The organism is Prevotella sp. 885 (assembly GCF_002265625.1).
Classification (GTDB): Bacteria; Bacteroidota; Bacteroidia; order Bacteroidales; family Bacteroidaceae; genus Prevotella.
In genome coordinates this window covers 1-197,119 of sequence record NZ_NOVE01000003.1, presented here as the reverse complement: position 1 = coordinate 197,119, position 197,119 = coordinate 1, and the positions used below count along the sequence as shown (strand labels likewise).

Here is a 197,119-nt window from a genome sequence, read left to right as displayed (position 1 = left end):
CTTCCGAAATAGCCAAATTTATTGTTTCTGAACTATTTGAAATATCTTCTAGCGTATTGTCACTTTTCAATACATATTGCAGATTAGGATATATTATAGAGGTATCGGCTAATTTCAACAAATTCAATTCAGAAATAGCTTTTATACCAGACAAATCCATTTCTTTCAAAGAAGGTAAATCGTACAAGAAAATGATACCAGTAATTCCAATTTCTGATTTTGGAAGCTTGATTTCTTTCAAATTGCTACATGACAAACAATTAAGTCCATTGCCCCAACGTACATCGAAATCTTTAATCTTTTGATTTGCAATAAGAGTATTCGTCAAATCAAGTGATTCGATATTGCTATTACGCTCTAAGGACATATTTACCAAATTAGTAGCTTGTGACAAATCTATTTGTGGTAAAGTACTTATATTACATAAACCCAATGCTACAATATTTTTTCTTGGTGCGATATATGAAATAGAGCAATTATCAGACAAATTGTTCACTGTTACAGCAAATGGGTCATAGTAAGGATTATTTATAAAGTATTCAACACCCGCATAACTCTTTACTTTATCAGCATCAGCAAAAGAATTATCAAAGCCGATATATATATACTCGCCTTTGCTCACTAAATCCATTGGCTTACTAATGTCAATATGCGTATCATCAGCAAACAAAGAAGCGAATTTTGTTTTCAAATAAGCACGGAAGTATTCATCAGGAATCTCTCTCAAAGTATTATATTTCTCCAAAGAACCCTTATCATTTACCATTTGCATGTCAACAGTCTTGTTCTCTGCCTCATTCTTGGTATAGAAAGGCATCAAGTCCTCTACATTATACTTGCAGGAAGCAGGGAGATAAAGCTTTGTAAACTCATGAAGGATGGTAGCTTTCACCTCGTCATTCTCAACCTTGGCTGTTACCAAGCCGTCGAAGTCATAGATGTCATTGCCTTGCAAGTCAAGACCTGTAATCTGTGAAGGAAGTGAAGCGATATGGAAAACTGGACCATAGCCATTGCTGCTAAGGTTCAACTCTTTCAAATTAGGAAAAACAGAAAGTTCCTTCAAGGCAGCGGTATCAACCTTTGTGCCTGAAAGGTCGAGTGAAGTAGTGCTGGTTGCTTTGTCGTCAAGGAGCATTTTGCCATTTTCATCAAACTGGTATCCCTTACCCTTGAGGATAGTCATCAACTCAGAGTTGCTTACAGCCACATTGCTGTAAGAAGGTGCATCGTCGTCACTGCCGCAAGAAGCGAAGCCGAGGCTGAGAGCCAGAGCAGCGAGACCGATGAAATTCTTAAAAATTTTCATTGTTTTTTGAACTTTTAAAATGTTTATAATTAAAATAAAATATTATCTTGAATCAGGCTGCAAAGCTACATATTTCTAAAAAGGTATGCAATACCTAAAAATTATGAAATACGTCATCCTTATATGCTACGCAAAAGATACATCATTGAAACGATTACAGTGAGTTAGTTTATAAAGGAGTGTACCCATTTTGTGGTACGCTCCTCTTTATACAATATTTGCATTTCTGATGCTCAATACTATGAGCTGAGCGCACAACAAAATCTTTGGTGCGAAATTCTTGAGTTTTGAGCGTTTGGAGCTATATTGTTAATACACAGTGTGTTATGTGGTTTTTCAAGGAAATGTTATGAAATCAGACTCGCAAACGAGCTGTTTTTTTCTGCTATAGAGCCACTTTTACACTACAATAGCGCCACTTTTATCATGCAATAGCGCCACTTTTACACTCTAATAGTGGCACTATTGTAGTGTAAAAGTAGCGCTATTGTTATGCTCGGCTGCTGTTTGCACAGCAAAACACCGTAAAAACAGCAAACCTGAACTCCAGAATCAATTTTTATTTTGTAACAGGTTTTTACTCTTTGTACGATATTTGCATGGTGGACAAGAAGACTTTTCTAATGACCAATCTGGGTTAAATTAGGTAAAGTTCAATATTATAAAAAAAAGAAAAGAAGGAAACAGTGTCTCTGTAAGCCGGGTTCTGTTTCTCGCGCCTCATTACTAAGACGTAAGCCTTCTGCCATTTATCTACTGTGCAAGTCGCCCTGCACCTCCAGCATTCTACCCTCCATCGTCACTACGGTCGGACGGGACGCCCTCAAACGATGGTATACATGAACTTGCAGCCCCCAGATGGTACAGCCCGATGGTCGCCCACCGGCTGGTGGTCTCTTACACCACCTTCTCACCCTTACCACACACAAGGCGTGGCGGTTGTTTTCTTCTACCGACACCTGCCGTCGCCGACAGCTTCTACTTTCGGAAGTGGGGTTCCCTGTGCTGCCCGGACTTTCCTCTCCTACACCAATGCGTAGCAGCGGCAGAACCGAGACACTGTCTCCTTCTGAAATGCAAAGGTACGTAAAAAAATGAAGATTTGTCACATAAGAGCCTAAGAAATGACACAAAAGGGCAGAATAAATAAAAGTAAAAAACAAATCATGGATTTCTAACAGCCGTTAATATGATATTTCGGATTGTTAAAATGGGATAAAGATACATGTCAATTTGTCAGATTAACGAATTTTGCATCTAATTTTGCACATGTCAAAAACAAGAAATCGACAATAACAATAAAAAACTAAAAGATACACATTATGAAAAAGTATTCAAAGTATGCAGTCGTAGCAATGAGCGCACTCTCACTTGCCTTCTCAACAGGCACGATGCTTAAGGTGAACGCCACACCTGCCACGACATCAGCTGTTCCAGCACAACCCGTAGACCTGACATACGCCGCAGAGAAGTCGCTCCCCTCTGTGGTGCATATCCTGAGCACCAAAAACTCGAAGGTGCAGACTGTGGAGGTGGAGAGCGACCCGTTCTCTGACTTCTTCGGCGACCCGTTCGGTTTCTTCGGCAACCCTCAGGGCAACGGCGGCAAACAGAAGCGCAGCGTTCGCACACCGAAACAGCAAGGCTCAGGCTCAGGCGTGATTATCTCTGCGGACGGATACATCGTCACCAACAATCACGTTGTGGCAGACGCTGACGAGCTGACCGTAACGCTGAACGACAACAAGGAATATTCGGCACGTATCATCGGTACGGACAAGACCACCGACTTGGCGCTTATCAAGATTGAGGGCAAGAACTTACCTGCCATCACCATCGCCAACAGCGAGAACATAAAGGTGGGAGAATGGGTGCTGGCAGTTGGCAACCCCTTCAACCTCACAAATACCGTAACGGCAGGCATCGTCAGCGCCAAGGGTCGTTCGCTCTACAGAAACGGAGTGGAGTCGTTCATACAGACTGACGCAGCCATCAACCCGGGCAACTCAGGTGGAGCGCTCGTCAACACTCGCGGCGAGCTGATCGGCATCAACGCCATGCTCTACTCGCAGACAGGTTCGTTCAGCGGCTATGGTTTTGCCATTCCTACTTCCATCATGAACAAGGTGGTGGACGACCTCAAGACTTACGGAACCGTACAGCGCGCCGTTGTCGGCATCCAAGGCTCTGACGTCAAGAACTACGTGGACGGACAGAAGGAGCAGGGCAAGGACATCGACCTCGGCACCATGGAAGGCATCTACGTGGCTAAGGTAACAGAAGAGAGCGCTGCTGAAGAGGCTGGACTGAAGGAAGGCGATGTCATCATTGCAATAGACGGCAAGGAGATGAACAAGATGGCTGACATGCAGGAGTATCTTGCAAAGAAGCGTCCGGGCGACAAGGTGACAGTTACCTATCTGCGCGACAAGAAGAAGAACACGAAGAGCATTACTCTGAAGAACGAGCAGGGCAACACCCAGGTGGTAAAGAAGGCTGACCTCGACGTATTGGGCGGCAACTTCCGTTCAATCACCGACGCACAGAAGCAGCAGCTCAACATTGGCTACGGCCTTGAGGTACTGAAGGTCAACTCTGGCAAGCTGAAGAACGCCGGCATCACAAAGGGATTTATCATCCAGCGCGTCAACGACAATGCCGTAAAGACCATCGAAGACCTGCAGAACATCGTGAAGGATGCCTCAACAAGCAAGGATCCGGTGCTCTACATACAGGGCGTTTATCCTACTGGCAAGAAGGCTTACTTCGCCGTGCCACTGGAAGACTAAGGCACTGACTAACAAGTAATATCTGCATATAAAGAAGGGAGTTCGTAACATTGTTATGGGCTCCCTTTTTTGTTGAAACGGACATGAAGAAAGAAAGCAAAAAATCAAATAGAATGAAAAAAATTTGCGACAACCAATAGAATTAGTTAAATTTGCACACTATAAATATCTAAAAGCGACACTTAATGAGACAATTGAAAATCACAAAAGCAATAACAAACCGAGAAAACGCCTCACTCGACAAGTATCTTCAGGAGATCGGACACGAAGAACTGATCTCTGCGGAAGAGGAAGTGGAGCTTGCAAGACGAATCAAGACGGGCGACCGCAAGGCTCTTGAAAAGCTCACAAAGGCCAATCTGCGCTTTGTCGTCTCCGTCGCGAAGCAATACCAAAACCAAGGATTGTCGCTGCCCGACCTTATCAATGAAGGCAACATCGGCCTTCTTAAGGCAGCGGAGAAATTCGACGAGACAAGAGGATTCAAGTTTATCTCGTACGCGGTATGGTGGATAAGACAGAGCATTCTGCAAGCCATTGCCGAACAGGGCCGCGTGGTGCGTCTGCCGCTTAACCAGGTGGGCAGCGTGAACAGGATAAATAAGGTGCTGAGCAAGTTTGAGCAGGAAAACGAACGCAGACCGAGTGTGGACGAAATAGCCGACAAGACGGATCTTCCTCACGAGAAGATTGAGGACGTTCTGAAGGTTAACACACGTCAGGTGTCTGTGGACGCACCTATGGCTGACGGCGACGGCACAAGCATGATTGACTTTATGCAGAGCGACTCCGATTCGTCAACGGACGAGGAGCTGCTTAAGGAATCGCTGCGCGCCGAAATAGCCTCTGCCCTATCGGTTCTGAACGATCGCGAAAGAAATGTCATAGAGGCTTTCTATGGAATCAACCAGCCCGAATGCACGATGGAAGAAATCGGCAAGAAGTATGGTCTGACAAGAGAAAGAGTGCGCCAGATAAGGGAGAAGGCCATAAGACGCCTGAAGCAGAATACGCAGAACAAGATGCTGAAAGCCTATCTTGGCAAATAAGCACACAATAATAATATAAGAAACAAAACAAACACGTAAGCATGAAATTAAGAAAGTACATTATAGCCATTGCGTCTATAGTATTATTCCCGACAATAGCTTCTGCCCTGAACAAGCAGCAAGCAATCTATATTTGCGGTTTCGCCACTACGTTCAACGACTCGACAGTATACATGACTGACATGCAGACGATTGAGAACGCATGGGTGGACACAAAGACGGGATTTCTCTATAGCCGCGACAACTATTCGTACCAGCTGAAGGACTACCTGAAGAAAGTGGGCGTAAGTCATCCTACATGCGTCACCATTTTCGGCAAGACCAGAAAGGAAGCTGAGAAGAAGTATATGGCGCTCAAGAAACGCTATACTACGAAGGGCAAGTACGACGTGAAATACATCACCTCAAACGACTTCAAGTATAACGTGATTGTTCCGAACGAGGACGAGCAGGTTAAGGCAAAGACCAAGAAGCAGAAGGACAGCAAATAAACGAAGTCGGAAAGAAGATGACAACAGAATACGTCTTTTGTGTAGCAGAACACGTCTTCAGGATTGGTTTTGCTGACAGCCGACAAGACAACATCCACTTATTACCGTCATTCATTCCCTTCATTAAGGAGGGAGAGAATGGCGGTTATGTTTTTTATGTCAAGGTGAGTGAAGCGCTCTGTCTCAACTTGCCGCCGCTGACCGATGTCCACAACTACCCCACTCACAACGGAAGCTTAACCGTTGAGACGAACAAGAAGGACGCTTACAGAATAACATCGTACGACGATTCGGGTAATTGCTGCGCCATAATGCAGACAATGAATGGCTTCAAGAACGTGGAGTGTGTCCTGCAAGGCACAAGGGAGACGAGGGCGTTCGGGCTGAATAACAGCATTATGATGGCCTTCACTTTCAGAACGAGCGCAGCAGAAACCCTGCTTATCCATGCCTCGGCAGTTATACATCAGGATTATGGTTACGCGTTCATTGCACGTAGCGGAACCGGCAAGAGCACGCACACCCGACTATGGACGGAGCACATCGCAGATACGGAACTCCTGAATGATGACAACCCAGTCGTAAGAATCATCGACAACCAGGTATTTATCTACGGAAGTCCGTGGAGCGGAAAGACACCATGCTACCGTAACATTAAGGTAAAGCTCGGAGCCATAACGCAAATCATCAGGGACGAGCGTAATTACGCAGAAGCCGTCTCGCCGGTAAGAATGTTCTGCTTCCTACAGACAGCATGCTCCACATTAAGGATGGACAACAAGATTTACCATAACACCAACAATATCATCGCACGTCTTATTGAACTCATCCAAAACCACAGCTATGCGCTACATTGCAGACCCGACAAAGAAGCTGCCGTGGTGTGCCATAAGACAATCTGCCGAAACGATCACTAAAAGCCAATACTTACATCATGCACGACAACATCACCATATTTCGTCTTGAAGGCAACAGCATGCGACCTTACCTTGTGGGAGGACGCGACAAAGCCATTGTGGAGTCGCCGGCAGGGAATGTCAGGAAGGGTGACGTGGTGGTGGCAAGGCTATGTTCGGGCGAAACCATAATGCACCGCGTAGTAAAGATAGAAGGTACGAACGTCACGCTTCTTGGTGACGGCAACATCAAGCCGGAACATTGCCATACGGCTGACATAATAGGAAAAGCCATTGGTTTCCATCGCAATGGACGCAACAAGGCTGAGAGTTGTTCGGATAAGCGATGGAGGGTTTATTCGTTCGTATGGACACGCCTGCTCTTCATGCGACGATACTTGTTGGGAGCAATACGACTAATACAAACCATAATAATAAGAAACAAACACATGAAAACAAAAGAAGGACTGGTACTGCGAAACATCTGCGGCGAACACGTGCTGTGCGCAGAAAACACCATAGATGAGGATTTCAACAAAATAATAAACATGAGCGAAAGCGCCGCTGAGCTTTGGGAAAGGGTGCAGGGAGCCGACGATTTCACGCTCGAAACGCTGACTAAGACGCTCTGCGAATTATACGAAATAGACGAGCAAACAGCCAATAAGGACGCTTCTGAACTGATGAGACAATGGTATGAAGCCGGTCTGATAATATAAAAGAAAAGCGCGACGGTAAGCCTATAAAGCCTGCCGTCGCGCTTTTTATATGGATTTTATAATCCCTTATCAGATTATTCAATAATAAAAATCCCCTTATCAGATTATTCGATAACAACAAGAGGAGAATCCTCGAGGACGCTCTCGCCCTGCTTTACGCAGATAGCTGTTACCTTACCGTCCTTCTCAGCCTCAAGGTTGTTGGCCATCTTCATCGCCTCAAGAACGATGACGGTGTCGCCTACCTTAACCTCGTCGCCTACTGCCACCTTAATCTCTGTTACCACACCGGGCAGCGGAGCCTTGAGGGCATTGGCTGTGTTGACATTGGCAGCGCTGGTTGTCTCGCCCTCAGTCTGCTCAGCAGCGGGCTGACCAAGAACCACCTTCTTCTTTTCAGGCTCTGCCTCTTTCTCCATTTCCACCTTGAAAGCCTCGCCGTTAACGTTCAGGCTGGCAATGTTGCCCTCGACGCCTTCAATCTGGACAGTATACTCCTGTCCGTCAATAGTATATTTGAATTCTTTCATCTCCTTTTTACGGTTTTGCTGTTAAACTCAAGAACTTTGCGTTCCACATTGTGTGACGCGGCTTAATGGTTATGAAACCAGGTTCCTTGTCATGCACGTTGTTGCCTTGAAACTCGTACAGAGCCATAGCAATGGCTGCATATATATTCTTGTCCATTTTACTTTTTAGATTTTACGAGTCGAAAGTTAAATTACATCGGCATACATCCGTGCTTCTTTGCCGGAAGCGACTGGCGCTTTGTGGCAAGCTGAGCAAGTGCACGACAGATGCGGAAGCGTGTGTTGCGCGGCTCGATAACGTCGTCGATATATCCGTAAGAGGCTGCCTCGTACGGGTTGGCAAACTTCTCTGTGTATTCCTCTTCCTTCTCTGCAAGGAATGCCTTAACATCCTCGCCGGCTTCCTTCTTTGCCTTGGCTTCCTTGCCGCAAAGGATGGCAACGGCTCCGCTGGCGCCCATAACGGCAATCTCTGAAGAAGGCCATGCGAAGTTGAGGTCGGCACGAAGCTGCTTGCAACCCATAACGATGTGGCTACCGCCATAGCTCTTGCGCAGAGTAACGGTGATCTTGGGTACTGTAGCCTCGCCGTAAGCATAAAGGAGCTGTGCTCCGTGCTGGATAACGGCGTTGTATTCCTGACCTGTACCAGGGAGGAATCCGGGAACGTCCACCAACGAAACGATAGGAATGTTGAAAGCATCGCAGAAACGAACGAAGCGTGCTGCCTTGCGGCTGGCGTTAACGTCCAATACACCTGCGTAAGCTGCCGGCTGGTTGGCAACGATACCTACGCTGCGACCGTTGAAGCGTGCGAAACCGATGATGATGTTCTTGGCAAACTTAGGCTGAACCTCGAAGAACTCGCCGTTGTCCGTGATGGCTCCGATAACCTTATACATATCGTAAGCCTTGTTGGGATCGTCAGGAATAATCTCGTTAAGCGAATCCTCCATACGGTTGATCGGGTCGTTGCACTCCACGCTGGGAGCCTCTTCCGTGTTGTTGCTGGGGATGAATGAGAGCAAGCTCTTTATCATCTCGATGGCCTCTTCCTCTGTCTTTGCTGCGAAGTGTGTGACGCCGCTCTTTGTTGCATGAACGGAAGCGCCGCCAAGGTGCTCAGCGTCGATGTCCTCGCCGGTTACGGTCTTCACAACCTTCGGACCTGTAAGGAACATGTAAGAGGTCTGCTCCTTCATGATGATGAAGTCGGTAAGAGCCGGTGAATAAACGGCACCACCTGCACACGGACCCATAATGGCTGAAATCTGCGGGATAACACCCGAAGCAAGAATGTTGCGCTCAAAGATTTCGCCGTAGCCTGCAAGCGCACAGATGCCTTCCTGAATACGTGCACCACCCGAGTCGTTCATGCAGATAACCGGCGCACCCATTGTCATGGCCATGTCCATAACCTTGCAGATCTTCTGTGCCATTGTCTCTGACAACGAACCGCCGTTCACGGTGAAGTCCTGTGCATAAACATACACCAGTCTTCCGTCAACAGTTGCGCTACCTGCTACGACGCCGTCGCCGTAATAGTGCTTCTTCTCCATTCCGAAGTTGGTGCAACGATGCTTCTTAAACATGTCGTACTCCTCGAACGAACCCTCATCGACGAGCATCTCTATACGCTCACGTGCTGTATACTTGCCACGTGCGTGCTGCTTCTCGATGGCCTTCTCGCCACCGCCAAGACGGGCCTGCTCACGCTTTGCGACCAATTCCTTGATTTTCTCTACTTGTTTGCTCATTTTTATGATTGTCTAATAATATTCTGAATGATAAAGATAAGCCGTGACTGACTTCTCGTTTTCCGTCATCATTGCTCTTGTCCTTATTAAGGTGCAAATGTACGAAAAAAAACGAAAAACACGACAATGGTTTAGCAAAAATATCACTTCATCGAAGAATCGACGAATGACAAGGGCAGCAAATCCTTTGCTGACATAACGCTATAGACACCTTTCTTTCCATAAAGGAGGATGCGGATGGGTTGCTTGTAGCGGTCTTCCACGCCGAGAATAACCTGACGGCAAGCGCCACAAGGACTAACGGGGTCGTCCAGCAGTCCGTTATCGTTTCGGGCAGCAATGGCTAACGTATGGACGCTCTGGTCGGGATGGTTGGCTTGGGCAGCAAAGAGGGCTGTTCGCTCCGCACACAGTCCGGACGGGAATGCGGCGTTCTCCTGATTGGCACCGATGACGATGCTACCGTCAGCAAGGCGTACTGCCGCTCCAACATAGAAGTGGCTGTATTCTGCGTAAGCGTTGTACGTGGCTTGTACGGCTCTCTCCACAAGTTCGCGGTCGTCAGCCGACAGTTCGTCCAGCTGATAATGCTTTATCGTTATGTTAAGTTTTATCTCGTTCATATTCAGGTGTATAATTTAAAAAGGTTTATTCTTCGTCGTCTCCGCCCACATACTCGTAAGCTCCCACGTCGGGCTTCTCGTCTCTGCTGCGTCCGTCTCGGTCTGTCTTTGTGGCAGATTCAGGATTGGCCTTGTCTATGGCAGCCGACTCCTTGCGCAGATGGAAGTCGTAATCCTGCTGATCGCCGTCTATCTTCACGAAATGCTTCTGACCGTAGCTGACGGTGTCCTTCACGTCCTCAAACACTACGTTCGTGAAATGCTTCTTCTGCTCTTCGTCTTCTGCTTCCGGCGTTCGCATCACGCAGTCATAGAACATATAGTTGAAGGCGTTCTCGTTGTCCTCGCCTCCATGCACACCGGTCATCTCGTCGTCCGAATATCCGGTCACCAGGCTGTTGCGACATTCCAAAGCCAGCAACGGATTGTCCGTAGCCGAGAAATACAGGGCTGTGCCACGTGAAGCGTCGAAGGGATAGAACTGTGCCAAGGTGGAATTCTGCACGCTCACCTCTCCTCCGTCCACAGCCAAGCAATGCCCGAGCGCATTCGTAAGCTGACAGTTCACGATGCTTGCCTTCGCATTCACAAGGCGCACGCAGTCGCCCTGACAGTTATGTACGGTTGAGTTTGCCAGCGTCAGCTTGTTGCGGCTAACGTCCGAGGAGTCTGCCACAATGCCGTTAAAGGCTCCGTGCAGGTCGGTGTACGTCATCTCGTTGTCGTATGAGGTTTCCTCGAAGCGGATGCCTTGCCATTGTCCGCTCACACGGTCGTAAGGCAGATAGTCGAACATGCGGTCCAGTCTGTCGCCTCTTAGCACCACGTTAGCCTCCTCCGTGCCCTTGCTGAGCAAGCGTCCCTTTACGGTCATTCCTGCGTTGCCATGAAAATAGAGGGTGGTTCCGGCTGCCAATGTCAGCGTAGCGCCCTCCTCCACCGTCAGCCCGCCGTAGACCACCATCGGCTTCCCTGAAGATGCCAACGTCGAGTCCTTGCTAATGGTTACGTCCTTCAGCAGCGTAGCGTCCCACGAGAAGGCGTTGAGCACCACTTTCTGCTGTCGTCCGCTCTCAAGCGTAAACACCAGATTGTCGTTCAATTCTTTCGGTTTGTCCGTAAAGGTAACGTTTGACGTAAGCTCCACAAACACGCGAATGCTGTCCTTGTCTCTCACCTCTATGTCGTTGGCCTTGTAGCCTTGCTCCGGACTAAGATAAACGCCGTCAACATTCACACGGTAGCCCGACTGGTTGCCGCCCTCCAAGCGTACGTTCGTGCAGCGTAGGCCCTTTCCCGACCTGTTATGCACCCAAAACGACCTTGTTGAAGACGGCACGGTGGAGAATATGGTGTCAAATCTGACCGTATCTACAGAAAAAGACAAGAGATTGCTTGGAGAATCAGTAAAGCTGTCCCCATCGTCACAAGCGCAAAACCCAAGAAGGCTAAGCGCAAATAATATGTTCAAATACAGTATTTTCATTTATATAATAACGTGAAGTACGCTTACATATTGCATCTTTGAACAGAAAAGAAACTTAAAGACACAAAAAAAGCGCTGACCGTAAAGTCAACGCTCTTTTGTACACCCTTAGGGATTCGAACCCTAGACCCACTGATTAAGAGTCAGTTGCTCTACCAACTGAGCTAAGGGTGCAAGTGTTAATGCTTGTCAGCAACCTCATTTCTGAATTGCGAGTGCAAAGGTAGTGTAATTCCGGGAAACCACCAAACGTTTCCACGTTTTTTTTCAAAATTATTTAAGAAATCCGTTCATAATTGATTTATGTTAAGCAAAAGCCCTGATTTCTTTCAAAGCCCTACCCTCTTAAAACAAAAAACCCCGACAAACCGAGTTTGCCAGGATCATTATAACATAAAGAATAAGTTTCTTAGTTTTTCGAGTTGAGATACGCCATTACTTTGTTAAAGTACTTCTGCGTTCTCTTCACGCTGTAACGATAACCGCCGTTCCACGCTCGGATGGCCCTTTCGATATCGTTCTGGGGATTGAAGTATGACTGGATAAGGACGAACATTTCCTTCGACTTTGCCAAGTCAAACCTGTCACGAAGCGAAAAACGCTTCTTGCTCTTGCGTTTCTTCAGAATGTTGTTACATTCCATCACCAAGACTGGGGTTATCTGCATAGCGCCGCAAGAGTTGCCGCTTACAGCCTTCACATTACCACGGCTTTCCACGTGGATAATGGCGTTCATTACGGGCTCCCAATCAAACCCGTCTGCTGTTGTGCTTACAGTTTCCGAGTCAACTGCGTTTTCAGCACTAAATACGGGAGAAGCTCCCGCTACAAAAATAAATAATACTACTAATCTAAAGATCTTAAACATTATTACGTGGTTTGTGGAGCCTGAACCATTGCTCTTAAACGTCCTGCGCCTCGGGTTCGGATCAGAAACCGAAAGACGGATACGTATAGCCTGAAAATCATCAGACCGAACAAAGAGCCCGAGGCATCTGTTGGGGGTATTCCTGTCAACACACGCCAAACTCCGTTAGCTAATCCTGAACGGCATTCTAATACAAAAAGAAAGTGCCGCCATTTAATATCGAGTGCAAAATTACACAAAAACCATGAATTGTGCAAGTTTTATCCCCATTAACTAACGCTCACAAACGTTTATTAACCCTCTATAACACTTTGTATTTCAATAACATAATGCAAAACTCAGGGGACTATGGCGTCCCGCCGCAGCCACGCACCCTCCACAAACAAGCCAACAACTCCCCTCGTACAAAAACAAAAAAAAGTGTGCCGGTCTTTTCTAACCAGCACACTTCCTATATGTAGATTCTTAGAATTTTTACTTCTTGAAGAAATCCTTTACAGCCTCATTGGCAACCATACGCTCGTCAAACATGTAAGCGCCGGTCTTCGGGCTTTTTACCATCTTGATAACCTTTGTATATGCGCGACCATCCGTAGAACCTTCATGGAGGGTAGCGACCGCTTTCTTTGCCATAGTCTATTTATTATTACTTAATCTCCTTGTGAAGAGTCATCTTCTTGAGGATGGGGTTATACTTCATTAATTCCATGCGATCAGGAGTATTCTTACGGTTCTTGGTCGTTACGTAACGACTTGTACCTGGCAGACCGCTGTTCTTCATTTCGGTGCACTCGAGGATAACCTGTACTCTGTTGCCCTTTGCTTTCTTTGATGCCATTTACTTATTCTCCTATTACTTTAATGTCACTCCAGTCACAATAGCCTTTAGACACCGCCTGCTTGATGGCAGCATCCAAGCCCACTTTGTTAATAAGACGCAGACCCGCTGCGCTGATCTTGAGGCTGATCCAGCAGTTCTCCTCAACATAGAAGAACTTCTTGCTGAACAAGTTCACATCGAAAGAACGCTTTGTGCGATGCTTTGAATGCGATACGTTGTTACCTATCTGGGCTTTCTTTCCCGTAATCTGACAAATTTTCGACATTTCTATCTGCTTTTTTGTATTCGTTTTTGATACCTATTCCAAACAGGGTGCAAAATTAGCTACTTTTTCTGAGACTACAAAACTTTCCACCAAATAATCGCAAGTATTTAATGTTTTTTTGTTTTTCGCTCATTTTCAATGACCTTTTTTTCGGAGAATCGGCATCAGTCAGCCTTTTCTTACTCTGTTACAGGAATTACAGGTGCCTTACCCTCTTCCTTCTCCTTCGGCATCTCTTCTTTCAGGAAGCCGATAAACATCTGGAGGGCTTTCGTGGTGGCGATGGCGAGGTTTATGTCGCGGCCATAATCTTCGGTCAGCTTGCAGGTTACGGTCTTCTCTGCGTTGCCACAGGCCAGCCAGATTGTGCCGACAGGAATCTCTGCCGTACCGCCTCCAGGACCTGCTGTTCCGGTGCTGGCGATGGCGAAGTCCACGCCGAGAGTCTTGATGGCTCCCTGCACCATCTCCTTTGCCACTTCCTCACAAACGGCGGTATTTTCTTCAATGACGTCGTGCGATACGCCCAGGAGGTTCTCCTTCACGTCGTTGGTGTAGGCGATGATGCCACCCTTAAAGTAGGCTGAAGCGCCCGGCACGGCTATTATCGACTCTGCGATGCGACCTCCCGTGCAGCTCTCCACGGTTCCCAATGTCATACCCGCTCCATAAAGGAACTGCTGAATCTCGCGACTTAATATTTTCTTTTCAAACTCCATTTTTCTATTCTTTGTTATCGTTATTAATCTTTGCTTGAAAGCCCCACTTACTTGAACGTCACCTTGCTGAACGCCGGCTTGTCTATCGAGCAGAAGTCCTTGTCCAGGAACTTATAGTAGCCCGTCACGCCGATCATTGCCGCATTGTCCGTGGTGTAGCTGAACTTCGGAATATATACGGTCCATCCGTAACGCTTGGCATGGTCATGGAAGGCGTTGCGAAGGCCGTTGTTGGCAGACACGCCTCCTGCCACAGCCACGTGCTTGATGCCGGTCTGCTTTACGGCGAGCTTCAGCTTCTTCATCAGAATGTTCACGATGGTATGCTCCAGGCTGGCTGCGAGGTCTTCCTTATGATGCTCTATGAAGTCTGGGTCGTCCTTAATCCATTTGCGCAGACTGTAGAGGAATGATGTCTTCAGTCCGCTGAAGCTATAGTCCAAGCCCGGAATGTGCGGCTCTGAGAACTTGTAAGCCAGCGGATTGCCCTGACGTGCCAGCTTGTCGATGATCGGACCGCCCGGATAGCCCAGTCCCATCACCTTCGAACACTTGTCGATGGCTTCGCCGGCTGCGTCGTCGATGGTCTGACCGAGCACCTCCATGTCGTTGTAGGCGTTCACCTTCACAATCTGCGAGTTGCCGCCCGACACGAGCAGACACAGGAACGGGAAGGGAGGCGTGGTGTCCTCGGGCTTCTCCTTGATGAAGTGTGCCATAACGTGTCCCTGCAGGTGGTTTACGTCTATCATCGGGATGCCCAAGCTGCGGGCAAATCCCTTCGTAAAGCTTACGCCTACGAGAAGCGAACCCATAAGGCCCGGTCCGCGTGTGAAAGCCACGGCAGACAGCTGCTCCTTGGTTATTCCCGCACGCTTGAGGGCGGTACTCACTACGGGCACGATGTTCTGCTGGTGGGCACGCGAAGCAAGCTCAGGCACCACGCCGCCATACTCATGATGTACGGCTTGCGAGGCAGTGACATTGCTCAATAATATGTTGTCGTTGAGTACTGCTGCACTTGTGTCGTCGCAGCTACTCTCAATGCCTAATATATACATTTTCTTAGTTATTATTTTTTATTTGTATTTATTATTTATTAGTTATTACTTCTTTAATTATTTTTTATTTGTTGGAATAGTCATCCAATGGCGCAAGCCAAATAATAACTAATAAATAATAAATACTAAATACTAATATGTTAAGACTTCCACGCCGTGTTCGGTCATCAGCAGGGTGTGTTCCCACTGGGCGCTCGGCTTCTCGTCGCCCGTGATTACCTCCCAGCCATACTCGTCGTCAGCGTCGATAAACACCTTCCATGTGCCCATATTCACCATCGGCTCTATGGTGAACACCATGCCAGGTACGAGCAGCATGCCCGTGCCGCGGTGTCCGTAATGCGTCACCTCAGGCTCCTCGTGGAACTCCAGTCCAACGCCGTGTCCGCAGAGGTCGCGCACGATGCCGTAATGATATTTGTCGGCGTGCTTCTGGATGGCGTGTCCGATGTCGCCCACGAAGCTGTAGGGCTTGGCTGCCTCCATGCCGATCTCCAGACATTCCTTTGCCACGCGCACCAGCTGCTCCTTCTCGGGAGTGGTCTTGCCGATGATGAACATGCGCGAAGCGTCGGCGTAATATCCGTCAAGGATGGTGGTGAAGTCCACGTTGATGATGTCGCCCTCCTGAAGGATGTCCTCCTCCTTGGGGATGCCGTGGCACACCACCTCGTTGATGCTCGTGCAGACGCTCTTCGGAAATCCCTCGTAGTTAAGGCATGCGGGGATGGCTCCGTGCGACGTGCAGTAGTCGTAGCATATCTGGTCTATCTCAAGCGTGCTCATTCCGGCACGTATGTTCTTTGCCACTTCGTCAAGCACTCCCGTATTGATGACACCACTTCTTCGGATGCCCTCTATCTGTTCCGGGGTCTTGATGAGCGAACGTGAGGGAACTGTCTTTCCCTTGTTTTCCCAATACATCACTTTCTTGTCAAGTTCGGTAGGCTCCTGTCCTGGGAGACAATGCCACACTCTCTTCTTCTTGAATACCATAGATGTCTTTATATATATAAAAAATGTTTTATGTCTTCTATATTGAAGTTACAGAATCTAAAGCCGTATGCCCGTTCCTTATCCGAACAGGTCCAGCCTGTTGCTTCTTGCCGTCTCTAAGGACGACAGTTTCTTCTGATGGGCGGCGTATTCGTCACGCAGCCTTGCGTACTTCTCGTCCAGCTCCTTGGCGAAGCGTGCCTTCTCCTCGGGGTTCATGAGGCGCTGCGCTATGATGGGGTTCTGCGCCGCATCTTTCACCCAGACCACGATGCCGCTGTAAATGGGAGCAATCTTCAGCGCCACGTGCATCTCGGACGTTGTTGCTCCGCCCACCATTATGGGCAAGTCCAGTCCGGCACGCTCCATCTCCGTCGCCACGTTCACCATCTCTTCCAGGCTCGGCGTGATCAGTCCGCTCAGACCAATCATGTCTGCCTTCTCCGTCACGGCTTTCTTCACAATCTGCTCGGCAGGAACCATCACGCCAAGGTCAATGACGTCGTAGTTGTTGCACGCCATCACCACCGCAACGATGTTCTTGCCGATGTCGTGTACGTCGCCCTTGACGGTTGCCATCAGCACCTTGCCGGCTGTGGTCGTTCCCTCCTTCTTGTCGGCTTCGATGTAGGGCTGCAGTATTGCCACCGCCTTCTTCATCGTTCGGGCAGTCTTCACCACCTGCGGGAGGAACATCTTGCCGCAACCGAACAGCTCGCCCACCGTGTTCATGCCGTCCATGAGCGGACCTTCTATGATGTCCACGGCCTTCGGGAAGGCGGTCAGGGCCTCCTGAATGTCTTCCTCCATATATTCCGCCACACCCTTCACCAGCGCTGTGGACAGGCGCTTTGCCACGTCCTCCTTGCGCCATTCGGGCTGTGCCTTGCTTACCGCTGCTGCGCCTCCAGCCGCTGCGCCGTTCTTCAGCGCTTCCTGCTGCTGCTTTATCTGGTCAGCCAGCTCTATGAGGCGTTCTGATGCGTCCGTCCTGCGGTTGAGCACCACGTCCTCCAGTATCTCTAATTGGTCGGCAGGGATGTCGCCGTAAGCCACCTTCGTGGCAGGATTGACAATGCCGAAGTCCATTCCCTTCTGGATGGCATGATAGAGAAACACGGCGTGCATCGCCTCACGTATATAGTTGTTGCCGCGGAACGAGAACGAGAGGTTGCTTACGCCTCCGCTTATGTGCGCTCCGGGCAGATTCTGCTTTATCCATTCCGTGGCTCTTATGAAATCCACGGCATAATTGTCATGCTCTTCCATGCCGGTGGCGATGGCGAGCACGTTAGGGTCGAAGATGATGTCCAGCGGATTCATGCCCACCTTCTCCGTCAGGAGCTTGTAGGCGCGTCCGGCTATCTCGATGCGTCGCTCGTACGTCGTGGCCTGTCCCTTCTCGTCGAAGCACATCACCACCACAGCTGCGCCGTATCTCATCACGTCGCGGGCATGCGCGAGAAACACTTCCTCGCCTTCCTTCAGCGAAATGGAGTTGACGATGCACTTTCCCTGCACACATTGCAGTCCGGCTGTTATCACGTCCCACTTCGACGAGTCTATCATCACCGGCACCTTGGCGATGTCCGGCTCCGAGGCTATGATATTGAGGAAGGTGCGCATCTCCTCACGGGCGTCCAGCAGTCCGTCGTCCATGTTTACGTCTATGACCAGCGCTCCGTCAGCCACCTGCTTTCGGGCGATGGTCACAGCCTCCTCATAATTCTTCTCCTTTATAAGACGCAGGAACTTGCGCGAGCCTGCCACATTACATCGCTCGCCCACGTTCACGAAGCGCACGTCGGGCGTGACGTCCAGCAGCTCCAGTCCGCTCAGCCACATCGTCCGTGGCTTCTCCTGCGGCTGGTGCGGCGTCTTGCCTTCGGCTATCTCGGCGTACTTGGCTATGAACTTCTCCGTCGTGCCGCAACATCCGCCTATGATGTTCACCAGCCCCTCGTCGATGTATTCCCCTATCTGCGGAGCCATCGTCTCGGGCGTTTCGTCATAGCCGCCGAGACTGTTGGGCAGTCCGGCGTTGGGATAGGCACTTATATAATAAGGTGCATGATGTGCCAGCTCCTTTATGAACGGCTTCATCTGGTCAGCACCGAACGAGCAGTTCAGACCTATCGAGAAAATCGGATAACTGCTCACGCTGGCGAGCACGGCGTCAAGCGTCTGTCCGCTCAACGTACGTCCGGCAAGGTCGCTCACCGTGATGCTGAGCATTATTGGCAGTTCGCGTCCCGTGCGGCGCTCCACCTCCATCGTGGCGTCTATCGCAGCCTTCGCGTTCAGCGTGTCAAACACGGTCTCAATGAGCACAGCGTCCGCCCCACCCTCTTCCAGAGCCTCAATCTGCTCCAGGTAGTCCTCATAGAGAGTGGCGTAGTCCAGCTCACGTGCAGCAGGATTGCTCACGTCCGGGCTCATCGAACATGTCTTGTTCGTCGGTCCCACCGATCCTGCCACGAAGCGCGGCTTCTCCTCCGTAGAGTATCGGTCTGCCGCCTTTCTTGCGATGCGTGCTCCTTCCAGCGCCATCTCGCGTGCCGACGTCTCCAGCCCGTAGTCAGCCTGGCTCACACGCTGCGAGCTGAACGTGTTGGTGGTGATGATGTCAGCGCCCGCCATCAGATACTTTGCGTGAATATCCTCTATCACGTCCGGTCGGGTAAGGTTCAGCATGTCGTTGTTGCCCTTCATCATTCCCTCCGCGTTGCGATAGCGGTAGCCCCTGAAGTCGTCTTCCTCCAGTCCGTACTGCTGTATCATGGTGCCCATCGCACCGTCCAATATAATTATCCTGTCCTTGATGACCTCTCGTAAAGTCTTCTTCATTCGTTTTCCTTAAGTCAATAACTCTTAATAGTGCTTCATCGCCCTATCCATCTCTCTGCGGTCTTCCTTTTCCTTGAGCGTCTGGCGCTTGTCATATTCCTTCTTGCCCCTGCACAGAGCGATGTCCACCTTCGCCCTTCCGTGTTCGTCTATGAAGACCAGCGTCGGCACGATGGTATATCCGGGCTGCTTGGTGGCATTCTCCAGCTTGTATATCTCGCGCTTCGTCAGCAGCAGCTTGCGGTCACGGCGTGCCTCATGGTTGCTGAACGAGCCGTAGAAGTAAGGCGAAATGTTCATGCCCTTCACCCAAACCTCATGGTTGTTTATATAACAGAAAGTATCCACAAGGCTTGCCTTTCCAAGCCTTATCGACTTAATCTCAGTACCCGTGAGCACTATTCCTGCAGTATAGGTCTCCACGAAGAAGTATTCGAAGGAGGCCTTCTTGTTCTTTATGCTTACAGGACTTTTCTTTCTTTTCAGTTCCTGTTCCTTGTTCATCTCTCTTGTTTACTCTTCAATAATGACAAAATCGTCAATGTGGTTGTCCACGTACTGAGCCACGGCAGCCGTCCAAGCCTCCTCGTTCTCCACAAACTCGTCGTCATAGTCGTCGAAGTCAGAGTATTGCTCGAACATCGCCATAAACTCCTCGTCGTCACACTCCCTGCATATCTTTGCGCCATGCTCCTTATAGAGCTTGCGCACGGCAAAGAGCATCTTGGCAAGGTCGCGCAATCCCCAGTCGCGCAGCACCTTGGCGAAGGGATTGTCAAAGATAAAGCCGCCATAGCCGTTATAGATCAGCTGCACGAAGCCGCCGTCCATAACCTCCTCGTGCAGGATGTCGTAGGCAAGCAGCGTTATCTGCGACACACTCAGCTGCTGCATGTTCTCAGCGTTCAGCTCACCACCGATGGCCTCCTTCGTGGCGTTCACAAACACCGCGAGGAAGGCATCCATATCTTGCATCGCCGCCTCACGAAGGGCAGCGTCTTTCACTTTTACCTGTACCATAATCTGCAAAGTTAATGTAATTCGAAGACAATACAAAATAAAAGGAAAACAAAACATACCACAATTATCATTTTTTTATCGAACTTGCGCCAGTTCAGCTTTCTATTTGATTCTAACCATCACCCCCTTCTTCCTCTTCACGTTCTTCTAGATGCGCTCAAACAGCCGTTCGAACTCCTCGCCCGACCTGATCACCACGCCCGGTATGTGCTGCCTACCCACAATGATGCTGCCGTAACGCAGCGTAAAGGCACCGTTGCCAGCCCTTATCGTGGCGCCCTGCGGCAGCGTGGGCATCCTGCGTCTCAACGCCTTGTCCGTACTCAGCGTCACGGGATAACATCCGGCTGGCAGATAGTTATGGGGATGCTCCACGGAGGCGCATATCGTGCGCCCGTTGATTATTACCATACCGTCCACGCCATAAGGCGAATAACGATAACGCTTGATTTCTATTACCATAGTCTTTTTATTAATTACGAGTTAAGAATTACGAGTTACGAATTTTTATTTTGACAAGATGACAAGATGACAATTCCTAATTCTTCCGATACCTATGGTTCTGGCATTCGGTCACCAGCCCCTGCTTGCGCCAGTTCTTCAGCATCTGATGCACGGCGTTGCGCGACGTATTGCATCCCTTCACGGCTATGCTGTGCTGCAGCGCCTGTTCGAAGCTGAACGTCGTGTCCAGACGCTCGAAGATAGAGTCGTTCTTGCCACGCTTCGTGCGCTCCGAAGCAGCGTGTCCGCAATAGTCCTTCGACGAGAACGCAGCCTCCATGCGCTCACGGAAGAAATGGAGGGCATTCTCAATCTGATAGTCAGCCAGGACGTCAAAGGCGGCGAGGAAAGACGGTTGCTGCTGCTTCACGATCATCTCCTTCCACAGCCCCGGCTGCTGCTTCAGCCGCGTCTCGGCACCAGCCACACCGTGACGGTCAATCAGCTGTCCAGCCACACGGCAGAGCATCAGGCACGTCATCATCCTCATAGTCGTAGGGCAGATGCGGAATCGCTGGCGAGCCTTCACCTTGTCGTCATCCTTCATCGTCTCCAGACGCACACGCTCCAGCCATTGCCTGCCTCTCGCCTCCAGCTTCGGCAGCACCACCTCGCCAGCCATCAAAGGCAGCAGATGGGCTATCTGACGGATGCGCTCACGCTGCTTGTCGGTCAGCACATGCAGATTCTCCGTCAGCGGCTGAAACGTGTTGTCGGGCGTACGGGCCAAGGCAATTCTGCTCTGAAAGCCGTCCGTATAGTTGGTCACCACACGATAGAGAGCGTCAGGCAGCGCACAGGCAGCTTAGGCTCCTCAGGCTGCTCCTTCTTGTTCTTCGCAGCACGCTTCTTGGCACGCCACTCGTCCTCCTGCTGCTGATACATCCTGTCCATCGCCTTCACCTCAGCCGTCCAAGCCTCCACCACAGGGTCGATGCCGCCCTTGCCAGAGGCAAAGTCGCCAGCGATGTAGGAGATAAGGTTCAGCGAGTTCATCTTGCCATGCACGTCCACCTTCACCCCCGTCGCCAGCATACCTATCACGGGGCAGATGGCGGTCAGCACGGGCAGCGCCAGAGCCGGACCCACAGCGTCAATGGAGTCCTTCACGCCCTGCGGCATTCGTGGCAGCGCCTCGTAATAGAAGAGGTCGTCCTTAGCCAGCGCCTCGTCTATGCCGTCCGCCTCGCCCTGCTCCGCACCGCCGTCCGTCATGCGCTCCTGACGGATGGCGATGAGCACGTCCTTCAGCCGCTTCGGCATCTGCGTGCGCTTCTCGCTCAGCGCATTGTCAATACAGGCCAGCTTCTCCGCCTCCGCGAAGCCGTCATAGCAAGGAATAATCCTATCGAGCAACCCACGGTCGAAGCCGCAGATATGACGAAGATTCACGGCCAGCTCAAACGTAAGCGTATTGCGGTTGCTCTTCACAGGCTCCTGCGAGTCATTATACATCGCCCACCACTTGCGCACAATCTCAGCATAAGGAATGCCCAGATAACAGTCCGAAGCCTCCGTCGGCGCAGCCTCAGAAGAATCAGCCGAATCCGTAATCCCCTTATTCCGAGCAGCATCAGAAGAATCAGAAAAATCCGTAATCTCCTTCTTCAGAGTTGCCTCCTGATTGTCAAACAGCTCCTTATCCACAAACAGCAGCCTGTCCGTCGGCGGCGTAAAGAACACACGCGTAATGTCCTTCGCCCCCTTGTCATACTCTACGCCCAGCAGCTCCGAAGCCCATCTTAGGTTTTCCTCCTGCGTCATCCCCTCTCGGCGACGAAAGACCACGTGATAACCCTTGTTGGCCGACCGCTCCAGCATCAGCAGCCCCAGCTCCTCCTTCCTGCCCATCACCAGCTCCGGCACGCTCCTCATCCTCTCCTCATAGTCAGGCGAAGAGGGGTCGAAGTCGATGTCCATCCCCACCGACCGGCTCACACGCTCCGCCCCCTTCAGCCCTCCGTCGGCATTAGGCAGACACGAATAGTTCATCTGCACCATCATGCGCTTCTCCGCCCCACGGTTACGCTCCGAGTCGCGCAGAAGCCTATACTCCATTTCGTCCTTCACAGGGCGCATAAGCTTAGCCCCGTCCTTATAATATATAATGTGTACGCTCATAATAAACTCCTAATTCAAAACTTCGTTATGTCAGTCACTAAGATGTCCTGATAATGCGCCCCGTTGTGCTCTCGTGTCGTAAACCTCAGCGTCACCGCCACCAAGGTGCCCGCATCAAAACGGCATAGCGCCACATTGCCAAGCATAGCCGCCACATACTGGTTCTCATACTTGCCGCCAAGCTCCTGAAGCATGATGTTGCACTTCATCACCTGACCACCCTCCGCCTTCTGGCTCTGTACAGCGAAAGCCTCGCCCTGCTGCACCACTCTCATGATCTTTGTCTCCATTTTCCGTAGTTATTATTTATTAGTTATTATTTGGTAGTTATTATTTATTATTTGTCAGTTTTCTATTGGTTGCAAAGCAATCTCAGAAAATACTCCTGACCCTTGCCAGTAACCTTAGTTGTTACTCTCTCCTCCGAGCCGTGGTTGGTCTTTATCACCGTCACCGACTGGGCAAAGATACCCCTCTCCACCCACATCTGAATCGGTTCCGTCGACCGCTTGAAGATATAGCCGTGCTCCCTCATCCATCTGTACAGCCGCGTGCGTCCCGTAACAAAGCCGTTGCGCGTCAGCAGCTTCGCCAGCTCGCTAATCAGGATGCAGCCGTCGCCCGTCGTCAGCGCGTCCGCAAACTCCACCTTAGGCCGCTGCTCCTCCATCAGCTCCTCCTTCCGACGGAGCAACACATCCTTCTGCTCCAGCGTACGGTTCAGAATCCTCACCGCCTTAGCCAGAATCGTCTTCTCGTCATCCTGCTCCTCCAAGGGAACATATCCCCCCGTCCGACGGATCTGCGGCAGCACCTCAGAAGTCACCCATTTGCGGAAAGCCCTTGCCGAAGGCTTGCGACTGTCGAGGATAACATCATACAGCCCGTCCTCGCTAACGAAGTTAGCCATCTGCGTTCCCCCTCTTGTCGGAAGGGGTTCAGTTGAAATGACCCCCTTTTCAAGTCGCATCACAACACCGTTCTGCTTCAGCCCGAGCACCTTGCACACATCCGCCAGACAGAACCAAGGCTCCCCCCTCTCATCACTCACCGTCCTTATCCTTCCGAACTCCGGACTCTCAAAAATCTTGATTTCGTTTCTCATAATCTTTATGATTTAATAATGTCAATAAAAAAAAACTCGCAACCCACACAGGCTTGCCGTTAAGCCTACCGTCCGGATTACGAGTGCAAAGATAAGGGCAAAAAAAGAGCATGCAATTGGTTTAGAAACAGCGTCCTCCGACTTTCTCTAAACTTCTCCGATATTCTCTATTTGTCTCTGAATATCTTTTCTGAAAATATATTGAACAAAAAAAAACGGCAGACACTTGACAACATTGTCAAACGTCTACCGCCCTTAACAATTAAAACGATTCTATCAGTTTTCCTTTCTATAGTATTTGCAAAAAGTCTTATATTCGTAGCCACCCTTCTCTTTGGGCATCCCCAAACGTACAAGCTCTTCGTAAGCCACCTTCTGACTTTGTGGCAACAGCACCCTGTCCTTGCCGGCAAGCAAATTCAGGTAACTGCATATTTCCTGAATGCCGTTTCGTTTCACCAGCCTCACAATCTCGGCTTCTGTCTTGTAACCCTCCTCGTCATTGAGCGAAGGATGAATAAGGAAAGTCAATTCGTGCTCGTTGCCGCACTCTTGCATTGGCAGTATGGCTTGTGCGCCATTCTCTATCTCTCCGGCATTCGCAACCTGCATTCCCATATCCTTGTCAAAGTGGGCTTCAATCTTGTCCACGTGTGCTATCTGCTGCCCTACAGACGCATTGAAGTTGAGTGTCTGCGTCACTTGCGGTCTTGCTTGCACAGCGGCCTTCAAAAGTTCTGATATTTCTTCTGATGTCATAATTCTTGGGATTTTGTCTATTTATATTTTTCCACAACGTCAGCATGAGCCACCACCTGCCTTACATGATTATTGAAGTTCAGGCTGGACAAACCGCTGCCCTTTACCTCCATGTCAATAACAGATCTTGTGCGTTTATGAATCTCGTACAACTCGTCCACCTCTTTCTGGTATCTATGCCCGTTGTTGTCATTGAATCTGCTCAGCACCAAAAGCAGTTGCATCGTAGCGTCAGGGCCAATATCCTGGGCTATGTCTACAAAGCTACGTACAGCTTCGCTTACTGCTTCTTCGCCCTCGCCCGCAGCCTGTTCCAGCTCATACCCCAACAGGTCATTGCGCTTGTTCTCTGCAAAGCGTCCTTCCTCCTTGCGTGCAGCACCAGCCAGCATCGGCATAAATAGCGGATGGTCGTTCCAACGCACCAGAATGGCCATCACCACATCGTCATACACAGACATAGCATGAGCCTTGGCAAAAGCCTTGATAACGGCACACGCCACGATGCTTATTATCATTGCGTCGTTCTCGCCGTCAGCCTCCTCCTCAAGGTCGTCAATCTCGTCCTCAAGACCCTCCGTCGCTTCATTCATCGACAGCAGAGTGCAGGCAAACTGCCTTGCCGAGAGAAACACCTCCACAGCCGACAGCTGCGTCATGCCCTTTTTGTGCAACTCCTTGAGAATGTCGTGGAAGAGAATAAAGACAATGTCGCTATTGTCAGCCAGCAGCTTACGCCTCATCTGGCGGGTCTGCTCCTTGTCCAAGTGAACGATCATGCTGCATTCTCCTCCGCTTCAACGTCTTCCGAGACATGCTTCATGCCATTGAGCATTTCCATTATCTTGGTTTCCGCCTTGTCAATGTCTTCCCGCTCAGCCCTTTCCCCGTCAGGGCGCTTGCCCTTGAAGAGCATCTCAAGCAAGCGGTCGTCAAACTGACTGTGCACAATCTTGTCCGTGTTGTCCCCGTCCGATTCCACAAAGCAGCGGAACGTCGTTCCCCCCTTGGTCACGATTTCCACAGGTTCGCCAGTTGCACGTGCCAGCGTCAGGAGGTTCCTCATATACACCGTTGTCTTGTCCACATACAGGGCAGTCTTCTTGTCCTCAGGCATAACGGTATACTTGCCCTTGTATTTCGCCTTCTTGGCTTCCGTAGCCATAGCCAGAATAGAAGGTATCAAGCGGTCGTCAAAAAACTCCTTACCCTCCGTCTTCAATTCTTCCACCTTACGCATTATCTCGTCATCAGCCATTTCGTAGGACGAAGGAAAGCGCAGCGCATTCGCATTCCTCTGCTGCTCCTCCCACGCCTTGAAAAGATCCTCGGGATAATATTCGGGCAGAATCTTCAATGAATAGCAATGTTGGTAATAAAGCACCTTATTAATTTTCTCAGCCAGAATGTCGGCCACGCGCTTCGGGGCGCTGAACGCCTCGCGCCGGTTCTGTATGGCAACGGTGCGCACACCCTCACGATTGTCAATGATGACGAAGAGCAAAGGTTCGTTCTTCACCACCTTATGCTCGAAGTTCTTCTCCATAGGCACGTCTATGGAGTTGGCAATCTGCATGACAATGATGTCAGGATAGTTCCTCAGGTGGTAGACACGATGCTCGAACACCCTCTTGTACGGCATTCCCTCAGCCATCTGCTCCTCCGTAGGCGTGCCCTCCCCGAAGACAACGTTGCGGTCTCCGTCGAAGAGCGCCGCCAGATGCCTCTGCCTGTCCTCCCATTCATGCGGGCCGAACCCATGGATATATTGAAAATAATATGTAGCGAATTTTGCCATTGTCTGATAATATTTTAAGATTTGCTTCCTGTATTATATAGTTACAACACAAGCGTAGCCACAAAGTTACGCTTTTTACCTCAATCCGCCCAACATTACACACAGAAAAACATCCACCTCCCCCTATTTCCACCACCCATCCCCCACTCCGGCAATCACCCTCGCCAGCTCGTTCATCACGAGGCACACCTCGCGGTTGACGGCAAGGTCGGGGCAGTATTCGTAGTTCCAGGGCGAAATCTGCACGAGTCGGTTCTCGGCACAGGCATAGAAGCTCTTGCCACTGGGCTTGTAGCGGTCGCCGAAGCCATTGTCACACACCTCAATAACGGGCAGCTGCTCCATAAGCAACAGGCGCCCTATCTCACGCTCCTTAGGACTCACAAACGCCGACACGATGACGGCACCTTCACGCGCGGCACGCAGCACAGCGTCACGCTGGCGCTCAAAGAAAGGAGCGTCAGAACGATGGCAGACAAGAGGCAGCTTGCGCTCCGCAGACAGCAGGGCGCTGCAGCCGACATAAGAAAGGAGAGGCTTGGGAGAAGAAGCCGAGGAAGAGGCTGAGGCTGAGGGAGAAGCTGAGGGAGAGGCCGAGGAAGAGGCTGAGGGAGAGGCTGTGGGAGAGGCCGAGGGAGAGGCTGAGGGAGAAGCCGAGGGAGAGGCTGAGACAATAGCCGGCAGCATGGGGATACGCGGCAGGAGAGAACGGAGGATATGTTCGAGGCGGTCGGGGTTATGGGCATAGAAGCGGTCGGCGCGGAGGCCCCGACGGATGGTGTCCAGCGTCCAGCCGCGTGCCGTGCACGAGCGATGGACGAGGAAGCGGTCGCGCAGCGTTCCCTTGATAAGGGCGCGGCGCGCCTGCTCACGGATGTAGCGCAGCTTCGTCTGCACCTGCTCCGGCGTGACGGCCTCCATGTCGTTATAGCCACGGACAAAGAGCGAAGGGCCACGGAAGGAGCACGTGTGGTCCCGGTCTCGGTCAGGAGGAAGCGCGTGCGCGCCTTTGGCAAGGCGCTCCGCACGGTCCTTTCGCCAGTCTATGCCCAGGGTGTCCCAATATCCGTGGGTGCAGCCTCCCATAAAGCTGCCGACGAGATGCCCCAGATGCTTTCTGTTGCCGGGCAGCAGTCGCAGCAGTCCGTGGAAGTGGTCGGGCATGGCTTCGGCGGCTATTATCTCCACCTGCGGATGAAAACGGGGGACGGTCTGCCAGACCGCCATCACCTTACGGCCCAGCTCCGTGTATTCGCAGGCGGGAGCGTCAGGAGCGTCGTCGGGAGCGTCCGGACGTCCCGTTATGAAGCTGAGGATGGGAGCATAATTGCGGGTGTTGAGAGTGATAAAGAAATAACCCTCGTAGTAGTTTGTGGTGGCGTTACGCTTCAGGGCGGCAGGCAGAGCAGCGTCCTTCTGAGCTATCTTCGCCAGTTGTTCGGGAGTAAGAGGCATGTTGCGTAGTTTTTTATGGGCAAAGATACTAAAAATCTTGTCATCTTGTCAAATTGTCATCTTGTCATTTTCATTTCCGAAAGTCGGTCATTGGGCTCTATAGAATAATATATATTTTATATATTATACTATAGGAGTCTGACAAGCCTTTTCTTTTCTTCATTTTGACAAAATGACCAAATGACAATCTGAGTTTTTGAGTTTTGAATTGCGCTTGCGCAGCGCCACTTTTCACGTCACGGGGGACAACTTTGCACGCCGCGGAGGACAACTATTGCATCTGACGGGCAAAAGCCGTAACTTTGCGGCATAACCAGAATGTCTAACCAATAAACACACACAGAAACACATGATTCAGTACGCAATTTACCAAAGCAAGGCGAACAACTACACCAAGGGCAAGTTCTACGCCCGCACCATCCACACCGACATCGTCGACCTCGAAGGCATCGCCGAACACATGTGCCGACACAACTGCTCTTACTCGAAGGGCCAGATCATCGGTCTGCTGGACGACATGGTGGGATGCATCCGAGAGATCTGCCTCGACGGCAACGCCGTGAAGCTCCCCGACTTCGCCATCTTCAAGCCCGGCATCCGCACCAAGGGAGCCAAGACCGCAAAGGAATTCACCGCCACCGAGAACGTCCTGCGAACCTACATCAAGATTATCCCAACGGGAGCGATGCACCTGAAGAACGGCTACAACTACGCTGGCGACGTGAAGTTCAAGCGAGTGAAGCTGTACGACAAGGACAAGGCACACAACACGAACACAGAGAACAACGTATAAACCCATAAAAAACACACAGACTATGGCAATAGAATACAAAATCTACAAGAGCAACATCAACAACGGCACCAAGGGCAAGTTCTACGGACGCGTCACTTACAACGAGATGTACGACCTCCCGAAGCTGGCAGCCCACATGGCATCACACAACACCTCGTTCTCACGCGGACAGATCCTCGCCATCCTCACGGACATCGTCAAGTGCATACGCGAGCTGCTGATAGACAGCAAGAAGGTGAGGCTGGACAACCTCGGCATCTTCCATGTCTCCATCCGCTCGAAGGGAGCGAAGACCTTTGAGGAATTCGTCGCTGCGGATAACATCCTCGGACTGCACTTCCGCTGCCTCGGCGTAGGCGAGTCGTCACGCGACAACTTCCAGCGTCAGGCACGCATAAGAGAGAAAAGCCAGCACAAGTGGGGAGTGGAGAAGACGACCGGCGGACAAGAGACACCTAAGCCTTAAACCAATCTGACAACCATGAAAAACACTTTACCATGAAAAAGGAAACAAGAGAGAACCTTCAGGTGGGTTCGGCGCTCGGAATGCTGGCGCTCGGAATGGCGCTTACGGTGGCTGGCTTCATCGTATCGCCGCTGGGCGAGATTCACGAAAGCGTGCTGGGACTGTTCGCCGAATGCCTGATTTACGCAGGAAGCATCTTCGGAGTGGCTATCTACGCCCACAACAAGTACGCCGAGATAAAGACGTACGTGGAGGAAAGAGTGGGCGCGGAGCGCAATTAGGAGTTTTGAGTTTTGAATTTTGAATTTTGAATTGGTCGCCTTCGGCGATTAGGAGTTTTTCAATTTTGAATTTTATAATTCGCAACTGGAAAATTCAAAATCGAAGGCGAAGCCGAGAATAATTCAAAATTCAAAACTCAAAATTCAAAATTTTTTTGTACCTTCGCCGACTAAAAAACATAACAGCATACTTTTATGGAATACATGTCACAGGAGGGCTACGACAAGATAGTGGCCGAGCTTCGCCAGTTGGAATTAGAGGAACTGCCGCAGGTGCGCGACGCCATTGCGGAGGCACGCGACAAGGGCGACCTGAGCGAGAACTTCGAATATCATGCCGCCAAGCGCGAGCAGGGACGCATCATGGGGCGCATACGCTTCATGCACAAGGTGCTGGAGAACGCCCGCGTCATCGACAAGAGCCGGCTCAACACGGACAGCGTGGGGCTGCTCAGCAAGGTGGAGATAACGAACACGGCCAACAACCGCCGCATGCAGTATACCATCGTCAGCCCGCATGAGGCAAACCTCGCCGAAGGCAAGCTCTCCATCAAGTCGCCCATCGCCCACGCCATGCTAAACAAGAAGGCTGGCGACACGGTGGAGGTGACGGTCCCGGCAGGAAAGCTAAGCCTGAGAATAGAGAGCGTCTCGCTGTAAGATCACGCAGACTCACAACACGATGCAGCTTGCGGGGGAGTCTCCCACAGATTACGCAGATTTACACGGGTATTAGGTACAGAGGAAACTCCCACAGATTACACAGATTTACACGGATGTAGCACAAGAAAAATCTGTGACAATCCGTGATATCTGCGGGAGAACATTCTCTCAAGAAAAATCTGTGACAATCCGTGATATCTGTGGGAAACATTCTCAAGCAGCGTGCGAAGGAGCCTCCCACAGATTACACAGATTTACACGGATATTAGGTGCGGAGAAGAAGGACACGAATCACACGGACGTAGCACAAGAAAAATCCGTGGAATCTGTGGGAAACATTCTCTCAAGCAAAATCCGTGAGAATCTGTGAAATCTGTGAGACAACATTCTCAAGCTGCGTGCGGAGGAGTCTCCCACAGATTACGCAGATTTACACGGATGTGGATGCGGAGCAGATAGCACGAATCACACGGATATGGGTGCGTATTGGAGACAACATCAATATGATTAAGAACAAAAAAAACAAATACGATATGAAGAATGCAGCTATAATTGTGAGCGGGGGAATGGACAGCATCACCCTGCTCTATGAACACAAGGACGAGATAGCCGTGGGCATTTCCTTCGACTATGGCAGCAACCACAACGCACGCGAGATACCCTTCGCCAAGATGCATTGCGAACGGCTGGGCATCAAGCACATCACCATCAATCTGGACTTCATGCACCAGTACTTCAAGTCGAGCCTCCTCACCGGAGCCGACACCATACCCGAAGGACACTACGAGGACGAGAACATGAAGTCAACCGTCGTGCCCTTCCGTAACGGCATAATGCTCGCCATCGCCGTGGGCATCGCCGAGAGCAACGGCCTGACCGAGGTGTTCATAGCCAATCACGGAGGCGACCACGCCATCTATCCCGACTGCCGTCAGGACTTCATCACAGCCATCGACGCGGCGGCTAAGGCGGGCACATACGTCGGCGTCAGGATTGTGGCGCCCTACACCTCCATCACCAAGGCAGACATCGCACGCATCGGAAAGCGCCTCGGCATCGACTATGCCGAGACATGGAGCTGCTACAAGGGCGGCGAGAAGCATTGCGGAAAGTGCGGCACCTGCGTGGAGCGAAAAGAGGCACTCGCCGAAGCAGGCATAGAAGACACCACTATTTACGAAACAAAATAGCAGAAAAATGTTGAAATAAGATTTATTTTTAGTAAATTTGCGGTCGAAACAGAGAAATCGTTACAGACACGAAGAATAAGAAAGAATCTTATTTCAACATTATATAAATATTTGAAAAAATGAAAATCGAAGATTTCAACTTTGCCGGCAAAAAGGCAATCGTACGTGTAGACTTCAACGTACCATTGGACGAGAACGGAAACGTTACTGACGACACCCGTATCCGCGGTGCCCTCCCCACACTCAAGAAGGTGCTCGCTGACGGTGGCGCCCTCATCATGATGAGCCACATGGGCAAGCCCAAGGGCAAGGTGAACGAGAAGCTCTCTCTGAGCCAGATCGTCCCCAACGTATCAAAGGCCCTCGGTGTAGAGGTGAAGTTCGCCAAGGATTGCGGCAACGCTTCTGAGGAGGCTGCTGCCCTCAAGCCGGGCGAGGCACTTCTTCTAGAGAACCTCCGCTTCTATCCTGAGGAGGAAGGCAAGCCGGTAGGCGTAGAGAAGGGCACACCCGAGTATGATGCTGCAAAGAAGGAAATGAAGGGCCGCCAGCAGGAGTTTGCCAAGAAGCTCGCTTCTTACGCTGACTGCTACGTAATGGACGCATTCGGAACAGCTCACCGCAAGCACGCTTCTACAGCCGTTATCGACGAGTACTTCGACAAGGACCACAAGATGCTGGGCTACCTCATGGAGAAGGAGGTAAAAGCCGTTGACGCAGTTCTCGGCAACATCAAGCGCCCGTTCACAGCCATCATGGGCGGCTCGAAGGTTTCTACAAAGATCGGCATCATCGAGAACCTCCTCACAAAGGTGGACAACCTCATCCTCTGCGGCGGCATGACATACACATTCGCCAAGGCTCAGGGCGGCAAGATCGGCCTCTCTATCTGCGAGGACGACAAGCTGGACGTAGCTCTCGACGTTATCAAGAAGGCCAAGGAGAACGGCGTGAACCTCGTTCTCGGTACTGACTCGGTTTGCGGCGACGCTTTCAAGAACGACTGCAACACTCAGATCTGCCCGTCTAACGACATTCCCGAGGGTTGGGAAGGCATGGACGCTGGTCCTCAGACACGCGAGCTCTTCGCCAACGCCATCAAGGGCGCAAAGACCATCCTCTGGAACGGTCCTGCAGGCGTATTCGAGTTCGACAACTTCGCAGGTGGCTCAAAGGCTATCGCTGAGGCCATCGCTGAGGCTACAAAGAACGGCGCATTCTCACTCATCGGTGGTGGCGACTCTGTAGCTTGCATCAACAAGTTCGGCTTGGCTGACCAGGTTTCGTACATCTCAACTGGTGGTGGCGCTCTCCTCGAGGCTATCGAGGGCAAGGTGCTCCCGGGCGTTGCAGCTATCGAGGCTTAATCTTCGCTGACACGGCGTGCTGACTTTCAGCACAACCAAATAACAAAAGCAAATCCTTATATATATAATGTATAGGGGTTTGCTTTTTTTGCGTTATAGTACAGCCGAGCAATTTAATGTATTCAATCCCTACACACCCAACATCCGTGTCATCCGAGAAATCCGTGTTCGTTTTCTCTCAAGCATTAGGGTGCGCTATTTACAGAACACGGATCTCACGGATTTAACGGATGCTGCTTGAGGTAGATATTCCAAGGGATTTCACGGATTATATTGTGAATACGGATTCGTCCCTACGCACCCAACATCCGTGTCATCCGAGAAATCCGTGTTCGTTTTCTCTCAAGCTGCCCATGCATATTAGGGTGCGCTAATTATAGAACACGGATCTCACGGATTTAACGGATGCTGCTTGAGGTGGATATTCCAAGGAATCTCACGGATGTGCTATCAGAATGTTATTCCACTAATTCGTCAATTCGCTTTAATTCGTTGTTTCAGTCGTCTAAGGCTATAAAAAAAGTTAAATAATACGTTAACCATTAGGGAGGGTATTTTGTTTCAATAAAAAAGTTGTACCTTTGCACCCGCAATTTTGCAAAGTATTTTATTAATTTATCACAAACAATGAATCGATACGAAACCGTTTTCATTTTGACTCCCGTTTTGTCTGATGAACAGATGAAGGAAGCGGTCGCTAAGTTCAAGAAGCTCCTCACCGACAACGGTGCTGAGATTGTGAACGAAGAGACATGGGGACTCAAGAAGATGGCTTATGCTATCCAGAAGAAGTCCACAGGATTCTATTGCCTGTTGGAGTTCCAGGCTGAGCCCACAATTGTAAAGACACTCGAGACCGGCTATCGCCGTGACGAGAAGGTCATCCGTCACATGACAGTTAAGCTCGACAAGTATGCTGCACAGTATGCTGAGAAGAGACGTAACAAATTCGCTAAAAAAGAGGAGGCTTAAAACATGGCAGCAGTAGAATCAGAAATTCGCTATTTGACTCCACCTTCAGTGGACACACGCAAGAAGAAGTATTGCCGTTTCAAGAAGAGCGGTATCAAGTATATCGACTACAAGGATCCTGAGTTCCTCAAGAAGTTCTTGAACGAGCAGGGCAAGATCCTTCCCCGTCGTATCACAGGAACATCTTTGAAGTATCAGCGTCGCGTGGCACAGGCTGTTAAGCGTGCTCGCCAGATTGCTTTGCTTCCTTACGTAACTGACTTGATGAAATAATTATTAAGGAGGAATAAGCAATGGAAATCATACTTAAAGAAGATATCATAGGACTGGGTTACAAGAACGACATCGTTAATGTAAAGAGTGGTTACGGACGTAACTACCTCATCCCCCAGGGTAAGGGTGTAATCGCATCTGAATCAGCAAAGAAGGTTCTCGCTGAGAACCTCAAGCAGCAGGCTCACAAGCTCGCAGCCATCAAGGCTGAGGCTGAGAAGAAGGCTGAGGCTCTTAACGGCGTAGAGCTGGTTATCGAGTCTAAGGTAAGCGCTACTGGCGTTACTTACGGTTCGGTTAACGCTAACGTTGTGGCTGACGAGCTCCAGAAGAAGGGCTTCGAGATTGACCGCAAGATCATCACTATGCACGACATCAAGACTGTAGGTGAGTTTGAGGCTACCATCCACTTCCACAAGGAGGTTGAGGTGAAGCTCCCCATCAAGGTTGTTGCTGAGAACGCTAAGGTAGAGGCTCCCGCTGAGGAGGCTACCAAGGCTGAGGAGACAGAGGCAACTGCAGAGTAATCAGCAGATATTCTCACAATATAAAGAAAAGTCGGACGGCGAAAGCTATCCGACTTTTTTTTGTTTATGGGAGTAATTACGCCTACAACAACGCAATGAGCAGCTCAGAATTGCCTTAATGCAGAGAGGAGCGTATTGTTGGCTGACTTTGAGCCTATGGTTATTCTCAGGTAGCCTTTCTGGAAGAGACCGTCGGCGGGACGGCAGACCATGACGCCACGGCTGAAGAGACCTTCGTAGACGGCGGGAGCGTTGCGGAAGCGGACGAGGAGGAAGTTGGAGAAGGACGGAAGCACTTGTTCGCAGAAGGGCAGCTGTTCCAAGGCATGCGCCATGCGGGTGCGCTCAGCCACGACATTGCCAACCAAGCGGTCCATCTCGAAAGCGTCGGAGAAGACGCCGCACATCTTCGACTCGATGACGGGCGACAGGGCGTAAGACCCGCCTACGGCAAGCATGAGGCGCACGATGTCCGAGGAGGCGTAGAGCATTCCCACGTTCAGCGCATTAACGCCCCACACAGAATCCATCTGCTCTATGACCACAAGATTGGGGAAGCGCTGCAGAACCGTACACCAGGAAGGACTCTTCGAGAAGCGCAGATACGTCTCGTCCACCACCACAAGACCGTCAAACACCTCCAGCAAGGAAGCAATGGCGTTGACATCTAAGAGATTGCCCGTAGGGTCATTGGGCGAGCAAAGCCAGACGAGCTTCGTGTGATTGTCGCAAGCGCCAAGCACCTCGTCAACGGACAGGGCGAAGCCTTCACCCAATTCTGCCTCACGATATTCCACGTCATTAAGCTGTGCCATCCTACGATAGACGCCACGCGTGGGACCTGCAGCCACCACATTGTCCTCTCCGGGAACGCAGAAGCAACGAAAGCACAAGTCCACCACGCCCGCAAAGCCGTTGCAGGCAAAGATATTGCTGACGTCCTTCCGCTTCAAGGCAGAGAGCGCCCTACGCAGCGAAAGCGCCTGACAGTCAACGGCATGATTGAACGGAAGGTCGTAAGGATTGGCGTTCGTGTCGAGGCGCAAGGCATCCGCCTTCGGCAAAAGCGTCTCGTCAACCGGCGGGACGTGCAGAAGGGCGCGAAGATTGGGGCGTACAAGTTGTTCAATGTTCAGCATCTTAAAAAATATTTATCGGACATGCAAGTTAGGTTATTCACACAAAATTAAGTTATTTATAGGAAATATGCAAGATTTGCAGTAATTTTGTAGCCACATTCAAAAAAAACGATAAGCCAAAAGATGAAACTCCTACAATTAACATTCATCATACTCCTCATCCTCTCATGCTCGGAGAAGAAGCAAGCCGAATACACGCCGTGGGGCGAACTGATAACCGACTCCATCACGCCACAGGCAGCAGGGGCGTACACCATTCAGGACATCATCGGAAACGGCGAGATGATCATGCTGACCATGAGCGGTCCGGAATCTTACTACGACTATCACGGACGCGGAATGGGAACGCAGTACAGACTGTGCGAACGTCTGGCAGAGAAGCTCGGAGTGTCGCTGAGAGTGGACGTATGCAAGACGAAGGAGGAAATGTTAAGCCGTCTGAAGAACGGCGACGGAGACATCATCGCCTACCAGATAGAGAAGAAGCAGGAAGGCACCGTGCCGTGCGGATACGGGACAGACTCGACGGCTTGGGCGGTAAGCAGCGCCAACAAGGAACTGGCAGACACGATAAACGGATGGTACTCCCCCAGCCTTCTGGCGGAGGTGAAGCGAGAGGAAAGGACGCAGCTGTCCGTGGCAAGCGTCCACAGACACGTCTATGCCCCGATGCTCAACTCCAGTCGCGGAGAAATATCACAATACGACCATCTCTTCCAGCGCTACGCCCCCATAGCAAGATGGGACTGGAGGCTGATGGCAGCACAATGCTATCAGGAGTCGTGCTTCGACCCCAAGGCTTACTCATGGGCTGGCGCAAGAGGACTGATGCAGATTATGCCCGCAACGGCAGCTCACCTCGGACTGGCAGAGGACAAGATGTACGACCCGGAAGAAAACATCTATGCCGCAGCACGTTACATAGCCGAGCTGAGCAAGCACTTCCAGGACGTACGCAACCCCATGGAACGTCAGCTCTTCGTCCTCGCAAGCTATAACGGCGGCTACTTCCACATTCGCGACGCCATGCGACTGGCAGAGAAATACGGCAAGGACAAGCACCGCTGGGACGACGTGGCACCATTCATCCTCAACCTCCAGACACCACAATACTATAACGACCCCGTGGTGAAATACGGATATATGAGAGGCACGGAAACCGTGGGCTACGTGGCACGCATCCGAGACAGATGGAGGCAGTATAGAGGCGTGGCAAGAGCCGGCAGCAGCTCGGTGTTCAGCTTCCCTGCGCCCGGAACAGACGCGCCACACAAAGCCACAAAGAAGCATAGGTTCAAGCTATAAGGGTTAATATGCGTTAAATTTTGTTTAACACATAGAGAAAGTCATATATAAATAAAAGAGGTGTAGAGAAAAATGTTTAACTTTGCAACTCGATTATTAATTCACATAAAGTCTAACTTTATTAATTTCATTTTTATTAATTCATTTTTATGTCAGATTTAAAGAACGTACAGCCATTGGCAGACTTCAATTGGGACGAGTTTGAAAACGGCAGTAGCTCAAACGTAAGCAAGCAGGAGCTCGAGCAGGCTTACGACGAAACACTCAACAAGGTATCAGAGCACCAGGTGGTAGAGGGTACCGTAATTTCTGTAGACAAGAAGGAAGTAATCGTTAACATCGGTTACAAGAGCGACGGTATCATCCCCGCTTCTGAGTTCCGTTACAACCCTGAGCTCAAGGTAGGCGACAAGGTAGAAGTTTACGTTGAGAACCAGGAGGACAAGAAGGGTCAGCTCGTACTCTCTCACAAGAAGGCACGTCTCAGCAAGAGCTGGGAGCGCGTTAACGCAGCCCTCGAGAACGAGGAGATCATCCAGGGTTACATCAAGTGCCGCACTAAGGGTGGCATGATTGTTGACGTATTCGGCATTGAGGCATTCCTCCCGGGAAGCCAGATCGACGTTCATCCTATACGCGACTACGACGTATTCGTCGGCAAGACAATGGAGTTCAAGGTTGTGAAGATCAACCAGGAGTTCCGCAACGTAGTAGTTTCACACAAGGCTCTTATCGAGGCTGAGCTCGAGGCTCAGAAGAAGGAGATCATCAGCAAGCTCGAGAAGGGTCAGATTCTTGAGGGTACCGTTAAGAACATCACATCATACGGCGTATTCGTTGACCTCGGTGGTGTTGACGGACTCATCCACATCACAGACCTCTCTTGGGGTCGCGTAAGCGATCCGCACGAGGTTGTAGCACTCGACCAGAAGATCAACGTCGTAATTCTCGACTTTGATGACGAGAAGAAGCGCATCGCTCTCGGTCTGAAGCAGCTCACTCCGCATCCTTGGGACGCTCTCGACGAGAACCTCAAGGTAGGCGACCACGTTAAGGGTAAGGTAGTCGTTATCGCTGATTACGGTGCATTCGTAGAGATCGCTCCGGGCGTTGAGGGTCTGATCCACGTTTCAGAGATGAGCTGGAGCCAGCACCTCCGTTCAGCACAGGAGTTCCTCCACGTAGGCGACGAGGTAGAGGCAGTTATCCTCACACTCGACCGTGCAGAGCGCAAGATGTCTCTCGGCATCAAGCAGCTTAAGGAAGATCCGTGGGAGGCTATCGAGGTTAAGTACCCTGTAGGCAGCAAGCACACAGCAAAGGTTCGCAACTTCACCAACTTCGGCATCTTCGTAGAGCTCGAGGAAGGCGTAGACGGCCTCATCCACATCTCTGACCTCTCTTGGACAAAGAAGGTAAAGCATCCTTCAGAGTTCACACAGGTAGGCGCAAGCATCGACGTTGTTGTCCTCGAAATCGACAAGGAGAACCGTCGTCTCAGCCTCGGTCACAAGCAGCTCGAGGAGAATCCTTGGGACAAGTACGAGGAGCTCTACACTCCGGGTTCTGTTCACACAGGTAAGATCACCGAGATGATGGACAAGGGCGCTGTCATCACTCTCAACGAGGGTGGCGAGGGCTTCGCAACACCGAAGCACCTTGTTAAGGAAGACGGCACACAGGCTCAGCTCGGCGAGGAGCTCGAGTTCAAGGTAATCGAGTTCGTTAAGGAGACAAAGCGCATCATCCTCTCACACAGCCGCACATTCGAGGCTGGCAAGGACGATGTTAAGCCGGTTCGCAAGCACACAGCCAAGAAGGAGTCAGCTCCTGCAATCAACAACGTAGCAGCAAGCACCACACTCGGTGACATCGACGCTCTCGCTGAATTGAAGGCTAAGATGGAGAAGGGCGAGTAATCACAACCCCTGATCACAGATAAATAAAATAAAAGGCAATCTTGGAACAAACATCCGGGATTGCCTTTTTTGTTTTATGTTAACATGAGTTAATCGTAAGAATTATTACATCCAAAACCGTTAGTTTCGGATAATTATTATTACCTTTGTAGCATAATTATTGAATAACAATAAAAACACATAAGCGTTTCGTTCCTGAAACGTTATTTTTTCACTATATATTTTTTTAATCTTCATGTATAGCATAGACGAATTATCAGCTAAAAATATTGCTGAGTTGCAAGACATTGCTCGCGAAGCAGGCATTGATTTCAATGACGAAACCGGTGCCCAAGACCTGATATATGCAATTCTTGACAAGCAGGCAGATATAGAAGGAAGCAAGAATCCTCTTGGTCCTAAACGTCGTCGAACAAGAATAGTTAAGAAAGACACAGACCGCGTATATACAGTCAACGGAAAGGAAGGCGAAAACTTTGACTTAAAGAAAAACAGGACTAACGAAGAGGACGCCCCCCAGACCACATTGTTCAAGGAAAACACAGACACGACCGACAACACAAACGAACTTTCGCTTGAAGAACAGTTGATGGCAATTCCGAAGCATAGAGGAAGAAAGTCGAAAAGAGAACTTGAACTGCTTTCTGCAATAGAGGAGTCGAGAAGGCTGAAAGAAAACGCGCCTGAAGCAACAGAAGACACAACAATTGCAAACGAAATGGACAGCACAAGCACAGACGAGGCTGAAGAACAGACAACAGCACCCGCAGAAACACCAGCAGACTTCATTCCTGAAGCCAACATGCACGCAGCAAACACAGAGAATGACGAACAGCACGAGCAGCTCCTTGCGCAGCTTCAGGCAAAGATAAACGCACACAACGAAAACGCGGAAGACCAGCGTGACGCCATCGCAAACGGAATTTGGGAAGGCGACCCGGGCGACGGCACAGACTTCATCACCGTAGTGGACCTGCCGATAGAAGACCAGGGAGCCGTACCGACGTACGACATGTTTGACAACGTGACATCTTCGATGCCAGCAGACCAGCCCGTAATGATGCAGACGCAGACCACAGCTCCTGCTGTTCCGCAGTTCGACTTCACAGACATCATTTCTGCCAACGGCGTGCTGGAAGTAATGCCAGACGGTTATGGCTTCCTCCGTTCGAGCGACTATAACTATCTCTCTTCTCCGGACGACGTTTACGTATCGACACAGCAAATCAAGAACTACGGTCTGAAGACCGGTGACGTGGTGCAATGCCGCGTACGTCCGCCGCATGACGGAGAGAAATACTTCCCGCTGACAAGCATTGAGATGATTAACGGACGCGAGCCGAACGAAGTGCGCGACCGTATTGCCTTCGAGCACCTCACCCCACTCTTCCCTGACGAGAAATTCTCGCTGTGCGGCGACAGAGCCACGACAAATCTCTCAACACGCATCGTTGACCTCTTCTCGCCGATCGGCAAGGGTCAGAGAGCACTCATCGTGGCACAGCCCAAGACCGGTAAGACCATCCTCATGAAGGACATCGCCAACGCCATCGCTGCCAACCACCCTGAGGCTTACCTCATGATGCTCCTCATTGACGAGCGCCCTGAGGAGGTGACGGACATGGCAAGAACCGTAAATGCGGAGGTAATCGCCTCCACGTTTGACGAGCCGGCAGAACGCCATGTCAAGATAGCAGGAATAGTACTGGAGAAGGCGAAGCGAATGGTGGAATGCGGACACGATGTCGTTATCTTCCTCGACTCAATCACACGTCTGGCACGTGCCTACAACACCGTGTCGCCGGCATCAGGCAAGGTGCTCACGGGTGGTGTGGACGCCAATGCCCTCCAGAAGCCCAAGCGCTTCTTCGGTGCAGCACGAAACATCGAAGGAGGCGGTTCGCTCACCATCATCGCAACAGCCCTTATCGACACAGGCTCGAAGATGGACGAGGTGATCTTCGAGGAATTCAAGGGAACCGGCAACATGGAACTCCAGCTCGACCGCTCGCTCTCTAACAAGCGCATCTTCCCGGCTGTCAACCTCGTGGCTTCAAGCACACGACGCGACGACCTGCTCCAGGACAAGACCACACTTGACCGTATGTGGATTCTTCGTAAGTTTATTTCAGACATGAACCCGATAGAAGCCATGAACTCCATCCATGACCGCATGAGCAAGACTCGCGATAATGACGAGTTCCTTCTGTCTATGAACGATTAAAATGGGACAATTCATTGAGGTAAAAGGCGCACGTGTCAACAACCTGAAGAATGTGAGCCTTAACATACCAAGAGATAAATTCATCGTAATAACCGGAGTCTCTGGCTCCGGTAAATCCTCGCTGGCTTTCGACACCTTGTATGCCGAAGGCCAGCGTCGTTATGTAGAATCGCTGTCTTCTTACGCCAGACAGTACTTGGGACGCATGAGCAAGCCGGAATGCGACACAATAAAGGGTCTGCCCCCTGCTATCGCCATCGAACAGAAAGTAATCTCACGCAACCCGAGAAGTACGGTAGGCACAAGCACCGAAATCTACGAGTACCTAAAACTCCTGTTCGCAAGAATAGGCCACACTTATTCGCCCATAAGCGGAGAAGAGGTGAAAGTGCACACCAATGAGGACATCATAGAGTGTGTAAGCAACTTCTCTGAGGGCACCAAGTTTGCCATCCTCGCCCCGCTGCAGCTGCCTGAGGGAAGAGCCCTCGAAAAGCAACTGAGCATAGAGAACCAACAGGGCTACTCCCGCATCTGGTATAAGAATGACTTCGTAAGGATTGACGATTTCCTCACGGACAAGGAAGCCGTGGAAAACGCCAAGCCGGACGAAATATACATTCTTATAGACCGTATGGCGGCAGGAGGTTCGAAGGCAAATATCTCACGACTCGCCGACTCCACCGAGACGGCTTTCTATGAAGGCAACGGCACGTGCCGCCTGATATTCTTCCCTTCCAAGATCACCTACGACTTCTCCACAGCCTACGAAGCAGACGGAATAAGCTTCGAGCAACCCAACGAGAACATGTTCGCATTCAACTCGCCGGCTGGTGCCTGCCCTGAATGTGAGGGCTTCGGAAAGATAATGGGAATAGACGAGAAGCTGGTCATCCCCAACACTTCGCTGAGCGTCTATGACGGCTGCGTGCAATGCTGGCACGGAGAGAAGATGGGAGTGTGGAAGGAAGTGTTCTGCCGACAGGCCGCCAATGACAAGTTTCCCATTTTCGAGCCTTACTATAATCTCACCCGCCAACAGAAGGACATGCTGTGGCACGGTCTGCCTTCCGAAAAGGGAAAGGAGAAAAGAGACCGCGTCTGCATCGACTCGTTCTTCAATATGGTGAAGGAGAACCAGTATAAGATTCAGTATCGCGTGATGCTGAGCAGATACAGAGGCAAGACAATTTGCCCGGTTTGCCACGGCACACGTCTGAAGAAAGAGGCCACATGGGTGAAGATAGGCGGAATGAGCATCGTTGACCTTGTGGAAATGCCTGTCACTAACCTTAAGGTGTGGTTTGACAATCTGCAGATCAGCGAGAACGAAGCCAAGATAGCCAAACGTCTCTTGGCAGAAATACGTAGCAGACTGCAGTTCCTGCTGGACGTGGGACTCGGATACCTAACGCTCAACCGAGCCTCGAACACTCTGAGTGGCGGCGAGAGCCAGCGCATCAACCTTACCACCTCACTCGGCAGTTCGCTTGTCGGATCGCTCTACATTCTGGACGAGCCAAGCATCGGTCTGCACAGCAGAGACACGGACCGTCTGATTCACGTATTGCGCGAGTTGCAGCAGCTTCACAATACGGTGATTGTGGTGGAACACGACGAAGAGATTATGCGAGCAGCCGACCACCTCATTGACGTTGGTCCGGAAGCAGGAAGCGAGGGTGGCGAGATAGTCTTCGAAGGAAGTCTGGACGACGTGGAAAAGATGAAGGGCAAGGAAACCCTAAGCCATACCGTCAGATTCCTAAACGGAACGGAACGCATAGCCACGCCTTCGTCACGCCGCCAATGGAACCTTGCCATTGAGGTGAAGGGAGCGAGAATGAACAACCTTCGAGGAATAGACGTGAAGATTCCGCTGAACGTGCTGACTGTCGTTACTGGCGTGAGCGGTTCGGGCAAGTCGTCACTAATCAAGGGCATTCTGTATCCGGCTCTGAAGAGACACCTTAACGAGGTGGCAGACCCACCGGGAGAATATTCTGCCTTAGGAGGCGACTGGCAGCAGGTGAAGCACGTGGAGTTCGTAGACCAGAACCCCATCGGCAAGAGCACACGCTCTAACCCTGCCACATACATAAAGGCTTACGACGCCATCAGACAACTCTTCGCTGACCAGCCTCTTGCCAAGCAGGAAGGATTTACGGCGCAGTATTTCTCATTCAACACGGAAGGAGGACGATGCGAGGAATGTAAGGGAGCCGGAGTGATTACCGTGGAAATGCAGTTCATGGCAGACTTGGTGCTCGAATGCGACTGCTGTCATGGCAAGCGATTCAAGAAGGACATTCTGGACGTATGCTTCCACGGCAAGAACATCAACGACGTGCTGAACATGACCGTAACGGAAGCCATAGCATTCTTCACGGAACACGGGCAGGACCTGATTGCCTCACGTCTGAAACCACTTGAGGCTGTAGGTCTGGGATATGTGAAGCTGGGACAAAGCTCGTCCACCCTATCAGGAGGAGAAAACCAACGTGTGAAGCTCGCCTACTTCATCGGTCAGGAGAAGCAAGCCCCAACGCTCTTCATCTTCGACGAGCCGACAACCGGACTTCACTTCCACGACATCCACAAGTTGATGGAATCGTTCAACTCGCTGATAGAGAAGGGTCACACCATCGTGGTGATTGAACACAACATGGACGTGATAAAATGCGGCGATTACGTCATCGACCTCGGACCGGATGGTGGCGACAAGGGTGGCAACATCGTTTGCTGCGGAACACCTGAGGAAATTGCAGGATGCGAAAAGAGCATAACCGGCAAGTATCTGAAGGAAAAGCTTGAAGAAACAATATAATAATAACGAAATAGAGGGTGTGTAAAAAACTGCTTGTTTTTACACACCCTCTTAAGTTTTAGACAAGATGAAACACACCCGTTGGCAATTTTCGTCTCAACGGCTCTACGTCCACCTTAACCCCCACCTCTATGCCTGCGCTTTTCATCGTATCAACAACGCACGCATGGGCTATTTCGGGCTTGTTGTTTTCGTGGCTAAGATGGCAAAGCCACACATGGCGCAAGTTCTCCGTGTAGTTTTCCGTCAGGAGTTGAGCGCATTGTGTGTTGCTAAGATGACCTGTTCCGCATCTTATACGTTCCTGAAGATGAACGGGATAAGGACCGTTGGCAAGCATGTGCGAATCGTAATTTGCCTCGACAACAAGATAATTGGTGCGTCTTATCAAAGCCTTCATCTCCTCAGTAACATGACCGACGTCAGTAAGAATGGTGAAGACAACGCCCTGACAACTAATCTCGTAGCCCACATTGTCCGTGCTGTCATGCGGAACGGCGAACGGCGTTACGTGGAACTCGCCCACATTGAAAGGAACGTTCTTCTCTATAATCTTACGATTGTGCTTCATCAACTTACACTTCACACTATAATTCTTGTCGATTCCTCCATGCACGGCAGCCGTGGTCCATACAGGAATGTCGAGCTTCTTGCTTAAAGAACCGACAGACTTGATGTGGTCAGCATGGTCGTGAGTGATAAGAATGTTCTTGAAACCGCTGAAGAAGTCGAGTCCATAATCATGAAAACTCTTCCTTAGCGACCTTATACCGACACCAATGTCAATAAGCAATCCGTCGGTTTCTGTAAAGAGGTAATAGCAGTTGCCGCTGCTACCACTCCCAAAAGATATAAAATCTAACATTTATATAATACTTGTAATTTTCGGAAATAGGAATGCAAAAGTATTAAAAACGCTGCAAAAGACCAAATTATAAATAGCAAATCCACTCACGTCAAGGAATAATAGCATGCTTTCCTTCTCATAGTAGCATATTTTTCGTAATTTTGTATTGGCTAACAAAAATATGATTCACACAATCCGAAGAACAAGATGAACATTATAAAATCAAGGAAGACAACAGCGTACATTTTCGCCTTTATGGGGCTGTTCGTTTCATTATTGCTCTCGTGCAGCGATAAGGATGCTAACACCGCAGAAGAGCGTGCTTTGACTTTTGCACAAAACTACTTCAATCTGAGGTACAAGCAGTCATTAACGCTGTGTACGGAAAATGCCAAGAAGTGGATTGTCTTCAGAGCCACTAACATTACGCAAGAAGACGTGGACGTAATAAACGCTCAGACGGACACCGCAGAATGCGAAATAGATGACGTGGAGCTTAACGACGACGAAACAACTGCGGACGTGAAGATGACCATCAAGAACGTCCTGGTGTGCGACTCCATAGGAAAGCGCGGCAGCATCAAGGAAAAGATAAAGAAGACGCTTAGGATGAAGAAGGTGTCAGGAAACTGGTATGTGGACACGGAATGTCCTATATAAAAACAAAACGGAAACATAATAGAAACTTTTAAGAAAGCACATGATATCAATAGATAATCTGACAGTAGAATTTGGTGTTAAACCTCTCTTTAAAGATGTCAACTTCGTTGTCAACGACCGCGACAGGGTAGCTCTTGTAGGAAAAAACGGCGCAGGCAAGTCAACTATGTTGAAGATAATCTGTGGGCTGCAGCACCCCACAAGCGGAAACGTGGCAATTCCCTCGGACACAACGATTGGCTACCTTCCGCAGGTGATGATTCTTCAGGACAACACCACCGTGAAGGAAGAGGCACGCAAGGCGTTTGCCGACAACACGAAGATGAAGGAAAAGATTGACAGGCTGAACAAGGAGCTTGCCGAACGTACCGACTACGAAAGCGAGGAATACGCCAAGCTCGTGGAGAAATTCACTACAGAACACGACAGATACCAGATGCTTGGAGGCGACAATTATGAGGCTGAAATAGAACGTACACTTACCGGTCTCGGTTTTCTGCGCACCGACTTTGACCGTCCTACAAGCGAATTCAGCGGAGGATGGCGTATGCGTATAGAGCTGGCGAAGATTCTGCTCCGCCATCCCGACATCCTGCTTCTCGACGAGCCCACCAACCACCTTGACATTGAGAGTATAGGATGGTTGGAGAGATTTCTGCAGCAGAACGCCAAGGCTGTGGTGCTCGTCAGCCACGACCGCGCATTCATTAACAACGTCACCAACCGCACCATCGAAATAACCTGCGGAAGAGTGAACGACTATAAGGTGAAGTACGACGAATACATTAAGCTGCGCGACGAAAGACGCGAACAGCAGATCAGAGCTTACGAGAATCAGCAGAAAGAAATAGCTGACATCAAGGACTTCATAGAGCGTTTCAGATATAAGCCGACAAAGGCTGTGCAGGTGCAAAGCCGAATAAAGCAACTGGAGAAGATTGTGCCCATCGAGATAGACGAGGTGGACACGTCTGCCATGCGCCTCAAATTCCCGCCTTGCCTCCGTTCTGGCGACTACCCCATTATCTGCGAGGACGTGCGCAAGGACTACGGCGAGCACACAGTATTCTCTGACGTGACGCTGACCATCAAGCGTGGCGAGAAGGTGGCTTTCGTGGGCAAGAACGGCGAGGGAAAGTCTACTCTCGTGAAGTGTATCATGAACGAGATTCCGTTTACGGGCAACTTGAAGGTTGGTCACAACGTGCAGATAGGCTACTTTGCACAGAACCAAGCGCAACTTCTTGACGGCGAACTGACGGTTTTCGAGACCATAGACAACGTGGCGAAGGGCGACATCCGACTGAAAATAAAGAACATACTCGGTTCGTTTATGTTCGGAGGAGAAGCCATTGACAAGAAGGTGAAGGTGCTTAGCGGAGGCGAACGCAGCCGACTGGCTATGATAAAGCTGCTGCTTGAGCCTGTGAATCTCCTTATTCTCGATGAGCCAACCAACCACCTCGACATACCTTCAAAGGAAGTGCTGAAGGAGGCAATAAACGCTTTCGACGGAACAGCAATCATCGTAAGCCACGACCGTGAGTTCCTTGACGGACTTGTGACGAAGGTTTACGAGTTCGGAGGCGGAAAGGTAAGAGAACATCTGGGTGGCATTTATGACTATCTGAGACAGCACAACATAGAAAGTCTGGACCAGCTGGGCAATAACAACACCTCCCCCACTTCCACATCCGCAGCCAACGACGTGGCAGCCAACGCCAAGACGGAAGACAAACCTGCCAAGCAAAGCTACGCCGAACACAAGGAATGGCAGAAGAAAATCCGTAAGGCGGAGAAGAGCGTGAAGGAGTCGGAGGAGAGAATTGAGGCAATGGAAAACCGCCTGAAAGAGCTGGACGCACAGCTCTGCACTCCGGAAGGTGCCTCAGACATGAAGCTTGTGACGGAATACACCGAAATAAAGAAGCGCATGGACGAGGAAGAACTCATCTGGACACAGCTGTCGGAAGACCTGGAAAACCTCCAGAGCCAGGATGCCTAACGTAAAAATAACGGACAACAGGAAAGGCATAATACAATAAAGGACGACACGGAGCGTTATAATAAATATGAGAATTAAAACAATAATATTCCAGATAATCTGCTTGCTTGTCACAGTTACGGCAAGCGCACAGACATTCACGCTCCAAGGACGCGTTACTGACGAGAATAACGACCCAATAGAATTTGCCTCTGTTTCGTGTCTGAAACAGGGCAAGATGACTATGACCTCATTGAAGGGAGAATACAGTATGCAGCTGCATTCGGCTGACTCTGTGGTTATTAAGTTCTCAATGATTGGCTACAAAGCCAAGACACGCATCCTCCGTCGTCCCCGTGGCAAGCAGACGCTGCAAATAGTGCTCCACTCAGATGAGAACCAGTTGGGCGAAGTGACCATAACCGGAAAGAAGATTGAGACGGGTCAGATGGAAGACATCAGCAAGGACCACCTGAAGTCGCTTCCGTCTGCCAGCGGCAATGCCGTGGAGGAACTCATACAGAGTCAGGCAGGCGTGTCGACTCATAGCGAACTTTCGTCGCAGTATAACGTGCGAGGAGGATCGTTTGACGAGAACAGCGTCTACATAGACAACGTGGAAATCTATCGTCCGTTCCTCGTAAGAAGCGGTCAGCAGGAAGGCATTTCGGTCATCAATCCTGACATGGTGGAGAAAATCAGCTTCTCTACGGGAGGTTATGAAGCAAGATACGGCGACAAGATGTCTTCAGCATTGAACATCAAATATCGTAAACCCAAGAAGTTTGAGGCTACTGCTTCGGCAAGTATGCTCGGAGCAAGCGCATTCGTGGGAGTTTCAAACAAAAAGGTTTCGTGGAGCAACGGCTTCAGATATAAGACCACAAAGCATCTTTTAGGTTCGATGGACACGAAGGGAGAATACAGCCCTACGTTTATCGACTATCAGACCTACCTTACATACACACCCAATAAGCGTTGGGAGATAAAGTTGCTCGGAAACATTTCGGACAACCACTACAACTTCACGCCGGAAGACCGTGAGACGAAATTCGGTACGATGGAGAATGTAAAGGCGTTCCAAGTTTATTTCGACGGACAGGAAAAGGACGTGTTCCGCACCTTCTTCGGTGCTGTAGGCATTACCCGCAACTTTGGTGAGAAGACTTCACTCTCGCTCATTGCTTCCGCATTCAACACAAGAGAGCAGGAAAAGTATGACATTCAGGGTCAGTACTGGCTCACACAGACTGAGACGAGCGAGAATCTTGGTGTAGGCACTTACTTTCAGCATGCCCGCAATTATCTTAAGGCTCATGTGGAAAGCGCAAAGCTGCTGTTCAAGACCAAGTATAAAAAGCATGACATTGAGGGAGCGTTCACCTTCAAGAAAGAGAAGATAACGGAGAATTCCGTGGAATACGAGATGCGCGACTCCAGCAACTACAGCGTGCCGCATACAGGCAAGGACCTTTATATGATCTACAGCATGAGGGCTAAGAACGTGCTCGACGCCAACCGTATAGAGGCTTATATTCAGGACGCTTTCCGCTTTACAAGTAACAACGAGAAGACGCTCTACACTCTTAACTACGGCGTAAGACTGAGCCATTGGAGCTACACGAAGGAGACCATTGTCAGCCCACGCGTTTCGCTTGGCATCATTCCTGCCTTCAACGAGAACATCACAATGAGATTCGCAACGGGCCTTTATTATCAGGCTCCTTTCTTCAAAGAGCTTAGAGACACCACCACGCAAAACGGCATCACTTACGCCTCGCTCAACAGCAAGGCAAAGAGCCAGAGATCCATACACTTCATCGCAGGTTTCGACTATCGTTTCCGCATGAACAACCGCTCATTCAAGTTCACAGCAGAGGCTTACTATAAAGCCCTTGGCAACCTTGTGCCTTACAGCGTCAACAACGTGAAGGTGGTGTATTACGGCAGCAACGAGAGTAGCGGTCATGCTGCCGGCATCGACCTGAAGCTTTACGGCGAGTTCGTGCCGGGCACAGACTCTTGGTTGTCGCTATCGCTTATGAACACAAGTATGAAGCTCAACGGCAAGTCGATTCCTCTACCGACAGACCAGAGATACGCCATCAACATGTTCTTCACAGACTATTTCCCTGGAACAGACAGATGGAAGATGTCGCTTAAACTTGCTCTTGCTGACGGTCTGCCATTCTCGGCACCGCATCAGGAACTGGAATCGAACGTATTCCGTGCTCCTGCTTACAAGAGAGCGGACATCGGACTGAGCTATCGTCTTCTGAACAATGAGGGTAAGCAGAGAAAGCACATTCAGTTGAGAAACGTATGGCTCGGAGCCGAATGCCTAAACCTGTTCGGCATAAACAACGTCAATTCATACTACTGGATTACGGACGTAACCGGCGGACAATATGCCGTACCGAACTACCTGACAGGCAGGCAGATTAACTTTAGAGTTACAGTTGATTTCTAATCATAGATTTCTAACACGGATTTCCAAAACTGCACAGAATGACACCTCTGAAACATTACCTCGCCATAGCCACAATATGCTTGAATGCAAACAACGTCATGGCGCAGAACAACGAAATAAAGTCAGAACAGATAGCCTCCCTGCAGGTTGTGGCTGGTACAGACTGGCTGGAAATGCCGGTCGTCACGCTTGGTGGCGACAAGCCCATAAACATATCGTTCGATGATCTTACGCATGAAGGCCGTCGTTATGTTTATAGGCTTGACCATTGCGAAGCGGACTGGACTACGTCTACCGAACTGTTTGACAGCGACTATTGTGACGGCTTTGCTGATGGCAACACTATTGACAACAACGAGGAGTCGATAAACACCAACACTCTCTATACGCATTATTCATTCCAGATTCCTAACGAGAAATGCCGGATAAAGAAAAGCGGCAACTATCGAGTTACTGTGTACGACGAGAATGAGGGCGACACGGTTTTCAGCGCTTGCTTCATGGTGGTGGAGCCGCTGATGGGCATTCAGATGTCGGTAACGTCAAACACGGACATCGACATAAACAAGAGTCATCAGCAAGTGGCGTTATCGCTCAACTATGGCAATATCTCAATCTCAAATCCAGAACGCGAGATTCGCGTGGCTGTATTGCAGAACGGCAGATGGGAAACAGTACGACGCGATATGCGCCAGCAATACACCACCCCTTACGGAATGAAATGGGAGCATAACAGGGATTTGATTTTCGACGGAGGCAACGAATACCATAAGTTCGAGGTTCTCGCCACCGATCATCCTACGTTAGGCATCGAGAATATCTGGTGGGAGAACAATGACTATCATGCCATGGTATGGACAGACCTCCCAAGACCAAGCTACGTTTACGACGAGGACGCCAATGGCGCTTTCTATATTCGCAACAGCGACAATATTGAGAACGACCGCATCTCTGAATATGTGAATGTGATGTTCAGACTGAAAGCTCCAAGACAGAACGGAACAGTCTACGTTAACGGCGTGTGGACCAACGGAGAGTTTACGCCGAAATACGAAATGACATACAATGAAATAGCTCAACAATACGAGGCTATAATAAAACTAAAACAGGGATATTACTCGTATCAATATCTGACAAAACGAGATGATGGCAGCATTGTTCCTGTTTCGTCTGAAGGCAATTTCTTTCAGACCGAAAACGAATACCAAGCTTTTGTTTATTGGCGACCAATAGGAGAAAGAACGGATCGCCTTGTAGGTTATTCTTCCGTTAGAACCAAATAAGAGGTTCTAACGGAAGCTTTCTTTATAAAATCATTTCTTGATTCGCTTAATAATCTTTCCGTCATACGTCACCACCAGTTCCACAATATAACTGATAGATGTCTCAGGAATAACAAGCACGGCATAGAAATGCATGCCTTCTTCATTGGCTTGATTGAACGTAATATCGCTCAACACTAACTGACGCAGGATGTCCGAAGGGATGTTCTTCTGGAAGTCCTGTTTGCGGAAGTCGCTTGAGAACAGGCGTCGTGCCCCGTTAAAAACTCCCAGATTGACAATATTGTCATAATAGACATTGCCCACCTCCACTCCATCGTCATTGAACGTGGACTTCACCACCTTGTATGTGGTAGGATTCACCTGAACATAACAATGATATTTCTCCGCGCCATGATAGAGAACGGTGTCTCGTTTGACAATCCTGTTCTGATTGACAGCCAAGAAAGTCTTGGGAGCAAACAAGTCTAAGTATGACTCATCGTCGGTTTTTACGAGCTTTACTCGTTCACCATTTTGGTTCACAAAGACAAAAAGATGAGGAGTCTGCTTCACAATATGGTATTTAACCGTATTGCCACCCACCACCACGAAAGAGTCTTTCTCCACTCTGAAATAGGCAGGCATACTCGTAGAATCAGGGAAAAAGACAGAATCGCCCTTTATTCGGAAAGCGACGTCGTCTCCGTCATCATCAAGCCATATTCCTTGAAGATTCTTTTTTGCCTCAAGATTCTCCTGTACGACTTCTTCCTTCCTGTCATTGCCACGCTGTCCGCATGCCACAAAAAACAGGACAAGACCAATCAACAGGAAAAATACTGATTGTTTTCTTATCATTCTGGACTTTATTTTTCACATACAAAGGTAATAAAAAATCCCAATAAAACACAAACCAATAAATATAAATAAAAGACAAAAAGCATAAATACATTAAACCTGTAGATAACGAAGTCAATTTTTATACCAATATTTTTTGCGACTAAAAATAAAATGCTTATCTTTGTGGATTATGAGAGAAATAGAGAGACACATAGTACGATTACTGCTGGATAATGACTGCGTTATTGTCCCAGGCTTTGGTGGCTTCTTGGCGCATCGCATACCTGCTTCATACAATAAAGCAGAGGGAATCTTTCTGCCTCCATCAAGAACAATAGGCTTTAATCCAATGCTGACAATGAACGACTCATTGCTGGCACAGGCATACGCAAGCTGTTACGATATCAGCTACCCTGAAGCCCTGAAGCATATAGATAATGATGTTGCCGTTCTTAAGCAGACCATTGAAGAAGAAGGTGAGCTGAATATCTGCGGATTGGGACGTATTGTGCTCAATCAAAGCGGAAACTATGACTTCCATCCTGATCAGTCAGGATTCGTTTCACCAGACCTGTACGGACTGGACACATTCGAGATTACTCCTATGGCAGCAGAAGAAAGCATGGAAGAGCCTCAACAGGAACTTCCCAATACAGCTATTACTATGCAGCCTGTCATTACCGAACAACCGAAGCCTCAGCCTGTGGTACAGCAAGTTACTGAAGTGTCTGCCGAGACAAATACCACTTCAGAAACGCAACAGGAAGAGACTAAAGATAAAGAGATTGCCATTCGCATTCCTATGCGCACGCTCAAACATATTGCAGCTGCTTGCATAGCAATTATAATCCTCCTTTCTGTTCCGTCTAAACTTGGCGACTCCAGCAAGAACTATACAAGCCATGGGGCTATTGACACAAGTTTCCTGTATGAAATGATGCCTAAGGAGATTACCAACGGTAAGCCAGAGAAGCTTAACACTATAGCTTCAAAAAAAGAAGCGGTCAAGGAAGTTGCAGAACCAACCGTAAAAGCAGAGGTAGAGATTACTAAAGACGAGAGCTATTTCACCATAGTGCTCGCAAGTCGCGTGGCTCGTAAGAATGCCGAAGAATATGCCAAGCTGCTCCAAAGCAAAGGCATTGACGCAGCTGTAACTTCTCAGGGAGGCACAAAGGTAACGTACAAGAAATTCAAGAATAAGGAAGAAGCCCAGAAAGCAATGCGAGTTCTTTCAGACAGGAAGGAATTTAATGGCTGCTGGATAACAGAAATCAAATAAAAAAGGATTCCATTACAAGAAAAGAATGAAAAGAGTAAGATGCCCCAAATGTGACAATTACATCACATTTGACGAAAAGAAATACAAAGAAGGACAGTCTTTAGTCTTTATGTGCCCACAATGCGGCAAGCAGTTTGGTATTCGCATCGGTACCAGCAAGCTACGCAACACACAAAAGGAAGACAATCCTGACGAGAACGCTGATGACAGCCGCTACGGATACATCACAGTCATAGAGAATGTCTTCCATTACAAGCAGGTAATTCCCTTGAAGATGGGTGTCAATGTAATAGGACGTTATATGAAGAACAGCGGTGTGAATTGCGCCATAGAGACCAACGATCCAAGCATTGACATTAACCATTGCTCAATAACAGTAAGCAGGGGAAAGAACGGCAAGTTGAAATATGTTCTTAAAGACGGCCCCAGCTATACCGGCACATTCGTCGATAACGTCATACTCGGCGATAGAGAACAAAGAGTCATCGAGGACGGTACGCTGTTCACTATCGGAGCAACAAGCGTGATACTGCATACGCAGGACGAAAACGAGGAAAACAAATAATTAGAATTACAAACAAGCAAGCATAAAAATGCCGCTATTCCAACAATGTTGATTTGGAATAGCGGCATTTTAATTTTATACAAGCCTTACTTAAGCAAGCCATACCCTATCATTACTCGTCCTTAAACGAGAGTTTCTCAAGGCGACTCTTAAGCAACGGAGCCTGCGATTTTCTTATACTGAGTTGTATTTCACACGTATTATCATAAGTCTGACTGACGATTCGCGGCGACATATCCTTAATAATCTTCATCACGTCATTCATCATAACGTAAGGAAAATCGTACGTCACCACTTCCTCGTCATACAGCTTTATGACCTCTGCGTTTGCGATTGCTTCAGCCGCTGCCGTGCGATAGGCAACGATAAGCCCACTCGTTCCAAGGTTAACACCACCATAATAACGCACGACGATAATCAATATGTCGGTCAGCTCATTCTTGTTTATCTGACCGAGGATTGGTTTTCCGGCTGTACTGCTGGGTTCGCCGTCGTCATTGGCACGAAACTCTGTACGTTGAGCGCCAAGCATATAAGCCCAACACACATGTCGGGCATCATAATACTTCTTTCGATATTCTGAAACAATCTCCTTTATCTCTTCTTCTGTAGTTACATGAAAGGCAAAAGCGAGAAACTTACTACGTTTCTCGCTATAGAAGCCTTCCGAGATATTATCCTTTATTGTGAAATACTCGTCAGTAATGTTCATTTTAAAATTATTATCAAGACAATTTGTGGATTACCAATCCTGATCTGAGCTTCGGCTCGAACCACGTAGCCTTAGGAGGCATAATCTTACCGCTGTCAGCAATGTCGATAATCTGCTTCATCGAAACAGGATACAATGCCAATGCTACACGCATCTCACCGCTGTCAACGCGACGCTTGAGTTCCTCGAGACCTCTGAGACCACCGACGAAGTCGATGCGCTTGTCAGAGCGGAGGTCTGTGATGTTCAGAACCTTGTCAAGGATAAGACGGCTTGAGATGTCAACGTCAAGAACACCGATAGGATCAGAATCGTCAAATGTGCCAGGCTTAGCATTCAATGCATACCAATGCTTGTCAAGGTAGAGCGAGAACTCGTGCAGACGCTGCGGCTTATAGATAGCCTCACCCTTATCTGTTACCTCGAAGTTCTCACGCAATGCATCGAGGAACTGCTCAGAAGTAAGACCGTTAAGGTCCTTCACAACGCGGTTATAGTCGAGCACGGTAAGCTGTGAAGCCTGGAAGCAAACAGCCATGAAGTAGTTATACTCCTCGTCACCCTTATGGTTAGGATTGTTCTTAGCCTTCTCTGCACCTACCAAAGCAGCAGCAGCACTACGGTGATGGCCGTCAGCGATGTAGAGAGCTGGCATCTTAGCGAACTCCTCTGTGATGGTCTTTATGTCAGCATCGTCGGTAATAACCCAGAACTTATGGCCGAATCCGTCAATCGGAGAAACAAAGTCGTACTCAGGCTTACCAGCGGCATAGCGCATAATCAGCTCGTTGAGCACAGCATTGTCAGGATATGCGAAGAACACCGGCTCGATGTTAGCGTCATTAACGCGAACATGCTTCATGCGGTCTTCCTCCTTGTCGCGGCGTGTCAGCTCATGCTTCTTGATGGTGCCGTTCATATAGTCATTAACGAAAGCACCAACCACAAGACCATACTGTGTCTTGCCGTTCATGGTCTGAGCGTAGATATAGTAAGACTCCTTCTCGTCCTGACGAAGCCATCCCTTATCCTGGAACTTCTGGAAGTTCTTAGCAGCCTGCTCGTACACTCTGGGGTCGTACTCGCTTGTGCCCGGTTCAAAGTCGATTTCCGGCTTTATAATGTGGTAAAGGCTCTTTTCGTTATCGCCAGCCTCAGCTCTTGCCTCTTCGCTGTCGAGAACATCATAAGGACGTGAGGTGATTTCCTCAACCATATCTTTCGGAGGGCGTACACCTTTGAAAGGTTTAATTGTTGCCATACTCGTATGTTGTTTTTAAGAAATTGTGTAAGAATAGATTATTTGTTCACCTGGAATTTTGTGCATCCGTCTGCGAAGAAAGCATTAATCTGCTTAGCTGCAGCGATACCAGCATTGATGTTAGCCTCAGCAGTCTGAGCACCCATCTTCTTCGGTGTTGCGAAGTAGCGACCCTCGAACTTGCAGAATTCCTCGTGTGCGTCAGGCATGATGTCTGAAACATACTTCAGGTCTGTACGCTCCTCAAGCAACTTGAGAAGTTCCGGCTCATTGATAACTTCCTTGCGGGCTGTGTTAACGAGGATACCACCCTTCTTCATCTTGCCAACGAGAGCAGCATTGATGCTCTGCTTGGTTTCAGGAGTAGCAGGAATATGGAGCGAAACGACGTCGCAATTCTCGAACAGAGCATCCTGTGAGTCAACAGCCTTAACGCCAGCAGCCTCAATAGCCTCCTTCGGGCAGAATGCGTCGTAAGCATAAACGTCCATACCGAAGCCCTTAGCGATGCGAGCTACGTTACGACCTACATTACCGAATGCGAGGATACCAAGCTTCTTGCCCAAAAGCTCCGAACCAGACTTGCCGTTATAGAAGTTGCGTACAGCGTATACCAACAGACCGAATACCAATTCTGCCACAGCGTTAGAGTTCTGTCCGGGAGTGTTCTCCACTACGACGTTCTTCTCTTTTGCGTAAGCGATGTCTATATTGTCAAAGCCAGCACCTGCACGAACGACAATCTTAAGAGCCTTAGCTGCGTCAAGCACCTCAGCCGTAACCTTGTCTGAGCGTACGATCATAGCCTCTACGTCAGCTACGGCGTCAAGAAGCTGCTGCTTCTCTGTATATTTCTCCAACAGAACCAGCTGATGACCAGCACCTTCAACTTCTGCCTTAATGCCATTAACGGCTGCTGCTGCGAACGGTTTCTCTGTTGCTACTAATACTTTCATAATTTCTTTTGATTTAAGGAGTTAAACATTTTGGCGACGTTCATCATGGTCAATCAGATTATTATCAAGTCTTAAAACTATATTTCGACTTTTTTCAGTCGCCATTAAGGTTATTTAATTGCAGGAAGGAAATACACATTATATTATATACTATGTATTTCCTTCCTTTAGAGTGTTATTTTATTAATGCTGCTGCTCGAATTCCTTCATGCATGCTACCAATGCCTCAACACCCTCGATGGTCTGAGCATTGTATGTACTTGCGCGGAAACCGCCAACTGAACGGTGGCCCTTGATACCGACCATACCCTTAGAAGTAGCGAAGTCGAAGAACGGCTTCTCCAGCTCCTTGTACTCGTCGTTCATCACGAAGCAGATGTTCATGAGCGAGCGTGAATCCTCAGCTACTGTGCCACGGAACAACTTGTTGCGGTCGATTTCGTCGTAAACGATGCGAGCGCGCTCGATAGCTCTGCGGTCCATCTCCTGAACACCACCGTTAGCCTTGATCCAACGGAGAGTCTCAAGAGCGCAGTAGATAGGCACTACAGGAGGAGTATTGAACATTGAGCCTTTCTCTACGTGTGTACGATAGTCAAGCATTGTAGGAATCTGACGCTCAGCCTTGCCAAGAGCATCATCCTTAACGATTACGAGAGTAACACCTGCCATAGCGAGGTTCTTCTGAGCACCGGCGTAGATGCAGTCATACTTAGCAACGTCGATAGGACGGCTGAAGATATCAGAAGACATATCACCGATAAGTCTTACGGGAACCTCAGGCTCCTTGCGAATCTCTGTACCATAGATAGTATTGTTGGTTGTTATATGCAGATAGTCAAGATCTGTCGGGCATGTCCAATCCTTCGGATAGAATGAATAGTTGGCGTCAGCAGATGAAGCCACCTCAACAACCTCGCCGAAGAGCTTAGCTTCCTTCATAGCCTTCTTAGCCCAAACACCACTGTTCAGGTAACCAGCCTTCTTGATAAGGAAGTTATAAGGAATCATGCAGAACTCGAGTGAAGCACCGCCACCCAGGAAGAGAACTGAATATCCCTCAGGAACCTCAAGGAGCTCCTTAATCAAGGCTACTGCCTCATCAACAACAGGCTGGAAATCCTTTGCTCTGTGGCTGATTTCAGCCAAAGAGAGTCCCGAACCGTTGAAATCCAAAATCTGACGAGCTGTGTTCTCTATCACTTCGCGCGGAAGGATAGACGGACCTGCATTAAAATTGTACTTCTTCATAAGAATGTCTATTAAGTTAATAATTTGTTCTTTGTTTGTTATTAGTTGTTGTTTCGCAAGCGAAATTACTACTTATTTTTGAAAAGTCCAAATAAAAAGCAAAAATTAATACATCTAATTTGATTTCGACTTTATAAAGCTTACTCTATCTTACATTTTGTCAGCATTAAAAGCCAATATTCTCCCTCTAATATCCCCCTTAAACAAGAAAATGCAAGTCGCAGCCACGTCAAGCGTCCGACCTGTCTGCAACCTACATTTATTATATATTATATAGAGGCTACGTTACGCCTCCTTTTATTTATCAGTTTCCTTGTTGGGGAGATGGAACTCGTACGACTTGTCGAACACCTGTCTTACCTTATTAATCTCAAGGAAGGTAGTTCCGCCAGAGTTGCCGAGTCCGAAGCGACCGCTCAGATAGGCAATCTTGTCGTCAAGAGTGATATATCCCTTCTGTCTCAGCATGCGGAGAGCAGCCGTGAACATATAATTTGGCGATATTTTGTCCTTCTGGTGGATGGCGATGACACCGAAGCTCAGGTTCAGCCAACGCTGCGTCTTCTCATTATAGCAGATTGCAAGAATCGGGTTCGGTCCACGGAAGGCAGCAAGATGACGTACCGTCTCGCCCGTCAAACTGTCGGTGATGATACCGGCAACACCGAGCTTGCGTGTAGCGTCGATGGCAGCGTGAGCCAAGAACTCCCTTTGCGAGCAGTTCTCGTTCATCGGCACCTCGTACTCTCCCATAGCGTTGCGGTCCTTCTCAGCCTGTTCAGCAATGGCAGCCATAGTCTTCACAGCCTCAAGCGGATACTTTCCGCTTGCCGTCTCGCCCGAGAGCATAAGAGCGTCCGTGTATGAATAGATGGCGTTCGCGATGTCAGTAACCTCGGCACGTGTAGGTCTCGGATTCTTTATCATCGTGTGGAGCATCTGAGTGGCTACGATGACAGGCTTCTTCTTCATCACACACTTTCTGATAATCTGACGCTGTATGCCGGGAATTCTTTCGATTGGCACCTCAATGCCGAGGTCGCCACGCGCAATCATCACGCCGTAAGAAGCATCAATGATTTCGTCGATGTTGTCCACACCCTCCTGATTCTCTATCTTTGATATAATCTTGATGTCGCTGTTATGTTCGTCCAGAATCTTCTGAATGGCAAGGACATCGTCTGCAGATCGCACAAAAGAGTGAGCAATAAAGTCGATATCTTCCTCTATTGCCAACAGAATGTTCTGATAGTCCTTCTCGGTCAAAGCAGGCAAAGCGATGTGTTCTCCCGGAACGTTCACACTTTTGTGTGCTCCAAGCACGCCGTCGTTCTGCACCTGAGCCACAATGGTCGGACCTTCTATGTCCATGACCTTCATGTCCAGCTCGCCGTCGTCGAAGAGAATGTCGTCACCTACCTTCACGTCCTTTGCTATGTCAGGATAGCTAAGGTTCACGATGTCATGACTGGAGTCCATGTCCGGGCGTCCGAAAATCTTCACCACGTCTCCGGTCTTATACTCTATAGGCTGATCCACACCCGTCGTGCGGACCTCTGGACCTTTCGTGTCTATCATCAATGCGATGTGCGGCGACACCGTTCTCACATTTTTTATTATAGTACGTATCCCGTCCGGAGTGGCATGGGCAGTATTCATGCGGACCACATTCATTCCAGCGAAAAACAACTGGCGAATGAAGTCGACGTCACACCTGCGGTCACTGATTGAAGCAACAATCTTTGTCTGTTTCATCTTACATTATCTTTATATGTGTTTTCTACTACAAAATTACGCATATTTATTGATATACACAACAGTAGCCCACCATTTTCGTACATCACTTTCTCCCTACCATAGGTCAGCCACACGGTCATGTGGGACGAATTCCAGTTCGGTGGGTATTTTCACCCACTTCCTGTCCACAACAATCTTCAGTCGGCTGCCTTCTGTTTGTTTCAGAGTGTACGTACCCGCCTTGGCATTATAGGTAAGAACAGCGGTCAGATCTTCCGAACCATAGTCGTTCACGATGTCCAGCTTCACGCTGTTCTTGCCCGAATGTTTAAAGGAGGTTATAAGCCACTTGCGGGAGTCACGCACAGCACCGAAATATCCCGGCACCACACCGAAGACGTCCTGTCCAGGCACACTCACTCCTTCACCGTCCAGACACAAGTCCAGATAGACCTGATATTCCTCGTTATATACATACGTATTAAACGCTGATTCGGCCTTGTCTGACTGCGCCATGATTCCTAAAGCCATGACAGCAAACACCAGCAATAACAATAATCTTTTCATAAATATACGTGATTTAAATCAATATTTTTCCAAACTGCGCAATTATTATATATAAATGCGTTTTTGCTTTATTTCTCTGCAAATGTAACAATTTACATCAAGAATAGTTAGAAAAAAACAAAAAAGGTATTGAAATAATTTGTCTTTCTCATTTAAAATACTATATTTGCAGTGAATATTTAACTTTTTTATGAAAAAAGAGAGATTATTTCCAGACTACATTTTTGAATCAAGTTGGGAAGTATGCAATAAAGTAGGCGGCATCTACGCCGTTTTGTCGACAAGAGCCAAGACTCTTAAGGAGAAACTTGGTGACCGTCTTATCTTCATTGGTCCTGACTGTTGGGGTGAAAAAACATGTCCTTACTTCGAGGAGGACAAGTCTTTGTTTTCGGAATGGCAAGTACAAGCTGCAAAAGAAGGCATTAACGTCAAGACAGGACGCTGGGCCATACCAGGCAGTCCCGTCGCAATATTGGTGGACTTCAATGCCTTTTATCCGCAAAAAGACACCATATACACTCAGCTTTGGAACAAGTTCCATGTGGACAGCCTTCACGCCTATGGCGATTACGACGAGGCTTCCATGTTCGCTTATGCCGCCGCACGTGTCGTTGAGAGTTTCTACAACAACGTCATAGCCAAGCAGAAGCCGGCTGCCAAGGTCGTATACCACGGCAACGAATGGATGACCGGACTGGGTGTGCTCTACATACACGACCGCCTGCCGCAGGTGGCAACCATCTTCACCACTCACGCAACAAGCATCGGTCGTAGCATCGCCGGCAACAACAAGCCGCTCTACGACTATCTCGAGGCATACAACGGTGACCAGATGGCTGACGAGCTCAACATGCAGAGCAAGCAGTCCATCGAGAAGCAGACAGCCGCTTACGTCGACTGTTTCACCACCGTTAGCGACATCACAGCCCGCGAGTGTGCCGAACTGTTGGACAAGCCTGTTGACGTGGTGCTTCCCAATGGCTTCGAGGACGACTTTGTGCCGCAGGGCAAGGAGTTCGACCGTAAGCGCACGGCAGCACGCCGTCGTCTGCTCGACATAACACGCGCCCTTACCGGCGACACCGTATCTGACGACGCTGTGATTATCTCCACAAGCGGACGCTATGAGTGGCGCAACAAGGGCATCGATGTCTTCATCGAGGCTGTCAACCGTCTCCGCCTCTCTGCAGACCAGCTCAATAAGGAAGTGGTGGCATTCATCGAAGTGCCGGCATGGGTGAACTGCCCGCGCGAAGACCTTGCAGAGCGACTCACAAAGATGGCAGAAGGCGAGACCTTCGACACTCCGCTCGACACTCCCGTCATCACACATTGGCTCAACGAGCAGCAGAACGACCGTGCCCTTGGCATGATGAACTGGCTCGGTATGCACAACGCTAAGGGAGAGAAGGTGAAGCTCATATTCATTCCTTGCTATCTTACCGGCGATGACGGCATCGTAAACCTTTCATACTTCGATGTCATCCTCGGCAACGATCTTTGTGTCTATCCATCATATTACGAGCCGTGGGGTTACACACCGCTTGAGGCAGTAGCCTTCAAGGTGCCGTGCATCACCACCGACCTTGCAGGATTCGGACTCTGGGCGCACAACGAGGCAGGCGGACACATCACTCTCGACAAGGGTGTGGAGGTCATCCATCGTACCGACTACAACTACAACGAGGTGGCTGACGACATCCGCGATACTGTCATCAAGTACGCCAATGCCACAAAGCAGAAGCAGGGCAGAATACGCAACAACGCCCGCGCTCTCTCACAGAAGGCATTGTGGAGCCAGTTTATCGAGTACTATTACGAGGCTTACGACTTCGCCCTTAACAAGGCAGAGCAGAGAGCCGCAAAGACAAAGTAAAAAAGAAACAAAAGTTAAATTAAAACCATATCACAAATTTTATGAAAATCAAAGCAGACTATGCTAACGCTCCTCAGTGGAAGGAGGTTACAATCAAGTCAACACTTCCCGAAGAGCTGAAGTGTCTTGACGAGCTCGCACACAACATGTGGTGGGCATGGAACTACGAGGCACGTGAGTTGTGGAAGAGCCTTGACAAGGATCTCTACGAAGAGGTTGGTCACAACCCCGTAATGCTTCTCGACCGTCTCAGCTATGAGCGCAAAGAGGCCATCGTTAAGGACAAGACCATCATGGAGCGCGTCAAGTCAGTATACAAGCTGTTCCGCGACTATATGGACGTTGAGCCGGACGCAACTCGTCCCTCTGTTGCCTACTTCTGCATGGAGTATGGTATCAACCAGGTGGTTAAGATCTATTCTGGCGGTCTCGGTATGCTCGCCGGTGACTACATGAAGGAGGCTTCTGACTCTAACGTCAACATGTGTGGCGTTGGCTTCCTCTATCGTTACGGCTATTTCAAGCAGACTCTCTCTATGGACGGTCAGCAGATTGCTCAGTACGACGCACAGAACTTCAGCTCTCTGCCCGTTGAGCGCGTGCTCGACGAGAACGGCCAGCCGCTCGTAGTTGACATTCCTTACATGAACTATCAGGTTCACGCTTATGTATGGGTGATGAACGTCGGCCGCATCAAGCTCTACCTCCTCGATACTGACAACGAGATGAACTCAGAGTTCGACAAGCCTATCACACACGCCCTCTACGGTGGCGACAACGAGAACCGTCTCAAGCAGGAGATTCTTCTCGGTATCGGTGGTATGCTCACTCTCAAGAAGCTCGGCATCAAGAAGGACGTTTATCATTGCAACGAGGGCCACGCAGCTCTCTGCAACCTCCAGCGTCTCATCGACTACATCAAGGAGGGTCTGTCATTCAACGAGGCTCTCGAGCTCGTTCGTGCTTCTTCACTCTATACCGTACACACTCCCGTACCCGCAGGTCACGACTACTTCGACGAGTCGCTCTTCGGCAAGTACATGGGTGGCTATCCCAACATGCTCGGCATCACATGGGACGAGTTCATCGGTATGGGTCGCACCAACCCTGACGACCACTCAGAGCGTTTCTGTATGTCTACATTCGCTTGCAACACCTGCCAGGAGGTTAACGGCGTAAGTAAGCTCCACGGTTGGGTAAGCCAGCGCATGTTCGCCCCCATCTGGAAGGGCTACTATCCTGAGGAGAGCCACGTAGGTTATGTTACCAACGGTGTTCACTTCCCCACATGGACAGCAACAGAATGGCGCAAGCTCTACGCTAAGTACTTCGACAAGAACTACATCTACGACCAGAGCAACGAGAGCCTCTGGCACAACATCTATAATGTACCCGACGCTGAGATCTGGGAGACACGTATGGCTCTCAAGAAGAAGCTCGTCGACTACATCCGCGAGAAGTTCGCTGCCACATGGCTCAAGAACCAGGGTGATCCTTCACGTGTGGTTACTCTCCTCGAGAGCATCACACCTAACGCCCTCTACATCGGCTTCTGCCGTCGCTTCGCTACATACAAGCGTGCTCACCTCCTCTTCACCGACCTGGAGCGTCTCTCTAAGATCGTGAACAACCCGGAGCGTCCGGTTAAGTTCATCTTCTCTGGTAAGGCTCACCCGGCTGACGGTGCAGGTCAGGGTCTCATCAAGCGCATCTTCGAGATCAGCCAGCGTCCTGAGTTCCTCGGCAAGATCATCTTCCTCGAGGACTACGACATGCAGCTCGCACGCCGCCTCGTTTCTGGTGTAGACATCTGGATGAACACTCCGACTCGTCCTCTCGAGGCTTCTGGTACATCAGGCGAGAAGGCTGAGATGAACGGTGTTGTCAATCTCTCCGTACTTGACGGATGGTGGGTTGAGGGCTACCGCGAGGGTGCCGGCTGGGCTCTCAAGCAGGAGCGCACATACCAGAACCAGGGCTATCAGGATCAGCTCGACGCAGCTACCATCTACTCGCTCCTCGAGAACGAGATTCTGCCGCTCTACTACAACCGCAACGCTCAGGGCTTCAGCGAGGGCTGGATCAAGACCATCAAGAACTCTATCGCCACTATCGCTCCTCATTACACAATGAAGCGTCAGCTCGACGATTACTATGACAAGTTCTACATCAAGGAAGCTGCCAACTTCAAGAAGCTCTCTGCTAACAACAACAAGCTCGCTAAGGAGCTGGCTGCTTGGAAGGAGACTGTCGCTCAGCGTTGGGACTCTATCCGCGTGGTAAGCAAGGACGACTCAGTTCTCTATGGTGCAGAGACCGGCAAGAAGTACACACTCCGCTACGTCATCGACGAGCAGGGTCTGAACGATGCAGTAGGTTTGGAGCTTATTTCTATCAAGACTGACAAGAACGGCGAGGAGCACATCTTCTCTAAGCGTGAGTTCACTATGGTTGGTCGCGAGGGCAACAACTACACATTCGAGGCTACATTCGAGCCTAACGTTGCCGGCGCATTCAAGAGCTGCGTACGTATGTATCCGAAGAACGAGAACCTCGTTTACCGCGAGGACTTCTGCTACGTTAAGTGGCTCGACTAATGTCTGACGTTCCTAACATAACATATAAATAGAAAGAAAATCCTAAAGACTCATGCTGTCGGCATGGGGCTTTGGGATTTTTTTGTTTAAACCATAACCTTAAAAAAGAAAAGCAATATGAAGTTTATCGGAATCATTCCCGCCAGATATGCGTCATCACGCTTCCCGGGAAAACCTCTTGCCGTACTTGGCGGCAAGTACGTCATACAGCGTGTGTATGAGACGGTCAGCAGCGTGCTCGACGAGGCTTACGTTGCCACTGACGACCAGCGCATCTTCGATGCTGTAATAGCTTTCGGCGGAAAAGCCGTTATGACAAGAACAGACCATAAGAGTGGTACGGACCGCATAGAGGAAGCAGCAGAGAAACTTGCGACGGATGCCGACGTAATCGTAAACATACAGGGTGACGAGCCTTTCATCCAACCGTCGCAGATTGAGACCATCTGCCATTGCTTCGACGATGCCTCCACACAGATAGCCACCATCGGCAAGCCTTTCGACACAATTGAGGCTGCGGAGAACCCCAACTCACCGAAGATAGTGCTCGACAACAACGGCTACGCCATGTATTTCTCGCGCTCTGTCATCCCCTTCGTAAGAGGCGTCGAAAAGGAAGAGTGGCTGCAGCACTATCCCTTCCTAAAGCATCTCGGCATCTATGCCTATCGCCGCGAAGTGCTTAAGGAGATAACCCTCCTACCCCAGTCGTCGCTCGAGAAAGCCGAAAACTTAGAGCAGCTCCGCTGGTTGCAGAACGGCTACAGAATAAAGGTTGGATACACCGACGTCGAGACTGTCGGAATTGACACTCCCGAAGACCTGCAAAGAGCCGAAGAATATCTGAAAGAGAATTAGGAGTTTTGAATTTTGAGTTTTGAATTGTGCGCTACGCGCATTAGGAATTATCCATTTTTGAATTAAATTCCTAACTGAATAATTCAAAATCGCCGTAGGCGACAATTCAAAACTCAAAATTCAAAATTCAAAACTCTCATCTCTCCGGTTCTGCTGCCATTGCGCTCTCCTCTTCCGGCATTTTATAGCGTTTGACGACGCTATGGTCTTCCAAGTAAATGCGGTTAAGGGTGAAAGCCAAGGCTTCCAGGGTCTTTTCTCTTACAGAAGGTTTCAGCTGGCATTCCCAAACCGTTATGCAATGCCAACCCATTTCTGCAAGCTTGCGCTGTTCCTCCAAGTCACGGTTACGATTGCGCTCTATCTTTGCTTTCCAGAAATCCACATTTGTCTTTGGAAGCACATAATACTTACAGCCTTCATGCCCATGCCAGAAACAACCGTTGACAAAGACTACCGAGCGATACTTGCGCAGCACAATATCGGGATGACCAGGAAGACGAGGATGGTTAAGCCGATAGCGAAAGCCCCGGCTGAAAAGATACTTTCTCACCATTATTTCAGGCTTCGTACCCTTCCCTCGTATTGACGCCATACAACGATGACGTTGTTCCTTAGTCAGTTTGTCCATATCTGGTTCATAACAGATTTATTTTTGAGGTAACCTCTCCCATTTTGGCTTTCAATTCTTATCATCGTCAAACGGTAAAGAAGAATTGAATTTATCAAAATCAGTCATGCAATACGGCATCACCTCCAGCTTCAAGAATAATGTCTATACGCTTTGCCCAATCTTCCATTGTCATTGGTATGTGGCGATTTGCCATACGTTCTGCCAAATCAAGCACAGAGTTGACAAGTTTTCCCATATCTTCAAGTTCCACTTGCTTTAGATAGTTCTTGGCGACACTCACATCTGGCTTGACAATCTTTCCATCAGGCGCATTCTCCCAAGTGGTCAGTCCCATATGCTCTTTCTCTGCATTGGCTCTTTCAACAATAAGTTCTGCCGCAGTATGCCCATGCACAGCATAATGCATCTTATTTTGAACTTTCTTATAGAACAGACGTGTGGTAGGCGCATCCTTATTGTAGTCAACAGCTGTAGCATATATATCCGTGAGCTTTTGGTAAAATCTTCGTTCACTCAACCTAATCTCACGTATTTCCGCCAACAAATGCTCAAAATAGTCCTCACCAATGAACGAGCCATTCTCCATGCGTTTTTTATCTATGATATAGCCCCGAAGAGAGAACTGTCTGATGACATAGGTACACCACTGGCGGAATTGAGTGGCACGTATAGAGTTGACACGATAGCCAACAGAAATGATTGCGTCAAGGTTGTAGAACTTTGTCATGTAGTTCTTACCATCTGCGGCAGTTGCCGAGTATTTCTCGGTAACTGAATCTTCCGCAAGTTCTCCGCTCTTGAATATGTTTTTCAGATGCAATCCAATATTGTCTGTCGAGCAGTCAAATAGCCCAGCCATCGCCTTTTGGGTAGCCCACACCGTTTCATCTTTATATAGCACATGAATGCCTTGCTCCTTACCTTCTGCCACGAAAGTCAGGAACTCCGCCGTACTGTTTCGTATTTCAAATTTCTTTGCCATAATTTATCATTTCGGATTGTCGTCCTTGCTGTTACTTACAGATGCTGCCTTATTGTCAATATTCTGAATATTCTTCCTCATATTGCTAAAAAAATAAACTTTACCTTTCCAAAGATACGAAGAATGTTTGAAATTAAACTGCATACATGCTGGAATTATGGCAAAGGGAATAAGATTTAACGTTAAGTTGGGTACTTAACGAAGTATTGTATATAATCTTTGTTATTGGTATGATTTATATAAGCACGAACTTCACTGTATGCGTTCAGATTTTAATATGAACGCATTTAATGAAGCAACTTTGTTTGGTGGCGATAGCATTATGATTACTGACGATAGAAAATACAAAATAAAAGATTTTGCTATTAAACCCCAATCGGTCATCAGAAAAAGCTTATTGTAGTTTTCTAAAGACCGATTGGGATAAATGTGCACCTTCGGGAGAATTTGTTCATACTTACATCATTTTAAGCATCCCTATCACTTCTTCATCCGCCGGCAACCACTTCACCATGCCGAACTCTTCCTTTGTAAGCCATCGTGCCGCCTCATGTTCCAACAGCGTAAGGCTTCCGTCCACCACTCGGCAAAGATAGCAATGCATAGTAAGATGAAACTTCGGGTAATCATACTCTACGGTCGTGAGAAACTCGCCAACCGAAATGTCTGTCGCCAATTCTTCACGAATCTCCCTACGAAGCGCCTCTTCTTGACTCTCTTCCGCTTCCATCTTACCGCCAGGGAACTCCCACCAGTCTTTCCACTCGCCATAACCTCTCTGAGTGGCAAAAAACTTGCAGCCATCGCATATGACAGCAGCAACAACTTCAATACGCTTTCTTATTTCCATTTTCTTACACTGCATTTAAGAAACGTGGCAGAATGGGCTGATGCATCTGCCAGTTGATTTTCATAGGTTTGTCACCCTTTGAACTAATATAGTCTACCAAGCCGAAACAAATGAATGGGCAAGTATTGCCGAAACCATCCTTTTTATTTTCTCGGACAAAGAGCAGGAATTTCTTGCCATTCTCCTTTTGTCTGACAAATCGCTTGCCCTTACCCGTATGCGAGTCTGTATTCTGCGACTCCCAATGAAACTCGTATTCACTTACAACATAATCATTATACATCGTCTCAGCAGAGAAATCCTTGTCTGATTTATTCAGCGTCACAAAAAAGAGTTCGGTATTTAGTTCTTCTATATTGAACACACCAGCAACCGATCCCTGCATTTTCTTTTCAGCTGTCTGCCTACCAAAGATTGCAAAAACCTCTTCACGCGTATAACATCCATATTGCTCCAGAGCAACGGGCATACCCTCACCTACAGAATAAGTCTTTTTGTCAAGATTAGAAAGAATATATTCTGCCAACTCAAGTATTTCAGACACAAAAACAGGATAATGCTCCAAACTCTTTAATGCTTCTTCAATGCTACTCACGCCTATCTTGCTAATCTTATCTCCGAAAAGACTGTAATAGAGCATCACAGCATATGTCTCTTCCTGTTTGCCGCAATATCTGATATTGCCTTTTGCCTTCATCACCTTACATATAAAGTTAAGATATGATAAGCTGTTTACATGCACCAAGTTGCCTATTCCTTTGGTAAAACGCTTGGTGTTTTCGTCCTCTGCATACATACACAGTCCAGCCTCTTTCTTAAAGCTTGACCAGCAATTAGCGCCTTTATATATAAGACGTATATCCTGTCCGTTGTTCGCTATAAACTCGCTGAGCGTGGGCGTATACGTGTATGAGCGGAGTTCCTTGACGAGGCGCGACTTGTTGTAAATGGCAGACTTGATATTCTGCAACACATACTCCTGCGCCTTTTCTTCCATGTGTATAGTGCAACCATGCGGTAGAAGAGTGAATCCGTTCTTCACCTGCTCCACCACACTCTTGTCTGTTCTGGTCAGAAGACTTCTAAATCGGCTGGCGAAATCGTATTTCTGGTTTAGTTGGGCAACGAAATCAAAAACCGTCAACTGTTGCTTACCTGGATAAAGACGAAGACCACGACCAAGTTGCTGCAGGAATATGGTCAACGATTCCGTAGGACGCAAAAAGATAACTGTGTCTACTGCAGGAATGTCCACTCCCTCATTGAAGATATCCACAACAAAAAGATAATTGATTTCGCCCTTTGCCAACTGCCTGTTCAAAGTCAGGCGTTCCTCATCATTATCGGACGTCAGATATGCAGCCTTAAATCCTGCCTTGCAAAACTGCTCCGCCATATATTGCGCATGCTTCTTTGTGGCACAGAATCCTAAAGCCCTACACTTATGTTCGTCAGGCAGGTAATATTGCAAACGATTGATTATAAGCCCTACACGTTCAATATTACAGAGCTTTTCCGTTAATCTGGTGGCAACATAGCGGTCGCCTTGCATGAGTTCTTCGTCAGTAAGGTCAGTATCGTCGCTAATGCAAAGATACTGGAACGGCGTAAGCAAGCCTTCGTCAAGAGCTTTGGGCAGACGTATTTCTGCACTAATCTGATTATCAAAGTCAGGAAGCAGGCTAACACCGTCCATGCGCTCTGGTGTGGCTGTAAGACCGACGAGCAGTTTCGGAGCAAACTTATTAAGAACCTTTCGGTAACTGTCTGCCACAAGATGATGAGCCTCATCTATTACTATATAGTCGTAATAGTTGTCTGGCAAATTGCTGAAAATACTTTCAAACTTCGAATTGAAGGTCTGAACAGAAATAAACAGATGGTCGATTCCGTTCACCGGACAAGAATCACCCACCCATACATCTCCGAAGTTGGCATCCTGTAGCACGCTGCGATATGTACGGCGCGACTGCTTCAGAATCTCTTGTCTATGTGCCACGAACAACAGGCGATGCTTGCCATGCGTATGCTCCGTGAATACCTTATAGTCGAATGCCGAAATAACAGTCTTACCCGTACCAGTGGCAGCCACGATAAGATTGCGATTAATACCACCTTCACGTATCACAGACAACTTATCGAGGATTTGCTTCTGATGCGGCAATATTGTGTATTTGCTAAGCACGTCCGCAGCAATCTTCGGCTTTCTTATCTTTTCCAGTTCTTTATAGAGTTTGTCAACGCCTCCTATTCTGAAATCCTCAAAGTTGTGACTGTTCCAGTAAATATTGAACGTGGCAAGCGCCGCATCGATTATATGCGGATTCTCCACGTTTGTCACACGTATGTTCCATTCCAGTCCATCCGTCTGTGCCGACTTAGAGAGATTGCTCGAACCGATATAAGCAGTGCTGAAACCAGAGTTTCGTTCAAAGATATACGACTTGGCATGCAGACGTTCTATTTCCGTATTATACGAAATACGGATTTCAGTATTAGGAAGACTCGCCAGGCGTTCCACTGCCTTAGCGTCCGTCACACCGCAATAAGTAGTGGTGATAATGCGTAACTTATGCTGAGGATTGCTGCAGAATCGCTTCAGATGATCATATATCAGGTTGACACCAGAAAGTTTAAGGAAAGACACAATCATGCAGATGCTGTCAGCACTCTCAATGTCGCGCTCTATCTCACTACTTAACGACACGCGGCTTTGTCCTCCCGTGAACAAATTGCTCGTACGAAAGCCTGTCAACGGGCGCACTAAAGTACGGTTTGTAGCCTTTAGCCTTACCTCTTCCTGTTTGGACAACACAGCAGAAAGCATCTGCTTTTCATCCGCCAACTTCTCCTTATTGTCCTCTCCAAGAAAGTCAATCAATCTATTGACGAAAGAGGCACGTTCCTCTGCCGTAAGATTCTCGTCCGACAGACGGTTGCGAATTATGCGGTTAAGATGTTCTGCCATCATGTTAGGCGACTCTGCGCCATCTATATCTTCCTTCTTACACACCAATCCCTCCCCAGACGCTTCAAGCATGTCCTGCTTAAGCCCGTCCGTTATCAGATTCTCGTATGTTCCTTCTGTTAGTTTCATCGCTATACAAATCTCGTCAGCAAGTATTCATTATTATTCTATCTTCTTTGGCAATTTACTTGAAGTCTTTTCTATTTTCTTCTCGTTGCTTGCCACTCTGCGTTCCACTTTCTTTACTTTATGACCCTAACCGCTTGCTTATATTGTTGTACATATTTTTCCATATTAAAAAGGCTATTTGTTCCCTTGTTCCTCACTAAACGCCTTAATCTCGTCAGCAAGTACTTTCTGTAATTTCTCTTTCGGCACTATCAGCTGATAATCCGCCACTCCGATAGGCTTGCCCATATCTTCAAGCGCAAGTTCCACCTCTACACGGTCTTTTTCAGCACAGAGAATGATGCCGATGGAACGATTCTCGTCCGCACCACGCTCAAGGCGGTCGAGCAGAGAAAGATAATAATTCATCTTTCCTGCATACTCAGGTTTGAAAGCACCTATCTTTAGGTCAACGGCAACAAGACAACGCAGCCCACGATGGAAAAACAGCATATCCACCTTACTTTCCTTGCCGTTATATTCCAACACATGCTGGTTGCCTATGAACGTGAAACCATTGCCGAGTTCCATAAGGAAACGGGTGATGGCTTTTACAAGGCGGTCTTCAAGTTCAAGCTCCAAGATAGGACTGGTCACTCCCAAGAAACCAAGATTATAGCTGCTGCTGAACACTTCGTTGGCATACTGTGCTTGTTCGGCAGGAAGAGTGCGGTCGAAATTGTTGTCTACTCTTGTCAATGCCTGTGTCTCATACATATTGAGTTTGATGGCATTGAGCAACAAGTCGCGATTCCAACCTTTTTCCACCGTCTTTGTGGCATAATAGAGAGTTGCATCATCATCTAATCCTTTGCTCAAAAGCAATAGATTGTGCGACCATGGCAAAAGTGCTACGGAGCGTAGCAGTTTCTCACCATGTTCAGCATAACGCTCATAGAATTTCTTCATATTCCAAAGTTGGCGTGGTGAAACACCCATTTTAGGGTATCGTTCTTTTAGGTCTGCCGACAATCTTTTAACAACGCTGTCACCATACCCACTTTCAATTTTGCGTTCATGAAGCATTTGACCAATTTCCCAATATGCGGTAGAGACGTAGCCATTGACATGTCGGGCTATTTCTGTCCGCGCGTGCTCAATTACTGCGACAGCGTGTCGCAGTATCTCGGCATAATCGCTGCTCTCTATTGAGCGTTTGTTGTCTTTATTGTCTGTTGTCATTTTATCAGTCTATGTTATCTTCTCTGAGATGGTCAATTTGAATGCAAAGATAATTATAATACATCACAATTACGCATAAACGCAGTGAGATTTACGTTTGTTTTGCAACTTGACAAAGACAATATTTGCATTTCTAATGCTCAATACTATGAGCTGAGCGCACAACAAAATCTTTGGTGCGAAATTCTTGAGTTTTGAGCGTGCAGCGATAATGCGTTGATGTGTAGATGGTTATACGGTTGTGGAAAGAAATGTGCAATGAATAGCGGAGCCAAACAAGCATCATTGGTTGCAATAGCGCCACTTTTACACTCCAATAGTGCCACTTTTATCATGCAATAGCGCCACTTTTATCATGCAATAGCGCCACTTTTACACTCTAATAGTGGCACTATTGTACTGTAAAAGTGGCGCTATCGTTAGGCGCAGGTGCTGTTTTCACGGCTGAACAGCGTAAAAACAGCAAACCGGAACTCTAGAATCGATTTTTATTTTGTAACAGCTTTTTACCGTTTAGACGATATTTGCATGGTGGAATACAGGAAGACATGGTTCTTTAGACAGGAAGACATGAAGACATGTTTTTCTATCTCTTGTTCTCTACCTATAATATTCTCCTTCATATCTATCTCATATTAGTGGAACCTGTCGCAAAGTTATAAAAAATCCGAGATTACGACAACTTTCAAGCAAGAAACCTGTCGTAATCTCGCTTTTTTATTGAGATTACGACAGGTTTGGTTTCGTAAAACCGTACCAAATGTTCTGGTAATACAACGAGCAGAATACAAATTACCCAAATATCGGTATTGCATAAAAAGAGAAACGGTGATAACTTTGTCGATTGAAAAACAACGGGTTATAATGTTCAACAAACAAGTTGTCACGGAATGAGAAAAGCAATAGCATTAATACTATTATTGATAATATCGGCAGTAGCAACAGCCAACACATCGTCAACAGCAATAGCCATTGACGGACGTTTCAAGGTATCGGGACGTGTGATTGACGAAAGCACCTTACAGCCATTGCCGTATGCCATTGTCAAGGTATCAAATCTTGACTTATGGGCTACCACCGATGTCAACGGCACATTCGTCATTGAGAACATTCCCCAAGGACCGACCTCCATTGAGGTAAGGACTTTGGGATACGTAACCCGAACCGTGCAATTCAACATCAATCGCAACACAGACCTCAAGAACATACGCCTTAAGGAGGAGAACCTAAGCATTCCGGGCGTGGAGGTCACGGCACGCAAGAAATCGACAATCGGCACCACGACTTACTCTATTGACCGTAACACGCTCGACCACTCGCAAGCCCTATCGCTCAACGACATCATGGCCTTGCTGCCCGGCGGACAGACCGTCAACTCCACTCTGACGGACGACTCGCGCATGGCGCTGCGCTCCGCTTCTGGCGAGAGAGGCAACGCCGCATTCGGAACAGCCATCGAGGTAGACGGAATGCGTCTGAACAACAATGCCAGCATGAGCGAGACGCAATCAGCATCCACACGCAACATCTCGACATCCAACATCGAAAGCATTGAGGTGATAGCCGGAATACCGGGCGTGGAGTATGGCGACATAAGCAACGGCGTGGTGAAGGTGAACACCCGTCGCGGACATACACCATGGATAATGGAGGCGTCGATGAATCCGTACACACGTCAGGTGGCGCTTAGCAAGGGTATGGCATTGGCGCATAATGCCGGTACGCTCAACTTCTCGTTGGAACACGCACGCTCATTCACCGACATAGCATCGCCTCACACAGCGTATAGCCGAAACATCATGTCGGCTACCTACAATAAGGTATTCCGCTTGAAAGGTTCAAGCCTCAATCTGACAACCAGTCTGACCGGCAACATCGGAGGATATAATTCGGAAGCCGACCCGGACGCTTTTCGCGATACCTATCAGCGCCAACGCGACAATCAGCTACGTGCCAACCTGCAGATTGACTGGCTCTGCAACAGCAAGCGCTCCGGAGTGTTCAACGTAGCTTTGCAGGCTGCCTTCTCCACAGCCGACCGACGCTCGGAAAGCTATACCAACACGTCGTCTTCGTCCACTCAAGCCTATCTGCACACCATGACCAACGGCTATGCCATAGCCAAAGACTACGCTGACGGCATGGGCGCTGGTGACATCATACTGGGCCCGACGGGCTACTGGTATGTGCGGTCATTCAACGACCAGAAGCCTGTGACCATGCAGCTTAAACTAAAGGGCGAATGGACACGACGCATTCTCGGAGCCGTGAACAAGCTGACTGTCGGTACCGAACTAAACTCCACACGCAACAACGGTCAGGGCACATACTATGACGACATGCGTCTGGCTCCCACATGGCGACCATACGACTACAGTCTCTTGCCAACGATGCACAGTCTGGCGATGTACATAGAGGAACGCCTTACGATAGGCAGACTGATGCTCGTAGGCGGACTGCGTGACGACATCACTATGATCAGCGGTTCTGACTACGGCACAGCAGCAAGCCTCTCGCCACGACTAAACGCACGCTATAATATAATAAAAGGTAAGAACGCGTCGCTCACGCTGCATGCCGGCTATGGAAAAAGCGTTAAGCTGCCATCGTTTCAGGTGCTCTATCCTGCCGACACATACACAGACCGCCTCGTATTCACGCCTGGATCAACTGCCGACGGCAAGGCTTACTATGCCTACTACACCGACGTGAAACGCGCCTTATATAACAGAAATCTGAAATGGCAGCATGCCAATCAGGTGGAAGCAGGACTGGACGCAACCGTCGGCAAGGCGCGACTGAGCGTTTCGGCATTCTGGAGCCGTACGTACAATCCGTATCAGACTCTGAACGTATACACACCCTTTGCCTACAACCAGACGTCGCAGTCGGCTCTTGAGGGATGCGGAATTGCCGCCGCCGACCGTATATACGACGTAAACCCGAATACGGGCGTGGTAAGCGTGACATCTGCCACTGACGGACATACGGTGACGCTGCCCTACTCCACCCGCCGCACTTACACCGCCAACAGACAGTATGTGAACGGTTCGCCCGTTACGCGCTACGGACTGGAATGGGTGGCAGAGATGCCCATCATCAGCAACCGTCACACCTTAGGTTTGTCGCTGCGCATAGACGGCAAGTATTATCACTATCGCGGCATCGACAATACGCTCATTGCGGGCAGTCCCAATGGCATTGGCGACCAAGCCGAAAGCTCCGACGTACAACCGCTCATAGGCTATTACGTAGGCAGCAACGTCACATCAGCCTCAACGGCAAGCACGCCTACGGTGAGCAACGGCATGCTGGACAAGGGATGCAGCCTCAACACAACTCTGACGGCACGTATACCACGACTGCGACTCATCATGACCATGCGTCTGGAGGCGACATTGCTAAACTACCGACGCAATCTCTCGGACAACCGCACAACCATAGCGCTCAACGAGGCTGGCGACGTGACTGGAACAAAATATACGGGACAGACCGACCATTATGTAGCTGTATACCCTGAATACTACTCTACATGGGACAATCCATCGGAACGCATTCCCTTCGCAGAGGCTCTTCTGGCTGCCAAGGACAACAATCCTACACTATATCGCCAACTGAGCAATCTGATAGTAAGAAGCAACACTGCATATTACTTCAATCCGCAGGATGTGTCGGCATATTGCTCAGCCAACTTCTCCGTAACGAAGGAGATAGGCAAATGGGTGAGCCTGTCGTTCTACGCCAACAACTTCTTCAACAACTTGGCGTCCGTTCGCAATGCACAAACCGGGCTGAAGACATCACTGTTTGACAGCGGATACGTCCCGAAGTTCTATTATGGAGCATCTGTCAGAGTGAAGTTGTAAGACTGTAGACGAGTAGACAACATACGAGTAAAGACAAGGAAATATGAACAATATAATGAAACACTATTTTGCCCTGCTGCTTACTGTACTGACCATATTGGCATCGTGCAGCTACGACGAGCATATAGACACTTACAACATCGAGGTGAGGCTGAGCGAAAGCGTAGCTGATGTTTCGGTAAAGATGACCAACAACATCGGCAGCACATTCGAAGCTTCCACAGACGGCGACGGTATTGCCCGCTTCACTCTGCCCGCTGGCATATACAGCGTCAGCGCATCGAAGGTGAGCGACGACGAATACTTCCGTCATGTATGCAACGGAGCTTTGTCCGACGTGGCTATAGGCAGCAACAGCACTACAGTAATGATGCCAGTCAGCGTCACTACTATGCAGACAGCCAACCCTATACTTATAAAGGAGCTGTATAATGGAGGTTGTCAGAAAGACGACGGGTCTGGCAAATTCGCCATAGACAAGTGCATCATCATCTACAACAACTCATCTGAGACGGTGGCGCTCGACAACGTAGGTTTCGGCATCGTCGAGCCATACAATGCCGAAGCCAACACCCACTCCTTCCTCAACGGAGGCAAGCTGGACTATGCCGACGCCGACTGGATTCCGGCGCTCAACGGCATCTGGTATTTCCAACCGGGCTGCACGATAGCTCCTTACTCAGAACTCGTGGTGAACGTGCATGGAGCCATTGACAATACGCAGACCTACAGCAACTCTGTCAACTATGCCAACGCAGCCTACTACTGCATGTACGACGTGGAGGCAACAAGCAGCGACGGAGGCAAGTATAACAACACCATGTATTATCCTTCTCCTGCCGACGTTATCTCCACAAGCCACTATCTGAAGGCTGTGAAATACGGTAAGGGCAATGCATGGGCGATGAGCCAGACTTCGCCAGCCGTGATAATGTTTCGTACCGAGGGTGTGACACCTAAGGAATTCGGCGAGAACAATGCCAATATGATATACCCAACGGGCAAAGAGGGCAACATAGTGTATGCCTGTCTGAAGATGCCGCGTAGCTGGGTGATTGACGCAGTAGAGGTGTATAACGCCACAGCTCTTGCCAACTGCAAGAAGCGCCTAACATCCGATCTGGACAATGGCTATGCCACTCTTACCGGAGGCTACGGGCATGCCTTGATAAGAAAGGTGGAGAAGACCGTGGACGGGAATGCCGTATATCAGGACACTAACAATTCAACGAATGACTTCTATGAAGCTGAAAATTGTTCTCTTCGCTAATCTGCTGTGTCTGCCGGCAATGGCACAACGCGACTTCCGGCTGACCGAGCAGCGTAACGTATGGCTGACATCAGACAACGCCGCAGCTCTCACATCCTTCGACGACAGCACCATAGCTCACGCCACGCTCTCTTATCGTCACGACGAAGGCAAGCTGCACACCATGTCAGAAGGAAAGCGTCAAGACGCTTATGATGCCGACGTGCAGTCATACTGCAGACTCTCGGCTGACATTGTGGCTTACGGCAGAGCTACGTACAGCCGACACAACATCTCACATGCAGCCGGCAGCATGCTTATGCCTACAATGAATCTGAAGCCGTTTGACCTCGTTGAGACGAACGACGACAATGCCGGCAACAAGAGCATGGAGACATTCTGCATAAACGGAGCCATCGGCTGGAGAGTATGGCGACGGCTGGCTGTAGGCGCACGCCTCAACTATACAGCCGGCACATACGCCAAGCAGCGCGACCTTCGTCACAGCAATACGCTGACGGATATGGACGTAAGGACGGATGCCTTCCTTGCGTTGCCTCACAACAGTGGCATTGGTGTAGGATTGGTCTATAACCGTCGCATAGAGGCTATGCAGTTTAAGACCTACGGCACTACGGACCAGATCTACTACACACTCATCGACTATGCCAACCGTCACGGCGAACGCGAGACTTTCGGCACAGAAGGATTCACGGACAGCAAAAACCGTCTGCCTCTGTTGTCAGAACACATAGGCGTGACGGCTCAAGCCAAGTATGACCGCCTGTTCGCAGACATCACGTACAGCCACCGCACCGGCTACTACGGACGTAAGTCGCAATACAGCGCTTCGCATGAGCAGCACCACGGCGACGGCCTCGCAATGCATCTGCGCTACGACATGACACAAAACGTGGAGCGTCTCGTATGGATGGACCTGCGCCTGACCACCGAAAGCCTCACATCCGAACGCGAGAACTACAGGCAGACAACAGCCACAAACGGCACGGCTGCCACATACTACGAATACTTCGAACCTACCAAGATGGCAGACAAGGTGCAGACTTACGGCATGGCTACTGTGAACGCCTACTGGAAGCCGTCGGGACAAATATTCTTATGGCACATCATGGGAGGCACCCACTACTGGACACGCCGACAGACCGCCTACGTCTATCCTGACACATACACCACATCGCGCCACATCATCGCTCCGTTTGTAAGCGCCCGACGCAGTCTGCTCACACGAGGAGGCAAGCTATGGTCAGCAGAAGCAGGAGTGATAACCACAATGGGCAGCTTCAGCCAAGTGGCAGCACATGCAGCCGTCAAATACGAAATGCCAGTCAAAGGCACATCCTTACGTCCTGCCATATCGCTGAGATATGACTTCCGCCAAGCCACCGATGACGACATGAAAGGAATGGTACGCAACACGCTGACCGTAACCGCGGCAGCAACATTTTAGGAAACAACTTAAAAAAAATCAGAATATGAAGAAAATCTTTACATTTATCTTCGCTTGCACAGCAGCGATGACAGCAATGGCTCAGAGCGACGGCTCAACAGTATCATGGGGTCTTAACGGCACCGGCACGGAGGCAGACCCTTACATCATCAGCACAGCAGCCGACTTCGCTGCAATGGCAAACAACTGCAACGCAGACCACAAGGGAACCGGCGAGTACTTTAAGATGACTAACGACATCGACTTCGGCGGCTCGGAAGCGAGCCCGACGCAACTGCCTGCCATCGGCAAGGACGGCAACGCCCAGATCACTAAGATAGCCTATGGCTTTGACGGAACGTTTGACGGCGACGGACACACCATCAGTGGCATTTATCACACCGAGAACGGCAATAATGCCGAAGGTAAGTATAACGCCCTGTTCGGATGCATCGACAAGAACGGCGTGGTGAAGAACATCGTCTTCAGCGAGAACAACCACATCACAAGCTACAACTACGTCGGCTCCATCGCTTCGCTAAATATGGGCACCATAGAGAACTGCTCCAACTATGCAGACATCACAGCCACAAACTTCGCTGCCGGCGGTATCTGCGGATTCATGGTCAACGGCAACGGAACCGTGAAAGACTGCCATAACTACGGCAACGTGACGGCTATGACTTACGCTTCTGGCATCTGCGGCGGATCGCAGTCGGGCAAAAGCATCACTACGTACAGCTATCTTATAGAGGGCTGCACCAACAGCGGCAATCTTTCAACCAGCAACGGCCTTGGTTCGGCAGGCATTGCCGGCTCTTACTCTGGCGCCATACGAAACTGCACCAACAGCGGCAACGTGGACGACACTCATGGAACAGCCAAGAGCAAGCAGTACTCAGCCGGCATCGTAAGCTGCGCCAGCAACGCTGTGGACATTGAGGGTTGCACAAACAGCGGTTCGATTAACGGCGTGAAGAACGTGGGCGGCATCGTCGGCAACGTGATGAAGGGCGACGAGGCAGCAACGGCTATCAGCAACTGCGTCAATAACGGAGCAGTAAGCGGACAGGACCTTTACGTGGCTGGCATCGTAGGCAATTCGGCACGTGCCGAAGGACTGGTATCGGTAGTGAAGTGCACTAACAATGGCGAGGTAACATCTACTGGCACCTCTGAGTTTATCGGCAATCTGCGCGGCAACACCACCATTGCTCTTGGCGATGGCAACGTGATAGGAGCCGGACTCAAGGTTCTGCCTCTCGACCCGACTGACCCGACTGGCATCAGCGACGTGAATGTCAACAAGACCGCCAACGGTGTATTCCTGAGAAACGGCAAGATCGTAATTGTCAAGAACAACAAGGAATATACAGTCGGAGGCGTTCAGATGGTTAAGAAATAAAAAAACAGACACCCGACTATAAAAACAACTTAAATACTGAATATGAGACAAAGACGTATCTTCTCTCTTCTTATGTGCCTTGGCAGCTGCATAGCTGTCTCGGCACAGACCTTGCCTCTCGACAGCTGCATTCGCAAAGGCAAACTCGCCAACGGGCTTACCTATTACATACGCCACAACGCCCAGACTCCAGGACAGGCCGACTTCTACATCGCTCAGCGTGTTGGCTCAATACTTGAAAACCCAGAGCAGCGCGGTCTGGCTCACTTTCTGGAGCACATGGCATTCAACGGCACACGCAATTTTCCTGACGGCAATGGCGGCGAACGCTCCGTACGTAACTGGTGTGAGCGCAACGGCATAAAGTTCGGTGCCGACCTCAATGCCTACACCTCCATAGACCAGACCGTCTATAACATATCCAATGCTCCCGTGAGCAAGGCGGGCGTTACAGACACCTGCCTCATCATTCTGCACGACTGGGCTGGCTCGCTGCTGCTCAAGGACAACGAAATCGACCAGGAGCGTGGCGTGATACGTGAAGAATGGCGCACACGACGCTCACGTATGGCAACGCAGCGTATGATGGAGAATGCCATGCCTGTGATATACGCAGGATCGAAGTATGCCGACTGTCTGCCGATAGGACATATAGAAGTGGTGGATACGTTCCATTACGATGTTCTGCGCGACTATTACCACAAGTGGTATCGTCCCGACCTACAGGGCATTATCGTTGTGGGCGACATCAATGTGGACGAGATTGAAGCCAAGATAAAGAGCCTCTTTAATGACGACTCGGTGCCAGCAGGTGCCCCACAGCGCACTTACTATACGGTGCCTGACAACAAGGAAATGATAGTATACACCCAAGCCGACAAGGAACAGCCCACGCTCAACTTCTCGCTATACATGAAGCACGATGCCGAACCACGAGAAACGAGAGCCACACGCGAGGCTTTCCTCGGCAGCTACAAGTCGAAGCTCGCCATGTTCATACTGCGTCAGCGACTGGCTCAGCTTTCACACGAGGCACAGCCAAGAGTGATGTCAGCAAGTTGCCGCACAGGCAACTTCTACGTCACCACCGAGAAGGATGCCTTCGCTCTCAACATCGGTCTGATGCCCAACAATCCGCAAGCTGGCATTGATGCAGCCATAGAGATTGTGGAGAAGGCAAGACGTTACGGATTTACGGAGGCAGAACTGGAGCATGCCAAGGTGCAGCACACCGTAAACATCGAACACCGCCTTGACAACAAGGACAAGACACGAAACGCCGAATATGCCAAGAACATCGTGTCTAACTTCTGTAGCGACGAGCCTTGCATGAACATCGAATACGAGGCAGCTCTGGAGGCTGAGTTCTCTGCCAGCGTCACTCTCGACGACATCAACGAGACAATGAAGGAAATGGCTGACAATCAGAATCAGGTGTGCATCGTCTTCGGTCCGACAGAGTATGACGGCAAGCCATACACCATGCCTTCGGAAAATCAGTTCCGTACATGGATAGAGAACGCGCAGAAGCAGGAATACGCCAACGACAACTCGTCACGTCAGGTTGACCCTGTCTTCATGAAGAAGCTGCCCAAGAAGGGCAAGATTCTCTCCAAGCATACAGCCGCCAACGGCTACACCGAATATCTCCTGTCCAACGGCATAAAGGTGAGCGCACGACAGTCAGACATCGAGCCCAACCGCCTTACTATAAACATGTTTCGCATGGGCGGTCGCTCGCTCTATCCTGACACAGACGCTCCGACGCTGCAATTCCTCGGAAGCGTAGTGAAAGAGAGCGGAGCTGCCGACTTCGACTTTCTCACTCTCGAGAAGAAGCGTCGGGGCAAGGCGCTGCGCGTGGTGCCATACATCGACGACGAGGAAGAAGGTGTGAAGGGAGTTTGCGTGGCGTCCGACCTTAAGACGTGGTTGCAGATAATGTATCTCTACCTCACCAATCCGCGCAAGGACAAGGCCATATTCCAGAATATGATATCCAAACAGCAGTCGATGTTGCGTAACCGCAACGCAAGCCCTAACGTCACCTACAACGACTCGTTGCGCGTAGCCGTATACGGAGAACGCAAGCGCACCCAACCGCTCACGGCTGACCGAATGAACGAGGTAAGCTTCGACCGCATCTACCAGATTTACAACGAGCGCTTCAGCAATCTTGCCGGCATGAACCTCATCATTACGGGCGACATACGCGAGGACGACTTCGAAGAACTGATCTGCCAGTACGTGGCAAGTCTGCCTGGCAAGAAGAACACCAACAACGACTGCAAACCCGGAGAATACACTCTCGACATTCAGGAGGGAAAGGTTACGAAGGTGTTCCACAAAGAGATGGCAACTCCTTCGGCACAGACCAACATCGTCTATTCTGCACCAATAGCCTACACCGCCGACACGGACCTCAAGCTCGACGTGCTCTCTCAGATTATGCGCGGCGTCTACACAGAAAAGGTGCGCGAGGAAAAGGGAGGCACATACGGCGTTAACGTGGAGGGACAGTTCTGGAGATATCCTGCAGACGGATGCTCAATGACCGTCAGCTTCCGTTGCGACCCGAACAAATACGACGAGCTTCTGCCCGTAATAGACCAGCAACTGCAACGCATGGCAGCAGATGGTCCCACCGAGGAACAACTGGAAAAAGTGAAGGAATATGCTCGCAAGAACTACAGTCGCGCCGTGCTCACCAACGGATGGTGGGAATACGTGCGCTATCACGAACTGCGCGAGGGCATCGACTTCAACAAGGACTATCTGCAGAAGGTGGACAGTCTAACCACTGACAGCATTCGCGACTTCTGCCGACAGCTCACAACGGCAGGCAATCGCATTCAGGTAACAATGAAATAACTCAGAAAAAGAAAAAGAAATGACAAAGAACATGCTTTCAATAAGGAAGTGCATCAAAAGAGGAGCAGCGACAACATTGCTGCTCCTCGCAGCCATCACCATCCAAGCCGATAACGTGATGAAACGACACGCCGACGGCACCTGCTCAGTAAACACCAGAACAATATGTAAAGCCCGTGGCTATCGCAAGGGCACCCCGGTAGAGGTGTACTTCAAGAACGGCAAGGTGCTGAAAGTGGTGGCTCTGAAAAATGAAGAAACAGTGCCTTACTTCGCCCGCATAAAGAAGTTTCTGCTGCCACTTTACAACAACCTGAAAGTATCGAAGGCTAAGAAGCTCGCCGAGCGCACTGACATTGACGGATGCACCGGTGCAACGTTCAGCACAAAGGCAGTACAGAAAAACATACAGACTGCCATTGGATATTACGAGAAGAACAAGTAAGTAACCTGTCGTAATCTCACTTTTTCGTTGAGATTACGACAGGTTTTTTATACACAAAAGCATTGCTTTTATGCAATATCACATAGATTTTGTGTACCTTCGCATAAAGATAGAAGAAAGGTGAAGAATATGAATCCTATTGATATATTGCATTTATCTGACACGCATGGTCAGCACAAGAATCTGAAGTCATTGCCCGAAGCAGATGTCATCGTACATAGCGGCGACTTCACTTTTGCAGGAAGTGAAGAGGAAGCGTATGACTTCATGAACTGGTTCTGTAACTTACCTTATAAACATAAGATATTCATCGCGGGTAACCATGATATGTGTATGTATGGGGCAGACCATATTGATGGACTCTCACGAAACGTTCACTACTTATACAACAACAGTGTTGTCATAGATGGCATAAAGTTTTATGGTATACCAATGTTTATGGAAGACTGCATGGATGGCAATTTGGACGTATTCATCAACAATATTCCAGACGATACAGACGTCTTGATCACACATATGCCACCCAAGGGAACATGTGACCTTGCTAACTACGGAAAAGGTCCGGAACATAGAGGAAATGCTACTCTTGCCGAACTTCTGAAGAAGTTACATCCTACTTGCCATTTGTTCGGTCACGAGCACGATGCTTATGGTAAAACAATAAAAGAAAATGTTATATATAGCAATGCCTGTGTGGTGGACAGTCGGTACAATCTGATAAATAATCCAACAATAATAAACATAAATCATTCAGCTTATGTCTTACGAGGACTTTAAAAAGAAGGTTTATTCTTACTTGATAAAGTATAAGAAGGAATACCTTGGAATCGTGGAAAATGGTGTTTCATCACATGGAGTGGAACACGACTGCTTATTCCCTAAACCATATTGTGACGAAAAGCTTCCTTCTATGTTATATGCAGGCATAAGGCCAGTGGTAAAAGATATTCAAGCAAGTAGTTTTGCCTACAAACCCCATCTTGCAGCATCATCACATGTCGCCAGTTCGCAGACAGCATGCATCAACCTGTTTGTTCCAATCCTTGAAAGCAATAAAGCAGACCAGATACTCATAGAATCTGGAGTCGCACCGAAAGGATTCGCCCACATAGACAGAGAACAACTAAGGAAAGGATATTGCTTTGAATACTGGGAATCTTCATTAAAGGGTTCAAAAGGACTTCTTGGGGATCATAGCCCTCATGCAGGAACAGACGCTGATGTCGCTATCGCATACCGAGACAAAGACAACAAGCTATGCCTATGGCTGATAGAGCACAAGTTGACAGAACAGGAATTTAGCACATGCGGTGGTTATCGCTCAAAGGGCATCTCTGAATCAGAAAAGATCAACTGCACAACTTGTAGTATGATAGATTTGCTGAATGACCACAAGAAGTGCTATTATCACAAGCATTGTGGCTATTATTACTGGAATATCATGGATGCCCAGTCTACATTCTTCAATGGTAACTATGATGGGACCGGTTGCCCTTTCAGAGGTGGCATGAACCAACTTTGGAGAAATCAGATGATGGCCTTAGAACTTGAACACTGTGCAGCATTCGCTGATGTCTTTTTCTCCGTTGTCACCCATCCGGAGAATACGTTCCTCGACAATACGATGAACGAATTTCGTGAACTCACAAAGAACTCTCATAAGTTTTTTGACTTCAAGTCGGACTCTTTGGTAAATGCAGCTGTTAAGTATCTACCCGATTGGACAAACTGGTACAAGAAGGTATATTATGGAATGGAATAGAATAGACTACACAGACACTCACGATAATGGCTCGCATATTCATATCAATACGTTTTGACGACGAGGTGAAGAAGGCTCTGGTCGGTCTGCAGGACACGTTGAAGGCGAAAGGTGTTAGGGGCAACTATTGTCCTTACCGAAACCTTCACATGACGCTTGCCTTCATCGGCGAGAACTATGACCTGCCAGAGATCCGCAAGGCTGTGAGCGAGGTGGAATTCGAGCCCTTCACGATGACCTTGAGCAAGCTCGGCACTTTCCCTACAAGAGCCGGCGTTATCTGGTGTGGCATAAAAGAGAGTGAGCAGGTCATGGCCTTAGCCAAGCAGCTACGCGAGCGACTTACGGAGCACGGGGTGAAATACAGAAAGCAAGCTTTCTTCCCTCATATTTCCCTTGTCCAACATCCCACGCATATTATTACCGATATTGACGTTCCTGAGATATCCATAACGACGGACAGTATAAAGATAATGAAGTCAGAACGGATTGACGGGGAACTAATTTATTCAGATATGAACAAAACAGAAACTATACATCAAATAACATTCAGCCCTACCGGCGGTACACGCCGTGTAAGCGAATTAATGTGTAAAGCAATGGAGGCTGAGAGCAACATTACTGAACTTTGCACAAAGCAGGAGAACTTGTCATATCCACAAGTCTCTGCTGACGACTTGGTGATTATCTCCATGCCTGTGTATGCTGGTCGTGTGCCAGCTTTGGCTGTGGAAAGGCTGAAAGGCATAAAGGCAAACGGTGCCAAATGTGTGATTGTGGCTGTCTATGGCAACAGAGCCTATGAAGATGCCTTGGTGGAAATGCAGGATGTCTGTACGGAGATGGGCTTTAGGGTGATAGCTGCTGTTGCAGCCATTGCAGAACACAGTATTTGCAGGATGTACGGCGCCGGCAGACCTGACACTGAGGACGCCAAAGAATTAGCCTCGTTCGGCGCGGCTATAATTGGAAAGGCGAAGAAGGAACTGCCTTTCGAGCCACTTGTATTGCCAGGTAACCGTCCTTATAAGCAAGGTTGCGTTGGCCCCTACCCCGTCGCCGGCGACCTTTGCACGGAATGCGGACTTTGCGCGAGCGAATGCCCAACGGGAGCTATATCACCGGACAATCCAAAGAGCAACAATCATGAACTTTGCATCGGTTGCATGCGCTGTGTGAAGGTTTGTCCTGCTCAGACAAGAGGCATAGGCGAACGTCTTAACATGCTGATGGCTCACCTTAAACCGTTATGTAGCGAAAGAAAGAATAACGAGCTATTCATATAAAACAGACAACTTATGTTAATATAACATAAATATACAAATGAGAAAATACGGATAAATGTGGTATGTAAAATAAAATATGTAACTTTGCACCCGCTATTACGAGTTAGTAGCATAATTCAAACCATAAAACAATAAAATAAAAAAATGGCAACAAAAATCAGATTGCAGCGCGGCGGACGTAAGGGTTACGCCTTCTATCGTATCGTTATCGCTGACTCAAGAGCACCACGTGATGGTAAATTCACTGAGAAGATTGGTACTTACAACCCTAACACCAATCCTGCTACCGTAGATTTGGATTTCGACCGTGCACTCTACTGGGTAGAGACTGGCGCACAGCCCACAGCTACAGCACACAACATCCTCAAGGGCGAGGGCGTATACTTGATGAAGCACCTCCGTGGTGGCGTTAAGAAGGGCGCTTTCGACGAGGCTACAGCACAGAAGAAGTTCGACGCTTGGAAGGAAAACAAGCAGAACGGCCTGAACTCTGTACGTGAGAACGAGGCTAAGGAGAAGTCTGCAGCTGCCGCTAAGGAACTCGAGGCAGAGAAGAAGATCAACGAGGCTATCGCTAAGAAGGTGGCTGAGAAGAAGGCCGCTGAGGCTGCTGCTAAGGCTGAGGCTGAAGCTGCTGCTAACGCAGAGGCTGCTGAGGCTCCCGCTGAGGCATAAGCAAGATAGCGTAATGATAAAAGCATTAAGCTAACAAACAAACACATGAATCCCAAGGACAAGACAGTTCTTGGGATTTATTGTTTTTAGACATATATACACATAAACCTTTGTTGAACTAAAAGACAAAAGCACGTGAACACATCACATCATACATCCACAACGTTCAATTGCAAAGCCATCGCCCTCGACCTTGACGGAACGCTTACAAATCACGAGAAGGTAATAACGCCTCTTACAAAGAAAGCCCTGCTTGAAGCGCAGGAGAAGGGCATCAGCATCATTCTTGCCTCAGGTCGTCCCACATACGGCATCGCCCCATTGGCGGACGAACTGGGACTGGACACAAAGGGAGGATACATTCTGGCGTATAACGGAGGAAAGATTGTGGAATGGCACACAAAAGAAGAAATCTATTCTAACTGCCTTCCTGAGGATGTCATACCAGAGATTTACGAATACGCAAAGACTCACCAGCACGCCCTCTTGGGATATAAGGGAAAGGAGATTGTGACGGAATGCCCTACAGACAAATACGTTCTTGAGGAGTCGCGCATCAACAAGATGCCCGTAAGAAAGGTGGAGAACCTTCTGGACGTCATCGAACGCAACCCAACGAAGCTGCTTATGACTGGTGATCCAGAAGAAATGAAGAAGGCTGAGACTGACCTTGCTGGAATAATGAAGGGAAGGATGGACGTGTTCAGATCTGCTCCGTTCTTTGTTGAACTGGTGCCAATGGGCATCGACAAGGCAGAATCGCTGAAAAGATTGCTCGCCATCATGGGAATAGGAACCGAAAACCTTATGTCGTTCGGCGACGGATATAACGACATAAGTATGATTAAGCTGGCTGGTATGGGAATCGCCATGGAGAATGCAGCGCAAGAAGTGAAGGAAGCCGCCGACTACGTCACGCTGTCAAACGAAGAGGACGGCGTAGCTGCAGCATTGAAGAAATTTATCGAATAAAGACAATAGGAGCTGTGGACAAAGATATCCGCAGCTCCTATTGTTTTTATTCTCTTGCATACGTCAATACATAATCATTATTGAACGTATAGTCTATACGGACGCTTTCGCCGGTTATGAGATTATTGCCGCATAACGCCCCACCCTGCTCCGCATCCATTATCTTGATGTTTTGGAAAGTCAGACGCTCGTCTGAATAGAGCTTATAGATTGTTTCCTTGGCACACCAGAACAGCAACGTCGGGATTACATCTGGGACAACATCAGGGATGATATCTTTATCCCCACTCTTATCTTTCTTCATAGAGAACAGCAAGGTGGCAGGCTTCTCATCTTCTCGCAGGAACCTGTCAGCTATACGAAGCACTCGTATATTGATGTATTCAATATCCACAGCCACATCGCAAGACATAGACAGTATTACAGAAACAAAGCCCTTGGTGTGGCTAATACCAATCTTATAACCTTCCACATACGGTTTGCCTGAAGGTTCATGACCGATAACAAGATTTCTGTTGCCCGTCATAGCAAAGAGCAAGGAATAGACAGAAGCAGTCTCTTTTCGCCTATTCTCTGACAGACTCATCAGTCGGTCGTAGAATGGCAAGGAAGCGAATTGCTCATAATTGAGATTCTCTTCCATCTCCCAAACACCAAGACGTACATCCTTATCGATTTCATTTATGAACAATAATGCCATAACGTATAACTATTATAAGGATTACTACTCATCAGAAGCCGACTTATCACGATTCTCATGAACAATTACCTTTACCTTACTGATACGGCGTTCTTCAATACTTACAATCTCAAAGGTATAGTTCTTATAGTCAATCTTCTCATGGACGCTAAGGAAGTCGCCCTTTATCTCAAGCAAGAGTCCGGCAAGCGTATCTGCATCACCCTCCACATCAGAGAACTCATCGTCGTCCACATTCAGAATCTTGCAGAAGTCGGTAAGCAAAGTCTTGCCCTCGAAGATGTACGTATTATAGTTCAACTTTGTGTAAGTCTTGTCTTCTTCATCGTATTCGTCGTTTATCTCGCCTACAATCTCCTCAAGAATATCCTCGAGGGTAACAAGACCACTCGTACCACCAAACTCATCCACAACGATGGCGATATGCACCTTGTCCTCCTGGAATTCTCGCATAAGATCGTCAATCTTCTTTGTTTCAGGAACGAAATAAGGAGGACGCATAAGACTTTGCCAACGGAATGTGGTGGGTTTAGAGAGATGCGGAAGTAAATCCTTGATGTAGAGAATGCCACGGATGTTGTCCGCACTATTCTGATAAACCGGTATACGGCTGTAATTATTCTCAATAACACAGTTGAGCACTTCCTGGTAAGTAGACCTTATATCAATGCCAACGATGTCCTGACGACTGGTCATAACCTCCTTTGCAGTTTCGTCACCAAAGCGGATAATACCCTTAAGCATGCTCTGCTCGTCCTTGATATCGTCCTTATCGGTAAGCTCAAGAGCCTGCTCAAGATCGTCTACACTAAGGACATGACTCTCCTTCTGCACCACTTTCTCAGCAAGAACGCCACTTCTCAGTAGCACGTTCTCAATAGGCCAGAACAATTTACGGCAGAAAGTGATTCCTCCAACACACTTACGACAGAACCCTAACGGATCCTGACGACTGTATACCTTCGGCATAATCTCGCCAAAGAGAAGGAGCAGGAAGGTAAGAAGAACCGTTAACGAAAGAAACTGCAACCAATATGCACGCGGACCAAAGTTCATTATGTGAGCAAAAATGTAATTGCACAACATAATAATAGTGACATTCACGAAGTTGTTGGTGATGAGAATGGTTGCCAAAGTGCGCTCGCTATCCTCACGCAAAGCCTGAATTTTCTTATCGCTGGACGTACGCTGGTCGCTAATCTCCGAGAGATCGGAAGGTGAAAGGCTGAAAAAAGCTATCTCCGAACCACTTGCAAAGGCAGAAGCTCCCATTAGCAACATCACCAAGAATATTGCAAACAACACACCCAACGTAGGCAGTTGGAAGGAAACGTCATTAAATGACTGTACGAAAAAATCTATATAAGGGTCAAGCATAATTATAATAATTAGAATGGCAAGGTGTCATCTTGAGTGTCTATCTTATTGACACCGGCACCCTGTTGTTGGCTTGCATCTACAGCCTGTGGCTTGGCAGAAGAAGCGTTACGAGGAGTAAGAAGCTCCATATTCTCGGCATAAATCTCAGTAACGTAGTGTCTGATGCCCTTCTTGTCGTCATAAAAACGATAACGGATGCGACCCTCGATACAGATCTTGTCGCCTTTATGCACATATTTCTCCGTAATCTTAGCCAACTCGCGCCACACCACAATGTTGTGCCAGTCAGTACGATCCGGCACACGCGTTCCGTTAGGAAGCACATAGCCACGCTCCGTTGTAGCAAGCGAAAACTGTGCCACAGCCTGGTCAGCGTCATAATATTTCACTTCTGGCTCTTTGCCGACATTTCCGATTAGTAGAACCTTATTCATATCTATACTGTGTTTTTATGATGGTTGCTGATATATAAAAAAGACAAAGGGTGCCATGCTACTATGGCAGACACCCTTTCTTTATATCAATGTTCTTTCTCTTCTATTTCCACATTCCCAAATACTTGTAATGGAAATTCTTGCCTTTTGCAGACGGGAACTGCGAACGATTGTCCACTCTTCCGCGCAAATGCTCTACAATACGATTGTAGCAATCTTGACCAGAGTTGGCTTTGCAACGCACTACAAACTTCGTATCGCGATACTCATGCTTTCCAGTAGCAGGAACAAGCACAACGCGCTTGAAGTCGAGCTCACCTTCATACCATCCCATACGTTCTTCTGTAAGGCGATTAGTCGTGGCAGAAGCTCCGTCACGCTTATCAGCCGCCGAACCATTGTTCTGTCCGTTGGAATGAAGAGCCTTCTTCTGCTTGAAGTCAAGCATTGTAGCCGCTGTTGTCTTAATAATGATAAAATATACTCTGGGGCGAATTTTATACCTTTTAGGATAATAGACTTCACCTTGAGCATAATCCCTGATATCGGCCTCCAAATCTGGATTCATGCCTATCTCGGGAATTGAACTCAAAAAATCCAAAGCCTCGTCAACATTATGAACTAATGTCTCCTTATCAAAATATCTCAAGTATAAATTCATTGATTGTCGAAATCTGGTTTATAAGATAGGATAATAAAAAGAAGAGCGGCAAACGGGACTTGAACCCGCGACCCCAACCTTGGCAAGGTTGTGCTCTACCAACTGAGCTATTGCCGCAGAACAACTTTGGTGAAGAGGAGGAGACTCGAACTCCCACGACACAATTGTCACTACCCCCTCAAAGTAGCGCGTCTACCAATTCCGCCACCTCTCCAACAAAAGTTTCTTCTTAACTTTCATATATAATTAATATATGAGAGTCTTTTAAATACCTTAAACATAAGGTTTTGAGCGGCAAACGGGACTTGAACCCGCGACCCCAACCTTGGCAAGGTTGTGCTCTACCAACTGAGCTATTGCCGCAATTTAATATGTGAAGAGGAGGAGACTCGAACTCCCACGACACAATTGTCACTACCCCCTCAAAGTAGCGCGTCTACCAATTCCGCCACCTCTCCGACATATTTATGTTTTTACTCAAGGGGTTGTGCCCAGAACAGGACTCGAACCTGCACGTTGTTAAACACACGCACCTGAAACGTGCGCGTCTACCAATTCCGCCACCTGGGCTTGAAGACCTAAGTCCTATCAGTAGACCCCTTAGAGTTTATTATTATGAGCGGCAAACGGGACTTGAACCCGCGACCCCAACCTTGGCAAGGTTGTGCTCTACCAACTGAGCTATTGCCGCATCATGTTTTGCTCTGAAAAGTTTCGTTCTCGAAAGCGGTTGCAAAGGTAGTGTTTTTTCTGAAACCTCCAAAACTTTTCAGAGCTTTTTTCAAAAAAAATGCGTTTTTCTGCATTTCCCCTAATCCATACGCGAAAAATAGTCTTCTGGAGTGTATTCTCGTAGTATTTCGAGCTCATTCGTGCCATTATGCACCATAGCGAGTGCAGGGTGTGAAATGCCATTAAACATGGTTGTCTTCACCGTCGTATAGTGATTCATGTCCTCAAAAATGATATTCTCCCCCACCTGAAGCTCATGATCAAAGCGCCAAGCAGACATAAAATCGCCCGAAAGACAGCTATTGGCTCCAAGACGATATGTAAAAGGAACGGAATAATCGGGGCATTCTTCCTCTATGGTTTCGGCTCCACGTACAGCAGGATGGTACGGCATCTCCAGACAATCGGGCATGTGACAAGAAAAACTTACATTAAGTATGGCTGTCTTTATGCCATGATCCTCCACCACGTCCACAACCTGCGCCACAAGCGGACCCGTCTGCCAACCGAAAGCACTACCCGGCTCCATTATCACCTTCAGCCAAGGATAACGGGCACGGAAGTTCTTAAGCGTACGGACAAGCAAGGGGATGTCATAGTCCTTGCGAGTCATGAGATGGCCTCCGCCAAAGTTTATCCATTTAATCTGACTGAACCATCCTGAGAACTTCTCCTCTATATGAGCCAAGGTACGCACAAACACGTCCGATCCGTTCTCACAATGGCAATGACAATGAAATCCCTCTATGTCCAACGGCAACGTTTCGGGCAGAGCGTCAGCGCTGACTCCGAAGCGGGTGCCAGGCGCACAAGGATTGTATATGTCTGTTTCAATCTCAGAATATTCCGGATTAACACGCAGACCAAGACTTATCTCGGGATTGACCTCCCTCACCCTATCGTGCAGGCGAGAATACTGCGAAAGCGAGTTGAACGTAAGACAGCTCGAGCAACGTGCTATCTCATCAATCTCATAATCCGTGTAAGCGGGAGAGAAGGTATGTGCCTTCTCGCCGAACTTGTCATACGCCAGACGCGCCTCAGCAAGTGAGCTTGCCGTAGTGGACTGTATGTATTCCTTAAATATAGGGAATGTCTTCCATAGGGCGTATGCCTTGAAAGCAAGAATAATCTCAATGCCGGCGCTGTCAGCAACGCCCTTTATAATTTCCAGGTTACGTCTTAGTCGCCATTCTTCGAGGACGTACATCGGACGTGTCAGTTCTTTATATGTGGTAGTATCTACTATCATCTTTTTCTTTTAGCGTTATATTGGTAATAATACCAGTAAGTGTTTCCGTATGTATCTGCCAGTTGCTTCTTGCGCTCTTTTTGGTCTGGCAACGAAGCCGACAGCTTCTGGAAGTCCTGATAGTCGGCATTCGTCACAGCATTATCGTATACAACGGCAGGATTGGAATATCTATGACGATAAAGTATCAGAGCCTCCTTGTAATGCTTGGGCAGCGAATCGTTCAGCGTGTAATATTTAGGGAGCTGCTTGGCAAAGCCAGGCAGATTACAGTCCATGAGCATTCCGCACAGATAATAATCCACCGAAGCGCCACGCAACCTGCCATGACGATGGAGATAATCGAAGTATCGTGAAGCCGACATGGGCTGTCTGAACCATCCTCCCATCTTACCATAGAAGACGCTGTCAAGATAGACCACGAAACTTGTGATGGTTTTGTTAGGAACGAGCGATGCCGACTTGCCCTTGAGCTTATACTCGAAGAGCTCGTCTGCCATCGTGCCTTTCTTCGAAAGCGCGTAAGCGGCAAGCATCGTCAGATTCTCGTCAGCCTCAGCATTACGAGCCACGGAAACAAGAGCCCCATCATAATCGCCGTCCAATATGCACTGTTCGGCATTTATGCGGTTATGGAATGTGGCATCGTCATAGCTTAAGCAGCCCACAAACAACATCTCTGCCGTCATAATGGCGAGGTTTACCCATAATCGTCTATACTGAGTGGAAACTATATCCGAAAGGACTTCGGACAGTCCGCTCTTGAACGAAAATATCACAAAACCAGCAAACACCACTAACAATACCGGCAAGGCTATCGCCCAACCTCCGAACGAGAAGCCTCCGTACGTAATGTCAGGATGTGCTGAGGTCAGAAACGTAAGAAGCAAGGCGGAAGGGACGTAGGTAAAAGAGTTTGCCACTCTCACCCCCTGACACAGCCTCGAAACGCCCCGCTGAACCAATAAAAGGATGAAGGTGATGAGCGACGCTCCGATAAGATGATTATAGTGAGTCTGTCCTTTGGAGAAGACATGCTGCATGGCTGTCAGCAGGTCTGCCTGATAACAGTATAGATACACAAATGTGAACACCACAAACACTATGGTGCATGTGATGTTCACAAGTATGTCGTTAGATTTAATATTTCTGTTGTTACCCATTAGTTCTTCTTTAACACTACTGCAGAACGAGCCGGAACGTACAGCTTCAGCCATTCCTTATGCTCCGTAACGTATGCGGGGTCATAATTGGTAAGGTGTGTCATCGTGTCGTCAGCCAGACCGTTACCTCCGAACTCCTTCGCATCGGTATTGAGCACCACGTCGTACGATCCGGTCGGAACCAGGAAGCCGTAGTCGGTGAACGACTTCGTAGGATTGAAATTGAAAATGAAGATAAGGTCGCCACGCATGTACGCCAATATCTGGTCGCCGTCGTTGTGCCAGATTTCCTGCACCGGCTTCGACTGGATGCTTCTCACCATCTTGAGCGTCTTGAGCATCGCACGGTCGAAGTCGCCGAGGTAATGATAGTCGAGTTCCTTGTTGTCCACGAGGTTCCACTGGCGACGTGCATACTTATGGCTCCATCCGTTACCCTCACGCGGGAAGTCGATCCATTCCGGGTGACCGAACTCATTACCCATAAAGTTGAGGTAACCACCGTTTATTGTGGAAGCCGTAACAAGGCGAATCATCTTGTGCAGGGCTATGCCGCGGTGCACACGCTCGTTCTCATCACCCTTTCTGAAATGCCAGTACATGTCCGAGTCGATAAGTCGGAAGATAATGGTCTTGTCTCCCACAAGAGCCTGATCATGACTCTCACAGTAGCTTATCGTATGCTCGTCGGAGCGGCGGTTGGTCACCTCCCAGAAGATGCTGCTTGGCTTCCAAGCCTCATCGGGCAGCTCCTTGATGGTCTTAATCCAGTAGTCGGGGATGTTCATTGCCATTCTGTAGTCGAAGCCGTAGCCACCGTCCGTGAACTTGGCTGCCAATCCTGGCATACCGCTCACCTCTTCAGCAATGGTTATGGCGTTCGGATTGACCTCATGGATGAGGAGGTTGGCAAGCGTCAGGTAGCAGATGGCGTTGTCGTCCTGATGTCCGTTAAAGTAGTCGCCGTAGTTGCAGAATGCCTCTCCCAAGCCATGGCTGTAATAGAGCATTGAGGTTACGCCGTCAAAGCGGAAACCGTCAAAGTGGAACTCCTCCATCCAGTACTTGCAGTTGGAAAGCAGGAAATGCATCACGTCGTCCTTGCCGTAATCGAAGCAGAGGCTGTCCCAAGCCGGATGTTCGTGACGTTCGCCGGGATAGAAATACTGGTTGGGGTCGCCAGCAAGATTGCCGAGTCCCTCCATCTCGTTCTTCACAGCGTGGCTGTGTACGATATCCATGATGACGGCGATGCCGTCCTTGTGTGCCTGATCGATAAGGGCCTTCAGTTCCTCGGGCGTTCCGAAGCGGCTGGAAGCTGCAAAGAAGCTGCTGACATGATAGCCGAAAGATCCGTAATAAGGATGCTCCTGAATGGCCATAATCTGAATGCAGTTATATCCGTCTGCCTTGATACGGGGCAGCACGTTCTCACGAAACTCGTTGTACGTGCCCACCTTCTCTGCGTCCTGCGCCATACCGATGTGGCATTCATATATAAGCAGCGGCGACTTTGTCGGCTTAAACGTCTTCTTCTTCCATTCATACTCCTTCTCAGGATTCCATACCTGTGCGGAGAATATCTTTGTCTGCTCGTCCTGCACCACGCGGTTACACCATGCCGGTATTCTTTCGCCATGTCCGCCGTTCCAATAGACGTGCATCTTGTAGAGGTCGCCATGCTTGATGGCCTTAGCCGAGAGCTTCAGCTCCCAGTCGCCATGTTCGTTAAGGCGCTTTGCCTTATACTTGTCTGATTCCTTCCATCCGTTGAAGTCGCCCACGAGATAAATCTCTGTGGCGTTCGGAGCCCACTCACGGAACACCCATCCGCGTGTGGTCTTATGCAGTCCGTAATATTTGTGTCCGTTGGCAAAATCGGTAAGGTTCTGCTTGCCGTGGTTTGTCAGGTTGTCAAGTTTCCACAACGCATGATCATGACGTCCCTTTATAGCGTCCTCGTAAGGCTCCAGGTAAGCGTCATTCTTCACCAGTCCGATATGTTTCGCAGTCGGCTTTGCTTTTGCTGCAGCCTGCGACTTCTTTGTTTTTACTGCCATTGCTGAGTGATTTATGGTGTTTATAAATGTTTACTATATATTATAATGTATAGACGTAGGCTTGGCGCATCAGTCATCGAAGCGTTTTCCGCGCTCGTAATGTCCGCGCTTCACCACCTGTCCGTTACGGTCTTTCTCCACGAACTTGCCGTCGCGACGTCCGTCCACGTACGAACCTTCGAAGCGGTTGCCGTCCTTTGTTTCCTCGATGGCGGGTCCGTTGGGCTTGCCGTTCTTGAAGACGCCCTTAAACTTCAGACCGTTAGCGTAATGGATGATCACCTCGCCGTCCACCTTGCCGTCCTTGAAGTTGCCCTCAAAGACGTCGCCGGCTTTCTTCACGAGCTTGCCGTGACCGTTCTGCATGTCGTTCTTCCAGTCGCCTACGTACATGTCGCCGTTACGCCAAGTGAATGTTCCCTTGCCGTCCTTGTCACCCTCTTTGAAGTGACCCATGTATTTGTCGCCGTTACGATACTTGAAGATGCCTTCGCCGGTGCGTTCGCCCTGCACATAGTCGCCTTCATACACGTCGCCGTTCTGGAACTTGTAAATGCCCTTTCCGTTCTGTATGTCGTTGAGCCAGTCGCCCACATACGTATCGCCGTCAGCATACTTGTTGGTGCCTTTGCCCGAACGCTGATTGCCTAACCACATACCGTCGTACGTGGTGCCGTCTCCCCAAGCAAAGAAGCCTTTTCCGCTTTTCTGGTCGTCCTTCCAGTTGCCGTCATAAAAAGCGCCGCTCGCAAAGGTATACTTACCCTTGCCCTGACGCTTGTCCTGCTGCCAGTAACCGTCATATTTGTCGCCGTTATAATAATACATAACGCCGTGACCCTGCTGATAGTCGCGATACCACATACCCTCATAGCGGTTATTGTTCATAAACCAGAATGTGCCGTATCCGTGCTGTTGGTCCTGAAACCATTCGCCATCATACTTTTCTCCGTCAGAGAAGGTATAGATGCCTTGCCCTTGGCGCTTTCCCTTTACATACTCACCCTCATAAGTGTCCCCATTCTCGAAAAGTGTGTTACCTTTTCCGTGTGGTTTTCCAGCTTGCATTTGTCCCTTGTACTGGCCGTTGTCATGAGTCTTGCACGAGCCAAGGGTTATCTTCTGCGCCATCATCGTAAACGGGATGGCGAGAGCCAATAATGTAGAAAATATATGTTTTTTCACTTTATTCCTTCTTTTAAAGTCGTCTTGAAACGAAAACTTACTGCCAAAATTAGCCAAATAATACGAAACAACAAAAGGAATTTAGGATTTTTATGAAAGAAGAAAAGGAAAAAGCCAAGTCACACAGGATATCGTGTCCTGTACGACTTGGCTATTATGTGCGTTTAAAGTCCCTGATTGATGGTTCTTGAGAGCACGTCGAGCTGCTGCTCACGTGTCAGCTTGACGAAGTTTACGGCATATCCGCTCACACGGATGGTGAGCTGCGGATACTTCTCAGGATGCTCCATAGCGTCGAGCAGAAGCTGACGGTCGAAGACGTTCACGTTGATGTGCTGACCTCCTGAAGGAGTGAAGTAGCCGTCAAGCAGACTCACGAGGTTGGCTGAGCGCATCTCAGGAGTCTTGCCGAGTGCTGAAGGAGCGATGGCGAAGGTGTAAGAGATGCCGTCACGTGAGTGCTGGAAGGGAAGTTTGGCTACTGAAGCAAGAGCTGCAACGGCTCCCTTCACGTCGCGTGCGTTCATCGGGTTGGCACCCGGTGCGAACGGCACACCCTTCTCTCTTCCGTCAGGTGTGGCGCCTGTGTTACGGCCGTACACCACATTGGAGGTGATGGTCAGAAGGCTCTGTGTCGGGATGGCGTCGCGGTATGTGCGGTGCTGACGCAGATACTCCATAAACTTCTCTGTGATGGAAACGGCGATTTCGTCTGTCTCGTCATTATTGTTACCGAACGGCACGTACTCGCCCTCCTCTATCTTGTAGTCGACAGCCAGACCGCTCTCGTCGCGGATAATGCGCACCTTGCAATGCTTCATTGCTGCGATTGAGTCAGCCACAATGGACAGACCTGCAATACCCGTAGCACGTGTGCGCTCTACGTCGCCGTCGTGCAGAGCCATCTCGAATGCCTCATAGTCATACTTGTCGTGCATGTAGTGGATGATCTTGAGGGCGTTGACATAAGTCTTAGCCAACCATCTCATCATCTGCTCGAACTTAGGCATAAACTCCTCGTATGTGAGGTAGTCGCCATCTACGGGAGCATACTGCGGAGCAATCTGCTCGCCCGACATCTCGTCGCGTCCGCCGTTGATGGCATAGAGCATACACTTGGCGAGGTTTGCACGAGCTCCGAAGAACTGCATCTGCTTACCTATCTTCATCGGCGATACGCAGCATGCGATGCCGTAGTCGTCGCCGAGGTCAGCACGCATAAGGTCGTCGTTCTCATACTGGATGGCTGAGGTGTCGATGCTCACCTTGGCGCAGTAACGCTTCCAAGACTCGGGGAGATGCTCGCTCCAGAGAACCGTGAGGTTAGGCTCGGGCGACGGTCCCATATTATATAATGTATGGAGGAAGCGATAGTCGGTCTTCGTAACCATCGAGCGTCCGTCGATGCCCATACCGCCGATAGAAGCAGTAGCCCAGATCGGGTCGCCAGAGAAGAGGTCGTTATATTCCGGTGTGCGGAGGAAGCGTACGATGCGGAGCTTCATCACCATCTGATCGATGAGTTCCTGTGCCTCGCTCTCTGTGAGCGTGCCGTTCTTGAGGTCGCGCTGGATGAAGATATCGAGGAACGCACATACACGACCGAGCGACATGGCAGCTCCGTCCTGGTCCTTAACGGCACCGAGATAACCGAAGTAAGTCCACTGTACAGCCTCCTTGGCGTTGCGTGCGGGCTTTGTAACGTCGAAGCCGTACGAAGCACACATTCTCTCAAACTGCTTCAGAGCCTGTATCTGCTCCGAAACTTCCTCGCGATGACGAACTATCTCTTCTGTAAACTCCTGTATGTCGATGCGCTTGAAGTAGCGCTTCTTCTCCTCGATGAGGTTAGTTGTTCCGTAGAGTGCCACACGACGATAGTCGCCGATGATGCGTCCACGTCCGTAAGCGTCAGGCAGACCTGTGATGATGTGGGCATGACGTGCAGCCTTGATATCATCGTTGTATGCTGAGAACACGCCTTCGTTGTGTGTCTTGCGATACTTTGTGAAGATGGTCTTTGTTGCAGGGTCGAGCTCATAGCCGAATGACTTGAGAGCCTTCTCCACCATACGTATGCCGCCCTTCGGGAAGATACCACGCTTAAGGGGCACATCGGTCTGCAAACCTACGACAACCTCGCTATCCTTGTCGATATAGCCGGCACCGTAGGTATCGATGCTCTGCGGCAGCTTGGTCTCAGCGTCGTACACACCCTTCTCACGCTCTGTCTCGAACATGCCAGAAAGGATGTCCCACAAGTGCTGGGTACGCTCAGTCGGACCTTCAAGGAACGACTCGTCGCCCTCATACGGCTCATAATTAGACTGGATAAAATCACGCACATCGATTTCTCTCTTCCAATTGGAACCCTTGAAATCGGCTTGCAAATTTTGAAGAATCATAAATTTGTGTTTAAAAAATGAATATTATCTGTGTGTAATCTCGGTGCAAAGTTACGTTTTTTCCATCACATATACAAGCTTATATGATCTAATTTCGAGGTTTCGCCGTCCAAGACAATATATTCTCATTGTTTTCAGGCTTCCCTATTTCCCAAGAGACTTGAACATCTTGGTGATGCACTTTTTCTTCTGTTCCATGTTCGGGTGAACATAGAGGTTGAGGGTTGTTGTGATGTTGGCATGACCGAGCAGTACGCTTACTGTCTTGTAGTCGCAGTTGCTTTCAATGCAGCGTGTGGCAAAGCTATGGCGTAGTCCGTGATATTTCAGCCGAGGAATGTCAAGGCGTTTCATCAGCCGATGATAATAGTTGCGATAGGTGCGTGGCTCTGTTGGCTTTTCTTCGTTGGTCAACACAAAAAAGTCCTCGTTTACCACCTTTTTCAGAGGCTTTACCATCGCCAGCAGTTCCTTATTCATCGGTATTTCACGGCAAGAGTTCTTGGTCTTGGGCGTGTTGATGACCAGTTCTGTGTGCTTGCGTTCGCCCTCCACAATGTAGATGCGCTCAATGGTGCGGTTCACGGTAATTGTGCCGTTGTCGGTGTTAATGTCCGACCATTTCAGACCGCAAATCTCTCCGATACGCAAGCCTGTGGTCAGACTGATGTAGATGCCGAGGTTGCGAAACGTGAAGTTCTGCTTGATGAAATCGAGGATCTTTTTATGGTGTGCCACCGTCAGCACCTCAATTTCCTTATTAGCCTCAGTCGTGGGGTATTTGATGTCCCACTCGCAATAGTTCATCCATTCGTTCTTTACTCCGAACTTCATCACCATCTTCAAGACAATAAGGATATCCTTCACCGTCTTAATGCTTAGACCGCCATTCAGTTTCTGCAAAACGAACTCCTGCACAAGTTTCTCACTCAGAGCCTCACAATCGCCAAACGTAGGCAGAATGTGGTTCTCCAGAATTAACACATAAGCAGCGTATGTAGACTGCTTAACGTAGCGTTGCTTGTCACTTTTCCAAGCCAACGCAATTTCTCTAATTGTTTTTGTTTCCATATAATCCTTAATTATAAAATGTGTATACTATAATAATTAGAGAAAAGCAACCTCCAACGTCCCAAATCTCAGATTCAAGGAGTTTGAGGGGGAGTGGAAGATGTGTAAACTTGGAGATATAACCACAAACTTCAATATTAGAAATAAAGAGAAAATCCAATACCCAATGTACTCCGTGACTAACAATCGTGGTTTTGTTCCTCAAACTGAACAATTCGAAGATAGAGACATGGTCGGTGAGGATATTAAGGCATATAAAGTAATACATAAGGATGAGTTTGCATATAACCCTGCAAGAATCAATGTTGGTTCAATTGCAAGATACGAGGGCGACAAACCATGTATGATAAGTTCGCTTTATGTCTGTTTCAAATCAAGGGGGCAGATTGATTCAAATTGGCTGATGCACCTTTTGAAGACACCAAAAATGAACTTTTATTACAATTTGAATGGTGAAGGCGGTGTAAGAGTGTATTTGTTTTATCCAAATTTTGCAAGAATATATACATCCTACCCAGGGATGGAGGAACAAAAGAAAATAGCCAAACTTTTGTCCCTCCTTGACGAGCGCATAGCTATCCAAAACAAAGTCATTGACAAGTTGCAGTCCCTAATCAAGGGAATTAATCAGAGGGTATTCATGAATAGTGGCATCAATTATAAACTTGTAGAAATCTGTGAGATTAGGAGCGGTTATTCAGGAAATCAACTTTTGTCAAAGAAAGGATTAAAAGTGTCTCGTATTGAAACAATTTCTGGGCATAAGGTGAATATGGAACGAGTAGGATATGTTGCACCTTTTGAATCTTCAGAAAATTACAGATTACGAGTTGGAGATATTTTGTTTAGCAATATCAATAGTGTTGAATACATAGGCAATACCGCATTTATAGATAAAGATTATGACTTGTATCATGGAATGAATCTACTCAGATTGACACCTAACAATACGGTGGTCATACCATTCTATTTATACTTATTGTTGAATACAAATAGAATGCTCAATCACTTTAAGACTGTCTGTAATAAAGCAGTATCACAGGCAAGCATAAACCAAACAGAGTTGGGAAAAACTGTTATTCAGATTCCTCCAATAAAAACTCAGGAACAAATATGTGAATTGTATCAAGCATTGTACACCAAATTAGAGACAGCGAGTCACACAAAATCACTTTTTCAAAATCAGAAGCAATACATGCTCCGCCAGATGTTTATATAAACATTTGGCGAAGCAGATACTGCTTTTGTTTTTCGTATTGTTTCAAAATTATTCTGCCAATTATAAGTTGCTCTTCATAAGATTTTAGCAATTTAACTATAACTGTTTGTGTATCCAAATCAGGGAGATAGATATAACAAGAAGAAAGGTTGTTTGCTGTTATTGAAAATACTTTTGTCCCCTGTGCCAATCGCTTAATTTGATTATGGAAATAACGAGAATTAAATGCAAAGCCTTTGAAGCATACAACTGTCCTGTTCTTTATATCACGACCATGAATAGTATGTAATCCACATATTGTATCACCTTCAATAGTATCAACAAATTCTACGGATTTAGCTATTTCGCCAGTATCTTCTGAAGCATCAGCAAAAGCAACATCTCCAACTTGGCATAATATATAATGCTTAGGTACAGCTTCATTTTTAATCATCGGTAAAGAGGCTGAATTTATTCCACGTGTCTGAAAACCATGTATTAAACCATAATGTAGATTCCTAATTGCACCTTCTTTATAACTCAGCTGCTCCCATGATAGCGAATTGGTAGGGAAGAATTGCATAAATGAACGTAAATATGTCTTTTCCCACAAAGGATTATCCAAAAAATTGTCCTCCATTCCCTTGATTAGGGACTGCAACTTGTCAATGACTTTGCATTGGGTCGCTATGCGCTCATCAAGCAAAGACAGAAACTTACCTATTTTCTTTTGCTCTTGTAAACAAGGCCTCTTGTTTGGCAACATTTCAAAGGCAGACTTAGATATTATGGGAACGGCTTGCACAGCAATAGATGACAAATAACGAGGAAAAGCACTCTGTATAGCGTAGTAAACAAACTCATTATCGTTATTGTCATTGACCACTATAGAATTAATTTGTTGATTTGTTGACATTTCTTTTGTAGCCATTCCCGTTTTGCCTATAGTAGAGCCAATGCAGGTTACAAGAACACTACCTTTGGGCAATGCTCTTGTTTTTGAGAAACCTTTGCTTGATAACTTTGTCTTGGTTTCTGAAATAAGTTTTATAGTACTCAAATCAGCAGGAGAAGCCCAAAGATATGTTCCATTTTCGTAATTCTCAATATCTTTAGTTGGAGGAGTGTTACCAGTTACAACCTTTCCGTAATCTCCCAATATGCACATTTCCCACTCTCCCTGAAACTCAGGAAATCTGAGATTTGGGACATTGAGTTTCTTATGTTCGTTATTTATTATCGTTGTCATTTTTAATCCTTAATTTTAGTTTGACCATCACGTAAAAGCCATCAATCTTTGGTTCCCTTCATATCAGAAAGGTTTGCTTCTATATCTTCTATAGTAGGCAATTGGCTTTGTATATTTTCGGGCATGAGCTTTGACAGCTGATATTCTGAAATGCCGATTGGCTGATTGGTTGCTTCCAGAGCGTATTGAGCCATCACGTTATTCTTGGTTTTGCAGATAAGCAATCCAATTGTAGGGTTGTCTGTCGGCTTCTTCTTTATATGATTGACGGCACTCACATATACTCCCAACTGTCCCAAGTGTTCACCTTTGAACTTTGTCACTTTCAGCTCAACGACCACATAGCAGCGCAGTTCCAAATGATAGAAAAGCAAATCGGGATATACCGTATCTTCGCCTACTTGTAGTGGAACTTGACTCCCGACAAAAGCAAAGCCCGTACCCAATTCAAGCAAGAAACGTGTGACATTTTTGGTAAGTCCTTGTTCCAACTCTCGCTCTCTGTATTCACCATCAAGCGTGAGGAAGTCGAAATTATAAGGGTCTTTCAATGTTTGAGCAGCCAATTCGCTTTGAGGATTAGCCAGCAGTCTTGTGAAATTATTCACAGCCTTTCCCTGTCGCTCATACAGATTGGTATCAAGGAAATTGAGAAGTACCGCACGGCTCCAACCATTTTCAACAGTCTTTTTTAAGTAGAACACGGCACGGTCAACATCCTTGCATTGCGATATGATATACAGATGATGCCCCCAAGGAACGGAGAAGAAAACCTCCTCGCTGATTTGGGCAACATGTTGTTGTTCTTTATCATCGCCTAATTGTGCAACAACTTGTTGCACAATTGTATTTCGTTGATTATAAAAGAGATACCATTGTCTAATGTATTGCAGATTCCTGTGAGACAAGCCTTTCATATCTGGAAACTCAGCCATAAGTTCACGGCTCAGTTCTTTAAGCCACCCATCGCCCCAAGACGCAGACTTCTGCTTTTCACAGATGTCCGCACCCATACGCCAATAAAGGCGAAGCAATTCTGTATTCACCTTTATTGCCGCCTTTATTTGTGTGCTGCGTATATCTTTCTTCAATTGCGAGACCCAATTTTTGAACTCGCTGTCTCCTGCCAATGTCATATTAACTGCCATAACTATTACTTTTCAAATATTGTACCAGGTTGGTAAAAAATATTATTCCTTTGGATTGAGGTCGAAAGGAAGCAGATGCATATCGTCATCACCATTATTAAATCTGTCGAAATCAGATATATATGAATGGTCTTGGATGAGCTTATATTTCTCATATTCTCCATAAGCCTTTGCTCTTGCTTCATCTTGCGAAACAGTTCCTGCCGAAGGGTTTGCCTCATAGTCCATTGCCGCAAGGAACTGGGCAAGTCGCTTTCGCCAATCTTCCATTGTTGTAATGATATGGCGTTGGGCACGAGTCTCAGCAAAGTCAAGGAATGAAGTAGTTATACCATTATGTGTGACAGCCAAGTGCATCATGTTCTGCACCATTTTGAAGAACAATTTTGTACTTTCTGATTTTGCATCATAATCAGCACTACACTCTGCATATACATCCGTTATCTTCTGATAGTAGCGACGTTCAGACGTCCGTATCTCACGGATGCGTTCCAGCAAGTCATCAAAGTAGTCCTTGCCGAAATGCTTGCCTTGTTTCAAGCGTTCGTCATCAAGTACATACCCCTTGATGATAAACTCCTTCAACACAGAAGTTGCCCATATACGAAATTGAGTTGCTTGATAGCTGTTCACACGGTAACCTACGGCAATAATGGCATCAAGGTTGTAGAACAAAGGAGTACGTTCAACATCACGCTCACCCTCAAGTTGAACTTGTTGAATTTTTCTACAAGTTGCCTCTTTTGTAAGTTCTCCACTTTCATAAATTTGAGAAAGGTGATAAGCAATCGTTGCTCGGTCTACGCCAAACAAATCTGCCATGCGTTTTTGCGACATCCAAAATGTCTCGTTGTTGAATATCACTTCAATGCGGGTTTCACCTTGTGCTGTTTTATACAGCAATATGTTGGATTCCAGTGAGTTTTGGATAAGTTCTGTGGTAGAAACGGACTGCGAAAAATATTCTCTTGCTTGTTGCACCAGAGGTTTCTTTCCGTCTGCACTTTCAGCTATAATCATGCACGCCATACGAGACAAACGGAATATGTTCACCTTTCTATATGCACCACTACCGAGCTTGACCATATCAACCGTTTGGTTGAAATGGTCATCAATCTTCATGCCTTTTTGATTGGCTACGGCAATTGCCTTATTTATGACATTTTGGAATTTCCAGTTAGTAGAATATCCCATAGCATTACAAAGGTCGCGCGAACTCCAATATTCCTTGTTGTTTTCGTCAGTCCTGCGGATAGCATCAAACGTAGGACGCATTTCTGGTATATTATCTTTCTCAGCCATATAAAACGTTCTTCTAAAATTGTCTCAACCTGGTACAAAAAATTCATTCAACCAATCCCAATTCCTTCAGATAACCTTCAATCTCCTTGTCAAGGTCGGCTCGTTTGGCTTCCAGCTCCTTGATTTCTTTCATGACGGCATGAATGTCAATAGGCTCTTCTTCCTCGAAAGTATCAACGTAACGAGGAATGTTGAGGTTGTAGTCGTTCTCAACCACTTCTTGCAGTGTGGCAAGATGGCTGTACTTTTCTATCTCCTTGCGCTCACGATAGGTATCAACAATCTTCTGAATATGCTGCGGACGGAGCTTGTTCTGGGTCTTGACCTTTTCAAACTCCTTGCTGGCATCAATAAACAGAATGTTGTCATCCTCCTTACGGCATTTCTTGAACACCAAAATACAGGTCGGGATGCTTGTGCCATAGAAGATGTTGGCAGGCAGACCGATGATGGCATCCACATAGTTCTTTTTCTCAATGAGGAAGCGGCGGATTACGCCCTCGGCATTTCCACGGAACAACACTCCATGAGGAGCGACACAAGCCATTGTGCCACCCTCATTGAGGTGGTAAATCATGTGGAGAATAAAGGCATAGTCGGCAGTCTTGCGTGGTGCCAAGCGTCCAGCCTTGCTGAAACGGTCATCGTTGTTGAACTTATCGGCAGCACTCCATTCTGCAGAGAAAGGAGGATTTGCTACCACAGCGTCAAACTGTGTATCGCCAAAAGCATCAGCCTCCAAAGTATCGCCATTCTCTATGCGGAAGTTACTGAACTTGATGCCGTGCAGAAGCATATTCATACGAGCCAAGTTGTAGGTCGTAGGGTTCTTCTCCTGTCCGAAAATCTCGTTTGCATGACCTATGCTTGCTGCACGGAGCAACAGCGAACCACTACCACAAGTTGGGTCATAGACATTGCGCAGACGAGCGTGACCGATGGTTACGATCTCTGCCAAGATACGGCTCACTTCCTGAGGAGTGTAGAACTCACCAGCTTTCTTGCCAGCACCTGCTGCAAATTGGCTAATCATATACTCGTAGGCATCACCGAGAATGTCAATCTCTTGCGATGCTTCCACACCAAAGTCAATATCATCAAGGGCAAGAAGAACGTTGCTGACCAAAGTGTTCTTGTCATCGGCAGTCTTGCCCAACTTGGGTGAAGCAAGGTCAATGTCAGAGAATAGACCTCCAAAGTCTTCTTCGCTGTCCTGTCCGAGGGTGCTGTCCTCAATACGCTTCAATGAGCGTTCGAGCATCGGCAGAATATTCTCCTTTTTCTTAATGCTCTCAATGACGGACGAGAACAGGAAGTTTGGTTCAATGAAGTAGCCGATATTTTCCAGACATTCGGTCTTGACAACCTCCTGAAGTTCTTCGCACATTGCCTTTCTTTCAGCGGTGCTCAGGCGAGCAAAGCTCGAATTTTCTATATCTTCGTCTTTCTCCATTGCCCAGAGTTCCTTGAATGTGACTTCATCATCCACCAATGCTTCATTGGCGTGTTTCTCTATCTTCTCCGACAAATACTTGTAGAAGATAAAGCCAAGGGTGAAGTACATGAAGTCGCTTGCAGACATATTGCCGCGCAGTTTGTTGGCAACTTCCCAAAGTTGGTCACGGAGTTTCTGTTGTAATTCTTCGCTCATATCGTTTGTTTTCTTTTTTCTTTTGATTATTCCCAACTGAATGTTCTTATAATAGAACGCAATTTATCGAGTATTCTTGTCAATGCCTTGCGCTTTTTTATCAGTCCCAAGTGTTTCTCCTTCAATGCCTCTTGTATGATTTCTGGCTGTTCTTTTTGCAAGTAGTCATACTCCGAGAGGTAATGATTGAGCACGGAAGCATCCAAATCTTCATCCTTTGCAAGCATATTTACGGCATTGTTACGCTCTGTGACTATGTAGTTGTTCAACCGTTCTTCAAGGTCACTCGTTCCGTCTGCCTTTTGTTTGCGAGCCATGAAATTGTCACGGTCATCATCCACATTTTTCTGGATAAATCCGTCAATGAGTTTTGCTTTACTGCGAAGTTCGGCATCCTTAATCATCGTGTCAATAATGTGCCTACGCTTTTCCGTGTAGTCCTCACTGTATGGGTTGAGATCCGCAATCAGTTCCAAAATGTAAGCCACATTGATGATGTCGCTATGCAGCAGTTCCAAGCAGAAATCGATGTCTCCCAGCCCAGTAGCATCATTCTCACTCGGGTCTGGTTCGGAAGCCATACCTGATTCGTCCTCCTGAGCTTTATAACCGCTTGACTGTTCTGTCGGTTTAGCGGCAAACGAATCGTATATGTCAAGATACTTACTGCGGAAGTCCATAAACTGCTGTTCGGTCATGCCAAGGTCATTGGCCTCCTTCTCAAACTCATTATAAATCTGTATCTCAGCATGCTTCTTGATGATGTCACGGAAAGCGAGGATAAACTGCTTCTTGTCGTTCTCACTCTGAAGATAGTCCACGAAGTGAGGTTCGGGATAATGCTCCAGGAAGTCCTTTGTCAGTTCCTGATAGTCACGCTTCACCTCATCGAAGGGCTTACGCACGATGTCTTCCAAGGGGGTGCCATTGCTGAACAGCTTGATGGCTTCGTCCACCTTGCTTTTCAAGTCGCGGAAGCAAACCACCTTACCGAAACGTTTCTTCTCGTTGAGCACACGGTTGGTTCGGCTGAAGGCTTGCAGCAAGCCATGGTACTCCATGTTTTTGTCAACATAGAGTGTGTTGAGTTTCTTGCTGTCAAAGCCGGTAAGGAACATACCGACAACCAAGCAGAGGTCAAGAGGCTTCATGTCTGCCTTCTTTTTCTTCATGCGGAGGTTGATGTCATCGTAATATGCACGGAAGTTTTCTGTAGTGAAACTCGTTCCATACATATTATTATAGTCATCCATGATGGCTTGCAATTCGTCTGCATCGCCTGTGCTGTCACTTGCAAAGCCACCGGTGTTCATACCGGTCTGCTCATCGTCTTGACTACCGTTGGCAGCGTATGTGAACACCGCTCCGATTCTAATCTTCGGATTGAGGCTCTTGAATATCTTGTAGTAACGGATTAGCATCGGCACTGACTGCACGGCAAACAATGCGTCGAACTCACCGTCGAATGTTGACTTATTGAAATTATTAAGGATGAATTTGGCGATCTCCGTCATGCGGTCTTGGTCGGCATTATCCACATCCTCATTGCCGTGGTAATACTCCACAAGAAAACCAAGCACATTTTCATCGGCAATGGCATCCTTTATCAAGTATTTGTGAAGACAGTTGCCGAAGATTTCCTTTGTGGTATGTCCGTCCACAGCATTTTCTACAAAGATAGGCGTGCCCGTAAATCCGAACATCTGCGTATTGTCGAAGAACTTCACGATGTTCTTGTGGCAATCTCCGAAATGGCTTCGATGACACTCATCGAATATCATCACGATGCGAGAATGACGTATTTCCTCAATACGGCTGCTATACCACTGCTTGCTTACAGCAGCATTGAGTTTCTGAATGGTGGTAATGATAATCTTCGAATTGCTGTGCAGACGCTTCACCAATTCGTCCGTATTGTCCGTGCTGTCCACGGCTCCTGGCTCAAAAGCCTCGTATTCGGCTTGGGTCTGCGTGTCAAGGTCATGACGGTCAACCACGAACATCACCTTGTCCACGTCGTCCAACTCAGACACAAGTTGGGCTGCCTTGAAAGAAGTCAAGGTTTTGCCTGCTCCTGTTGTATGCCAGATATAACCATTATCGTTGGAGTTTTCCACACGGTCGAGAATCTTCTCCACGGCATAGAACTGATAAGGACGAAGCACCATCAGACACTTGTCACCCTCATGCAAGACGATATACTTACCGATATTCTTGCCCAACGTACACTTGTCGAAGAACACAGTGGCAAACTTCTCCAAGTCGTTGAACGGAACGTTGGCGGCATCAGTCCAGTTGAATGTGAACTTATAGCCACTATTCGGGTTGTTGGCGAAATAGCGAGTGTTCACGCCATTGGATATGACAAACAACTGGATGTAATCAAACAGTCCATGAAAAGAAGTCTTGTGATAGCGTTGTATCTGGTTGTATGCCTGTTTCAGTTCCACACCTCTGCGCTTCAGTTCTATCTGAACCAATGGCAGACCATTGATAAGTATAGTCACATCGTAACGGCATTTCTTTCTTCCTTCAACCGTGATTTGATTGGATACTTGAAACTCGTTCTGACACCAGTGAGTGCGGTTCAAGAACTCCACCCACAGACGTTCACCGCTTTCCAGTTCAAGAGGAAAGAGGTCACGCAGTTTCTTTGCCTTTTCAAAGCGAGTGCCACCTTCAAGATAGATGAGTATCTTCTCAAACTCAGACTCCGTAAACTCTGTGCGTCCAAGTTCCTCCAATTTCTTCTTGTTGTGTTTCTCCAACTGCCTTTTGAAATTGGCAGACAGGTTCTTCTCCTCTTCAATATGAACATACTCGTAGTTCATCTTTTGAAGAGTATCTATAAGTCCGTTTTCGAGGGCGGCTTCACTTTGTACTGGCATATCTTATTTCTTTTTATCGTCATTATGGCTATTGCCATTCCGCCTACAAAGATAACTTTTTTTCACGAGAAAACACAACTATTTTATATTTCCCACATGTTCTTCTTTTCAAAATCATGTTCTTCATGTCTAAAAAACATTGTCTCTATTGTCGTTTTAATCATCTGTCTTGCCATGCAAATATCGTACAAAGAGTAAAAAGCTGTTACAAAATAAAAATTGATTATAGAGTTCCGGTTTACTGTTTTTACGGTGTTTTGCTGTGCAAACAGCGCCCGAGTTTAACGATAGCGCCACTTTTACACTACAATAGTGCCACTATTAGAGTGCAATAGTGGCTCATTTGCATGACAATAGCGGCTGTATTGGAGTGCAAAAGTGGCTCTATTGCAACCCAATGATGCTTGTTTTGCTCCGTCATTCATTGCACACTTCTCTTCTTAGCAGCATAATCAGCTGTATTTCAGTACACTATCACTGCACGCTCAAAACTCAAGAATTTCGCACCAAAGATTTTGTTGTGCGCTGAACGAGGAGTATTGAGCGTTAGAAATGCAAATATAAGATAGGCATACCGTCAAAAAAAGCGACAACGCATCCCGTAATTGGCTTTTTTTTCATAAATTTGCAGATTGAATTGACAGACACCTTATTTTAAAGAACAACAATAACAGTTATTCTTCATGGATATAAAAAAATCAGAATTCACGATATCTTCGGCTACAGTAAGCCAGTGCCCGAAGGACACCAAGCCCGAGTTTGCGTTCATCGGACGCTCCAACGTGGGCAAGTCGAGCCTCATCAACATGCTCTGCAACCGCAAGGGACTTGCCAAGACGTCTGCCACGCCCGGCAAGACGCTGCTCATCAATCACTTTATCATCAACAATGAGTGGTACCTCGTTGACCTTCCAGGTTATGGCTTCGCAAAACGATCGAAGACCGTGCAGAAGAAGCTCGACCAGATGATTACGTCTTACATCCTGCAGCGCGAGCAGCTCGTCAACACCTTCGTGCTCATCGACATACGTCATGACCCGATGAAGATAGACACGGACTTCATCAACTGGCTCGGCGAAAGCTCGGTGCCCTTCTCCATCATCTTCACCAAGGCGGACAAGCTCGGACCGGTGAAGGCGAAGCAGAACGCTGGCAAGTGGATGGCAGCGCTCAAGGACCAATGGGAGGAGCTGCCACCTTACTTCATCACCAGCTCGGAGAAGCGTACAGGAAAAGACGAGGTACTGACATATATTGAGGATATCCTCAAATCAATAGCAACAGAAGAAAAATGACACCATTACTCGACGTTCAGAACATATCGAAAGCTTTCGGAGCACACGTACTCTTCAAGAACATCTCGTTCTCCATCGGAGAGGGTCAGCACGTGGGTCTGATTGCCAAGAACGGCACGGGAAAGTCAACCCTGCTGTCGCTCCTCTCGGGAAAGGACAGCTGCGACTCGGGAAGCATAATCTTCCGTCGCGACATCCGCGTGGGATTCTTGGAGCAGTCGCCGGTATTCGACCCTGACGAGTCGGTGCTCGACGCTTGCTTTAATCATCACGGCGAGGCGGACAAGGTGCTCAAGGCAAAGCAGATTCTCACACAGCTCCGCATCACGGACCTCAACCAGCCCATGCGTGAGCTGAGCGGCGGACAGCAGAAGCGCATCGCCCTTGCCAACGTGCTCATCACGGAGCCTGACTTCCTTATCCTCGACGAGCCCACCAACCACCTCGACCTTGACATGATAGAATGGCTGGAGGGCTATCTCTCGCGCGGCAACAAGACGCTGCTCATGGTGACGCACGACCGTTATTTCCTCGACCGCGTGTGCAACATCATCCTCGAACTTGACGACAAGACGGTTTATACGTATCGCGGCAACTTCCAGTATTACATGGAGAAGCGTCAGGAACGCATCGACGCCACAAGAGCCGAGATAGAGCGTGCCAACAACCTATATCGCCGTGAGCTGGAATGGATGCGCCGCCAGCCGCAGGCTCGCGGACATAAGGCACGTTACCGCGAAGAGGCTTTTTACGACCTCGAAAGCAAAGCCAAGCAGCGAATCGAGGAAAGACAGATGCGTCTGAAATCGAAGAACGTATACATCGGCTCGAAGATTTTCGAATGTCAGTACGTTTCGAAGGCGTTCGACGACAAGATTATTCTGCGCGACTTCTACTATAACTTCCAACGCTTCGAGAAGATGGGCATCGTCGGAAACAACGGCACGGGAAAGTCGACGTTCATCAAGATGCTCCTCGGAGAGGTGGCGCCTGACAGCGGTTCGTTCGACATCGGCGACACCGTACGCTTCGGCTATTTCTCGCAGGAAGGCATGAAGTTTGACGACCAGCAGCGCGTCATCGACATCATCTCGGACATCGCCGACTATATAGATTATGGTGGAGGCAAGCACATCACAGCCACACAGCTCCTGCAGCACTTCCTCTTCACGCCCGAACAGCAATACGACTACGTGTATAAGCTTTCCGGCGGCGAGCGACGCAAGCTATATCTGTGTACGGTGCTGATGCGCAATCCCAACTTCCTCGTACTCGACGAGCCCACCAACGACCTTGACATCCAGACACTTGAGGTGCTGGAGGAATACCTGCAGGACTTCCCCGGATGCGTCATCATCGTATCGCACGACCGCTTCTTTATGGACAAGATTGTGGACCATCTGCTTGTCTTCAGAGGACAGGGTGTCATAAAGGACTTCCCCGGCAATTATACGCAGTTCCGCCAATGGGAGTCGCTGGCTTCGAAGGAGGAGAGCGTGGCTAAGGCAAACGCTGAAACGGAGAAGAAGGAGAAGCGCGAGTTCGTGGGCGAACAGCGCAGAAAGAAGACATATAAGGAGAAATGTGAGTTTGAACGCCTGGAGAAAGAGATAGCCCAGCTGGAGAAAGAGCAAGCCGAACTGGAGGAAGCTCTTTGCAGCGGCACACTCTCTGTGGACGAACTCACGGAGAAAAGCAAACGCCTCCCTCTGCTCAAAGATGAGCTTGAGACCAAGGAAATGAGGTGGCTCGAATTATCAGAAATAGAGGGTTGAGAGGTGGGGCTTCCACCCCTCAACCATTTTTCACACCCGATTTTCACTATTTTTCAGAAAAAACATTGCCGCAAACATTGCAATATAAATAAAATTGTGTAAGTTTGCAGACGTTACTAAAGACCTTAAAAGCATGAAACACCTGACATTATGCTCAAATACGGAGCGACGCCTCACTTTTTATCTGGCTATGGAGGAATATGCAGCACGGCATTTGCCCGCTGACGACTATTTCTTTATGTGGCAAGTAGAACCAACCGTGATATTCGGTCGCAACCAGCTAATACAGAGCGAGGTGAACCTTGACTACTGTCGGGAACATAACATTCAGACATACAGACGCAAGAGCGGAGGAGGATGTGTTTATGCGGACAAGACCAACATCATGTTCTCATACATCACGCCGGACGACAACGTCAGCCTTACCTTCGGCAAATACATCGACATGGTGACGCTTATGCTGCAGGGACTCGGCATTCCTGCCGTGGCAAGCGGACGAAACGACATCATGATTGACGGCAAGAAGGTGTCAGGCAACGCCTTCTATCACATCCCAGGACGCAGCATCGTGCACGGCACCATGCTTTACGACACAAACATGCAGAATATGGTGGGTGCCATAACGCCGTCAAACGACAAGCTGGTTTCGAAAGGCATACAGAGCGTACGTCAGCACATAACATTGCTGAAAGACTATATATCGCTCAACATAGAGGAGTTTAAGGAGCACGTCGTGAAGTCGCTCTGCACCTCCACCATCGTGCTGGACGAGGAAGCCATCAAGGAGATAGAACACATTGAGGAGGAATACCTCACCACGGAATTCATCTACGGCAACAACCCACGATACAACATCGTACGCAAGGGACGCATCAACGGAGTCGGCGACTTCATGGTTAACCTTGAGATGAAGAACGACGTGATAAAGGACATCGACATAAAGGGCGACTTCTTCCTTGTAGGCGACATCGCCAACCAGCTGCTCACGCACCTTCAGGGCATACCTCTCACAAGAGAAGCCATAGAGAAAGCATTGCCGGAACAGCTCGACAACGTAATCCTCGGTCTGAAACGTGACGACCTGACAGAAATCCTTATAAACGGATAAAACCTAACACTGAAATTATAACCTAAAGCTACTAAATATGGAAAAGAAGACATGTCTCTATGACAAGCACGTGGCTCTCGGAGCCTTGATGCAACCTTTTGGCGGATTCATTATGCCAATCCAATACACGAACATTACTGACGAGCACAACGCTGTAAGACAGCACTCTGGCGTTTTCGACGTTTCTCACATGGGTGAGGTGACCGTAAAGGGTCCTGACGCAGAGCGTTATGTCAACCATATCTTCACCGGTGACGTGAAGGGTGCTGAGCCTGGAAAGATTTTCTATGGTATGATGTGCTACGAGAATGGCGGTACGGTGGACGACCTCCTCGTCTACAAGATGGCTGAGAACGACTTTTTCCTCGTTATCAACGCCGCTAACATCGACAAGGACGTGGAGTGGATGAAGTCACACCTTGAGGGATATGACGTGGAATTCGCCAACCGTTCGGACTATTACGGACAGCTCGCTGTTCAGGGTCCTGAGGCAGAGGCTGTCGTAGAGGAAGTGCTCGGACTGGCATGCAAGGACCTCGTGTTCTATACATCAAAGACTATCGACGTTGATGGCGAGACCATCATCATCAGCCGTACCGGCTATACTGGAGAAGACGGATTCGAGATTTACGCTTCTCACGACTTCATCATCAAGCAGTGGGACAAGCTTATTGAGTCAGGACGCTGCAAGCCTTGCGGTCTCGGCTGCCGCGACACTCTCCGTTTCGAGGTGGGTTTGCCTCTTTACGGCGACGAGCTGTCAGCTGACATCACTCCCGTTATGGCTGGTCTCAGCATGTTCTGCAAGCTCGACAAGGAAGAGTTTATCGGCAAGGAGGCTCTTGCAAAGCAGAAGGCAGAGGGCCCGCAGAAGCGAGTTATCGGCATAGAGCTTCAGGATCGCGCCATTCCTCGTCACGGATACAAGGTGCTCCACGAAGGTGAGGAGATCGGCGAGGTGACCACCGGTTACCATACCATCTCTACAGACAAGTCGGTCTGCATGGCTCTCATCGACGCCAAGTATGCTAAGCTTGGCACAGAGCTGGAGATACAGATCCGCAAGAAGACTTATCCCGGCGTAGTGGTGAAGAAGCGTTTCTACGACAAGCACTACAAGAAGTAAGAAAATACAACTAAGACAATATTATTAAAAACCTAAAAACAATAAACAATCATGGCAAAAGTAATTGAAGGACTCTACTACTCAGAGTCACACGAATATGTAAAGGTAGAAGGCGATTTCGCTTATGTAGGCATCACCGATTATGCTCAGCACGCATTGGGCAACGTGGTTTACGTTGACATGCCCGAGGTGGACGACGAGGTAGAGGCTGAAGAGGACTTCGGCGCTGTAGAGAGCGTAAAGGCTGCCAGCGACCTTATCTCTCCCGTGTCTGGTACTGTAGTAGAGGTGAACGAGGCTCTCGAGGACAAGCCAGAGCTTCTCAACGAGGACGCTTTCGCTAACTGGATTATGAAGGTGGAGCTGTCTGACAAGACAGAGCTGGACAACCTTATGGACGCTGCCGCTTACGAGGAGCTCTGCAAGGAATAAGCCGACAAGCAAAAACAAGGAAACACCCCACCCCATATAACATCACCCCGTCTTCGTAAAAGAAAAAAAACTAAAAACCTATGAACTTCAAGTATTTTCCACACACAGAGGACGATATCAGGCATATGCTGGAAAAGGCAGGTATGACCTCGCTCGAAGACCTCTACTCGGATGTGCCCGAAGAGGTCAGATTCCGCGGCGAATACGACTTACCGGAGCCTAAGAGCGAAGAAGAAATACGTTCTTACTTCAAGCAGTTGGGCGACAAGAACCAGATTCTCACAGTGTTTGCTGGAGCTGGTGTCTATGACCATTATACGCCATCCGTAGTACCTAACATCATCTCTCGTTCCGAATTCCTCACAAGCTACACACCGTATCAGGCAGAAATATCACAGGGAACACTCCACTACATATTCGAATACCAGAGCATGATGGCAGAGCTTACCGGCATGGACATCTCTAACGCTTCCATGTATGACGGATCAACAGCTACTGCAGAGGCAGCCATTATGGCACTCGCTTCAACCAAGAAGACTGACACCGTGCTTGTTTCGGCTACACTCGACCCGAAGGCAGTGGCCGTTGTCAAGACTTACGCTCATTTCCATGGCTTCAAGGTGGAGACCATCGCCGAAACTGACGGCGTGACCGACAAGGCGCAGATGGAAGAAAGACTGAAGGCAGGAGGCGTGGCTGGTGTTATTGTTCAGCAGCCTAACTATCACGGCATCGTGGAGGACTATAGCGGTTTTGCTGATGCCTGCCATGCACAGAAGTCGCTCTTCGTCATCAACAGCGTAGCAGCTGACCTGGCTCTCCTCAAGACTCCAGGCGAGTGGGGAGCTGACATCGCAGTGGGCGACGGTCAGTCATTGGGCATCCCGATGGCATTCGGCGGTCCGTCTGTAGGCTATATGTGCTGCCGCGAAAAGCAGATGCGCAAGATGCCGGGACGTATTGTCGGCAAGACTGTAGACAATCGCGGACAGCGCGTTTACGTGCTCACACTTCAGGCACGCGAACAGCACATCCGTCGTCAGAAAGCCACATCCAACATCTGCTCTAACGAGTCGCTCATGGCTCTCTTCGTCACCATCTACATGTCTGTAATGGGTAAGGAAGGTGTGAAGGAAGCTGCTAAGATGTCATTCGACGGCGCTCACTACCTGCACGACCAGTTGCTGGAGACGGGACGCTTCGAAGAAAGATACAACCAGCCCTTCTTCAACGAGTTCTGCTTGAGATACAAGGGAGACGTTGACAGCTTGCAGAAACGTTTCATAGAGAACGGCATTATGGGCGGCATAAAGGTGGAAGCAGACACCATCATGTTTGCAGTAACAGAAAAGCGTACTAAGGAGGAGATTCATCGTCTCGTAAATATCGTAAAGGAGGAACAGCTATGAACAATCGACTATACGGAAATCTGATTTTCGAACTTTCTCGTCCGGGACGCCGTGCCTACTCGTTGCCCAAGAATGAGTTTGGCAACTATGAACTGCCCGCTGAGCAGCGCCGTGAGAAGGACGCTGAACTGCCTGAGTGCGACGAGCTGACTGTTGTTCGCCATTATACCAATCTGAGCAACAACAACTTTGGCGTGAACAACGGCTTCTACCCTCTTGGAAGCTGCACAATGAAATATAATCCCGTTATAAACGAAGAGATGGCGGCTCTGACGTCGTTCTCGGCTCTCCATCCGCTGCAGCCGGCATACACATGCCAGGGCGCTCTTCAGCTTTATTACGAGATGCAGAAGGCTCTTTCTGCCCTTACCGGCCTGAAGGAGTTCACACTCAATCCGTTCGCTGGAGCACACGGCGAGCTTACAGGTCTGATGGTTATCCGCGCTTACCACCAGAGTCGTGGCGACCTGAAGCGTACTAAGGTTATCGTACCTGACTCGGCTCACGGCACCAACCCTGCTTCTGCTGCTGTCTGCGGACTGGAGATTGTGGAGGTGAAGTCAACAGCCAATGGCGTAGTGGACGTTAATGACCTCCGTGGTCTGCTCGACGACACCATCGCAGCTGTGATGATGACCAACCCCAACACTCTCGGTCTCTTCGAGCGTGAGATTCCTGAGATTCAGCGCCTCGTTCACGAGTGCGGCGGTCTGATGTATTATGATGGAGCTAACCTCAACCCGATGCTCGGCGCTTGCCGTCCTGGCGATATGGGATTCGACGTTATGCACATCAATCTGCACAAGACATTCTCTACACCTCACGGCGGCGGCGGTCCTGGTTCGGGTCCTGTTGGCGTACGCGAAGGTCTGGAGAATCTGCTCCCCGTTCCAAAGGTGGCAAAGGAGGCAGACGGCACATACCGCATCGTAACAACGGACGACAGCAACATCCATGTGGGCGAGTTCTTCGGCAACTTCGCCGTGATGATGCGTGCTTACAGCTACATCCTTACATTGGGACGTGAGCACGTACGCATGGTCGGTCCGCTCGCCACTCTCGCTGCCAACTACATCAAGGAGTCGCTCCGCGACGACTATGAATTGCCCATCCCGACTGTCTGCAAGCACGAGTTTGTGTTTGACGGTCTGAAGGACAAGAGCACCGGCGTTACCACAATGGACGTAGCAAAGCGTCTGCTCGACTATGGCTACCACGCTCCTACCATCTACTTCCCGCTGCTCTTCCACGAGGCAATGATGATAGAGCCGACGGAGAACGAAAGCGTAGAGACTCTCGACGCATTCATCGACGTTATGCACAAGATTGCAGAGGAGGCTCGCACCAATCCTGAGATTGTGAAGACTGCTCCGCACAACACACCTACAGGTCGTGTGGACGACGTGCTGGCAGCCAAGCAGCCTATCCTTACTTGGAAACAGGAACAAGGACAGGCATAATAAGGTAAACCTGAAAATAAACAGATAGATTATGAACAATTCTGATCTTATCATAATAGGTTCCGGTCCCGGAGGCTACAGAGCCGCTCACTTTGCTGCGACAAACGGTCTGTCTGTCGTAATCATTGAGGCAAAGGAGGCTGGTGGCACCTGTCTGAACAGAGGATGTATTCCCACAAAGACATTATGCCGCAACGCCGAAGTGGTGGAGACCGTAAGAAAGGCAGCTGCGTTCGGCGCAGAGGCTTCTCTTGGCGCCATTGACTTCGCAAAGGTGATAGAGCGTAAGGACCAGGTGGTTAGCCAGTTGCGCAGCGGCATCGAACTCTTGATGCAGACTCCCGGCATCACATTCGTAAAGGGAACAGCAAGCTTCAAGGACGCTCATACCGTGGCAGTAGGCGACGAGCTTTACACCGCCAAGAACATCATCATCGCCACCGGAAGCGAAGCCAAGATGCCCCCAATAGAGGGCATCAACGTTCCTGGTGTGGTTACGTCAACAGAGCTTCTTGCTCTCACCACATTGCCACGCCGCCTCTGCATCATCGGTGCAGGAGTTATAGGAATGGAGTTTGCCTCCATCTTCAGCAGCTTGGGTAGCGAGGTTAAGGTTATAGAGTTCCTCAAGGAATGTCTTCCCACTCTCGATTCGGACATCGCCAAGCGTCTTCGTCAGGCTATCTCGAAGCGCGGAGTAGACTTCTCTATGCAGTCAGGCGTCAAGTCAATCCGTGAAGAGAACGCGGAGGACGGATCACGTCAGCTCGTTGTCACCTTCGAGAAGAAGGGCAAGGCTTCTGAGGTAAGCGCAGACATCGTGCTCGTTGCCACTGGTCGTCGTGCCGTTGTTGAGGGTCTCAACCTTGAGGCAGCAGGCATCGAGTGTGGTCGTACCGGCATCGTTGTGGACGACAACTTCCAGACCAACGTAGAGGGCGTATATGCCATCGGCGACGTTAACGGACGTTGTATGCTTGCACACGCTGCAACATTCCAAGGTCTGCACGTTGTTCGCCGCATACTTGGCAAAGAGGACAACATCCGCTTTGACATTATGCCGTCGGCAATCTTCACAACTCCCGAGGCAGCAAGCGTCGGCAAGAGTGAGGACAACCTTAAGGATGCCGGCACAGAATACGTATGCCGCAAGGGATTCTATCGTTCCAACGGTAAGGCTCTCGCTATGGATGCCACGGACGGCATGATCAAGCTGTTCGTCACTCCAGAGGACGGACGCATTCTCGGTTGCCACGCTTATGGCGCACATTCTTCTGACATCATTCAGGAGGTGGCAGCACTCATGAACAAGGATGCTACAGTAAGCGAATTGGCAGACATCATCCACACACACCCCACCCTTTCAGAGGTTCTTCATGACATAAGCCTCTAAGGTTAGGGCATTAACGGAAAAACAACAAACAGGACGGAGCGCAGTAACAACAGTTACTGACACTCCGTCCTTTTATTTTTAGCAAATAAATTGTTTTCAAGATAGAAGGTTACTTTTTACGTACTCTATACCATTAACGATAAAGCGAACAATTCAAATTAATAATCAATATAAAACCAGAAAGCTATGTTAGTTATTCATTGTAAGGACAAGCAGTTGGCATTGGCATCCACAATATATGAGAATCTGGATGCGAAAGTGGTGGAAGATGAATGGTATGAGCGCGGTGGCGTAGGCCCATTGCTGGCACAGACTCCTCCTGAAGAGCCGATATTGATATTCGGAGATGGTGATAGAGACGGACTATATTCCAACAAGTTCAATCATGAAATCCAACTTGACCCGACAAGATTTGACGAGCCGAAATACTTTGAGCATGTTGCTGCATGCATCACGCATCCTGTTTATATCTTGAATAAGATTCAAGGTTATCTCCTGCGCAAACATAACGGACATATTATAGGAATATGGCCTGAATCGTCAAGGTTTGCACGACGCCATAAACTGCACGGACTGTTCACCAAAGAATTTTATCATAACGCCAAGGATGCGGAGCATATTGGAACAATGACGCTCAACTCATACATAGACGACTCAAACGAAGTGCTCTATAGAACTTTAGGCGAGATGTTAGGCAATAACGTATCTCTCCGACGCATACCAAAATTGCTGAAGGAAGAAGCCTGGAAGTACGACCATCTCTTCACGTACAACTTTGAGAATTTCATTTACATTTAAAAAACAAAGTAGAATTATGTTAGTAGTACATCCACAAGACAGGACAACCGATGTGCTCCAGCTCCTTTATGAAGGACTTGAAGCAAAAGTGATCACAAAAGAATATTCCAATCGGATGATGGGGCAATTCTTGCATAGCACTTCCATAAGAGATCGCATCATGCTGCTTGGTCATGGTAGTGAAAGAGGACTTTATTACCGTAAGAATGATGAAGAGGAAGGCTTCGACGGCATCATCGTAGGTCATCCGCAAGCCTATCAGCTTCGCCGACACGGCAGCAATATGATTGGCATCTGGTGTCATGCAGTAGAGTTTGCCAAGGCTGAAGGACTGCATGGACTATTCTCAGGAATGATTATCTCTGAAATGAGCGAGGCTGAGGAATATGGGATAGAGACAACTCAAGACGAAATCCGCAGCTCTAACCGAACAATGTTCTGCCATTTGCGCAAGCTGATTGACGAAGAAACGCCATGGCATGAAATTCCTACACGAATGAAAGAGTTGGACGACGAACATACTCCGTTATCAGAGTTCAACTATAATAACTTTTATTATCTGTAAGAGTTTTTTTTCGTTTACGTGATAGACAAAGGTTACTTTTCGTACTCTCTTTTCATAGATAAGTGAAACAACAATCAAATATTAATATAACTATGAAAAGAGCTATTATTTTATTCTGGAAAGGACTGACGGGCATTATAGCTGCGACAGCCGAATGGTTTACGGTGATTCTTGGAATGAAAGACGAGTCGAAGTACGGCAAGTTCATTCGTCGCGTTGTTGGAGGCAGTTTCGCTTTCGTAATGTTCGCTTTCGCATGCGTTACGGCGGGAGCTTTCTTCAACGCCATCTACAACAAAGTAGTTGATCACACCCAGACAGATCATTCATACAGCTATTCCCAATATCTCTCACGTGATGTCTCATACTATGGGGATGGATATGTTTCGGACGGTTACGTGGAAACACGTGATGGCAAGAGGACAGTAAAGAACATTCTCTGGATAGCCAAGCCTTTGGGAAACGATTCGATGGTATGCTACAGCAACGGCAAGGTCAGAGGCTACTTCAATATGCTTACCGGCGATCTTACCATTAAACCGAAGTACAAGCATGCATGGATTTTCTCTGACGGACTTGCCTCTGTGGATGATGACGGATGGATAAAGTTTATCGACTCAAACGGCAATGTAGCGATAGACCCTAAGATTCCTTACATTCCTGGCGCTGACGGATATGTGTTCCACAATAACCATTGCGTCCTGCACAGTAATAAACGCGACAAGTTCGGCATGATAGACAAACAAGGCAATTGGGTGATGAAGGCAGAATATGACCGCATCCAGCCTGTCGACTCATTCTGGATAGTAAGCAAAGGAGGCAAGCAATGCATAATATCTGAAAGCATGAAAGTGGTGATGCCGTTCATAGACGCCAATCTATGGGTGTCTGGCAATAAGATATCAGCAGAAATGGCAGACCATACATTACGCTATTATGATTTGCAGGGCAATCTGACGGATGACTTCCTAATCAGCGGAATAAACAACTTGCTGTATGAAACCGGCGAACTACGCTATGACAAGAACGGTGAGAGTGGTGACGAATACAATCCTGATGGCGAAACGGGAACTCCATTGCCAGTGTATAAGACCGCAAGATGCAAGCGTTATGAGGCTGCAAGTGGCTGGTATGGATTGATGACGCCAGACGGAAAGGTGCTCACCGCTCCCAAATACACAGAAATCTCCGCTATTGGCTACGACCTGTATTTCTGCCGAAAGGGATATGCAAGTGGTGAAGTGGTGAACGGAAAGGGAATAAAAGTAAAATAGATCGAAAAGATGGAGGACGAAAAGATGGAGACTTCAAAGACAGAAAGAGATTGGTTACGCAATATCAGCGAGAAGAGAACGACACCTACAGAAAAAGAAGAGAAGAAGGAAACCCAACCTAAAGCTGCCAAGAAAAAGCCGGCAGCCAAGAAGGACAGACAGAAGCATGGTCATGGTTTTGGTGACATTGCTGGCATGGACAGTCTGAAACAAATGGTCAGAGAAGGATTCATCAACATTCTCCAGAACCATGAACTGGCTGAAGCATACGGCATTCGTCCCCCTTCGATGCTCTTCTACGGTCCGGCAGGATGCGGCAAGACATTCTTCGCAGAGAAAATGGCAGAGGAAGTGGGCATACATTTTATAAAGGTGGTGCCTGACGACATTGCAAGCTCCTTGGTGCACGGTACGCAAGAGAAGATTGGCGAGCTGTTTAAGGATGCGGAGAAGCACGCCCCCACCCTGCTCTTCTTCGACGAATTCGATGCTATGGTGCCTCGTCGTACTGGAAATGAGAATAACCAGCACTACGACAATGAGGTAAACGAGTTTCTTTGTATGCTCAACAATGCCTCGGAGAAAGGCATCTACGTGCTTGCCGCTACCAACCATCCAGAGCGCATCGACAAGGCTGTGCTCCGTACTGGACGAATTGACGAGCTGGTGTATGTGGACATGCCTGACAACGAAGCCCGTAAGAATCTGTTCTTATTAGAGTTAGCTAAGTTGCCCAAAGACGAGGACATTGATATGGAACGTCTTGCTGAACTAACCGAAGGCTACAACTGCAGCGACATCACCTACATTGTCAAGTCTGCCGCACGCAAGAAGTTCAACGAGGCTGTAGACAGCGAGGACCGCCAACTACGTCGTATCACACAATCGCAGCTTGAGGAGATTATCGCCAAACGCAGTCCGTCGGTCAGCAGACACGACATCCGAGAGTTCGAACGAGTGCGTAGCGAATTCTCACCCAAAGACGAAGGCTGCAAGCATGTCAGCATAGGGTTCTGCTAATAATAAACAACGATTAATAACTAAATAAACACTAACAATTATGAAGGAAAAGGTTCTTGAGACATTAGCTGCTCTCGGTTTTAATGCGGAATGCATTGACAACACAGGATACGGATTCAATTATGAAGGCAAGCACTTCTTGTTCTTGCCCAACGAGAACGATGATGAATTTCTGTCCATCTGCTTGCCAGGCATCTACGATTACAAAGAAGACAAGATAGGAGAGCATTGCGCCATCACGGAGAAGCTCAACTCCACACTGAAATACGTCAAAGCCTACACAATCGGAGACAGTATATGGCTCTTCTACGAGCGTGAGTTAATGGGAGACGACGACCTTGAAAACATCATCCCGCACATGATAGTCCAGCTTGATGCCGGTCTGCACTTTGCTTTCGACGCAATAAAGGAGATTGAAGCTTCTTTCTCCGAAGACAGTGATGCAGACGCGACCAGTGATGTGGAAGCAGCGGAGCTGTACGACGACACAGAGGGAGACAAAGATGAATGAATAAAAAGAAAGGAGGACAACAGTATGACAAAGAAAGACTTAGTGGTAAAGACCCTTGAATCAATGGGTTACAAGCCAAAGATAGATGACGATGGAGACGTTATGTTTCATTATCAGATGAAACTGATATATATACTCGGCACACAGATGGAAGAGAAGAATTATCTTGTGGTCATGTTTCCGCAGTTCAGCAAGATAAAGGAGGGCGAGGAGATCAAGACACTGACAGTGTGTAACAAACTGTCAAGAGACATCACCCTAACAAAGGTCTACATTGACAACACACTGGAGAATGTTTCAGCCAGCTGCGAGTTCTTTTATTGCGACGAGGAATGCCTCGCAATGCAATTGGACGAATCATTGAGAAGAATCGGACAGATACGCTCCACATACAAGAAGTTGATGACTGAGTTTGACGAGTAATCCTCAAACATCGAACCTACTATTACAAAAAAGACCCGCTGATTATTGTTCAGCGGGTCTTTTCCTTTTTGCGGAGAGAACAGGATTCGAACCTGCGAGACGCTTTTGACGCCTACACGCTTTCCAGGCGTGCCTCCTTCTTTCCTAACTTTTTTATTTTCAATTATTTACAAACTCCCATTTTCTGACTTGCACGAATTTTGCACGACTTCCTCAGATTTAACACTCACAGGATGGGCGCAATCACGCTCGAAGAAAGCCCCCTCACCCAGGAGAAGCCAGCGAGCGGACACCCCATAATCGCGAACCAGATACGAGAGCCAGGACACCTGGAACATATCGCGATTCGGCTCTTTTTCGCAGGTGTTCATATTCCACCGATTGATGCCATAGCGGTCGGTGAAGGTTTTCTTCCCACGAATCAGACGGTTCTCCTTCAGCAAGCGAAGAGCCACGAAGAACCGACATACAACCTTTATAGATTCATTACTTTGCATAAGCCAAGAATTTATTCAAACACACCGTCCTCGCCTTCATCATCCCCATAGACCTCCGATGCAAAGATGGACTTTTCCACCTTGTCCCAAGTTTCCTTTTTATCGGGAAGTTCAGAACGAAGGACACGCAAGGCATTAAGTCTCGCAGTTTGGGAGGATACATCACCCTCCTGCCCAGTCGCAACCAGCGCAAGGCTGTCGAGTTCAGCATCCTTATATTCACGAGCCATCTGCTGCTCCACCCATTGCTGGCGAACAGCCTCGTCCGACTTTTTGGAATCGCACGACCAAAACAAGCCAAGGGCAAGCAGCACAAACAACACCTTCTTCATAACCTTTATTTATTCATTAACGAAATAGACAGGAGTGATGCGAAGCAACTCCTTGTCTTCTTCCGACATTTTCGAGTAATAGCGAATCCACAAATCGACGAATTCATCACCATCGATAAGACGGACGCTGCGGTGGCTTTCACGAGCGGCACGATGAGCCTCCGAGGTGAACAACCCAGAAGTAACCACCAAGCCAGCATCACCATCACGATTAAGCAAGCCGACCAACTGACGAACCACCTCCACGGACACAGACGAAGAAGGGGTGTGTTTCACCTGCACCTTCACACGAGGGATGGTCGCACCGAGAGGGTCGTGGAAAGCCAAGACATCAACACCGCCATCCTTTCCCTTGGGAGCGACAAACGGAGTGAAGTACCCCATCGCATGGAGAAGAGCAGCCACCATGTCCTGGAATTCATAAGGAGAGCGAGAGGCGATGGCAGCTCGCAAACCTTCATCAGCACGCTCCTTCATTTCGCCAAGAGTGAAAGAGGCTTCACTGCCAGGCAGGACATCACCAGATGAAGCTGGAACAGAACCGCCCGAACCTTCCTTATACGCCTCATTCGCCTTATCAAAGGCATCGGACTCAGAAGAGGACAGGCAAGCCGCACCTTCATCGGTCAGATACCAAGTTCCCCTCTGCTTTCGGATGAAGCCAGCGGCAACATAGCACGAAGAAAACCAAGAGAGGAAATTATGCCAACGAACAGAGCCGTTCACGACCTCCTTCTCCCACGATGAAAAATCGAGACATTCTGCCAAGCGAGAACGCAAATCAGAAAGACGGCAAGAGCCACCTTCTTCTTGCAGGATTCGCATAGCAGCGAACATCACCTTCATGCCACATTGAGCGGTTCGAGAATACACGCCAGCCATTAATTACCTCCTTTCTGATTTTCCATCAAGGAGAGCAAGCGGTCGATTTGCTCGTCCTTCTTTTCGAGAAGACCAAGAAACCGCTCGGAGATGGTGGAAATTTGGTTTTGAGACCCCAAAACAGCCACCGAACTATCAGAAGCGTTTGCAGAACCACCGTTATCGTTTGGATAGAAAAAACAAACGCTTTTGTGTGTAACACGAGCAATATCTTCCAAAAGCCCACTTTTCACATTATCCGAGCGCAAGGCATTATGAAGCCTCTGGTCGCCCTCATAACCAAGCAAGCGAGACAACTCAGCAAGGGAGATACCCTCAGCCGCCAAAATTTCCTTTATTCTTTGTCCTGTCATAACCTTTTATCAATCAGTTAGTTAAACCTAAAGTCTTGTTTAGTTAAGACTAATTAACACACAGAAATGAAAGAAACACACGGTTTTGTTTGGTAATACAAACGTTTTTGTGTATCTTTGCACTCGGAAAACGAAAGAAAATACGTTACCACAAACAAAAGTAAATAAAAAAGTTGAAATAACAAAATAAAAAAGGAGAAAAAATGACAGAAATCGATTTGATGACTCCAATGGAGAGGAAGAGAAAGGAGCGCAACGAGAGCATCATCGCAGAGTTCAAGGAGCTCGCACCGAAGCTCACAGCGCAGGGAAAGAAGCCATACCGCATACTGCGAGCATTGGCAGAGAAGCACGGAATCACCACCAGCGGTGTGCGCTTCATTTTGGTGGGAGCTGGATGCTACACCACAGCAGACGAACTGAGTAAAAACATCTAACAAAAGCAAGGAGGAGAGACAATGAAAAAAATAGAAAGAGCCATCATGTGGACGGGCGCAATCGGGACGCTCATCTTCGGCATCACCCAGACGGCAGCAGCCATCATCCGAGGCGAATGGTTTGTGGCTTTTTGCTTTGCAGCCATCATCGCAGTAAGCAAGGGCATGATGCAAGCCCTGGACGCAGAGGAGAAGAAAGGAGGCGAACGATGACGGAGACCAAACCGAACATCGAGCCAGCTGGACGGTACACCATCGCACGAACCTGCGAGATTCTCGGCATAGACCGCAGCACCCTGCACCGCCACACGAAGAAAGGCAACATCAAGGTTCACTACCGCAAGAGCACGAAACGACCATTCTACACAGGACTGGACATCTTGAAATTTTGGCAGATAGCCATTTAACATAAGTCAAACATTTAAACTTTACAATTATGGGATTATTTAGAAGCACAAAAGAGGCAGCAGAAGAGAAAGCATTCGAGGGAGCTACCGATTGGTTCAAAGAACAGGTTCAGACAGCGAAAGCCTACAACGAGGAAGACAGCAAAATGGGGGGGGCAAGACGCACCAAAGCAAGCTCGCATCTTCATAGCCATCGAGGGCAACGAAAAAGAGGGAATGGTCGCAGCATCCATCAAGGCGAACGACAAGAAGATTCTCCTCAACGCATTGTTCAAGCTCGCACAGCACGAGGATTCATTCAAGGAGCTCATCCTTGCCACAGCAGCCAAGCTGAGACTTGTCAAGAACATCAGCGAAATGACAAAGGGGATGCCAAAAGAGCTGAGAGAGGCAATAGAACACTTAACCAACATTTTGTAAAAGCAGCATGAGAATCGAATTCAAGACAATCACCATCAAGAACTTCAAGGGAGTTCTCGGTGAACGAAAGATTAGCTTTAACCCAACGCTGACCAAGATAATGGGAGCGAATCACGCAGGAAAGACCACCATCGTGGATGCGGTACAATGGGTTCTCTTCGACAAGAACAGCATCGGACAAACGGTATTCGGAATCGACCCGAAGGATGAGAACGGAGAAATCATCCACCACCTCGACAACATTGTGGTTCTCGAACTGACAGCCGACGGCACGGACTACAAGCTGGAGAAGGTCAGAAGCGAGACCTGGACGAAGCCACGCAAGAAGAGCGAGGCAGAGATGACAGGACACACCACCAAGTACTTTGTCAACGAAAACAAGTACACACAGAAGGACTTCAAGACATTTGTCGATGACCTCTGCAAAGAAAGCCTCTTCAAGGCGATAACGACACCCTCCTACTTCCCAAGCCTCCCAGCGGAAGACCAGCGCAACCTGCTAACAAAGATGGTGGGCAAGACCACCGACGAAGAACTTGCAGGAGACAACGAGGACTTCAAGGGATTGCTGCAGGAGCTGAGCGGCACCGACCTTCAAAAGTTCAGAGAGCAGCTCAGATACCGAATCGGTGAATTGAAGAAGGAAATCGAGCAGATACCAAGCCGCATCAACGAGAACACCGAGGAGCTGAAAGCACTTGAAGCCAGCAAGCCAGACTTCGACTTCACACGAAGAAGAATTAAAGAAATCGAGAAAGCAATCGAGAACATCGACAACGAGCTGGCAGACTTAAGCCGCACCGTGGACACCGAGTTCAACGAGCGCACCAAGGAGCGCACCGAGATAAACAAGCTCAAGAACCGAATGCAAGCCATCGTCCAGAGTTACCAAGACAAGAACACGACGGAGGAGCGCAAGCACAAGAAAGCCATCGACGATGCCAAGTACGAAATCGAGGTGACGGAAAGAGCCATCCGCAACGCCAAGGCAGCGGTAGAGGACGGACAGACGCAGCTCAACAAGATAGCCATCGCAAGCGAAGACTTCAAGAAACGCTGGGTGATTCTCGACCAAACCGCCTTCTCCTGGGACAACAACCAAGAGATTTGTCCTACCTGCCACCAACGCCTCCCACAAGACGACATCGACAGGATGAAGGAAGAGATGGAGGGCAACTTCAACGACAACAAGAGCAAGCAGTTCGATGCCTTGGAGCAAGAGGCAGCTCGCATCAAGAAGCGCAAGTCGGATGCAGAGGCTACCATCAAGAACGCCCAAGACAAGCTGGAGAAGCTGGAGCAACAGCGCAAGGAGCAAGAGGAAGCATTGCAGAAGGCGCAGGAATCAAAGCCAACCCTCACCTACCACACCGACGATGAGGAATACCAGCAACTCCAGATGGACGTGAACGCAAGGACAGCGGCACTCGAAGCGAGAACTGAGGAAGAGACAAGCGACACCAAGGTGAAGCAGGAAGCCACCCTCAAGCAACGCAAGGCAGAGCAGAACAGGCTCAGAGACGAACTGCGAGACGAGCTCGCCAAGGAGCAGCGCATCACCGACAAGCAGAACCGCATCAAGGAGCTGGAGAACAGACAGCAGACCTTGAACCAGCAACTCACGGAGCTGGAGAAGAAGGACTACACGGCAGAGCAATTCACCATCGCCAAGATTGAGAACCTCGAAAAGAAAGTGAACGAGTTATTCACAAACGTGAAGTTCCAGATGTTCGAGCCATTCATCACCACAGGTGGAATCAAGCCAACCTGCGAATGCACGATGCACGGCACACCTTACAGAGACCTCTCAACGAGCGAGAAGATAAACGCTGGCATCGACATCATCAACGCCATGTGCGCATTCAACGACACATACGCACCTTTGCTCATAGACAACGCAGAGAGCATCACGGACATTCTCCCAACGAGAAGCCAGCAGATACTCCTCATTGTTTCACGAGACAAGGAGCTGACAATAATTCAATAAAAATTTTAAAAGCAAAGTGATTATGACACAAACAGTATCACCACAACAAGGAGGACAGCAAGCCAACACGCAGCTGACCTCACAGAACGCAACCGCACTCAAGCGGATGCAGGAGGAAACGACCCAGCAGATTATGGACAGAGTCAACGGCTGGCAGGAGACAGGCGAGCTCGTCCTTCCAAAGGGCTACCACGTAGGGAACGCCATCAAGCTGGCATGGCTCTACCTTCAGACGGTCGAGAACATGAACCACAAGAAGGCACTCGACGTTTGCACCAAAGACAGCATTTGCAACGCCCTCTTGAACATGGTCATTCATGGCGAGTACCCACAGAAACATTGCTACTTCATCATGTACGGAGACCGCCTGGAGTGGAACGAGCGATACCTTGGCAAGCTCATGAGAGCCAAGCGAGACACCGAAATCGATAAGGTCAACGCACAGGTCATCTACGAGGGAGACGAGTTCATCTACACCATCGACGAGAACGGAGAGAAGCAGCTGGTGAAGCACACACCGAACCTCGCCAACATCGACAACACCAAGATTCTCGCAGCATACGCAGTGGTCATCAACAAGGACGGCAGCAAGCACATCGAGGTGATGACAAGAGCGCAGATTCAGAACGCATGGGAACAGGGAGCGATGAAGGGCAAGAGCGGAGCGCACACCAAGTTCACCGACCAGATGTGCATGAAGACGGTCATCCAGCGAGCTTGCAAGATTGCCCTCGACAGCACGGCTGACCCAGGCGACAGCGACGAAGAGGCAAACCGCTACGATGAAGCAACGGCAGAGCGAGACGCAGCCAACAGCCGCCAAACCTTCGACGCAGAGGCAGAAGAGGTTCACGATGAGCAACAGCCAATGGGCATCGAGGCGAAGACCAACTACATCGACATGAACAACGGAGGGCAACCTGCACCAGAGGCAGCTCCAGCAGGAAACGCTGACAGCGCAGCAGGATCTGGAACATCGAGAGCCTGTCCATTGCCATAACAAAAGGAGGGAAGAGCGATGAAGATGACAATCCTCGGAAGCAGCAGCAAGGGAAACTGCTACGTCTTGCAGAACGACAGCGAAGCAATCATCATTGAGGCAGGAATCAGCCTCGCAGAGGTCAAGAAGGCTCTCGGCTGGAACATTGCGAAGGTGAAAGTTTGCATCATCAGCCACCAGCACAACGACCACGCAGGACACGCAGCCGAATACGAGAAGGCAGGAATACCGCTGCTGGCTCTCCCCTCTGTCATTGAAGCCAAGAAACTCGAAGCAACCACCACGACAGCCATAGCCAATGGAAACGGCTACATTTACGGAGGCTTCAAGATTCTGCCCTTCGAGGTCAAGCACGACGTACCATGTGTCGGTTACCTCATCGAGCACCAGGAGACAGGACGCATCCTGTTCTTCACGGACACATACGCCATGCCTTACGACTTCAAGAACATCACGCACTGGATGGCAGAGGCGAATTACAGCGACGAGATTCTCGACCAAAACGTTCTCAACGGATGGGTGCCAGCAGCACTACGGAAGAGAGTCATCACAAGCCACATGAGCATCGACAACACCATCGGCATCTTGAAGAGAAGCGACCTCACGGCAACCAAGGACATCTTGCTGATTCACCTATCGGACGGAAACAGCAACGAGCAGGAGTTCATCACCAAGGTACGAAGGGCGACAGGTAAGACAACAAGAGCAGCCAGCCCAGGAATGGAGCTGGACTACGACAAAGTTTTTAACATCTAAAGCAAAAGAGAATGAAAACAGAAAAACCAGAGAAAATCATCGAGCCAGGAAGAGAGAACGCAAAACTGACGAAGATGGCAGAGAAGGTCTACGAGATTGCGAACGAGTACAGCAAAGAGAACGAACTGCACTGCCTCGTTCTCATGGCAGACAAGGAGGGAGGCGCAAGTTTCACAATCGGAGACGAGAAGAAGATAGCAAAAGAATTCAAGGAGAGCGGAAACGTACATCCAATCTTCAAGAAAATCATGAACTTAATTAAAAAGTAACAACATGGCAAAGCAAGTTTTAGAAGTTGAAATCCCAGCAGGAAAGAAACCAGCCTGGGTAGATGGAGTTTTGAAGCTCGTGGATTGCGAGCAAGAGAAACAGAAGGACAACCGCCCAATCACGGAGCGAGTAAAGACATTCGAGGATGCCTGTCAGATTTTGGGCATTGACGCAGAGGCAATCCAAGAGCAATGGGAAAACGCAGGACTCACCATGATAGACGAAATCGCTTATCAGAAACTGCGCATCATCACAGCAGCCCTCAATGAGGGATGGGAGCCAGACTTCACCAACCCAGACGAATACCGATACTACCCTTACCTTTGCCTTTGGACGAAGGAGGAGCTGGAGCAGAAGACCGACGAATGGAAGGACGAACGCAACCTACAGCTGTGGATTGGTGGCGGCTCCTCGAACTACGGTGCGAATTGCGGTCTCGCTTCTGCGTGCTCGGACTTCGCCTGGTCGTCTGCGTCTGCGGACCTCTCGGCTCGGCTTGCACACAAGACAGAGGAGCTGGCAATCTATAGCGGCAAACAATTTACTGAACTTTGGGCAAACTACACCACAGGAAAGGAGGTCAAGTCATGGAGAAACTCTTAGGACAGGAATACGAGAACCTCGCAGAGCGAGAGCGATTCTTGAGAGACAACGCAGACGCAATCGAGGACATGGGCTACAGTAAGCCGATACCAAGCGACCAAATCGAGAAGTTGAAGGAAAAACTTGCTGATGCCAGCATCAAGAAGCTGGAGCAGGAGGAAGCCAAGAAGACAGCCGTCCAGATGTACAACGAGGAAATCAAGGGTTACAAGAGCACCATTAAGGACGTGGCAGACAAGCTCAAGAGCAAGACAACCTACGTCAACGAGCCTTGCTACAAGATGATAGACCAGCAGACCCGACAGGCTGGCTACTACAACAAGGAGGGAGTGCTGGTTTATCAGAGACCTGCACGACACGAAGAGCTGCAACCTCGCCTCTTCGACTTGCGCCCAGGCAAGACAGGGACGGAAGACAAATAACACAAGTTTCACATTCAAAAGAATTTCAAGATGAAAGAACAACAGAGAAAATCAGCAGAGCAGAGAGCAATCGAGAAGCTCACAGAGTTGAACACCGAGGAAGGACAGGAGACCATCATTCGATTTGGAGATGCCCTCCCACTTAAGGAGCCAAAGGCAGTAAGCATCAGCGGAACCATCGACGCACCAGCACGCTGGGTCGAGAAGCGCAAGGATGACATTGTATCAGCCGACGCACACGTCCTCGTGGACAGAGACAAGATGAGCATCACGCTTAAGACGGACGAGAACAGCGCATACAGCGACCAGATCATCGGAACGCTGACCCTTTCGAGCGAGATGCAGGAGTTCGGAATCAACACAGGCGAGAGCATGTCATGCTTTGACATGGCAGACCGCATCAAGCAGCTGCGCTCCTACTTCGAGACAACGCAGACAGCCATGAAGCTGGTCACAGAGCTGCGCAACTTCAAGGCAAAGGTCGACAAGGAGCTGGAGCTGAGCGATGACAAGCGAGGCAACAGAAGAGGACTCGTAGCACAGACGGTCGATAGCAACCTGCCCGAGAGTTTCAAGATTGAACTTCCAATCTTCAAGGGCATGCCGAAGGTTACCATCGAGGTCGAGGTGGAGATTAACCCGAACGACCTCTCCTGCACCTTGGTCAGCCCAGAGGCGCACGACATCGTGTTGAAGGAAAGAGACATCCACATGGATGCCGTCCTCGAAAGAATCAAGGAGGCAGCACCAGCCATCGTAATCATAGAACAATAACAACAATCACCCCAGGGAGCAGCCAAGGAGCGGCTCCCAAGGGTGATTATAATACAAACAGAACATGAGCAGGAACACAGACAAAGGCTCCATCGTCATTAACACCAAGGATGCAGAGAACATGCTGCAGGACTTCACGAAGGAAGAGGCTGGGGAGATTTTCATGGCTTTGCTTGCCTACGCCAACAGGGGCGAGGAGTACGAAACCGACGACAGGTCGATGCGCACCCTGTTCAGAACGATACAAGCCAACATCGACAGGAACAACGAGCGATACGAAGAGAAATGCGAGCGCAACCGACAGATAGCCCTGGAGCGAGAAAAGAAGAGAAAGGAGGCAAGAGAAAGAGAAAAAAAGGAGGAGCACGAACGTACACGAACGTGCACGTTCGTACACGATGAGCACGAACGTACACCTATAGGGATAGGGATAGAGAAAGGGAGTGAGATAGGGATAGGGATAAACAATAAAGAATTTAATATAATTAAAGAGCCTAAAGGCTCTATGTCAGAAACAAGTTCTGACGCTGCATCTGAGCCACACGCAGGAGCGAGAAGCGAGGCTAAACCGACGAAGAAGGAAGCCAAGATAGACCTCGAGAAGGTGCGCCAGCAATTCAACCGCCTCATGGAACAGCAGAAAATCCCGAAGCTCAAGCGCAAGATTACAGGACAGCGCAAGGCATTCTTTGAGGCACGAGTTCGAGAAAACGGCATCGTTTCGGTTTACAGAGTGATGATAAAGGCAGCAGCAAGCAACTTCTTGAACGGAGGTGGACGGAACGGATGGCTCGCCAACTTCGAGTGGCTGTTCAGACCCAACAACTTCCCGAAAGTGCTGGACGGTTACTACGACAACCCACAGCCAGCGACACCAGCAAATCAAACAAACGGAGGATTCAGAAATGACACAACAGCAGAAACACCAGCCGCAAGCGGTCGGGCAAATAATCGCAACGAGCAGAGGGCGACAGAACAGCGTGAGCGCATCCAAGGCTACGCAGGTGTCGCCAGCAAGTGGAGGCAGATTGCTGACAGCGATACGGCAGCGATGGGAAACGAGGCAGAGCCTCCTGCAGACCTTCCACGTTGACAAGCAGGTCGAGCTGACCAAAAGCCCAGAGCGATGCTACTTCACGAACGTCCCCACCCTTTGGAACGTGAACCTCGCCTACGGATTCGGCACAGCGCAGGAATGGCTGGCATACCAGATAACCGACCTTTCGGAGTTCAGCGGAGCCAGGGACAAAATCACGGACAGGCAGCTCGACCAAATCATCCAGCTGATAACCGACGATTACGGCTTTTTGAACATGGCTGAGATAATGCTTTTCTGCCGACGATTCAAGCGAGGGCTTTATGACAAGTTCTACGGCAGCGTTGACCCAATAGCCATCATGCAGGGGCTTAACGAGTTTTGCAGGGAGCGGAACGAGGCATACGCCAAGCGAGACAGATACCTGCAGGAGCAGAAGGAATGGAGGGATGCCCACAACCCGAACAACATGACGCACGAGGAGGCAACCATCATCAACCAGATGCAAGCAGAGTACGCAATGAACACGAGGGAGCAGGACTTGCTCATCGAACAGAAATACAAACAGATTAAACAACAAGAAAATGGCAAACATCAAGAATCTAAGCCGCATCCATGAGATTGCGGAGAGCCTCCCAAAGCTGGAGGACGCAAGAAAGTTATTGTCGCAGGACGAAAGCCTTGCATGCGTAGGCATCCCAACCGAGCCACAGCCAGACGGCAAGATCAAGCAAGGAACGATGGTCGTCCTGCCAAAGGAAGTGAAGTTGAACATTTTGAACGTTCTCAATTTGGAGATTAACAAGCAGAAGGAGGAGCTGAAAGGACTATGATGAGATTTTGGAACCCAATCGAGGCTTACAGAAAGGCAAGCCAGCGAGCAAAGAACGAGCAGACACGCCACGAGGCGAAGAGCAAGATTTGCATCGGAGACTACACCGACAGCAACGGAATCACCTACACGGCACTGATGATAGACGGAATCCCCGTCCACAGAATCACGGCTGACAACATCACCGAGAGCGAGATTCAGCTGACAGCCGTCCGCAAGGAGTACTTCAACAAGCGAGCAACGACCGCTGGATAACGAAAGGAGGCAGAGATGGACAAAAAGGAATTTTTCGAGAAGGTCGCTGAGATGCGCAAGCACCAAAAGACCTTCTTCACCGCCAAGCCAAACAGCCAGGAGCGCAAGGACGCACTCATAGCAAGCAAGAGGCTGGAGACGGAAATCGACAACGAGATAGCGAGAGTTCAAGCCGTCCTCGCCAAGAAGGAAATCTTCCTGATTCAATACCAGGACGTGGACGGAACGACAGCGAGCCACCTCGTCGAGGGCTTCGACATGGCAACCCAATACCGAAAGGGATACACGGTCGCCAACATCACGAAGCGAATCATAACCTACAACGGCAGGGATTGGGAGGCGATGGCACTCCAGCCAGGAATCACGATGCCGACCACCATCGGAGGCAAGGAAGGAGGCAACCCATGACACACGCCAGCCTTTTCTCGGGTATCGGAGGCGCAGAGGTCGCAGCCGCATGGATGGGCTGGCGCAACGTTTTCCACTGCGAGATACAGGAGTTTCCTCGTAAGGTTTTAGATTATTGGTTCCCAAACGCAGAGAATTATGAAGACATTACAAAAACCGACTTTACAAAATGGGGGGGCAAAATCGATGTTCTCACAGGAGGCTTCCCCTGCCAGCCTTTCAGCCTCGCAGGTCGAAGAAAGGGAGAGGAAGACAACCGCTACCTCTGGCAAGAGATGCATCGGGCAATCAGAGAGATTAACCCCACTTGGGTCATTGGTGAAAATGTTGCTGGAATCACAACGATGGTGGAGTCCAGCCAAACGACTTACATGGGTCGCACGTCCGACCTTTTCGAGCCGCACGACCTTTATCGAGAGGAAAGCAGGTTCACCCTTGAGCGCATCTGCCAAGACCTCGAAGCCGAAGGATACGAAGTCCAGCCGATTATTATACCAGCTTGTGCCGTCGGAGCACCCCACCGAAGAGACAGGATCTGGATTATTGCCCACCGTACAGACCCAGGGGCTGAAACGATGCAGCAAGGAGGGCAAGACGGAGTTCTACCCGATGAACATGCTGCCCACACCGACAGCCATCGACATGGGGAGCGGACGGACAAACAAGAGCGCATCGCCAGGAGATGCGGAGAGACCCACCCTCGCCAAGGCAGCGAGAATCGGGCTGCTTCCAACGCCAATGAGCTCGGAGATTTCCCACACCAAGAGAGTGCAGGAGTTGAAGGCAGCAGGAGCGTCCGACTTTCAGAGCAGGGCGAACGGAGCGAAAAGACCGAATGGGCTGATGGACTTCCTGGAGTTCCACGAGCTCCTGCCTACACCCAATGCGGTGGAGGGAACGAAATACACCCACAAGTACAACCCGAAAAGCCAGATGGGGAGAAGCCTCACGGCATTGGCGGTGAACGGATTGATACCGACACCAGCGGCAAGGGATTACAAGGGGAACACCATCACCACAACGAGAAGGCGCAAGGGGCAGTTCACAAGATGGGGCGAGATGCTGCCAGATTTCATAACCCGATTGCAAGAGGAGCAAACAGGGGATTCGAAGGCTTCCCCTCAGTTGAACCCACTATTCGTAGAGGAAATGATGGGCTTTCCATTTGGCTGGACAACCTATCCGTTTCTTTCGGAAAATGGAGACAGCAAAGCATAAAGGCATACGGAAACGCCTGGGTGCCACAGGTCGCCTTCGAGATTTTCAGAGCGATAGAAACAATTTCAAAACAACAAAAATTATGAAGCAAGAAAAAGAAACGGCAAAGCAGCACACCGTAAAGCAGCTGCGAGGATTCCAAGCCAACACCCGAACCAAGAAGGGAGAGGCATACGTCGCAATCACCAAGACAGCCGACAACCAAGTCAGCCTCGGATGGAAGGGAACGAAGCAAGACCTCCTCAACCTTTTGTTCACCACCTGCCGAAACGACAGAGCGATGGCGGCACTCATCTGCAGAACCGCAAAAGACCACGTCGAGCATTGCAAGCAGAACCACCAGCAATGGGTGGACTTGACGGCAGACATCGTGCAGCTGGACAGAGAGCTGGACGCAACCGACCAAAAGCAGGAAGGAGGTGAGGGATGAGACACGAGGTCAAAGTTACGATTCTCGACAGAGGCTATCTTGTCGAGAGCGACGGAGGAAGAACCGATGCGTGCCAAGACGGAGGCGAGCTTTGCAACTGCCTAAGCAGAATCAAGGAAGCCGTCCAAATTTCAGAATAAGGCAGACATGATAGAGCCAACGAAGATACGCAGGGGTGACATCGTCGCCACCAAGAGGCAAAGCATCATCGTGGAGCGGATAGAGAGCGAGGGCAGCACCCTCGCCTTCTACGGCAAGATTTGCAGACAGAAAGGACGGATGCCCAAGCAAGAAGAGCAGCATCCACAGAACCATCTACCCTGCCGTGATTTACAGGGTCACAAGGGGGAACGAACATCATAATGACAGCGACATGAAGATAAGACAAGCACGAAAGATTCTAAAGGCACAGACCGAAAACGAATCCAAGAGAACAAACCGCTATTGGACGGAGAGATGGAAGACCTACAACGACAACATGCACCCTTTGAACTGGGTAGCGAATTACATCGGGATGAGGGGAGACCACCGAATCGACAAGGCGATAAGCAAAACAAGCAAGATAAAATAACAAATTCAAAGGAACATGGGAAAGAACAAAAAGCGCAACAAGTGGAGCAACCAGCCACGCAAGCAGCAGAATCCACTTGCACAACAACAGCAGATGGTCGCACCAAAGACCTGCCGTGATTATTGGGCGAACAACCTGACGGAAGAGGAACAGCAGATATTCAACACCCCGATAGCGGTGGCACAGCACGCAGGGGTCGTTCAACGCCTCGGCTACCTAACCGCCACCTTCTACCACATCCACAGCGTGGAAAGCCTAATCTTTGGGGAGATGCAGAACATCGTCGAGGATTGGGGATTGTTGATAAAGGGAGTGCAGCCTACCATCAACAGCCTCCAGCAAAGCGAGGACAAGTTCTTCAAGGTGATGCACGACTTGGTGAACACACAGAGCCAGGGAATCAAGGAGACCTACACCCAGGACGTGGACGCACTCTATGACCGCATCACCCGATGGGAGGGAATACCGAAGGCGTGGAAGCCAGGCGACGAACAGAAGCTGGAGGGCAAAGGCAGGATGGAGGACATCATCGGCAGCTTGAAGAGCGGAACGCTAAAGCTGAAGGAGCAGGACATGGAGCCAGACCCGATAGCGGAAGCCTCCACCCTTTACGCCATCGCAGAGATGAACGAGGATGAGACAAGCACCATCATCAAGCAGGACATCACCAAGAAAGGACTTGCAGCAATACAGGCAAACAAGCTCGCCAAAAAGAACCCAGCCAAGATGTACGTCCTTTTCGAGCAGCGGATGCAAGCACAGATGACCTGCCACATGACACCATTCAAGGCAGTTCAGAAGCCAGCCAACCAAGACGAGCTGGTGGAGATTGACATAAAACCAAAGGGCAAGAAGCCAAAGGAGAAAAAACAAAATGAGTGAAAGAACACCCGAACACATCAACTTCAGACGCTGGCTAAGGGAGACCGAGTTCATCCCACAGCGTCCGAAGGAAGCCCATCTTCTCGCAGTCACAGACAAGAAGACAGGCAAGGTTTGTGACATTGCCATCACGCAAGACAAGCCACCCTACCACAACAGAAGCTGGAAGCTGAAATGCCTCTACCCAAAGGAAAGGTTCAGCATCGAGCGAATGCAAACCAACCTAAGAGGAATCACAAGACGATGAGCGGAACAGGACACAGATTGCAGAACACCCCATGCGGACACTGCGGTCACGCTTACGAGAGCATCAACACATGGGTGTGCGGAAAACAGGGAAAGCCCATCTTTGAGGGCAACCCACCCTGCGACAGCCTAACACCCGAAAGACAGGAACTGAAATGGAAGAAAGATACTACAGCTTAGAAGACCTCGAACAATTCAAGGTCGAGGTCGAGGAAATCATCGACCCAGACTTGCTGCAAGAAGAACGAGAGCAACACAAGCTCCACCTTCACCAAGCCAACCGCCAACGATTGCCAAAGACACCAACCAAGGGCAAGGCTTGGAGCTGGAACAGAATCAGAAGCCGCCCGAACACCAAGCACGGCTACCACTGAGACAACCACCCTCGAATGAGGGGGAGGGTTTGGGAGGGGGTGCGCATACACACGCACACCCACACGCATAGGTGCGCACAAGAAAGAGACAAAACAACACAACAAAACAAAAGCAAAAAGGAGACAAAGCAATGACAAGCACGGACGCATGGCTCTTGATAGCCATCATTATCGTTTTAGCCCTCTACGCTGCATGGCTATGGGATGAAGCCAAGAACGCCATACCATACCCAGGAGACACAGAGAGTCAAAATAAGGGCGCACAAGCGCACGAAACCACCTCGGACAAGGAAACACCAAGCAGCGAAACAAAAACGCAGCAGGAGGCGAGAAAATGAGCAACAGAGAGCAAATAATCATCGGAATAGACCCCGACACAGACAGAAACGGCATCGCCCTCCTCGACATGAGCACCCACAAACTCCAAGTCCAGATGCTCACCTTTCCCCACCTCCTCGACTTCATCAAGGAGCGATACCACCAATTCGCAGAAATTGACAAATGGGATTTCAAGGTCATCATCGAGGCAGGATGGATGAACCACGGCAACTACCACATCAAGCGATGGCAGGGAAAGCAGGGCATCGCCAGCCTCGGAGTTGACCAAGGACGCAACGAGCAAGTGAGCCGAACCATCGGGCAGATGATGGAGCACTGGGGCATCCCCTACGAATTCAAGAGACCGCTGCCCAAGTGCTGGCACGGTGCAGACCGAAAGATTACCAAGGAGGAAATCGAGGAAATAACTTTACAAAAGCTGGGGAGGCTCAACCAAGAGGGGCGAGACGCAGCCCTGCTCGCCTGGGATTACGCAGGGCTACCGATGCGCATCACCAGCACCACCCTCCGAGGGAAGCCTTCAGCGAAAAAGCCCATCTTTGCACCGAAATAGGCACAAAAAGAGTTAATTTTTCACCAAAAGTGATTATATTACAATCAGAAAACGTATTTTTGCGGCATGAGAAAGAATACAAACAACACAGACAACGACAGCCTCCAGCAGAAGGAAGCGGAACAATTACAGGACTTCATAGGCGACATCGGGAACTTCGAGCTGCCCGACATCGACCTCAACTTAATGGAGTTCCTGCCTTCCGATGAGACGGAGGAAACGAGATACACCCTGCCGAAGGTCGTGCCGATGAAGGAAGACTTTGTCCTCTACGACAACGCACAGAAGATGGCGAGGGAGCTGCGCCTTGGCTTTGGGGAACGCTTCGACGCATTCGTCAGCGGCTCGTTCATCTTTGGAGACTTCATCGAAGCCTACCTAACGACACAGAACGCATGCGCCAAGAAGATGACCATCAGCACGCTCTCCATGAGCCAGAACAACGTGGACAGCCTCCACACGCTGATGGAGAAAGGGTACATCGAGGAACTGAACCTCATAATCTCGGTTTATTTTTGGGGCAACGAGAGGAGCAGCCTAATCCCCTACATTTACAAGCAGCTCGACATTGGCGACCGATTCCAGCTGGCGGTGGCAGGAGTCCACACCAAGACCGTACACTTCGAGACATTGGGGGGGCGCAAGATTATCATGCACGGAAGCGCAAACCTCCGCTCCAGCGGAAACATCGAGCAATTCACGATGGAGGAGAACCCAGAGCTCTACGAGTTCTACGATGAACACTTCAACCGAATCATCGACAAGTACGCCACCATAAGGAAGCCGATACGCAACAGCAAGGCGTGGGATTTGTTCACGAGAATGACATTCAACGATAAACATTAACTTCAAACATTAGGAGAACCAAGACATGAGCAGCGGTTCAGAATCACACAGGGGTGGAGGCAGCGTCCTCCACAGCAGCACCAAGGCATCGAAGCGAGCAAAGAGCGTCCTGCCTTTCTCACCAGGAACAGGTGGTGCAGCACCATTTTAACTACAATTTTCAAACAGCAGAGGCGAGCCTTTAACAGGGTTCGCCTTCACTGCTTAAAGCAAAGGACACAAGACAATGGACACAAACGACATTCAAAGAAGGGTGATGGACATGAGCCAGCTCCACACGAACACAGGGCAGGTGGAGGGATTGCCAAAGAACCCACGCTTCATACGAGACCCGAAATTCAAAAAGCTGGTCAAGAGCATCGAGGATGACCCAGAGATGCTGGAGCTTCGAGAGCTTATCGTTTACGACACCCAGGACGAAAGGGGCTTTGTCATCATCGGAGGAAACATGAGATACGAGGCTTTGCGCAAGTTGAAACACAAGACAGCCGTCTGCAAGATTCTCCCCCACGACTTCCCAATGGACAAAATGAGACGCATCGTGCTGAAGGATAACTCCAGCTTTGGAGAAACCAACTTCGATGACCTCATCAACGATTGGAAGCCAGAGGAGATAGACGCTGCCGCCATCGACATCCCCGACATTCCCGACCCAGAGGAAGAGGAAGAGGCGAAGGACGATGCCTACGACGTGGCAGGGAACACCCCGAAGAAGGCAACCAGCAAGACAGGCGACATCTACCGCCTCGGCAACCACCGCCTAATCTGCGGAGACAGCACCAAGGAAGAATACCTCGAAGCCTTGATGCAGGACGAACAGGCAGACCTCCTCGTCACAGACCCACCATACAACGTGGACTACCAAGCCAAGGGCAAGATGAAAATCGCCAACGACCACATGGCTGACGAGAACTTCGTGGCATTCCTCACCGACACCCTACAGAACGCAAGCAACAGCATGAAGCCAGGGGCAGCCTTCTATATTTGGCACGCAGACAGCCAGGGCTTCAACTTCCGAACAGCCGTGAAGAACATCGGATGGGAGACACGCCAATGCTTGATCTGGAACAAAAACAGCCTCGTCCTCGGTCGCCAGGACTACCAATGGAAGCACGAGCCGTGCCTTTATGGATGGAAGGAGGGAGCAGCCCACTACTTCACCAACAAGCGCAACCTCACCACGGTCATGGAGCAGAAGCTGGACATCGAGAGCATGAGCAAGGCAGAAATGAAAGACTTGCTGCAGCAGCTATTCGGAGGCGACACACCGACAACCGTCATAGACTGCGACAAGCCGAAGAAGAACCCAGACCACCCAACGATGAAGCCCGTCCCTCTCATCGGCAAGCTAATAAGCAACAGCAGCAGACGCAAGGACATCGTCCTCGACATTTTCGGAGGAAGCGGAACGACACTCATCGCAGCCGAACAGCTGGGCAGGTGCTGCCGAATGGTGGAGTTTGAGCCGATTTATGTCGATGTAATCATCAAGCGATGGGAGGAGTTGACAGGCATGAAGGCTGTCCGCATCGGGAACATCCACGACCCACAGCCAGAGCAGCCAGCCACGACCCAGCCGACCAAAACAAAAGCCAAGAAGGAGGGATAAGCCATGCCAAGAGGAAAAGAGACTATGACGGAAAGCCAGCTCGCCAACATCGAGAGCCACAAATGGCAGAAGGGGCAGAGCGGCAACCCAAGGGGAAAGAAGAAGGACAGGGTCAAGGCACTCTTGAAGCAGGTGCTCCCCAAGAGCAAGCTGAAGAAGAGCGAGGCACTGACCCTCGACGAGATAAACACCATCGAGAGAAGCATTCTCTCCCTCGAACTTGCCGACTTGCAGGTGCTGGCGAAGGCAGACGAGACACCAGCATACGCCAAGACGCTGGCGATGGCTGCAATCATCGACATGAAGAACGGCAAGACAACGACGATGGACAGGCTGATGGACAGGCAATACGGAAAGCCACAGCAGAAGGTGGACATCACAACCAACGGCAAGACGCTGGAGCAAGGCACGCCACTGACCAGGGAGGAGCAAATCGAGTATTTGAAGAAGCTGGAGGAGGAGTACTGACATGATGAACGACACCGAACTGCAAAAATTTTGGGTTTTGAGCAACCCCCTCAACTTCACAAGGTACTTCTTCAAGGAGAACGGAGGAAAGCGGTTCATTGTCGGACACCACCACAAGAAGGTCTGCGATGCCCTCGACAAGGTTTTGAGGGGAGAGTGCAACAAGCTAATCATCAACATCGCCCCACGATACGGAAAGACGGAGCTGGCGGTGAAGAACTTCATAGCGATGGGGCTGGCGATAAACCCAGCGTCCAGCTTCATACACCTGTCCTACTCCAGCGACCTGGCGGTGGACAACAGCATCGCCATCAAGGACATCGTCAACAGCGAGGCATACCAGCGGCTCTTCGACACGAGGGTCAAGTACGGAAGCGACACAAAGGCGCAATGGGACACGGAGCAAGGGGGAGGCGTTTATGCCACCTCTACACTCGGACAGATTACAGGTTTCGGAGCTGGAGAGGTGGACAGGGTGGATGAGCAGGGCAACCCACTGCCCTACCGATTCGCAGGAGCAATCATCATCGATGACCCGATAAAGCCAGAGGACGCATTGAGCGACGTGGTGCGTGAGCGAGTGAACCGACGATTCGAGACCACCATCCGAAACCGAGTCAACAGCCGAAACACGCCAATCATCATCATCATGCAGCGACTCCACGAGCACGACCTTTGCGGCTACCTGCAAGAGATTGAGCCTGACGATTGGACGGTGGTGAGCCTCCCATGCGTCACCACGGACGCAGAAGGACACAAGCAGCCACTATGGGAGTTCAAGCACACCCTCGCAGAGCTGGAGAAGATACGCCTCGCCAACTCCTTCGTTTACGAGACGCAATACATGCAGAACCCGACACCTATCGAGGGCTTGATGTATTCCCACTTCAAGACCTACGACACGATGCCGATAGAGGCGCACCTGCCAAGGCGCAAGTGCTACATCGACACAGCGGACACAGGAGCGGACTGGCTCTGCGCCATTTGCTACGAGGAATACGAATGCGGCTGCTTTGTCACCGACATTCTGTTCACCAACAAGAGCATGGAGTACACCGAACCAGCCACAGCCCGAATGCTGGTGCGAAACCAGACCCAGGAGGTCGTGGTGGAGAGCAACAACGGAGGGCGAGGATTCAGAAGGAACGTGGAGAAGCACGTCCGAACCCTTGGCGATTGGGAAATGGTTTTCATTGACCTCGCACAGACCGCCAACAAGCAGACCCGAATCTTCACCAACAGCTCCAAGGTGCAAAACATGATTTTCTACCCAGAGGGATGGGAAGACCGCTGGACACATTACGCCAACGCAATGAAGGCTTACAGAAAGGAAGGAGGCAACGAGCACGACGATGCGCCAGACTGCACCACAGGCGTGGTCGAGCGTTTCGGTCTTTTCGTTTCGAGCCAGGTGACCGATGAGGAAGAAGAAGCCATCGAGGATGAGATTTATTAACACCAACAAACATAAGGAGACAAGGCAATGCCACCAATCAACGAGATTATAGACAGAAAGAGAAAGCTCGCCTCACAGATTATCGACGAGCTGAAGCAGAAGAACATCGACGTCATCCCTTGGGCGAAGCTCCGCAAGGAGTACGAGCCGAAGGAACACCCAGTCTATACCGACCGCAACTACCGAGACAAGGTGCGCAGGGGCAAGACCGAGAAGATGACCCGAATCACCTACAGCATCCAGAAGCAAGCGGTGAAGCGAATGAAGGAGCTGATGTTCACCATTCCCGTCAGCCGAAAATACACAACCACGACAGAGCAGGAGAAGCAAGCAGCAGCCATCATGGAGGCAATCTTCAAGAAGAACCGAATCAACGCCCTTAACCTAAAGCGAGGACACAAGCTCTTTGCAAGCTGCGAGATGGTGACGATTTGGTTTGCACAGATGCAGGACACCACATACGCAGGGGTGCCAAGCAAGCTGAAACTCCGCTGCAGGGTCTTCTCGCCAATGGACGGAGACATCCTGTACCCACTTTTCGACGAATACGATGACTTGATAGCACTCAGCGTCCAATACACGAGACGCAAGGGAACGGATGAGCTAACTTATTTCGACACCTACACAGATGCCTACCATTACCGCTGGGTGCAGACGAACAACACTGGATGGGTGGAGGACATGCAGCCAGAGCCAATCAACATCGGCAAAATTGCAGGAATCTACATTCACCGAGACCTCCCGATTTGGGAAGACCAGAGCGACAACGGCTACGAGTTGGAGTGGTCGGCAAGCAGACAGGGCAACTACCTCCGCAAGAACAGCCGACCAACGTGGGTCATTTATTCCGACAGCCAACAGGTGACCGCACCGAAAAACAAGAAGCAAGAGCCAAGCGATGACAACGCAGGGCGCAACGTTCTCCGATACGGACAGAAGGACAAAGCGGAATACGCCACATGGAACCAAGCCACCGATGCCTTGAAGCTCCACACAGAGGAACTGAGACGAAACATCCACACAAGCCTCCAGCTCCCCGACATGAGCATGGAGCAGATGAAGGCGACACCGATGAGCGGTGAGGCACGAAAGATGCTCTTCATCGATTGCCAGATGAAAGTCACCGACGAAAGCGGTGATTGGCTGGAGTTCTTCGACAGGGAGGTCAACGTAATACGAGCATTCTGCAAGCAGATGTTCCCAAGCCTCGCTGGAGCATTCGAGACCTTGACCGTAGAGAACAAAATAACGCCTTTCCAAATCAACGACCGCAGCCAGCAAATCAAGGACATGAGCGAAGGAACAGGTGGAAAGCAGATTGTCTCACGAAGGACAGCCATCCGAGAGCTGAACCTTGTGCCAGAGGAAGAGCTGGATGAGGAAGAGAAGAGAATCGAGGAAGAGGAAGCATCCACAGCCGATGCCTTCCAAAACGAGCCAACATTTTAATTAACGGAGAGAAGAAATGCCTAAGAAGTTCACCATTGCAACATACGACAAGAAGCACAAGGAGAACCTCGCCAAGAGAGCCAAGAAGGTGCAGCAGCTCTACGATGCAGCCGTCAAGCGCATCGCACAAGCAGCCGCACCCTCGCTCTTTGATGCCGACAACCAAGAAAAGGAGTTCCACTTTGAGGATTTTCCTGCCTTGAAGAAGGAGATGGAGGAACTGATGCAAGACCTTGGAGCGAGCCTTCAGACGAACATCGAGGATGGAGACCAGGAAAGCTGGACGCTCTCCAACACCAAGAACGACGCAATGGTGGACTCCATCATCGGTACGAAGCAGCTCCCAGCGAAGACCGTCAAGGCATGGAAGCACCCACACCTCGAAGCCTTGGGCGCATTCATCAGCCGCAAGGAGGAAGGGATGAACCTCAGCAAAAGGGTTTGGAACCTCACCCAGCAGTTCAAGAATGAGATGGAGCTGGCTCTTGAACTTGGAATGGGTGAAGGGAAGAGCGCAGCCGAACTTAGCAGGGACATCCGCAAATACCTCCAATACCCAGATAAATTATTCAGAAGGGTGCGAGACAAGAGCGGTGCGCTCCGACTTTCCAAGGCAGCGGCAGCGTTCCACCCAGGGCGTGGAGTTTATCGCTCCAGCTACAAGAATGCCCTCCGAATGACAGCGACCGAGAACAACATCGCATACAGGACAGCCGACCACAACCGATGGCAAGCCCTCCCCTTTGTCCTCGGCATTGAGATTCACATCAGCAACAACCACCCGACCGATGACATCTGCGACATTTTCGACGGAAAACGATTTCCCAAGGACTTCAAGTTCACAGGCTGGCACCCTTGGTGCAGGTGTTATGCCGTTTCCGTCCTCGCCAGTCAGGAGGAGATGGACGCATACACCACGGCACTCATGAACGGAGAGGACGTGAGCCATTGGAAGTTCAGCGGACAGGTGGAGAAGATGCCTAAGGAGTTCACCAAGTGGATGAAGGACAACCAGCAGCGCATCGCCAACGCAACCTCCATGCCTTACTTCATCAAGGACAACTACAAGGACGGAGACCCGACGAAGGGGCTGCGATGGGAAGGCAAGAAACCTGATCAAGCGAAGAAACCAGCCAAGCCAACCAAGAGCAAGCACGAAATCATCATGGAGAATGCTGCCAAGAGACACGCTGCAAGAACCAGCGAACAGATAGATGACATCAAGGACGCATGGAGAGACAGAAGGCTCGATGCTTACGATGACCGCTGCGACCAATTGATGAAGACCCTCACCTACAGCCAAGGACAGACACTCCCTGCTTTAGCCAAGAGACAAATTGCACTGCGCAATGCCATCGGGAAGAACGCATCCGTGAAAGAGGTCGAGGCTTTGTTTGCAAAATTCGAGAAAGGCGTGAAGGCACAGAACGAATGGGATACCCAGGTATGGGGCAGCTTCACCAAGGAGCAAATCGCCAACATGAGAGACATAGAAAAGAGCCTCGGAATAAAGAAGGGAAGACCGATGACCTACGAGGAAGCAGACAGACAGAGCGCAAACCCTCTCCACGTCAACGAATACATTGTCGATAAAAAATCGCGATTTGTCCTGCGAGGAACGAATATCCACGTCAGCAAGAACCCTCTATACGACAAAGCAAAACATAAGCCATATGGCATAAACTGCCAGACTTGCGCACCAGCATACGCATTGAGAGAATGGGGCTTCAACGTTTACGCAAAAGGAAATACAGAGAAATGGGGAGACTTATCTTATTATCTCAGCAAGGGCGATAATTGGTTGGAGACATGGACGAATAAAGATGGCTCGCCTGTAAGCATAACCAGCTTTAAGGATTACCTAAAGGCGCACCCAAGCTGGAAGCACATGACGCAACAAAGATACCTCCAATATTTCGATGAGGTTTGCAAGGAAGAAGGCACATACGAAATAGGACTTGCATGGGAATCGGGAGGTGGACATTGCACCATTGTGAAACGATTCAGCGACGGAAGCATTAAATACATCGAGCCACAAACAGACAACTCGAACGGTAGCGGATTCGAGGAAAAGGACATTAAATACCTTTGCGAGATGATGAAAAAAGACCCTATTTTGAAAGATGGTGCAATAAAGGTCAGCGATAAATTGCTGAACATAAAATACGTTTCAATTTTTCTTAAATGACGCAATTACATCAAGGGCAAGAAAACCTTCAAAATCGGTTATTTTTCCATTTGAATCAAGAACGAGAGCGACAGGGAAACCTGTCTTCTCGTTTTTTATGTAGGCAGAGAAACAAGAATCTCCGTCCATTTCCCCAATAGGCGAAACGGAATAAGCAGAACCAAGGTTCTCGCTAACGAAATTCAATATTTTTTTTGAAACCTGCATAAGTCTAATTTTTGCGGCAAACTTACGAAAAAAGAGCGAGACCACCAAGGGAAAATCCCTATGATTGCCAAATTTTATGTTAATTCACGTTAATCAATGATTGCATTATAATCACTTTTAACAAAAAAGCCGTATTTTTGCGGCATTACAAATTTGTATAACTAAACGTAAATTTTATGTTTGAAAAGATTTTAGCTGGACTCAAAACCAAGTTTCCTGGGGTTGATTCCAAGATTTTAGAGCGGATAGCCAAGAAAAAGGCTGAGACGACGACCACGGAGGAAGAAGTGAAAACCGTCGTAGATGGGGTGACCTTCCAATCCATCATAGAGAGCGAGGGCGACCGAAGAGCCAACGAAGCCCAGACCACCGCCATCACCAACTATGAGAAGAAGTACAAGCTGAAGGATGGCAAGAGCATCCAGCAGCCAGAGCCACCGAAGCCCGAACCACCGACAGGAGGGGCGAGCGACGAGGTGAAGCAAATGTTCGCAAAGATGGAGCAAGAAAACAAGGCGATGCGTGAGCAGCTCGACGGCATCCTACAGGAGAGGGAGGGCAACCAGCGCAAGGCGAAGTTCGAGGCTTTGTTCGAGGGAGCATCAGACAAACTCAAGGAACGCTACCTGCGCAATTACGACCGCCTCTCGTTCAAGGACGATGACGATTTCAACGGCTGGCTCGACACACAGAAGCCATTCATCGAGAGCGACATCAAGGAGGAGAAGGCATCGGGAGCGGCAGCTACCCCACCATTGGGAGGCAACCGACGCAAGCCAGGAGAAGCAGTTGACCCAGCCGTGACCGCCTACCTCAACAGCGAGGCGAAACGAGAGAGCCAGACAGCATCACCAGCCATCATCGGACTGAGCCAAGGCGCACCGACACCACCGCCAGCGCAGTAGCACAAGTTTAACCATTTAAAGGGAAAAGCCATGAACCGAATGTTCAAGCACAAGGACGCAGCACCGACCGACCCTATCATCTTCGAAACCATCCTCTCGGAGAAGCCAGGTGGCGGTCTCGTCAAGAACCCAGAGTTCGACTTGAAGCCAGGCATCGCAATGAGCCAGGACACCGACGGACTCTTCATCCCAATCAAGGGATATCGCCTCGTAACAGAGTGCAAGAAAGCTGACACCACTATCAAGATATCCAAGGGTAGCGGTATCAAGAAGGGAGACGTAATCGCCCACGGCAAGAAGGGTGTCGCCTGCACAGCGGTCGACACCACAACGAGCGACGATTACGATGTAGTAACCGTGACGATGGGTGTGGATATCGCCCAGGACACCGTCCTCTACCAAGCAGCCAGCGCAGCGGACGGAAGCACAGCAACGGCTGCACCAATTCACGAGCCAGAATACATCCTCGGCAATTTCATGGGCAACCTTGGAAAGGCAGGAGAGGGAGACTTCGAGGCTCGATTGATTAGAGCTGCAAGCCTTCGCAAGGAGACCGCACCTGTAGCAAAGGAGGTCGTGGACTTGATGAAGGGCATCACGCTCGATTAATTTTTAACTTAACAAAGGAGACAAGCAACAATGGATGCACCATTATTCGACATTGACATCCCTGGAATGCAAGCGACCGTCAACAAGTTCCAGCCAGGAACAGGTCTCGCATGGGCTACCCTCTTCCCTTTGAAGTACACCCGAAAGTTCGACATCAAGGGCTTGGAGGGTGACGAGGGAATCCCAGTGGCGGCAGACCGAGTCGCATTCAACACCAAGGCTCCAAAGAAGACACGCCAGAAGGTCGGCACTTGGAGCGGCAAGCTGAGCAAGTACGCAGTGAGCCGAGACAAGGACGAGGTAGAGATTAACGAATACCTCGACGCACAGACCCTCGCCAACTCAGCGACCGAGAACCAGCAAGAGAAGCAGGAACTCGTAAATTTGGTTTACGATGACGTGAACTTTGTCCGCAAGGCGATGGACTACAAGGTGGAGCTGGACTGCATGCGCATCGCATCGAGCGGTGTACAGACCTTCCCTGCAAAGATTGAGGGCGACATGGCATCGCAGGACATCATCAACTTCAACGTGCCAGAGGCGAACTTCATCGGAGTTTCAATCTCCGAGAAGAAGAAGGGTGCCGTCACCACACAGAAGGCATACGAGTGGAGCGACGAAGAGAACGCAGACGGACTCAAAGACCTCGCCAACGCACAGGACATGATAGCGAAGCAAGGACTGACAAAGCCACGCTTTGCGTTCATGGAAAAGGCGAAGTTCCAGGAGCTGGTGGCACAGAAGAAGACCGCCAAGCGACTCTACCCACAGGTCAACGACCTCTCGATGATTACAGCCGACATGATAACGCTGGAGAGAATCAACGCATACAACGCGAGCCCGACACGAGGCTACCCACAGATTATCATCCTCGACACCTACGTGAGCATCGAGCACAAGGACGGCAGCAAGGAGACCATCAAGCCGTGGAACGTGAACGTGGTCACCCTCTCGCCAACCGTGCAACTCGGCTGGACTTATTACAAGAACGTGCCTATGGTTCAGAACACCGCAGCCCTCCAGGTTTATGGCGGTTTCTTCAAGGTCACCCGATACAGCGAGGTCAACCCACAGAGCGAGACAACCCTTGCAGAGGCATACGTTCAGCCAGCCCTCATCAACCGCAAGTCGCTCGTTTTCCTCAACACCGCCAACCAGACCTGGGCAGACGGAGAGGCGAGCAACTCATAACAACGTTTAACAAGCCAGCAGCATGAAGACAAGCAACGCAATAAAAGCAATGAGCAGCTACCCGATACCAGCCGCAACGATTGAGAACATCATCGAGGAGGCTGGGCTGGACGCAGAGGCAGACATCACCAAGGAGATGCGTGCAAGCGACCAATTCAAGAAGGCGAAGGCACTCACCTACGCCTTTCTTTCAGAGGCACCGAACATCACCCAAGGGGGAATCAGCTACACGTTCAGCGAGGACGAACGCTCACGCTTCCAAAAGAAATCAAGCAACCTGCTCGCAGAGTTGGGAGAGGACGAAGGGAGCGACATCCCATGCGGCTACATCGGGGAGGATTTCTGATGATTATTCAAAACGGCTTTCTTTTCACAATCGATACCACTGGAGGGGGAATGCTTCACGGCATCCCCCAAAAGGTGGAACCGAAGCAGAGCGACCCAATCCCCTGCAACATAGTGAAAAACAAGAGCGACCATCAAGGCACGTACCAGGACGGCAAGTTCAAGCAATTTGCAGCCAAGGTATTAATCGAACCGCAGGACTTCACCGCCAAGAGAGTGAAGCTAACCGACAACCGAGGCACAGACCTCGGAGAGTTTGAAGTGCAGGACATCACCTACCTCGAAGCGGTGGACGCATTGCAGATAACCGTCTAAAAGGAGACAGACACCATGCCAATAAAACCCAACTTCACGGCAGCAGACATCCGAGCAAGGATGAGCCAAATGCTGGAGCTACGCAAGAAATCCCTCATCGGGCAACTTTTCTACATTGGGGAGGAATGTCTGACACAAGCGAGAAGCGGACACAAGTATTTGAACCAAACAGGAAACCTTTGCAGCTCCATCGGTTACTGCATCCTCGACGATGGCAAGATAATCAGCGAGGGAGAATGGAAAGCCGTGGCTGGAGGCAAGGGCGACGGAGAAGAGGGAAAGAAGCAAGGCGTGGCTTTTCTTCATGATCTGGCAGCGAAGCAGACAACCAAGGGCATCGTTTTCTTGATGGTGGCAGGAATGCCATACGCCCAATACGTCGAAGCGATGAGCCTCGACGTTCTCGACACCAGCGAGCAGATGGCACAGAGGAAAATCAAGGACATGCTCAACCGATTATTCAAGACGAAGAACGCTTAACTATGGCAAGAAAAGGACTTACACAAATCGAATTGGAGATGTACGCAGCACTTGAGGAGCTGATGGGGAACACGATAAAGGGAACGTTCTACCCCAGCGAGGTGCGCCCACTCGAAGCAACGACCGAGGACGCAGTTCTCACAGTCTCCAACGCAACGGCAGACCAAATCCAGGAAGGCAGGGCACGGCTCAACATTTACGTGCCAGACATCAACAACGGAGGCGAGAGCCTCGTACCCGACAAAGGGCGATTGGCTGAGCTGGAGGCGATAACCGACACGGTGGTCGAGAAACTTAATGAAGCCGACACCGCCTACACCTTCGATTTGTTCCAAGCGACGGCAACCATTGCCGTGCCAGGGAAGAGCGAGCACTTCGTGAACATCGGGATTCATTTTAAATTAGCAACATTTTCAAATTAAGGAGACACCAACATGGCAGATTCAAAGAAAATCATCATGGCATGGGGAAAGTGCAAGTTTGAGATAGGCGACACAGGAGAGAACGACGCATTTGCAACTACCCTCTTCAGCGTCGGTGTAATCAAGGACAAGAGCACTACCCTCACCAGCAACGATGGCGACGCACTCACCATGAAGGCAACAGGAGGCGAGACCGTGGCACAGGAAGACCTCGAAGGAACACTCGAGGTGGAGACCACCGTCATCGAGCCTACCCCAGAGCTTTATGAGAAACTCGGCATCGCAGACAAGGATGCCGATGGCGAGCAGAAGGTGAAGACCCACATCGTGCCAGGCGACAAGTCCGTGAAGATTACCCCACACAACAAGGGTGCGAGAGGCATCAAGGCACCTCTCTGCCGAATCAAGGTAGCCCCAGCATTGGATGAGGAGAACGGTAACGCCATCAAGATTACCGCCTCCATCTTCAAGACAACAGGCGTACCAGAGACACCAGCCGTCATGGATCCTAGCGGAACCAGCGTGAAAACACCAGCCATCGACAACAACTACTGGTATTCACGTTTCACAACAAAAGAGGCTTTGAAATAATCCCATATTCCAAACACCGAGAGCAGGAGGAAGCCACAAAGCCACCCTCCTGCTCTTTCACTTTAGAGCAAAAACATGGAACAAAAGACATTGGAACAGCAGGTCTGCGACACCATCCTCCAGCACAAGACCACATCGCTGGAGATTGAGGGCAGGACATACGAGATACCAGCACCGACACCAGCGACCATCATGATGGTGAGCGCAGAGGTTCACAAGATGCCAAGGATTAAGCAGAACCCGAAGAGCATCCTCAACGAGGCACTGCGCACAGCCAAGGACTGCGAGGCATTGGGCAGGATTGCCGCCATCTTGGTACTTGGGGCGAAGCGCATCAACGAGAACCACAAGGTGGTGAGGAGCGAGAGGCGCAAGTGGAGCTGGCACAAGTTCAGATTCACCACGGAGCAAGAGACCGAGAGCGAGCTGGACTTTGTGGCACGGCACATCATGGAGGAGCTGAAACCCTCCACGCTGAACGAGACCATCACCCAGCGGCTCATGGAGATGCAGGTGGGCGATTTTTTCGGTCTTACCACTTCCCTGTCCGCAATAAACACCCTCGAAGCAACCAAGGAAGTGGAACAGACAGCCCCTGGGCAATCATCATAGGATGGGCGAAGAACCTCGGAGTAACGACCGACCAAGTTCTATACGATTACAGCTACGCAAACCTTACCCTCTATTCAGCAGCCACGCCACAATTTGACGATGAGCAGCCAGAGGAATGGGATGCAAGCAAGGATGCAAACAACCCCGACAATTTCAACGACGAAGACGATACCGAGGAAGAGGAGGTCTTCGTAAAGGAGTATTAAAATGGCAGATTTCGACAACGGAAGAGAAGGATTCTCGATAGGCATAGACGATTCTCAGCTCCAATCGGACGCAGAGAAGGTGGTGCAGCAATTCCAAACCATCGGCAGGATAGCCACCGAGATAGGACAAAAGATAGACTCTGCATTCGGCAGCGTCACCACGGAACACCTACAGCAAGAGACAGAGGATGCAGAAGACAAAATCCACGACCTCGGCAACGCCACCAAGAGCGAGGCTGAAAAGATGGACGCAAGCCTCAGAAAGATTGCTGCAGGAATCGGTGCGTACTTTTCCTTGCAGAAATTAACCGAGTTCGAGAGCAAGGTCATCAGCATAAGGAGCGAGATGGAGAGCCTACAGGTTTCATTCAAGACCCTCGCTGGCGAACAGATGGGAGGCGAACTCTTCGAGCAGATAAAGGAATACGAGCTGCGCACCCCAATGATTATGCAAGACCTCGCATCGGGAGCGCAGACCATGCTCGCCTTCAACATACCAGTGCAGGAGGTCATGGGGAACTTGAAAGCCATCGGTGACATTTCGATGGGCGACAGCGAGAAGTTCAAGAGCCTCACCCTCGCCTTCTCCCAGATGAGCGCAACAGGCAAGCTGATGGGACAGGACTTGCTCCAGATGATTAACGCTGGCTTCAACCCATTGCAGGTTATCAGCGAGAAGACAGGCAAGAGCATCGGACAGCTTAAGGAGGAGATGGAGAAGGGAGCAATCTCCACCAAGATGGTGCAGGAGGCATTCCACGCAGCAGCATCCGAGGGAGGTCAGTTCAACGGAATGCTGGAAGCACAGAGCAAGACCTTGAAAGGAGCAATCTCCAAACTCGAAGGCGCATGGCAATACATGCTGAACGACATAGGCGAGGCACAGGAAGGACTGATTGTCGGCAGCATCGACATGGCGCAGAGCATCATCGCCAACTACAAGCAGGTCGGGCAGATTATTATGGGATTGATTACCACATACGGAATTTACAAGGCAGCGGTGGTGACAGCCATTGCAGCCGAAAAGCTCCACATTGAGACCCTCACCATCGCCAAGGTGAGAATTGCCGTGGTCGAGAAAGTGCAAGCCGCACTCAACGCAACCATGCTCGCCAACCCATACGTGGCAGCAGCCACAGCCCTCGGTGTTTTGATTGGAGTCTTGGTGGCATGCCACGACAGCACCACAGCAGAGGAAAAGGCGCAAGCAGCCCTCAACGACACGCTGGAGGAGGCAAGACAGAAACAGCAGGACTACAACGACGAGACCGAAAGGGCAATAAGCAGGGCGCAACAGGATGAGGACGCAACCCACGGACGCAAGAAAGCGATGGACTTGCTCATCCAGCGATACCCAGCCATCATAAAAAAATACATTGACGAAGAAGGACACCTCCGCAACATCTTGAAGCTAAAACAAGAGATTGCAGCGCAAGACGGAGTGAACAGAGTCAAGAGTCTACAGACCGACAAGAACGATGCGGACAGAGCGACACGAGCATTCAAGGCGAAGCAGAAGGCACGCAACGATGCCATCAACGCTGGCTCATCCGCAAATTCGTGGAGGGATTACCTGCCAGCCAACATGAGGTCAGAGGTTGATTGGGCAGACAAATGGTACAAAGACAAGACAAAACAACCTTGGTACAGGGGAGCAAGCATCGAGGAACAAATCAAGTTCTCGAAAGAATACTCCGTCGGTGCCAACAAGAACGTGGCAAAGGAAATAACCAGCCAAAACGCAACACGATATAGCGAGACCTTCAAGGACATGAGCAAGAAGCAGCTCGACCAGGTCATAAAGACCTTGACGAACGGAAAGAAGACAGGCAAGAACGTAAGGTTCAACTTGCAAGGGCTCGGCAATTACGCATACAGCCAAAGCGACATCCAAAGCATGCTGACGATTGCCCAAGGAATCGCATCGGCAAGGCAAAAGAGCAAAAGCGATTACATTAAAACCGATTGGGAGCAGCAAGCCAAGGACGCACAAGCCAAGCTCGACCAAATGAGCGACAAGCAGAAAGGCAGCAAGGAATGGAAGAAACAAGAAAAGCTGCTCATAGAGGCACAAGACCACCTCGCTGCAAGAACCGTCTCCACCCATTCACAAAGGGAGAGCGCAGCTAAAAAACAACAGAAACAGCAGGAGACCGAAGCTGAGAAGAAAGCCAAGGAGCAAGCCAAGGCAGACGAAAAGAAGGCAGAGGAAACCTACAAGTACGACAAGCAGACCCAGCAGCAGAAGAGCGACAACGAGCTGCTGCAAGCGCAAGCCATCGTGGATGCGATGAAGGAAGGCGAGGCGAAGAAGGAAGGCGAGGCGAAGAAGCTCGCCCAGCTCGACGTTAACTACAAGAAGGAGAAGGAAGCCATCGACAAGGAAGAGCAAGCCCTTCTCCAAGCCAAGATAGACCACGCCAAGACCTTGTGGGATGCAGACCCGAAGCACGAGAAGCAGGGCTTCTACGCAACAGGGCAGCAGAAGGGCATCAAGCTCACCGATGAGGAAAAGGCAGGAATCACAGCCAAGAGACAATCGCTCGATGCCAACAACACGCAGCAGAGAGCCGACATCATCAAGGCATTGCTGGAGAAATACGACGATGAGAACGAGAAGGCAGAGAAGACACGCCAGGCAATCACCGACGACATCAACCAGCTAACCAAGTTAAGAGACGAAGCAGCCATCCTCGGCAACGAGGATCTGGCGAAGAAATACGAGGGCAAGCGACGGCAAGCCGTCCAAGCCTTCGAGGAGAACGTGCAAAGCGTTTACCTTGAGGAACTGAAAAAATCCATTGATTGGGATGCTGTCTTCAACAACCTCGACAAGCAGACCGTGAGCGAGCTGAAGAGCACGAGAGACAAGCTGACACAATACAAGAACAGCAAGGAATACCAGCAAGCGACCCCCGAAAACAAGAAGGTGGTCTCCAATGCGATAAACCAGCTGAACGATGCCATCATCAAGGGAAGCGGCATCTTTGGCAACCTCGCAGAGAACTGCAAGGCTTACGAAGAAGCCAGCGAGCGATACACCACCGCCCTGCAGGAATTGAACACCGCCCTCTCACAGCTTGATGACATAGAGGACAGCGACGCACCAGAGGAAGCCAAGGAGAAGGCAAGGAAGAGAGTGGAGGCAGCGCAGAAGAAGGCTGACGAGGCGAAGAAGGACAAGGACACCACCAAGGTGAACAGAGACAAGTCCATCGACACCACCACCAACAACATCATCCAGCTAACCAACGCCATCACCCAACTGGGCAGCACCAGCGAGATGAGCCTGTCGGAACTTGGCAACACCGCCAACAGCGTGGCTTCACTCTTTGGAGAGGCAGGCTCGAAGATTGGAGGCATCATCGGTGCCATCCTCTCATTGCTCGACCAAATCCAAAAGCAGGGATTGTGGAAGTTCGTCAGCAACGTTTTCTCCTCAGTCTTTGGAGCGGTCGGTGGAATTTTCCGCAGTTTGACAGGAAGCAAGCTATTCGGTACGGACACCAGCGTCGAGGACACCATCAACGACCTGACCCAATCCAACAAAGACCTTGAATCAGCCGTGGACAGGCTGACGGAGATAATGAAGGACAAGGCAGGACAGGAAGCGACCGACACCTACCAGCGAGCCAAGAAGAACCTCGAAGAATCGGTAGCCAACAAGCAAAAAATCATGCAAGCCACAGGAGGCTCATACAGCAACGGATTCATCGGAATAGGAGGCAAGCACTCATCCGACAAGAAGATAAACGACGCAATGAGCAAATCCGATTGGCAGCGCATCAGCGACATCACAGGGGTGAGCGTCCAATCCGCTGGCGACTTTTGGAACTTGACAAGCGAGCAGATGGCGAAGGTGGCAGACGAAGCCACCGACCTCTACACCAAGATTAAGAACGCCAGCAACGACGGATACAAGAGCAACGCCAGCAACATGGATGAATACATCGAGTACTACAAGAAGCTCATCGACTTGCAGAACGACTACAACGAGGCTATAACAAACTTATCCTTCGACAGCGCAAAGGACGGATTGAAGGAATTACTGAAGGACACCGACAAGGGGGTGAAGGACGCAACACAGAAGGTCAAGGAATACATGGAGGATGCCATCCTCAACTACATCACCAAGACCACCCTCGCCCAGGACTTGCAGGATTGGTACTCACAATTTGCGGACGCAATGGCAGACGGCAAGCTCGACGCAAGCGAGAAGGCAGACCTTCAGAAGAAATACGAGGAAGCCTACCGCAAGGGAGAGCAAGCACGAGACAACGCATACGCAGCCGCAGGGATTGACCCGAAGGACAACTACAGCCAGAGCAGCACCAGCGCAAGCCTCAGTGGAATGACGCAAGACCAGGGGCAGGAGATGAACGGAAGGCTCTCCAGCGTCCAGAACAGCCTCGCCATCGTTTCGGAAGCCGTCCAGCAGCAAGCGCAGAACAACGCAGCCATCGCCAACAGCGCAGCCATCATCCGAAACAACCTCGATGACATGATGGAGGTTCAAGTGCAAGCGGTCGCCCACCTGGAGAAGATAGAGCGATACACCAGCGAGCTGCCTACGATGAACCAAAAGCTGGAGAAAATCCGCAAGAACACAGAGAAGCTATAGGAGAACAGCAACATGAACAGAACAGGAGAATTATTCATCAACGACATGGACGCATTCAAGGCATGGGGCGTTTGCCTTAGCGACTCATCCCTTTGCAACCTCGTGGAGCCAGAGCCACTGAAGGATGCGGTCAGCAACAAATCAACGACCGAGAACGGTAAGCAGGTGCGAAGGGAACTACAGCCAAAGGTGGACGAAAGAGACATTACCCTCTTCGTCCAGCTTTACGCAACGAGCAGGGACGAGATGTTCAGCAAGCTCATCGCCTTCAAGAAGGAGTTGAAGAAGAGGCGCATCAACATACGCACCAAGTTCGAGGAAGGCGTGGTGTACCGATGCGACTACAAGAGCTGCAAGCAATTCAAGTCATACTTCAAGGGATTCGCCACATTCAGCCTCACGCTGAACGAACCGAACCCAGCGAACAGAGGAACAGAGGACACGGACAATTATGAAGATTCAGATTTATAACAGGGCGCAAGCCAAGGCATACACCATCCCCGTGGGCAGCGGAAGCACCTACGCATGGAAGAAGCAGGAGGAAGAATACATCACCGTCATTTTCTCCAGCGATACCGTCCTGTCCTTGAAAAAAGGCTTTTACACCAACATCGAGGGGCTCGGACGCTTCGAGGTGGTGGACTTGCCGACACCAACCGCAGCAAGCAAGAACGCTGGCTACGATTACGAACTGCGCCTCGACCGCCCATGGTACAAATTCAAGAACCGCATCATCTTCTTCAGAAGAGGGAGCGTGAACGGAATGGAAGCCAAGTGGAGCTTGACCGACACCCTGCAAGCCCACGCAGGAATCCTCACGGACAACCTCTCGGAGATTGGCTACACCTACGGAGGCAAGGATTACATGGTTTATATCCACGATGACGTGGAGAAGAGGAACGAGGCGAAGCTGATAGCATACGACAGCACCACCCTCCTCTCCTCGCTCGACCAGATGGCGGAGACCTTCGACACCGAATGGTGGATAGAGGATAACATCATCCACTTTGGCAGATGCGAGCAGGGCGACAAGACCATCACGCTGGAGCAGCATAAGGAGCTGAACGGACTGAGCAGGAGCGAGGACAGCGAGGAACACGGAACACGCCTCTATGCATTTGGTTCCAGCCGCAACCTCAACCAGAACTACAGGCGCAAACTGAAGAACCCATTCACGATAGACGGCATCCACGACCTCTACAGCACCAAGGTACGCTTCACCACCAACAAGCCGAAGACGTTCTACAGCGAGAACATGCGCATCAAGATAACCAGCTACAGCAAGTACGCTGGGCAGACATTCACCTTCAAGGTAGCCAGCGGCTCATACACCAACCCAGCGGCAGGACAAACCGCATCATGGAATAACCCAGTCTTCGAGATTGAGGTAAACAGCATGACGGATGCCATCGGCTTTCAAAACGGCACAGGGGTGCAGTTCATCATCGGAGACGAGACAGGTGGACAAACCGACGATAGCAAGACAACGATGGTGAAAGTGGAGCGAGACAGCTACCAGATTTTCAGCTTCAAGGACTTGCAGCTACAGAAGAAAGCCATCACGAGGAACAGCACCATCACGCTGGCAGACAAGACAGAGACAGGCATCGAATTTGTCGGCATTGCCAGCGATGGCGAAAAGAACGTGAACGACGGCAGGGACTGCTACGCATTGACCGACAAGACGAAGAAGCTGGCAGGAAGCCAGCAGGTCACCCTCGCCCACCTTGCGATGGCTTACATCAACAAGCTCTACACAGAGCCGATAGACGGACAGAGCGAAGTCGCGATACAAGGAGTGAGCGACACCATCCTCCAGCTACCGATAGGCACGCCATACATTGACAGCGACCCGAACCTCGACCCCGATGACATCACGGACATCGTGAAGACTTACGAGGACATCTATCCAAGGGCATTGCTCACCATCACGGAGGTCACGGAGATACCAGCCAAGACAACCGACACGGACACAGGCAACGTGACCTATTGGACGGCATACCGATTCAAGGCAAAGCTCCAGGACGGCTCGCCTTTCGTTTTCGACAGCATCTACGAGACGCAGGAAGAGAACAAACCGCTGAGCATCCACTTCGAGAGCGGACAACTGAACGGAATGGACTTCGAGGTTCACTTCAACCCAGACGCTGACACCGACGATAGGCAGCTCTTCGAGATTACGAGGAACGACACCTACACCCTCGAACTTCCAAACGAGACGATGAAGCCAGCGGTCGGAGACACGCTCTTCATGTACAACATGGACATTACCTTCATTGATGACGAATTGGTAGAGGCAGCGGAAATGGAGCTGAAGGCAGAAGCCGAGAAGGACATGAAGAAGATGAAGGTGGACAACGGAACCTACACAGGCACGAAGAACCCCCTCGAATTCGGCAAGAGGAAAATAGAGCTGACATACGGAAGCAAGGTTAAGCTCATCGCACCCGAATACTTCGACACGGAAGACCACGCAAGGGAGAGCCGCATCATCGGATGGGAGCTGAACCTGGAGGACACCACCCAGGGAGAGCTGACAATCGGTGAGAGCAAGGCATACAGCAACAGCGAGAGCCTCGCCAGCACGGTGGACGAAATCGTTTATTACAACAACCAGATACAGAACACCACCGCCCAGGGCAACATACCTGCATACGACAAGCTCATCACAGAGCTTCAAAATAAAATGACCTTCCTCGAAAAGAGGATGGACACCAAGCTGAGCAAGGTCTTCGAGGACAGCGCAAGGCAGCTCATCAACCTCTACAAGGGAATGACCGTCGGTGAGTTTGTCAGCGGACAATTCGGCAAGGGAGGCTACATAGACCAAATGGGAAGAGCGGAACTCCACAGCCTCACGCTCCGAGATTTCCTCGAGACACCCGAATACAGATGCAACCGAGTTTCAATCCAGATAGGCAACCGATGGAGGGCAGCAGGAGGAGGCATCATCGAGCAGGTCATCCCCGACACCGACAGCGAGGGAAACAAGCTGAACACAGGAACAATCGTCCTCCACCTCCAAGACGGAGAAATCGGCAAGATTGCCGTCGATGACATCTGCCAAGGCATCTGGCACGAGGGAATGAGCATCGAGGACAACGAGAGCGGTGACTTCGACGATGGAATCGGAAACTTCAAGTTCGCAGGATTCTATACGGCTTACTTCCGAATCACGGAAATCATCGACACCACCCACAACAGCATGGTGCGCTACGCATTGCGACCGACAAGCAACACATGGAGCAACCAGCACCACCCACACGACATGATGCACTTTGTCGCCTACGGAAACTTCAGCGACCCGACCCGACAGAAGAGCCGATACAGCACGCTGACATACGAGCGATACCTGACCGACGTGAACAATTGGGAATTCAGCAAGGACATGATAGCCGCCCAATTCGGAGACTTGACGAACCTCAACATCTTCGGATTCAACATGAAGGGGTACTCCGCCTACCTCAACAACATATACATGACAGGAACGATAGAGCAGTTCGAGAACATGGGAAGGAAGATGCTCATCGACCAAAGCCTGGATGGATACATGGCGGTGGATGAGATAGAGACCGTAACCATCCAGATCGTGGACGGATACCTGCAAGACCACACGGAGGAATACACCTTCAAGGTGGAGCGAGACACGGGAGACAGCGCATCGGATGCGGTATGGAACGCCAAGCCAGAGCACCTAAACTGCGGCTCGCAGTTCAACATCAGCTACGAAGACCTGCACATCAACCCGAACCACAGCGGAATCAGCACCCTGTTCTATGTTACGGCAGACGATGGAAAAGAAGCCCCACTGACGGAGCCAATCGAATATTAATTAAAAAAGAGGAGAAAAAGAATGGCAAACAAAAAAAGGACATTCCAATCGGAGCGCAAGCACACGAGGCTCGACTTCTCGCCTTTGGTGATAACTTGCGAGCTGGTCTGCACCACGGCAGACTCACCGACGGCACAGACAGCCAACACTGCGCTGGGGCAATACGAGCCAGACCGCAGCGTTACTCCGACAATCATCAGACCGCAGACAACGGTCAACGACCCCGACGGCATCTACACATCGGGAATCAACAACCACAACCTCGCCAGCGACCAGCACGCATGGTTTGTGAACGGAACACCGATAGCCAAGGTTTGGAAGGAGGGAACGGACTACACCATCATCAAGGACAGCAGCGATGACAACGGCAGCTTGAAAATCATGCGCAACATCGTGCCAGGCGAAGTGGCTACGCTTGCATACCAGGGCATGTTCAACGATTTCAGAACAGGCACGAACTACGTGGTGAACGGCAGCGGAATGGCACTCACAACCACCGACAAGGGAGGAAACAAAATGGCGTGCTCGGTGGATTGCGAACAGCTCGCATACGACCCTTTGAAGGATGAGCTCGCCCTTTATGAATATTTGGTGGCTGAGGGAATCGAGAAGGCAGGACAGCGAGACAAGTTCGTCAACGGCAAGAGCTACGAGCGCACCGTAACAATTACCCTCACCCAAGGAACGAGCACCATCACGGAACTGCCGAAGGGAATGACAATGCGCCTTGTCGAGAGGGGAAAGAACACGGCACTTGCAGCAGGAACGCTCGAACACCCCGAAATCAAGTCGGTGGCATTTCCGAAAATTGGATTTGACATGAGATTCACATGGCAGCAAGAATTCGAGGTGCAGTTTGTAAACGCAAGCGGCAAGGTCGAGACGAGCGCAGGAATCAGCCTCATACGAGACATGAGCTACCTCACCCAGCATGACGTGGCAAGAGGGAACGACATCGTGCCAGGGCAGCAGAGATACTACAACTACGGCATTTTTGCGGCAGGAGACCAGCCAATCCAATACCCCGAGCTTTACTACGACATACAGTGGTGGACACAGGCAAGGGTTTATGACCCAAGCACCAAGGCATACAAATATGCAGAGCGCATCGAAAGACAGGCTGGAGCGAGCATGGAATGCAGCGTGGAATCCTTGGGCATCGGCTTCGAAAAGAACCTTTGCTGGTTCGATGTTTCGATGGATATAGAGGAGAGGGAGCCAGCAGCCGTGCTGACGGCAGCAGACGCAGGAACCGTCCTCACAGACGACAAAGGCAACGTTTTAATTTTTTAGCTTATGAGATACGCAATCGTCGAGACAAGCAAGGCGGAAGCCAAGGGGCTGAAACCTAAATTCCATCGAACGAACAACACAGGTTCGAAGATGGCAGTGAACGAAAACGAATTGCTGAAGGTGGACGAAGACCCAGAGCAAGCAGCAAAGCAGCTCGGAGGCGAACTGAAAGACCTGCAGGAATTCAAGTCAGAACTTAACACATGGGATGAATAAAACATGAGCAACAAAATCAAGGGAGCGTTCACGGTGCGCTTCATCAGAACAGGCGACCAAATCTACGTCACCAAGAACATCGTGAAGTTTGACAAGAACGGAGCCGAAAGCGGAGGCTCGCTCTTCCAAGCCATCGACCCGACAAGCGGAACTTTGTCCGTCGACTGGAAGACGGACATCTACAACCAGCCAGCCTTGAAGATTGGAATCAAGAGCGCAGTAGGTAACCCAGTAACCATTACAAGCATCAAGTGGACATACAGGGGAACGGAACTGACCTTCAACACCAGCGCAGCCACCACAGGCAACTACACAGGATGGCAGCTATCGACCGACGGAAAGTTTGCGAAGAAGGAGGTGGACGGATTCTGCTACCTTCGACTCATCGACAACGCAGCCAGCACCACCGTCATCTCCAACCAGATAATCGGCTACGAGATTAGCTACATTTCTAACAACGTCCGAGACAGCATCGGAGGAACGGAGGACGTGCTGATTCAGCAGGCAGGAGCAGACAGCTACAGCATCAACATCACAACCAGCTGCAGCACGCTGAACGCAACGCAGACAAGCACCACCCTCACGGCAACATACCTCTATGGAGTGAAGCCGATAAGCGACACGGAGTTTGCAGCGAGCTGGAAGCTGGAGTGGTACAAGGACTTCACCATCATCGCAGGACAAAACGGAAAGACATTGAACGTGACACGAGACGACGTGGACGGCAGCTCGGTGTTCAGCGTCAAGCTCCTGCACAAGGAAGGGGACAACTGGGTAGTGAAAGCCGTGGACGCACAGCGAGTGACAGACGATGCCGATGAGTGGACAATCGACGCTGAGCCAGACGGAACGAACCCAGATGCGATATCGAAGACGAGCAACGCAAAGTTCGTTCTCAAGCTGAAGCAGAACGGAACAGCTTACACAGGCTCGGTAACATGGGGCTGGGAAGTTTATAACGCACTCAACGCAAAGACCGCAACGAGCACAGGCGCAAACGTAACCCTCACAGCGGAAATGGCGAAATGCGTACCAGACGCAAGCAACCCAGACAAGAATTATTATTCAGATGTGGCTGTCGAGGTTTCGGCAGAGATAGCATAACCAAAAACAAAGGAGACAAAAGAAAATGACAACATTCAAAAAAATCACAGAGTTCGACGCAACAACCACACTTAACGGAACGGACTACATCATGGTGGTGGCAGGAGGAACGCCAAAGCGCATCACCCTCGACAACTTGCGTGCAATGATGGAGGAGAACCAGCAGCAATTCCTGGACGAGAACGCCTTCTACATAGAGGAGAACACGGCATCAAGCAAGGGAGCGGCATATTGCGAGACAGGAGGAAGCAGCCTCATGCTCCAGATTTGGCTCTCCAAGATTTGCGCAATCTTGATGACAACGGACGGACACTTCACAAGGCTTAACCCAAGCGACCACAGATACACGGCAGACGGAGACCAAGTCGTGAAGAACGGAGCCGTGGTGGACGCATACAAAAATGCGGACTGGTTCGGAATGATTGAAGGCGGATATTGGAACTACCTCCAGGAAGTGACCATCAGCGGAGTGAAGCACATCCGACACCACATATCGCTCACCCCACTGCCAGGAGGATGGTTCACCAAGAACATCCCAGTCGGCATGTTCAAATGCGTGATTCAGAGCGGACAGATGAGAAGCATCCCATTTGTCGTGCCAAGCGGAGGAAGCAACATCAACCAATTCTTCAACTACGCCCAGGCACGAAGCAAGAACCACGGACTCGCTGGCGAGCCTTTCCGAAATTTCCTCCTTCAGTACATGATGGCGAAATACGGATACCGAGACATTCAGAACCTGGCGGCAAGCGACGGTACAAAGATTTTCGGTTCAGGACTTGACGGAACGGAGAAAAGCGCATCCTCCACATTGGCTAATGGATTCGCAAGACAGAAGAGCATCAAGACAGGCGCATGCCTTGCCCTCGGATACAACGACGGAAAGGCAGAGGTCAAGGACGAAGACAACTACACCTGCCACAGCGTGAACGTAGGAGTTTGGGAAAACCCATACGGTCAATATTGGGAAATGGACGGTCACCTTTGCAGCGTCGGTACGGACGTTTACCAATGGGATGAGAACTTCCTGCCGACAGGAACACCAACCGTGGACAGCTTCGCTGCGGTCAAGCACAACAAGCTGACACGACTTGCAGCGGAAGGCTACAGCGATGCGGACATCACCCTAATCACCACGCAAGGGGCGCAACACATGAGCTACGTGCCAACAGCCAAGCACACAGGCATCACATACGGAGACCACTACTGGTACAACGCAAGTGGGCAGCTGTGGATTGGTGGCGGCCCCTCGAGCGACGGTGCGTATTGCGGTCTCGCTTCTGCGAGCTCGGGCTACGCCTGGTCGTATGCGACTGCGTCCCTCTCGGCTCGGCTTGATTTTCATGGAGACATCAAGGAGGTGACATCAGCCGAGCTGAAGAGACTTCTTGCATCTTAAAACGGAGCAAGAAAAACGCCAAGAAAAGGTAACTAAAAAGGGGGCGTGGGGGAATCCCCCACCGCAACCCTCCAGCCAAAGATAAAGGAAACCCCTCGCCCAAGCTCGTGGCGAGGTAGGCAAAAGGAAAGGACAGCTGTGGATTGGTGGCGGCAACTCGAACAACGGTGCGAATTGCGGTCTCGCTTATGCGAACTCGAACAACGCCTGGTCGAATGCGAATGCGAACATCTCGGCTCGAATTACTTCTACGGTTTCGGAAACGGAATCGAAACAACGAATAAGGACACGAGTACTGCGTCATGGGAAAGTGTCCGCCTTTCCCGAGCCTCGGCAGCTGGTGCATAAGTACAGCCAGCGATTAGCCGAAACAAATCGAACTTGCGCAGGCAACGCCCAGCGACCTGCCCGTGGTGTTAGTAAATCCGACCAAAGGGAGTCGGAAGTTGAAAGCTCTGCACAGAGAGAAGCAAGCCCTACGAGAACAAAAGACGAGCAAGACTTGAAAAAAGAAAAACAATGCCGAAAAGACAGGGTTACATTTATGATTGCACCTGGCAATGGGACACCTTGAAGGAAGCGGACAGGGTCTCGACCAGAAGAAAGAAGAACTACGGGGTGAAGAAGCACAGGAAGCAATGGCTGAAAGACCTCGTGGAAGTCCAAGACCTCATCATCAGCCGCCAGATCAAGACGGAAGAATACAAGCACATGAAGCTGAGGAACGGAAAGAAGGAGCGAGACATCAGCAAGCTCAACTTCCACCCGAACCACGAATGGCACCAAAGCCTCGTCTTAGTAAGCCACGACAGGATAGAGAGCACCTTGATTTCACACACTTATGCGTCAAGAATCGGCTACGGACAGATAGCAGGTGCGCTTCAAGTCAAGAGATGGCTGAGAGAGAACAGAGAGGAATGCAAGTGGTACGCCCAGGGCGACATTTGCCATTATTACGCCAACATCATGCACACCCTGCTCCACAGGAACATGGAGCACCTCTTCAAGGACAAGGAGTTCATCGATGCCTACATGGAGCCGTTCGAGCGGTTCGCCCCCGACGGAAAGGGCATCCCCCTCGGAATCCGACCAAGCCAAGACAGCGGAAACATTGCGCTGATGACCTTCGACAGGTTCATGAAGGAGGAGGCGAAGGCACACCTTTACATCCGATACCTCGACGATTTCGTCATATTCGGAAAGACGAAGGGAGAGGTCAAGCGGAAGATGAAGAGAGCGGTAGCCTTCTTGAAGAGCCTCGGCTTCGAGGCGCACGAACCGAAGATACGCCCGATAACGGAAGGGTTGGACTTCCTCGGTTTCGTTTACTACGAGGGAGGCGACATGTTCTGGAGGAAGAGCGACAAGGTGAGCTGGCTCAAGAGAAAGGCGAGGGTCACCAACAAGCGAAGGCTGCGAGAGATAGACGCAGCGGCATGGGGCATGATAAAATGGGGAAACAGACATTGCAAAAGATTATTTAAAATGGAAACAGGAATAGATTTATCAGACCTGGGCATCAAGATGCCCGACAAGAAAGACAAGAACGGAAAGCGAATCATCGACTCGCCAAAGATTACGACAGCCGTCATCCTAAACAAGGAGATAGAGGTCATAGACTGGGTGAAGAACGTGGAGACCAGCTACGGAGCAGGGCGATACGCAGTGGAAATCGTTTTCTTTGGGAGCAAGAACAAACTCATCGTGAACAGCCCAAGCATGAAGCAGCTCATCGACGCATTCGAGAACGCCCACGTGACCAGCTTCAAGACGGTGGTGATTGACAAGGGAGGCTCGCACTTCGAGTTCAGCCAAGTCAAGATTCTGACAATCGACCACCGACAGGTAGCCAAGAGCGATGACGGCAAGCTCATCTACACAGACACCAACGAGGTCGTAGACCTCACCAAGTTCAACAACAAAAAAGAGGAGACAAAGCAATGAAGACAAAGTACGGTAACATCAGCCGAGTGTTCATGACAGAGCAACCAGCAATCTACAACAGAGAGACACGAATGGCGTACATGGACTTCCAGCCAGACACGCAGGTACAGACAACCACCAACAGCACCGATGCCAGCTCGACCAAAGCCAAGGCAGCGGATGGGCAGGAGACCATCGAGGGATTCAGCGGCTTTGTCATCCAGACCGACGGCATCATGGACTACGCCCACATCAAGAGCCAGCTCGTGGAGGCTGCGTACCCACAGAAGGAGGAACACGCCCTCGCCTTCAACACCATCGATGCCTTGATTAAGAAGGTGGACGGACAGGAGCTGACAGCGTATGAGGAAACAGACCTCGCCACCTACAAGGACTTTGCGGAATACCGCTCGCTTTGCGCCAACTGCGCCAAGGCGATATTAAATTCATTGTTCAACTAAAAGAGGAGACACCCACCATGCAGAAACCACGAAAGTTCAAGGCAGCGTTCACCTGCAGGTGGGCTCCTTCAGACGGCAAGGACGGAGAGAACGGAAAGGACGGCATCGGCATCAAGTCAGCCGACGTGGTATTCACGCTTTCAACGAGCAACACCACGCCACCAGCAGACAGCGTGACGTGGGTCACCCTTTTCTCCCAACTTTATCTGATGGAGAACACCTACGTTTGGAGCTGCACCAAGACCGTGCTCACCAGCGGAGCGACCACCTACACAGGCAAGCAATGCCTCGGTGCGAGCAAGGACTTTGCAACCATCACGGAGCAATACGCTGTAGGAAGCAGCGGCACGACCGCACCGACAAGCGGATGGGGAACGAGCTACACGCCAACCAAGGAGTTGTGGCTATGGACACGCAACCGAATAAGATGGACGAGCGGTGCATTCACATACACCACAGCCATCTGCATCGGATACTTTGGCAAGGATGGCGACAAGGGTGACAAGGGAGACCCAGGCAAGGATGGAACAGACGGCAAGGACGGAGAGAACGGAAAGGACGGCACTGACGGAAAAGATGGAGAAGATGGAAATGGCATCAGCACGCAAACCACCTACTTCATCGCCACCGACCAGATGAAGGTCACATCCTACTCCTCCATTTCGGGATGGAGCACCACCTTTCCGACAGCGACCGAGCAGAAGCCCTACGTTTGGAAATGCGTGAAGACCACCTACACCAAAAGCGGAACCACCTACTCCACGCCAGAGCTCATCACCACCTACCACAGCGGAGACAACGCCAACATCATCGACAACGCTGCCTTCACCAGCGCAGACAACATGAGCGCATGGTGGGATAAGAGCGTTTATTCCGAGCTAAGCGGAAAGACCGCACCAAGCGACAAGGGAAAGGTGGACACCAGCAACAGGAAGGACAACCACAACTCCTACTACGACACCTGCAAGGCGACAGGGGCAACCATCAACTACAAGGAGATTCTGAAACAGACCGTCCACCAGCCAAGCAAGGGAATCAACAAGCTGGCAGGAGGGCAATGGTACACATTCAGCTTTTGGGCAAAGGGCTACCAGCAGACAATCTACGTGAACGAAACGAGCAGCAACTACGGATTCGCAACGAGAAACCTGTACCTTGTGGCAGGAAGAACCTACCGCATCGCCATATCGGGAAAGATTGACGCAACGGCACTCGCCAACGGCAAGGAACTGCGCACATTCATCTACAACGACGGATGGACGGAGCAAAATGCGGTGGCAATCAAGAGCACCAGCCAGACTACGGCATTCATGACCTTCATACCGAAGACAACAGGAGCGTACAAGATAACGAGCTACCAATACAACAGCGAAGCCCCAAGGACAGGCACCGTGACGGTTTACACCTACAGCATCACGGACAGCTTAGACCTCACCACTTACATCTACCCTACAGCGGTGGACAACAACACCAAGATAATAGTGGACGGCATCGAGCAAGGAAGCACGCCAACAGACCTCGTATTCTCATGGACTTTGACAAGTCAATGGAAGAGACATACGATAACATTTAAGACGAAAAGCAGCCTCTCCACCACGGAGGCGCAGAACGTCCTGTTCAGATTTCAACCAGCACCGAACGAGGAGGCATACCGCCAGGTTTGGATTTGCATGCCGAAGCTGGAGAGCGGAATGTTCGCCACAGGATTTGTGGACGGAATCGATGACCTGCGAGGAATCCCTGGGCTTATCGAGCGAACCAGCGAGTGGAGCGAAGGAACGGAATACCACAACGACGAGAGCCTATCGGGAGGCATCCGATACCTCGATATCGTGACGGTCACCGACAGCACCACAGGCGACTTCACGATGTACCAATGTAGGGTGACGCACACCTCCACCACAGCCAACGCACCGAACGGAGGCGACAGCACCGAATGGCTCAAGCTGAACCAGATGCGACCGATTTACACACCCCTCATCGTGGCTAAGAATGCCGTCCTGCGATTCGCACAAACGAACCGAATCCTGATTACCAACAGCCAAGACAAGGTGCAGGGATGCTTTGGAGGGGTCGAAGATGAGACAAACGGCTACCCTTTGTGGATTGGAGGCATCACGGCAGCAGCCGCAAAGTTCAGAGTCAAGTACGGAGGGCAGCTCGAAGCGACCGAAGCCAGCATCACTGGCACGATAAACGCAACGAGCGGAAAAATAGCAGGATTCACCATAAGCGGAACATCGCTCACGAATACACCGTGGACAAACGACGCTACTATCATTTTTCGCAACGACAACAAAGGATGCTTTGCTGGAATAGGTGGAAACGTTTTACCAGCTTCGGCAGGAATGAGAGCGGTGGCACGATTCGAGAACGAAGACAAGACAAACCAATGGGGACTCGACAAGAACATCGCAATGATTTTGTCAGCCAAGAACGGAACGTTCAACTATGCCTTCACAGGAGCAGGAAACGGCATACTTAGCGGTGCGATTGTCGGGTACGGATTTGAGGAGAAATCGGCAAACAAAGCAAATACTTGTTTTATTTTAGAGCCAATAAACTCCTTGATTTTTTATGTTACAATTTCAAACGCAAGCGCAACAATAGGGCTACCGACACTCTCCTGGATTTGTCTATTCTTGGGAATTTCAAAAGGAACAGCATTCAGAATCGAGATAGATATCTGCATTGTTAATTCAGTTTCAGATTTTACAGGAACAATGATACACGGACGGACGGACAAAGTGAATGGCATGAACACAAGCGAATACCCAAGCGTTTCATGGAATCAAACAAAGGAATACAATTCAGACAAAGGAAGTTACATCCAGGACAATTATTTTGCAGGAGGATTAAATAAAATTACATTAATTTACAGAAATGGAAATTATGCAGCTGGACTGCTTAGCGAAAATACACTTAGAAACAAGATAACATGGAAAGACGATTAACAAGGAGAAAAGACAGATGAAAATCAACTTTGAGAAAGTCGAGGTTTTCACGAACCTCGCCAAGACCAAGGCAGCGGTCATCGACATCAAGGAAGGGTTTGCGGACGCAATCTACACCCAGGGGCAAGGGGTCGCGTGCCACGCCCTCGCCTTGAAGATTTACAACTCCAAGGGAGAGGAAGAGTACAGCGACAAGGAAGCAGAGCTTATCAGCCGATGCTCCGAGCTTTGCACCCCAGCGGTGATGGACGGCATCCAAGCAGCCATCACCAAGGGCAAGCAGGTGGAGGAACAGCCATGAGCGCAGAAATTCTACAAGCAATCGCCACCGCCCTTGTAACCATCTTGGGCTGCTTCATGTTCTACGACAGCAAGAAGCGAACCGAGGCAGCAAAGGCATCGCAGGAGGAAGCCAAGGCGACCGCCCAATACGCCAGCGGATGGAAAGACCTCTGCGAGAGGAAGGACAGCGAGCTGAAATCCAAGGATGAGAAGATAGACAGCCTCTACGACATTTTGAACCAGCACCGAGCGACCGAGGATAAGCTGAAGGATGAGAACATGGAGCTGCGACTGAAACTCCAGGAGGCAAGCTGGAACCGATGCATCCGCAACGGATGCGACCGAAGAAGCCCACCACGCAAGAGAGAGCAGGAAGAAGCAAACTACATGGACAGAACGGACGAAGAAGGAATATGAGACTTACCACATATTTAACCAAGCTAATCCAAACCAACAGCGGAGCGTCCAGCAAGGCGTTCTTCTTGGTGAGCGTCACGATTATCGGGTGCGCCCTGCTGCTGGTTTTGGGATTTGTCCTGCTTTACGAAGTGATGACCACGAACACCATCCACACTGACCTCATGGGGATTGCAGCGGTCATCGGGGCGATAGGCTCGCTTTTCGCCACAGCAGGAATCACAAAGGCATTCGGGGAGAGGAACGAGACCGCCTCCCCAAGTAACAAACCAACAAACACGGAGGAATAAGCAATGGCAGAAGTTAAGAAGTTCGAGCCTTTCGTTCTCAGATGGGAAGGAGGCTCAAAGTACACAAACAAGAAGACCGACAGAGGCGGAGCGACCAAGTACGGAATCACCATCGCCACCTGGCGCACCGTAGGGTACGATAAGAATGGAGACGGAAAGATAGACGAAAAAGACGTGCAGCTCATCACCGAGGAAGACTTCAAGAAGGTTCTCAAGCGCAACTTTTGGGATAAGTGGAAGGCAGACGAAATCAAGAACCAGAGCGTAGCCGAGATTTTGGTGGATTGGCTCTGGGCGAGCGGCAAATGGGGAATCATCAAGCCACAGCAGCTTCTCGGGGTGAAGGAAGACGGCATCGTCGGCAAGCAGACTCTCGCTGCGGTCAACAATTACCAGAACCAACGCCAGCTCTTCGAGGCATTGAAGAACGCACGAAAGGCGTACATCAATAAGCTGATAAAGGCAGACCCAAGCCAGATAGTCAACAAGAAGGGATGGCTCAACAGAATCAACGCCCTCGAATACAAGGAGGAATAAGCAATGACAAGAGAACGAAAGACAAGCATCTGCATCCTGATCATGATTTGCATCGTTTGCCTTTTGGCAGGATGCGCCACCAAGAGGAAGGCAATGACAGAGACATCCACCAAGCTGGAGACATCGAAGGTGGAGCAAGAGAAGGACACCACCATCACCGAGACCCACGACACCACCAAGATAACCCAAAGGCTGGTGCCAATCGAGGTGGAGATACCAGCAGCCAGCAAGGAGCGCATCACCAAGGACACCACATCGGTGCTGGAGACCGACCTGTACAAGTCCACTGCCACATGGTCGAACGGAGTGCTGACCCACACGCTGGAGGCGAAGCCAGGGGCGAAGGTCAAGGGAGAGGCTGAGGTCACGGACACCACCAAGAGCAGCTCCAAGAACCAAGTGAACAAAAACACGAGGAGCTCCTCGACGGATTCCAAGAACCAGCAGAAGGACACCCAGCAGGAAACCAAGACAACCCAGCAAGCGAGCTGGAGCGCATGGCTGACGGCAGGTATAATAATAGGTACAACAGCCACAATCACCATCATTTGGAGATGGAGAAAGCGAAGGCAGCAGAAGCAACAGCAGAACTAAGGAAAAGACCTCTTCACCAAGCACGGTGGAGGGGTCTTTTTTTGATAACTTTCTTTAGCTAAGTAGTTGATTTTCTGTAACTTATAATAACTATAAAGTTATACAACTTTGCGAAAAATTGATTACCTTTGCATCAGAAAAAGAAAAGGAAACGACCCCTTAACCAAGGGTCACAAAGTACAAAAAATTATGGCAAGAGCAAAATACTACATCAAGAGACAAACAACTTGGAACGACACCGAGAAGGAAGAAGAAGAAACCCTCTTCGAGACAACACGAAAGGCAGACGCTGAGAAATTCTTCTACAGAATCAGAAAGAACCGCAACTACGCCTACGACATCAGAATGGGATACTTCAAGACAGACGAGTTCACGATGGCAGGAAAAGTTACAAACGAGTATTGGATAGAGAAACATTAACAACAACCAGGGAGGCGCAAGCCTCCCACAAACAAGAGGAGACAGAACAATGGATACAATCATCACACTTACAATCAGCCTGTGCGACGCACGAGAGGCAAACGACAGAATCAACGACAACCGCTGGCTTGCAAACCAGCTCCAGCAAACAGCCACGAACCAATGGGAGAGCGCAGAGAGCTACGACACCGATGACGATGAGGAAGGCGACAACCTCTACGAGCTGAAGGAGACCATCGCCCAAACATTGGCAGGACTTGAATACGAGATTTTGAACAACGGAGAATTTTAAACCAACACTTAAAGATAGGAGACAAGAATCATGATGCAACAAGAGTTTGAAGACAGAGCAAAGTTCAAGGTAAGAGCAGATTGCTACCACAAGTGCATAGAGCCAGAGTACACAGCCAGCCAGCTGGACAAAGACGAATGGGTGAAGGAGTGGAAGAACGGAGGCATCTAAAAAGCCTACGATTGGGAGCGCACCAACCGCCAGATGGCAGAGAAGGAAGCCAAAGAACTTGATGCCATCTGCAAAGACACAAGCGAGGAGCGCAACCACTACATGGAAAAGGCAGAGAACCTCGAAAAAACCAACAAGGCTTTAACTGAGGAGAGCATAGAGATGGATGAGAAGCTGGCTAACAGCACAGAGCAAAGCATGAAACTTGCAGAGTTCATCACACTCACAGGAACAAAACACAAAGACGAAGCGATGCTCAGAATGGCAAAGCAAATCTTGGGAGTGAAGAGATACATCACCTACAAGCTCACAAACAACATCGAGCTTACAGAGGAAGACAAGAAACTCATCATGCAAATCATCAAATAAGAAGGCAACGGCTGGGATAACCACCCAGCCACAACAAACAAAACAACATGGATACAAAGAGAACCATCGAGAAGATAAGACAGGCATTCGAGAACGGCACCGTCACAGCGGTCGAATTTTGCAGCGACGGAAGCTGCGTGGACTTCAACTACACCGACCCAACAGGAGACCACGGTCTGCCTTGCAGAATGGCAAGCACTCTCAAACCAGCAGAGGCAATGGAGGCTTTAAAAGGCTTCCGACTGAAAGAACACGAAATCAACAAATGCTTTTAAGAAAGGAAAACAACATGGCACGACCAAATTACAATCACGAATGGGAACAGATGCCAAGGTGCTACAACCCATTAGGCTGTCCATACAAGGCAGCACACCAAGGTTCAAAAGAGAGACGATGCGTCCTCCAAGGCGAGGACTGCAAGAGCCGAGACAAGGAAGCGGTGCAGAAGTACATCGACCCGAAGAAGAAGGACATCGTCCTCACCGAGCAACAGAGAGCCGAGGAAGCCAGCGGACTCAGCAACCGATGCCTCCAATGGAGAATCGAGACAACAGAGAGTTTGCTGAACCAAGTCGAGGATCTGGAGCTGAGCGAGACAGCCGAGGAGGTGAAGACCTGCCTCGACGTTTACACCAAGGAACGAGACAAGAGAAAGGAGGCTGGAACATGGAAGCAAGCAAGAAAGTGGTAGAGAACACCCCATACAAGCTGACGATTGAAACCGACGATGGAGCGTACCGCCTCACCTTCACGAGACGATACGACACCGAGGTGACAGCCACAGGTAGAAGCCGCTACGTTTACAGGGGATGGTGCGTGAAGGCTTACCACCTCGCCTGGGGGCATTGGAAGAGCTGCGACGCAAGCCACATACCAGCCAGCTACAAAGACAAGAAGACCATCATCGCATTCATCAGCCAGCGTCCTGCTTTTTCAAGAGCAACAAGCGAGATAAGTAACTGAAAATCAGCTAACAAAACGATAACTTTTCTTATCTTTTTGTTAGCTTTTATTGTCTCTTATTTTATACAACTTTGGGATATTTTTATTACCTTTGCAATAGAAAAAGAAACAAAGAGACAACAAACTTAAGCCCTACGGCAACACGGTCAAGCCGCAATTTTATGACAACAGTAGCATTAAAGAACATCATAGACACTTGGAACATGATAGAGAAGTACAACGTCATAGCTTACAGAGAGGTTGACGCAACAACGGTAGAGGTTGCAGAATGCGATTACAACAGAATGCTGAACGCAACCAAGAACAAAGAGTACATCAAGAACCTCCGCAGAGAGAACGGAATGATGGCAGGACACAATTTTTAAGAGGAGGAACGAGCAATGAAGACTTACAACATCAACAACCAGAAGGTCACCCTCAAATACGAGCCAGACATCTTCACCACCTTAGAAGGCGCACAGAGATGGGCAAGAGGATGCAAGAAAGCCACATGGGTAATCAAGGTTAACGGCAAGTTTTGGGCAGTTTGCCCACGAGACTTTGCAGCCTTGGAGAAAGCAGGATGCACCGCACATTAATCACCAACCATTTAAACAGACAAGACAATGACACGCAACTTCACAACAAACAACAGAGCAGCAGCAGAAGACATGGTTTGCACCGCAAGCATTTACGGAATCGACATTACAGCGGTTAAGGAAGACACAAAGAACAACATCTTCAGCTACAACATGACCGCAAGCCAAGACGAGCTCGACGGATTGGCAGAGAACGAGATAAACAAGAACGAATGGACAATTAAATAATGGAGGACAGAACAATGACAAAAGAATTAGCAGAGAACATCATAAGCCAGATAAAGGAAGACAAGGCTCAACAAGCAACCATCACTCTCAAGAGCGGAAAGGAGATGGAGTTCAACCCAACAGACGATGACTGCAGATTGATGCAGCAACCAGATAGCATTTATTCAAGCAGCATCCTCATCATAGAAGGAGAAGAAGGTACGAGCTTTATCGAATGCGAAGAGATAGCAATGATTTCAATTTAACCAAGGGAGGGCAAAGCAATGACAATCGAAGAGATGAAGACAAGCCAAGAGGCAATCGCAAGAATCATAGAGGTCGGAACCTACGGAAGCGAATGGCTCTACACAGAGATAAACGAGGAGCGAACACCAGCAGAGGTGCTGGAGAAGGCAATGCAGCTCCACGATTGCGGAAGCGACAGAAGAGCCTACATCCTCCTCCACGGTGGAACGCTGAACTTCCACGACGGATACGAGGAAGATGATGATGAGCAAGGAAGACCACACATCACCAGCATCACGCTGAAGGAATGGCAAGCTGGAATCGACAAGCTGGGGAAGGAGAGCAAGAGAAGCCTCGCCCACTTGATAGCAGAGATTGAGGATTACTACGATGCCAACAACGCCCTGCAATTTGTGATGTTTGGGGAAGAGATATACGGATAAGAAGGAAACGCCAGCCTAACCAGCTGACACCAAACCAAGAATAAATGACAGAACCAACAGGAAAGTACAAGTCAAGCAAGCGAGGCGAAGGGCGCACCCAGAAGCGAATCGGGGTAGCCATCGACTGCGACCTGGAGGATTGGCTGAGCATTCAGACCAACAAGAACCGCTACATCAACGGACTGATACGGAAGGACAGGGAGCAATACGAGCTACGAGCCACCGCCAAGGTCACAAGCAAGACAGAGGGAGAGCTGCTCACCGAAATGAGGGAGGCATGGGATGAGAAGCGAGACAAGGAACATGCAGAGGTAGCCAGCCACAAGCGAGGAAGACCACCCAAGAAGAAAGCAGACGAATAGGCAGAGGGAGAATCCACCACAGGGTTCTCCCTTACTTTTTGCCATAGAACACCCAATCCAGCACCCGACGATTTGCCTCGTCCACCTTCCGCAGGTCGAAATCGATATAGATGTCGGTGACGGAAGAACCACCGTGACCCAGGGCATGGGCGATAACATCCTTTGGAACATCGAGCGAGGCAGCGATGGTCGCCCACGAATGGCGAGCCACATAGGAAGACAGCATCGGGAAGGCAGGACGGAACACCTCCACCTCCCGATAGACACCCAGCTCATCGGTTCGCCATTCCTTCACGGTAGAGCCGATGGATTTCAAGCCACGACACATCTGATAAGTGAAGGTTGTATAATGCTTTCGGTTTTCACCCCAGGAAACGAGCCGACCAAGATGACCGTGGTACTTTTCGATGAGGGCAGCAGCCTCTGGCTCCACCTTTATGTCATAGAGCCGCCCCGTCTTGGAGCGACGATAAGACAGGCGACCATCCACAAGCTGGTCGGCATTCAGAGCCAGGAGGTCAACGAGATTAATGCCGATGAGACAGAAGGACAGCTTGAAGGCATCCACATATTGCTCCTGCCAAGTCACAGGGTACGAGAAGAGGGAGCGAAGAACCTCCACCGCCACGGCTCGCTTTTTGGTCGCCTCGGTTTTCACCTTGAAGGTGCGGAACGGATACCAAGCGGTCACACCATTGTCGATGGCATCATTAAAGACAGCCCGAACATTCCGCAAATGGATGGAGCGAGCATTTACGGACGGACACCCACCATCCTCAGAACCCAGCCAAGCCTCGAAGCGAGAGAGCCAATCCTTCGAAACCATCTCGAAGGAGAGCGACTCAGCATGAGAATCGAAAGCCAAAACCTTTTTAATAGTGACTTGGTAGATTTCACGAGTTCGCTGAGACTTGCAGAGGGAGGCATAGGAACGAAAGCGAGCCAAGAACAGATTGTCGGCACCTGCATCAGGACGCAGTTCAGAAGCCACACGATTCTTCACCTCGACAGCAGACAAGCCAACCAGATCACCAGCGTTTGTCAGTTTCAAGATGATTTCAGAGACACGAGCCATCGTCTGCAGCAGGAAAAGGTTTGTCGATTCATCGGACATAGAACCACGCACCTTTTGCGCCTTTGCATCCCACTGAGAGGGCAAGACACGGACACCAACGGCAAGCTGGGCGTGCTTATATTTATGGGCGAAGTCGAGCTTCAAGGGAGCAGGACTGCCATCGGCAACACCACGGACATCGAGATAATAATGGACTTTAATCATTTTTCAAGAATTGACTTGCACGAATTTTGCACGAATTTTGCAACAAAACAACACAAAAGAGGACAAAACGAAACATTGACGGCAAACACGAAACAGAGCAAAACAACACGAAAACAACTGATTATAAGCGGAAAGAGGGGGATTCGAACCCCCGAACCGGTTTTGCCGGTTACACGCTTTCCAGGCGTGCCTCTTCAACCACTCGAGCACCTCTCCTTTAAATAGTGGATGCAAAGATATGAAAAAAATCACAGATGCCAAAACGAAGCATCTGTGATTTAATCTATGTTAACAGTAAAAAACTGACGTGTTCTATATTAATATCAGCCTATACGGAACACTCTTTCCACATTCTCATTAGTCTGTCTGGCCACTTCCTCGTCCTCCACGCCATACGCTTCGGCGAGACATTTCAGCACAAACTCCACGTAAGCACTCTCATTGCGTTCTCCTCTCTTGGGCACCGGTGCCATATAAGGCGAGTCGGTCTCAAGTACTATACGTGAGAGTGGTACGGATGCAGGAAGGACTTCCGGCAGATGGCTCTTCTTGAACGTCAACACACCACCGATGCCAAGCACGAAGTTATGGAAATCGAGCAGTTGCTCCGCTTCCTTCTCATTACCAGTGAAACAATGAAACACTCCGCCCGGCAACTCATTCTGATAGCGACGCATCACCGCCACCATCTCGTTCTGCGCCTTACGGCAATGTATCATCAGCGGCAGGCGTGTCTCCACCGACCACTCCACTTGACGCTCGAACGCAGCCAGCTGTTCGCGCTCGTTATCGCGAGTCCAATAGAAGTCGAGTCCCACCTCACCGATGGCAATGAACGGATGACCCGGCACGATGTATTCACGCATTCTCTGCAATACGTTTTCCCAGTCTGCTCCCACCTCTTCAGGATGGAGTCCGATCATCGGATAGGCATACCCCTCATACTTTCGGCTTACGGCAAGGACCGTCTCCACTGACTTCAGGTCAATGGCAGGCAGAAACACCTTGCTTACACCGGCGGCACGCGCACGCTCCATCACTTCGTCGCGATCAGCGTCAAACTCCGTTCCGTCAAGATGGGTATGCGTGTCAATAAACTGTATCATACGTCGCTGATTAGTATTGACGGTTCATCATGCGCTGGGCATAAGCGGCAAGCTCTGCCTTACGGCTCTCGTCCACTGACACAGCCTGAAGATACTTACGGCTCTGCTCAAAGTAGTAGGCAATCTTGTCCTGAGCCATGCGGTCGATACCTATCTCGTTGTAAAGTCGGGTCACGGCAGCCACCTTCTCGTCGCGATCGAACTTTGTAGCTCCAATCCAGCTTTCAAGCTGACGACGCTGCTCTTCGTTGGCATGATTAAGGGCATTGATGAGCATGAATGTCTTCTTGTTAGACGTGATATCTCCACCGATAGCCTTACCGAACACACGTGTGTCGCCATATACGTCGAGGAAGTCGTCCTGCAACTGGAAAGCCAGACCTATCTGCTCACCGAATCGATACAGATTGTCAGCGTCCTCCTTCGAAGCACCGGCAAGGATGGCACCAATCTTGAGTGCGCAAGCAAGCAGTACGCTTGTCTTGAGTCGGATCATCTCAATGTATTCCTCCTCCGACACATCGTCACGATGCTCAAAAGCCATGTCATACTCCTGACCCTCACCTATTTCGAGAGCTGTCTCGGTGAACAAAGCCAGCACCTCAGCCATCTTGTCACTGCTGCATTGCTGCATACGCTGATAAGCAAGCACAAGCATTGAGTCGCCTGAGAGGATTGCAGTATTGGCATTCCACTTCTTGTGCACAGTCTCATGACCGCGACGCAGATCAGCATTGTCCATGAGGTCGTCATGCAGAAGCGTATAGTTATGGTAGGTCTCAAGTGCACAAGCAGGCATAAGGATAGTCTCGGGATCCTCCTTGAAGAGATTATACGAAAGGAGCATAAGCACTGGGCGTATGCGCTTTCCTCCCATAGAGAGCACATAACGTATCGGTTCGTAAAGCGACGCCGGACGGCGGTCGTACGGAAGCTGCACAAGATAGTCGTTGACGAGCTTCAATATTTGGTCTGCATTAATCATATTTTATTATGTGAAAAAGATGAATGTTTATGTTTATAAATCCTTTATGCCGACAGGGCATCACCTTGTCAGAGCTTAAACTCCACGGGGATGGCGAACAAAGTACGGCAAGGACGGTTCTTGTCAATGCCAGGTTTCCAGCGTGGCATCATACGTGCCACTCTGAGCGCCTCATTGTCCAAGATGGGGTTTACTGAATGAGCCACTTTCAAGTCGCATATCGATCCGTCGCGATTGATGACGAACGAGATTACCACACGTCCCTGAATCTTCTGACGTTGAGCCACTGGAGGATAACGAAGATTGTCGGTCAGCCACTTCACGAACGCCGACATTCCTCCCGGAAATTCGGGCAGCTGCTCTACGATGCGGAAGTTCAGAGGATTGTCTCCCATATCCACCGCCACCGGAGCAGGCGTATTATCGTCGGCTTTTTCTGCCTTGTCGTTCTTCTCACCGTTTCCTTCTTCGTCACCCACAATACGCTTCTTACTGATATCGGCGATGTTCTGAAGGTCCTTCTGTATCTTGTCCACCACCTTTATCTTCTGCTGTTGCTTCTTGCGTGGACGTGACGGCTCCACTACGGCTATCATATCCTGGCGTTCTTGTTTCTTGCGCATCGCCATTTCCTGCAGCACGTCGTCCATCGAGTCGTCCTCCGTATCCGTTCCTCCATAACGCACTGGGAACTCCAGAACCGCCACGAACAGCGACAGTGCTATGGCAAGCCCTATAAGAAACCTCTTCAGCCAATGCCGGTCAAGATCTGCCTTATATGATTTTTTAATTTCCATACTGCAAAGTTACGCTTTTATGATGGTAGAATCTGAAAAATCTTGTGTAATTTTGCAAAAGTGTATCTTTTTAAGACGATAAGAACCATTATTTAACATTTCACTTATGACAAACGGATATATAAGCAAGCAGTACGGACAGCCCACCAAGCGCTACGTACAGACCATGGACCTCAAGGACGACAGCCTTCTCATCCAGAAGTATCGTGAGGCTCACGACAAGGAGCATTTCTGGGATGAGATTAAGGAGGGTATCCAGGCTGTAGGCATTCTTGAGATGGAGATATACATACTCAAAAACCGACTTGTGATGATAGTTGACGCTCCCGTGGATTTCCGCTGGGACGAAGCCATGGCTCGCCTTGCCACCTTGCCGCGTCAGGCGGAATGGGAAAGCCATGTGGCTCAGTTCCAGAACTGCACGGCTGACGCCACAAGCGACGAAAAGTGGCAGATGATGGAACGCATGTTCTATCTTTACGAGAACGAGGAAGAAGAAAAATAAAAACATAATATACATATAATAAAGATGAAGAAACTATTGTCTCTGCCGCCAAACCTGGTGGGCAGCTTTCATGAGATAACCGAACTCCCGAAGAGTGAGTGGTTCTGCACCAACGACCCCGTGGGCAAAAAGCTTGGCTCCGGCGGAGGAACCACATGGCTGCTCCGTGCCGCCTATGAGGCTAATGACGAGGGCCGCACCTTCGACGAATGGCTTGCTGCCGACAAGCGTCTGCTTCTCCACGCCGGAGGACAGAGCCGCCGTTTGCCGTCGTATGCTCCTTCTGGAAAGATTCTCACACCGCTGCCTGTCTTCCGTTGGGAGCGCGGTCAGAGCCTTCATCAGGATCTGCTCTCGCTGCAGGTGCCTCTCTATAAGCGCATCATGGACATCGCTCCGAAGGGACTCAATACGATGATTGTCAGCGGCGACGTATACATCCGTTCCACAGAGCCACTGCAGTCCATCCCTGAGGATGCCGACATCGTGTGCTACGGTCTGTGGCTCGGCCCGGAGATTGCCAAGGACCACGGCGTCTTCGTGTCCACACGCGAGAACCCAACGGAGCTGAAGTGTATGCTTCAGAAGCCGTCCGTAGAGACACTCTCATCGCTGCTTGCCGATCATTTCTATCTTACCGACATCGGCGTATGGATTCTCTCAGACCGTGCCGTGAAGGTGCTCATGCAGCACTCATCTGCTGTAGGCAAGGAGCTTGACGGCGACGTCATCAATTATGATATGTACGGCGAGTTCGGTTGTGCTTTAGGATCAGAGCCGGTCATCAAGGACGCGGCTGTCAACGATCTTAAGGTTGCCATCCTGCCTCTCCCCGGCGGCGAGTTCTATCACTTCGGAACATCACACGAACTTCTTTCGTCAATGCTTGCCATCCAGAATCTCGTCAGCGACCAGCGCGAGATTATGCATCACGACCGCAAGCCTCATCCTTCCATGTTCGTGCAGAACACGGACGTTAAGATTAAGTGGAACGAGAACAATCGCAATATATGGGTGGAGAACGCCTTCATCGGCGCCGGCTGGACGCTCACCAAAGAGAACATCGTGACCGGTGTGCCGGAGAACAACTGGACTCTGACTCTCAGCGAGGGACAATGCGTAGACGTTGTGCCCATCGGCGAGAACCAGTGGGCAGTACGTCCATACGGATTTAATGACAAGTTCCGCGGCGACCTTGCCGAAGTGGAATATCTCGGCGGTTCGTTTGCTGAATGGGCTAAGGAGCGCGGCGTCTGCATTGACGACATTGAGGGACGCCATGACCTTCAGGCTGCCCGCATCTTCCCCATAGTCAGCAACGTGGACGATATGGGCATCGTGCTCCGCTGGATGCTCTCCGATCCGTCTCTCGAAGAGGGTAAGACCATCTGGGCTGCCTCACGCCGCGTCAGCGCCGACGAGATAAGCAGCGAAGCAAATCTCTGTCGTCTTGTGGCTCAGCGCACTAAGTTCCGCTGCCAGAACCTCACATTCCTGGCAAAGAACTGGGAGCACAGCGTCTTTTATCAGACCGACCTTGAGAGCACCGCTCGCGACTATGGACGTTACGACATTCCTCTCCCCTCTCCGCTGCCCTCTTCGGCATCACTCCTCACACGCACCAAGGACGCAATGTTCCGCTCCGAGGCACTTCGCTTCGCAGGCAAGGACGGCGGCAAGTACGAGGAAGAGGCGTTCTCGCTCTTGCGTCAGGGTCTCACGGACGAAGCTCTGCGCGTACGCCAGTGCCCGCGTCTTTCTGTATATGCCGACCAGATAGTCTGGGGACGTTCGCCCGTCCGCATCGACATAGCCGGTGGCTGGACCGACACACCTCCCTTCTGCCTCATGGAAGGCGGCAATGTGGTCAATCTTGCCATCAAGCTGAACGGTCAACCGCCGCTCCAGACTTACGTCAAGCCATGCAGCGAGCCTCACATCGTTCTGCGAAGCATCGACCTCGGCGCGTCCGAAACCATCTCCACATACGAGGAGTTGGCTGCATTCAATAAGGTTGGTTCGCCGTTCTCTATTCCTAAGGCAGCCCTCTCTCTCTCCGGCTTCCTTCCACAATTCTGCAAGGACCAGTACAATTCTCTGGAAGAACAGCTGCGTGCATTCGGATGCGGTCTTGAGGTAACGCTGCTCTCAGCCATTCCCGCCGGTTCTGGTCTTGGCACAAGCTCAGTTCTCGCCGCTACCGTACTCGGCGCATTGAGCGACTTCTGCGGACTGGGATGGGACAAGGCTGAGATCGGTCATCGCACACTCGTCCTCGAACAGCTCCTCACCACGGGAGGCGGATGGCAGGACCAGTTCGGCGGACTCCTGCCGGGCATCAAGCTGCTGCAGACCGAGCGCGGCTTCTGCCAGAACCCAGAGGTTCGCTATATGCCGGACGCACTATTCAATCTTCCAGAATACAAAGCATGCCACCTGCTCTATTACACCGGCATCACACGCACGGCTAAGACCATCCTCGCCGAGATTGTCCGCCGTATGTTCCTTAACGAGCATGACGAACTGGCACAGCTGCGTGAGATGAAAGCGCACGCCCTCGACATGTTCGACGCCATACAGCGCATGGACTTCGAGCGTATGGGACGTCTTGTCGGCAAGACATGGAAGCAAAACCAGGCTCTCGACTTGGGCACCAATCCTCCAGCCGTGGAAGCTCTCACACGCCTCGTTGACGACCTTTGCCTTGGCTATAAGTTGCCGGGTGCCGGAGGTGGCGGCTATCTTTACATGGTGGCAAAGGACGAGGACGCAGCAGCCCGCATCCGCCGCATCCTCTCCGAGAACCGTCCTAATGACAAGGCACGCTTCGTGGAGATGTCGCTCTGCCAAAACGGATTCCAAGTAAGCCGCAGCTAAACGCTGACGCTTTAACAATATCATCTATAGATTACGGATTTATCTATGATTCTGACTTTTTGCTACCCAAATGGCGTAGCCTCAGCAATCTAAGATAAATCCGTAATTTTTATATATATCACACGCTACCTCCGTACGCAGACAAAGAGTCAAATTGGAAACTACTCAGCACATGTCTTCTTGTCAAAAAACATGGCTTTATGTCCGCCATGCAAATATCGTACAAAGAGTAAAAACATGTTACAAAATAAAAATCAATTCTAGAGAATCAAAAAGCTGTTTTTATGGTTTTTTACAGCATAAAAGCCACCATCAATGACCATCAAAAACACAAAGTGCCCTCATAGCGCCACTTTTACAGTCTAAAAGCGGCGCTATTACAATGCAATAGTGGCGCTATTGGGTGGTAATAGCGGCGCTATGACACCCTAAAAGTGCCACTTTGACAACCCGTTTGTTTACGCACTTTTTCCGCAAACCACATAACCGACTGGGTATTAACGATATAGCCCCAAACGCTCAAAACTCAAGAAATTCGCACCAAAGATTTCTTCGTGCGCCGGGCTCATAGTATTGAGCGTTAGAAATGCAAATATTGTCTTCGGCGGAACCGCCGAAGAATTAGGAATTTTGAGTTTTGAGTTTTGAATTATTCTCGGCTTCGCCTACGATTTTGAATTATTCAGTTGTGAATTACAGCAGGCGAGGCAAACATAGGAGGCTATGGCGTCTCGCCGTAGCCACGCATCCACCCATAGCAGAATGCTTCCATATGCTTTAAAACAAAAATCCGCAAGGCCCTACGATGAGGCTTTGCGGATATTATTTATGTTAGCGTTATCAAAAAGACATTACTTCAGCTCTGTCTTGAAGAACTGTGCAACCTGACGGAGGAGGTGGTTGCGGGTGTTGCCTCCGAAGATGCTGTGATTGCGGTTGGTATAGAAGAGTTCGCGGAAGTCCTTGTCTGCCTGAACGAGCGCCTCAGAGTATTCGTAGGTGTTCTGCGGATGAACATTGTCGTCGGCTGTGCCGTGGCAGATGAGGAGAGCGCCGTGGAGCTTCGGGGCACGCTCAATGGGGTTGGTGGCGTAACCGTCAGGATTCTCCTTCGGTGTGCGCATGTAGCGCTCTGTATATACAGAGTCGTAATACTTCCAGTTGGTCGGAGGAGCTATTGCCACACCGGCACGGAAGACGCCACGACCCTCGCTCATACTCATCAGAGTGTTGAAGCCACCGTAGCTCCATCCCCAGATGCCGATGCGGTCCTTGTCGACGTAAGGCAGCGAACCTACATAGAGAGCGGTCTCTACCTGATCCTTCGACTCCAGATTGCCGAGGTTAAGATATGTGCACTTCTCAAACTCTGAGCCACGACCGCCTGTTCCGCGTCCGTCAACGCTTACAACAATGAAGCCCTCCTGAGCGAGATATGAGTCGAAAGCACCGCCCTGACCCATCGATCCGGCGCTCCATGAATTGGTGACCTGTTGGCTGCCGGGACCGCTATACTGATGCATGATGACAGGATACTTCTTGTTGGCGTCGAAGTCCTTTGGCTTTACCATCCATCCGTTGAGCACCACGCCCTCGGAAGTGGTGAATGAGAATGGCTCACGCTTGCAGAAGCCATAGTCAGAAACGAGCTGCTTGACAGCCTTGTTGTCCTCAATGGTGTTAATTAGCTTGCCCTCACGTGTGCGTGTGGTGAATACATAGGGAGTGTTATAGTCGCTCCATGTATTGACGAAGTACTGGAAGTCGCCTGAGAAGAACGCCGTGTTCCATCCCTCACGGTCTGTAAGGCGTACTGTCTTGCCGTTCTTGTGTGTGACGTAGACCTGACGATCTGTAGCTCCAAGGGCAGCAGCCTGATAATATACGTCGCCAGTCTTGGGGTCGTAGCCGTATACGGAAGTGATGTCGTAGTTGCCGTCACCGATGGTGCGCTGCAGCTGTCCGTTCATATTATAGATGTATAGCTTGGTGTAACCAGAGCGATCGCTGGGGAGCAGAATCTTGTCGCCGACGAACTTTACGCCTTCCATTGCCTCCTCACGCACATACTTGTCTACATGCTCCTTGATGATGAGCTGTGCCACGGTGCTGCGCGGATTGACAGCATAGAGGCAGAGGTCGTCCTGATGGCGGTTCATTGTGTAGACAACGATGCGCATCGGGTCGTTGGTGGGCTTGATGCGAGGCATGTAGCCGTCAGCATCGAGAGGCACCTGCAAGCGATTGATCTTATGGCTCTTGATGTCGTAGCTCCAAGCGCTTACGGTGCTGTTGTCCTCACCAGCCTTCGGATACTTGTACGAATATAATCCGGGATAGGTGTCGTACTCTTCCTTCGCGGGCTTCATGCCCTTATACATCTCGAGCGAATAAGTCTTGACCTTCGACTCGTCGTAACGAATCCAGCAGATCATCGTGCCGTCAGCATTGAAGGTAAGAGCGCTGTTGAAGCCGAACTCCTCCTCATTCACCCAGTCGGGTAAACCGTTGATTACCTCATTGAACTTGCCGTCCTTCGTCACCTGAATCTCGGCGTTGTCATAAAGCAGCTTCACGAGGAAGATGTTGCCTCCACGCACGAAAGCCACCTGCTGTCCGTCGGGCGACCATGTGGGAATCTGCTGCTTGTCGCCGTCAGAGAGACGGTCGAGTCGGCGCGACTCTATATTATAAATGTAGAAGTCGGCCTTGAACGAGCGGCGATAGATGCGCTCCGTCTTGGTCTGGATGAGCATTCGCTTTCCGTCGGGCGAAAGCACATAGTCGTCAAAGCCATCAATCTTGCATCCCATGGTGTTCTTCACGTCGAAGAGGACAGAGAGTTCCTTGCCCGTCTTGAACGAACAGCAAACCACGCGTTCGCCGTCCTGACTGATGCGTGCGTAAGTGTCTGTTCCTTCGATAGGATTGATGCCGTTTACTGTCTTGGCGGCAAACTTGCCGCTTGTGATGTCGGGAAGCGTAAGCTTGCCACCAGCCGACATTGTTGCTACAAACATAAGTAGTGCGGTAATGGTTAAGAAAAGACGTTTCATCTTAATGAATTTATTATTAGTTCTTGATTTTCGGTTTTGTATGTTGAGTCGTTTGCAAAGGTATAGAAAAAAACGTACTTTTGCACAATAAAACCATCCAAAGATTCAGAATGAACCCACAATTATATAATGACTACGGCAGCTGGATACGCAGCCAGTTCAGTTTCCGTGTACAGAAAATCAGCATAGACGGCGGTTTCTCATGCCCCAACCGTGACGGAACGGTGTCGGCAGGAGGATGCACGTTCTGCGACAACCGTACGTTTAATCCCTCTTACTGCAATCCGGCGAAGGGCATCCGGGAGCAGATACAGACGGGCAAGGACTTCTTCGCACGGAAATATCCTACCATGCGTTACCTCGCCTACTTCCAGGCATACAGCAACACCTATGCCCCACTCGACACGTTGCGCCGCCGCTATGAAGAGGCGCTGTCGCAGGACGGCGTGGTGGGCATCGTCATCGGCACACGCCCAGACTGCGTGACGGAGGAGACGCTCGACTATCTGGAGGAGCTGAGCCGAAGGACTTTCGTCATTGTGGAATACGGCATCGAGTCGGTGGACAACGCCACGCTGAAACGCATCAACCGCGGGCACACCTTCGAATGCTCAAGGGACGCCATCATCGCCACCCACGAACGCGGCATCCTTACCGGCGGACACATCATCCTCGGGCTGCCCGGCGAGACAGCGGAGGACAACATCAGGCAGGCAGCGGAGATATCAGCCCTGCCCCTCGACATTCTGAAATTGCACCAGCTACAGATAATCCGCGGCACGCAGCTTGCCGAGGACTATCTCAGCAATCCGTTCAAACTTTACACAGCCGACGAATACATAGACGTCTGCATACGTTACATAGAACGACTGCGAAAAGACCTCGTGCTGGAGAGATTCGTCAGCCAGTCGCCTGCCGACATGCTCATTGCCCCGAAATGGGGAATAAAGAACCACGAATTTACGGACCGTCTGGTCAACGAGCTGAAGCGTCGGAGGACATGGCAGGGACGGCTGCTGTAGGTGTCAGGTTCTGCTTACCCAAGGATGGGTAAGCGCAAACCGCTCGCCCAAGCGGAAGCCTTCTTCATAAAGGCGCTCCAGCTTGTCGATGTCCTTCGCCATGCGCGTCACCTCCATAGGACGCTCAGGGCGGATGCACACCACCTTGCCTTCATCCTCAAGACGCTCCACCATCTCAAGCTGACGGTTGTAAGCCTCAAGGCGATGGCTGAGCAGGACACGTAGGCGCGGATAGTTCTTATAGACGAAATGCGGAATCTTATGGTCGCGTCCCGTATCGCGATAACCACGATTGCGCGTAAGCACAAGGACGTTACGTTCATGACCAAGCTCCATGGCTCGCAGAACGGGTATGCTGTCGGCTATGCCGCCATCGAGCATGGGAATGCCGTCCACCGTGACTATCTTGCTGACAAATGGCAGAGAACTGGATGCACGCACGATGTCAATGGCACGCTGACGGTCTGACCGTTCCTGCAGATACATGGCATGACCAGTGAGACAGTTGGTGGTGACAATCTCGAAGGTAGCAGGATTCTGGAAGTAAGTGTCGTAGTCGAAGGGAATAAACTCGTTCGGAAACTTATCGTAAAGAAGCTTAGTGTCGAGAATGCTACCCTGCGTAAGGAAATGACGGAAACCGATGTAATCGTAACGTGCCATATAATCTATGTTCGAGACACGTGCACGGCGTGGCTGACGACTCATATACGACATGCCGTTGCATGCACCTGCCGACACAGCCACCACATAATTAAAATAAAGACCGTGCTTCATAAAACCATCGAGCACACCGCTCGTGAAAACTCCTCGCATTCCTCCGCCTTCAAGCACCAGTCCTGTGTTGTTATCTATAGTCATCATGATGTATAATTGTATTATCCGCATGCAAAAATAATGATTTTCGGGCGAAAAACCATTGAATACATATATTAATAGCGCACACATTTCATAATAAAATATAAAATAAGGCATTGCCGAGACTTTGTCTTTGCTTTGTCTTTTAATTTCATTAACTTTGCAATATTGAGCGCATTAAAACGAATATTAACAATAATATCAATCTAATCATGTTTGACAAAGCAACCTACGTATGCCGCCGCGCCAAGCTCAAGGAGCTCGTAAAGAGTGGTATCATCATATTGTTCGGCAACAATGAGTCGCCATGCAATTGCCCTGCCAACGGATATTCCCCGTTCCGCCAGGATTCGTCATTCCTTTATTATTTCGGACTTAACCGTGACGGACTGGTCGGCGTGATCGACGTCGACAACGACACGGAAACCCTTATCGGCAACGACATCGACATCGAAGATATCGTATGGTTCGGCAGCGTAGACAGCGTGCATGACATGGCAGAAAGCGTGGGCGTGAGCAATTCTGCTCCGATGAAGGCGCTGAAGACAATATGCAACGAAGCCATCAAACTGAAGCGTCGCATTCACTTCCTGCCTCCTTACCGCTTTGACATAAAACTGCAGATATTCAACCTGCTCGGCATCCATCCCGTACAGCAGAAAGAGTCGGCAAGCATCGACCTTATCAAGGCTGTGGTGAAGATGCGCTCCACCAAAGAGCAACAGGAAATCGAGGAGCTGGAGCGTGCAGCCGAGATAGGCTATATGATGCACACAACAGCAATGCGCCTCGTAAAGCCAGGCCTCACGGAGAAATACGTAGCAGGTCAGGTGGACGGCATTGCCTATTCATACGGAGCAATGCCAAGCTTCCCGACCATCTTCAGCCAGCACGGCGAGATTATGCACGGCAACCCCTCGATGGCAGAGCTGGAAAGCGGACGACTGGTGCTCTGCGACTGCGGTGGCGAGACCATCAACAACTACTGCTCGGACAACACACGTACGTTCCCGGTTAACGGAAAGTTCACACAGCGCCAGCTTGAGATTTACTCCATCGTGGAGGAATGTCACGACTACGTACTGGACGTAGCTCGTCCCGGCGTGAAATATATGGACGTTCACTTCGCAGTATGCCGCCTTATGACGGAGCGCCTGAAGGAACTCGGACTGATGAAGGGCGACGTGGACGAGGCTGTGGCAGCCGGCGCACACGCCATGTTCCTGCCTCACGGACTCGGACACATGATGGGTATGGACGTACACGACATGGAGTCGTTCGACCAGATAAACGTAGGCTTCGACGAGGAGACACGTCCACGCCTTGACCAGTTCGGCACAAACTGCCTGCGCATGGGACGCCGTCTGGAGGAAGGCTTCGTGGTGACAGACGAGCCGGGCATCTACTTCATCCCCGCTCTCATCGACGACTGGAAGAAGTCTGGTCATTGTGCTGAATTCCTCAACTTCGACAAGCTGGAGACATACAAGGACTTCGGCGGAATACGTATAGAGGACGACGTGCTCATCACGAAGGACGGTTGCCGATTCATTGGCGAAAAGCGCATTCCATACCATCCGAAGGACGTGGAGGCATTCATGGCGGAGAACTAAGCCGAAGAATGTCTGCATAAAAGCAATAGAGATTAAGAATTTATTTACACAACAACAAAACCAATACCAACAAAACAAAATGAAGAAAGTACTGACACTCGCGCTCCTCGCACTTCTCGCGACTGGCGCAAACGCTAAGCCAAAGAAGGCAGCAAGCAACAAGCCTGTCTTCACAGTAGTGAAGGAGAACCCCATCACAAGCATCAAGGACCAGAACCGTAGCGGCACATGTTGGGCATACTCAACATTGTCTTACTTCGAGGCTGAGATTCTGAAGAAGACCGGCAAGACCTACGATCTCTGCGAGTCTTTCGTTGCTAACAAGGACTACATGGACCGTGCCGTTCAGGTGGTTCGTCTGCATGGCGACTGCCAGTTCGCACAGGGTGGTTCTGCTTACGACGTGTTCTACGTTCTGAAGAACTACGGTATCTGCCCTGAGGACCAGATGCCTTTCCCCGGATCGCTCTACGGTGACTCACTCAACAACTTCAACGAGTTCTTCGGACAGCTCGAGCCGTACGTAAACGGTATCGCAAGAAGCAAGGAGAACAAGATCTCTGGCCAGTGGAAGGTAGGACTCCAGGGCATCCTCGACGCTTACCTCGGCAAGTGCCCGGAGAAGTTCACATACGAGGGTAAGGAGTACACACCGAAAACTTTCGCTGCAAGCCTCGGCCTTGACATGAACGACTACGTGTCAATCACAAGCTACTCACACAAGCCTTACTATTCACAGTACGCTGTTGAGGTGCAGGACAACTGGCGCAACCCGCTGTCTTGGAACCTTCCGATGGAGGATATGGCACGCGTTATCGAGAACGCCGTAATGAACGGTTACACAGTAGCATGGGGTGGTGACGTTAGCGAGCCGGGCTTCACACGTAACGGTCTCGCTTACTTCGTTGACACAAAGAAGGCTGAGAGCCTTTCAGGTAGCGACATGGCCCGCTGGTTGAAGTTGTCTCCGACAAAGCGCACAAGCATCATCGACTCTCTCGGATGCAAGGTTCCTGAGCTCGTTCCTACTCCTGAGCAGCGCCAGCAGCGCTTCGACAACTGGGAGCTTACTGACGACCACGGCATGCTGATCTTCGGTATCGCTAAGGACCAGCACGGCAAGGAGTACTACATGGTGAAGAACTCTTGGGGCGAGACAGGTGCTTACAAGGGCATCTGGTATATGACCAAGAACTACATCGTGGCTAACACCATGGACTACATGGTTAACAAGAACGCCATCCCTGCTGACATCCTCAAGAAGATGGAGGAGGCTAAGAAGAACCAGGGCATCGGCGATTAATTGCCATAGTCACGGCATCTTAATGCCACATTAAACAATAAGGGTGGGTCAGAAGAACTTCTTTCGAGTTTTTCTGACCCACCCTCTTTTTATATAGCTTTATATCTTTGAAACTACAGCAGTTGCGTCTTGAAGCCTAACGACAGTCCGAAGACATCCCAGAATCCAGCCTTCCAGTTATAGCCGAACTTCATTATGCCGATGTCGTTGGCGCTCAGTTCGTAGAAGAAGCTCACCGACTTGACATACTTGCGTCGGCTATGCGGCACCATCTTCGTAATACGTTGTCCCACAAAGATGTTTGGACGTATGCGCGTGGAGAAAGGATAATAACCACCAGCATATCGTACCGGCTGCTTCACCCAGAAGTCGTGACCGAATATGGTATTGAAATACACGCCACATTGCAAGGGTTCGAACGTCCAGCCATGACCCATATACCTCGACCACGGGATGAAGTTCTGCTTCAATGTGAACGTCATCTTGGCATAGTCAGACTCGTACTTGGGCACGAATCCCACAAGCAAGTGGGTTTCCCATTGTCTGCGCTTGCCGTAATCCCAACCAATACCTACGGAGACAAGACCCATATTGCCACAGAACTGCAAAACGTGCTGCGTAGGAATCAGGCTCGCCCAACCCTTACGATAATAATGTATGCGCTTGTCATAACGCGAAAAGTTCTGATTGTTGCCATCACGTACATACTTCGTCGTATCGCGATCAACATACACCAACGAGTCGCCACCACGATGCCAGGCATCCTGAGCAGAAGCAGACGTGAAAGCCAGCAGAGCGACGGCAAATGCCGCCAAAACATTAAACCTCAATGATTTCATAGCTGTATCCTTTAGGAGTGATGGTGAATATGTAATACTTATGCTTCTGCGCACTTCCTACCTGATAATACATCAGACCATTGCCATAGATGTCGTGCTGTTCCGTGTGATGACCGTGTCCATAGAGACAGAAGATGGGTTCGGGGAAGCGCATGACGTAATAATTAAACACCTTAGCCACATTGTTGTTGAACTGTTCGGAATAAGGAGCGGCGTGCATGCACATCACGGTACGGCTGAACTCGTCTGCACGCGACGTCATCTCCTGTTCCATGAAGTCGAAGTTGGGCACGGGACGCGAATAGTCGTACTCAATGGCATTGGTATTCAGGCACACAAACTTCACCCGCCCAGCGATGAAGCTGAAGTCGGGGTCGCCAAACATACGCTCATACACCTCATTGCCGGTTCCAAGACAGTCATGATTGCCAAGCAGCACGACGTAAGGCTTGTTTAGTCGGGCGATGTTGTCACGCGCCCACTCATACTCACGAGTGGAGCCACAGTCAGTTATGTCGCCGCAATGAACCACAAAGTCTATGGTGTCACGACGGTTAATGTCCTTGATTATATTCTGCAGACCATTATAATATTTATGCGAGTCGCTGATGAAAGCAAGGCGGATGGTGTCCTTATCCAGCGTAGACTTCTCTATAAGCGCAATGTTCTTGGCGTTGATACCTTTCTCGCCACGTATATGAACATCGTAAGGATGGACATCAAACACCGTGTCGCATCCAACCAATGCAAGAGCACAACACACCATGCCACAGCATAACAGGCGTCGGAAAATCGTTAGCTTATTCATTTCAGATTGATAATTAATGATGCGTAAAGGTAACAAAAAACACATAAACACACCTTTACAGTATCGTTTTTAAATACTAATTGAACAATAATGCAGCACAAATGAACACATCAGGACCTTTTCATGTCAGAAACCGCCACCAAGACAAGGAAAAAGAGGACCACTGGAAAAAGTGTGTGGATATCGTAGTACAATAAAAACACTATATTGTCCGTTTATAAAGTCAAAGAACGGATAAATATGGAAAAGTATAGACTCCTTGCAGAATGTCTTTTGCCCGAACACATGCTGGATTGGTTCGACCTTAAAGACGTGTTTGTAGAGCAAAAGAAAGAAACAAAGCTTGTTCACATATACCTTGACGAAAACGAGCTGAGACCAGGTGACAGAACCGATATTCGT

194 protein-coding genes, 9 tRNA genes, 1 other RNA gene and 1 pseudogene are annotated in these 197,119 nt (G+C 49.6%); 127 read left to right on the top strand and 78 right to left on the bottom strand.

Translation table 11 applies throughout. The features are described from left to right. Positions 1–1,309, bottom strand: a 1,309-nt coding sequence (locus tag CHL74_RS02675; RefSeq protein WP_094879573.1) for a hypothetical protein, incomplete at its 3' end; no start/stop codon positions are given. 679 nt (positions 1,310–1,988) lie between these two features. After that, positions 1,989–2,372, bottom strand: an RNA gene (gene rnpB, locus CHL74_RS02670) — RNase P RNA component class A. Between the two features lie 259 nt (positions 2,373–2,631). Between rnpB and CHL74_RS02665 the strand changes: the two genes are divergently transcribed. The 5 genes from CHL74_RS02665 (at position 2,632) to CHL74_RS02645 (ending at position 7,253) form a co-directional block, all read left to right on the top strand. Beyond that, positions 2,632–4,098 (top strand): Do family serine endopeptidase, encoded by a 1,467-nt coding sequence (locus CHL74_RS02665; RefSeq protein ID WP_094879572.1) that lies wholly within the window; start codon positions 2,632–2,634, stop codon positions 4,096–4,098. A 185-nt stretch (positions 4,099–4,283) separates the two neighbouring features. Further along, positions 4,284–5,147, top strand: coding sequence for a sigma-70 family RNA polymerase sigma factor (locus CHL74_RS02660; protein ID WP_094879571.1), 864 nt, complete (start codon positions 4,284–4,286; stop codon positions 5,145–5,147). Positions 5,148–5,188: 41 nt separating this feature from the next. After that, complete coding sequence (locus CHL74_RS02655; protein ID WP_094879570.1) at positions 5,189–5,638, top strand: hypothetical protein; 450 nt, start codon at positions 5,189–5,191, stop codon at positions 5,636–5,638. A gap of 17 nt (positions 5,639–5,655) precedes the next feature. After that, on the top strand, positions 5,656–6,555 hold the full coding sequence (locus CHL74_RS02650; RefSeq protein WP_094879569.1) for a hypothetical protein: 900 nt from the start codon (positions 5,656–5,658) through the stop codon (positions 6,553–6,555). Positions 6,556–6,572: 17 nt separating this feature from the next. Beyond that, positions 6,573–7,253, top strand: coding sequence for a PqqD family peptide modification chaperone (locus CHL74_RS02645; RefSeq protein WP_094879568.1), 681 nt, complete (start codon positions 6,573–6,575; stop codon positions 7,251–7,253). 104 nt (positions 7,254–7,357) lie between these two features. Here CHL74_RS02645 and CHL74_RS02640 read toward each other — a convergent pair whose 3' ends face one another. From CHL74_RS02640 to CHL74_RS15495, 25 genes are all read right to left on the bottom strand, one after another. Continuing rightward, on the bottom strand, positions 7,358–7,783 hold the full coding sequence (locus CHL74_RS02640; RefSeq protein ID WP_094879567.1) for a biotin/lipoyl-containing protein: 426 nt from the start codon (positions 7,781–7,783) through the stop codon (positions 7,358–7,360). A 7-nt stretch (positions 7,784–7,790) separates the two neighbouring features. Further along, positions 7,791–7,940: a hypothetical protein gene (locus CHL74_RS15695; RefSeq protein ID WP_176452150.1), complete on the bottom strand. Its 150-nt coding sequence runs from the start codon at positions 7,938–7,940 to the stop codon at positions 7,791–7,793. A 34-nt stretch (positions 7,941–7,974) separates the two neighbouring features. Beyond that, complete coding sequence (locus CHL74_RS02635; protein WP_094879566.1) at positions 7,975–9,540, bottom strand: acyl-CoA carboxylase subunit beta; 1,566 nt, start codon at positions 9,538–9,540, stop codon at positions 7,975–7,977. Between the two features lie 143 nt (positions 9,541–9,683). After that, positions 9,684–10,163 carry a cytidine deaminase gene (locus tag CHL74_RS02630; protein ID WP_094879565.1) on the bottom strand — a complete coding sequence of 160 codons (480 nt, stop codon included), beginning with the start codon at positions 10,161–10,163 and terminating at the stop codon, positions 9,684–9,686. Positions 10,164–10,188: 25 nt separating this feature from the next. Continuing rightward, the gene (locus CHL74_RS02625) at positions 10,189–11,475 is read right to left on the bottom strand and encodes a choice-of-anchor Q domain-containing protein (protein WP_369597355.1); all 1,287 of its coding nucleotides are present in this window, start codon (positions 11,473–11,475) and stop codon (positions 10,189–10,191) included. A gap of 275 nt (positions 11,476–11,750) precedes the next feature. Next, positions 11,751–11,823 (bottom strand) — tRNA-Lys (locus CHL74_RS02620). A 235-nt stretch (positions 11,824–12,058) separates the two neighbouring features. Continuing rightward, positions 12,059–12,517 carry a lytic transglycosylase domain-containing protein gene (locus CHL74_RS02615; RefSeq protein ID WP_094879563.1) on the bottom strand — a complete coding sequence of 153 codons (459 nt, stop codon included), beginning with the start codon at positions 12,515–12,517 and terminating at the stop codon, positions 12,059–12,061. A 474-nt stretch (positions 12,518–12,991) separates the two neighbouring features. Continuing rightward, positions 12,992–13,150: a DUF4295 domain-containing protein gene (locus CHL74_RS02610; protein WP_094879562.1), complete on the bottom strand. Its 159-nt coding sequence runs from the start codon at positions 13,148–13,150 to the stop codon at positions 12,992–12,994. A gap of 13 nt (positions 13,151–13,163) precedes the next feature. Next, positions 13,164–13,355: a 50S ribosomal protein L33 gene (gene rpmG / locus CHL74_RS02605; protein ID WP_094879561.1), complete on the bottom strand. Its 192-nt coding sequence runs from the start codon at positions 13,353–13,355 to the stop codon at positions 13,164–13,166. Positions 13,356–13,359: 4 nt separating this feature from the next. Continuing rightward, positions 13,360–13,623: a 50S ribosomal protein L28 gene (gene rpmB, locus CHL74_RS02600; protein WP_094879560.1), complete on the bottom strand. Its 264-nt coding sequence runs from the start codon at positions 13,621–13,623 to the stop codon at positions 13,360–13,362. Between the two features lie 179 nt (positions 13,624–13,802). Beyond that, positions 13,803–14,342, bottom strand: coding sequence for a CinA family protein (locus tag CHL74_RS02595; RefSeq protein ID WP_094879559.1), 540 nt, complete (start codon positions 14,340–14,342; stop codon positions 13,803–13,805). 47 nt (positions 14,343–14,389) lie between these two features. Continuing rightward, on the bottom strand, positions 14,390–15,403 hold the full coding sequence (tsaD, locus tag CHL74_RS02590; protein WP_094879558.1) for a tRNA (adenosine(37)-N6)-threonylcarbamoyltransferase complex transferase subunit TsaD: 1,014 nt from the start codon (positions 15,401–15,403) through the stop codon (positions 14,390–14,392). Between the two features lie 132 nt (positions 15,404–15,535). After that, a complete protein-coding gene (map, locus tag CHL74_RS02585) occupies positions 15,536–16,399 on the bottom strand; it encodes a type I methionyl aminopeptidase (RefSeq protein WP_094879557.1) in 864 nt (287 codons plus the stop codon). A gap of 78 nt (positions 16,400–16,477) precedes the next feature. After that, on the bottom strand, positions 16,478–19,246 hold the full coding sequence (gene metH / locus CHL74_RS02580; protein WP_094879556.1) for a methionine synthase: 2,769 nt from the start codon (positions 19,244–19,246) through the stop codon (positions 16,478–16,480). A gap of 24 nt (positions 19,247–19,270) precedes the next feature. Further along, entirely contained in the window at positions 19,271–19,750 is a 480-nt protein-coding gene (smpB, locus tag CHL74_RS02575) for an SsrA-binding protein SmpB (RefSeq protein ID WP_094879555.1), read from the bottom strand. 9 nt (positions 19,751–19,759) lie between these two features. Further along, entirely contained in the window at positions 19,760–20,266 is a 507-nt protein-coding gene (locus CHL74_RS02570; RefSeq protein ID WP_094879554.1) for a DMP19 family protein, read from the bottom strand. A 147-nt stretch (positions 20,267–20,413) separates the two neighbouring features. Next, complete coding sequence (locus CHL74_RS02565) at positions 20,414–20,728, bottom strand: DUF5675 family protein (RefSeq protein ID WP_094879553.1); 315 nt, start codon at positions 20,726–20,728, stop codon at positions 20,414–20,416. Positions 20,729–20,804: 76 nt separating this feature from the next. Then, entirely contained in the window at positions 20,805–21,542 is a 738-nt protein-coding gene (locus CHL74_RS16090; protein WP_254923197.1) for a hypothetical protein, read from the bottom strand. Then, the gene (locus CHL74_RS16085; RefSeq protein WP_254923196.1) at positions 21,536–22,891 is read right to left on the bottom strand and encodes a hypothetical protein; all 1,356 of its coding nucleotides are present in this window, start codon (positions 22,889–22,891) and stop codon (positions 21,536–21,538) included. The genes CHL74_RS16090 and CHL74_RS16085 overlap by 7 nt, the downstream gene beginning before the upstream one ends. Before the next feature lie 14 nt (positions 22,892–22,905). Continuing rightward, positions 22,906–23,181 carry a hypothetical protein gene (locus CHL74_RS02555; RefSeq protein WP_094879552.1) on the bottom strand — a complete coding sequence of 92 codons (276 nt, stop codon included), beginning with the start codon at positions 23,179–23,181 and terminating at the stop codon, positions 22,906–22,908. 62 nt (positions 23,182–23,243) lie between these two features. Continuing rightward, a complete protein-coding gene (locus tag CHL74_RS02550; protein WP_094879551.1) occupies positions 23,244–23,996 on the bottom strand; it encodes a phage antirepressor in 753 nt (250 codons plus the stop codon). A 276-nt stretch (positions 23,997–24,272) separates the two neighbouring features. Then, the gene (locus CHL74_RS02545) at positions 24,273–24,755 is read right to left on the bottom strand and encodes a hypothetical protein (protein WP_141241212.1); all 483 of its coding nucleotides are present in this window, start codon (positions 24,753–24,755) and stop codon (positions 24,273–24,275) included. A 17-nt stretch (positions 24,756–24,772) separates the two neighbouring features. Continuing rightward, a complete protein-coding gene (locus tag CHL74_RS02540) occupies positions 24,773–25,534 on the bottom strand; it encodes a hypothetical protein (RefSeq protein WP_094879549.1) in 762 nt (253 codons plus the stop codon). Continuing rightward, positions 25,531–26,553 carry a hypothetical protein gene (locus tag CHL74_RS02535; RefSeq protein WP_094879548.1) on the bottom strand — a complete coding sequence of 341 codons (1,023 nt, stop codon included), beginning with the start codon at positions 26,551–26,553 and terminating at the stop codon, positions 25,531–25,533. Before CHL74_RS02535 ends, CHL74_RS02540 begins: the two co-directional genes overlap by 4 nt. A gap of 123 nt (positions 26,554–26,676) precedes the next feature. Beyond that, the gene (locus tag CHL74_RS15495) at positions 26,677–28,008 is read right to left on the bottom strand and encodes a hypothetical protein (protein ID WP_141241211.1); all 1,332 of its coding nucleotides are present in this window, start codon (positions 28,006–28,008) and stop codon (positions 26,677–26,679) included. Positions 28,009–28,357: 349 nt separating this feature from the next. On the opposite strand from CHL74_RS15495, the gene CHL74_RS02525 reads away from it, so the two are divergent. The 9 genes from CHL74_RS02525 (at position 28,358) to rplI (ending at position 34,540) form a co-directional block, all read left to right on the top strand. Continuing rightward, positions 28,358–28,801, top strand: coding sequence for a hypothetical protein (locus CHL74_RS02525; RefSeq protein ID WP_094879547.1), 444 nt, complete (start codon positions 28,358–28,360; stop codon positions 28,799–28,801). A 22-nt stretch (positions 28,802–28,823) separates the two neighbouring features. Continuing rightward, positions 28,824–29,267, top strand: a complete 444-nt coding sequence (locus CHL74_RS02520) for a hypothetical protein (RefSeq protein WP_094879546.1) — start codon at positions 28,824–28,826, stop codon at positions 29,265–29,267. Between the two features lie 32 nt (positions 29,268–29,299). After that, entirely contained in the window at positions 29,300–29,548 is a 249-nt protein-coding gene (locus tag CHL74_RS02515) for a hypothetical protein (protein ID WP_094879545.1), read from the top strand. A gap of 195 nt (positions 29,549–29,743) precedes the next feature. After that, positions 29,744–30,208 carry a transcription elongation factor GreA gene (gene greA / locus CHL74_RS02510; RefSeq protein WP_094879544.1) on the top strand — a complete coding sequence of 155 codons (465 nt, stop codon included), beginning with the start codon at positions 29,744–29,746 and terminating at the stop codon, positions 30,206–30,208. Between the two features lie 536 nt (positions 30,209–30,744). Beyond that, positions 30,745–31,401 (top strand): 7-cyano-7-deazaguanine synthase QueC, encoded by a 657-nt coding sequence (queC, locus tag CHL74_RS02505; protein WP_094879582.1) that lies wholly within the window; start codon positions 30,745–30,747, stop codon positions 31,399–31,401. A gap of 119 nt (positions 31,402–31,520) precedes the next feature. After that, a complete protein-coding gene (locus CHL74_RS02500) occupies positions 31,521–32,768 on the top strand; it encodes a phosphoglycerate kinase (protein ID WP_094879543.1) in 1,248 nt (415 codons plus the stop codon). 627 nt (positions 32,769–33,395) lie between these two features. Further along, a complete protein-coding gene (gene rpsF, locus CHL74_RS02495) occupies positions 33,396–33,740 on the top strand; it encodes a 30S ribosomal protein S6 (protein WP_094879542.1) in 345 nt (114 codons plus the stop codon). 3 nt (positions 33,741–33,743) lie between these two features. Next, positions 33,744–34,013, top strand: a complete 270-nt coding sequence (gene rpsR, locus CHL74_RS02490) for a 30S ribosomal protein S18 (protein WP_007898866.1) — start codon at positions 33,744–33,746, stop codon at positions 34,011–34,013. A gap of 20 nt (positions 34,014–34,033) precedes the next feature. After that, positions 34,034–34,540: a 50S ribosomal protein L9 gene (gene rplI / locus CHL74_RS02485; RefSeq protein WP_094879541.1), complete on the top strand. Its 507-nt coding sequence runs from the start codon at positions 34,034–34,036 to the stop codon at positions 34,538–34,540. Positions 34,541–34,644: 104 nt separating this feature from the next. Here the strand turns inward: rplI and CHL74_RS02480 are convergent, their stop codons facing one another. After that, positions 34,645–35,679, bottom strand: coding sequence for an aminotransferase class I/II-fold pyridoxal phosphate-dependent enzyme (locus CHL74_RS02480; protein WP_094879540.1), 1,035 nt, complete (start codon positions 35,677–35,679; stop codon positions 34,645–34,647). Between the two features lie 123 nt (positions 35,680–35,802). Here CHL74_RS02480 and CHL74_RS02475 point away from each other — a divergent pair, with 123 nt between their 5' ends. The 4 genes from CHL74_RS02475 to uvrA all read left to right on the top strand — a co-directional run bounded on the left by CHL74_RS02475 (position 35,803) and on the right by uvrA (position 43,951). Continuing rightward, positions 35,803–36,984 carry a transglycosylase SLT domain-containing protein gene (locus tag CHL74_RS02475; protein ID WP_094879539.1) on the top strand — a complete coding sequence of 394 codons (1,182 nt, stop codon included), beginning with the start codon at positions 35,803–35,805 and terminating at the stop codon, positions 36,982–36,984. A gap of 149 nt (positions 36,985–37,133) precedes the next feature. Further along, the gene (rpsA, locus tag CHL74_RS02470) at positions 37,134–38,903 is read left to right on the top strand and encodes a 30S ribosomal protein S1 (protein WP_094879538.1); all 1,770 of its coding nucleotides are present in this window, start codon (positions 37,134–37,136) and stop codon (positions 38,901–38,903) included. Positions 38,904–39,138: 235 nt separating this feature from the next. After that, a complete protein-coding gene (rho, locus tag CHL74_RS02465) occupies positions 39,139–41,127 on the top strand; it encodes a transcription termination factor Rho (protein ID WP_094879537.1) in 1,989 nt (662 codons plus the stop codon). A gap of 1 nt (position 41,128) precedes the next feature. Beyond that, a complete protein-coding gene (gene uvrA, locus CHL74_RS02460) occupies positions 41,129–43,951 on the top strand; it encodes an excinuclease ABC subunit UvrA (RefSeq protein ID WP_094879536.1) in 2,823 nt (940 codons plus the stop codon). A 58-nt stretch (positions 43,952–44,009) separates the two neighbouring features. Here uvrA and CHL74_RS02455 read toward each other — a convergent pair whose 3' ends face one another. Further along, a complete protein-coding gene (locus CHL74_RS02455; RefSeq protein WP_094879535.1) occupies positions 44,010–44,816 on the bottom strand; it encodes an MBL fold metallo-hydrolase in 807 nt (268 codons plus the stop codon). Positions 44,817–45,005: 189 nt separating this feature from the next. On the opposite strand from CHL74_RS02455, the gene CHL74_RS02450 reads away from it, so the two are divergent. The 4 genes from CHL74_RS02450 (at position 45,006) to CHL74_RS02435 (ending at position 51,195) form a co-directional block, all read left to right on the top strand. Beyond that, positions 45,006–45,458 carry a hypothetical protein gene (locus CHL74_RS02450; protein WP_141241210.1) on the top strand — a complete coding sequence of 151 codons (453 nt, stop codon included), beginning with the start codon at positions 45,006–45,008 and terminating at the stop codon, positions 45,456–45,458. Between the two features lie 40 nt (positions 45,459–45,498). Continuing rightward, positions 45,499–47,463, top strand: coding sequence for an ABC-F family ATP-binding cassette domain-containing protein (locus CHL74_RS02445; RefSeq protein ID WP_094879533.1), 1,965 nt, complete (start codon positions 45,499–45,501; stop codon positions 47,461–47,463). A gap of 67 nt (positions 47,464–47,530) precedes the next feature. Beyond that, entirely contained in the window at positions 47,531–49,912 is a 2,382-nt protein-coding gene (locus tag CHL74_RS02440) for a TonB-dependent receptor (RefSeq protein ID WP_094879532.1), read from the top strand. A 38-nt stretch (positions 49,913–49,950) separates the two neighbouring features. Then, complete coding sequence (locus CHL74_RS02435; RefSeq protein WP_094879531.1) at positions 49,951–51,195, top strand: DUF5103 domain-containing protein; 1,245 nt, start codon at positions 49,951–49,953, stop codon at positions 51,193–51,195. Between the two features lie 30 nt (positions 51,196–51,225). Here the strand turns inward: CHL74_RS02435 and CHL74_RS02430 are convergent, their stop codons facing one another. Next, positions 51,226–52,035 (bottom strand): DUF4738 domain-containing protein, encoded by an 810-nt coding sequence (locus CHL74_RS02430; RefSeq protein WP_094879530.1) that lies wholly within the window; start codon positions 52,033–52,035, stop codon positions 51,226–51,228. Between the two features lie 172 nt (positions 52,036–52,207). Between CHL74_RS02430 and CHL74_RS02425 the strand changes: the two genes are divergently transcribed. Both CHL74_RS02425 and CHL74_RS02420 read left to right on the top strand, forming a co-directional pair. Next, positions 52,208–53,299: an SPOR domain-containing protein gene (locus tag CHL74_RS02425; RefSeq protein WP_094879529.1), complete on the top strand. Its 1,092-nt coding sequence runs from the start codon at positions 52,208–52,210 to the stop codon at positions 53,297–53,299. A 25-nt stretch (positions 53,300–53,324) separates the two neighbouring features. After that, positions 53,325–53,864: an FHA domain-containing protein gene (locus CHL74_RS02420; protein ID WP_094879528.1), complete on the top strand. Its 540-nt coding sequence runs from the start codon at positions 53,325–53,327 to the stop codon at positions 53,862–53,864. Positions 53,865–53,976: 112 nt separating this feature from the next. Here CHL74_RS02420 and CHL74_RS02415 read toward each other — a convergent pair whose 3' ends face one another. The 6 genes from CHL74_RS02415 to CHL74_RS02390 all read right to left on the bottom strand — a co-directional run bounded on the left by CHL74_RS02415 (position 53,977) and on the right by CHL74_RS02390 (position 60,348). Next, positions 53,977–54,570 carry an IMPACT family protein gene (locus CHL74_RS02415; RefSeq protein ID WP_176452151.1) on the bottom strand — a complete coding sequence of 198 codons (594 nt, stop codon included), beginning with the start codon at positions 54,568–54,570 and terminating at the stop codon, positions 53,977–53,979. Positions 54,571–54,589: 19 nt separating this feature from the next. Continuing rightward, complete coding sequence (locus CHL74_RS02410) at positions 54,590–55,837, bottom strand: DUF1015 domain-containing protein (RefSeq protein WP_094879526.1); 1,248 nt, start codon at positions 55,835–55,837, stop codon at positions 54,590–54,592. A gap of 38 nt (positions 55,838–55,875) precedes the next feature. Then, positions 55,876–56,793: an NAD(P)-dependent oxidoreductase gene (locus CHL74_RS02405; protein ID WP_094879525.1), complete on the bottom strand. Its 918-nt coding sequence runs from the start codon at positions 56,791–56,793 to the stop codon at positions 55,876–55,878. Positions 56,794–56,976: 183 nt separating this feature from the next. Further along, positions 56,977–58,044: a 3-phosphoserine/phosphohydroxythreonine transaminase gene (serC, locus tag CHL74_RS02400; RefSeq protein WP_094879524.1), complete on the bottom strand. Its 1,068-nt coding sequence runs from the start codon at positions 58,042–58,044 to the stop codon at positions 56,977–56,979. Positions 58,045–58,341: 297 nt separating this feature from the next. Beyond that, complete coding sequence (gene pyk / locus CHL74_RS02395) at positions 58,342–59,799, bottom strand: pyruvate kinase (protein ID WP_094879523.1); 1,458 nt, start codon at positions 59,797–59,799, stop codon at positions 58,342–58,344. Positions 59,800–59,895: 96 nt separating this feature from the next. Continuing rightward, positions 59,896–60,348 (bottom strand): hypothetical protein, encoded by a 453-nt coding sequence (locus CHL74_RS02390; RefSeq protein WP_094879522.1) that lies wholly within the window; start codon positions 60,346–60,348, stop codon positions 59,896–59,898. 190 nt (positions 60,349–60,538) lie between these two features. Here CHL74_RS02390 and CHL74_RS02385 point away from each other — a divergent pair, with 190 nt between their 5' ends. The 3 genes from CHL74_RS02385 to kdsB all read left to right on the top strand — a co-directional run bounded on the left by CHL74_RS02385 (position 60,539) and on the right by kdsB (position 65,682). Beyond that, positions 60,539–62,227, top strand: coding sequence for a glycogen/starch synthase (locus tag CHL74_RS02385; RefSeq protein ID WP_094879521.1), 1,689 nt, complete (start codon positions 60,539–60,541; stop codon positions 62,225–62,227). Between the two features lie 41 nt (positions 62,228–62,268). Further along, positions 62,269–64,824 (top strand): alpha-glucan family phosphorylase, encoded by a 2,556-nt coding sequence (gene glgP / locus CHL74_RS02380; RefSeq protein WP_094879520.1) that lies wholly within the window; start codon positions 62,269–62,271, stop codon positions 64,822–64,824. A 117-nt stretch (positions 64,825–64,941) separates the two neighbouring features. Next, positions 64,942–65,682 (top strand): 3-deoxy-manno-octulosonate cytidylyltransferase, encoded by a 741-nt coding sequence (gene kdsB, locus CHL74_RS02375; protein WP_094879519.1) that lies wholly within the window; start codon positions 64,942–64,944, stop codon positions 65,680–65,682. A gap of 136 nt (positions 65,683–65,818) precedes the next feature. Here the strand turns inward: kdsB and CHL74_RS02370 are convergent, their stop codons facing one another. From CHL74_RS02370 to CHL74_RS02350, 5 genes and pseudogenes are all read right to left on the bottom strand, one after another. Then, positions 65,819–66,313 (bottom strand): very short patch repair endonuclease, encoded by a 495-nt coding sequence (locus tag CHL74_RS02370; protein WP_094879518.1) that lies wholly within the window; start codon positions 66,311–66,313, stop codon positions 65,819–65,821. Positions 66,314–66,416: 103 nt separating this feature from the next. Next, a pseudogene (gene rhuM / locus CHL74_RS02365) lies at positions 66,417–67,298 on the bottom strand (RhuM family protein); the annotation flags it as partial. Positions 67,299–67,755: 457 nt separating this feature from the next. After that, a complete protein-coding gene (locus tag CHL74_RS02360; protein ID WP_094879581.1) occupies positions 67,756–68,148 on the bottom strand; it encodes a (deoxy)nucleoside triphosphate pyrophosphohydrolase in 393 nt (130 codons plus the stop codon). A gap of 4 nt (positions 68,149–68,152) precedes the next feature. Further along, complete coding sequence (locus CHL74_RS02355) at positions 68,153–71,245, bottom strand: DUF3427 domain-containing protein (RefSeq protein ID WP_094879517.1); 3,093 nt, start codon at positions 71,243–71,245, stop codon at positions 68,153–68,155. 174 nt (positions 71,246–71,419) lie between these two features. Then, entirely contained in the window at positions 71,420–72,466 is a 1,047-nt protein-coding gene (locus CHL74_RS02350; RefSeq protein WP_094879516.1) for a PDDEXK nuclease domain-containing protein, read from the bottom strand. 890 nt (positions 72,467–73,356) lie between these two features. Here CHL74_RS02350 and CHL74_RS02345 point away from each other — a divergent pair. The 11 genes from CHL74_RS02345 to CHL74_RS02295 all read left to right on the top strand — a co-directional run bounded on the left by CHL74_RS02345 (position 73,357) and on the right by CHL74_RS02295 (position 88,444). Next, the gene (locus tag CHL74_RS02345; protein ID WP_094879515.1) at positions 73,357–76,332 is read left to right on the top strand and encodes a TonB-dependent receptor; all 2,976 of its coding nucleotides are present in this window, start codon (positions 73,357–73,359) and stop codon (positions 76,330–76,332) included. Positions 76,333–76,387: 55 nt separating this feature from the next. Continuing rightward, a complete protein-coding gene (locus CHL74_RS02340; RefSeq protein WP_176452149.1) occupies positions 76,388–77,602 on the top strand; it encodes a DUF4876 domain-containing protein in 1,215 nt (404 codons plus the stop codon). After that, positions 77,574–79,049, top strand: a complete 1,476-nt coding sequence (locus tag CHL74_RS02335) for a DUF6850 family outer membrane beta-barrel protein (protein ID WP_094879513.1) — start codon at positions 77,574–77,576, stop codon at positions 79,047–79,049. Before CHL74_RS02340 ends, CHL74_RS02335 begins: the two co-directional genes overlap by 29 nt. 25 nt (positions 79,050–79,074) lie before the next feature. Beyond that, complete coding sequence (locus CHL74_RS02330; RefSeq protein WP_094879512.1) at positions 79,075–80,433, top strand: hypothetical protein; 1,359 nt, start codon at positions 79,075–79,077, stop codon at positions 80,431–80,433. A gap of 42 nt (positions 80,434–80,475) precedes the next feature. After that, positions 80,476–83,304, top strand: coding sequence for a M16 family metallopeptidase (locus CHL74_RS02325; protein ID WP_094879511.1), 2,829 nt, complete (start codon positions 80,476–80,478; stop codon positions 83,302–83,304). A gap of 19 nt (positions 83,305–83,323) precedes the next feature. Then, positions 83,324–83,749: an FMN-binding protein gene (locus tag CHL74_RS02320; protein ID WP_254923194.1), complete on the top strand. Its 426-nt coding sequence runs from the start codon at positions 83,324–83,326 to the stop codon at positions 83,747–83,749. 129 nt (positions 83,750–83,878) lie between these two features. Further along, complete coding sequence (locus tag CHL74_RS02315; protein WP_094879579.1) at positions 83,879–84,526, top strand: metallophosphoesterase family protein; 648 nt, start codon at positions 83,879–83,881, stop codon at positions 84,524–84,526. Beyond that, positions 84,507–85,511 carry a PGN_0703 family putative restriction endonuclease gene (locus CHL74_RS02310; RefSeq protein ID WP_254923193.1) on the top strand — a complete coding sequence of 335 codons (1,005 nt, stop codon included), beginning with the start codon at positions 84,507–84,509 and terminating at the stop codon, positions 85,509–85,511. Before CHL74_RS02315 ends, CHL74_RS02310 begins: the two co-directional genes overlap by 20 nt. Before the next feature lie 26 nt (positions 85,512–85,537). Then, positions 85,538–86,797: an RNA 2',3'-cyclic phosphodiesterase gene (gene thpR, locus CHL74_RS02305; RefSeq protein WP_094879510.1), complete on the top strand. Its 1,260-nt coding sequence runs from the start codon at positions 85,538–85,540 to the stop codon at positions 86,795–86,797. Positions 86,798–86,941: 144 nt separating this feature from the next. Next, positions 86,942–87,472, top strand: a complete 531-nt coding sequence (locus CHL74_RS02300; protein WP_094879509.1) for a 30S ribosomal protein S16 — start codon at positions 86,942–86,944, stop codon at positions 87,470–87,472. Positions 87,473–87,607: 135 nt separating this feature from the next. Continuing rightward, entirely contained in the window at positions 87,608–88,444 is an 837-nt protein-coding gene (locus CHL74_RS02295; protein WP_094879508.1) for a Cof-type HAD-IIB family hydrolase, read from the top strand. A 46-nt stretch (positions 88,445–88,490) separates the two neighbouring features. Here CHL74_RS02295 and CHL74_RS02290 read toward each other — a convergent pair whose 3' ends face one another. The 16 genes from CHL74_RS02290 to CHL74_RS02215 all read right to left on the bottom strand — a co-directional run bounded on the left by CHL74_RS02290 (position 88,491) and on the right by CHL74_RS02215 (position 101,487). Further along, entirely contained in the window at positions 88,491–89,144 is a 654-nt protein-coding gene (locus tag CHL74_RS02290; RefSeq protein WP_094879507.1) for a 4'-phosphopantetheinyl transferase family protein, read from the bottom strand. A gap of 24 nt (positions 89,145–89,168) precedes the next feature. After that, on the bottom strand, positions 89,169–90,521 hold the full coding sequence (gldE, locus tag CHL74_RS02285) for a gliding motility-associated protein GldE (RefSeq protein ID WP_094879506.1): 1,353 nt from the start codon (positions 90,519–90,521) through the stop codon (positions 89,169–89,171). A gap of 11 nt (positions 90,522–90,532) precedes the next feature. After that, complete coding sequence (locus CHL74_RS02280; protein WP_094879505.1) at positions 90,533–90,958, bottom strand: single-stranded DNA-binding protein; 426 nt, start codon at positions 90,956–90,958, stop codon at positions 90,533–90,535. Positions 90,959–91,061: 103 nt separating this feature from the next. Further along, positions 91,062–91,619: a hypothetical protein gene (locus tag CHL74_RS02275; RefSeq protein WP_094879504.1), complete on the bottom strand. Its 558-nt coding sequence runs from the start codon at positions 91,617–91,619 to the stop codon at positions 91,062–91,064. A 44-nt stretch (positions 91,620–91,663) separates the two neighbouring features. Continuing rightward, positions 91,664–91,736, bottom strand: a tRNA-Gly gene (locus CHL74_RS02270). A gap of 10 nt (positions 91,737–91,746) precedes the next feature. Further along, positions 91,747–91,833: transfer RNA gene (locus tag CHL74_RS02265), tRNA-Leu, on the bottom strand. A gap of 76 nt (positions 91,834–91,909) precedes the next feature. Beyond that, positions 91,910–91,982 (bottom strand) — tRNA-Gly (locus tag CHL74_RS02260). A gap of 11 nt (positions 91,983–91,993) precedes the next feature. Continuing rightward, a tRNA-Leu gene (locus CHL74_RS02255) sits at positions 91,994–92,077 on the bottom strand. A gap of 30 nt (positions 92,078–92,107) precedes the next feature. Beyond that, a tRNA-Leu gene (locus CHL74_RS02250) sits at positions 92,108–92,189 on the bottom strand. 48 nt (positions 92,190–92,237) lie between these two features. Beyond that, positions 92,238–92,310 (bottom strand) — tRNA-Gly (locus tag CHL74_RS02245). Positions 92,311–92,430: 120 nt separating this feature from the next. Then, the gene (gene nspC / locus CHL74_RS02240) at positions 92,431–93,603 is read right to left on the bottom strand and encodes a carboxynorspermidine decarboxylase (protein ID WP_094879503.1); all 1,173 of its coding nucleotides are present in this window, start codon (positions 93,601–93,603) and stop codon (positions 92,431–92,433) included. Then, complete coding sequence (locus tag CHL74_RS02235; RefSeq protein WP_094879502.1) at positions 93,600–94,766, bottom strand: DUF6057 family protein; 1,167 nt, start codon at positions 94,764–94,766, stop codon at positions 93,600–93,602. Before CHL74_RS02235 ends, nspC begins: the two co-directional genes overlap by 4 nt. Beyond that, entirely contained in the window at positions 94,766–96,826 is a 2,061-nt protein-coding gene (locus tag CHL74_RS02230) for an alpha amylase C-terminal domain-containing protein (RefSeq protein WP_094879501.1), read from the bottom strand. The genes CHL74_RS02235 and CHL74_RS02230 overlap by 1 nt, the downstream gene beginning before the upstream one ends. A 69-nt stretch (positions 96,827–96,895) precedes the next feature. Next, the gene (locus tag CHL74_RS02225) at positions 96,896–97,960 is read right to left on the bottom strand and encodes a phosphatidylinositol-4-phosphate 5-kinase (RefSeq protein WP_094879500.1); all 1,065 of its coding nucleotides are present in this window, start codon (positions 97,958–97,960) and stop codon (positions 96,896–96,898) included. Between the two features lie 215 nt (positions 97,961–98,175). Next, positions 98,176–100,416, bottom strand: a complete 2,241-nt coding sequence (gene pflB, locus CHL74_RS02220) for a formate C-acetyltransferase (protein WP_094879499.1) — start codon at positions 100,414–100,416, stop codon at positions 98,176–98,178. A 144-nt stretch (positions 100,417–100,560) separates the two neighbouring features. Continuing rightward, positions 100,561–101,487 carry a tyrosine-type recombinase/integrase gene (locus CHL74_RS02215; RefSeq protein ID WP_094879498.1) on the bottom strand — a complete coding sequence of 309 codons (927 nt, stop codon included), beginning with the start codon at positions 101,485–101,487 and terminating at the stop codon, positions 100,561–100,563. Between the two features lie 100 nt (positions 101,488–101,587). On the opposite strand from CHL74_RS02215, the gene CHL74_RS02210 reads away from it, so the two are divergent. Then, on the top strand, positions 101,588–102,706 hold the full coding sequence (locus CHL74_RS02210; protein WP_094879497.1) for a restriction endonuclease subunit S: 1,119 nt from the start codon (positions 101,588–101,590) through the stop codon (positions 102,704–102,706). Here CHL74_RS02210 and CHL74_RS02205 read toward each other — a convergent pair. The 5 genes from CHL74_RS02205 to CHL74_RS02185 are packed head-to-tail and all read right to left on the bottom strand — an operon-like array spanning position 102,699 to position 110,923. Continuing rightward, positions 102,699–103,934 (bottom strand): restriction endonuclease subunit S, encoded by a 1,236-nt coding sequence (locus CHL74_RS02205; protein WP_094879496.1) that lies wholly within the window; start codon positions 103,932–103,934, stop codon positions 102,699–102,701. The two genes, CHL74_RS02210 and CHL74_RS02205, sit on opposite strands and share 8 nt — an antisense overlap. Before the next feature lie 41 nt (positions 103,935–103,975). Then, positions 103,976–105,082: a PDDEXK nuclease domain-containing protein gene (locus CHL74_RS02200; protein ID WP_094879495.1), complete on the bottom strand. Its 1,107-nt coding sequence runs from the start codon at positions 105,080–105,082 to the stop codon at positions 103,976–103,978. 42 nt (positions 105,083–105,124) lie between these two features. Next, positions 105,125–106,384, bottom strand: a complete 1,260-nt coding sequence (gene rhuM / locus CHL74_RS02195; RefSeq protein WP_176452148.1) for a RhuM family protein — start codon at positions 106,382–106,384, stop codon at positions 105,125–105,127. A 43-nt stretch (positions 106,385–106,427) separates the two neighbouring features. Next, complete coding sequence (locus CHL74_RS02190) at positions 106,428–108,035, bottom strand: type I restriction-modification system subunit M (protein ID WP_094879576.1); 1,608 nt, start codon at positions 108,033–108,035, stop codon at positions 106,428–106,430. A gap of 26 nt (positions 108,036–108,061) precedes the next feature. After that, positions 108,062–110,923 (bottom strand): type I restriction endonuclease subunit R, EcoR124 family, encoded by a 2,862-nt coding sequence (locus tag CHL74_RS02185; protein WP_094879494.1) that lies wholly within the window; start codon positions 110,921–110,923, stop codon positions 108,062–108,064. Positions 110,924–111,606: 683 nt separating this feature from the next. Here CHL74_RS02185 and yihA point away from each other — a divergent pair. From yihA to CHL74_RS02115, 14 genes are all read left to right on the top strand, one after another. Further along, positions 111,607–112,218, top strand: coding sequence for a ribosome biogenesis GTP-binding protein YihA/YsxC (yihA, locus tag CHL74_RS02180; RefSeq protein WP_094879493.1), 612 nt, complete (start codon positions 111,607–111,609; stop codon positions 112,216–112,218). Continuing rightward, the gene (gene abc-f, locus CHL74_RS02175) at positions 112,215–113,993 is read left to right on the top strand and encodes a ribosomal protection-like ABC-F family protein (protein WP_094879492.1); all 1,779 of its coding nucleotides are present in this window, start codon (positions 112,215–112,217) and stop codon (positions 113,991–113,993) included. The genes yihA and abc-f overlap by 4 nt, the downstream gene beginning before the upstream one ends. Positions 113,994–114,126: 133 nt before the next feature. Next, positions 114,127–115,101 carry a lipoate--protein ligase gene (locus tag CHL74_RS02170; RefSeq protein WP_094879491.1) on the top strand — a complete coding sequence of 325 codons (975 nt, stop codon included), beginning with the start codon at positions 114,127–114,129 and terminating at the stop codon, positions 115,099–115,101. Positions 115,102–115,138: 37 nt separating this feature from the next. After that, the gene (gene gcvT / locus CHL74_RS02165) at positions 115,139–116,227 is read left to right on the top strand and encodes a glycine cleavage system aminomethyltransferase GcvT (protein WP_094879490.1); all 1,089 of its coding nucleotides are present in this window, start codon (positions 115,139–115,141) and stop codon (positions 116,225–116,227) included. 51 nt (positions 116,228–116,278) lie between these two features. Beyond that, positions 116,279–116,659, top strand: a complete 381-nt coding sequence (gcvH, locus tag CHL74_RS02160; protein WP_094879489.1) for a glycine cleavage system protein GcvH — start codon at positions 116,279–116,281, stop codon at positions 116,657–116,659. Positions 116,660–116,739: 80 nt separating this feature from the next. Beyond that, positions 116,740–118,068 (top strand): aminomethyl-transferring glycine dehydrogenase subunit GcvPA, encoded by a 1,329-nt coding sequence (gene gcvPA / locus CHL74_RS02155; RefSeq protein ID WP_094879488.1) that lies wholly within the window; start codon positions 116,740–116,742, stop codon positions 118,066–118,068. Continuing rightward, the gene (gene gcvPB / locus CHL74_RS02150) at positions 118,065–119,528 is read left to right on the top strand and encodes an aminomethyl-transferring glycine dehydrogenase subunit GcvPB (RefSeq protein WP_094879487.1); all 1,464 of its coding nucleotides are present in this window, start codon (positions 118,065–118,067) and stop codon (positions 119,526–119,528) included. Before gcvPA ends, gcvPB begins: the two co-directional genes overlap by 4 nt. Before the next feature lie 31 nt (positions 119,529–119,559). Next, the gene (gene lpdA / locus CHL74_RS02145; protein WP_094879486.1) at positions 119,560–120,921 is read left to right on the top strand and encodes a dihydrolipoyl dehydrogenase; all 1,362 of its coding nucleotides are present in this window, start codon (positions 119,560–119,562) and stop codon (positions 120,919–120,921) included. Between the two features lie 186 nt (positions 120,922–121,107). Beyond that, entirely contained in the window at positions 121,108–121,719 is a 612-nt protein-coding gene (locus CHL74_RS02140; protein WP_094879485.1) for a hypothetical protein, read from the top strand. A 16-nt stretch (positions 121,720–121,735) separates the two neighbouring features. Next, the gene (locus tag CHL74_RS02135; protein ID WP_094879484.1) at positions 121,736–122,284 is read left to right on the top strand and encodes a hypothetical protein; all 549 of its coding nucleotides are present in this window, start codon (positions 121,736–121,738) and stop codon (positions 122,282–122,284) included. 92 nt (positions 122,285–122,376) lie between these two features. After that, on the top strand, positions 122,377–123,558 hold the full coding sequence (locus CHL74_RS02130; protein WP_094879483.1) for a WG repeat-containing protein: 1,182 nt from the start codon (positions 122,377–122,379) through the stop codon (positions 123,556–123,558). Positions 123,559–123,567: 9 nt separating this feature from the next. Then, a complete protein-coding gene (locus CHL74_RS02125) occupies positions 123,568–124,578 on the top strand; it encodes an ATP-binding protein (RefSeq protein ID WP_094879482.1) in 1,011 nt (336 codons plus the stop codon). Positions 124,579–124,618: 40 nt separating this feature from the next. Then, the gene (locus CHL74_RS02120) at positions 124,619–125,089 is read left to right on the top strand and encodes a hypothetical protein (protein WP_094879481.1); all 471 of its coding nucleotides are present in this window, start codon (positions 124,619–124,621) and stop codon (positions 125,087–125,089) included. Between the two features lie 24 nt (positions 125,090–125,113). Next, on the top strand, positions 125,114–125,512 hold the full coding sequence (locus CHL74_RS02115; RefSeq protein WP_141241209.1) for a hypothetical protein: 399 nt from the start codon (positions 125,114–125,116) through the stop codon (positions 125,510–125,512). A 71-nt stretch (positions 125,513–125,583) separates the two neighbouring features. Here the strand turns inward: CHL74_RS02115 and CHL74_RS15690 are convergent. The 5 genes from CHL74_RS15690 to CHL74_RS02095 all read right to left on the bottom strand — a co-directional run bounded on the left by CHL74_RS15690 (position 125,584) and on the right by CHL74_RS02095 (position 127,576). Then, positions 125,584–125,657, bottom strand: a tRNA-OTHER gene (locus tag CHL74_RS15690). Positions 125,658–125,679: 22 nt separating this feature from the next. Continuing rightward, positions 125,680–126,009 (bottom strand): hypothetical protein, encoded by a 330-nt coding sequence (locus CHL74_RS02110; protein ID WP_176452147.1) that lies wholly within the window; start codon positions 126,007–126,009, stop codon positions 125,680–125,682. A gap of 11 nt (positions 126,010–126,020) precedes the next feature. Then, positions 126,021–126,341 (bottom strand): hypothetical protein, encoded by a 321-nt coding sequence (locus CHL74_RS02105; protein ID WP_094879479.1) that lies wholly within the window; start codon positions 126,339–126,341, stop codon positions 126,021–126,023. 9 nt (positions 126,342–126,350) lie between these two features. Next, positions 126,351–127,214, bottom strand: a complete 864-nt coding sequence (locus tag CHL74_RS02100) for a restriction endonuclease (RefSeq protein WP_176452146.1) — start codon at positions 127,212–127,214, stop codon at positions 126,351–126,353. Positions 127,215–127,222: 8 nt separating this feature from the next. Continuing rightward, positions 127,223–127,576 (bottom strand): hypothetical protein, encoded by a 354-nt coding sequence (locus tag CHL74_RS02095; RefSeq protein ID WP_094879477.1) that lies wholly within the window; start codon positions 127,574–127,576, stop codon positions 127,223–127,225. Positions 127,577–127,779: 203 nt separating this feature from the next. Between CHL74_RS02095 and CHL74_RS02090 the strand changes: the two genes are divergently transcribed. The 23 genes from CHL74_RS02090 (at position 127,780) to CHL74_RS01985 (ending at position 140,710) form a co-directional block, all read left to right on the top strand. After that, the gene (locus CHL74_RS02090; protein ID WP_141241208.1) at positions 127,780–128,013 is read left to right on the top strand and encodes a hypothetical protein; all 234 of its coding nucleotides are present in this window, start codon (positions 127,780–127,782) and stop codon (positions 128,011–128,013) included. Positions 128,014–128,034: 21 nt separating this feature from the next. Further along, a complete protein-coding gene (locus CHL74_RS15490; protein WP_141241207.1) occupies positions 128,035–128,226 on the top strand; it encodes a hypothetical protein in 192 nt (63 codons plus the stop codon). After that, the gene (locus tag CHL74_RS02085) at positions 128,223–128,420 is read left to right on the top strand and encodes a hypothetical protein (protein WP_094879475.1); all 198 of its coding nucleotides are present in this window, start codon (positions 128,223–128,225) and stop codon (positions 128,418–128,420) included. Before CHL74_RS15490 ends, CHL74_RS02085 begins: the two co-directional genes overlap by 4 nt. 216 nt (positions 128,421–128,636) lie before the next feature. Then, complete coding sequence (locus tag CHL74_RS02080; protein ID WP_094879474.1) at positions 128,637–128,840, top strand: hypothetical protein; 204 nt, start codon at positions 128,637–128,639, stop codon at positions 128,838–128,840. Positions 128,841–128,847: 7 nt separating this feature from the next. After that, complete coding sequence (locus tag CHL74_RS02075) at positions 128,848–130,827, top strand: AAA family ATPase (RefSeq protein ID WP_094879473.1); 1,980 nt, start codon at positions 128,848–128,850, stop codon at positions 130,825–130,827. Between the two features lie 22 nt (positions 130,828–130,849). Continuing rightward, the gene (locus CHL74_RS02070; RefSeq protein ID WP_094879472.1) at positions 130,850–131,827 is read left to right on the top strand and encodes a recombinase RecT; all 978 of its coding nucleotides are present in this window, start codon (positions 130,850–130,852) and stop codon (positions 131,825–131,827) included. A gap of 18 nt (positions 131,828–131,845) precedes the next feature. After that, entirely contained in the window at positions 131,846–132,583 is a 738-nt protein-coding gene (locus tag CHL74_RS02065) for an MBL fold metallo-hydrolase (RefSeq protein ID WP_094879471.1), read from the top strand. Positions 132,584–132,594: 11 nt separating this feature from the next. After that, entirely contained in the window at positions 132,595–132,852 is a 258-nt protein-coding gene (locus CHL74_RS02060; protein WP_094879470.1) for a hypothetical protein, read from the top strand. A 4-nt stretch (positions 132,853–132,856) separates the two neighbouring features. Beyond that, positions 132,857–133,456 carry a hypothetical protein gene (locus CHL74_RS02055; RefSeq protein WP_094879469.1) on the top strand — a complete coding sequence of 200 codons (600 nt, stop codon included), beginning with the start codon at positions 132,857–132,859 and terminating at the stop codon, positions 133,454–133,456. Beyond that, positions 133,441–133,878, top strand: coding sequence for a hypothetical protein (locus CHL74_RS02050; protein WP_094879468.1), 438 nt, complete (start codon positions 133,441–133,443; stop codon positions 133,876–133,878). The genes CHL74_RS02055 and CHL74_RS02050 overlap by 16 nt, the downstream gene beginning before the upstream one ends. A 30-nt stretch (positions 133,879–133,908) precedes the next feature. Beyond that, positions 133,909–134,652: a hypothetical protein gene (locus CHL74_RS02045; protein ID WP_094879467.1), complete on the top strand. Its 744-nt coding sequence runs from the start codon at positions 133,909–133,911 to the stop codon at positions 134,650–134,652. A gap of 64 nt (positions 134,653–134,716) precedes the next feature. Further along, entirely contained in the window at positions 134,717–135,745 is a 1,029-nt protein-coding gene (locus CHL74_RS02040) for a DUF6291 domain-containing protein (RefSeq protein ID WP_094879466.1), read from the top strand. Further along, positions 135,633–136,307, top strand: coding sequence for a DUF6633 family protein (locus CHL74_RS02035; RefSeq protein WP_141241206.1), 675 nt, complete (start codon positions 135,633–135,635; stop codon positions 136,305–136,307). The genes CHL74_RS02040 and CHL74_RS02035 overlap by 113 nt, the downstream gene beginning before the upstream one ends. Beyond that, on the top strand, positions 136,273–136,521 hold the full coding sequence (locus CHL74_RS02030) for a hypothetical protein (protein WP_094879464.1): 249 nt from the start codon (positions 136,273–136,275) through the stop codon (positions 136,519–136,521). Before CHL74_RS02035 ends, CHL74_RS02030 begins: the two co-directional genes overlap by 35 nt. Further along, on the top strand, positions 136,518–136,775 hold the full coding sequence (locus tag CHL74_RS02025; protein WP_094879463.1) for a hypothetical protein: 258 nt from the start codon (positions 136,518–136,520) through the stop codon (positions 136,773–136,775). The genes CHL74_RS02030 and CHL74_RS02025 overlap by 4 nt, the downstream gene beginning before the upstream one ends. Before the next feature lie 15 nt (positions 136,776–136,790). Further along, on the top strand, positions 136,791–137,183 hold the full coding sequence (locus tag CHL74_RS02020) for a hypothetical protein (RefSeq protein ID WP_094879462.1): 393 nt from the start codon (positions 136,791–136,793) through the stop codon (positions 137,181–137,183). After that, positions 137,180–138,487: a DNA cytosine methyltransferase gene (locus tag CHL74_RS02015; protein ID WP_094879461.1), complete on the top strand. Its 1,308-nt coding sequence runs from the start codon at positions 137,180–137,182 to the stop codon at positions 138,485–138,487. The genes CHL74_RS02020 and CHL74_RS02015 overlap by 4 nt, the downstream gene beginning before the upstream one ends. Then, complete coding sequence (locus CHL74_RS02010) at positions 138,484–138,831, top strand: hypothetical protein (RefSeq protein WP_094879460.1); 348 nt, start codon at positions 138,484–138,486, stop codon at positions 138,829–138,831. Before CHL74_RS02015 ends, CHL74_RS02010 begins: the two co-directional genes overlap by 4 nt. Next, positions 138,828–138,971 carry a hypothetical protein gene (locus CHL74_RS15685; RefSeq protein ID WP_176452145.1) on the top strand — a complete coding sequence of 48 codons (144 nt, stop codon included), beginning with the start codon at positions 138,828–138,830 and terminating at the stop codon, positions 138,969–138,971. Before CHL74_RS02010 ends, CHL74_RS15685 begins: the two co-directional genes overlap by 4 nt. A 7-nt stretch (positions 138,972–138,978) precedes the next feature. Next, the gene (locus tag CHL74_RS15485) at positions 138,979–139,194 is read left to right on the top strand and encodes a hypothetical protein (RefSeq protein WP_141241205.1); all 216 of its coding nucleotides are present in this window, start codon (positions 138,979–138,981) and stop codon (positions 139,192–139,194) included. A gap of 223 nt (positions 139,195–139,417) precedes the next feature. Then, positions 139,418–140,284 carry a hypothetical protein gene (locus CHL74_RS01995; protein WP_094879457.1) on the top strand — a complete coding sequence of 289 codons (867 nt, stop codon included), beginning with the start codon at positions 139,418–139,420 and terminating at the stop codon, positions 140,282–140,284. Beyond that, positions 140,277–140,531 carry a hypothetical protein gene (locus tag CHL74_RS01990; RefSeq protein ID WP_094879456.1) on the top strand — a complete coding sequence of 85 codons (255 nt, stop codon included), beginning with the start codon at positions 140,277–140,279 and terminating at the stop codon, positions 140,529–140,531. The genes CHL74_RS01995 and CHL74_RS01990 overlap by 8 nt, the downstream gene beginning before the upstream one ends. After that, positions 140,528–140,710: a hypothetical protein gene (locus tag CHL74_RS01985; protein ID WP_094879455.1), complete on the top strand. Its 183-nt coding sequence runs from the start codon at positions 140,528–140,530 to the stop codon at positions 140,708–140,710. Before CHL74_RS01990 ends, CHL74_RS01985 begins: the two co-directional genes overlap by 4 nt. On the opposite strand, the gene CHL74_RS15680 is transcribed toward CHL74_RS01985, so the two are convergent. Beyond that, a complete protein-coding gene (locus CHL74_RS15680) occupies positions 140,707–140,913 on the bottom strand; it encodes a hypothetical protein (RefSeq protein ID WP_176452144.1) in 207 nt (68 codons plus the stop codon). The two genes, CHL74_RS01985 and CHL74_RS15680, sit on opposite strands and share 4 nt — an antisense overlap. A gap of 122 nt (positions 140,914–141,035) precedes the next feature. Between CHL74_RS15680 and CHL74_RS01975 the strand changes: the two genes are divergently transcribed. The 9 genes from CHL74_RS01975 to CHL74_RS01940 all read left to right on the top strand — a co-directional run bounded on the left by CHL74_RS01975 (position 141,036) and on the right by CHL74_RS01940 (position 149,812). Beyond that, complete coding sequence (locus CHL74_RS01975; protein ID WP_141241203.1) at positions 141,036–141,242, top strand: hypothetical protein; 207 nt, start codon at positions 141,036–141,038, stop codon at positions 141,240–141,242. Next, entirely contained in the window at positions 141,239–141,796 is a 558-nt protein-coding gene (locus CHL74_RS01970; RefSeq protein WP_094879452.1) for a hypothetical protein, read from the top strand. The genes CHL74_RS01975 and CHL74_RS01970 overlap by 4 nt, the downstream gene beginning before the upstream one ends. A 66-nt stretch (positions 141,797–141,862) precedes the next feature. Beyond that, a complete protein-coding gene (locus CHL74_RS01965; RefSeq protein ID WP_094879451.1) occupies positions 141,863–142,642 on the top strand; it encodes a hypothetical protein in 780 nt (259 codons plus the stop codon). Positions 142,643–142,667: 25 nt separating this feature from the next. Continuing rightward, positions 142,668–142,793 (top strand): hypothetical protein, encoded by a 126-nt coding sequence (locus CHL74_RS16080; RefSeq protein WP_254923192.1) that lies wholly within the window; start codon positions 142,668–142,670, stop codon positions 142,791–142,793. Between the two features lie 75 nt (positions 142,794–142,868). Beyond that, positions 142,869–144,251: a DNA modification methylase gene (locus CHL74_RS01960; RefSeq protein ID WP_094879450.1), complete on the top strand. Its 1,383-nt coding sequence runs from the start codon at positions 142,869–142,871 to the stop codon at positions 144,249–144,251. 3 nt (positions 144,252–144,254) lie between these two features. Next, positions 144,255–144,719 (top strand): DUF5681 domain-containing protein, encoded by a 465-nt coding sequence (locus CHL74_RS01955; RefSeq protein ID WP_141241202.1) that lies wholly within the window; start codon positions 144,255–144,257, stop codon positions 144,717–144,719. A 37-nt stretch (positions 144,720–144,756) separates the two neighbouring features. Continuing rightward, complete coding sequence (terL, locus tag CHL74_RS01950) at positions 144,757–146,175, top strand: phage terminase large subunit (protein WP_254923191.1); 1,419 nt, start codon at positions 144,757–144,759, stop codon at positions 146,173–146,175. Between the two features lie 27 nt (positions 146,176–146,202). Beyond that, entirely contained in the window at positions 146,203–147,624 is a 1,422-nt protein-coding gene (locus tag CHL74_RS01945) for a phage portal protein (protein ID WP_094879447.1), read from the top strand. A gap of 16 nt (positions 147,625–147,640) precedes the next feature. Further along, positions 147,641–149,812: a toxin glutamine deamidase domain-containing protein gene (locus CHL74_RS01940; RefSeq protein ID WP_094879446.1), complete on the top strand. Its 2,172-nt coding sequence runs from the start codon at positions 147,641–147,643 to the stop codon at positions 149,810–149,812. On the opposite strand, the gene CHL74_RS01935 is transcribed toward CHL74_RS01940, so the two are convergent. Next, a complete protein-coding gene (locus CHL74_RS01935; protein ID WP_141241201.1) occupies positions 149,795–150,019 on the bottom strand; it encodes a hypothetical protein in 225 nt (74 codons plus the stop codon). The genes CHL74_RS01940 and CHL74_RS01935 overlap by 18 nt on opposite strands. A 176-nt stretch (positions 150,020–150,195) precedes the next feature. On the opposite strand from CHL74_RS01935, the gene CHL74_RS01930 reads away from it, so the two are divergent. The 37 genes from CHL74_RS01930 (at position 150,196) to CHL74_RS01755 (ending at position 179,669) form a co-directional block, all read left to right on the top strand. After that, positions 150,196–150,924: a hypothetical protein gene (locus CHL74_RS01930; protein WP_094879444.1), complete on the top strand. Its 729-nt coding sequence runs from the start codon at positions 150,196–150,198 to the stop codon at positions 150,922–150,924. 30 nt (positions 150,925–150,954) lie between these two features. Continuing rightward, the gene (locus tag CHL74_RS01925; RefSeq protein ID WP_141241200.1) at positions 150,955–151,533 is read left to right on the top strand and encodes a hypothetical protein; all 579 of its coding nucleotides are present in this window, start codon (positions 150,955–150,957) and stop codon (positions 151,531–151,533) included. Positions 151,534–151,563: 30 nt separating this feature from the next. Beyond that, on the top strand, positions 151,564–152,724 hold the full coding sequence (locus CHL74_RS01920) for a major capsid protein (protein ID WP_094879442.1): 1,161 nt from the start codon (positions 151,564–151,566) through the stop codon (positions 152,722–152,724). Positions 152,725–152,746: 22 nt separating this feature from the next. Beyond that, on the top strand, positions 152,747–153,070 hold the full coding sequence (locus CHL74_RS01915) for a hypothetical protein (protein WP_094879441.1): 324 nt from the start codon (positions 152,747–152,749) through the stop codon (positions 153,068–153,070). Between the two features lie 50 nt (positions 153,071–153,120). Continuing rightward, positions 153,121–153,384, top strand: coding sequence for a hypothetical protein (locus CHL74_RS01910; RefSeq protein WP_094879440.1), 264 nt, complete (start codon positions 153,121–153,123; stop codon positions 153,382–153,384). Between the two features lie 15 nt (positions 153,385–153,399). After that, a complete protein-coding gene (locus CHL74_RS01905; protein WP_094879439.1) occupies positions 153,400–153,864 on the top strand; it encodes a hypothetical protein in 465 nt (154 codons plus the stop codon). Between the two features lie 2 nt (positions 153,865–153,866). Then, a complete protein-coding gene (locus CHL74_RS01900) occupies positions 153,867–154,286 on the top strand; it encodes a hypothetical protein (RefSeq protein WP_094879438.1) in 420 nt (139 codons plus the stop codon). 12 nt (positions 154,287–154,298) lie between these two features. Next, the gene (locus CHL74_RS01895) at positions 154,299–154,877 is read left to right on the top strand and encodes a hypothetical protein (protein ID WP_094879437.1); all 579 of its coding nucleotides are present in this window, start codon (positions 154,299–154,301) and stop codon (positions 154,875–154,877) included. A 75-nt stretch (positions 154,878–154,952) separates the two neighbouring features. Beyond that, positions 154,953–155,489, top strand: coding sequence for a hypothetical protein (locus tag CHL74_RS01890; protein WP_094879436.1), 537 nt, complete (start codon positions 154,953–154,955; stop codon positions 155,487–155,489). Between the two features lie 207 nt (positions 155,490–155,696). Next, positions 155,697–160,316, top strand: a complete 4,620-nt coding sequence (locus tag CHL74_RS01885; RefSeq protein ID WP_094879435.1) for a tape measure protein — start codon at positions 155,697–155,699, stop codon at positions 160,314–160,316. 12 nt (positions 160,317–160,328) lie between these two features. Next, positions 160,329–160,787 (top strand): hypothetical protein, encoded by a 459-nt coding sequence (locus CHL74_RS01880; protein ID WP_094879434.1) that lies wholly within the window; start codon positions 160,329–160,331, stop codon positions 160,785–160,787. Next, on the top strand, positions 160,768–164,148 hold the full coding sequence (locus CHL74_RS01875) for a hypothetical protein (protein WP_141241198.1): 3,381 nt from the start codon (positions 160,768–160,770) through the stop codon (positions 164,146–164,148). Before CHL74_RS01880 ends, CHL74_RS01875 begins: the two co-directional genes overlap by 20 nt. A gap of 21 nt (positions 164,149–164,169) precedes the next feature. Further along, the gene (locus CHL74_RS01870) at positions 164,170–165,441 is read left to right on the top strand and encodes a hypothetical protein (protein ID WP_094879432.1); all 1,272 of its coding nucleotides are present in this window, start codon (positions 164,170–164,172) and stop codon (positions 165,439–165,441) included. Positions 165,442–165,444: 3 nt separating this feature from the next. After that, entirely contained in the window at positions 165,445–165,657 is a 213-nt protein-coding gene (locus tag CHL74_RS01865) for a hypothetical protein (protein ID WP_094879431.1), read from the top strand. Positions 165,658–165,660: 3 nt separating this feature from the next. Then, positions 165,661–166,761 (top strand): hypothetical protein, encoded by a 1,101-nt coding sequence (locus CHL74_RS01860; protein WP_094879430.1) that lies wholly within the window; start codon positions 165,661–165,663, stop codon positions 166,759–166,761. A 25-nt stretch (positions 166,762–166,786) separates the two neighbouring features. After that, positions 166,787–168,160, top strand: a complete 1,374-nt coding sequence (locus CHL74_RS01855; RefSeq protein ID WP_094879429.1) for a hypothetical protein — start codon at positions 166,787–166,789, stop codon at positions 168,158–168,160. Between the two features lie 519 nt (positions 168,161–168,679). Further along, on the top strand, positions 168,680–170,104 hold the full coding sequence (locus CHL74_RS01850; protein ID WP_094879428.1) for a reverse transcriptase domain-containing protein: 1,425 nt from the start codon (positions 168,680–168,682) through the stop codon (positions 170,102–170,104). After that, on the top strand, positions 170,101–170,544 hold the full coding sequence (locus CHL74_RS01845; protein ID WP_094879427.1) for a hypothetical protein: 444 nt from the start codon (positions 170,101–170,103) through the stop codon (positions 170,542–170,544). The genes CHL74_RS01850 and CHL74_RS01845 overlap by 4 nt, the downstream gene beginning before the upstream one ends. A gap of 17 nt (positions 170,545–170,561) precedes the next feature. After that, positions 170,562–173,498: a hypothetical protein gene (locus CHL74_RS01840; protein ID WP_094879426.1), complete on the top strand. Its 2,937-nt coding sequence runs from the start codon at positions 170,562–170,564 to the stop codon at positions 173,496–173,498. Between the two features lie 16 nt (positions 173,499–173,514). Beyond that, entirely contained in the window at positions 173,515–173,799 is a 285-nt protein-coding gene (locus tag CHL74_RS01835; protein WP_094879425.1) for a hypothetical protein, read from the top strand. After that, positions 173,796–174,197 carry a hypothetical protein gene (locus tag CHL74_RS01830; RefSeq protein ID WP_141241197.1) on the top strand — a complete coding sequence of 134 codons (402 nt, stop codon included), beginning with the start codon at positions 173,796–173,798 and terminating at the stop codon, positions 174,195–174,197. The genes CHL74_RS01835 and CHL74_RS01830 overlap by 4 nt, the downstream gene beginning before the upstream one ends. After that, entirely contained in the window at positions 174,194–174,487 is a 294-nt protein-coding gene (locus tag CHL74_RS01825; protein WP_094879423.1) for a hypothetical protein, read from the top strand. Before CHL74_RS01830 ends, CHL74_RS01825 begins: the two co-directional genes overlap by 4 nt. A 3-nt stretch (positions 174,488–174,490) precedes the next feature. Beyond that, positions 174,491–175,024, top strand: a complete 534-nt coding sequence (locus CHL74_RS01820) for a glycoside hydrolase family 108 protein (RefSeq protein WP_094879422.1) — start codon at positions 174,491–174,493, stop codon at positions 175,022–175,024. Between the two features lie 3 nt (positions 175,025–175,027). Beyond that, complete coding sequence (locus CHL74_RS01815; RefSeq protein ID WP_094879421.1) at positions 175,028–175,618, top strand: hypothetical protein; 591 nt, start codon at positions 175,028–175,030, stop codon at positions 175,616–175,618. A 189-nt stretch (positions 175,619–175,807) separates the two neighbouring features. Then, positions 175,808–176,038 carry a hypothetical protein gene (locus tag CHL74_RS01810; RefSeq protein ID WP_094879420.1) on the top strand — a complete coding sequence of 77 codons (231 nt, stop codon included), beginning with the start codon at positions 175,808–175,810 and terminating at the stop codon, positions 176,036–176,038. A 49-nt stretch (positions 176,039–176,087) separates the two neighbouring features. Then, entirely contained in the window at positions 176,088–176,330 is a 243-nt protein-coding gene (locus tag CHL74_RS01805) for a hypothetical protein (protein ID WP_094879419.1), read from the top strand. 30 nt (positions 176,331–176,360) lie between these two features. Beyond that, complete coding sequence (locus tag CHL74_RS15675) at positions 176,361–176,501, top strand: hypothetical protein (RefSeq protein ID WP_176452143.1); 141 nt, start codon at positions 176,361–176,363, stop codon at positions 176,499–176,501. A 33-nt stretch (positions 176,502–176,534) separates the two neighbouring features. Next, positions 176,535–176,870 (top strand): hypothetical protein, encoded by a 336-nt coding sequence (locus CHL74_RS01800; RefSeq protein ID WP_094879418.1) that lies wholly within the window; start codon positions 176,535–176,537, stop codon positions 176,868–176,870. Positions 176,871–176,917: 47 nt separating this feature from the next. Next, positions 176,918–177,145 (top strand): hypothetical protein, encoded by a 228-nt coding sequence (locus CHL74_RS01795; RefSeq protein ID WP_094879417.1) that lies wholly within the window; start codon positions 176,918–176,920, stop codon positions 177,143–177,145. A gap of 14 nt (positions 177,146–177,159) precedes the next feature. Then, positions 177,160–177,561, top strand: coding sequence for a hypothetical protein (locus CHL74_RS01790; RefSeq protein ID WP_141241196.1), 402 nt, complete (start codon positions 177,160–177,162; stop codon positions 177,559–177,561). Further along, entirely contained in the window at positions 177,537–177,833 is a 297-nt protein-coding gene (locus tag CHL74_RS01785) for a hypothetical protein (RefSeq protein ID WP_094879415.1), read from the top strand. The genes CHL74_RS01790 and CHL74_RS01785 overlap by 25 nt, the downstream gene beginning before the upstream one ends. Before the next feature lie 161 nt (positions 177,834–177,994). Continuing rightward, positions 177,995–178,198 (top strand): hypothetical protein, encoded by a 204-nt coding sequence (locus tag CHL74_RS01780; protein WP_094879414.1) that lies wholly within the window; start codon positions 177,995–177,997, stop codon positions 178,196–178,198. Positions 178,199–178,213: 15 nt separating this feature from the next. Continuing rightward, on the top strand, positions 178,214–178,411 hold the full coding sequence (locus CHL74_RS01775) for a hypothetical protein (protein ID WP_094879413.1): 198 nt from the start codon (positions 178,214–178,216) through the stop codon (positions 178,409–178,411). Positions 178,412–178,438: 27 nt separating this feature from the next. Beyond that, positions 178,439–178,639: a hypothetical protein gene (locus tag CHL74_RS01770; RefSeq protein WP_094879412.1), complete on the top strand. Its 201-nt coding sequence runs from the start codon at positions 178,439–178,441 to the stop codon at positions 178,637–178,639. A 14-nt stretch (positions 178,640–178,653) separates the two neighbouring features. Continuing rightward, complete coding sequence (locus tag CHL74_RS01765; protein WP_141241195.1) at positions 178,654–178,884, top strand: hypothetical protein; 231 nt, start codon at positions 178,654–178,656, stop codon at positions 178,882–178,884. 18 nt (positions 178,885–178,902) lie between these two features. Further along, on the top strand, positions 178,903–179,307 hold the full coding sequence (locus CHL74_RS01760) for a hypothetical protein (protein ID WP_094879410.1): 405 nt from the start codon (positions 178,903–178,905) through the stop codon (positions 179,305–179,307). A gap of 44 nt (positions 179,308–179,351) precedes the next feature. After that, positions 179,352–179,669 (top strand): hypothetical protein, encoded by a 318-nt coding sequence (locus CHL74_RS01755; RefSeq protein WP_094879409.1) that lies wholly within the window; start codon positions 179,352–179,354, stop codon positions 179,667–179,669. 31 nt (positions 179,670–179,700) lie between these two features. Here CHL74_RS01755 and CHL74_RS01750 read toward each other — a convergent pair whose 3' ends face one another. The 5 genes from CHL74_RS01750 to CHL74_RS01730 form a co-directional block, all read right to left on the bottom strand. After that, on the bottom strand, positions 179,701–180,948 hold the full coding sequence (locus tag CHL74_RS01750) for a site-specific integrase (RefSeq protein WP_094879408.1): 1,248 nt from the start codon (positions 180,946–180,948) through the stop codon (positions 179,701–179,703). Between the two features lie 128 nt (positions 180,949–181,076). Then, positions 181,077–181,164 (bottom strand) — tRNA-Ser (locus CHL74_RS01745). Positions 181,165–181,271: 107 nt separating this feature from the next. Further along, positions 181,272–182,054 carry a TatD family hydrolase gene (locus CHL74_RS01740; protein WP_094879407.1) on the bottom strand — a complete coding sequence of 261 codons (783 nt, stop codon included), beginning with the start codon at positions 182,052–182,054 and terminating at the stop codon, positions 181,272–181,274. Between the two features lie 10 nt (positions 182,055–182,064). Beyond that, the gene (locus CHL74_RS01735; RefSeq protein WP_176452142.1) at positions 182,065–183,039 is read right to left on the bottom strand and encodes a polyprenyl synthetase family protein; all 975 of its coding nucleotides are present in this window, start codon (positions 183,037–183,039) and stop codon (positions 182,065–182,067) included. Positions 183,040–183,107: 68 nt separating this feature from the next. After that, positions 183,108–183,836, bottom strand: coding sequence for an energy transducer TonB (locus tag CHL74_RS01730; RefSeq protein WP_094879406.1), 729 nt, complete (start codon positions 183,834–183,836; stop codon positions 183,108–183,110). 106 nt (positions 183,837–183,942) lie between these two features. Here CHL74_RS01730 and CHL74_RS01725 point away from each other — a divergent pair, with 106 nt between their 5' ends. Together CHL74_RS01725 and CHL74_RS01720 are read left to right on the top strand one after the other, a co-directional pair. Beyond that, complete coding sequence (locus CHL74_RS01725; protein ID WP_094879405.1) at positions 183,943–184,341, top strand: L-rhamnose mutarotase; 399 nt, start codon at positions 183,943–183,945, stop codon at positions 184,339–184,341. A gap of 24 nt (positions 184,342–184,365) precedes the next feature. Further along, positions 184,366–187,218, top strand: a complete 2,853-nt coding sequence (locus CHL74_RS01720; RefSeq protein ID WP_094879404.1) for a bifunctional fucokinase/fucose-1-phosphate guanylyltransferase — start codon at positions 184,366–184,368, stop codon at positions 187,216–187,218. Positions 187,219–188,069: 851 nt separating this feature from the next. Here the strand turns inward: CHL74_RS01720 and CHL74_RS01715 are convergent. Beyond that, positions 188,070–190,274, bottom strand: a complete 2,205-nt coding sequence (locus tag CHL74_RS01715; RefSeq protein WP_094879403.1) for a S9 family peptidase — start codon at positions 190,272–190,274, stop codon at positions 188,070–188,072. Between the two features lie 110 nt (positions 190,275–190,384). Between CHL74_RS01715 and CHL74_RS01710 the strand changes: the two genes are divergently transcribed. Further along, positions 190,385–191,296, top strand: a complete 912-nt coding sequence (locus CHL74_RS01710) for a TIGR01212 family radical SAM protein (protein WP_094879402.1) — start codon at positions 190,385–190,387, stop codon at positions 191,294–191,296. A 3-nt stretch (positions 191,297–191,299) separates the two neighbouring features. On the opposite strand, the gene CHL74_RS01705 is transcribed toward CHL74_RS01710, so the two are convergent. Further along, entirely contained in the window at positions 191,300–192,157 is an 858-nt protein-coding gene (locus CHL74_RS01705) for a patatin-like phospholipase family protein (protein WP_094879574.1), read from the bottom strand. Between the two features lie 209 nt (positions 192,158–192,366). Between CHL74_RS01705 and CHL74_RS01700 the strand changes: the two genes are divergently transcribed. Further along, positions 192,367–193,767: an aminopeptidase P family protein gene (locus CHL74_RS01700; protein WP_094879401.1), complete on the top strand. Its 1,401-nt coding sequence runs from the start codon at positions 192,367–192,369 to the stop codon at positions 193,765–193,767. A gap of 31 nt (positions 193,768–193,798) precedes the next feature. Beyond that, positions 193,799–195,070 (top strand): aminopeptidase C, encoded by a 1,272-nt coding sequence (locus CHL74_RS01695; RefSeq protein ID WP_254923199.1) that lies wholly within the window; start codon positions 193,799–193,801, stop codon positions 195,068–195,070. Positions 195,071–195,183: 113 nt separating this feature from the next. Here CHL74_RS01695 and CHL74_RS01690 read toward each other — a convergent pair whose 3' ends face one another. Together CHL74_RS01690 and CHL74_RS01685 are read right to left on the bottom strand one after the other, a co-directional pair. After that, positions 195,184–195,909: a hypothetical protein gene (locus CHL74_RS01690; RefSeq protein WP_141241194.1), complete on the bottom strand. Its 726-nt coding sequence runs from the start codon at positions 195,907–195,909 to the stop codon at positions 195,184–195,186. Further along, positions 195,890–196,717, bottom strand: a complete 828-nt coding sequence (locus tag CHL74_RS01685; protein WP_094879398.1) for a metallophosphoesterase family protein — start codon at positions 196,715–196,717, stop codon at positions 195,890–195,892. The genes CHL74_RS01690 and CHL74_RS01685 overlap by 20 nt, the downstream gene beginning before the upstream one ends. Positions 196,718–197,119 lie beyond the last annotated feature (402 nt).

Coding starts and splice junctions, on each gene's coding strand:
- CHL74_RS02665 (WP_094879572.1), top strand. CDS start 2,632: ATGAAAAAGTATTCAAAGTATGCAGTCGTAGCAATGAGCGCACTCTCA.
- CHL74_RS02660 (WP_094879571.1), top strand. CDS start 4,284: ATGAGACAATTGAAAATCACAAAAGCAATAACAAACCGAGAAAACGCC.
- CHL74_RS02655 (WP_094879570.1), top strand. CDS start 5,189: ATGAAATTAAGAAAGTACATTATAGCCATTGCGTCTATAGTATTATTC.
- CHL74_RS02650 (WP_094879569.1), top strand. CDS start 5,656: ATGACAACAGAATACGTCTTTTGTGTAGCAGAACACGTCTTCAGGATT.
- CHL74_RS02645 (WP_094879568.1), top strand. CDS start 6,573: ATGCACGACAACATCACCATATTTCGTCTTGAAGGCAACAGCATGCGA.
- CHL74_RS02640 (WP_094879567.1), bottom strand. CDS start 7,783: ATGAAAGAATTCAAATATACTATTGACGGACAGGAGTATACTGTCCAG.
- CHL74_RS15695 (WP_176452150.1), bottom strand. CDS start 7,940: ATGGACAAGAATATATATGCAGCCATTGCTATGGCTCTGTACGAGTTT.
- CHL74_RS02635 (WP_094879566.1), bottom strand. CDS start 9,540: ATGAGCAAACAAGTAGAGAAAATCAAGGAATTGGTCGCAAAGCGTGAG.
- CHL74_RS02630 (WP_094879565.1), bottom strand. CDS start 10,163: ATGAACGAGATAAAACTTAACATAACGATAAAGCATTATCAGCTGGAC.
- CHL74_RS02615 (WP_094879563.1), bottom strand. CDS start 12,517: ATGTTTAAGATCTTTAGATTAGTAGTATTATTTATTTTTGTAGCGGGA.
- CHL74_RS02610 (WP_094879562.1), bottom strand. CDS start 13,150: ATGGCAAAGAAAGCGGTCGCTACCCTCCATGAAGGTTCTACGGATGGT.
- rpmG (WP_094879561.1), bottom strand. CDS start 13,355: ATGGCATCAAAGAAAGCAAAGGGCAACAGAGTACAGGTTATCCTCGAG.
- rpmB (WP_094879560.1), bottom strand. CDS start 13,623: ATGTCGAAAATTTGTCAGATTACGGGAAAGAAAGCCCAGATAGGTAAC.
- CHL74_RS02595 (WP_094879559.1), bottom strand. CDS start 14,342: ATGGAGTTTGAAAAGAAAATATTAAGTCGCGAGATTCAGCAGTTCCTT.
- tsaD (WP_094879558.1), bottom strand. CDS start 15,403: ATGTATATATTAGGCATTGAGAGTAGCTGCGACGACACAAGTGCAGCA.
- map (WP_094879557.1), bottom strand. CDS start 16,399: ATGGTATTCAAGAAGAAGAGAGTGTGGCATTGTCTCCCAGGACAGGAG.
- metH (WP_094879556.1), bottom strand. CDS start 19,246: ATGAAGAAGACTTTACGAGAGGTCATCAAGGACAGGATAATTATATTG.
- smpB (WP_094879555.1), bottom strand. CDS start 19,750: ATGAACAAGGAACAGGAACTGAAAAGAAAGAAAAGTCCTGTAAGCATA.
- CHL74_RS02570 (WP_094879554.1), bottom strand. CDS start 20,266: ATGGTACAGGTAAAAGTGAAAGACGCTGCCCTTCGTGAGGCGGCGATG.
- CHL74_RS02565 (WP_094879553.1), bottom strand. CDS start 20,728: ATGGTAATAGAAATCAAGCGTTATCGTTATTCGCCTTATGGCGTGGAC.
- CHL74_RS16085 (WP_254923196.1), bottom strand. CDS start 22,891: ATGAGCGTACACATTATATATTATAAGGACGGGGCTAAGCTTATGCGC.
- CHL74_RS02555 (WP_094879552.1), bottom strand. CDS start 23,181: ATGGAGACAAAGATCATGAGAGTGGTGCAGCAGGGCGAGGCTTTCGCT.
- CHL74_RS02550 (WP_094879551.1), bottom strand. CDS start 23,996: ATGAGAAACGAAATCAAGATTTTTGAGAGTCCGGAGTTCGGAAGGATA.
- CHL74_RS02545 (WP_141241212.1), bottom strand. CDS start 24,755: ATGACATCAGAAGAAATATCAGAACTTTTGAAGGCCGCTGTGCAAGCA.
- CHL74_RS02540 (WP_094879549.1), bottom strand. CDS start 25,534: ATGATCGTTCACTTGGACAAGGAGCAGACCCGCCAGATGAGGCGTAAG.
- CHL74_RS02535 (WP_094879548.1), bottom strand. CDS start 26,553: ATGGCAAAATTCGCTACATATTATTTTCAATATATCCATGGGTTCGGC.
- CHL74_RS15495 (WP_141241211.1), bottom strand. CDS start 28,008: ATGCCTCTTACTCCCGAACAACTGGCGAAGATAGCTCAGAAGGACGCT.
- CHL74_RS02525 (WP_094879547.1), top strand. CDS start 28,358: ATGATTCAGTACGCAATTTACCAAAGCAAGGCGAACAACTACACCAAG.
- CHL74_RS02520 (WP_094879546.1), top strand. CDS start 28,824: ATGGCAATAGAATACAAAATCTACAAGAGCAACATCAACAACGGCACC.
- CHL74_RS02515 (WP_094879545.1), top strand. CDS start 29,300: ATGAAAAAGGAAACAAGAGAGAACCTTCAGGTGGGTTCGGCGCTCGGA.
- greA (WP_094879544.1), top strand. CDS start 29,744: ATGGAATACATGTCACAGGAGGGCTACGACAAGATAGTGGCCGAGCTT.
- queC (WP_094879582.1), top strand. CDS start 30,745: ATGAAGAATGCAGCTATAATTGTGAGCGGGGGAATGGACAGCATCACC.
- CHL74_RS02500 (WP_094879543.1), top strand. CDS start 31,521: ATGAAAATCGAAGATTTCAACTTTGCCGGCAAAAAGGCAATCGTACGT.
- rpsF (WP_094879542.1), top strand. CDS start 33,396: ATGAATCGATACGAAACCGTTTTCATTTTGACTCCCGTTTTGTCTGAT.
- rpsR (WP_007898866.1), top strand. CDS start 33,744: ATGGCAGCAGTAGAATCAGAAATTCGCTATTTGACTCCACCTTCAGTG.
- rplI (WP_094879541.1), top strand. CDS start 34,034: ATGGAAATCATACTTAAAGAAGATATCATAGGACTGGGTTACAAGAAC.
- CHL74_RS02480 (WP_094879540.1), bottom strand. CDS start 35,679: ATGCTGAACATTGAACAACTTGTACGCCCCAATCTTCGCGCCCTTCTG.
- CHL74_RS02475 (WP_094879539.1), top strand. CDS start 35,803: ATGAAACTCCTACAATTAACATTCATCATACTCCTCATCCTCTCATGC.
- rpsA (WP_094879538.1), top strand. CDS start 37,134: ATGTCAGATTTAAAGAACGTACAGCCATTGGCAGACTTCAATTGGGAC.
- rho (WP_094879537.1), top strand. CDS start 39,139: ATGTATAGCATAGACGAATTATCAGCTAAAAATATTGCTGAGTTGCAA.
- uvrA (WP_094879536.1), top strand. CDS start 41,129: ATGGGACAATTCATTGAGGTAAAAGGCGCACGTGTCAACAACCTGAAG.
- CHL74_RS02455 (WP_094879535.1), bottom strand. CDS start 44,816: ATGTTAGATTTTATATCTTTTGGGAGTGGTAGCAGCGGCAACTGCTAT.
- CHL74_RS02450 (WP_141241210.1), top strand. CDS start 45,006: ATGAACATTATAAAATCAAGGAAGACAACAGCGTACATTTTCGCCTTT.
- CHL74_RS02445 (WP_094879533.1), top strand. CDS start 45,499: ATGATATCAATAGATAATCTGACAGTAGAATTTGGTGTTAAACCTCTC.
- CHL74_RS02440 (WP_094879532.1), top strand. CDS start 47,531: ATGAGAATTAAAACAATAATATTCCAGATAATCTGCTTGCTTGTCACA.
- CHL74_RS02435 (WP_094879531.1), top strand. CDS start 49,951: ATGACACCTCTGAAACATTACCTCGCCATAGCCACAATATGCTTGAAT.
- CHL74_RS02430 (WP_094879530.1), bottom strand. CDS start 52,035: ATGATAAGAAAACAATCAGTATTTTTCCTGTTGATTGGTCTTGTCCTG.
- CHL74_RS02425 (WP_094879529.1), top strand. CDS start 52,208: ATGAGAGAAATAGAGAGACACATAGTACGATTACTGCTGGATAATGAC.
- CHL74_RS02420 (WP_094879528.1), top strand. CDS start 53,325: ATGAAAAGAGTAAGATGCCCCAAATGTGACAATTACATCACATTTGAC.
- CHL74_RS02410 (WP_094879526.1), bottom strand. CDS start 55,837: ATGGCAACAATTAAACCTTTCAAAGGTGTACGCCCTCCGAAAGATATG.
- CHL74_RS02405 (WP_094879525.1), bottom strand. CDS start 56,793: ATGAAAGTATTAGTAGCAACAGAGAAACCGTTCGCAGCAGCAGCCGTT.
- serC (WP_094879524.1), bottom strand. CDS start 58,044: ATGAAGAAGTACAATTTTAATGCAGGTCCGTCTATCCTTCCGCGCGAA.
- pyk (WP_094879523.1), bottom strand. CDS start 59,799: ATGAAACAGACAAAGATTGTTGCTTCAATCAGTGACCGCAGGTGTGAC.
- CHL74_RS02390 (WP_094879522.1), bottom strand. CDS start 60,348: ATGAAAAGATTATTGTTATTGCTGGTGTTTGCTGTCATGGCTTTAGGA.
- CHL74_RS02385 (WP_094879521.1), top strand. CDS start 60,539: ATGAAAAAAGAGAGATTATTTCCAGACTACATTTTTGAATCAAGTTGG.
- glgP (WP_094879520.1), top strand. CDS start 62,269: ATGAAAATCAAAGCAGACTATGCTAACGCTCCTCAGTGGAAGGAGGTT.
- kdsB (WP_094879519.1), top strand. CDS start 64,942: ATGAAGTTTATCGGAATCATTCCCGCCAGATATGCGTCATCACGCTTC.
- CHL74_RS02370 (WP_094879518.1), bottom strand. CDS start 66,313: ATGGACAAACTGACTAAGGAACAACGTCATCGTTGTATGGCGTCAATA.
- CHL74_RS02360 (WP_094879581.1), bottom strand. CDS start 68,148: ATGGAAATAAGAAAGCGTATTGAAGTTGTTGCTGCTGTCATATGCGAT.
- CHL74_RS02355 (WP_094879517.1), bottom strand. CDS start 71,245: ATGAAACTAACAGAAGGAACATACGAGAATCTGATAACGGACGGGCTT.
- CHL74_RS02350 (WP_094879516.1), bottom strand. CDS start 72,466: ATGACAACAGACAATAAAGACAACAAACGCTCAATAGAGAGCAGCGAT.
- CHL74_RS02345 (WP_094879515.1), top strand. CDS start 73,357: ATGAGAAAAGCAATAGCATTAATACTATTATTGATAATATCGGCAGTA.
- CHL74_RS02340 (WP_176452149.1), top strand. CDS start 76,388: ATGAAACACTATTTTGCCCTGCTGCTTACTGTACTGACCATATTGGCA.
- CHL74_RS02335 (WP_094879513.1), top strand. CDS start 77,574: ATGAAGCTGAAAATTGTTCTCTTCGCTAATCTGCTGTGTCTGCCGGCA.
- CHL74_RS02330 (WP_094879512.1), top strand. CDS start 79,075: ATGAAGAAAATCTTTACATTTATCTTCGCTTGCACAGCAGCGATGACA.
- CHL74_RS02325 (WP_094879511.1), top strand. CDS start 80,476: ATGAGACAAAGACGTATCTTCTCTCTTCTTATGTGCCTTGGCAGCTGC.
- CHL74_RS02320 (WP_254923194.1), top strand. CDS start 83,324: ATGACAAAGAACATGCTTTCAATAAGGAAGTGCATCAAAAGAGGAGCA.
- CHL74_RS02315 (WP_094879579.1), top strand. CDS start 83,879: ATGAATCCTATTGATATATTGCATTTATCTGACACGCATGGTCAGCAC.
- CHL74_RS02310 (WP_254923193.1), top strand. CDS start 84,507: ATGTCTTACGAGGACTTTAAAAAGAAGGTTTATTCTTACTTGATAAAG.
- thpR (WP_094879510.1), top strand. CDS start 85,538: ATGGCTCGCATATTCATATCAATACGTTTTGACGACGAGGTGAAGAAG.
- CHL74_RS02300 (WP_094879509.1), top strand. CDS start 86,942: ATGGCAACAAAAATCAGATTGCAGCGCGGCGGACGTAAGGGTTACGCC.
- CHL74_RS02290 (WP_094879507.1), bottom strand. CDS start 89,144: ATGGCATTATTGTTCATAAATGAAATCGATAAGGATGTACGTCTTGGT.
- gldE (WP_094879506.1), bottom strand. CDS start 90,521: ATGCTTGACCCTTATATAGATTTTTTCGTACAGTCATTTAATGACGTT.
- CHL74_RS02280 (WP_094879505.1), bottom strand. CDS start 90,958: ATGAATAAGGTTCTACTAATCGGAAATGTCGGCAAAGAGCCAGAAGTG.
- CHL74_RS02275 (WP_094879504.1), bottom strand. CDS start 91,619: ATGAATTTATACTTGAGATATTTTGATAAGGAGACATTAGTTCATAAT.
- nspC (WP_094879503.1), bottom strand. CDS start 93,603: ATGATAGTAGATACTACCACATATAAAGAACTGACACGTCCGATGTAC.
- CHL74_RS02235 (WP_094879502.1), bottom strand. CDS start 94,766: ATGGGTAACAACAGAAATATTAAATCTAACGACATACTTGTGAACATC.
- CHL74_RS02230 (WP_094879501.1), bottom strand. CDS start 96,826: ATGGCAGTAAAAACAAAGAAGTCGCAGGCTGCAGCAAAAGCAAAGCCG.
- CHL74_RS02225 (WP_094879500.1), bottom strand. CDS start 97,960: ATGATGGCGCAGAAGATAACCCTTGGCTCGTGCAAGACTCATGACAAC.
- pflB (WP_094879499.1), bottom strand. CDS start 100,416: ATGATTCTTCAAAATTTGCAAGCCGATTTCAAGGGTTCCAATTGGAAG.
- CHL74_RS02215 (WP_094879498.1), bottom strand. CDS start 101,487: ATGGAAACAAAAACAATTAGAGAAATTGCGTTGGCTTGGAAAAGTGAC.
- CHL74_RS02210 (WP_094879497.1), top strand. CDS start 101,588: ATGTGTAAACTTGGAGATATAACCACAAACTTCAATATTAGAAATAAA.
- CHL74_RS02205 (WP_094879496.1), bottom strand. CDS start 103,934: ATGACAACGATAATAAATAACGAACATAAGAAACTCAATGTCCCAAAT.
- CHL74_RS02200 (WP_094879495.1), bottom strand. CDS start 105,082: ATGGCAGTTAATATGACATTGGCAGGAGACAGCGAGTTCAAAAATTGG.
- rhuM (WP_176452148.1), bottom strand. CDS start 106,384: ATGGCTGAGAAAGATAATATACCAGAAATGCGTCCTACGTTTGATGCT.
- CHL74_RS02190 (WP_094879576.1), bottom strand. CDS start 108,035: ATGAGCGAAGAATTACAACAGAAACTCCGTGACCAACTTTGGGAAGTT.
- CHL74_RS02185 (WP_094879494.1), bottom strand. CDS start 110,923: ATGCCAGTACAAAGTGAAGCCGCCCTCGAAAACGGACTTATAGATACT.
- yihA (WP_094879493.1), top strand. CDS start 111,607: ATGGATATAAAAAAATCAGAATTCACGATATCTTCGGCTACAGTAAGC.
- abc-f (WP_094879492.1), top strand. CDS start 112,215: ATGACACCATTACTCGACGTTCAGAACATATCGAAAGCTTTCGGAGCA.
- CHL74_RS02170 (WP_094879491.1), top strand. CDS start 114,127: ATGAAACACCTGACATTATGCTCAAATACGGAGCGACGCCTCACTTTT.
- gcvT (WP_094879490.1), top strand. CDS start 115,139: ATGGAAAAGAAGACATGTCTCTATGACAAGCACGTGGCTCTCGGAGCC.
- gcvH (WP_094879489.1), top strand. CDS start 116,279: ATGGCAAAAGTAATTGAAGGACTCTACTACTCAGAGTCACACGAATAT.
- gcvPA (WP_094879488.1), top strand. CDS start 116,740: ATGAACTTCAAGTATTTTCCACACACAGAGGACGATATCAGGCATATG.
- gcvPB (WP_094879487.1), top strand. CDS start 118,065: ATGAACAATCGACTATACGGAAATCTGATTTTCGAACTTTCTCGTCCG.
- lpdA (WP_094879486.1), top strand. CDS start 119,560: ATGAACAATTCTGATCTTATCATAATAGGTTCCGGTCCCGGAGGCTAC.
- CHL74_RS02140 (WP_094879485.1), top strand. CDS start 121,108: ATGTTAGTTATTCATTGTAAGGACAAGCAGTTGGCATTGGCATCCACA.
- CHL74_RS02135 (WP_094879484.1), top strand. CDS start 121,736: ATGTTAGTAGTACATCCACAAGACAGGACAACCGATGTGCTCCAGCTC.
- CHL74_RS02130 (WP_094879483.1), top strand. CDS start 122,377: ATGAAAAGAGCTATTATTTTATTCTGGAAAGGACTGACGGGCATTATA.
- CHL74_RS02125 (WP_094879482.1), top strand. CDS start 123,568: ATGGAGGACGAAAAGATGGAGACTTCAAAGACAGAAAGAGATTGGTTA.
- CHL74_RS02120 (WP_094879481.1), top strand. CDS start 124,619: ATGAAGGAAAAGGTTCTTGAGACATTAGCTGCTCTCGGTTTTAATGCG.
- CHL74_RS02115 (WP_141241209.1), top strand. CDS start 125,114: ATGACAAAGAAAGACTTAGTGGTAAAGACCCTTGAATCAATGGGTTAC.
- CHL74_RS02110 (WP_176452147.1), bottom strand. CDS start 126,009: ATGCAAAGTAATGAATCTATAAAGGTTGTATGTCGGTTCTTCGTGGCT.
- CHL74_RS02105 (WP_094879479.1), bottom strand. CDS start 126,341: ATGAAGAAGGTGTTGTTTGTGCTGCTTGCCCTTGGCTTGTTTTGGTCG.
- CHL74_RS02095 (WP_094879477.1), bottom strand. CDS start 127,576: ATGACAGGACAAAGAATAAAGGAAATTTTGGCGGCTGAGGGTATCTCC.
- CHL74_RS02090 (WP_141241208.1), top strand. CDS start 127,780: ATGACAGAAATCGATTTGATGACTCCAATGGAGAGGAAGAGAAAGGAG.
- CHL74_RS15490 (WP_141241207.1), top strand. CDS start 128,035: ATGAAAAAAATAGAAAGAGCCATCATGTGGACGGGCGCAATCGGGACG.
- CHL74_RS02085 (WP_094879475.1), top strand. CDS start 128,223: ATGACGGAGACCAAACCGAACATCGAGCCAGCTGGACGGTACACCATC.
- CHL74_RS02080 (WP_094879474.1), top strand. CDS start 128,637: ATGGTCGCAGCATCCATCAAGGCGAACGACAAGAAGATTCTCCTCAAC.
- CHL74_RS02075 (WP_094879473.1), top strand. CDS start 128,848: ATGAGAATCGAATTCAAGACAATCACCATCAAGAACTTCAAGGGAGTT.
- CHL74_RS02070 (WP_094879472.1), top strand. CDS start 130,850: ATGACACAAACAGTATCACCACAACAAGGAGGACAGCAAGCCAACACG.
- CHL74_RS02065 (WP_094879471.1), top strand. CDS start 131,846: ATGAAGATGACAATCCTCGGAAGCAGCAGCAAGGGAAACTGCTACGTC.
- CHL74_RS02060 (WP_094879470.1), top strand. CDS start 132,595: ATGAAAACAGAAAAACCAGAGAAAATCATCGAGCCAGGAAGAGAGAAC.
- CHL74_RS02055 (WP_094879469.1), top strand. CDS start 132,857: ATGGCAAAGCAAGTTTTAGAAGTTGAAATCCCAGCAGGAAAGAAACCA.
- CHL74_RS02050 (WP_094879468.1), top strand. CDS start 133,441: ATGGAGAAACTCTTAGGACAGGAATACGAGAACCTCGCAGAGCGAGAG.
- CHL74_RS02045 (WP_094879467.1), top strand. CDS start 133,909: ATGAAAGAACAACAGAGAAAATCAGCAGAGCAGAGAGCAATCGAGAAG.
- CHL74_RS02040 (WP_094879466.1), top strand. CDS start 134,717: ATGAGCAGGAACACAGACAAAGGCTCCATCGTCATTAACACCAAGGAT.
- CHL74_RS02030 (WP_094879464.1), top strand. CDS start 136,273: ATGGCAAACATCAAGAATCTAAGCCGCATCCATGAGATTGCGGAGAGC.
- CHL74_RS02025 (WP_094879463.1), top strand. CDS start 136,518: ATGATGAGATTTTGGAACCCAATCGAGGCTTACAGAAAGGCAAGCCAG.
- CHL74_RS02020 (WP_094879462.1), top strand. CDS start 136,791: ATGGACAAAAAGGAATTTTTCGAGAAGGTCGCTGAGATGCGCAAGCAC.
- CHL74_RS02015 (WP_094879461.1), top strand. CDS start 137,180: ATGACACACGCCAGCCTTTTCTCGGGTATCGGAGGCGCAGAGGTCGCA.
- CHL74_RS02010 (WP_094879460.1), top strand. CDS start 138,484: ATGAAGCAAGAAAAAGAAACGGCAAAGCAGCACACCGTAAAGCAGCTG.
- CHL74_RS15685 (WP_176452145.1), top strand. CDS start 138,828: ATGAGACACGAGGTCAAAGTTACGATTCTCGACAGAGGCTATCTTGTC.
- CHL74_RS15485 (WP_141241205.1), top strand. CDS start 138,979: ATGATAGAGCCAACGAAGATACGCAGGGGTGACATCGTCGCCACCAAG.
- CHL74_RS01995 (WP_094879457.1), top strand. CDS start 139,418: ATGGGAAAGAACAAAAAGCGCAACAAGTGGAGCAACCAGCCACGCAAG.
- CHL74_RS01990 (WP_094879456.1), top strand. CDS start 140,277: ATGAGTGAAAGAACACCCGAACACATCAACTTCAGACGCTGGCTAAGG.
- CHL74_RS01985 (WP_094879455.1), top strand. CDS start 140,528: ATGAGCGGAACAGGACACAGATTGCAGAACACCCCATGCGGACACTGC.
- CHL74_RS01975 (WP_141241203.1), top strand. CDS start 141,036: ATGACAAGCACGGACGCATGGCTCTTGATAGCCATCATTATCGTTTTA.
- CHL74_RS01970 (WP_094879452.1), top strand. CDS start 141,239: ATGAGCAACAGAGAGCAAATAATCATCGGAATAGACCCCGACACAGAC.
- CHL74_RS01965 (WP_094879451.1), top strand. CDS start 141,863: ATGAGAAAGAATACAAACAACACAGACAACGACAGCCTCCAGCAGAAG.
- CHL74_RS16080 (WP_254923192.1), top strand. CDS start 142,668: ATGAGCAGCGGTTCAGAATCACACAGGGGTGGAGGCAGCGTCCTCCAC.
- CHL74_RS01960 (WP_094879450.1), top strand. CDS start 142,869: ATGGACACAAACGACATTCAAAGAAGGGTGATGGACATGAGCCAGCTC.
- CHL74_RS01955 (WP_141241202.1), top strand. CDS start 144,255: ATGCCAAGAGGAAAAGAGACTATGACGGAAAGCCAGCTCGCCAACATC.
- CHL74_RS01945 (WP_094879447.1), top strand. CDS start 146,203: ATGCCACCAATCAACGAGATTATAGACAGAAAGAGAAAGCTCGCCTCA.
- CHL74_RS01940 (WP_094879446.1), top strand. CDS start 147,641: ATGCCTAAGAAGTTCACCATTGCAACATACGACAAGAAGCACAAGGAG.
- CHL74_RS01935 (WP_141241201.1), bottom strand. CDS start 150,019: ATGCAGGTTTCAAAAAAAATATTGAATTTCGTTAGCGAGAACCTTGGT.
- CHL74_RS01930 (WP_094879444.1), top strand. CDS start 150,196: ATGTTTGAAAAGATTTTAGCTGGACTCAAAACCAAGTTTCCTGGGGTT.
- CHL74_RS01925 (WP_141241200.1), top strand. CDS start 150,955: ATGAACCGAATGTTCAAGCACAAGGACGCAGCACCGACCGACCCTATC.
- CHL74_RS01920 (WP_094879442.1), top strand. CDS start 151,564: ATGGATGCACCATTATTCGACATTGACATCCCTGGAATGCAAGCGACC.
- CHL74_RS01915 (WP_094879441.1), top strand. CDS start 152,747: ATGAAGACAAGCAACGCAATAAAAGCAATGAGCAGCTACCCGATACCA.
- CHL74_RS01910 (WP_094879440.1), top strand. CDS start 153,121: ATGCTTCACGGCATCCCCCAAAAGGTGGAACCGAAGCAGAGCGACCCA.
- CHL74_RS01905 (WP_094879439.1), top strand. CDS start 153,400: ATGCCAATAAAACCCAACTTCACGGCAGCAGACATCCGAGCAAGGATG.
- CHL74_RS01900 (WP_094879438.1), top strand. CDS start 153,867: ATGGCAAGAAAAGGACTTACACAAATCGAATTGGAGATGTACGCAGCA.
- CHL74_RS01895 (WP_094879437.1), top strand. CDS start 154,299: ATGGCAGATTCAAAGAAAATCATCATGGCATGGGGAAAGTGCAAGTTT.
- CHL74_RS01890 (WP_094879436.1), top strand. CDS start 154,953: ATGGAACAAAAGACATTGGAACAGCAGGTCTGCGACACCATCCTCCAG.
- CHL74_RS01885 (WP_094879435.1), top strand. CDS start 155,697: ATGGCAGATTTCGACAACGGAAGAGAAGGATTCTCGATAGGCATAGAC.
- CHL74_RS01880 (WP_094879434.1), top strand. CDS start 160,329: ATGAACAGAACAGGAGAATTATTCATCAACGACATGGACGCATTCAAG.
- CHL74_RS01875 (WP_141241198.1), top strand. CDS start 160,768: ATGAAGATTCAGATTTATAACAGGGCGCAAGCCAAGGCATACACCATC.
- CHL74_RS01870 (WP_094879432.1), top strand. CDS start 164,170: ATGGCAAACAAAAAAAGGACATTCCAATCGGAGCGCAAGCACACGAGG.
- CHL74_RS01865 (WP_094879431.1), top strand. CDS start 165,445: ATGAGATACGCAATCGTCGAGACAAGCAAGGCGGAAGCCAAGGGGCTG.
- CHL74_RS01860 (WP_094879430.1), top strand. CDS start 165,661: ATGAGCAACAAAATCAAGGGAGCGTTCACGGTGCGCTTCATCAGAACA.
- CHL74_RS01855 (WP_094879429.1), top strand. CDS start 166,787: ATGACAACATTCAAAAAAATCACAGAGTTCGACGCAACAACCACACTT.
- CHL74_RS01850 (WP_094879428.1), top strand. CDS start 168,680: ATGCCGAAAAGACAGGGTTACATTTATGATTGCACCTGGCAATGGGAC.
- CHL74_RS01845 (WP_094879427.1), top strand. CDS start 170,101: ATGAAGACAAAGTACGGTAACATCAGCCGAGTGTTCATGACAGAGCAA.
- CHL74_RS01840 (WP_094879426.1), top strand. CDS start 170,562: ATGCAGAAACCACGAAAGTTCAAGGCAGCGTTCACCTGCAGGTGGGCT.
- CHL74_RS01835 (WP_094879425.1), top strand. CDS start 173,515: ATGAAAATCAACTTTGAGAAAGTCGAGGTTTTCACGAACCTCGCCAAG.
- CHL74_RS01830 (WP_141241197.1), top strand. CDS start 173,796: ATGAGCGCAGAAATTCTACAAGCAATCGCCACCGCCCTTGTAACCATC.
- CHL74_RS01825 (WP_094879423.1), top strand. CDS start 174,194: ATGAGACTTACCACATATTTAACCAAGCTAATCCAAACCAACAGCGGA.
- CHL74_RS01820 (WP_094879422.1), top strand. CDS start 174,491: ATGGCAGAAGTTAAGAAGTTCGAGCCTTTCGTTCTCAGATGGGAAGGA.
- CHL74_RS01815 (WP_094879421.1), top strand. CDS start 175,028: ATGACAAGAGAACGAAAGACAAGCATCTGCATCCTGATCATGATTTGC.
- CHL74_RS01810 (WP_094879420.1), top strand. CDS start 175,808: ATGGCAAGAGCAAAATACTACATCAAGAGACAAACAACTTGGAACGAC.
- CHL74_RS01805 (WP_094879419.1), top strand. CDS start 176,088: ATGGATACAATCATCACACTTACAATCAGCCTGTGCGACGCACGAGAG.
- CHL74_RS15675 (WP_176452143.1), top strand. CDS start 176,361: ATGATGCAACAAGAGTTTGAAGACAGAGCAAAGTTCAAGGTAAGAGCA.
- CHL74_RS01800 (WP_094879418.1), top strand. CDS start 176,535: ATGGCAGAGAAGGAAGCCAAAGAACTTGATGCCATCTGCAAAGACACA.
- CHL74_RS01795 (WP_094879417.1), top strand. CDS start 176,918: ATGGATACAAAGAGAACCATCGAGAAGATAAGACAGGCATTCGAGAAC.
- CHL74_RS01790 (WP_141241196.1), top strand. CDS start 177,160: ATGGCACGACCAAATTACAATCACGAATGGGAACAGATGCCAAGGTGC.
- CHL74_RS01785 (WP_094879415.1), top strand. CDS start 177,537: ATGGAAGCAAGCAAGAAAGTGGTAGAGAACACCCCATACAAGCTGACG.
- CHL74_RS01780 (WP_094879414.1), top strand. CDS start 177,995: ATGACAACAGTAGCATTAAAGAACATCATAGACACTTGGAACATGATA.
- CHL74_RS01775 (WP_094879413.1), top strand. CDS start 178,214: ATGAAGACTTACAACATCAACAACCAGAAGGTCACCCTCAAATACGAG.
- CHL74_RS01770 (WP_094879412.1), top strand. CDS start 178,439: ATGACACGCAACTTCACAACAAACAACAGAGCAGCAGCAGAAGACATG.
- CHL74_RS01765 (WP_141241195.1), top strand. CDS start 178,654: ATGACAAAAGAATTAGCAGAGAACATCATAAGCCAGATAAAGGAAGAC.
- CHL74_RS01760 (WP_094879410.1), top strand. CDS start 178,903: ATGACAATCGAAGAGATGAAGACAAGCCAAGAGGCAATCGCAAGAATC.
- CHL74_RS01755 (WP_094879409.1), top strand. CDS start 179,352: ATGACAGAACCAACAGGAAAGTACAAGTCAAGCAAGCGAGGCGAAGGG.
- CHL74_RS01750 (WP_094879408.1), bottom strand. CDS start 180,948: ATGATTAAAGTCCATTATTATCTCGATGTCCGTGGTGTTGCCGATGGC.
- CHL74_RS01740 (WP_094879407.1), bottom strand. CDS start 182,054: ATGATACAGTTTATTGACACGCATACCCATCTTGACGGAACGGAGTTT.
- CHL74_RS01735 (WP_176452142.1), bottom strand. CDS start 183,039: ATGATTAATGCAGACCAAATATTGAAGCTCGTCAACGACTATCTTGTG.
- CHL74_RS01730 (WP_094879406.1), bottom strand. CDS start 183,836: ATGGAAATTAAAAAATCATATAAGGCAGATCTTGACCGGCATTGGCTG.
- CHL74_RS01725 (WP_094879405.1), top strand. CDS start 183,943: ATGACAAACGGATATATAAGCAAGCAGTACGGACAGCCCACCAAGCGC.
- CHL74_RS01720 (WP_094879404.1), top strand. CDS start 184,366: ATGAAGAAACTATTGTCTCTGCCGCCAAACCTGGTGGGCAGCTTTCAT.
- CHL74_RS01715 (WP_094879403.1), bottom strand. CDS start 190,274: ATGAAACGTCTTTTCTTAACCATTACCGCACTACTTATGTTTGTAGCA.
- CHL74_RS01710 (WP_094879402.1), top strand. CDS start 190,385: ATGAACCCACAATTATATAATGACTACGGCAGCTGGATACGCAGCCAG.
- CHL74_RS01705 (WP_094879574.1), bottom strand. CDS start 192,157: ATGACTATAGATAACAACACAGGACTGGTGCTTGAAGGCGGAGGAATG.
- CHL74_RS01700 (WP_094879401.1), top strand. CDS start 192,367: ATGTTTGACAAAGCAACCTACGTATGCCGCCGCGCCAAGCTCAAGGAG.
- CHL74_RS01690 (WP_141241194.1), bottom strand. CDS start 195,909: ATGAAATCATTGAGGTTTAATGTTTTGGCGGCATTTGCCGTCGCTCTG.
- CHL74_RS01685 (WP_094879398.1), bottom strand. CDS start 196,717: ATGAATAAGCTAACGATTTTCCGACGCCTGTTATGCTGTGGCATGGTG.